Origin of the sequence: Xenorhabdus vietnamensis, from assembly GCF_002127535.1 — a bacterium.
GTDB lineage: Bacteria > Pseudomonadota > Gammaproteobacteria > Enterobacterales > Enterobacteriaceae > Xenorhabdus > Xenorhabdus vietnamensis.
On the sequence record NZ_MUBJ01000001.1, the window covers coordinates 173,015 to 403,700 of the forward strand.

Consider the following 230,686-nt stretch of genomic DNA (forward strand, 5'->3'; position numbering starts at 1 on the left):
GGAGACCTCTAATATGCAGAACATACTGGTAAGGATAATAAAAAATAAAATAGCCAGAATATTAACCTATTCTATTAGCCTAATTTTAGGAAGTGTTACCCTCTCTTATGCCACTGTTCCTCCTAATGTTCAATTAGCGGATAAGCAAGAAATCACCCGCAATAATTTTTCTGAGCCAGGTTCTTTAGATCCGCACAAATCTGAGGGTAGTAGTGAATTTGATATTTTGCAGGATTTTTTTGAGCGTTTAGTTGATACGGATAAAGAAGAGAATATTATCCCCGCTTTGGCTGAATGCTGGAAAACCAAAGATAATAAAACGTGGATCTTCCATTTAAGGAAAGGGGTTAAATGGTCTGACGGAACACCAATTACAGCTCATGATGTGGTTTTTTCTTTCCGGCGTCTGGTTACGCCCGACACCATTTCTCCTTACGGTAGTTACCTGATCCAAGCTAGGATTGTGAATTCCAGTGATGTATTGTCGGGCAAGAAAAAACCGGAAGAACTGGGTGTCAAAGCATTGGATGATGCAACGATAGAAATTACACTGGAAAGGCCAAAAGCGGGTTTTCTGCATATGATGGCACATCCCGCAGTCTCTCCTGTTAGTGAGAAGGCTATCAAAAAATATGGCAGCAAATGGACTCTGCCACAAAATTTTGTCAGTAATGGGCCTTTTAAACTCTCTGAATGGGTGGTGAATGAAAAAATTGTCGGTGTCAGAAACCCCTATTATTGGGATAATAAAAATACCGTAATTAATAAAGTTACTTACTTGCCATTATCAGATTATAAAGCTGACCTCAATCGCTATATGACTGGCGAGATTGATATATCCAATGGTGGGCCATCGGAATTCTTGCCAATGGTCAAGAAAAAATTTGGTGATCAATTGCATGTCAAACCCATAATGAGTGTTTATTATTACCTGTTTAATATGCAAATACCGTTGTTCAATGATGTTCGGGTCAGACAAGCATTGTCTTTAGCATTGGACAGAAACATTATTACTGACAAGGTATTGGGCAATGGCCAAAAACCCGCTTATGATGTAGTGTCTCCGGGGGCTGGAGGGATCTATTTAAAACATCCTGAATATGCTTCATTGACACAAGAGCAACGTGTTGCAAAGGCCAAAGCATTATTGAGTGAAGCGGGTTTTGATGAAAAGAACCCACTTAAGTTTACCTTGCTATATAACACCTCTGATGCTCATAAAAAAATTGCGATTGCTGCCAGCTCGGCATGGAAAAAGCATCTCGGTGTAGATGTTATTTTACAAAATCAGGAAACTAAAACACAGAATGATAGTATGACCCAAGGCAATTTCGAGCTGACGAGATACGCGTGGAGTGCTGATTATAGTAGCCCGACCAGCTTTTTAGATATTTTCACATCAGGCAATACCAATAACCACATGAAATATCAAAATAAAGAATTTGATAAGTGGGTTTTAAAAGCAGACGAAACTAACGATCCAGCCGATTACCAACAGGCTATTAATATTCTCAATAAAGATATGCCTGCTATTCCTGTCTATTATTATGTTCGGGTGAAATTAATTAAGTCTTATGTCGGTGGCGTTCATATTGATTCATTGGGAAATATTCCGACAAAAGCTCTTTATATTATCAAACATTAAAGACTCAATAATAAGAGCCGATTAAATCAGGCTCTTATTACTTGATTAAATTAATTGAAATAATAACTTAAATAAATATGGTAGCGTAATGTAATAATAAAACCTGCAATTAATGGAGAATCAAAACATGAAAAAAATCATGGCGAAGATACGTAAGAACAAGATTACCCAAATCCTTACCTGCTCAATGGGAATATTATTAGTAAATATCGTAGCAAATATCGCACCGTCCCATGCCGCAGTCGTTCCACCGGGCACTCAATTGGCGGAGAAACAAGAGATTGTGCGTAATAATGGCTCTTTCCCCGCCTCATTGGATGTGCATAAAGTAGAAAGTAATGTCGAACTGAATATTATTCATGATTTTTTTGATGGTTTGGTCTATACCGATAGAAAAGGCAATATCGAACCGAGACTGGCAGAACGTTGGGAAACCAATGACAACCAAACATGGATTTTTCATTTAAGAAAAGGGGCGAAATGGTCTGATGGTTCGCCAATCACCGCTCATGATGTGGTATTTAGCTGGCAGCGTTTACTTGATCCGACAATGGGATCTCCTTATGGCAGTTATCTTGGAACAGCCCATGTCATTAATGCAAACGACGTATTGTTAGGTAAGAAAAAAGCGGAAGAGCTTGGTGTTAAAGCACGGGATGGCTTCACACTGGAAGTAAAACTTGATAAGCCAGTGGCTTATTTCTTGCAGATGTTAACTCATCCGATTTTAGTTCCTATCAGTGAAAAAGTGGTCAAAAAGCAGGGTGATCAATGGACGCATCCAGATACTTTTGTAGGCAGTGGTGCGTTTAAATTGTCTGAATGGAAAGTGAATGAAAATGTTATCGGGGTCAGGAATCAGCATTATTGGGATGATAAAAACACGGTAATTAATAAAGTCACTTATCTTGCTCTTGCATCAGAAAAGTCGGATTTAAACCGTTATCTCGCTGGTGAAATTGACATGACCATGACCATTCCCTTGGACTCTTTTGCATCATTAAAGAAAACATTGGGCGATCAAGTTCATATTGATCCGATGCTCAGCACTTACTATTACGTTTTCAATACTAAAAAACCGCCATTTAATGATGTCAGGGTCAGGAAGGCATTAAATTTAGCTATAGACAGAAATGTGATCGCTGAAAAGGTATTGGGAATGGGGCAACTTCCCGCTTACAATATTCTTCCTCCTAATATTGGAGGTATTGTATTAAACCCACCAGAATATGCTTCATGGACACAGGAACAAAGAATTGAAGAAGCCAAAAAATTGTTAAATGAAGCAGGTTTTAATCAAAATAATCCACTCAAATTTGACCTACTGTATAACACAAGAGAATCGCATAAAAAGATTGCTATTGCTGTCACTTCAATGTGGAAACAGAACTTAGGAGTGCAAGCCAATTTACAAAACCAAGAGTGGAAAGTGATGTTGGATAATATGCACCAGAACAAGTTTGATGTCGTCAGATATGCATGGACAGCGGATTACAATAGTCCTATGTCTTTCCTGGATACTTTCCTGACAGGAAGCAGCCATAACATCCCGCTCTATGAAAATAGCGCTTTCGACCAGATAGTGATTAAAGCTGGTGAAACTAATGATATCGCTTATTACCAAAAGGCGATGGATATTTTCAACAATGATATACCTGTGATTCCGATTTATAGTTATGTCAGTAATAGAATGGTAAAACCGCATGTTGGCGGGTTCTATGCAAGCCCCATGGATTATATTTCCACAAAAGACCTCTATATAATTAAACATTAATTTAGGTCAGAGCTTGTTAACAGATTCTGATTTTTAGATTAGGTATTAAATTGATAAGGTTATTATCTGGATAAATAAATACGATTATGGAGGGTTAAAGTATGAATAAAATAACAATCAGTAAAAAAATAAAATTATTATCCTGTGTCATTACATTCATCTTGGGAAATATATCATTATCTTATGCGGCGATTGTACCAGAAGGAACACAGTTAGCTGATAAACAAGAAATCGTGCGTAATAATGGCTCTGAGCCGGCTTCATTGGATACACATAAAGTTTCAAGTGATGTTGAATTCAATATTATTAGTGACTTTTTTGATGGCCTTATTTATGTTAATAGTCAGGGAAAGATTGAACCAAAATTAGCAACTCATTGGGAAACTAAAGATAATAAAATATGGATCTTTCATTTAAGAAAAGATGCAAAATGGTCAAATGGTTCCCCCATTACGGCTCATGATGTGGTATTTAGTTGGCGGCGTTTGATTGTTCCTGATACGGTTTCTCCTTATGGAAGCTATCTTGAAAATGCTGCTGTAATGAATGCAAATGAGGTGCTGATAGGTAAGAAAAAAGCGGAAGAGCTTGGTGTAAAGGCTCTGGATGACATGACTTTAGAAGTAAGATTAGATAAACCTGTCGGAGATTTTCTACAGATGCTAGGCCATCCTGTTATGTTTCCGATAAGTGAGAAGGCAGTAAAAAAACATGGTGATAAATGGACCAGACCGGAAGTATTTGTGGGTAGCGGACCATTTAAACTCTCTGAGTGGGTCGTAAATGAAAAGATAGTCGGTGTCAGAAATCCTGTTTATTGGGATGATAAAAATACAATAATTAATAAAGTGACCTATCTTCCCCTCTCTTCAGAGAAAGCAGACTTAAATCGTTATCTGGCGGGAGAAATCGATATTACTAACACCATTGCGGCAGAATCTTTTCCATCATTGAAGAAATCATTACCTGATCAGGTACATATCTCTCCCAAAGCCACAGTCTATTTCTATGAATTTAATAATAAAAAACCACCATTTAATGATGTCAGGGTCAGACAAGCGCTGAGTTTAGCTGTAGATCGAGATATTATTGTTGATAAGATTTTAGGACAGGGACAATTACCCGCTTATACTATGCTTACCCCAGATATAGGGGGATTTAATTTCAAACAACCTGATTATGCTTCGTGGACTCAGGAGCAGCGTGTTGCTAAAGCTAAAAAATTATTAAATGAAGCTGGTTTTAATCAAAATAATCCACTTACTTTTAATCTCCTTTATAATACTCAGGAAGGACATAAAAAAATTGCCATTGCTGTTGCATCTATGTGGAAAAAAAATCTTGGTGTGAATGCTGTTTTGCAGAATCAAGAATGGAAAGTTATGTTGGATAATATGCATCAAGGGAAATTTGATGTTATCCGACGGGCATGGGTTGCTGATTATAATAGTCCGATGACATTCTTATCTATATTTTCTTCGAAGCAGGTCAAAAATACATCTCTGTATGAAAATAATGAATTTGATAATTTATTAGAAAAAGCCAGTGAGATTAATGACAAAGATTATTATCAACAGGCATCTGATATATTAACAAAAGACTTACCAGCTATTCCTATTTATTTTTATGTTAACCATAATATGGTTAAGCCTTATGTTGGCGGATTTCATGCTAACACGAGAGGGGAATATCTTACAAAAGATCTTTATATTGTTGAGCATTAAATAATAAATTATCAGAGCCTTTGCTATTAGGCTCTGATAATTATGTTAATCCGTGTTTTAAATAAAAAATAAAATAATTCGTAAATTTCATTAATAAAACTCATGGTTTATTTTAGTTGCATTAAATCATTGTTTGAGTAATAAATAGAGTTTCATACTGAATCTTGAGTTGAAAATAAAATAAGGATAACTCAATGAATAATTAACTACAGTACAGCTATAGAGGAAAATAACATGTTAAATAAAATCAATGCAAAAATAATTAAAATATTAACTTATTCTATCAGTATTATGTTGGGAAGTGTTACGCTATGCTATGCAGCAGTTATTCCATCTGGTACAAAATTAGCGAAAAAACAAGAGATTGTTCGCAATAATGGGGCTGAACCTGCCTCATTGGATGTCAATAAAGTTGAGGGTAATATAGCACTTAATATTATTAATGATTTTTTTGATACATTAGTGAGCATGGATAAAAAGGGCAATATCCGACCCAAACTGGCTGCAAGTTGGGATACAAAAGATAAGAAAACCTGGATTTTCCATTTGAGGAAAGGGATCAAATGGTCTGATGGAACGCCAATTACCGCTCATGATGTTGTTTTTAGCTGGCGACGGCTGACAAACCCCAAAACGATGTCTCCTTACGGTAGCTATTTTGTTGATGCTTCCGTGGTGAATGCCAAGGAGATTTTGGACGGGAAGAAAAAAGTGGAGGAGCTTGGTGTCAAGGCTTTGGATGATTCGACATTGGAAGTCAGACTGGAAAAACCCGTTGGATATTTTTTACAGATGCTGACTTTCCCTATAACGGTTCCGATTAGTGAAAAAGTAGTTGAAAAATATGGTGATAAATGGACTCAACCTGAATTTTTTGTTTCTAGTGGTGCGTTTAAATTATCAGAATGGAAAGTGAACGAAAAAATTGTTGGTGTTAGAAATCCTTATTATTGGGATAATAAAAATACTGTTATCAATCAAGTGACTTATCTTCCACTTTCATCAGATGTTTCAGATTTAAACCGCTATCTTGCTGGAGAGATAGATATTACATTTACAATCCCATTGGGGTCTTTTGCATCATTAAAGAAAAATATAGGTTCACAAATTCATACTTTCCCCATACTTAGTACATATTACTATGCTTTTAACAATAAAAAACCTCCGTTCAATGATATCAGAGTTAGACAAGCACTGAATCTTGCTTTGGATAGAAATATTATTGCGAATAAGGTTGTTGCCCAAGGTCAAGTTCCTGCGTATACCTTTCTACCTCCGAGGATCGGCGGTTTTAAATTTAAACAGCCTGATTATGAAACATGGGCACAAGCTCAACGTATTAAAAAAGCCAAACAATTATTGAATGAAGCTGGATTTAATAAAAATAATCCCCTTAAGTTTAATTTGGTTTATAACTCATCAGAGATGCATAAGAAAATTGCCATTGCTGCAACTTCAATGTGGAAAAAGAATCTAGGAGTCATTGCTAATATTCAAACTAAAGAATGGAAAGTTCTATTGGATAACGAGCATCAGGGAAAATTTGATGTCGTTAGAGCTGGATGGGTTGGCGACTATAATAATCCGATGTCTTTCTTAAATATTTTTACAACAAATCAGACAAATAATACCTCATTCTATTCTAATAAGGATTTTGATACTTGGGTTCGTAAGGCTGGAGAAACTAATAATCAAAAAGATTTTCAACAGGCTATCGATATTCTGACAAAAGATACTCCTATTATCCCTATTTATTACCATGTCTCTGCGGTATTAGTTAAGCCCTATATTGGCGGCTATTACCCCAATTTTATGGGGATGGTAGCAACGAAAGATCTTTATGTAATTAAGCATTCGGTTAAATGAGGTTTGTCAGTGGTCTGAGAGCCTGCTAAAGCAGGCTCTCCATGATTTGGGAATTCCAGGTTTTGCTCTTTCATTAACTCGAAATGTGCATTGATCGCAGATTGTGCATCAGCATATGCTTCTTCAAGTGTGTCACCAGCAAAGATGCACCCAGCAACGTCAGGGAACCAACCACTGGCGCTACCATCTTGATCTATTTCGATAAATGCTGGGTATAACATAATTTTATTCCATTTTTACTTGTGTATTTTGTCAGGACAATTCGTTATTCATTAACTGGATTATTTGAGTTTTGCATCTTTTAGATTCAGCAAATTTAATGGCTAATCTCCGTGTTTAAACCCGAAATTCTGGTGCTAGCTGACTAAACCCCAATCCATTCTTTTTTTCCACTTTGATTTGAACGGGAATTCGTTCTTTTAAGGCTTCGACATGACTGATTACTCCGATAGTTTTCCCTGAAGCATTAAGGTGATCCAATGCATCCAGAGCTATATCCAGGGTTTCAGGATCAAGTGTGCCAAAGCCTTCATCAAGGAATAGTGACTCTATCTGGGTCTTGTTACTTACTAGATCAGACAAAGCGAGCGCAAGGGCAAGGCTGACAAGGAAACTTTCTCCTCCGGAAAGGGTTTTAGTATCTCTAATGGCATCTGCTTGCCAGGTATCAACGACTTGTAATTCCAGCCCGCCGTCAGTTTTGCGTTGTAAATAGTAACGTCCATGTAATTTTTCTAACCGGATATTAGCCAGATGTACAAGATGGTCTAATGTCAGGCCTTGAGCGAAACGGCGGAATTTAGCACCATCCGCAGAACCAATGAGATTATTGAGATAACTCCAGTCATTATAGTTTTGTTGTGAGAGAGTGATCTGTGACAGTAACTCTTGTTGCTGCTGGCGGCGAGTTGCGTCGCTGTTCAATAGAATTCTGATCTCACCCTGCTGCTGGTTGTTATGTTTTAATTTAGATATCACATCGATCAATATGGTGGATAATTGTTGCTCTTCATATTGTTCAAGCGCATGTTGTTCGAGTGCATATTGTTCAGGTAACTGAGGCTGCATTTCTGTATGCCGTAGTAAGGCTATTTGAGATTCCTGATGTCGTGTTTTGGCTTGCAATTGTTGCTGTTCAAGTTTTTCCTGTAACTGTCGTAATTTTTCCCGTTGTTCCGGCTCCAATAAGGCCCGTTCAAAAGATAATTGATCGGGAAAATCTTGCATCTCCAGACCTGTTTGGAATTGATTGGCAGCAAGTTTGTAGTTTACTTCGGCTGCGGCGTGGTTTCTTTCAACTTCACTGGTCGCGCCGGTTAATTGACTTATTTTGTTTTGCAGTTTTTGCAGGTGGAAAGCAGCCTGTTTGCAAGCCTCTTCCAGTTCATTGGTTTTTTGCTGCAAAGCCTGACGAATGGTAATTATGGATTGTTCGCCAAATAAACGCTGACGTTCCAGACACGTTTGTCCCAATAACAGTTTTTGCTGCTGCTGTTGTTCATTCAAAGTATGAATATGGATGGTTAGCTTATTTTTTTGCTTGTCCAATTCATTTTGTCTGCTTTGCAAGGCGGCTTGTTCTTTTTGTAGTTGTTGCCATTTTTCACGTGAATCATGGTAGTTTTTTAGTTCTTGCTCACGTTGTTGCAACCAGTTTTCAGTTTCCTGATGAGTGGGAAGTGTGAAAGGTGTCGGCTGTAATTCTGTGCTTAACTGCTGTGCTGTTGTAGCGTAATCGGCTTCTATTTGTTGAGCTTCTGCCGTTTTTTCTGCGAATTGCTTCTGCGCTGAATCCTGTTTGAATTTTTCCAGCTCAAGGTTCTTTTCACATGCCTGATATTGTTCCCGGTTGGCAGAAAGGGCTTTTTCGGCCGCTTGATGGTTCTTTTCTGCCTGTAAAAACGCATCCTGCTGAGCTTGATGTTGGCAATAAGCAGATTGTCGTTGATTGATAAAGTGATTAACCGCCTCTTCTTCAATCGGTAGTTTTATAATCGATAGCTCTATAGTCTGTAACTGTTGGCAATGGTGATTCCACTGTTTAACCAATTCGGCTAATTTAGCGTTGCACTGTGTAATATTTTGTTGCAACTGTTCACAGTTTTGTTGCTGAATTTGTTGTTTTTGCTGTAGGGCTGTGCGATTTTCTTGAAATTGATCAATTTGTTGGCGTAGGGTTTTCAAGCGCTCTTCTGAGTGCGATAGTGCAATATTCTGGTATTCACTGATTAAAGGATGGTGAGTTGAACCGCAAAGCGGACAAGATTCTCCTTCTTTTAATTGTGTCCGTTCTTTTTCCAGATTGACGATCCTCTGTTCTAAACGAATTCGATTGGTGAGGTCGTCAAAATGTTGTTGCTTGTCCGCTAATTGTTGATTGAGGGTTGCGATCTGATCTGGTAGGGCTTTTATCAATGACAGGGATGATATTAATTTATTCTTATCGGTTGTGATCGCAGTTTGTTGCTGTTGAAGCTGGGGAAGTAAGATCTCCAGTTGATTTTGTGATGCTAACTGTTTCTGATAATTTTCTAAATTTTTTTGCAACTGTTCCAATGGATGCTTTTGCTGCAAAGCTATAAGTTGTTTTTCGGCTGAAGTCAGGTTATTGAGTAGTGTTTGGCTCTGTTCTTGTTTTTTGGCCAATTCTGTATTCAATATATTTAAATGATCGGTGGTGCGGGTAAGTTCAGAAGCGATTTTTTGGATACTTGGGGTGAGCTGGGATATTTTTTCTTGTCGCTCTTTCTGGCGGATGAATAGCTGTTTCCATTCAGGCAGTTTGCTGTCTAAATTGTGGTAATAAGGGTGTTGCTCGTAATAGAATTCCAACGCCTTTTGCTCGCTATTCAAAGTAGCTATTTGATTCTGTGCGTTTTGGTGCTGGGATAAGATGTCAGTAAGATCGAGATTTTGTCTCGTGATCTCTTTTTCAAGTTTCAGTAGGTCTTTGGATTGAATATCAATTTTATGATCGAGCGGCATAACTTGTTCTGAGATGAGCTTTTCTTGCTGATTTTGATGTTGTTGGTGCTCTTCTTCAATCTTCTCCAACTGTGTCAGTTGCTGTTCCGCAGGTTGCAGCATTTCCAGTTGTTGTTGGCGTTCATTCTCTATTTTTGTACGTTGTTCAGTGAACCGCTGTTTCTCGTGTAGAGCCCGGTTTTGTGCATCCCATAATGGGCGGATTTTCTCTGCTGGTTCGCTGGCTGCAAGTTGTTGCAATTGAGGTTGCGCTTCTTGAATGGCTTGCTCGGTTTGTTGTAAAAGTGCGGCATTACTGACCTGCGATTGTTGTAGTTCATCCCGCCTAAATAGCCACTGTTCAGCGGCTTGTAACACTTTTATTTGTTGGGTGAGTTTAGCTTCTTCTGCAATAAGCTGCTGCTGTTGGTTTTGGTATGTTTGTTGCTGTTCTGGTGTGAATAACTCAATGGAAGAGGCTTTGGCCTGCTGGATGTTCAACTCAGATTGTGCTTCTTTATGGCGTTGATAAATTTCTTGGGACAGAATGCCGTAAATTTCTGTGCCGGTGAGTTCTTCCAGTAGATCTGCCCGATCTTTATCTTGTGCGTTTAAAAATGCAGCAAAATCCCCCTGTGATAAAAGCATGGATTTGGTAAAACGGCTAAAATCCAGTCCGGTGATTTCGGCAATTTTTTCTTTTTTCTCCGGAAGCTTATCAGCCAGAATTTTTCCGTCTTCTTTGAGCGCCAATTCTCCTTTTGGTTGTTGCAGTTTGCCATCTGCTTGATTGCGGGCACGACGCTGACTCCAAAATGCCCGATAAGCGATGCCTTTGACTTCAAATTCCACTTCAGCAAGGCATTCAGTGGTATGGCGGGTCATTAGCTCGTTTTGCGAGATGGAAATCGTTTTGAGCCGCGGGGTTTCATGATAGAGAGCGAGGCAAATGGCATCCAGTAAGGAGGTTTTCCCTGCACCAGTTGAGCCGGTAATGGCAAATAACCCATTGCTGGCAAAGGGTTCTGTCGTAAAGTCAACTTTCCATTCGCCTTGCAGGGAATTGATATTTTTCAGCCGTAAGCTAAGAATTTTCATGGCGTGTTCTTTTCATGTGATTGCTGAGAAATATCATCCAGCGTTTGTTTAAACAGGGTGGTCAGGCGTTGTTTCTGGGGAAGGTCGTCTATTTCTGCCAGCGCCAAACGGCGCTCAAAAACTTCATTTACGCTCAGTTCGGTAAGTGTTTCTTTATTTTGTTCAGAGAGTGAAAGTTGACGAGCGCTTTTGCTGCGGCGTAGCAGAATGATTTCAACAGGTAGGCCTTCACTCAGGGTCTGGATGCGTTTCTGGATATCGTGCAGGTAATCCTGGGTAGCGACTTCGATATCCAACCAAACAGGTCGTTCTCCCTGATATTCCTTGAACGGCTGTAATTGTTCTTCTATTTGCTTCAAATTACCACGAATAAGCTGCATCGGCTGATAATGAGGTATTGGCAAAAGTGTGATGTTATTGAGTTTATTTGACTTAAAGTCTACTAAGCAAACACTTTTATCCTGTCCAACTTCATCAAAACTGAGTGGAATTGGGGAGCCACTGTAGCGGATATGTTCTGATTTGCCGATGACTTGAGGGCGATGTATATGCCCCAGTGCAATATAGTCCGCAGGTGGGAATGCCTGTGCGGGAAACGCATCTAATGTACCAATATAGATATCACGAACAGAATCTGTAGTAGAAGCACCTACTGTAGTGAGGTGCCCAGTGGCGATGATTGGTAATGGCTGGCCGAGTTGTTCTCGTAATGCACAGGCACGCTGGTAGAGCTTGTGATAGTGTTCGGTAATAGCATCCTGTAATGCTTGCTGTTTTTGTACACCAGATTGCCCCGCCTGACTGGTCATGATATCCCGTGGACGTAGATAGGGAATGGCGCAGAGAATCGCTCCGACATTACCATCTCTATTATTCAGAATTTTTATCTGCTGTGCGATATTACTAGCTTCAGTATTAGCAATCACGGTGGTATTCAGGTAAGAAAGAAGAGATTTCGATTCGTTGAGTGTGGCAACGGAATCATGGTTTCCCCCGAGAATGACAAGCTGGCAGCCTGTGGGCTGTAGTGCCACAATGAATTGGTTATAAAGTTCGCGTGCATAGCTGGGAGGAGAGCCTGTATCAAAAATATCGCCGGCTATAATCAGTGCATCAACCTGATATTGCACGATTCTCTCAATCAGCCATTGTAAAAAGTGCTTATGCTCTGCGGCACGGCTTTTGGTAAAGAAGTATTGGCCAAGATGCCAGTCCGATGTATGAATGATTCGCATGATTTCCCGCCGTTGCCTGTGTGTTTTTCTTACCTGTTGCAGGTGCTAATTATAATGGCGACGTGAGGGATGTCCTGTTTAATTCTATTCCTTTTACGAAATTTTCGAGCTGGTTCGCATCCATAATGAAATATAACAAAGGTGAAAAACTTTCTCTGAGAGTCAGTTCGTTTCTTGATGATTGAGAAATAATGTTTTTCATAAAATTGTCATAAAATTGACTCATAATGTTCTAAAGTGAATGTTGCTGACCTTAATGATATTAGCAGGGTTAACCATGGTTAAACGTATTTTGGTAGTTGAAGATGAAGTACCGATTCGTGAAATGGTTTGTTTTGTTCTGGAGCAAAATGGTTATCAAGCTATTGAAGCCGAAGATTACGATACGGCAATAAGGCGTTTGTCTGAACCTTATCCTGATTTGGTCTTATTGGATTGGATGCTTCCCGGAGGTTCGGGAATACAACTTATCAGGCAAATGAAACGAGATAATAACGCTAAAACGATCCCTGTCATTATGGTAACAGCTCGGGCAGAAGAAGAAGATCGGGTACGTGGTTTAGATGTGGGTGCAGATGACTATATAACGAAACCTTTTTCACCCAAGGAATTGATTGCTCGTGTCAAAGCTGTTCTGCGCCGCATTTTGCCTATGGAGGCAGAAGACATTATCGATATGGATGGATTGATTCTGGATCCATCATCCCACCGGGTTTCCAGTCAGGGGCAGGATTTGGAAATGGGGCCGACTGAGTTCAAACTTCTCCACTTTTTTATGACTCATCCTGAGCGTGTTTATAGTCGCGAACAGTTACTCAACTATGTGTGGGGAACGAATGTTTATGTGGAGGATCGCACAGTTGATGTACATATTCGACGCTTGCGCAAGGCGTTGGAAATAGGAAATCACGATAAAATGGTACAAACCGTGCGTGGTACAGGATATCGCTTTTCGACCCGTTATTGACGGTGTTGGTATTGCATTGGGCAGTAATTCAGCCCTTAGTGTTTTCATTCCGGAGTAAAATCGCGTGCTTGAGCGTTTATCTTGGAAAAAATTGGTATTGGGTCTTGTGATTTTCTGCTTACCCGCTGTCATTTTGTCTTTTTTTATTGGTCATTTGGCATGGCTGCTGGTTATAGCGCTATTTTTGGCTCTGGTATGGCATGGTTATAATTTGCTGAAGTTATCCGATTGGTTATGGTTGGATCGCAGTATGTTACCGCCAGTCGGCTATGGCGGCTGGGAACCCATCTTTTATGGTATTTACCAGATGCAGCAACGCAATCGCAAACGGCGTCGTGAACTTGCATTATTAATCAAGCGATTTCGCAGTGGTGCCGAATCACTGCCGGATGCTATTGTGATGATGACTACAGAAGGCAATATTTTTTGGTGTAATCGTCTGGCTCAGCATTTACTTGGGTTTCGTTGGCCTGAGGACAATGGTCAGCATATCTTCAATCTGCTTCGTTATCCTGATTTCAGCCGTTATATCACGGCAAATGACTTTTCCCGGCCTCTAACCATCGAATTGAATAATGGCAATATGATGGAATTCCGCGTTATGCCTTATTCCGAGAAACAGTTATTGATGGTCGCGCGCGATATTACCCAAAAACGACAATTGGAAAATGCCAGACGAGATTTTTTTGCCAATGTGAGTCATGAACTCAAAACACCACTCACGGTATTGCAAGGCTATTTGGAAATTATGGAGGATCAGACGGTTGGCAGTAAGGTAAATCAGAAAGCCGTCGGTACGATGCAGGAACAAATACAGCGAATGGATGGTTTGGTTCAACAGTTGCTACAGCTTTCCAAAATTGAAGTGGGGCCACAAGTGGACATGAATGAAGTTGTTGATGTGCCCAATATGTTGAAAATATTGCAACAGGAAGCTTTGGCTTTAGGCAGTGAACAATACGATATTGTGTTTAATATTGATGAAAAGCTGAAAGTCTTTGGTAATGAAGAACAATTGCGCAGTGCAATGTCTAATCTTATTTATAACGCCATCAAACATACTTCTCCGGGAACACTGATTGAGGTTAGTTGGCAAAATGTTTCCCAAGGAGCCTTGTTTAAGGTGAAAGATAATGGTGATGGGATTAGTACTGAACATTTACCGCGTTTGACAGAACGTTTTTATCGTGTTGATCGTGCCCGTTCGCGTCAAACCGGGGGCAGTGGATTGGGTTTAGCGATAGTGAAACATGCATTGCATCACTACAATACTCATCTCGATATTTCGAGTGCTTTAGGGAGAGGGTCTGTTTTTAGTTTTCTGTTGGCGTCTCGGCTTATTGTTTCTGTTAGAAAAGTTTCATATAACTAAATGATAACAATACGGCAAAAAAATGATTTATTAATCAATGCGAGCAAAAAATGTACAAATCATATAGTGTGTATTCAATGATAGATAACCATAATCACTAATTTTAAAAATTAGTTTGGAATATTATTCTGGTTTTTGGTTTGACTCTTGCCTTTTGGCACTATAAAAGTTTTACTTGGAGGCAGTTGTTGGCGATTCTAGCTGTAATTACCATTATCATTCTGTATATTGCGTTTATCAGTGAATATTATGTTGATCATTGACTGTTAAATCAGAATCCAGTCTCGCCAGTGAAAATTCAAGTGTTTGCGATATTGGTTATCGCACATGCATTTCTTTTGGCAAAAATACATTAATAATCATTATGGCACACCGTTTATCATCTAAGGATATTTGGGCATTAGGTTTTATGACCTTTGCTTTGTTTGTTGGGGCGGGAAATATCATTTTTCCTCCCATGGTTGGCTTGCAGGCAGGAGAGAATGTTTGGATCTCAGCAGCTGGCTTTTTGCTAACCGCTGTTGGCTTGCCAGTCATTACTGTAATTGCTTTGGCAAAAGTAGGCGGGGGAATTGAGGCACTTAGTTCACCCATTGGGAAAGTTGCGGGTTTGATTCTGGCAACTGTTTGCTATCTGGCTGTCGGCCCTCTGTTTGCAGCCCCGAGAACCGCAACGGTTTCTTTTGAAGTGGGTATTGCACCTCTTACCGGAGCGGGTGAGCTTCCTCTATTTATCTATAGTGTGATCTATTTTGCTCTAGTGATGTTGATTTCATTATATCCGGGCAAGTTGTTGGATAGTGTCGGCCATATATTGGCTCCAATCAAAATTCTGGCACTGGCAATTTTGGGGATCGCAGCTGTACTGTGGCCAGCAGGAGAATCTATTCCTGCTATTGAAACCTATCAGGAAATTCCGTTCTCAAATGGTTTTGTCAATGGTTATTTAACAATGGATACGCTGGGCGCAATGGTGTTCGGTATTTTGATTGTCAATGCAGCCCGTTCCAGAGGGGTTGAGGCTTCTTCCCTGCTGACTCGTTATGCTATGTGGGCTGGCTTGATTGCAGGTCTTGGTTTAGCGCTGGTATATCTCTCCTTGTTCAAACTAGGGGAAAGTAGTGGCACATTAGTGCCTACAGCAGAAAATGGCGCAGTGATTTTGCACGCCTATGTCCAAAGTATTTTTGGTAATTACGGCAGCTTCTTCCTCGCGGTGTTGATTTTCGTTGCCTGTATGGTTACTGCTGTTGGTTTGACTTGTGCTTGTGCTGAGTTTTTCAGCCGCTATTTGCCGTTGTCCTATCGTACTCTGGTACTGATTTTAGGCTCGTTCTCGATGCTGGTTTCTAATCTGGGTTTAAACCATTTGATTAAGTTTTCAATTCCGGTACTGACGGCAATTTATCCACCTTGTATTGTGCTGATATTACTGAGCTTTACAGCCCGCTGGTGGCATAACTTCACACGTATTCTGGCACCTGCAATGTCTATCAGTTTGCTGTTCGGGCTTTTGGATGCAGTGAAAGCTTCTGAGTATCTGTCTTATTTACTGCCTGAGTGGGCTAAGCATTTACCAATGGCAGATCAAGGTCTGGCTTGGTTATTGCCTACTTTATTGACTATTGTTGTGTGTGCTATTTATGACCGCATCGTAGGAGGAGTAAAACTCCCAAAGTATGAAATGCAGCATGAAGAAAAGTAGGATATGGTGATTAGGAAGTGATGATAAGGGTGAGCTGCTAAAAACAGCTCACCTTTGTATTTTTGTTTATTTATATTGAATTAATAACCAATGGCGGCACCGGCTGGTCGCCGTACATCATTGGAACCATAGATGTAACCTTTTCGAACAATACCGGATACGGCTGAATCATTGCCTGATGAATCTGGAGTCACACCGGCTGCTCCCGGTAATCCAATCATGATTAATTCTGTTGCTCCCCACGGTGTCTGTTCCACCATTTTGTAACCCATTTTTTCCAGTAAATTCAGGGTATCTTTCGACAGGCCACGTTGCTCATAATAAACTTCATCAGGTAGCCATTGATGGTGAATTCGCGGGCTATTGACGGCTTCTTGTGGTGGCATGTTGAAGTCGATGATATTCAGGGCACTTTGTAGTGTGATGGAGATAATGCGTGAGCCTCCCGGTGAACCCAAGACCAGAAAGATTTTTCCATCTTTGGTCACGAGTGTTGGGCTCATGGATGATAGTGGGCGCTTACCCGGGGCGATTGAATTGGTTGCACCTTGTACTAGCCCATACAGGTTTTTCTCGCCAATTTTAGTTGTAAAATCATCCATTTCATCATTTAAGAAAAAGCCGGTTTCTGGTGCAATCACGACAGCACCAAAACGCCCATTGATGGTATAAGTTGTTGATACTGCGTTTCCTTCTTTATCCACTACGGAATAATGTGTAGTTTCTGGCTTCTCATGGGGACCAATGCCCGGTTGAACATTCACTGATGGAGTGGCTTTATTGGGCTGAATGTTTTTTCTGATAGATTCTGCGTAGCTTTTACTCAACAGCCGATCAAGTGGGTTGTTGATAAATGCGGGATCGCCCAGATAAGTATTTCTATCCATATAGGCGTGGCGCATGGCCTCGGTCAATGTATGAATATAAGCAGCAGAGTTGAATCCCATGGATTTAAGATCATAGCCTTCAACTATGTTCAATATTTCGCATAACGTAACGCCACCAGAGCTGGGAGGTGGAGAAGAGATGAATTTATAGCCACGATAACTACAGGTGACGGGAGTTGTCTCTGTGATGTGGTAATTGGCAAAATCTGCTGCGGTAATAATTCCCCCTGATTTTTTTGATGCTGCTTCAACTAATTGGGGGATTTTGCCGTGATAAAAAGCATCAGGCCCTTGTTTGGCAATCATTTCCAGCGTGTTGCCCAAATCAGTTTGGATGAGTCTGTCACCCGGTTCGAATGGCGTACCATCTTTGCGCAGGAAAATACGGGCAGCTTCCGGATCTTGAGCAAAACGCTTGACTGTGGTGTCCAGAACATCGGTATCGCCACGGGTAAGAATATAGCCTTCGCGTGCCAGTTTGATGGCCGGTGCCATGACTTGTTCACGGCTCAATGTGCCGTACTTTTTCAATGCCTCTTCAAGCCCCATGACTGTACCCGGTACACCAATCGCTTTATAACCATACAGGCTGGCACCTTTGATGACATTTCCGTCTTTATCCAGATACATGTTGGCACTGGCTGCGGCAGGGGCTGTTTCACGGAAATTAATGAAAGTATCTTTGCCATTGGCAAGATGAATAGTCATAAATCCGCCACCGCCAATATTGCCGCAGCAGGGATTAACTACTGCTTGGGCATATCCAACGGCAACAGCGGCATCAATGGCGTTTCCGCCCATTTTGAGAATATCTATGCCAGCTTGTGAGGCAAGGTGTTGTGAACTGACAACCATACCTTGTTTGGCCTCAACAGCAGGTTCAGTGGCAGCATAAAGTGGGGTAGAAATGAGTAGGGATACAGCTATAAGTGGAATTTTCCATGTTTTGAACATGTATTGTTCTCCTGAGGGTCAGACTGCTGTTAATGAATCTGAATGGTTGTGGTTTTTGTGTTGTTAAAATGTAATTTACCTTATCTAAAGCTCAGAATTTTTGGAAGGTGATTTTCTATGAGGAAGTCAATGAAATAAGAAATTTCAGATAGATGAGCTGGATGGAGAGGAAATTGAATCAAGTATAAAAAAACCAGCCGACTGAGCGGCTGGTTTGTGGTAGTTCAAATGTTATGAACTGATTTAACCTTGACGGATATTATAGCTTGTCAGCGTTTTTGGTCAGGTATTTTGCTACGCCTTCTGGTGAAGCACCCATACCTTCTTGGCCTTTTGCCCATTGTGCCGGACAAACTTCGCCGTGTTCTTCGTGGAATTGCAGAGCGTCAACCATACGCAGCATTTCATCAATGTTACGGCCCAGTGGCAGATCGTTAACCACTTGATGACGGACAACACCATTTTTGTCAACCAGGAAAGAACCACGCAGAGCAACGCCAGCTTCTGGGTGCTCAATGCCGTAAGCTTTCATGATGTCACGCTTGATGTCGGCGACCATTGGGTATTTGACTTCGCCAATACCACCGTTGTCGATTGGAGTTTTGCGCCATGCGTTGTGAACGAATTCAGAGTCGAAAGATACACCGATAACTTCAACGCCACGTTTCTGGAATTCTTCATAGCGATGATCGAAAGCGATCAGCTCAGAAGGGCAAACAAAAGTGAAATCCATTGGCCAAAAGAAGATAACAGCAGGACGGCCATTCAGGTGTTTTTTCAGATTGAAGTTATCAACGATTTCACCGTTACCGAGAACTGCAGCAGCTGTAAAGTCAGGGGCTTGGCGGGTTACTAAAACCATAATTGACTCCTGTGATTTTAAAAGGTGTTATGTAAAAACGGGTTACAGCATAAGGAATTAGGGTATAGCAATAAAGGATAAAATACCAATCAATTAAATAGGTTTTACCTATCAATAATTTGTTTTTAATTCCTTTTAGCCTACATAAGATAAAGCTATTTATGAAAAGTGCAAGTTGTGAAAAATCCAAGATGGACAAAACATAAGTTCTGGAAAAACCATCTACTCAAGTAAACGCTTATTTGACGCTAGTGTCATCATTTCTGGATAGAACTGGTAAAATAATGTTTCAAAATCAAGATAATGATTTTCTATATCCTGATATGATCCCGCCAGTGCGGATAATTTCGGGCGCCTGCGTGCCATACTCTGCAAGACATTAGCAATGCATGACATATCGGCATAACGGATGAGTAAGTTTTGTGACCAGAGATAATTGTTTAATTCTTGAAAATTTTCAGGTGTTGAAGCGAGATGAGGTTCTATATTGCTGCGGGCAAAATTGACAAACTCAGGTAGAGAGTAATTTTTTTCAAATTCGTCCCAATATCGGGAAAGAAAGTGATCCCAGATGATATCAAGAGTAATTGGTGCAACACGTCGATATTCGCAGCGGAATAATTTGCGTGCTTCCATAACAAGTGGATGCTTGTCCGTCAGGCTGTCTACCCGGCGGTGCATACGGATACCCGCTACAATGTCAGAATTGAATGCGCCTTCTGGAGAACCCCGGACGAAATCTGCCATCAGATTCCCCAATAAAGAACTTTCCGATAATGCAGCTAAATGAAGGTGTGCGAGAAAATTCATAGTGGGAGTATACCGTAAATAGTGAAACTCGGTGCTTCTTTGTTGCACCCTTGCGTTTGCAGCACTAGACTAGTCCGCCTGTTTTTTTAAATGATACAGATAAAATGCGTGTCGCTGATTTTACATTTGAACTGCCAGAAGAGCTAATTGCTCACTATCCCCAGCCGCAGCGAAGTGCTTGCCGCCTGCTTTCCCTTGATGGTGAAACAGGGAAGCTGACGCACGGTGTTTTTACTGATGTGTTGGATAAACTGGAAGCCGGTGATCTTTTGGTTTTCAATAATACCCGCGTCATTCCTGCGCGCCTGTTTGGTCGTAAAGCAACAGGCGGGAAATTGGAAGTTTTAGTCGAAAGGATGCTGGATAATAAGCGAGTGCTCGCTCACGTTCGGGCTTCCAAGGCACCGAAAGAAGGCGCTGAACTTATTCTTGGTGAAGATGTTCTTGGTAAGGCTCAGTGCATTAAGGCAACGATGCTGACGCGTCACGATACTTTGTTTGAAATCCGTTTTGATGATGAGCGTGATGTATTGACCATTCTGGATCAGATCGGCCATATGCCTCTGCCTCCTTATATCGCGCGCCCTGATGAAGATGCGGATCGCGAGTTATATCAGACAGTCTATAGTGAACGCCCCGGCGCGGTGGCTGCACCAACAGCTGGATTGCATTTTGATGAACCGCTTTTGGCTGTCCTGCGTGAAAAAGGTATTGAGATGGCTTTTGTCACTTTGCATGTTGGCGCAGGTACTTTTCAGCCGGTGCGAGTGGAAACCATTGAAGATCATGTGATGCATGCCGAATATGCGGAAGTGCCTAAAGGTGTTGTGGATGCGGTACTTGCATGTAAAGCACGCGGCAATAGAGTTATTGCTGTAGGAACAACGTCAGTCCGTTCACTGGAAAGTGCTGCAAAAGCTTGTCAGGATGGGATGATTACCCCATTTTTTGATGATACTCAAATCTTTATCTATCCAGGATTTGAATATCAGGTTGTAGATGCTCTAATCACCAATTTCCATTTGCCAGAATCCACACTTATCATGCTGGTTTCTGCGTTTGCCGGGTATAAAAATACCATGAGTGCCTACAAAGAAGCGGTAGCAGAAAAATATCGCTTTTTCAGTTATGGTGACGCGATGTTTATCAATCGCAATACTGTGGCTTCAAAAGAATTGGTGGAATCAAAAGAACTAATGGCATTAGAAGAACAGGTATCGGAAGAGACGATATCGAAATAATTAGTTCGGAATAAAAGGTTTTAAAAGCAAAATTGTACTTTCATTTCAGCTCCGCTGGTTTGAATGGTGTCTAAACGTAGCATCAGACTGTCTTTCTGATGTCTGGAGGTTAAGTGAAATTTGAGTTACAAAAGACGGATGGGAATGCTCGTCGTGGCCGTTTGATTTTTGATCGTGGCGTTGTGGAAACCCCGGCATTTATGCCTGTGGGTACTTACGGCACAGTAAAAGGCATGACCCCCGAAGAGGTAAAAGAAACGGGAGCGCAAATCTTATTGGGGAATACTTTCCATCTTTGGTTGCGTCCGGGACAGGAAATCATGAAATTACATGGTGACCTGCATGATTTTATGCAATGGCAAGGCCCTATTCTGACTGACTCTGGCGGTTTTCAGGTCTTTAGTCTCGGAGCCATGCGCAAAATTAAGGAAGAAGGGGTTCACTTCCGTAACCCAATCAATGGAACGCCGGTATTCCTCAGCCCAGAAAAATCTATGGAAATCCAATATGATTTGGGTTCCGATATTGTCATGATTTTTGATGAATGTACGCCATATCCTGCTGAGTGGGATTATGCTAAACGTTCCATGGAAATGTCATTGCGCTGGGCTGCACGTAGTCGCCAGCGTTTTGATGAGTTGGGCAATGAAAATGCTTTGTTTGGCATTATTCAGGGCAGTGTTTATGAAGATTTGCGCGATGTCTCGATAAAAGGACTGGTGGAAATCGGCTTTGATGGCTACGCTGTAGGTGGTTTGGCCGTCGGTGAACCCAAAGAAGATATGCACCGTATTCTGGAACATGTTTGCCCTCAGATCCCACAGGATAAGCCCCGTTATTTGATGGGAGTAGGCAAGCCAGAAGATTTGGTTGAGGGCGTTCGTCGCGGTATTGATATGTTCGACTGTGTGATGCCAACACGTAATGCCCGAAATGGTCATCTATTTGTGACTGAAGGCGTTATCAAAATCCGCAATGCCAAACATAAAGAAGATACTTCTCCGTTGGATGAACATTGTGATTGCTATACTTGTCGAAACTATAGCCGTGCATACCTCCATCACTTAGATCGTTGTAACGAAATTCTTGGTGCAAGGCTGAATACGATACATAATTTAAGGTATTATCAGCGTTTGATGGCAGGAATTCGCAAAGCCATTGAAGAAGGCAAACTGGAACAGTTTGTTGAAGAGTTTTATCAGCAGATCGGTAAACCCGTTCCGCCGTTAAATATATAATTTATCGTGACTAATCAGCCTCAATATGTGTAGCATATTGGGCTGGTTTGTGATCGAGCTACTGTCGATTTTCGACAACAACATTTTCGATAACTATGTTTTCGATAACAATGAGGGAAATTTGATGAGTTTTTTTATTTCTGAAGCTGCGGCAGCTGCTGGTGCGCCAGCTCAAGGGAACCCATATTCTCTGATTATCATGCTGGTTGTTTTCGGTTTGATTTTTTATTTCATGATCCTGCGTCCACAACAAAAACGCACCAAAGAACATAAAAAACTGATGGATTCCATCTCCAAAGGGGATGAAGTGCTGACTTCTGGTGGTTTGGTTGGTCGTGTCTCTAAAGTGTCTGATACAGGCTACGTTGTTGTTGCCTTGAATGACACTACAGAAATAACTATCAAGCGTGATTTCGTCGCTGCCATTTTGCCGAAAGGTACAATGAAGGCTATTTAATTTTCCGATTTTCCCGAAGGGAACTGCCGTGTTGAACCGTTATCCTTTGTGGAAGTATCTGATGCTGATCGCTGCGATCCTCATCGGTTTGCTTTATGCACTTCCCAACCTTTATGGTGAGGATCCGGCTGTACAAATCACTGGCGCGCGAGGTATCGCCGCCAGTGAAAAAACGCTGGACCAAGTCCGTAATGTTTTAGAAAAAGATCAAATCAAGAGCAAGTCCATTGCATTGGAAAATGGGGCAATTCTTGCTCGTTTCAATGATACTGATGTGCAGCTTCGTGCACGTGAAGCGTTGGTTTCTGCACTGGGTGAACAGTATGTCGTGGCATTGAACCTCGCGCCGGCAACGCCTATCTGGTTGAGAACAATCGGTGCTGAGCCGATGAAACTCGGTCTTGACCTGCGTGGTGGTGTTCACTTCTTGATGGAAGTGGATATGGAAACCGCATTGGGCAAATTGCAGGAACAGAATATTGATAGCCTGCGAGTTGAACTGCGTGATCAAAACATTCCTTATTCTACTATACGTAAAACTGATAATTATGGTGTCGAAGTTCGTTTCCGTGATAACGGTGCACTTTCTAAAGCGGAAAACTATCTTGAATCTCGCCACCGTGATTTAGTTTTCTCCACCGGAGCAAATAGCACGCTGAAAGTGGTCATGAGTGATGAGCGTCTGCGTGAAGCCCGTTCTTATGCGGTGCAGCAGAACATCACTATCTTGCGTAACCGTGTTAACCAATTGGGTGTTGCGGAACCTTTGGTTCAACGTCAGGGTGCAGATCGTATCGTTGTTGAGCTGCCTGGTATTCAGGATACAGCTCGTGCGAAAGAAATCCTCGGAGCAACAGCAACACTGGAATTCCGTCTGGTAAATACCAGTGTTGACCAAAATGTAGCGCAATATGGTCGTATTCCGGCTGATTCAGAAGTGAAAGATACCCGTGATGGCACCCCTGTGGTGTTGTATAAGCGAGTTATTCTGACAGGCGACCATATCACCGATTCTACTTCCAGTACTGATGAGAATGGTTACCCGCAGGTAAATATTTCTCTGGATAGTACTGGTGGCACAGCGATGTCTAATTTCACCAAAGATAATCTGCATAAATCAATGGCAACGCTGTTTGTGGAATACAAGGACAGCGGTAAGAAAGATGCCAACGGTCGTGCGATTTTGGCTAAGCAAGAAGAAGTTATTAACGTTGCCACTATTCAGTCACGCTTGGGTAATAATTTCCGCATTACGGGCATTGGCAATCCGGCTGAAGCACGCCAGTTATCGCTGTTACTGCGTGCAGGAGCGTTGATTGCTCCAATCCAGATTGTGGAAGAGCGTACCATTGGGCCAACTCTGGGCTTGCAGAATATTACGCAGGGTCTTGATGCTTGTTTGTGGGGGCTGGTTGCTTCTATTGTCTTTATGATGATTTATTACCGCAAGTTTGGCCTGATTGCGAGCAGTGCGTTGTTGGCTAACTTAGTGCTCATCGTCGGTATTATGTCCTTGTTGCCAGGAGCGACGCTGACCATGCCGGGAATTGCCGGTATCGTCTTGACACTTGCCGTGGCTGTGGATGCGAACGTATTGATTAACGAGCGTATCAAAGAAGAGCTGCGCAATGGTCGTACTATACAGCAGGCAATTCATGAAGGTTATAAAGGGGCATTCTCCAGTATCATCGACGCAAACCTGACTACGCTGATTACTGCCGTCATTTTGTATGCAGTGGGTACTGGCTCTATTAAGGGCTTTGCGATCACCACCAGCATTGGTGTGGCGACTTCGATGTTCACTGCTATTGTGGGAACACGTGCAATCGTGAACTTGCTGTACGGTGGCAAGCGTATCAATAAGTTGTCAATTTAAGGAGCACGTTGTGGCACAGGATTATACTGTTGAACAATTAAACTATGGGCGTAAAGTTATCGACTTTATGCGCTGGGACAACGTTGCCTTTGGGATTTCGTTCCTGCTGTTGATTGCTTCCATCATTATGATGGGAACGCGTGGGTTTAACTGGGGGCTTGATTTTACCGGTGGTACGGTAATCGAGGTAAAGCTGAGTAAACCAGCGGATCTGGACAAAATGCGTCAGAGTCTGGCCCAGAATGGTTTTGCTGATCCACTTTTGCAAAATTTTGGTAGCAGCCGTGATGTGATGGTTCGCATGCCCCCTGTGGAAGGCAATGCAGGGCAAGAGCTTGGTAACAGGATCATTTCAGTTATTAACCAGAACATCGATAAAGATGCGAAGGTTAAACGTGTGGAATTCGTTGGCCCAAGTGTGGGAGGCGAGCTGGCGCAAACCGGAGTGATGGCATTATTGGCCGCACTGATCTGTATCCTGATTTATGTCGGCTTCCGCTTTGAGTGGCGTCTGGCATTGGGGGCCGTTATCGCGCTTGCGCATGACGTGGTTATTACGCTGGGTATTCTGTCGTTGTTCCACATTGAAATTGACCTGACTATCGTTGCGTCGTTGATGTCCGTTATCGGCTACTCATTGAACGATAGTATCGTTGTGTCAGATCGTATCCGTGAGAACTTTCGCAAGATACGCCGTGGTACGTCGTATGAAATTACCAACGTTTCTCTGACTCAGACTCTGAGCCGCACGATCATGACTTCCGCAACTACCTTGTTGGTTGTATTGATGCTGTACATTTTCGGCGGTGAAATGCTGAAAGGCTTCTCACTGGCAATGTTAATCGGTGTTTCTATCGGTACAGTGTCTTCCATCTATGTTGCTTCTGCACTGGCTTTGAAATTGGGTATGAAGCGTGAACATATGATCCAGCAGAAAGTTGAGAAAGAAGGGGCAGATCAGCCTTCTATTCTTCCTTGATTATTTTGCATGATCGAGTGCTGATATCATTTAAACGCCCTGTGAGTACTTACTGACAGGGTGTTTTTCATCACCACTTCAAGGTACACTGTTATCCCTTCGCTTAACTGTCAGGAAACGATATGCATTGCCCATTTTGCGCAGCCGTTGATACTAAAGTTATTGATTCCCGTCTGGTAGGGGATGGCTCACAAGTGCGCCGTCGCCGTCAGTGCCTGGAATGTCATGAACGTTTCACTACGTTTGAAGTTGCAGAACTGGTGATGCCACGCGTCATTAAAAGTGATGATATTCGGGAGCCTTTCGACGAAGAGAAATTGCGTCGTGGAATGCAGAAGGCACTGGAAAAGCGTCCTGTCAGCTCTGATGATGTAGAAACAGCAATCAGCCACATTAAGTCACAGGTACGGGCAACGGGAGAGCGTGAAATTCCGTCAAAAATGATCGGGAATTTTGTCATGGATGCGCTGAGAAAACTTGATAAAGTGGCCTATATCCGTTTTGCATCTGTTTACCGTAGCTTTGAAGATATTCGCGAATTTGGTGAAGAGATCGCCAGACTACAAGACTAAACAATCGATACTTACTGAATACTCGACATTTACTAACTACTCGATATTTATTAAATACTATGACACTTGATGAAATATATATGTCCCGAGCGTTGGAGTTGGCGCATCAGGGTCGTTTTACAACATCCCCGAATCCGAATGTAGGTTGTGTCATCGTTAAAGATGAGCAGATAGTAGGGGAAGGTTTCCATTTGCGGGCGGGTGAACCCCACGCAGAAGTTCATGCTCTTCGTATGGCGGGCGAAAAAGCTAAAGGTGCCACAGCTTATGTTACCCTTGAACCATGCAGCCATCACGGTAAAACTCCTCCTTGTGCTGATACTTTGATTGACGCAGGCTTAAGTCGTGTTGTGGTAGCAATGCAAGATCCTAATCCTCAGGTTGCAGGGCGGGGTTTGTACAAATTGCAGCAGGCAGGCATTGCAGTTGAACATGGTTTGATGATGGAGCATGCGGAATCCTTGAATAAGGGTTTTCTCAAACGTATGCGTACAGGATTTCCTTACCTGCAATTAAAATTAGGAACATCATTGGATGGTCGAACGGCGTTGGTTTCAGGGGAAAGTAAGTGGATTACCTCACCAGAATCCCGCCAGGATGTGCAGAAACTACGGGCGCAATGCAGTGCCATTTTGAGTTCCAGCGCAACAGTTCTGGCTGATGATCCTTCTCTGACTGTCCGTTGGAATGAACTGGATGCTGAAACACAAGCGATCTACCCTCAAAAACAGCTCCGTCAACCAATTCGTATCATTACGGATAGTCAAAGTCGCGTAACTCAGCAACATCAAGTTGTTCAACAGGCTGGAGAATGTTGGTTAGCACGAACTAACCAAGATCAGCAAGAATGGGCTGATCAAAAATGGCCTGATAATGTCGAACAGATTTTATTGCCAGCACATGGTAACGGTGTGGATTTAGTTTTGTTGATGATGCAACTTGGTAAGCGTCAGATAAACTCTGTTTGGGCGGAATGCGGCCCTGCTTTAGCTGGGGCTTTATTATCGTTGGGGTTGGTCGATGAATTAATCCTTTATATTGCGCCTAAGGTGTTGGGAAACAGTGCCCGTGGGTTGTTTAATATCCCTGAATTGCAAAAATTATCAGACGCCCCTGAATTTTCTTTGTTTGATGTAAAACAGGTTGGCCCTGATGTGCGTCTTCGCCTACGGCCGCTCTAGGTGTCTTGATTTAAGTTTGGACATAAACCAAGACGCAAAGAAAAATAATGTGATAAGATCCGCGCCCCTGCGGATATGAATAAGGTATAAGGAAGGCTATGAACATAATCAAAGGTGTTGTTGCAGCTCCTAAAGCCCGCATTGCAATTGCAATTGCCCGCTTTAACAACTTCATTAATGACAGCCTGCTGGAAGGGGCCGTTGATGCGTTGGAGCGCATTGGTCAGGTTTCTTCAGACAATATTACCGTAGTATGGGTGCCGGGTGCTTATGAACTGCCATTGACGGTTAAGGCGCTGGCTGAATCCCAAAAATATGATGCGGTTATCGCTTTGGGGACGGTTATCCGTGGCGGTACAGCCCATTTCGAATATGTTGCCGGCGAGTGCAGTTCTGGTTTGTCCAGTGTGGCGATGTCCAGTGACATTCCTGTCACATTTGGTGTTCTGACAACCGAAAATATTGAACAAGCGATTGAACGCGCTGGTACTAAAGCGGGTAATAAGGGCGCGGAAGCTGCCTTGACCGCATTGGAAATGATTAATGTAATCAAAGCCATTAAAGGCTGAATTTTTTAGTTTTAATTAAGGGGAATTTTGTGAAACCTGCTGCTCGTCGTCGTGCTCGTGAGTGTGCTGTTCAGGCAATTTATTCATGGCAATTATCCAAAAACAGCATTGCTGATATTGAATTGCAGTTTCTGTCAGAGCAGGACGTAACCGGTGTTGATATCACCTATTTCCGTGAATTGCTGTCCGGGGTAGCGGTCAATGCTACAAAATTGGATGCCTTGATGGCGCCTTATCTTTCCCGCCAGCTCGAAGAGTTAGGTCAGGTAGAAAAAGCCATCTTGCGCGTTGCGATGTTTGAACTAAGCTTTCGTGATGATGTCCCCTACAAAGTGGCTATTAATGAAGGCATCGAACTGGCAAAAGTGTTTGGCGCTGAAGATAGCCATAAATTCGTGAATGGGGTGCTGGATAAAGCTGGCCCGGCAGCACGCAAGAAAAAGTGATTGCTTGCCAGGAGTTCCCCATTATAACTCGATGATTTTACGCATGAGGCCGGATTTCCGGCCTCATGTACTCATCGTTAGTCACTTTTTGGAATTCTATTATGGCATGTGGTGAATTTGACCTCATTGCACGTTACTTCAATCGCCATCTCATCCGCCGACGTGATGTAAATCTGGGGATCGGCGATGATTGTGCACTGATGACCGTTGCAGATAAGCAAGAATTAGCAGTAACAACGGATACGTTGGTTGCTGGCGTCCATTTTCTCCCTGATATCTCACCAGAAGATTTGGCTTATAAAGCACTGGCTGTCAATATCAGTGATTTGGCTGCCGTTGGGGCAGACCCGGCTTGGGCATCGCTGGCGTTAACGTTGCCTGACGTCAATGAGGATTGGTTAAAACGGTTCAGTGATAGCTTGTTTGAACAATTGAACTATTACGGGATGCAGCTGATTGGCGGGGATACTACAAAAGGCCCTATGAGTTTGACGCTAACCGTACATGGGTTGGTGCCGGCTGGCAGGGCGTTGCGCCGTGCTGGAGCGAAGAACGGTGATTGGATTTATGTCACCGGAACATTGGGTGATAGTGCCGCAGGGCTTGCTTTGTTGCAAGAGCACCTGATGGTGGAAGATACAGCGATCCACAATTGGCTGGTTAAACGTCATCTCCGCCCACAACCACGCGTTTTACAAGGGCAAGCACTGCGAGATTTGGCTTCTTCCGCGATTGATTTGTCTGATGGATTAATTTCTGACCTCAACCATATTTTGACAACCAGTCAATGTGGCGCGCGAATTAATCTGGATGCATTGCCTTATTCTGAAGCAATGCAGCAATATGTCTCTCCTGAGCAGGCGTTGAAATGGGCGCTGAGTGGTGGAGAAGATTATGAATTGTGCTTCACCGTACCTGAGCTTAACCGTGGTGCGTTAAATATGGCCTTGGCCCATACAGGGGCGAGTTTCTGCTGTATTGGACAAATCAGGCCAGAATCAGAAGGCATCCGCTATTTTAACAATAACGAAGAAATTGAACTGGATCTGAGCGGTTTTGATCACTTTAAGACGGATAAAAAACCGGTGGTTCCTTGTCCGGCTGCATATCAGGAAGAAAACGATCAAACGGAGGGAACTCATGGATGACGCAAAACGCCGCTTAAAAATGAGTAATCCGTGGCATTTGTTGGCTACAGGATTCGGCAGTGGCTTATCCCCGATTATGCCGGGCACGATGGGCTCTATTGCGGCGATCCCCTTCTGGCTACTGTTGATACAGTTACCAACATGGGGAATTTGGTTAGTTATTGTATTGGGAACCATCATTGGTTGTGTGATTTGCCAGAAAGCTGCTGATGCCATGAAAGTGGAAGATCCCGGGTGTGTGGTCTGGGATGAATTCATTGGTATGTGGATCACGCTGATGGCGATTCCTGTGCTCAACTGGCAATGGGTTTTGGCTGGTTTTGTGGTATTCCGCATTTTTGATATGTGGAAACCGTGGCCGATTCGCTGGTTCGATCGTTATGTAAAAGGTGGTGTTGGCATCATGCTCGATGACATTATTGCAGCAATCTTTGCGATAGCAGTCATCTGGTTGCTGAATTTCTACCAAGTGTTGCCTTTCTAAATCAAATAGCCACTGGAATTCAGTGGCTGTTTTTTCAGTTTGTTGCTCCGCCTGAGACAGCAATGTCTTTTCCATTCATTAATGTTGATTTGATAGCTATCTTCAAGGCTGTCATTATCATCTCTACTGCCATACTTGGCACATCCGAATGACTTGTAGCTTGTTCTGGTAAATAAGGAACATGGATAAAGCCACCACGTACAGCGGGAAAATGTTGACTCAAATAATGCAGTAAACCATACATAACATGGTTGCAAACGAAGGTTCCTGCGGTTTGGGATACGGTTGCGGGTATTCCTGCGTGATTTAATGCATTAACAATTTTTTTGATGGGCAGAGTAGAAAAATAAGCCATTGGGCTATCTGCAATGACAGGTATGTCAATGGGTTGTTTACCTGCATTATCAGGAATACGGGCATCGTTAACATTGATTGCAACGCGTTCTACACTGATATGTGATCTGCCCCCGGCTTCTCCCACTGAAATCACCACTTCTGGTTTAAAGCGTTCAATTGCAGCATAGAGATGTTCCAGAGAAGTGTCGAAAATACAAGGAAGTAGGCAAACTTCAATATTAGCACCTGCAATTTGACATCCCTGCAATAGCCGAACGGCTTCCCACGATGAATTTATGGTCTCACCACCGAAAGGTTCAAAACCAGTGATTAAAACAGTTTTCATAACGATTCCTTATTGTTGTTTTATCAGAATTAATTTTTTTATAAGAACATAAGAAAATAGAGCAGAAATACATTAGTAATCAGTAAAATACATCCTGTAGGGATTTGTGCCTTGATGACGGCATTGCGGTCGGGCAACTCTAACAGAGCAGCTGGAACGATATTGAAATTTGCTGCCATGGGGGTCATCAACGTACCACAATAGCCGGAGAACATGCCAATGGCAGCCATAACGGCTGGATTGCCACCATGCTGTAAGATCAAAATAGGGATGCCAATACCGGCGGTAACTATAGGAAAAGCCGCGAAAGCATTCCCCATAATCATGGTCAGCAGAGCCATCCCAAATACGTACGTTACTACGGCGATAAAGCGATTATCGACAGCGACATAATTTTCAGTTAGGTGAGCAATCACAGTACCTATGCCAGCGATAGTAAACAATAATCCAAGAGTAGCCAGAAGTTGTGGCAGGATAAATACGCAACCAATGGAATCAAGCAGACGACGAGTCTCCTGTATTGGCTGTGTTATGGCATCACGGCTCATGCGTAGTGCAGTAATGAACCCTATCAGACATCCGAGGGTGACTGAAAATAGTGTCACTAATGTTGAATGATTTCCCTCTCCAAAGGCAGCTTGTTGCAAGCCGGGAATATGGTTAAACATCAGCACGCTAACCATTGTGACAACGGGGATCAGCAAAGCGGGAAGAAATAACCTATTGCCAAGACGATCTGCACTCTCCTGCCGTTGCTCTGGGGTACGTTGGTGATAATTTCCCAGTCGAACGCCACCGAATCCCGCCAATAGTGCCATAAAAACGACCAATACCCCGATACAGATATGAGCAATTCGTTGAGCATAGGCCTCATCGCTGATCCAGATAGCCATCACATGATGGCTCCATTTCCCTATCAAGAAGATCAAACCGTAAAGTGCCCAGAATAAACCTGTAGTTAAACGGCGAGGATTAGCTTTATCACGCCATGACATAATGGCAACAGCGATCAAGAGTAGCCCGGCCAGCATATAGAGATGCTGTAACTGAAACATTATTTTTCCTCCTTGCTGTGCAGCTTGGTGCGATTCAAGGCATTCAGTTCGTTGGCAAGGTGGTAATCAAGGCGATATAACCGAACCGAATGGATAAGAAAAGCACAAATGGCGGTAGGGATACCCCAAAGGGCAATATGCAAAGGTTCGGTTTGAATGCCCCCTGATTCCAGCATGAAATTGTGCATAAAGATAATTGCTCCAAAAGCGACAAAAATATCTTCCCCGAAGAACAAACCGGTATTATCAGTTGCTGCCGACATGGCACGAATGCGATGACGGACGGAGTCCGGTAACTCACCATATTGGTTTTCAGCTGCGCCTTCTGCCATAGGAGCCAACAGGGGGCGAACCATTTGTGGATGTCCACCTAAACTGGTTAAACCCAACGCAGCAGAGGTTTCTCGTATAAACAGATAGACAATCAGTAAACGCCCGGTTGTAGCATTTTTGATATAAGTAATGGATTTTTGTGCCCGTTCTTTTAAGCCATGCCTTTCCAGTAGCCCAATGATGACTAAAGGAAATAGGATGGTCAGTGTTAAATTTAGGGTGTTAACAAACCCGGAGCCTAGTTTTTCCAGAATATCAGCGATAGGCATTTGGGCTGCCAGCCCTGTGACTAGGCCGGCAATGGCGACAACCAATACGGGATTAAATCTGATGATAAAACCGATGATAATGACGGCGATCCCGATTAGGGGCCAAAAATTGATGATTTGCTGCATATTTTACTTCCCCATGAATAAGTTTTGGCGTTGCTGTATTGTTGGTTAATATTGTGGTTATTGTTAATTCATCGTTTTTATATTGTTGAACAATAAATAGATTGTGATTAACAAATAGGCAAATAAAATTCGTATTGGATTGTAAAAATGCAATGAAGATCACTTCTTGAATGAAAATGTACTTACTGGAAAAAATATTTCGGGATTTTTTTAAGGTGGGTTAATGGGGACAGATAAAGGTGGTCATTAGCGTTAGCGTTACTTGTGTTTAAACACTCTAACGGTGATGTATAACGATAACTATGATTGACCACTTCTTATTATAGAGATTACTAAAATTGCAGATTCAAACAAAAATACGGCTTTCAGGGCGCAAAAATCTTTCTGGTACATAGAGATCGAAATTATTAAAGCGGCAGTATTCTTCTAATTGTTGAGAAGAAGTAACACCCGTCTTTTTATATATTTGTGCTGTATAATTTTCGACAGTACGATAGGAAATATTTAATATTCTACCGATTTGTTTACTGGTATATTTGTGCAAAGAGAGAAAAATAACATCCCATTCTCGTTGGGTAAATAAATGAGTGGGTGGTTGGAACATAATAGAGGCAGGGAGTTTTCCATGATATAGGCGGGTTAATGAATAATCCTGAGCTTTCCATAGATGATAGATAATTCCTATACAATCACCATTTTCATGATAAATAGGGGACTTTTCACAAAAATAAGATGATAATGTTTTATTTTCTCCCCAAATATGTGTTTCAAGTGAAACGTATGATTTTTCTTCTTGCATAACTTTTTGGTCATGATGAATATATTCTTTTGCAAACTCAGCACCATCCCAAGGAAGCTCATCATCATAAAATCCTTCAAAATCAAATGAATCAGAGAAACCCTTAATGGAGTTTAATGCTTTATTGCCGTAAATAAAGCATGAGTCTTTATCCTTTATTCCCCAGGGGTCGTTACTTACTGCCAGTGTGTTAATTATTTGAGATGAAATGATGCTCTTCTTGTTGCTCATGTCATTATTCCTTTATTATTTTTTTTGAATAATATAATCAATTTAGCTCTCTGCTACCAATAGTGATAAATCGCTCAGGAATATAGCGATCAAATTTCTGTTCTCTACAGAACTTTTTCAGATCTATATGTTGTGAAAGATTAAATTTTTGGCAAATTGATTGTGTATGTTTAATAAAATCTTTTGTATTGATCATTAATTCTTTTACGATATTCTTTTCGTCCAATGAGTGTAAGATCAGAAAAATAATTTCCCATTCAATTTGTGTCAGAATATTATTTGGAGGGGTAAATTCCAGCGTTGCTGGAGTAACTTTGTCATAATAATAAGAGACGGAGAAGCTTGGTATTTTGTACATATGGAAAGTGGTACCAATACAATTGCCGTTATCGTCAAAAAGTGGATGTTTATCACAAATATAAGCTTTTTTAACTTTATGTTTTCCAAATGGATGAGTTTCTATTGAAGTGACTCGCTGCATAGTTTGAATAACTTTTTGTTCTTGGTAGTAGAGTTCTTCTTCATATTCTGCAAGAGATGAAGGTAATTCACCTATATTTAGTCCTGTGATATCGGAGTTCTCAGGTAGATCGAGCAGTTGATAAAAAACAGGATTAGCATAGATAAATCTTGATTGATGATCTTTTGCACCCCAAGGATCAAGGCTTTTTTCCCACATATGAATTAATTGCGGAGTGATATTATTTGGTTTTTTCATATTTTATGTGTTAACTCTTTGGTTATTATCTTACTTTAATTATGGCTGAAATAATCTAATCATATAATGTGGTACAAGTAATTAGTCAGTAAAATATTGTATGTGTTAAATTTTAATACAGTATTATTAATATAAAGAGTGTTTTTTGCCTTGTTAGTTAAAATGTCAACAGCATTTGAGTTGTTGCTCTGTTAATTTATCTTAATTTGGTTTTTTATTCTAATTGTTTGGTTTTATGAAATATAAATTCATTAAAGTATTTTATACGCTTCCAATATTTACAAAAATAATTAAAATTTTTAATTGCCTTACCAATCATAAAATAATTTATTTGAATTTTTTGACTTAATTTGGTAAAGATTAAATTTTTAGAAAAAGTATTTTTAATATTTATCACTAGCGCCAACTCTAGGGAAAGCTTGTAATACTATAAAAAATTAATATGGGTAGGATATAAATTGCATAAAATGATTTACTCTACCCATGAACCAAAGAGGAATAACTGATTGCTGTTTCTTTAAATCGTGATCCTTCGAAATATAGCTAAGAAAATATTTTAGATGAATTTTTATTTTCAAAATTAACCTGAATGTTTTAATCAGAAATCAGTAAAAATAATAAATTACCTGAAGCTTTTTTGTAGAAAGCTTCAGGTATAGTCATAAAATTAAAACAAAATCATTAACACTTTGCCTTATTGCTAGTTTCTTGAGAGTTTTTTATTTCACCATGTTAACTGAGCCAAACCGGTGATTGTTTTTTCAAGATACTGACGAGGACAACCTAAGTTTATTCGGATAAATCCTTTCCCTTGATCGCCAAAACAATATCCCATTGAAACGGCTACTTTGGCTTTTTGGATTAATGCTTGTTGCAAGGCATTATCATCCAGACCTAAATTTCGACAATCCAGCCAAGCCAGATATGTACCTTCTGCTTTGGTCATCCGGCACCAAGGGGCGTAAGATGCTAAAGCCTGTTTGAACCAGCTATTATTTTCAGCCAGATAATCTTGTAATTTATCAAGCCATGTATCTCCATATTGATAAGCTGCTGTAGCTGCAGTCATTGATAAGGAATTGAATACATCTAATCCGTGAGCATTCAATCGATCATTAAAGGCTTGACGGAGTGTGGTATCTGGAATGAGAAAGTTTGATATACGGAGTGATGAAAGCCCAAACGTTTTACTTGCAGAGGTCGCAACAATAACATTGCTGTGCCATTCACTTCCAAGATGCAATATTGAGGTGAATTTTCCCCAAGGCAAAGTTAAATCAGCCCAAATTTCATCGGAAAGTACCGTTGTCCCGTATCTTTTGCAGAGTATCAATAGCTGGAGGAGTTCATCACGATCCCAACATCGGCCAGTAGGGTTGTGCGGATTACATAATAGTAGCAGAGGTGGCCTGTGGTGCTCCAATATGTGTTCTAGATGATCATAGTCAATTTTATAACCTTCCGGGCTTTCAAAAAGCGGATTTTCAATAACAGACCTGCCATTCATAGTTATAATTTTGGCAAATGAAGCGTAATAAGGCCCTTGTATAATAACTCCTTCACCTGGTTTGCTCAGCATTTGTATTAGTAAAGCTAATCCGGGTATAACACCTTCTATTGATGTAAACCAGTCTCTGTTCAGGGGCAATTTATGGCGTTTTGAAAACCAGTTTATTACTGCTTGGTAGTAGAGATCGTCTCGTTCGCTATAACCGAAAATACCGTGGTCAATTCGGGAGGATAGAGCTTGCAGAACCTCCTTTGGACTTTCAAAATCGAAATCAGACACCCACATTGGTAGAAGGTCTGTTGTGTTTAAGTGTAGGTAGCGATCTAAAAAATCCCACTTAACAGAGCCTGTATTGTGGCGATCGATGATCTGGTTGAAATCAGGAGATTTCACGTTGGATTTCCTTTTTCTTCAATGACTTTTCTGGTGTAGTTCTTGCAATACCGAAACCAGTAAAGCCATAAATGAGAGCAAAAAAGACAGCAGCATAGCACTGGATTGCCCAAGGAAGCAGATCAAGTGTACTAACACCTAATGTAGTAGCCATATAAATACCCGCAGAAGTCCAGGGAATCAGAGGTTCAATAACAGTACAACCATCTTCTATTGTTCGTGATAGGTTTTTATTATCTAGTCCCATCTTGCAATAAGCGTCTTTGAACAGCTCTGCCGGGATGAGAAGAGGCAATTTTCCATCACAGGTTGCGCCAGTTAGCAGAATGGTTGTGGATAGAGTTGCAGCGATGAGTTGTCCTATTGTGTGAACAGCTTGCAGAAGCCGATTAATGATGATGGTTAGGGCGCCAGTTAGTGTTAATGTGCCGGCAAATGCGAATGCACAAAATACCAGCAATATAGTACTCATCATTGAGAACATACCACCGCGGTTGAGTAAGCGGGGGATATCACTAACGATGCCTACGGTGCTGTGTCCCTGATCAGAGAACATTGAGAGATTGAATCCATCAATTAATGCATTCAGACCTTGTTTAAGCGTGAATCCCTGAAGAGCTATGCCGAGCGCAATAGCTAATGTACAGGCAGCCAACATGACTGGTATTACTGGACGTTTTGTTATGGCTCCCCACAAAACCAGTGCCGGGGGTAAAATCAGCAATAAATTGAAGTGATACAGATTTTCAAGAGATTGTATGATTTCTGTGATTTTTTCGGGAGTTGCTACACTACTTGTTAAGCTTGTATGGCCTGCTATGAAATAAACAATGGCGGCTAAAATAAAGCTTGGGATAGTGGTATACATCAAATGTTGAATATGGCTATAAAGATCGGTGTCAGCAACAATTGCCGCGAAATTAGTTGAGTCAGACAACGGTGAAATTTTATCACCAAAATAGGCGCCTGATACAACCGCACCCGCTGCTGCAGCCAAAGATACATCAAGGCCAGCAGCTACTCCCATTAGAGCGACCCCGACTGTTCCGGCGGCTCCCCATGATGTACCAGTGCAAACTGAAATTACGCTCGTGATAAAGAAGGCGGCAATGAGTATATATTGAGGGCTAATCAGCTTTAATCCCCAGTATACCATGTAAGGTATGGTTCCGCTGAACATCCAGGTGCCAATTAAACCCCCGACGCAAATCAGTATCATGATTACGGGCATGGCTTTGGCTAGCTTTGCCACAATGGCATCAATAATGTCATTCCAACGGTAGCCTTGCCAATATGCCAAGGCTGCTGCTATTGCTGCTGAAACGAGCAATAAAGACTCTATACGCAGATTGAGTTGACCATATCCAATAATTAGCAGTAAGAGCATTGCTGCTATTGGTAGTATAGCTAATCCCAGATTAAGTTTTTTCTTATCATCCATATGAACATTCCAGTTTCAGATAGTTTATTGAAATAAAATTCATTTTACTAAAAAAACAGAATCTCTAATGACGAGTTCTGCGGAGAACATATTCCTTTGTGGAACAGATTCTTTTTTGTCGTTAAGTTGTAATGCCAGATTAGCTGCCTGTTGAGCCATTTGCTCTATTGGATTATGTATGGTAGTTAAGGGGGGATAGAGATATCGGGCCGTGACAATATCATCAAACCCAACGATTGATAATTGTTCCGGTAAGTTGATTTTCTGCCAATGTAGGAATCGCATCATACCCGCGGCCATAACATCATTGAATGTTACTGCCGCAGTAAAGTTTATTCCGCTGTCTAAAAGCTTTTCCGCTGCTTGTTCCCCTCCTTTTTCGTTAAATGGAACGCTAATAATCCAGTTACTAGGTACTGTAATACCTGCATTAGCCATTGCAGCTTGATATCCCTCTAAGCGGAGTTTTCTATCATCGATCGGTAGATCTGTCGTTATATAAGCAATTTTGCGATGACCATTTTGGAGGAGGTGGTTGGTAGCATTTTGAGAAGCTCTGACATTATCTAGCCAGATGCATCGGTTAGCGATAGCAGGGAGATATCGATTGATAATCACTAACCCTGGAGTATGAGCTGCATAACGTAAGATATCTGCTTCGCTCATTCTGCTGATGTGAGCCACTATTGCTTCGCATCCTTGATTGATTAAAAAATCCAGGGCAGATTTCTCACGCTCAGCTTGATGTTCTCCACTACAAACCATGAGCTTAGCTTCTTTTTGCCTGGCGATTTTTTCAACCCCACGAGCCAAAAGGGAAAAAAACGGATCTGCTAAATTACCAGTCAGTAAGCCCAACATATTCCCGCATCTTTTTGCCAATGCAAGCGCGGCAGAATTACGTTGGTAATTGAATTTACGCATGGCCTTTTCTACCCGCTCACGGGTGCCCGGTTCGACATAAGCAGTATTATTAATGACACGGCTAACAGTAGCTACTGACACCCCAGCTTGCAGTGCTACGTCTTTCATTGTGGCCACGCTATCTCCGGTAGTTATTTATGCAGGGTACATGTGACGCGGAATAATATCCTAATTTATTTATATAATCATAAATTGTTTTATAAATAGGAATAAACCTTCTGCCCTAATATAGAAAAGCATGGTCTATAAACTTTAAATATTCAGGTGGGATGTAACTATTGTAATTATTTCTTTCGCAAATAATTTTTAATTCAATAATTGAGTTTATTGATAATTTTTCATAAATATTTTGGAAATATCTTTCCAAAGTACGACATGATAGCTTTAGCTCATTAGCAATATATCTGTTACTGATGCCACGACAAAATAAAAAAATTATTAGCCATTCCTTTTCTGTCAGAATATTGTTTGGCGGGCTAAGGCTAATAGAGGTAGAAGTATCATTTTTAATATAATGATGCACTGAGAAATGGTTTATCTCTTTAGCATGGCAAATTACCCCGATACATTCGTTATTTTCATTCATTAATGGGTATTTTTCACAAAAATAGGACTTTATTTGTTGAGGGGAGTGTTGAAAATAAGTACCGATAGATGATATCAGTTGCATGGATTGTAAAACTTTACGATCATGCTCTTCGAAGAAATGAACGAGATGGTTGAATGGTGTAGGTAATTCTTTCTCAGTACATCCTGTCACATCGAAACCTTCAGGTAAATTACTTAATTCAATAAAAACCTTATTTGCATATATAAAACGAAGATCTTTGTCTTTTACAAACCATGAGTCATGACTTTTATCCCACATATTTGTTAACTGAGGAGTAATTTTACTCATATATAACCTTCAATAAATATTGAATATAATAACCCCGCTATTTATCAAGCTTAGGTTTATTGGATCTATTCACGCCAGTTCTAACTATCTATATTGTTTTCATATTTGTTTTCTTGTTGTGGCGATGTAATTCAAAACCCACTAAATATAAATAGACAAACTTCTTATAATCAGAAATCATCATATTTACTATGATTTCAGCCATATTGCTGGCATTAATATCCTTAAGCATATATTGTTAACTCCAATTTAAAGCAGATTGTTATAGGTATCGTTATAGGAAAAATAGCGAATTTATTTTGGAGGAAATGTGAGAGAAGTTTGCTATCTATGTAACCGGTTTCATGAAGTATGAAAATGTGACTTTGATAGCGATTTTTTCTCTTGCTTATTGCTGAATTAGAGCAACTTGGTCCATCGGATGTTGTGATACCTGATTCAAAATCGCAGGCATAACAAAACAGTTAACCCAACAATCCATGTATTATCATCAAAAAATCAGCACCGCAGAGTAATTCTCTCAATCGGTACTGATTATTAAATTTTCAACAATTATACTTTACTTACAGTAAAACGCCGTACCCACAGCAAGACCAGCACCAACACTGTCAGTGGAAAACCGTGGAATATCAAGATCACTACGGAAGGCGGCAGCCAGACGTAGAATGGGGCGACCAGTAACATACCTATCCCAAAGCCGGTCATTTGCAATAGCGTCAGTAAACTGAAAATCGGCAAGCGTAGGCTTTCCGGTTCGCTTTGTGCCCGTGAGATCAGACTGACTTCTGCGATGCCATCCCCAATTCCTGCCCAAACCGCGAATAGCAGTAGCCAGAATACGCTACTTTGTTGGAAGGTGAGGATAAATCCCGTCGACATTAGTGCGACGCCGATAAAGAACAGTTTCTCCATTTTCAATAGATTGCGGCTACGTAGCAGATAACTCGCTGACCGTGCTCCACTGAATTTCCCTATCGCCCATGTTGCCAGCAGTAATCCCATTGTGGTACTGGCGTTACCGGGTGTAAGAAGTTTTGAAATGATGGGGAAGCCGACGTTATGGGCGGCGCTGCCCAGTGTATCGGCTAAGCTGAGGAACAGCATTCCCGCCAGCATTGGCGCACCGCGCAAACCGAGGAGTAATTCACGCCATTCGTTGCCGAGCTCTCTTGATGTTTTCTGCTCTGGTAAGGAGAGGAAACGTAGGGGCATGATTAGGATCGCAGCCAGCAGATAAGTAACGATATTAACGGAAAATACCATTTCATAGCCGCTGCTTGCGACCAAAAGCCCTGATACCAAACTGCCAAATACAGCCCCCGTAGCCGCGATGGAAGTGAGCCAGGAGTTGGTTGAGATGCGTTGGGAGGCATTTACCCAATAGGGCAACTGGCTATTCAGCCCGATAGCAAACATTGAGTTGCCTAAACCAATGCCGAAGGCGATCATCGGTAGGATCATTAATTGCTGTGAGGCGGGGATCACCAGTAGCAGGGACAGTAAAATGATACGTACCAGATCAAAAAAGACCAGCGGCCATCTTCCTGCAAATCGTCTGAAAAATGGAGTTCCGATCAAGCTGGCAATGATGCCGCCAGCAACACGGCAGGCAAGAAAAATACTGACATGAATGACGCTGTTGCTGAGTAAATAAACATAGGTGGAGAGTGCTACCATATTCAGGAATGCGCCAAAATCGGAAACAAATCGGGCACTGACGATCAGTAAGGCATTAAAACTGGACCAACGCAAATTCAAACTATTTTCCTGACTTGACATTATTATTAGCTCTCTTGTTATTCAGGAATCTGCCGGAAAGTTACCAGCAATAGATCCCGAAATGCCGCGTTTGTAGGAGATACTTGTCGAACATTGCTTGCCCGATGATAAAGTTGTTTATCATTTATTGCGAGGGTTTCAAGGAAGTGTTCCATCGCGGTATGTAACAAGGGCGGTGCTTCATGGGCTGTAGCGTGAACTTCAGAAATCACAGGTTCTGTGTTGTGGCTTTGGATAAAGTGCATAAAAATCCAATCCTGACCATCCTGATGAATTCCGGAGGTGGTGGGGCTTTCTTTACCGGACTGCGCTTTTACCCGAAACTGGTGAATATCAATTGCATAATGGCGTTCTTTCGTTAATCGATCGTGTAAAATCGCTATATCTGTTGCAAGGACATTCTGCATGATGGGATGAGTGATAAATGCTTCTTTGGCATAACTGAGTTGATTGGCCCCTTTTTTGTATTCAACGTTATAGGTGACGGATGAATGATATTCAGTATCCCGATTTAGTTGAAGCGGGTTCTCTTCATCAGGACGGTAATAATAGCGCAGGATACGCCTTTCCCTATGAGTGTAATCTTTGAAATTTTGATCTAAAGATAATTCATTCCAATGATCTTTAAATGTTTTTATTTCTTCTGTATCACAAGGAATTAGTTCACTGAAGTGTGGCATATGGCAATAATGTTCATTCATTAAACGGGCCGATATATTTGTTATTTGCATATTTTGGCTGCCTTATGGAATGGGAACGATAATAGGTTTAACGTGCTCAATCATTTCTTGGTGTAATGCATGGGCATCAGAGGCATCGTTCACTTTTGCCCAACACCTGAGCAGATAATGTTCTTCAGTTTCTGAGTTAATATAGTAGTTGGCGGGTTGAGGAATACATTCGATCACATTGGGATGGTTTTCTATATGTTCTATATTATCAATGCCTTGAAAATAACCACTTTTTTCAGGGTACATGGCTAACATAGAATAATGCTGTTTAGCTGTTGTGGCCCGTTGTTGGGCGAGGCTTATCCGTTTATCAATGTCCTGCTCTTGCAAGAGAATGGAAAGATATAGCTGGTACGGATCTAATTTTGCGATATCACGGAAGGATGAATTAACAAATAACCCGCCAAGACGTGGATTAATTTCAATAACCACCGGGCCATTGTTGGTCATACGGAATTCAAGATGGGCAATCGCATAGTTCAGCCCGACGGCTTTTATACCGGCAATGGCATAGTTTCTAATCTGTTCTTGTTCTAAAGGAGAAAAGGAGACTGGCGGGCAGATCAGCAAGTTTTCCAGTATGGTGTTCTCTCTCTCAGTTAGGATCAACTTTTCATTGATCAGTACCGGGTGTATTTGGTTCTGGCTAATAACACATTCGACAGTACCTTCCACGCCATCAAGGTATTCTTCCAATAACAGGCTTTTGCCCGGTATACAGATATGTTTCTCACTTTCTAAAGTAAAACATTCCTGTTCGTCTCCCATAAAATCGACGTAAATCGAGTGGTCATAGTAAGTCGTAAATGCGTGGTAGTGTGCTTTAAGTTCAGGCCAATTATGGCATTTTTTGATAAAGACTGACGCAGCTCCAAATGGAGGTTTTGCTATTAAGGGATAGCCAACTATTTTGGCTTGTGAATAGAGTTCTTCTTCGTTGTGACATAACGCATGGCGTATTGATCTGACCCCATGTTTTTGCAGAGCCTGGCGCATCAAAAATTTGTTATTACAGGTTGCAATTGCGGAGGCAGACGCATTTGGTAAGCCAATATTGTGACAAACTTCTGCAACGGTACAGCCAACTTGGCCGTAAGTAGATGCTTGGCCTGCGTAACATAAAATGCCTTGCAGGGTGTATGTCTGCTGCAAGGTAGTGACAAGATCCTGTAAAGCATCTTGTGTCAGTGATTCCAGATAGAAAACATCATCGCTATCAGTGTGAAGACGCTCTGTGTACTGACGTCCTTTCAGCGCAGCCGTTAGGCAACTCATCCCCATTTTTTTTGCTGCGATGAAATGGGTCTCCCGATATCTATAACGTGGGATTTTGGCATCATCAATATCAATAAACAAAATTGCGTTTGGTTTCATTTGGTGTCCTTAAAATACAATGAGTTGATAATTAAATAAAAAGCAATTTAGTTATCCAACCATTCACATTGCTCGTTTTGCCAGTTGATAAAACGGTAATAACGTTTGCCGTCAATAGTTTCAAAATGAGGCATCTCATCGGGGTTAGTGAATAAAGGCACAGTGAATTTGCCTTTCATATGTGGTAGGACGTATTCCGGTAAGGCGATATTGGAAACTCGACGCTTGAGTTTGCTCATGATGGCAATGGCTTCGTTGATCGAGGCTTTGTATTCTGAGGAGCCGGGAGAGAAAGGCATAAAGTGGTAGAGGTAGTAAGGTTTCACCCCTATGCGATATAGTTCAATAAACAGTTTGTGAAGGGTTTTTTCGCTGTCATTAATGCCACGCAAGAAGGGCATATTGGAAAAAACAATTGGTACGACACTTTGGATACGGCGTACGGCAGCTTGAAACTCTTCACTTAATTCAAGTGGGTGACAGACATGAACACCAAAGGCATTAACACGGTGTTTTTTTAATGTTTCAATTAGGGCATCGGTAATGCGGTAAGGATTGAATGTTAAGGCACGAGAGTGAATGCGGATCAGTAAATCTTCTCTGATTTCCCGAATAGCAGTTAACGATTCATCTAACTTGTTATCTGTCAGCATTAAGGGATCGCCGCCACTAAGAATGACTTCTTCCACCGAAGGCGTATTTTTGATGTATTCGAGGGATTGTTGGAAGGAGCTGCGGCCAGCATTCGATTTACCTGAATCGACCTTTAATGTCCGTAAGGCCTCAAAGCAAAATTGGCAGTAGGAGTTGCAAGCATTTACCATCCGCAAAATTACCCGATTGTCATATTTATGCTGGCAGATGGGGGTTTCCATTTCATTATTGAGTTCCCAGTTTTCGGATTCTCCATCATAACCATCGAGCTGTTCTTCACTCCAGAATGGAACGACTTGCCGCCAAAGCGGGTTTGCCGTGATATCGTTAGATTGGCTGGTGGTTAATATTCGGCGGATATAATAAGGTGTTATTTGCATTTTCTGACCCTGCAAATTTTTCTGAATACGTTGCGTTATTTCTTCATTCCACCCACCACAGGCGGTACGTAAAGATTCTTCATCCCGTAATGCATTTTTTTGCTGCCAGCGCCAGTCAGCCCAATTCTCATTAAAATCATAGAGGGGTTGCTGTGAGGGAGATATGACATTGGTATTATTCATCATTATTCCTTTTAAATTTATTTATTTTTATTTGGGTTTTTATTGAAAACAAAGATAATAACCATTTAAAATGGATGGTTATTATTGATTCATTTTAATTAACTGAATGCTTTTAATTTGAGATGTGAATAACGATTGATGATTATTAGAGAGTTAAATATTAATAATGATAGTTATTTTTTGAGATTATAAGGATTGTATCTATAAAAAATAATATATCTGTTATAGGAAATATTAGAGGAAAATAAGAATTGAAATGGAAGGGGAAATGGATAAATGTTTCTATTAAACATTTATCCATTATTTTATTAGGGGTTATTGAGCCAGATATTTCTCGATACTATTTTGAATCCCAACCGCATCAAGTCCTAAATCAGCATGGAGCTCTTTTTGTGTTCCTTGCGGTATAAAGTAATCTGGTAAACCAAGATTCAATACGGGAACTGATAATTTTTCCTGCATCAGCAGTTCGTTAACGCCACTGCCTGCACCGCCCATAATGGCGTTTTCTTCCAAAGTCACCAGCAGCTCATGGTTGGCGGCCATTTCCAGTACGAGTTCTTTATCCAATGGTTTGACAAAGCGCATATCTACAACGGTTGCATTCAGGATTTCAGCAGCCTCTTGTGCATAAGATAACAACGTACCAAAGTTAAGGATCGCAATACGTTCACCTTGGCGTCGGGTTATACCTTTGCCGATTGGCAATGCTTCCAGTGGTTGGAGTTCAGCCCCCGTTCCTGTACCACGAGGGTAACGGACAGCAGTAGGACCTTCCTGATAGTGATGCCCTGTATGCAACATCTGGCGGCATTCATTTTCATCACTGGGGGCCATAATCACCATATTCGGGATGCAACGCAGGAAAGAAAGATCGAATGCCCCTTGGTGGGTCTGACCATCAGCACCAACGATGCCACCACGATCGATAGCAAACAGGACAGGCAGATTTTGGATGGCAACATCGTGGATCAACTGATCATAAGCACGTTGCAGGAAAGTAGAGTAAATGGCAACGACAGGTTTGTAACCACCGATAGCCAAACCTGCTGCAAAAGTAACGGAATGTTGCTCGGCAATTGCGACGTCAAAATATTGTTCAGGGTACTCGCGAGAGAACCGCACCATACCTGAACCTTCCCGCATGGCAGGGGTGATCGCCATTAGTTTTTTGTCGTTGGCCGCCGCTTCACACAGCCAGTCACCGAAGATTTTGGAAAATGTCGGACGAGTTTCTGCGCTTTTTGGCAGGGAACCCGACGCTGGATCAAATTTGGGAACAGCATGCCAACTGATGGGGTCTTTTTCCGCTGGCGCATAACCACGACCTTTTTTAGTCATGATATGCAGGAATTGTGGCCCTTTCAGCTCACGCATATTTTTCAGGGTTTGGGTCAGCGCCAGTACGTCATGACCATCAACAGGCCCAATGTAGTTGAACCCAAGTTCTTCGAACAGCGTTCCGGGAACAACCATGCCTTTGAGGTGTTCTTCTGTCTTTTTCAATAACTCTTTGATAGGTGGCAGGTTGGAAAAAACTTTTTTGCCACCCTCACGCAGAGTTGTATATAGTTTGCCCGACAGCAGTTGTGCAAGATGGTTATTCAATGCTCCTACGTTTTCAGAGATAGACATTTCATTGTCATTGAGGATAACCAGCATATCAGGATCAATATCTCCGGCATGGTTCATGGCTTCAAAAGCCATACCTGCAGTGATGGCTCCATCTCCAATGACACAGACCGTTTTGCGACCTTTGTTTTCATGCTTAGCAGCAATTGCCATTCCCAGACCAGCGCTGATTGAAGTGGAGGAGTGACCAACGCACAAAGTGTCATATTCACTTTCTTCTCGCCACGGGAATGGATGAAGACCATCTTTTTGGCGAATAGTATTAATGCGATCACGACGTCCAGTCAAAATTTTGTGTGGGTAGGCCTGGTGACCAACATCCCAGACTAAATTGTCAAAAGGGGTTTTATAAACATAGTGGAGTGCGACGGTTAATTCGATAGCGCCAAGACCTGAAGCGAAGTGACCACTGGAGCGGCTGACACTGTTCAGCAAAAATTGGCGCAGTTCATCGCATAACTTTGGCAAATTGTCTTTGGGTAGCAGGCGAAGCTCTTCTGGAGTTTCTGCCAATGCCAATGTTGGATATTTCGCTATATCAATGCTCATGCTATGCCTGTATAAAATGCTATACCCGTAGAAGTTGAATATTAAGAACCCTGTGATTATCTGTCTGTAATTTTCGGGTTCACCCCATGAGGCGTTTTTTTATTGATTATTGGGCTATTATATAATTAATGACCATATTAATAGGTGATTAATATGGCCTGTGTTTTAGCTGTTTCTTTCAATGATAAAACCAGCCAATTTTTTTAAGGTTGTGATGTTATAAGACTGTTTTTCCAGTTCAGCGAGTGCCGTGAGCGCTTCTTCATACAGAGCCTGAGCTTTTTTCTGGGCTTGTTCCAAACCTAATAATGCCGGGTAAGTACTTTTTCCTAGTTGCTGATCGTTGCCCTGACGCTTGCCAATAACTTCAGTATTGCCAATGACATCCAGAATATCATCGTGTACCTGAAACGCCAGGCCGATGGCTTGGGCATACTGCTCCAATAAAGGGAGTACTTCACGGCCACGTTGTCCTGCACTGTAAGCTCCCAATCGAACCGCTGCTCGTATTAATGCGCCTGTTTTATGGCGATGAATGAGTTCCAGCGAGGCAAGGCCGATTTGTTTACCTTCTGCCTCCAAATCCAGTGACTGTCCACCACACATACCGGCAAAACCACTGGCGCCTGCCAATTCAGCGACCATGGCAAGGCGATCGGATAAAGTAACATTTGGCATGTCATGTTTTGCCAGAATCTCAAAAGCCAGTGATTGTAATGCATCACCGGCTAAAATAGCCTGACTTTCACCAAATTTAATGTGGCAAGTGGGTTGCCCACGACGTAAATCGTCGTTATCCATTGCGGGTAAATCATCATGAATCAAGGAGTAAGCGTGAATGCACTCTAATGCAAGAGCGGCGGCATCAAGACTTTTTTTGGGAAGACCAAATATTTCTCCCACGCTGTAAACTAAAAATGGGCGCAGCCGTTTTCCACCCAGTACGGCACCATGCTGCATTGCTGTGCCTAATGGGCTGTTTAAAAAAGGCAATGAAGTAAATATTGCCATCAGCTTGTCATTAATATGTTGCTGACAAGCATGCAGTTTCTCTTGAAAAGGTTGCTCTTCAAAGGATTGCTCTTCGAAAGGAGCCTCATATTGTTCAGACATAAATTTACTCAGCATCGGACGGAAATTCATCAAGTGGCGATTGTGCATCATGATTCAATAGAATTTGCACTCGTTGCTCTGCCTGTTGAAGCGTTTTCTGTCCCTGTCTTGCAAGTTGAATACCGCGTTCAAATTCATTCAACGCATCTTCTAATGGGAGTTCTCCGGATTCCAGCCGAATAACAATTTGCTCCAGCTCTTTGAGGGATGTCTCGAATGCTGGCATTTGTTTGGTTTCTGATGTGTGATTTGCTTTAGACATAATGATTTAACGTATGGTTATTTAACGAATTACAGCAAAGCAAGTTCGTTGCAGAATTGCACAATACCCTACTACACCAAGAAAAATAAATCATGTATTACCACCGTTTTTTTACAGGTGATATAGCCAGATGATGTTATACTCTGCACCCTATCCAACTGAACATTTAAGAACAATCATTGATATTGTTTGTGATAGTTCAATATTGAATGACTACTATATCTTACTATGAAGTTTATCATTAAATTATTCCCAGAAATTACGATCAAGAGCCAGACAGTCCGGTTACGTTTTATTAAAATTCTTGCCAGCAATATCCGCAATGTGCTGAAAACATTCGGAGAGGGCATCGCGGTTGTTCGCCATTGGGATAATATCGAAGTTCGGGTTAAGAATGATAACCTCGGCGCAGAAATTTGTGACGCGTTAACACGTATTCCAGGTATTCACCATATCCTGCAAGTAGAAGAGCGAGAGTTTTGTGACTTACATCATATCTTTGAGCAAGCCTACGAAGCGTATGGTCATTTACTGCATGGAAAAACATTTTGTGTCCGTGTAAAGCGCCGCGGTAAACACAGTTTTACATCCAACGAAGTCGAACGCTATGTTGGTGGTGGGCTCAACCAACATATTGAATCAGCTAAAGTGAAACTGACTCAGCCTGATGTAACCGTGAATCTGGAAGTTGATCAGGATAAGTTGATTCTGGTTAAAGCTCGTTATGAAGGAATTGGCGGTTTCCCTATCGGTACGCAGGAAGATGTGCTGTCACTGATTTCCGGTGGATTTGATTCTGGCGTTTCCAGTTATATGTTGATGCGTCGTGGCTGTCGTGTGCACTATTGCTTCTTTAATCTTGGTGGCTCTGCTCATGAAATTGGCGTGAAGCAGGTTGCCCATTATTTATGGAATCGGTTTGGTAGTTCACATAAAGTCCGCTTTGTTGCTGTCGATTTTGAACCTGTCGTGGCTGAAATTCTGGAGAAAGTTGATGACGGCCAGATGGGAGTTGTGCTGAAAAGAATGATGGTCAGGGCATCTTCCAAGATTGCAGAGCGCTACGGTGTGCAGGCGATCGTAACCGGTGAGGCCTTGGGGCAGGTATCTAGCCAGACGTTGACCAACTTAAGGTTGATCGATAATGCATCAGATACGTTGATCCTCCGTCCTCTGATTTCTCATGATAAAGAGCACATTATTAAGCTGGCTCGTGAAATTGGCACCGAAGATTTTGCCCGCACTATGCCAGAATTTTGCGGCGTTATATCAAAAAGTCCAACGGTGAAAGCTGTTAAAGCCAAAATTGAAGAAGAAGAAAATAATTTTGACTTCGAGATTTTGGAGCGAGTAATTAGTGAAGCCCAGAATCTGGATATCCGTCAAATTGCAGAACAGACCAGTAAGCAAGTGGTAGAAGTGGAAATGGTATCAGCACTTTCCTCTAATGATGTGCTGCTGGATATCCGTTCCCCAGATGAACAGGATGATCGTCCGTTAAATGTGGATGGCATTGAAATTCACTCATTGCCTTTCTATAAACTGGGCACTCAGTTTGGTGATCTACCGAAAGAAAAAACTTACCTACTGTATTGTGAGCGTGGCGTGATGAGTCGTTTACAGGCACTTTATCTGCGTGAACAAGGCTTTGATAATGTGAAGGTATATCGGCCTTAATTTGTAATTAGGAAAGAAGGCTGCTTATGGAATTGGTCTGATAAGCAGCCTATATATTCTGTCTTTATTTTTCAAATTGTTCTTTTATGGACTGCAATTTGAAAGCTATCGGATATCTTATACAGTGAGATAATTACTGGAAGTTTTGGTAATTATTAATACCGGGCGGTAAAACAAGTTGAGCGGCAATTTCTGCTGCTTTCTTTTTTCCTTTCAACAATTCAATCAGTTTCAAGGCGAAGTCAAAAGCAGTGGCAGGCCCTTGGCTGGTCAGTAAGTTCACTCTTTCGTCAAAATAAACGCGTTTATCAATCCATTTTTCTGGCGCAATCCTATCTTGCATACTCGGATAGCCAGTCATATTTCCGACAGGGAAAAGTTGGTGATATTCCAATACGATTGCAGGAGATGCACAAATTGCTGCAATGATTTTCCCCTGGCTTTGTGCGATTCGAATTTTTTCTACGACCAATAAACTGTCACGAAAACATTCTGCACCTTTTACTCCTCCCGGCAGAACAATGGCATCAAAATCCTCGTCAACGACATCAACCAAGGGGACATCTGCAACGATTTTGACACCGCGTGAGCAGGTCAATGTTAGGGAGCCATCAGCTTCTGCACTGGCTACAGTAACATCCACCCCTGCCCGAACAAGTAAATCAATAGTAGTGACAGCCTCGATTTCTTCACTGCCGTGAGCCAGACAAATAAGGGCTGAGGTGTTCATATTTTTCCTCCCTGCTTTTAATGTAGTGATAAACAGCAGTATTTTCTTTGATCGGTAAACCGTGGGTACGGGCCCGGCGCATTAAAAAACCGGTAATATAGTCTATTTCTGTATGTCGCTGTGCCCGTATATCTTGCAGCATGGATGAGTAATTTTCAGAAGTTTGTTCAATCACATTCATGACATAATCAAACAGGGTTTGTCTGGTTATATAGATACTATCATGTCCCATAACTTCATGAATTTCATCGCATAATATCTGGATTTGTGCATGGTGATGCCGTAAGCCACCATTTTTGCAGTCATAGATGACGGTGAGTGGATTAATAACACAATTGACGGCAAGTTTCATCCAACTGATAACCTGAATTTCATTGTGCCACGCCACATCGGGCAGGGCACGGTGTAGAATATCTGCCAGATCACTGAGTTTGGCAGCATTGGCTGTAACGGCTCCAATGTGGGTTATACCTTGTGACTTATGGTAGACAATGCCATTTTTTCTATAGGCTCCATGAGTAGTCACACCAAGTAAAACAGGGTTGGGCAAAGGTGCGAATTCTTCGTGGGTTCCCATTCCATTATGTAACAACAGAATTGGGCAATGAGAGGGTAGTTTGTCGGCAAGGTGATTAATTGAATCAGAAACTTGCCATGCTTTTAAACAAACGAGAAGCAATTCGCTTTCAGCGAGGTGTTTTTCTTCATTGGCAGGAAATTGCTGATTAAAGGTCTGGCCATTAAAGTTTTTGATCTGGACGGAAATAATTGGTTGTGGAACTCTTACCCACCCCTGAACATTGTGATATTGTTGGGACAAGGCAGTAAGCCATAGTTTACCTATAGCGCCACAGCCAAGAACAGTGATTTTCATATTTCTTCCTTGAGGGGAACTTTCATGGGAGAACCTCGTCTCATTGTTTAACGCTACCTACTCTCAAAATAGGGGAATTTCACAAAGATCGTTGAGCTTCCCGAGTATAGAGCTTTTGCCAATAATGGAAAGCGGTTATCATGCCGACTTATTGATTAGCAAGAGGTGACGGGTAATGCCATCATTTGATATTGTTTCAGAAGTTGATATGCAGGAAGTGCGTAATGCGGTAGAGAACGCACAACGGGAATTAACTAGTCGTTGGGATTTCCGCAACGTCAACGCGAGTTTTGAATTAAACGAAAAGAATGAATCGGTCAAAATTGCCAGTGAATCTGATTTTCAGGTGAACCAACTAGTCGATATTCTGCGTGAAAAATTTGCTAAACGCGGAATTGATGGTTCTGTACTTAATGTTTCTGAAAATATGGTTCATAGTGGTAAAACATACAGTGTAGAGGCGACTTTTCTGCAAGGTATTGATACGCCATTGGCGAAAAAAATTGTGAAATTGATTAAGGATAGTAAGTTGAAAGTACAGGCTCAGATTCAGGGTGAGCAAGTGCGGATAACAGGTAAGGCACGTGATGATTTGCAAAGTGTCATTGCATTGGTTCGCGGCGCAGAATTGGGGCAGCCTTTCCAGTTTACTAATTTCCGCGATTAATTTCCGTTTTTAGATAAATTCGTTTTTTTAACTAATTAAATCATTAAAGGGAAGCAGAGTAATTTCAATAATGACTAGTGCTTCCCTTAATTATTACTAGGAAAGAGATTTCATTATTCATATTAGGAATGATTTATGGTTTTGTTTTACAGAGTGAGTTTCATAATATAATTCTAATAAATGATGAGGTATAAAGTGATAGATATGTGAGTTAGGATAATAATGAAGTTATAAATTCAGACATGTAATTCTAATTTTAAAAAGGAGAGTTTATGTCAAAAATAACTCAGATAGATCCACTTAGCGAAGAATCTTACCGCCTAGACCATTTCGTTCCAGCAACAGAAACAATAAAATATAGTTATACTTCAGGAAGAGTAGGAATACCTGTTTATAATAAATATGATATTAAAAATAGACCTAAAGTTATTGGTTATTATACTGACTGGTCACAATATGATGGCCGTTTACAACATAATCAAACTCCTTCTGCTAGAGGAAGAGGTATTGATCTGCAGCACTTGTTAGATAATCCTTTCGCCTATGATAAATTGATTATTGGTTTTTGTGGAATATTAGGTGACAAGGGAGAGAACGAACAAAAAATTAAGAGTGCTGCACCAAGCTTTGGCCGTCGTCATAACGGAGAAGTCACATTCCTCGATCCTTGGGGAGATTGTCAATCTTACTTAAACTGCACTTACTCAGGCTGGAAAGATATTCAGCTGCCCAGAGATTTTGAACAAAGTAAGTGTATGGGTGTGTTGGGTGGGTTGGCAAAAGTACAAGATGCAGCAAAAGCGCAAGGCCATGAATTGGTCATGTCGTTTAGTGTTGGTGGCTGGACCATGAGTAATGGATTTTACAATATGGTTAGAGACCACCAATTGAAACACAATTTCATTTGCAGTTTGGTCGATATATTTCAGCGCTTCCCGATGTTTACTGAAGTAGATATCGATTGGGAATATCCTGGAGCACCAGGAAACAATAACCCATATGGCGATGATGATGGTGAATATTATATTAGTTTAATCCGTGACTTATCTTCGGAATTTAAGAAAGTCGGTCGTTCTGATATTAAAATTAGTATCGCTTGTTCTGCTGTACCAGATATTATGGTTAAGTCAAGAATACCAGAGTTATTAAGCGCAGGATTATATGGCGTTAATGTTATGACTTATGATTTCTTTGGTACTCCTTGGGCTGACAAATTAATGCATCATACGAATTTACGCCGCTATCCTGATAGTAAAAATAGTGTAGAAAATGCCGTTGAATATTTACTGAGTGTTGGAGTTCCATCTCAGGCTATTAATATTGGTTATGCCGGATATTCGCGTAATGCAAAAAATGCTAATATCACAAGTTATTCACCACTTTCGGGCAGTTATAATCCAGAAAAAGGTACAACTACCGGTTCATTTGAATCTGGTTCAACAGAGTGGTATGACACAATATACAATTATCTCGATCTTGAATCTCGAAAAGATAAAAACAAATTTACTCTTTATACCGATGAAATTGCAGATGCAGATTATCTTTATAATCAGGATAGTAAATTGTTTATATCAATCGATACACCTCGTACGGTGCAAGCTAAAGCTAAATATGCTTTGGAAAAACATCTGGGAGGAGTTTTCACTTGGACTGCGGATCAAGATAATGGATTATTGGTTAATGCAGCTCGTGAAGGTTTAGGCTGCCCATTATTGATTAAGAATATCGATATGACACCTTTCTATTATAAAGGGAAAATCAGCAAATAATGCGATATTCCTGAGGTACTAAAGTATTGGTTTAACTATTTGATCTGAAATCTGATTGATCTGAAATCTGATCTTAATATAGTACTTTGATACGGAAATAGTACTTTGATATGAAGATGATACGTTGATACTAAAATAGTACGGTGTTTGGTCATATTCATCATACACCGTACTTTTTTGTTATAATTTTTTAGTGTTACAAATATAGCATGTTATCCATGAGATAATACAAGCTGTTCTAATTGCTCGCGATTGGTTATTTTGGTATCAACTTTGATATATGCACTGAATTCTTCTGGAGCGATGACGACATCTTTTACACCAGCTTGCGCCAATATTTTTTTCTCCAAAACTTCAGGGTTGCTTAGTTGCTCTGGCAAAATGAGCCTAATGCTGCTGACATATGGAGGCTGACGTAATGTTAGGCTGATAATAAACCAGAGTGTAGTTAGTGCGATACCTCCCATAAAGACGAGTGATGCACCTTGTAATTCGTAAAGCATTCCCCCAAGACCACCTCCCAAAGCAACGCCAAGGAATTGACTGGTAGAGTAAACGCCCATGGCCGTGCCTTTATAACCCGCAGGGGCTTCTTTACTGATGAGTGAAGGCAAAATAGCTTCCATGATATTAAACGCAAGGAAGAAAATTTGAATGCCTACAAAGATTCCCCAAAGATGCGATCCCTGAGACCATAAAATGGCTTCAGCAATGAACAACATACCTATACACAGTAAAAAAACCTGCTTCATACGGCGTTTTGTTTCTGCGTAGATAATGAAAGGTAGAACGGCGACAAAAGAGATAAGTGTAGTAATTAAGTATACTTTCCAGTGTTGCTGTGGGGGAAAACCCACTTTTTCCATAATGAGGGGAAGGGCAACAAAGCTCGACATCAATAAGGTATGCAAGCAGAGAATACCAAAATTGAGTTTCAGTAGTTGAGGATCTGAGAGTACACGTTTGAAGCTATTGCGTACGATACCTGATTCACGGTTTAGCGAATGCTTGTGTGTGTTTGGTACAGCAAACAGTGTGATAACGATCCCGCAGCCGGCAAGGATTGCAATTGCTCCGAATAGTCCATTTAAACCAATTTGGTGGGTGATAATAGGGCCGACAACAATTGCAAAGGCGAATGTAATGCCGAAACTAATGCCGATAAATGCCATTGCTTTTGTTCGGTTCTGCTCTCGAGTCAAATCTGAAAGCAATGCCATGATAGCGGCGGATATAGCACCTGTGCCTTGTAGGGCTCTTCCGATAATAATGCCCCAAATAGAGTCGCTTAAGGCGGCAATAATGCTGCCTAATACAAAAATGAGGAGTCCAACGATGATTAAAGGTTTTCTGCCAATTTTGTCTGAAAGAAGACCAAATGGGATTTGGAATACTGCCTGAGTTAAACCGTATATGCCAATGGCAATGCCGATAAGAGCTTCAGTGGCATCATGTAATTCTAAGCCATAGGTTGTCAGAACAGGTAAAACCATGAACATACCTAACATGCGCAGAGAGAAAACGGAACCTAAGCCCCACGTCGCTCGAAGTTCAAGCGGGGTCATTTTATTATCGTTCATGGATACCTCAAAAAATCTGATATGACATTTCACTTAGGTGAGAACAAACGAACAAGCAGCGTTTGTAACCGAATAAACTGTCATTGAATAAAGAGATAGAAGAAAGGGAAAAGATGACAGCGTTTTACCCTGTCATCTCTAAATGTTACCAGACGTAAGTCAGCAGGTTTTCTGGAGATGCTGATGAATCTACAGACATCATGACGCTTAATGACATGATAGCGACGATAGAAAACAAAAATAACTTACGGGCCCAAATACGGTCATTAGAAGTTTTATAACCTGATAATGCCATACCTAGCCACCAGATACTCACTGCAGCAGCGACGATGAGGTATTTATAACCAGCATAACCACTGATAGCCAGCATCAAAGTGGCAACCATAAAGGCCAGAATATACAGAGTGATATGGTTTTTCGCGACGGAAATACCTTTAATCACCGGTAATACTGGGATGTTGGCTGCTTGATAATCTTTGAACCGAAAAATAGCAATGGCGTAAGAGTGAGGCATTTGCCACAAGCTGAAGATCAATAACAAGAGCAACGCGCCTGTATCAAAATGTCCCGCTACTGCACAGTAACCAATCACGGGAGGTGCCGCGCCTGACAAGCTACCAACCAGCGTGCCATAAACAGATTTTCTTTTCATGTAGAGGCTATAAACCCCAACATAAATGACAAACCCGATGAGAGCTAACTGCATTGCTAAGGCATTGGCTGCTACATAGAGCAGCACAATGCCAGCAATACCTAACACTGAGGCGTAAAACAGGCTGATTTTCGGATTGATAAGCCCTTTCACAAGGACCCTTTCTTTCGTTCTTTCCATGATACGGTCAATATCGCGGTCGATATAGTTGTTGAATACACAACCTGATGCTACCACCAGCGATACCCCGACCATCGTTGCAAAGAACAAGGGGTAATCTATTACGCCCTTGGAAGCGAGTAGAAAACCACCAATCGCAGAAATTAGATTTCCGAAAATAATTCCTGGTTTGGTCACTTGCAGGTATTGCTTAATCATTATTCAAATCAACCCTTAATCAACCATCATATTGATGTTCAGGTTGTACATAATCCACAGGGAGCCAACAACAACAATAGCGATGACCAGTAATGTGAATATTAAGGCAACTAGGTTCCAACGCTCTTCAGATGATGTATTCATGTGCAGGAAGCAGATGAAATGAACAAAAATCTGAATAACAGCCATAACGACTACTGTTGTTAGGATTGTACTGTGTGAAGCAGTATCCTCCATTACCATCCAGAACGGGATCACGGTCAGTATGACTGACAGAACAAAACCAATCATATAGGTTTTGAAACTACCGTGGCTGGCGCCAGAATGAGAAGTATTTGGATGACTCATTACATAGCTCCCATCAGATAAACGACAGTAAATACACAGATCCATACAACGTCAAGGAAGTGCCAGAACAGGCTCAAGCAGTTCAGACGCATACGGTTCACATCAGTTATGCCACGGCGTGAAACTTGAATCATCAGGATGATGATCCAAATTAAACCGAAGGTTACGTGTAGACCGTGAGTAGCAACCAGTGCAAAGAAGGCAGACAGGAATGCACTTGTTTGAGGACCGGCACCTTCTACTACAATCAGTTTATGGAATTCATAAACTTCCATCGAAACAAAGCCAAGGCCAAGCAGAAAGGTAATGAACAGCCACAGGTTAACCTGAGCTACTTTACCTTTGTTCATACTCAGCATAGCGAAACCATAGGTGATACTACTAAATAGCAGCAAGAAGGTTTCTACCAGTACAAATGGCAGTTCAAAAATATCCTTACCAGATGGGCCATCAGCAGTGCCATTAACTAACACTGCATAGGTAGCGAACAGACTTGCAAACAGGATCAAGTCACTCATCAGGTAGACCCAGAAGCCAAATACCTTGTTGGCTCCTGTATCGTGGTGCCCATGAGCGTCATGGGCGGCTGTGTTGTTAAGGGTTTGAGTCGACATTATTTCACACCTGCCTTTCTCAGTTCTTCGTAACGCTGATTTTCAACTTTTTCAACTTCAGCTACAGGAACGTAATAATCAACGTCTTCGTCAAAGCTTTTCACGATGCAGCTGATGATGATGCCAGCGAAGCTTGCAATAGCCATCCACCAGATATGCCAGATCAAAGCAAAGCCTAAGGTCAGACAGAAAGCACTGATAATCACACCTGCACTGGTATTTTTAGGCATATGAATTTCTTCATATTTTGCTGGACGCTTATATTCAGTACCTTTTTCTTTCATATCCCACCATGCATCACGAGTCTGGATGTGTGGAACTTCAGCAAAGTTATAGAATGGAGGTGGAGATGAAGTTGCCCATTCCAGAGTACGGGCACCCCACGGGTCACCAGTCAGATCGCGGTTTTGGTCACGGTCACGGATACTGACGTAGAACTGGATAACCTGACACAGGATGCCGAGGGCAATTAAGACAACGCCGCCAGTGGCAACAACCAGTAATGGATGGAATTCTGGATTGATATCTTGGCTCAAACGACGGGTCATACCCATGAAGCCTAGTGCGTATAGCGGCATAAAGGCAACGAAGAAACCAGTAATCCAGAACCAGAACGCACGGACACCCCATTTTTCATTCAGAGTGAAACCGAATGCTTTCGGGAACCAGTAAGTTGTACCTGCGAAACAGCCAAATACCACACCGCCGATGATGACGTTATGGAAGTGGGCAATCAGGAACAGACTGTTGTGTAGAACAAAGTTTGCGCCAGGTACTGCTAACAGAACACCAGTCATACCACCAATGGAGAAGGTGACCAAAAAGCCAACAGTCCACAGCATTGGGGTTTTGAATTCAATACGACCACGGTACATGGTGAATAGCCAGTTGAAGATCTTAACCCCGGTCGGGATAGAGATAATCATCGTGGCGATACCAAAGAAGGCGTTGACGTTCGCGCCAGAGCCCATGGTAAAGAAGTGGTGCAACCATACGATGAACGACAGGATGGTAATAACGATTGTCGCCCACACCAGAGAGGTATAACCAAACAGGCGTTTTTTCGAGAAGGTTGCGGTAACTTCAGAGAAGATACCAAAGACAGGCAGAACCAGAATGTAAACTTCAGGATGGCCCCAAGCCCAGATCAGGTTGATGTACATCATCATGTTGCCGCCCATATCGTTGGTAAAGAAATGGGTGCCCAGATAACGATCCAGAGTTAACAACGCAATAGTAACTGTCAGGATTGGGAACGCGGCAATGATTAGAACGTTGGTACACAGTGAAGCCCATGTAAATACAGGGAGTTTCATCATGGACATACCTGGTGCGCGCATGCGCAGGATAGTCACGAAGAAGTTAACACCTGTCAGCAATGTACCTACACCGGAGAGCTGGAGACTCCATATCCAGTAATCGACACCGACTCCCGGGTTGTACTCCAGACCAGATAGAGGCGGGTATGCCAACCAACCAGTTTGAGCAAACTCACCAACCCCCAGAGAGATGTTAATCAGCGCAACACCGACAACAAATAACCAGAAGCTCAAAGAGTTCAGGAATGGGAATGCAACGTCGCGTGCGCCGATTTGCAGAGGAACAACAATGTTCATCAGGCCGACAACGAAAGGCATCGCCATAAAGAAGATCATGATAACGCCGTGAGCGGTGAAGATCTGATCATAATGGTGCGGGGGCAGGAAGCCAGCTTCGCCAGCGGAGGCCAGGGCTTGCTGTCCACGCATCATGATGGCGTCAGCAAAACCACGGAGCATCATTACCATGGCAACGACGATGTACATGACACCGATTTTTTTATGGTCAACGCTGGTTAACCATTCAGTCCAGAGCCATTTCCATTTACGGAAATAAGTCAAGGAACCAACAACTACCAGTCCCCCGAGCAGGATCCCCAACAATGTCACCACAATAATGGGTTCATGTAATGGGATCGCATCCAGTGTTAATTTTCCCCACATGCCTTTATTCCTCAACACCTGAATGAGCCGGCTGACTCATATTCATATTATGATCCGCAGCTTTACCATGTTCTGTTTTGCCGTGACCAGACATACCAAACATACCGGCATGGCCCATGTCACCCATGAATTTGGCGATAGTTTCTTGGAACAGTTTTGGTTTCACGCTTGAGAAGTATTCAACAGGGTTGTTTTGGCTTTTCTCAGCCAATTTATTGAATGCTTGTACAGTATCTAAGGTTTTAGGTGATGCTTTAACTTTCTGCACCCATTCTTCAAAACCTGCGCGATCATCAGTTGCCGTTGCAGTGAATTTCATGCCTGAGAAACCATGTCCACTGTAACTTGCTGAGAATCCATCGTATTTACCCGCAGAGTTAGCAATCAGGTGCAGTTTTGTCTGCATACCGGCCATTGCATAAATCTGACCACCCAACTGTGGGATGAAGAAAGAGTTCATCACAGAGTCTGAGGTGATTTTGAAGTTAATTGGAACATCTTTAGGGAATACAATTTCATTTACAGTTGCGATACCCTGTTCCGGATAGATGAACAGCCATTTCCAGTCAAGGGAAATAACTTCAATCGTCACCGGTTTTACATCACTGTCCAATGGCTTATATGGATCGAGCTGTTGCGTCGTTTTCCATGTAATAGTTGCCAAGATGATAATAATCAGGATAGGCACAGTCCAAACGACAAGCTCAATTTTATTTGAGTGTGCCCAGTTTGGACGATAAGTTGCAGATTTATTGGCTTCCCGGTAACGTAAGGCAAAAATGATTGCCATTACAATAGCCGGTATAACAACGATCAGCATCAAGCCAAACGCTGTTAGTATCAGCGTTTTTTGTTCGGCGCCGATCGCCCCTTTGGGATTCATCAATACCATATCACAACCACTTAGCATTAAAGTGGCTGCGAACAGTGATGATAACCCAATAGTTTTTTTGTATTTCATAAGTCTCATTGAGCGACCCCAGATAACAAAAGCTTTATTGTCGTTTCATCAGTGGGGGCATTCTACGGTATGGTTACCGGAGTGTAAACAATTGTAATAGAAGCAAGTTAGCTTGTAGGCTTTTTATGCTAGAGGGATCACATGTGATTCTAAATTTAACAAAACATTAATTTCGGATAGTTATCTTAATCAAAAAATCAAAATAGATAATTAATTTTAAATAACTCTATATTTTATAAATAAAAACTTTGATAAAAATCAAAGGAAAAATCCTGAAATACGTTTTGTTATTAGTGAAGTAACTATTATTTATTGATTCCAATGAGCAGCCTTAGGCTGCTCACCTGCTAAAATCGTGATTAGAAATTATATTTTACACTGTAAACAATACCATCCTGCCAGAAATCTTCTCCCAATTTGTTATCTGCATAGCGGTATTGAACTCCAGTTGTAAATGAGGCATGTGGAGTCCACCATAATCCGATAGCTCCATTAACGCCTTCGCGTCCGCCATTGCCATAACGTTTATTGCGGTTTAATTCAATTTCATTCCAGTTTGTGACACTGAATTTTTGTTCCCATAGGTTAAAATCGTATCCTGCAACCCAGCCCACAACATAACCGTTGTTGCCTGAATAGAAAGTTTGGTCAACATAATGCAGTGCGACGAAAGGTTTGAGCCACAGACCAGCAATATTAGTGTTGTAGCCTAATCCATAGAGCGTATTAACTTCATGGAAGTTTCCACCGTTTGCTTTGCCTGGTAATGAATAAGTTCCATATACATGACCATAAAGGTTGAAACCAGTATCACCTAGATAAAAGCGGCCTGTTGTCTTGAAAGTGTAACGTTGATTATCGCCTGGTTGGGCTGTTTTACTGTTAAAAGCATTCTCTAAATCAGCGAAACCATATAGTTCACCCCAGCTAAATCCTGCTCCACCTTCCAGTTCTAAGTAGGCAAAATCGTCCTTATGTGAAGCTTGTCCAGTTTTATGGGTGGTATGTTTATTCCAGTCAAGGTAGTTCATGCTGACATTGCCAAACCCCCACTGGTATTCCGCGCTGGCTGAAGCAGAAACTAAGGCAGCGGCAACTGTGGTGAGTGTCAAAATATGTCTTTTCATAAATTCCCTTTATATGGTTTTAAGGTGGTTAACGATATTTCGAATAGTTCGAAATAAAATATGTTCAGATAATAATATTTGTTAGTGTGAATATAAATAATTCCGTCTTGAAAAAGATGTTTTTTAAGTCACATAATTGTAGTTTTTTATTCTTCTTGTGATGTTTGTCACGATAAAATAACAACAAAAGACTGAACTTTGTCAGTCCTTTGTTGTAATGCAGATATGAAATAAGCATGAAATGGGAAAACAGGTTAAGTGAGCTTACTTTTCTTTAAAGCCAAATAATCCAACATTCCTCCTAAAAGAAGGCCTAGGATTCCAATGACTATACTTGAAGATAATAGTGGGGATATCCAGTCACTGACTTTATGAAGATATACAATATATTCTGGAGATATAGCGTATATCAGGGTTACTAAATGAATTATGGCAAACACTATGCTATTGATAATCAACCAAACTATGAATATCAGAGCGGCCAATATCATGATGATAAAGGCAGATTTATAAGCGTTTTTGAATAATGTTCGGCGGATAAAGCCGTCATTTTTTTGAGTATAAATTAATGTCTTACGGCAGACTAACAATAATGCAAGTCCCGGTAACCCGATAACAACAGAAAATACATAAAACACTGGCCAGCCATATGCTTCCGCAAACCATCCTGCAACTGGGCCAACATAAACTCGACCAACTGCTGATAATGCAGAAAGCAAAGCGAATTGTGTTGCTGAAAATGATTTATTGCATAAGGTCATCAGAAGGGCGACAAAAGCTGCTGTTCCCATGCCGCCACAGATATTTTCCAGAAAAATCACAGCTCCCATTGAGTAAATATCTTTAGGAGTGATAGCAAGTATCCAATAACCGAAGTTAGACACAGTTTGAAGAATACCAAAGATCATCAGGGCGCGGAACAGACTCATCTTATGCATCAAATAACCACCGTACAATGCCCCAACAATGGTTGCTGCGAGTCCGAGGGTTTTATTGATCATACCGACTTCTGCTGGATTGAAACCAATACCACGAATAAGGAAAGGTGTACTGAGTGAGATAGCAAAAGCATCAGCCAATTTGTACAGTATAATCAGTAGCAGAATCAACCAGGCATTATTTCGATTGAAAAAATCAGATAATGGCTCGAGCACCGCTTGACTCAGTGTTTTTGGTGGTGCTGTATTAAGTTCTGGTTCTTTGGCTGTTAGCGTGGCATAAACACCAATCAACATCATGCCAGCCATGACCCAATACATGCTTTGCCAGCCAATGTAGGTGGCCAGTAATAAAGCTAACCCACCAGAGACTAGCATGGCCAGCCGATAGCCCAGCACGGAAATAGCGGCGCCTGATCCTCGTTCTTCCTGTGACAGCAAGTCGGTTTTATAGGCGTCAAAAATAATATCCTGAGACGCAGAAAAAAATGCTACAGCAACAGCTAGTGCAGCAAGCCACCATAAATGCTGGGAAGGTTGCAGGAATCCCATTGCCGCAATACTGACGATCAGAAAAAGTTGAGTAATAAGCATCCATCCCCGTCGGCGCCCTAAAAAGGAAGGGGAATACCGATCCATTGTGGGTGCCCAAAGAAACTTAAAAACATAGGCTTGACCAACCAAAGTGAAAAAACCGATAGTTCGGATATCGACATTTTCGACAGTCATCCATGCTTGTAATGTTCCAGCCGTGAGTGCAAGAGGCAGACCCGAGGCAAAACCCAGTAATAGAAGGGTACGATAGTTGCGTAATGCAGATAGGTTAAAATAACGATGGTTAGTCATGGGCTTCCCAAAACTTTCTGCATATCAACTAGTTTGGTCAGAATCAGGCAGAAAGTTTTATTTATCCTATTAGTGGACATTCTGTTTGATGAAGGTACTGATAGAGGAATCTTGCGCCATATCTGCTATCACATCAGATAAGGCTGTATTAACTGCATCAGCAATTTTTGTGTTTGTCGCCCCCAATGGCCCTTGAACATTATAGCTGGTACGATAGTTTTTGATTTGTTTACTGCCGTCTTGTGCATAAGCAATGATGGATATTTCTGCTTTTGCTGAAATATCATGACGAAGGCTACCTTCTTTCACGTTGGCATAAAGTTGATTCACAATGACTTGCAAATTAGCATTAGCGGGAGAACCAATCATATAGCCGCGAGCTACCATTTGTTTTTCCAGTGCTTCTTGCAATAAAAAACGCAAATCTCGGGAAGGAACTAGTGTGACTAATCGTGCATCACGATTAATTTGGGCTAGGGCTTGAGATTGACGATGATCGATCCCACTAATACTGATTGTAATCGCTTTCATGGTTGGATCTGCCGAAGGCAGAGCAATTTTGGGTTGAATGGCTAAAGTATTGCCTGAGTCTGCACAACCCGATAATCCAACTAAAAAGAAAAGCATAATCAATGGAATAAATATTTTCTTTAACATTTAGGTTTTCTCAATTCAAGATTTGGATATTCGATATATTAGTACTTGGATATATAGATATTGATAGTATAAACCGCCGTAATCATAGCATCGCTATTGGTAACGGCATATCCCTGATGATTGAAACGACGATTGAAACATAAAGAGAAATACTTTATGTAAATTTGATTAAAGAGATTTTGTTATCCGATGATTATAAATCACGGGAAATAAACTAGAATCAATTAGTTGATTGATAAATAACCTTTGGTGATTTAGGAGAATGAGATGGTTCGTCAGGAAATAGAAATAAAGTTACAGGCGGCATTTCAGCCTTCTCATCTAGAAGTGATCGATGAAAGTTACCGCCACAATGTGCCAGCGGGCTCTGAAAGCCATTTTAAAATCATTGTGGTAAGCAATGAATTTGTTGAACAAAGAATGCTTAGCCGACATCGCTTAGTGTATGGTGCCTTGGCTAAAGAACTGGAAGAAGGTGTGCATGCTTTGGCGCTGCATACCTATACGGAAAAGGAGTGGTCAGAACTGGGAGATACCGTTCTGGCTTCTCCGGCATGTCGCGGTGGAAGCGCATCAACATCAATCTTATGATTTTTCGAGATAATCCAATAGATTGTTTGTCTTTATTTTATTAATCTAGATTTAATTTTGAAAACAGCCTTCGGGCTGTATTTTTGTTTATATGCGTGCTGCATAAACAATATCGTGATGTAATCATTGAGCAACGTTTATCACATAAGTCAACGAATCATGCATGCTTTTGTTTGCAATTCTCGACTCATACTGTCTGCGTCGCTATAATGTTGCGTCTGAATTTTTAGAATGGTTTCGGGACGCTTCTGATCACAGGGATTCTCGGTTTTTAAATGCGACCGCCCCGGTTCTTAAAGAGTACTACAATTCGCTTATTTTTAAGCATTGTAGTCATTCTGAAGTTGACCGAGCACTATGATTTTTTTGAGGTAACAAGATGCAAGTTTCTGTTGAAACCACTCAAGGCCTTGGGCGTCGTGTGTCAATCACCGTTCCTGCTGCCGATATCGAAAAAGCAGTTAACAGTGAACTGGTTAATGTAGCAAAGAAAGTCCGTATCGACGGATTCCGTAAAGGCAAAGTGCCAATGAAGATCGTTAAGCAGCGTTACGGCGCTTCCGTTCTTCAGGATGTTCTGGGTGATCTGATGCAGCGCAATTTCATCAATGCGATCATTGAGCAGAAAATCAATCCAGCAGGTGCGCCAAGCTACAAACCTGAACAGTTTAAAGAAGATGAAGACTTCACTTATGCAGTTGAATTTGAAGTTTATCCAGAAATTGAACTGAAAGGTCTGGAAGAAATCGAAGTTGAAAAACCTGTTGTTGACGTTAAAGATGCGGACGTTGACAACATGCTGGACACTTTGTGTAAGCAGCAAGCAAATTGGAAAGAAACCGACGAAGCAGCCACTGCGGAAGATCGCGTAACTGTTGATTTCACTGGCTCCATTGATGGTGAAGAATTCGAAGGCGGTAAATCAACTGATTTCGTTCTGGCAATGGGTCAGGGTCGTATGATTCCAGGCTTTGAAGACGGTGTCGTTGGTCACAAAGCTGATGAGGAATTTACTATTGATGTGACATTCCCAGAAGATTACCATGCAGAAAATCTGAAAGGTAAAGCGGCGAAGTTCCTGATCAACCTGAAAAAAGTTGAGCAGCGTGAACTGCCAGAACTGACTGAAGAGTTTATCAAACGTTTTGGTATTGCTGACGGTACTATTGAAGGTCTGCGTGCTGAAGTTCGTAAGAACATGGAACGTGAACTGAAAAATGCTGTTCGTAACAACATCAAAACTCAGGTTCTTGATGGTCTGGTTAAGGCTAACGAAATTGAAGTTCCTGCGGCAGTGGTTGATGGTGAAATTGATGTACTGCGCCGTCAGGCTGCTCAACGTTTTGGCGGCAATGAACAACAAGCTCTGGAACTGCCACGTGAACTGTTTGAAGAGCAGGCTAAACGCCGCGTTGTTGTTGGTCTGCTGTTAGGTGAAGTTATCAGCAGCAATAAGCTGAAAGTCGAAGAGGAACGTGTTACCGCGTTGATCGAAGAGATGGCTGCAGCTTATGAAGATCCAAAAGAAGTTGTTGAATACTACAGCAAAAACAAAGAAATGATGGATAATATTCGCAACATTGCTTTAGAAGAGCAGGCTGTTGAACTTGTCCTGAACAAAGCTAAAGTTTCTGAAAAAGAAACTGGCTTCAATGATCTTATGAACCAAAATCAACTAGCATAAGTTTCATTTATTGATTGCCTGAGATGATGAAATCTCGCACTCAATGAAGTAAACCCGCAGGCTATGCTTGCGGGTTTTTTATTGTCCTTGAAAAAAACAGATTTAACCTCATATCCTTTCTTACTATTATGTAAGAGCTTACTACTTTTTAGAGGGAAAAAATCCCCTCGTTAGTTAACTTCGGATCATGGTCATCATCGCTTATCTCGAGTAGAATCAGTTATGAATGGCACCAGCGTGAGTTCTATTAGGAGACGGAAATGTCATACAGTGGCAAGCAAGATCAATATGCACCTAACATGTCTTTGGTGCCGATGGTGGTTGAACAAACGGCGCGTGGAGAGCGTGCATTTGATATATTCTCCCGCTTATTAAAAGAGCGTATTATTTTTCTGACAGGGCCTGTTGAAGATCATATGGCGAACTTGATCGTTGCCCAAATGTTATTCTTGGAAGCAGAAAACCCAGAAAAAGATATTCATTTATATATTAATTCACCGGGTGGGGTTATTACGGCAGGCATGTCTATTTATGACACGATGCAGTTTATCAAACCAGATGTGAGTACTATTTGTATGGGGCAGGCCTGTTCAATGGGGGCATTCTTGCTGACCGCTGGAGCAGAAGGTAAGCGTTTCTGTCTGCCAAATTCCAGAGTTATGATCCACCAGCCACTAGGTGGTTTCCAAGGACAGGCGACTGACATTGAAATCCATGCGCAGGAAATACTCAAGGTTAAAGCCCGTATGAACGAATTGATGGCGAAGCATACTGGGAAACCACTTGAGAAGATAATTGAAGATACAGAGCGTGATCGTTTCTTATCAGCCGAAGAGGCCGTAGGATACGGATTGGTTGATAGTATATTCACCCAGCGCAATTAATGATAATTACTTTATTACTCCGATGCCGTGTTTCTTGGCGTTAATGCCAAACTAGACGGAGTAGTAACAGCGTTTTTTCTGTTATGCCGGATAAACGGGATAACAGTTCATAAAGTGAGGTTGACTGATGACAGATAAGCGCAAAGACGGTTCAGGAAAGCTGCTGTATTGCTCTTTCTGCGGGAAAAGCCAACATGAAGTACGGAAATTAATAGCCGGCCCATCAGTGTATATCTGCGATGAATGTGTCGAATTATGTAATGATATCATTCGCGAAGAAATTAAAGAGCTAGTACCACATCGTGAGCGTAGTGCATTGCCTACTCCTCATGAAATTCGCCAACATCTGGATGATTATGTTATTGGCCAGGAAGCTGCTAAAAAGGTGTTAGCAGTTGCAGTCTATAACCATTACAAGAGACTACGTAATGGTGATTCCAGTAATGGTGTGGAACTTGGCAAAAGTAATATTCTGTTGATTGGCCCGACAGGTAGCGGTAAGACGTTGCTGGCAGAGACATTGGCTCGCTATTTAGACGTTCCGTTTACTATGGCTGATGCCACGACATTGACCGAAGCGGGCTATGTTGGGGAAGATGTAGAAAATATTATCCAGAAACTTCTGCAAAAATGTGACTACGATGTGCAGAAAGCACAACGTGGTATCGTGTATGTTGATGAAATAGATAAGATTTCCCGTAAGTCTGATAACCCTTCAATTACTCGCGATGTATCAGGAGAAGGTGTTCAGCAGGCTCTATTGAAACTGATTGAAGGCACTGTGGCAGCAGTTCCACCTCAAGGTGGCCGTAAGCATCCACAACAGGAGTTTTTGCAAGTTGATACTTCTAAAATCCTGTTTATCTGTGGAGGAGCGTTCGCAGGTTTGGACAAAGTTGTCAGCCAGCGTTTGAATGTCAGTTCAGGTATTGGTTTTAGTGCTACAGTTAAAGGCGAATCGGAAAAAGCAACAGAAGGTGAATTGCTGGCTCAGGTTGAACCGGAAGATTTGATCAAATTCGGATTAATCCCTGAATTCATTGGTCGTCTTCCTGTCGTGGCAACGTTAACTGAACTTAGTGAAGAAGCACTGATTCAAATCCTACAGGAGCCGAAAAATGCTCTGACCAAACAGTATCAGGCTCTGTTTAATCTAGAGGGTGTTGAACTGGAGTTCAGAAAAGAAGCATTGACTGCCATAGCGAAAAAAGCAATGGCACGTAAAACTGGTGCTCGTGGTCTTCGTTCAATTGTTGAAGGAGTTTTGCTGGATACAATGTACGACCTTCCATCAATGGAACATGTAGAGAAAGTTGTCGTTGATGAGACGGTTGTTGAAGATAATTTCGCCCCATTATTGATATATAGCAAACCGGATGCCCAAGTTTCTGGTGAGTGAAGAAAATAGGGTAGGAAGTGCTGATTATCAATACGCATTGAAAAAACAAAATGAGGGAGAATCCCTCATTTTGTTTTTTGTAGATATAGGCTATTGAATGTTAGTTTCCTGTCCCCATATATTTTGTATTCTTTGAAGTGAAACTCGTGAAAACCGTGTTTCACGAGATTCCTAAAAACTGGCGAAAGCTAAACGAAGAGAGAGCTCTATGAATCCTGAGCGTTCCGAACGCATAGAAATCCCTGTATTGCCTTTGCGCGATGTAGTGGTTTACCCACATATGGTGATCCCTCTGTTTGTTGGGCGTGAGAAGTCGATTCATTGCCTGGAAGCAGCAATGGAGCATGACAAACAAGTCATGTTGGTCGCGCAAAAAGAAGCATCTACTGATGAGCCGGGAGTCAATGATCTTTTCTCCGTAGGTACAGTGGCTTCTGTTTTACAGATGTTAAAATTGCCAGATGGTACAGTAAAAGTTCTGGTTGAAGGTTTGCAGCGTGCCCGCATCACCACGTTGACGGATAATGGCGAGTATTTTTATGCGCAAGTTGAATATCTTGAATCCCCTGATGTTGATGAGCGTGAGCAAGAGGTTCTGGTAAGAACGGCTATCAATCAGTTTGAAGGTTATGTCAAACTGAATAAAAAGATTCCACCGGAAGTATTGACATCGTTGCACAGTATTGAAGATGTGGCGAAGTTAGCAGATACTATTGCTGCGCATATGCCTTTAAAAATCAATGACAAGCAGGCTGTTTTAGAAATGTCTGATGTTATTGAACGCATTGAATATCTGATAGCAATGATGGAATCAGAAATTGATCTGCTACAGGTAGAAAAACGCATCCGTAATCGCGTTAAAAAACAGATGGAAAAAAGCCAGCGCGAGTACTACCTGAATGAGCAAATGAAAGCGATCCAGAAAGAATTGGGTGAGATGGATGATGCACCTGATGAACATGAGACGCTGAGACGCAAGATCGAAGACGCGAAAATGCCGAAAGAGGCACGTGAAAAAGCCGAAGCTGAGTTGCAGAAATTAAAAATGATGTCTCCGATGTCAGCAGAGGCAACGGTTGTTCGTAGCTACATTGATTGGATGGTGCAAGTTCCTTGGGTTTCACGTAGCAAGGTAAAAAAAGATTTAGTGAAGGCTCAGGAAGTACTGGATACAGACCATTATGGTTTGGAGCGCGTTAAAGAGCGTATTCTTGAATATCTCGCGGTACAGAGCCGTGTTAGTAAGATCAAGGGACCAATACTTTGCCTCGTAGGGCCTCCTGGAGTAGGTAAAACCTCATTGGGTCGCTCTATTGCACGCGCTACTGGGCGTAAATATGTGCGTATGGCATTAGGTGGAGTACGTGATGAGGCGGAAATCCGTGGGCATCGCCGTACCTATATTGGCTCAATGCCGGGTAAATTAATCCAGAAAATGTCCAAAATAGGGGTTAAAAATCCACTGTTCTTATTGGATGAAATTGACAAAATGTCATCCGACATGCGTGGTGATCCAGCTTCAGCATTGTTGGAAGTACTTGATCCGGAACAAAACGTGGCATTTAATGATCATTATCTTGAAGTTGATTACGATCTCTCCGATGTAATGTTCGTGGCAACATCTAATTCTATGAATATACCGGCTCCATTACTGGATCGTATGGAAGTCATTCGTCTATCGGGTTACACCGAAGATGAGAAATTGAATATTGCCAAACGCCACCTGTTGCCAAAACAGATTGAGCGTAACGCTTTGAAGAAAGGCGAATTGACTATAGATGATGGTGCAATTATTGGTATTATCCGCTACTACACCCGTGAGGCTGGCGTTCGTAGTTTAGAACGTGAAATATCTAAATTGTGCCGTAAAGCAGTCAAGGCATTATTGATGGATAAAAAGCTTAAGCACATCGAAATCAACGCGGGTAATTTGAAAGATTATCTGGGTGTGCAGCGAGTGGATTATGGTCGTGCTGATACAGAAAACCGAGTTGGTCAGGTAACGGGTCTGGCTTGGACAGAAGTCGGTGGTGATTTGTTGACGGTTGAAACAGCCAGTGTACAGGGTAAAGGTAAATTGACTTATACCGGTTCATTGGGTGAAGTGATGCAGGAATCTATCCAAGCGGCCTTGACTGTCGTTAGGGCTCGTGCTGATAAGCTGGGTATCAGCTCTGATTTCCATGAAAAGCGTGATATTCATGTGCATGTACCGGAAGGTGCGACACCAAAAGATGGCCCAAGTGCGGGGATTGCAATGTGCACAGCATTGGTTTCTTGTCTGACAGGTAATCCAGTTCGTGCTGATGTAGCAATGACGGGAGAAATTACTCTGCGTGGTTTGGTTCTGCCAATCGGAGGCTTGAAAGAGAAACTACTGGCAGCGCATCGCGGGGGAATTAAAACGGTTGTGATCCCAGATGACAATAAGCGAGATCTGGAAGAGATCCCACAGAATGTGATCCAAGATTTGGAAATCCACCCTGTCAAGCGTATAGAGGATGTTTTATCTATCGCTTTGCAGGAACCAGCATTTGGTGCAGAAGTAGTATCACTAAAATAGTACAAAAATAGTGAGCTAACTCAAGAACTGCATATAAAATTTAGGTTGGCGAGTAAATTCAGACTTGCCAGCCTTTTTTTGTATTATTAATTTACATTAATCTAATTTAACTGATTAAATATTTTGCTGTTCTATGATTTCTTGCTAATACTGGAAAGGTTGCTATAACGGAATAACAGTCGTGTTACCCGTTATAAATCAGTTTCCGTTACTATAGTAAAACTACAATGGGGATGATAAGAGTGAATAAGTCACAACTGATCGATAAAATTGCTGCGGATGTAAACATTTCTAAAGCAGCAGCCGGACGTGTAGTAGATGCATTCATTTCTTCAGTATCTGGTGCATTGAAAGACGGTGATGATGTCGCTTTGGTGGGGTTCGGTACGTTTGCTGTGCGTGAACGTGCTGCACGTACAGGACGCAACCCTCAGACAGGCAAGGAAATCAAGATTGCAGCAGCAAAAGTACCTTCTTTCCGGTCTGGAAAGGGCTTAAAAGATGCTGTCAACGGTTAATGAACTGAAAACAGATCCTGATTTTTTACCATTGCGATAAACTTCAACTGACTAGGTCATGTTGATAGTCTAGAATATAAGCGCATCAATCAATTGATGCGCTTTTTTTCTCTTAGCGTTTTAATTAGCGTAATATGACAGTTTCTTTTTCACTAAAGCGGAGTTTTACGTCTTTATGATGGACAACCTACGCACGGCGGCGAACGGTCCTGTGCTCAAAATTGTGTTGGCTCTAATTATCCTGACTTTCTTGGTGACCGGTGTAACAGGTTATCTGTCAAGCGAAAGCGGTAGTTATGCTGCCAAAGTAAATGGCCAAACCATTAGTCGTGCTCAGCTGGAGCAGGCATTTTTACAAGAAAAAAATGACCAGCAGGAGAAGCTGGGAGATAAATTTTCAACTTTGTTCAGTGATGAACATAGGCTACAGCTGCTTCGTCGCCAGTCATTGGATAAACTCATCAATGATACCTTGATTGCACAATATGCCCGCAAGCTGGGTTTATCAGCAAGTAACGGGCAGGTTGCACAAGAGATACGTAATCAGCTGTTTCTCCAGACTGACGGCCAATTTGACCACAAAAAATATCAGGATTATATAAAAGCTCTTGCCCGTTCAAATATCAGCCTTGATATTTTTGCGGAACAGATTCGCCAAAATCTGATTAATCGCCAATTGGAGCAAATCCTTATAGATGCAGAAATTGCATTACCGACAGAAATAAAACAGGAAGCAGCACTGCTTCTTCAAGAAAGAACAGTGCGTTTTGCTACTCTTGAATTGAAATCAATGGAAGCAAAGCAAACAGTTACTGATGAAGAACTGAAAAACTATTATGGTGCGAATAGTAAGTATTTCACTGTGCCAGAAAAAGTTAAAGTCAGTTACATCAAAATGGATGCGACTAATGAACTGAATCATGTAACTGTATCTGACGCTGATATTGATAAGTATTATAAAGATAACCTACCGAAATACACAAAGCTTGAACAGAAGAAGTATAGCTTTATTCAACTGGCTTCAGATTCTATTGCTAGATCGGTTTTGGATGAGTTGAAGAAGGGGGCTGATTTCAGCCAATTGGCATCAGAAAAATCGACAGACAAATTTTCTGCTCAAAAGGGTGGGGATCTCGGTTGGATGGAAGAAAACTCTCTGCCTAATGAGCTCAAATCAGCAAATTTGACACAGAAAGGGCAACTTTCGGATGTGATCAAATTATCTAATGGATATGCAATCTTCCGCTTGGATGATATTAAACCTCAGGAAGTCAAACCATTGTCGGATATGCGTCCTGAAATAGAAAAAATTGTTAAGCATGAAAAAGCGGTTGATGCGTTCTATGCATTACAGAGAAAAGTGAGTGATGCAGCTGCTAATGATAATGAATCTTTGGCAGCAGCAGAAAAAGCGGCTGGTTATAAGGCAGTGAGCACTGACTGGTTTGATCGTGAGCATGTTCCCGCTGATATTAATTTCAGCCAAGTTGTCCAGGCTATTTTCTCTGGCAATTTGATTGATGATAAAGGAGCGACAGGAATTAACTCTGATGTCATTTCGGTAGAAGGCGATAGAGCTTTTATAGTGCGTGTTGACGATGTTAAACCTGAAACAGTCCAGCCGTTTGAACAGGCTAAATCTGAGGTGGTTGGGTTGGTAAAACGTCAGAAAGCAGAAAAACAACTTCTGGTTGAGAGTGAAAAACTGCTTACTGCTCTGAAAGAAGGTAAAGGTGAACAGGTACTGAAAGCAGCAGAAATTCAGTTTGCGCAACCTACCGTTATAAAAAATTCATTACAAACCAACCAAGCGATCGATGTGGCATTCACTTTACCGCATCCTAAAGAAGGTAAGCCTGTATACGGATTGGCTCAAGACGAACTTGGTAACGCAGTGCTTATCCAATTGGATAAAGTCGTTCCGGGTTCTATTACAGATGAGCAGCTCAAACAGTATATGATGGGTTATCAATATCAGACTGTCACGAGTGTACTGGAATCACTAATAATGAATTTGCGTGACGAGGCAAGTATTAAGTTTGGTCAGATTGAATAAAATTGCGAAGTTACTCGTATTTATTTGTGTAAAATAGTAATTGAAAAAGGCCACTTTCGTGGCCTTTCGCATATTTGAATCTTTCCTGTTGTCTGGAAATATTGTTGTGGCAATCTTTCGTTCACCAACAAAATATAGAGGGATTTACATGAAATATTTAAGGACATTATTCAATTCACTCATTGTGGCATTGTGTATTAGCGCACCGTTATCTCATGCAGCTATAGTAAATGAATCTACTGATCAAATGGTGAAACAACCTATTGGCCAGAATAAAACCACTATTGAGAGCAGTGACACGAAAGAGGGAGGAGAACAAGTTTCAGGTCAGCAGATCCAGGAAAAAGGTGTTCTTAATATCAATATTGCAAATGCGGAAGAGTTAGCTAAAGAACTCAATGGAATAGGTGCTAAAAAAGCCCAGGCCATTATTGAATATCGTGAAAAGTATGGTCCTTTTACAACAATAGAACAATTGCAGGAAGTTCAAGGTATTGGCCCCATTTTTATAGAAAAAAATCGAGCTAAATTAACTTATTAAGTGTTAGGCCCTCTTGTATTTTCATCGGTGCTTTATCAAGAGGGCTGTGATATTGATCAAGAATAATTCATCAAACACTATTGTAATTAAATTGTTTTGCTATTGTTACATTTTATCTGGTCGGATGAGTTTAAGGGAGAATAGCAATGAGTACGATTATCAAAGTCAGGGGTTATCATATTGATCTTTTCCAACATGTGAACAATGCCCGCTATTTAGAGTTTCTGGAAGCTGCCCGCTGGGACTTACTTACTGAAAATGACACGCTGGAGTGGTTAAATCATAAAAATATTGGTTTTGTAGTGGTGAATATCAATATTAATTATCGTCACCCGGCTGTAATTACAGATGAACTAGAAGTGAAATCTTCTATGCAGGAATTGCGTAATAGAAGCGGTACATTTTTTCAGGAAATTATACGTAGGAGTGATAATCAAGTTATTGCTGATGCCTTAACTACATTTGCTTGTATTGATTTAAAAACTCAAAAGGCACTTGTTTTAGACGGTGAATTACGGATAAGAATAGAGGCCTATAAGAACCATATAGAATAAATATACCGAATAATTATACAGGATATTCTTTACACTATTTTTTAAGCAGAATAGCGTTAAAGTCGCCGTGTGATGGCAGGAGAATGAATCTAATCGGCAAACAGTGAAATAACAACGGTGAAATGAGAGGTTCGCTGAACCTCTCATAAATAATGTAAATGAGATATACGGTATGACTAAGTTAGATGTGTTTTGGATTTCATTTCTAACATAATGGTCTGGGTATTACTTAAATAATGATTTAATCCTTTAGCCCTGAGGTGGCAGGCAGCGCATTCTCCACATCCATCACCCTGAATACCGTTATAACAAGTGAGAGTTTGATTGCGGACAAAATCCAGTTTTTGATAATAATCTGCTAATGCCCAAGTTTCCGCTTTGTTTAGCCACATTAGGGGGGTTTCGAAACGAATATCGCGAGCAATACCAAGGCTGACTGCTTTGTTGAGAGCTTTGACAAATTCATCACGGCAATCAGGATAGCCCGAAAAATCAGTTTCACAAACGCCAGTAATGACGGCTTCAGCTTCAACCTGATAGGCATAAATTGCCGCTAGGGTTAAAAATAAAATATTACGGCCAGGTACGAATGTACTCGGGAGACCACTTTTTTCACTTTCGCTAAAATCGGGTACGGGAATATTGTCTCTTGTCAGGCTGCTGATTGCGAGTTCATTCAATAAAGTAACATCAAGTACTTTATGGGCAGCTGCTCCCAGTTCTTTGCTTATATGGCAGGCTACATCAATTTCAGCATGGTGACGCTGTCCATAATCAAAGGTGACACAGTGAACTTCGTCATATTGACGGAGTGCCTGAATTAAACAAGTGGTGGAATCCTGCCCACCACTGAATACAACAACGGCTCGTTTCATGATACCTACCTCTGTAAATTGAAGGAGATATGTTACTCATAACTGTTTAATTTGGGTAGTTGTGTTAGGTACGGTGTGACATTACCGATATTATTGCGAACCCACTCCGGATTGTAATAAGTATCAAGGTAGCGTTCTCCACTATCACAGAGTAATGTCACGATTGATCCTTGTTGGCTGTTATTGTGCATTTGCTTGGCGAGTTGTAAAGCTCCCCAAACGTTCGTTCCGGTTGATGCCCCGGTTTTTCTGCCAATTAATTTCTCAAGCCAATAAATGGTAGCAATAGTGGCAGGATCGGGAACTCGGATCATTTCATTGATAACTGTAGGAATAAAAGAAGGTTCTGCGCGTGGGTGGCCAATGCCTTCTATTTTGCTGTCTGTATTTCCACAAATATCACGGCGGTTCTGATGGTAGCAATCGTAGAAGACCGAGTTTTCAGGATCGACAACAATGAGTTTGGTGTTATATCCCTGATAGCGGATATAACGACCAAGAGTTGCAGATGTACCACCTGTACTTGCACTCATAACGATATAAGTTGGCTCAGGAAAGGGTTCTAATTGCATCTGATGGAAAATGCTTTCTGCAATATTATTGTTCCCTCGCCAGTCAGTCGCTCGTTCGGCATAGGTAAATTGGTCCATATAATGACTATTAAGCTCTTTTGCCAGACTTTCTGATTCTTGATAAATCAAGGCAGAATGCTCTACAAAATGACATTTACCGCCATAGAACTCAATTTCTTGAATTTTGCGTTTAGCTGTGCAAAAGGGCATTACTGCAATAAAAGGTAAACCAAGTAAACGAGCAAAGTAGGCTTCCGAAACAGCAGTGCTTCTGGATGAAGCTTCAATAATAGAAGTTCCTTCCTTAATCCAACCATTAGTAAGTACATAAAGGAATAAGGAACGTGCAAGCCGGTGTTTGAGGCTACCTGTGGGATGAGTGCTTTCATCTTTGAGGTAGAGATGAATGCCCGGAAACATTGGGAGATTAAGGCGAATTAGATGTGTATCAGCACTGCATTGATAATCAGCTTGAATAGCTTTTATGGCATTTGTAGCTCATAAAGATGACATAAATTGACCCTGAATAATAATGCCGTGATAGTGTATAGATTACCCTTACATTCAGAGAAATAGGTTGTTATTTTTCTTAGTTTATCCGTTATATTTGGGAAATATTTCTACAGGATTTAGATATGTTAGACAAAATAGACCGTAAGCTACTGGAATTGCTTCAACAGGACTGTAGTCGATCCCTGAATGTGCTGGCTGAAGCTGTTAATTTGACTTCGACACCTTGCTGGAAACGCCTCAAACGACTTGAAGATGAAGGTTATATTGTTGGAAAAGTTGCATTGTTAAATGAAGTAAAACTCGGTTTGGGCCTGACAGTGATCGTAATGATTAAAACTCAGCAACATAGCAGTGAATGGTATGAGCAATTTGTCACCTTTATAAAAGAGATGCCAGAAGTCTTAACATTTTATCGAATGGCTGGTGAATATGATTATCTAATGCATGTAGAAGTTGTTGATATGAAAAGTTATGATCGTTTCTACAAGCGTATGGTAAATGGGGTTTCTGGTTTGATCAATGTCACCTCTAACTTTGCAATGGAAAAGATAAAATATACAACGGCGCTGCCAATACCAGATTCAGTAATATAAGGATCCCTTTGGTTGGTAGGTGCTAACTCTTTCATTTTTTTATCTCGGGAATAGGCGTGTGAGATTATTTTCACAATTAAGCTGGTATTTTATTAGTGAATGGCGGCGTTACTTGGGAGCTGTTATTTTTCTCGTTATGATTGCGGTGCTGCAACTCATTCCTCCCCGATTGGTTGGGATTATCGTTGATGGCATTAGTTCAAAAACGATGACATCCCGTCAGTTATTAATGTGGCTAGGGGTAATGCTGGTTATTGCTTTGGCAATATATGGTCTTCGATATGTTTGGCGTGTATGGTTGTTTGGTGCTTCTTATCGGTTGGCTGTTAAGTTGCGTAGTGATTTCTACTTGCGTCTGAGTAGTCAGAATCCTGAGTTTTATTTGCGTCATAGAACAGGCGATCTTATGGCTCGTGCAACAAATGATGTTGACAGAGTTGTTTTTGCTGCGGGTGAGGGAGTACTTACTTTAGTCGATGCTCTAGTCATGGGATGTGCTGTCCTCATTGTTATGAGTGTGGAGATCAGTTGGCAATTAACAGTGCTATCACTATTGCCCATGCCCGTTATGGCTTTAGCAATTAAGCGTTATGGTAATCAGCTTCATCACCGTTTTAAATCTGCGCAAGGCGCATTTTCTGTCCTGAATAATCATGCACAGGAAAGCTTGACTAGTATCCGTATGATAAAAGCGTTTGGATTGGAGAAGCTGCAATCCAATCAGTTTGAAGAAGTTGCTATTGAGGCCGGGCGTAAAAATATGCATGTTGCACGTGTAGATGCGCGTTTTGATCCCACTATTTTCATTACTATCGCTGTTGCAAACCTCTTGGCTGTTGGAGGAGGCAGTTGGATGGTAGTGAATGGCTCTATGACTTTGGGTGAATTGACTAGTTTTGTGATGTATCTGGGATTGATGATCTGGCCAATGTTGGCATTGGCATGGATGTTCAACATTGTTGAAAGAGGAAGTGCTGCTTATACACGTATCCGCAGTTTGTTGCAGGAACCACTGGTAACTGAAGACGGCAAGCTGTTCTTGTCGTCAGAACGGGGAAACTTACAGGCAAATATTAACAGATTTATCTATCCCAGAAATGATAATCCCGTTTTGGAAAATATTAGCTTCCATTTGGAGCCAGGGCAGTTATTGGGACTTTGTGGGCCAACGGGGGCAGGGAAAAGTACTTTATTGTCTTTGTTGCAACGGCAGTTTGATGTAACCGATGGAGACATTTTTTTTCAGTCAAAAAATATTTCTGCTCTTCGAATAGAAGAGTGGCGTGCTCGATTGGCGATTGTCAACCAAACACCTTTTCTGTTTTCGGATACGGTTGCAGGTAATATTGCATTGGGACGGCCTAATGCAACTCAAGAGCAAATAGAAGAAGTCGCTCGTCTGGCAAGTGTACATGATGATATTTTGCGATTGCCTCAGGGATATCAAACAGAAGTGGGGGAACGCGGTGTGATGCTTTCTGGTGGGCAAAAACAGCGTATATCCATAGCTAGGGCTTTGCTGTTAGATACGGAGATTTTAATGCTTGATGATGCTCTGTCGGCTGTTGATGGGCATACAGAACACCAGATTATGAAAAATCTCAGCCAATGGCGGCAACAGCGTACCATTATTATCAGTGCACACCGTCTGTCAGCATTAACGGAAGCAGATAATATTTTGGTTATTCATAATGGTACGATTGCACAGCAAGGCCAGCATAAGCAGCTTATTGTTCAATCTGGTTGGTATTCTGATATGTACCATTACCAACAACTAGAAGCTGCATTGGATGGTGATAATGACTAAAAATCATATGCGTAAGCTATGGCCATCATTAAAGCGCCTGCTTTCTTACAGTAAAAATCACCGTAAGCCGATACTAATTGCTGTATGGATGCTATGGGTTGCTGCATTGGCAGAAGTGAGTGGACCTCTGCTTGTGAGTTACTTTATCGACAATATGGTAGCAACGGGGAACTTACCGCTTGATGTTGTCGGTGGGCTTGCCACAGTATTTTTAATTTTGCAGCTTATTTCTGCTGTTTTACACTATTATCAAACGTTATTTTTTAATCAGGCATCTGTGGGAGTGGTGCAGATGCTTCGTACTGATGTTATGAACTCAGCATTGCGTCAGCCATTAAGTACTTTTGATAATCAACCCGTTGGACAACTGATATCCCGTGTAACAAATGATACTGAGGTCATTAAAGATCTGTTTGTTAATGTGATTCCTACAGTGTTTCGTTGTGTTGCATTGATTGGAGCGATGCTGATAGCCATGTTTGTTTTGAATTGGCGTATGGCATGTGTTGCGATCATGATGTTTCCTGCGGTCTTGCTTGTAATGGTGACTTATCAGCGTTTCAGTACTCCAATAGTCAGGCGAGTTCGTGGTTATTTGGCGGATATTAATGATGGCTTCAATGAAGTCATTAATGGAATGACTGTGATTCAGCAATTTCGTCAGCAAGCTCGTTTTGGTGAGAAAATGTTGGCTACTAACCGAGCACATTATCAGGCTCGCATGCAGGCTTTACGGTTAGATGGCATCTTGTTGAGGCCATTATTGAGCTTTTTCTCTGCCGCAATATTGTGTGGTTTACTTTTATTATTTGGGAACAAAGGCACTGAAATTATTGGTGTTGGTGTGCTGTATGCCTTTATTAACTATCTTGGTCGGTTGAATGAGCCATTGATTGAGTTGACCGCACAGCAATCAGTATTGCAGCAGGCAGTAGTTTCAGGAGAACGGGTTTTCGAACTTATGGATAGCCCGCAGCAACAATATGGCAATGATCTACGAGCGTTAGAAAGTGGCAAAATTGATATTGCAAATTTAAATTTTGCCTACCGCAGTGACAAACTTGTCCTGAATAATATCAATCTGCATGTTCCTCCACATGGTTTTGTGGCTTTGGTTGGGCATACAGGGAGTGGAAAAAGCACTCTGGCCAATTTGATCATGGGGTACTATCCATGGCAAGACGGTGAGATTTATCTTGATGGACGCCCTGTATCTTCGCTTTCTCATGCAGTATTGCGTAATGGAGTGGCGATGGTGCAGCAAGACCCTGTTGTTCTGGCCGCTTCATTCTTCAACAATATCACGCTAGGGCGGGATATCAGTGAAGAAAAAATATGGGAAGTGCTGGAATTGGTTCAATTAGCTAATTTTGTCCGTAATTTACCAGATGGTCTGAATTACGTACTGGGAGAACAGGGAAATACACTTTCTGCAGGTCAAAAACAGCTTTTGGCAATGGCTAGGGTTTTAGTACAAACGCCACAGATTCTTATTTTGGATGAGGCAACGGCGAATATTGATTCTGGGACAGAGCAATTAGTACAGAAAGCTTTGGGAATGATACGTAAACAGACGACATTGGTGGTAATTGCCCATCGTCTTTCAACCATCATTGAAGCTGATTCAATATTAGTGCTGCATCGTGGTGCAATTGTTGAACAAGGGCAGCATCAACAGCTATTGGAAAAGCGTGGGCGTTATTATCAAATGTATCAACTCCAGCAGGTTGGTGAAACTTTGAATGAACCAGTGTACATTTAGTGTGCATTTTAGTGTGTATATGGGGACAGATGTATTTTCTGTTCCTTTTTTTATCCCTTCTTTAGAAATGTTTTTTCGATAACGGATTGATTAAATTTCATTTTTAACTTCTGGCATATCCTTTGCGTTTATTCCCTTGTGCCAACGTGGCAAACAAGCGGGGGAAACATGAAACTAATCACTACCATCATAAAGCCATTTAAGCTGGAAGAAGTGCGGGAGGCGCTTTCTGATATAGGTATACAAGGTATGACTATAACTGAAGTAAAGGGATTTGGACGCCAAAAAGGCCATGTTGAACTTTATCGGGGCGCTGAATACAATGTTAATTTTTTGCCCAAGGTAAAGATTGAGATTGCTACCAATGATGAACGAGTAGAGGAAATTATCCATATTGTTCAACAGACTGCTTTCACAAGTTGGTTGGGCTGCGCATGAGTATTGAAGCAGAAAGGGAAGGAGTTGATATTACTTCACATGGTGAAAGCGCTTATAACTGAGTATTTTTATTTGTTTGAAAATAGGTAGCTGTGCCGTATTAACAGAAAAGGTTAGTAATAAAAACACCAGTAAAAAAAATCAGTAATGGAATAGCAGTGAGAGAATAGTATTGATTTCTGTTATTACGGCATACGGTATTGATTTAATTCATTGTAGCCTTCGGATCACTCCCTCTTGAACAGCAGAAGCAATAAGTACACCTGAACGGTTATAGATATGCCCACGAACAAAGCCACGGGCTCCTGATGCTGATGGGCTTTCGATTGAATAGAGTAACCAGTCATCCATATTGCAAGGACGGTGATACCACATTGAGTGGTCAATTGTGGCTATTTGCATATTTTTCTCCATAAATTTTATACCATGGGGCTGTAATGCCGTGGGCAGAAAATTAAAATCTGATGCATAGCCCAGTAAACAATGATGAATGAATGGATCTTCTGGCATTTTCCCATTGCTACGGAACCAAACATAACGCACGGGGACTTGGGATGAATGATTGGGTAGCTTTTGAAGAGGAACGAGTTTCATTTCCAAAGGTGCTGAGGAAAAAGTTTTTTTTAATTGAGTAGAAAGTGAACCAGCCATTTTGTTTACAGTTTCTTCTTGGGATTCTAACTCTTCGGGAGGAGGGACCAAAGGCATGGTATTTTGATGTTCAAAACTTTCTTCATGTCCTTGAAAGGAAGCTGTCATATAGAAAATAGGATGACCATTTTGTATTGCGCTGACTCGGCGGGCACTGAAACTTTTTCCATCACGTAACATTTCAACATCATACACAATGGGCTTGTGGCTATCACCTGGACGTAAAAAATAGCTATGGAAGGAGTGAATCATTCTATCATTTGCGACAGTTTGTTTTACTGCGTATAGAGCTTGACCTATTACTTGTCCACCGAACACCTGAGGAAATCCTAAGTCTTCACTTTGTCCTCGGTAAATTCCTTCTTCTATTTTTTCTAGATGTATCAATTTAATTAAGTTTTTTAATGCCTGGCTCATAACATGCCTTTAGCTTTTAAAAGCGTTTAATAAAGTATAAACGAAATGTTTGGATAATAAGTTTTTCGTTATTAGAAAATAAATGGGTTAAATTGTAAATGATATTATCTTTGTGTTTTTATTTTATATGTTAATTATCACTGTTAATTTTATTGATATTTACTAAATAATGCGAATGTATTTTTTGTTTATTTATTGATTTATATGGTTATTTTATCTTTGCAATGGGAGAGTGAGATGATTGGTATATGGTTTAAGTAGTTGTTGCGAAATTATGCGGTTTTCAGGTGATAAAACAACAATTCATTAGTGTTATTAAATATATTTACTTATTGTTGTATCTATTTACTATCTGTATGTTATATTTTATTTTTTGTCAACTATGAGTTATTAGCTTGAAAAAGTTGTAAGTCATTTGAAGTTTAATAAAATACTAAATGTATTTTATTAAGTAAAATCATTAAATAATAGAGTAATTAAAGATCAGCCAAGGACATAGGAAGAGAAATTTTTAGTGCCATAATTAAACCTTTGATGGCTGTTTTTGATTACTTTCACAACGTTATGGGTAATAAATCAGCATTCAAATGACGTTGCCTTGCTATTTCATTATGTTTGAAAGATAATAACCACCGCTTCGAAATTTGAAGCTAACGTCAATGGGGGCTCTGTTGGTTCTCCCGCAACGCTAACTTGTTAACTTGGTCAGGTCTGGAAAGAAGCAGCCATAGCAAGGGATGTGTGTGCCGGGATGTCGCTGACAGAGCCCTCACCAATTTTAAGCTCATCATCTTTTATACTGTCAGCCGATAATCGTTACCGGCTTTGTCACTTTCTATCTGAACACTAAACCTTAGCGGACAAACTTCCAAACAGATGATGGGATTTTATCGTATAGTTTATTCATAGTAAGTTCAGCTAAACGGTGGTCAGCTGCGGAGTAGAACAGCTCAAGTTCATCATCCGAAAGCTCGTATTTATTTTTTTCAATTACACGTTCCAGTGTTTCAATAGAAGTGCATTTTCTCAAACGCATCAGATAGTCAGTTTTAGTCATAGTTACCTTATCTTATTGGGAATAAAAAATAGTTAGAAATATATTTATCAGGTTTTGCTTAGAGAAGCATTCAAATCATGTAACAGAATCTTAGTTAACTGTTCGTTTGTTCTTTGCCATTTTGTAAGTTCAATAAAACTTATCTTATCGCTTCCAAACAAATTATATGTTTTATCTAGATAGTCATCAATTAAGGTACTTAGCGTGTAGTTTTCTGAGTATTTAATTTTAAAATTCCAGACAAAAGCTGCAATGTGTTCAATCAATTCGTTTAGTTTTAAGCTTTTCTCGGAGGTCAGATCGTGAATCCAATGATTATCAGTGCGATTCAGGACTGAAAACGCCTCATGAATTAAATTTTCACATAAGTATTTTAGTTCAACAATATCATGTCTTCTTGGTGAATATTCATCCATAATCACCTCCGTAAATAACACACGGCTTATTTGAACTAAGGCTTATAATGAGCTTATACATGCTAATTATTATAGTCATTCTTTTAGAATAGAGGCTATCAAAACATGATTATTATTTATTAATATTAAAGCCCTATTTTACGTATCTGCCAACTGGCATTTTTTAAACGGCTAATTTACGCTTGGTTATGACAAAACGCTTAGTTCTGGCAAATGCTGGCATTCTACTACGTAGGATAATCATATCTACATATTTTGTTAAATATATTGAATTATACTAATACAGTAGAAGATGTAGCAGCAATAGCACAGAAGTCATTATAGGCGATTGTATTGCGACTTTCAAAATCAATATAGTGTCATTATTACATATGTCACCATCGAGATGGAACACTTTTTACCATTAAAGGTGTGATCAAGAGAAAAACAAGGAAAGCTGCCAATTTATCTTCTGTTTATTATAAAAAATAGAAAGATGTTAATTTTTTAAACGTAACCTGTTTTTCGTAACTATTTATTTTAATTAGACTATGGGTGAAATTTAACGCAGGTATTGTAATTTGTTCCTTGAAGGATTTATTACCCATTTAAAAGGCCACTTATGTGGCCTTTTGTAGTTAAATTTAATGAGAAGTTGAGATGTGTTCAATCTCCTCATTTTTCTTCGTGAACCGCCGTTTAATGACAACGAAAAATACAGGGACAAAATAAATTGCTAACGATGTAGCTGCAATCATACCACCCAATACTCCTGTTCCTACGGCATTTTGTGCACCTGAACCTGCACCATTGCTTAATACCAGAGGCATAACCCCAAGCATAAAGGCGAGAGAAGTCATCAGGATTGGACGCAAACGCATTCTGGCAGCCTCAAGTGTTGCTTCTATTAATCCCTTTCCTTCCTTCTCTATCAGATCCTTGGCGAATTCTACGATAAGGATGGCATTTTTCGCTGACAACCCGATGGTAGTCAATAAACCAACCTTAAAGTAAACGTCATTATCCAGCCCACGCATTGATGTTGCCAGCAATGCGCCGATAACCCCCAGAGGGACGACTAGCATGACTGAGAACGGAACAGACCAGCTTTCATATAGTGCTGCCAGACAAAGGAATACAACAATCAATGACAGAGCATATAGAGCTGGAGCCTGATTACCGGACAGACGTTCTTGATAAGACATTCCAGTCCAGTCATAGCCAATTCCAGGAGGTAATTGTGATGCTAATTGCTCCATAAGAGCCATTGCGTCACCAGTACTTTGTCCCTGCCCTGCTTCGCCTACAATTTCCATAGAAGGGAGACCATTATAACGTTCCAAGCGCGGTGAACCATAAACCCAAGGCTCTTTTGATACATCTATGAACGCAGAAAACGGTACCATTTGGCCACGGTAGTTACGGACATATAATTTGCTGATATCACTTGGCAACATACGGGAATGGGCATCCCCTTGAACATAGACTTTTTTGACACGGCCTCGGTCGATAAAGTCATTGATGTAAGCACCACCAAACATCGTACTCAAAGTTGAATTGATATTGGACATAGACACACTTAGTGCTTCTGCTTTTTCCTTATCAATGTGAATGCGATATTGCTGTGTATCATTTTGCCCGTTGGGGCGGACGCTCGTCAGCATATTTGGATGTTGTACAACCATACCAAGCAATTGATTGCGAGCTTCCGTCAGAGCTTCATGTCCCAGATTTCCTTTATCAATCAATTGAAAATCAAAACCGCTGGCAGAACCCAACTCTACAATTGAAGGAATATTAAACGCAAAGACGATACCTTCCTTGATTTGAGAAAAACTCGCATTTGCTCGGCCAACAATGGCTGGAACCTTGTCTTTCGGATCCTTACGTTGCTCCCAATCTTTTAAGCTGATAAATGCCAGACCAGTATTTTGTCCCTGACCACCAAAACCGAAGCCATTAACGGTAAACACAGATTTAACAACATCTTTTTCTTCGGCATAGAAGTAATCATTGATTCGATTCAAAACCTTCTGTGTTTGTTCCTGAGTTGAGCCAGGTGGTAATTGAACCATTGCTAATAAAACGCCCTGATCTTCTTCTGGCAGGAAGGAGGAGGGTAAGTTCTTAAATATCCAACCCATGCCAGCGATCAAAATAACATAGATCACCAGGTAGCGCCCTGTACCACGTAACATTCGACCGATACTATCAGTATAATGGTGAGTGCTCTTTTCAAACAGGCGGTTAAACCAGCCAAAGAATCCTGTATGAGTTCCATGACTGCCTTTAGCAACAGGTTTGAGCATGGTCGCACATAGTGCAGGAGTCAGGATTAAAGCGACCAGAACAGACAGTATCATTGCTGAAACGATAGTGATTGAGAACTGGCGGTAAATCGCTCCTGTTGCACCTCCGAAGAATGCCATTGGTATAAATACAGCGGAAAGTACCAGTGCAATACCGACCAGAGCTCCTTGGATCTGCCCCATTGATTTTTTGGTGGCTTCTTTTGGTGATAGCCCCTCTTCCTGCATGACTCGTTCGACGTTTTCCACCACAACAATTGCATCATCCACAAGCAGGCCTATGGCAAGTACCATGGCAAACATGGTTAATGTATTGATGGAGTAGCCAAATCCAGCAAGGATGGCAAATGTACCAAGCAGTACAACCGGAACCGCAATAGTTGGGATTAAGGTGGCCCGGAAGTTTTGCAGGAACAGATACATGACAATAAACACCAACAGGATGGCTTCTGCTAATGTTTTCACCACTTCGAAAATAGAAATTTTGACGAATGGCGTAGTGTCATATGGATAAACAACAGTTAACCCTCGTGGGAAGAACGGCTCCATTTCAGTCAGCGTTTCTTTGACTGCTTTAGAGGTATTTAATGCATTGGCACCAGTTGCTAGTTTGATACCAACCCCTGCTGCGGGTTTGCCGTTAAAGCGACCAATGATATTGTAATTTTCAGCACCCAATTCAATGGTAGCAAGATCATGCAAGAGAACTTGTGAACCATCAGAATTCATGCGCAGCAAAATTTTGCCGAATTCTTCTGTTGAACTTAAACGGGTCTGTGCGATGATTGAAGCATTTAAACGCTGCCCTGGAACAGGTGGTGTTCCTCCTAATTGCCCGGCTGCAACCTGATTGTTTTGTGCTCTGATTGCACTGATAATATCCTGAGTAGATATTTTATAGTTGAGCAATTTGTCAGGGTTGAGCCAGATACGCATGGCATACTGTGTACCGAAGAGTGTTGTTTCACCTACACCAGTAACACGACTCAAGTTGTCTTTGACATTGGCTCCGACATAGTCGGCGATGTCATCTTGAGTCATGGAACCGTCTTGAGAGATGAAACCAGCTACCATCAAAAATGAACTGGTTGTTTTATCAACACTAACACCTTGTTGTTGAACTTCTTGAGGCAACAGTGGCATCGCCAATTGCAGTTTATTTTGAACCTGAACTTGCGCGATATCTGGATCCGTGTTCGCTTCAAAGGTCAGCGTGATATTCATACTTCCCGCTGAATCGCTACTGGAAGACATATACACTAGATTATCGATTCCATTCATATTCTGTTCAATAACCTGTGTTACAGTATTTTGTACTGTTGTAGCGTCAGCTCCAGGGTAAACTGCTGAAATAGAAATGGCGGGTGGAGCAATTGCGGGGTATTGCTCCACGGGTAATTTCATGATTGCCAACAGGCCAGATAGCATGGTGATGATCGCTATTACCCATGCAAAAATTGGCCGTTCGATAAAAAACTTAGGCATGAATCACCGACTCCTTATTGAGGCTTTTTTGCAGACTCATCTTGATTAGCCGTAGGCTTAGCATTCAGATCTGTTTCCGCTGGCTTAACCGTTATTCCCGGTGCTATTTTCTGTAATCCTGTGACGATTACTCTATCCCCAGCTTTCAGGCCATCTGTTACCAGCCATTTGTTACCGATTGCTTGAGTAGCATTGATATTACGCAATTCTACTTTGTTGTCTTTATCCACAATCAGAGCAGTTGCCTGACCACGAGGTGTTCTGGCAATGGCTTGCTGAGGAACCAAAATTGCATTTTTGCGTACACCTTCTTCCAATTTGGTGCGGACAAACATACCAGGGAGTAATTCTTCATTCGGGTTTGGGAATATGGCTCGCATAGTAATAGAGCCAGTGGTTTCATCAACCGTCACATCAGAAAACTCAAGGTAACCTTCTTGACTGTATTCTTGCCCAGTGTCAGTGATTAGGCGAATTTTGTTTTTTTTGCTTTCTTTTTGAACGGTTCCTTTTGCAATTTCATTTTTGAATCGCAGGTAGTCATCACTGGATTGGGTGATGTCAACATAGATGGGATCTAATTGCTGAACAATTGTTAGGGCTGTTGGCTGACCTGCAGAAACCAGTGCCCCTTCTGTGACGGTAGACTTACCCGCACGCCCAGAAATAGGCGATGTCACCTTGGTGTATGCCAAATTGATTCTGGCACTTTCCAGCGCTGCTTTAGAGGATTCAACATCTGCTTTTGCTTGGGCATAATCTGAATTTGCTTTATCAAATTCCTGCTTACTGACATATTGTGTGCCCAGCAAGGATTGATAACGTTCAACGGTTAAGCGGGAAACGTTCTCGTTGGCTTGTGATCTAGACAGATTTGCTTTGGCTTTACTATATTCTGTTTGGTAAGTTGCTGAATCTATTTGGTATAATGATTCCCCAGCAACAACATCATTTCCTTCTTTATAGTTACGTTTCAGTATGATACCGCCGACTTGGGGACGAACCTCAGCAACACGATAAGCCGATGTACGGCCCGGTAATTCTGTGATAACCGTTAGAGGTTCTGCCTTCAGCGTTACGATACCAACTTCAGGAGCATGCTGGCCAACAGCCCCTTGCTGTGTATTTTTATTGTCATTACATCCTGAAAGAATGAAATTGCCTGAAATTACCAGTAATGTAGCCAGAGGCAAAACTCCCCTGTTCTTTCGCATAAGTAAACCTCAATTTTTCAATGTTGATTTGCTAATCTAACAAGTGAAATCATTACTTCATTGATTAAGGGTGCTATAGTACAAACATACATGAATGTATGTAAATCAGCCTCAGTCAAAAACAAAGTTTATGGCACGAAAATGGCACGAAAAACTAAACAGCAAGCAAACCAAACTCGTCAGCAAATCATAGAAGCTGCAATAAAGGCTTTTTCTGAGCGCGGTGTTTCTGCTACCTCACTGTCTGATATTGCAACTTCCGCAGGTGTAACACGCGGAGCAATTTACTGGCATTTTAAAAATAAAACAGATCTACTTTCTGTTGTTTGCAGAATGCCAGAGCATAAAATAGACGAGCTAGAGAAAGAGTATCAATCAAAATATCCGGATAATCCACTTATTGCGTTGAGATCTTTATTGATTTCTATGTTACGGATGATGATTGATGATCCTCAATCCCGCCAATTGATAGAAATTTTTTTCCATAAATGTGAATTCATTGGGGAAATGTCTTCATTAGTGGAGGAGATTAGGGAGATATGTATTTCTAATTACAAGAAGGTTGAAAAAATATTGGCTGACTGCATTCAATCAGGAGAATTGCCTTATAACCTTGACCTTGAGCGTTCTGCCGTTATGTTGAGAGCATTGATGACTGGATTACTTGAAAACTGGTCATTCTCACCAGACAGTTTTAATATTCAAGAACAGTCTGCTCATTTGGTGGATGGCGTCATAGATGCACTGAAATACAGCCGCCATTTGCGGAACAACAAAGAAAATGAGTCTTGAATACAGAGGCAAATATCATGGAATCCATTCTAATTATTGCTAATGGAGCGGCGTATGGTAATGAATCTCTTTTTAATGCGTTGAGATTATCCATTGCTCTTAAAGAGCAGGAGCCTCGCAGCGAACTGAAATTGTTCTTAATGTCTGATGCTGTGGTTGCTGGTTTAGCCGGGCAAATTCCTAAAGAAGGTTATAATTTAAAACAGATGTTAGAAATTTTGACGGCACAAGATGTCGACGTTAAATTGTGTAAAACTTGTACTGACGCTCGGGGGATTAGTGAACTGGCGTTGGTTGATGGTGTGGAAATCGGCACGTTGAGTGAATTAGCGCAGTGGACATTATCTGCATCTAAGGTGTTATCATTTTAAAAGCAGTATTTCAGTAACATTGATTTATCAGGAAGTTCAAACTGTATCTCCTGATATTCAGCGCTATCATTCCATTATCTGCAAATAATGAGTAGATGAGTTCATGGTTTCAGTTAACCGATACTTGGGTGTTTTACTCAATAAGGGGAATTTGTGTACCAGATTCTCCTCAATGCTATTCTTTCACTTTATTTTTTTCCGTGTTGTTTTGATAACAAGTTTATTTTTTCTCCTGTCGCCTTTCTTCTTTTTTGCAAATGCTGCCTTCAGTAGCGATATGCCAACCCGTAATAATATTCAAAATCAGCTTAAAATCCTGATAGAGCGTAAGGAACATACAGTTGAAGAAAAGGTATCAATAGCTAATTTGGAAAAAACGCTTTCTTTTTTTGACAAAATAGATCAACTGAAGCTGGATTCCGATCTACTTAAAAAGAATGTACAAAATGTGCCGCAAAAATCGCATCAGATTATGATTGAATTGGAGAAACTGAAAAATAATGACTTGCAGAATGAGTATAAACAGTCATTGGAAGCATTATCTCTGAAACAGCTCGAATCGAAGTTGAATAACACATGGAATAACTTGCAGCGGGCACAGGAAAATCTTGCCAGCTACAATAGTCAGTTGATTAGGCTGCAAACACAGCCTGAGCGCGTGCAAAATGTGCTATTCCGTAACGTACAGAGATTGCAGCAGATTCGCAATCAACTGAATAGTACGTTAACCGATCAGTCAGAATCGAATCGTACTCAAATAGAGTTGTTTTTGGTGGAGCGGTTTTTTTTGACGCAGCAAAATGAGTATCAAAGAGAATCTCTACAAGCAAATACTCAGTTACAATCACTGCTACAGCGACAGCGGGATTATACGATTCTTCAAATTGAGCAATTAGAGCGTTATGTTCAGTTTATTCAAAATGTGATGAGTGGAAAGCGATTGCTCCTTTCTGAAAAAACCGCGAAAGAAGCAGAAACTAAGGATGGCAAAAATTTATATATTCAGGATAACTCATTAGTTCAGGAAGAAATTGAAAATAATCGTGAATTGAGTGAAAGGTTAATTGACGCAACGCGCGATAATAACTTTCTGGCACAGAAAAGCATCCATATTCAAAAGGTTCTGGAGCAAACAATTCAATCTGAACGTAATCTCAAAGAGCAAGTTCAGGTTTTACGCGGCAGTTTATTGTTATCACGCATCCTGTTTCAGAAGCAATTAAAAATACCACAAAATGTTCTGACGAAAGATTTACCAACGAAAATAGCAGATTTGCGCCTAGAACAATTCGAAATTAACCAAGAGCGGGATCAGATTTGTCAAGGGAATGACTATGTCAATAAGCTATTGAATAATGAGCATAACAACATAAGAAATGAATCTGGGGAAATGGCGGATGAAATCCATAAGGCTATCAACCAGATTCTGGAAGTTCGTTGTGATCTTTTGGAGCAACTTAATAATCAGTTAGGAAACCAGATTACTCATGCCATCAACTTGCAAATGGATCAGCGGCAGTTACTGGATGTCTCTGAATCGCTGGAGCAAACTCTTGTCCAGCAAATCTTTTGGGTTAACAGTAACAAACCAATAAATGGGGCGTGGTTAAAAGCTTTACCTGAGCTTATTCAAGGAGAGTTGAGTCACTTGGATATTCAGTTGACTCTTAATGGTCTGATTATGGGGCTGAAAAACTCCATCCATTTTGTCATTCCTCTTTTTTTGGTAGGCTTGTTTTTGCGTTGGCAGACCAAAGGCATTAACGAGCAGTTGAAAAAAATTGCAAGTGAAGTGGGGCAGTTCCGTCGTGACAGTCAACTGCACACTCCATTGGCATTGATACTGACATTAATGAAGACATTACCACTTGCTTTTATTGTATTGGCGATAGGCTATTGGTATTCGAAATCAGGTGATGGTTTTGGCGATTTGATTTGGGGATTCTCTTGTCAATTGGCGTTTTTTTGGGTTATGTATAGTTGTAGTCACCAAATTCTTTCGAAAGGGGGAATTGGGGAACAGCATTTTTCACTGGACAGTGCGGTTTGTACCTTATTCCGCAAAAACCTTGCCCGATTGTCGATTGTATTGTTACCTATTTTGTTCTGGGTAACATTAGGTGCTAAACATCCTTTGCGATTGTCTGATGATGTGATTGGTCAATGTACTGTATTGATCTGTCTATTTTTTATCTTTCTGTTTGTTTTCCCATTCTGTCGCTATGTATGGCGTGAAAAAAGCTCGCACATGATCCGTACCATCGTCGTAACGGCATTGACTTTTGCACCATTGGTTCTGATGGTTTTGATGGTATCTGGTTATTTTTATACAACTTTGCGTCTGGCAGAGCGCTGGCTCTATAGCTTGTATTTGCTGTTTCTCTGGCATATCAGTTATCAGGCATGTTTACGAGGATTAGGAATTGCGGCGCGTCGTATTGCCTATCGACGTGCTATTGCCCGGCGTCAATCCCTGATGAAAGAAGGCACTGAAGGTGAAGTAGTGGAAGAACCGCCAATGGACTTGGATCGCATCAATCAGCAATCATTGCGTTTAACTGCCATGGTGCTGTTTTTAATCTTTTTAGGTGCATTTTATTGGATTTGGTCTGATCTGGTGACAGTATTTTCCTACCTTGACGGAATCAATCTGTGGCAATACAGCACGACAACAGAACTGGGCAATGTTCTGAATCACGTGACTTTGAAAGATTTGGTACTTTCTATGGCAATGTTGGTCATTTCATGGGTCATGATGAGAAACCTGCCGGGGCTACTGGAAGTATTAGTGCTATCCCGTTTGCAGTTACAACAAGGTTCTTCGTATGCCATTAAAACAACACTGACTTACTTGATCATAGGAGTTGGAGGAATTACTGCGTTGGGGACATTGGGCGTTTCGTGGAATAAATTACAGTGGTTGGCAGCGGCACTTTCGGTCGGTTTAGGTTTTGGTTTACAGGAAATTTTTGCCAACTTTGTTTCGGGTTTGATCATTTTGTTTGAACGTCCTGTTCGTATTGGAGATACAGTAACGATAGGAACTTATTCTGGTTCAGTCAGTAAAATACGCATTCGTGCGACAACGATTACAGACTTTGACCGTAAAGAAGTGATTATCCCCAACCGTGCATTTGTGACAGAGCGTCTAATTAACTGGACACTTTCTGATACTATTACGCGGATTATCATTAAGGTTGGTGTCGCATATGGCTCGGATCTGGATAAAGTCAAAGAAGTCTTATTAAAGGCGGCAAGTGATAATTCCCGTGTGATGAGTGAGCCAGGGCCACAAGTCTACTTTATGAGTTTTGGTGCCAGTACACTGGATCATGAATTGAGGCTTTATGTCCGAGAATTGGGTGATCGTAGCCGTACTATAGATGAAGTTAACCGCAGTATTGATAAATTATGTCGGGAAAATGACATCAACATAGCATTTAACCAGCTGGAAGTTTATTTGCACAATGGTCAGGGTGATAGTTTACAAGAAGTACAGAATCCCTTAAATGGTGGTAACAACCGCTCTGATGGAAAATTTTCTTCTGATGACAAACCATTTTTGCCTTAACCCATTTTCTCCGCTGTTTTTTGTTTAGACACGTAATCTGGGGAGTCAGCGTTGACCCTGCTTATTCCCCAGATTGCTGATCTTGTTTTTCCAATTTTCTTTGAAGATCATGTTTGACTATATCTAATGCTGCCAATGCGATAGCAGGGGAAATTTCGTTACATTCAAGCAGATAAATAAGGTCTACGGCGAGTTGCACTTCTGGTGGCTCTTGTTCCAGAGTCATAGTTGGTTATTCCTTTTGTGATTAATCTGAGTTTTCTTGCTTTTCTATCGATTTCTCGATCCGCATTAATGCCTGACGACAGCGAGCGAGCCTGCCTGCTAAAGCTGCAATTTCCCTTTGTAGTTTATGCTGGTTGGTAAGTGCAATTTGTCTGCTTAACTGTAATTCCCGGTCATCGATCATTGCTATTAATCGACGTTCATAATCCTGATGTTCTGCCAGACGTTGGTAAAGATCCCGTTCTTGTGAACGGTGCTCAAATTTATCTTCTTGTTTTCTCAGCGCTTGAGTGGATATTTCGCGTTTAAGTGCCTCAATTTGTATTACCAAGCGCTCGGCAAGGAATTTAACTTGCTCAATACGATAATCGCTTACACAGATTTTCAATTGCTCCATATTTTGTCTGATTTCTTGCATATATCCACTTAGTTTATTGCTGTTATGGTGGAATAGTGCTTGATCAAAACGGGCAGTGGAGAAAGGGATATCAGACAGTAAAGCGAGATCTTTTTCCAGAATACTGATTTGTTTTTCAAGTGCACTTAATAAATTTTGTATGCCCATCAGCATCTCGTTATCATTAATAATCTATTCGTTAAAGCCCATTTTAATTGGCTTAGCATATTCGGTTGTAATAACGCCTATTGTGGTAAGTCTGAAGCTTGACTTAAGTCAATAAAATATAAGCAGCAACTTGTCTTGCAGTTGCTTTTTTTCGGTAGTTTGAATAGATTTTACCGTTTTCTTTTTATAATCTGGCTGGCATCAATTATGACCGCTAACGCACAAAAACTGCAATTAATTAAAGATAGTATCGAAACAATCCCTGATTATCCAAAGGCGGGAATACTTTTTCGTGACATTACCACATTGCTTGATAATCCGGCAGCCTACCAAGCTACAATAGATCTATTGGCGGCTCATTATCAGGATAAGGGCATCACGAAAATTGTTGGTACTGAAGCACGTGGTTTTTTATTCGGAGCTCCTGTTGCACTGTGTCTGGGGGTTGGTTTCGTTCCTGTTCGCAAAAAAGGTAAATTACCGCGTGAGACGCTGAGTGAAACTTACGATCTGGAATATGGTACAGATACTCTGGAAATTCATAAAAGCAGCATTAACGAAGAAGATAAAGTTCTGGTTATTGATGATCTGCTTGCAACGGGTGGCACCATTGATGCTACGGTACGCTTGATTCGTCGCTTGGGTGGTCAGGTTTCCGAAGCTGCATTTATCATTGGATTGCCAGATTTAGGCGGCGCTGAACGCTTGAAAAAACAAGGTGTTGATTGTTACACGATCGTTGAATTTCCCGGCCACTGATTATTCTGTTTTTTGCATTATTGATACTTCAGCCTCGCCGTTAATGGTGAGGCTGTGCTAGCATGATAGATAGTCATGTTCAATTTCCTCGGTATTCATGAGCTATCAGGTACTTGCCCGTAAGTGGCGCCCACAAATATTTTCTGATGTGATTGGTCAGCAACATGTGTTGACTGCGTTGTCAAATGGCCTCGCACACCAACGCCTCCATCACGCTTATCTTTTTTCCGGCACTCGTGGTGTGGGGAAAACTACTATTGCACGTCTGTTGGCAAAAGGACTGAATTGCGAAATAGGTATAACAAAGGCTCCATGTGGTCAGTGTGCGAACTGTCTTGAAATTGAGCAGGGGCGGTTTGTTGATCTGATTGAAATCGACGCTGCTTCCCGTACAAAGGTAGAAGATACCCGCGAATTATTGGACAACGTTCAATATGCACCCGCGCGGGGTCGTTTCAAGGTTTATCTTATTGATGAAGTTCACATGCTTTCTCGCCATAGTTTCAATGCATTATTGAAGACATTGGAAGAGCCACCAGAGCATGTGAAATTTCTTCTGGCAACGACAGATCCACAGAAACTGCCAGTGACTATTCTTTCACGCTGTTTGCAATTCCACTTGAAAACACTTGATGTGAACCAAATCAGTAGTCAATTGGAGCATATCCTTAATGCAGAGCAAATAGAGAGCGATGTTCGTGCTCGTCAACTTCTTGCCCGTGCTGCTGATGGCAGCATGCGTGATGCCTTGAGTTTAACGGATCAGGCGATTGCTCTTGGTGGAGGAACGCTGTCATCAGATATTGTTAGCCAGATGTTGGGAACTCTGGATGATGATCAACCCTTGGCGATGATTGAAGCGTTGGTGCGCGCAGATGGTCAACAAATGATGGCTTTGGTGGAACAAGTGGCCTCTCGCGGTATGGATTGGGAAAATCTGCTGGTTGAAACATTATCGCTGTTGCATCGCATTGCCATGCTCCAGCTATTGCCTCAGCAACCTGAAAGCGAATCTTCTTCAACAGAAGGACGGTTGCGCTTGCTGGCAAGATCAATTTCTCCGACTGATTTGCAGCTTTACTATCAAGCGTTGTTGATGGGGCGTAAGGAGCTTCCTTATGCACCAGAACGACGGATGGGCGTTGAAATGGCGTTATTGAGAGCCTTGGCCTTCCATCCCAAAACTGTCATTGAGGAAACACCACCACTACCTGCTGTGGAAAATTTTGTAGCGACAATTGAAGTAGCGCCTGTAGCACAACCTTCGGCTCAGTTTTCCTCAAATAATGGGGAAAAAGAACACCTTGAGCAAAGAATGCCTCAACCAATAGGCAATGAATCCACGGACAGCAGCCCAACAGCGAAGCTATTGCAAGCGAGAAATTCGTTGACTCGCCAAGGAAATACTCCACCAAAAAAGCCTGAGCCGGCAGAGTCTGCGAAGGCGAAGCCGACAAGTTCGGCGCTAGAGCGGCTGGTGGCGGTGGCAGAGCAACGGCCTCAATCTTATATCCCTAAAACACGGGAACCTAAACCAGTAAAGAAAGAAGCTTATCGCTGGCGGGCAACGAATGCCGGAGAGGAAAAACCGCGCTCGACTGCAACACCAAAAGCGATCAAAGCGGCGCTGGAGCATGAGAAGACAACAGAATTGGTAGAAAAGTTGGCTATTGAATCGAAACAAAGGGATTCATGGGCTGCGGAAATTGATAAACTGCATATACCAAAATTGGTTCAACAGGTAGCACTGAATGCGTTTAAAGAACAGATTGGTGAAAATCGTCTTTGTCTGCATTTGCGTTCACAGCAACGTCATCTTAATTCGGTATCAGCTCAGAAAGCATTGGCCGAAGCATTAAGTGAGTTGCACGGAAAACCTATTGAACTCGATATCATTGAAGATGATAATCCTGCGGTAAAAACGCCTCTGGAGTGGCGACAAGCCATTTATGAAGAAAAATTGGCACAAGCGCGTCAATCCATTATTTCGGATAGAACAATTCAAACACTTCAGCAGCTATTTGATGCAGAATTGGATGAAGAAAGTATCCGGCCTGTTTAACTGTCACAGAGTATTTTTATGCTGTGGCTATAGCGAATAGAGAGAGAATTATGTTTGGTAAAGGTGGTTTGGGCAATTTGATGAAACAGGCCCAGCAGATGCAAGAAAAAATGCAGAAAATGCAGGAAGAAATTGCAAGTCTGGAAGTGACAGGCGAATCCGGTGCGGGACTGGTAAAAATCACTATTAATGGTGCTCATAACTGCCGCCGTGTTGAAATCGATCCAAGTTTGATGGACGATGACAAAGATATGCTGGAAGATCTGATCGCAGCGGCATTCAATGATGCAGCTCGCCGCATTGAAGAAACCCAGAAAGAAAAAATGGCCAATGTTTCCAGCGGAATGCAATTACCGCCTGGATTTAAGATGCCATTCTAATGCAAACCAGTCCTCTTCTTGAATCTCTGATGGAAGCCTTGCGCTGCTTGCCCGGCGTAGGCCCCAAATCTGCGCAGCGGATGGCATTTCATCTTTTGCAGAGAGAGCGCAGTGGTGGAATGCGATTGGCACAGGCACTAACGCGAGCCATGTCTGAGATTGGTCACTGCCAGGGTTGTCGGACATTCACGGAACAGGAACAGTGCACGATTTGTGCTAATCCCCGTCGTAAGCAGAATGGCCAGCTCTGTGTAGTGGAAAGCCCTGCGGATATTCATGCCATCGAACAAACAGGTCAGTTTGCAGGGCGCTATTTTGTCCTGATGGGGCATTTATCGCCTCTGGATGGTATTGGGCCAATGGATATTGGTTTGGATCGTTTAGAAGAGCGTTTATCTTCTGAAACTTTGTCAGAAATCATTTTGGCAACCAACCCAACTGTTGAAGGAGAGGCAACAGCAAATTATATTGCAGAAATGTGCTCTCAATATGGTGTGACAGCTAGCCGAATTGCTCATGGTGTCCCTGTGGGTGGTGAGCTTGAAATGGTGGATGGAACAACGTTGTCTCATTCATTGGCTGGCCGTCAAAAAATCACTAATTTGTGATGTATCTCCCAAATTCAGATGAGTAATTCCAATGGATGGTGCTGATTATGCCGCCATCCATAGCTGATTTACCCGCTTATCAAACTAATTTTACATTCTTCTTGTTGTCTTAACTTGAAACTTCCCATATCTATCCCCATTTGATTACCATCGTCCGATTTTACATATCTGAACTGGATTTAGATTGAGGTAATAAATGAGCATGAAAGGTCAGGAAACCCGTGGATTTCAGTCTGAAGTCAAACAACTGTTGCAGTTGATGATCCATTCTCTCTATTCCAACAAAGAAATTTTTCTCCGTGAATTGATTTCAAACGCATCTGATGCTGCTGACAAATTGCGTTTCCGTGCATTGTCCGCGCCTGAACTGTATGAAAATGATGGTGAATTGCGAGTTCGTTTGGCTGTTGATAACGAACAGAAAACCATCACTATCAGCGATAATGGTATCGGCATGTCCCGTGATGAAGTGATTGATAATCTGGGAACGATTGCAAAATCTGGTACTAAAGCATTTCTTGAATCCATTGGTTCTGATCAGGCAAAAGACAGCCAATTGATTGGTCAATTTGGTGTCGGCTTCTACTCCGCATTTATCGTTGCAGATAAAGTTACTGTACGTACTCGTGCAGCAGGGACACCAGTTGAGCAAGGTGTATTCTGGGAATCAACAGGAGAAGGTGATTACACCGTTGCTGATATTGAAAAATCAGAGCGTGGCACAGAAATCACCCTGCATCTGCGTGATGAGGAAAGTGAATTTCTCAATGACTGGCGTCTGCGTTCTATCATCGGTAAATATTCTGATCACATTGCTTTGCCGGTTGAAATTGAAACCCAGACTAAAAACGAAGAAGACGACTCGGTTACTGTCACATGGGAAAAAATTAACAAGGCCCAAGCCTTGTGGACTCGTGGTAAATCTGAAATCAGCGATGAAGAGTATCAAGAGTTTTATAAACATATCTCCCATGATTTTACAGACTCTTTGATTTGGAGTCATAACCGTGTTGAAGGTAAGCAAGAGTACACTAGCCTGCTGTATATTCCTTCTCAGGCACCATGGGATATGTGGAACCGTGAACATAAACATGGACTGAAACTGTATGTACAGCGTGTATTCATCATGGATGAAGCTGAGCAGTTCATGCCAAATTATCTGCGTTTTGTTCGTGGCCTGATTGATTCCAACGACCTGCCATTGAATGTTTCTCGTGAAATTTTGCAAGACAGCACAATCACACGTAACCTGCGCAGTGCGCTGACTAAACGTGTATTGCAAATGCTGGATAAACTGGCAAAAGACGATGCAGAAAAATATCAGACCTTCTGGCAGCAGTTCGGCTTGGTGATGAAAGAAGGGCCTGCCGAAGACGGCACAAACAAAGAAAGCATTGCTAAATTACTGCGTTTTGCTACGACTCATAATGATGACTCCGCTCAAACGGTTTCTCTGGAAGATTACGTTGGTCGCATGGCAGAAGGGCAGGAGAAGATTTATTTCATCACAGCGGATAGTTATGCTGCGGCGAAGAATAGTCCACACCTGGAGCTGTTCCGTAAGAAAGGCATTGAGGTTCTGTTGCTGTCCGACCGTATTGACGAATGGATGATGAGCTATTTAACAGAATTTGATGGCAAATCACTCCAATCTGTCAGCAAGGCTGATGAATCCCTCGATAAACTGGCGGATGAAAATAAAGCTGAGCAGGAAGAAGCAGACAAAAAACTAGAGCCATTTGTTGAGCGTGTGAAAAGTTTGCTGGGTGAGCGAGTGAAAGAAGTTAAGCTAACTCATCGTCTGACAGATACTCCGGCCATCGTAACAACCGATGCCAATGCAATGAGTACTCAAATGGCGAAGTTGTTTGCGGCGGCAGGTCAGTCTGCACCAGAAGTAAGCTATAACTTTGAGCTGAATCCTGAACACGTTCTGGTTAAAAAATCAGCTAGCATTGAAGATGATGCTGAATTCGCTGATTGGGTAGAATTATTGCTGGATCAAGCATTGTTTGCTGAACGCGGCACATTGGATGATCCAAACCAATTTATTCGTCGAATGAATCAATTACTATTAACTGAAAAAGCTTAAGCTTATTGAAATAATAGTAAAAAACCACGCTTCAACGAAAAATGGAGCGTGGTTTATTTTTTGGGATTAATGCGAAAACGTTTACCTGTTTTCTTGAGCCACCCCCTATTCAAATGGTATGGTGGTACGTTTTCTTTAAAATACGAAAAGCAAATAGCAAGGGGATTTACGCAATGCGTATTATTCTGCTGGGCGCACCAGGCGCCGGTAAGGGGACTCAGGCACAATTTATCATGGAGAAATATGGGATCCCCCAAATTTCGACTGGTGACATGCTGCGTGCCGCAGTAAAAGCTGGCACCGAATTGGGTTTGCAAGCAAAAGAGTTGATGGATAATGGCCTGTTGGTGACTGATGAGTTGGTCATTGCTTTGGTTAAAGAGCGCATCAAACAAGATGATTGTCACAATGGCTTCTTGTTGGATGGGTTCCCACGTACTATTCCTCAGGCTGATGCCATGAAGGAAGCGGGTATAAAAGTCGACTATGTTCTGGAATTTGATGTTCCTGATGAAATCATCGTTGAACGTATTATTGGTCGTCGTGTGCATGCGTCATCCGGTCGGGTTTATCACATCAAGTTCAATCCACCGAAAGTGGAAAACAAAGATGATGTGACTGGCGAAGAGCTGACTATCCGTAAAGATGATCAGGAAGATACGGTTCGTAAACGTCTGGTCGAATACCACTCACAAACCGCTCCTTTAGTTTCTTACTACCAGAAAGAAGCGCAGGCTGGTAACTCAAAATACTTCAAACTTGATGGTACTCGTCAAGTAGCGGAAGTTAGTGCAGAACTGGCTAACATTCTGGGCGAATGATTTCGTGCATCCTTGAATGATTATCTCCGAATAATTTCAGGTTTTTATCTGAAAAATAAAGGGGATACATCTAAAATTGTTAGAAACAGGCGGTCTTTTACCGCCTGACTTTTTTGTCGTTTGCAGTGTTGTTTTTGTTGTTTGCATATACTGTATGAGAAGTTCACTCCATGAAATGTTACATGTGACTATCATTCATGTTTTATACTAGATTGTCAGTCATTTTAATGGAGCTCTGAGGAATGAGTAGCAAGAAGTATGGTGTTCTATTGGTGAACCTTGGTACACCTGATGCACCAACACCAGCAGCAATAAGATGTTATCTGGCAAAGTTTCTGAGTGACAGAAGAGTCGTTGATATCCCTCCATTTATTTGGAAACCTATATTGAATGGTTTTATTCTTCCTTTCCGTTCTTCTCGTGTTGCTAAGCTTTACCAAGAAATTTGGATGGAAGAAGGGTCTCCTTTATTAGTTTATAGCCTCCGTCAACAGAAGTTGCTGAAAGAAAAGTTATTAGGCGAACCGCTGGGCGAAAAGTTAGCGAATATTCCAGTTGCTTTGGGGATGACTTATGGTTTTCCCTCACTGCCTCAGGCTGTCGATGGTTTGCTGCAACAGGGCATTGATGATCTCATTATATTGCCACTTTATCCTCAATACTCCAGTACAACTTCGGCCGCGGTTTTTGACAGCATCAGTAAAATATTGCGAGGATATCGGACAATTCCTACCCTACATTTTGTCCGCAGTTATGCTACACATCCTGCCTATATTGCAGCATTAAAAGAAACTATCGAGCAGAGCTTTGAAAAACATGGTCAACCTGATCGTTTAATTATTTCCTATCATGGTATTCCTGAACGTCTGGCAAAGATGGGGGATATTTATCCACAAGATTGTAAAGCGACGACTGAGTTGTTGAGCCAGGTAATTGATTATCCAAAAGATAAAATTATGATGACATATCAGTCGCGTTTTGGTCGCTTACCGTGGTTATCTCCTTATACAGATAAAACAATGGCATCGTTACCAAGCCAGGGAGTGGGGCATGTTCAAGTAGTGTGTCCGGGGTTTGCGTCAGATTGCTTGGAAACACTGGAAGAAATTAAGCAACAGAATAAAATTATCTTTTTAGGTGCTGGTGGGAAAAAGTTTGAATATATCTCTGCACTTAATGATAATGAAGCCCACATTTCGTTGCTTGCACAACTGGTAACCAATGTCATGAAATAACATGTAGCTGCTTGTTATGGACAATATCACATACAGTGAATGGCAGATATTGATAGTCGTATGATTTTTGAGGGCATGGTTTTTAAGGATAAGGGTTCTTAAACCAGGTGAGTGCGGTAAGCGGGAGACAGAGCTTGCGTATTAATAAAAATCAAAATTATTTGGATTGGACATATAGATAATGAGTAATAAACCTATTAAGCACCCTGATTTTTACGAAGAGCATTCAAATTATTATCATCCAGCGCAGGAAGATGAAATTGATTTGTTTGAACTATTCTCTGTGCTCTTCCAATCAAAATATTTGATCATTGCAGTTTCTTTCGTTTTTGCAATTATTGGCTTCGGTATCGCATCATTTTTACCCCAAAAATGGACCAGTACAGCTGCCGTGGTGCAACCAGGGTTGGAAGAGTTTCAGCCATTAAAAAAAGTGTTAACAGATTTGCAGGTTTTGAATTTTGAGCCAAAATTGACCGAAGAGTCGTTGTATAAACGGTTTATCGAAAACTATAATTCACGTGTATTGCGTGAAGAATATTTGGTTAGTACAGATTACTTTAAGGCCTTGCCAGCTAAGCATCATGAGGAGTCTGGCTTAGAGCAAAGAAAATTGATCGAACAAATAGTCAATAAAAATATTTCCGTATCTTTACCTAAGAAAGATGATGATATTGATGAAGCGATTCTCTCTTCCAGTGCTGATAATGCAAAAGATGCTTACAATCTATTAAACGGTTATATCAAATTTGTCTCTTCAGTGGTTCGGGATCAAGTGAAAGATGAGCTGAATGATATGGTTCATCAGAAATTGGCGTACTCGAAAAAGCTTTATGCTCTCGATTTGTCTCGTGCCGACAATTTGCGCAATGTGGATATTGAACGATTGAAGTATGCTATTTCTATTGCTAATTCTGCCGGTGTCAAAAAACCTGTATCGAATGGTGGAGCTATGATCAAGGATGATCCGGATTATTCGATCGCATTGGGTTCTGATGCATTGCAACGTAAGTTACAGATTACTGAAGAAATCACTGATCCAGCTAAAATTGATGCAGATATGCGTAACCGTCAGTTATATATCAAAAGTCTGGAAAAAGTGAATATTGATAAGGTCGATTTCGTGCCATTCAAGTATATGCAGGAACCTTACGAACCAACTTCAAAGGATTCACCCAAGCGTTTGCTGATTTTGATTGGGGCTGGTTTTATCGGATTTATTTTATCCATCATGTATGTTCTGTTGAGCCACATGGTAAGTAGTCGCCGGAAACAAGAGGCTTAATATTATTTAAAGCCAATGAAATAATTCGTTATAAATGATAATGTTCTGATAGCTTACGTTTCTACAGCCAATGTTTTAATAGCATTGGCTGTCTTCATTTTTGTCGCTTGGTTTTTTATTTCTCTCCGGTATTGTGACACATTGTATTGTGCTAAAATGCTGCATATTTTAGCTCTATAACAGCAATTCATTATGAAATTCCCTGGTAAACGTAAATCTAAACACTATTTTCCTGTCAGTTTAAAAGATCCTCTGCTCCAGCCTATCAAAGAGATGATGGATACCGAAAATAACAGAGCCTACATTGTCGGTATTGACCAGACATTGGTTGATATCGAAGCCAAAGTTGATGAGGATTTCATCCAGCGTTATAACCTGAGCCAGGGACACTCTTTAGTTATTGAAGATGATGTAGCTGAGGCACTTTATAAGGAACTGACAGACAAAAACCTCATCAGTCACGAATTTGCGGGGGGCACTATTGGTAACACCTTGCACAATTATTCTGTTCTGGCTGATGATAAATCCGTATTGCTTGGCACCATGTGCAATAACATCCAAATAGGAAGTTATGCGTATTGCTATCTTTGCAATACATCCAGCCGTATGGATTTAAATCACCTTCAGGGCGTTGATGGTCCAATAGGTCGCTGTTTTACCTTAGTGACGGAAAATGGTGAAAGAACGTTTGCTATCAGCCCGGGTTTAATGAACCAGCTTTGCCCAGAACGTATTCCTGAACATATTATTGCGGAAGCTTCAGCTTTGGTAATCACCGCTTATCTTGTGCGTTGTAAATCGGGTGAACCAATGCCGGAAGCGACGATGAAAGCTATTGAGTATGCGAAGAAGCATAATGTACCTGTTGTATTGACGTTAGGAACAAAATACGTCATTGCTGATGATCCACAATGGTGGCGTGATTTTCTGGCTGAAAATGTTTCTGTTGTTGCAATGAATGAAGATGAAGCTTATGAACTGACAGGTTTCAGTGATCCTTTGTTAGCGGCTGACAAGGCGCTAAATTGGGTGGATTTGGTGTTGTGTACCGCAGGGCCAGCTGGATTGTACATGGCGGGTTATACTGAGGAGGAATACAAGCGCCAAACGTCTCACCCTTTGTTGCCTGGCGCGATTGCAGAATTTAACTGTTATGAATTCAGCCGCGCAATGCGTAAAGTTGATTGTCAGAATCCGATGCGGGTCTATTCCCATATTGAGCCTTATATGGGAGGACCTGAAAAAATTATGAATACCAATGGTGCTGGGGATGGCGCATTATCTGCATTACTGCATGATATCACTGCGAATAGCTATCACCGCATGAATGTGCCGAATTCCAGCAAACATATGCGTTCTTATTTAACCTATTCTTCTCTGGCTCAGGTATGCAAGTACGCAAACAGAGTAAGTTATCAGGTATTGAGCCAGCATTCCCCACGCCTGACCAGAGGGTTGCCGGAGAAAGAAGATAGTCTGGAAGAGTCTTACTGGGAGCGTTGATTCTGGTAGCCTGAAGTGATAGCAATCTGAAATATTGTCTTAACTGTTTTTTATTTGATTTACAGGAATATCCCCATAACTTGGGGGTATTCCTTAGTTTGTAAGTTATATTGATGTTGGAACTGTTGGTGAAGGTAATGATGGCGGTTCTATCGGGCAACCTTCCTCATATTCAGGCAGTGCATCGGCCATTGCTCGTGCTATCTCATGTTCACCAATGACGATATGGTTAGTGCCGCGCTCTTTAATGTAGGCGACTTCATCATCATAATGGGCTCGAACAATGATATCGATATCTGGCCTGATTTCTCTGGCATTCGCAACAATTTCACCAGCTTCGTAACCGTTGGGTATTGTCAGGAATAATGTACAAGCACAATCGAGCCGTGCTAGAGCCATGATTTCTTTATTGACGGCGTTACCCATTACTGCACTGATACCCATTTCGCCCAATTCTTCAAATCGGGTACGTGTATCTTCAATGGCCACAATTGGGAAGTTTCTTTCTTGTAAATGTTGGCAAAGTTGGCGGCCCACTCGACCGTAACCCACCACGATAGCATGACCACAAATATTGACAGGGATTTGAGTTTCTTCTTCCAGTGTTTCTTCGAGTAACTGTTCTTCAATGGTTTCTGTTTTTTCTAAATAGCGATCCAATAAGCTGAATAGAATAGGATTAAACATGATTGAAATGATGGCGCTAGCCAATACAAGATTACGGGCTTCTCCATTCAAGAACCCTAGTGTGACACCGAGTCCCGCGAGAATGAAGGCAAACTCACCAATTTGGGCAAGGCTGACAGAGATGGTTAAAGCGGTACGGCGTGAATGCCCAAACATTTTGACCAGTATCATGGCAGCTAAAGACTTGCCAATGATAATAATGGCAAGGGTTCCTAGAATAGCAAGAGGTTGATGAATTAGAACTCTGGGATCAAATAGCATTCCAACAGAAACAAAGAAAAGAACCGCAAAAGCATCTCTTAACGGTAAAGTATCTTGAGCTGCCCGATGGCTTAATTCAGACTCATTCAATACCATGCCCGCGAAGAATGCCCCGAGAGCAAATGAAGCATCAAACAGTGTCACAGCACCATAAGCAACACCTAATGCAATGGCAAGTACAGCTAGCGTGAATAGTTCACGGGAGCCTGTTGCTGCTGTTTTTGCCAGTAACCAAGGAATGACACGTCGCCCGACAAAAATCATCAATAAAATAAAAGCAATAACTTTTCCAATTGTGACAGATAACTTTAATAGTAATTGACCAAAGTTTGCATTCTGGTTGTCCAGAATCCCCGCCACTGCTGGGAGTAACACCAACGCCAGTACCATTGCCAGATCTTCAACAATTAACCAACCAATGGCAATTTGCCCTCTTTGGCTATCGATGAGTTGTCGTTCTTCTAATGACCTGAGTAATACCACTGTGCTGGCGGTGGACAGACAAAGACCAAAAACAATGCCGCTCAATAATTCCCAGCCAAGTAGTGCCGATAAACCTACACCCAATAAAGTTGCGACTGCAATTTGAGCGATCGCACCAGGAATGGCAATGGATTTGACGGCTAACAAATCTTTAAGTGAAAAATGCAGACCGACACCAAACATCAATAAAATCACGCCAATCTCTGAAAGTTGTGGAGCCAAAGATGTATCGGCAGTGAAACCTGGTGTAAAGGGACCCGCTAATACACCTGCTAAAAGGTATCCTACTAGAGGTGAGATTTTCAGGCGCTGTGCAAGCATGCCAAGCAGATAGGCGAGAACAAAGCCGCCAACAATGGTCGTGATAAGAGATGTCGAATGCTCCATCAAGGCTCCTTTTGGGTAGCGAATGTAATAAATTATATAGTTATGTGAGGTAATAATATATTTTATAAGTAATCAACGATAAGACAGCTAAAAAACATCTTGATCGATGAAAGTGGGAATGATCTGCATAAATGGTATTTTAATGTAATTTTATGTAGATATTGCCATTATTTACGCTTGTTTACAAAATATATATGGTGTAAAAGATGTGATTATTATACATTGATTTTATTATTTTTTTTGTTTTTATTTTCTATATTTGGCAGTAATAGAGTGAAAATTCCAAGAAGTGGTAAAAAAGCACAGATTTTATAAACCCATTCTATACTGGCCTTATCTGCGACATAGCCAAGCACAGCAGCCCCAATTCCCCCCATACCAAAGGCCAGACCAAAGAATAAACCTGCGATCATGCCTGTTTTACCGGGAATGAGTTCCTGAGCATAAACTAAAATAGCAGAAAATGCGGATGCCAATATTATGCCAATAATAACCGTGAGTATGCTTGTCCAAAATAAGGATGCATAAGGTAGCATCAGAGTGAAAGGTGCAACGCCAAGAATTGAGCCCCAAATGACATATTTCCGACCTATCTTATCCCCAATAGGCCCGCCAATCAGAGTACCTGCCGCTACAGAAAACAAAAAGACAAATAAGTGGATTTGGGCGTTTTGCACTGACACGCTAAATTTTTGTATCAAGTAAAAGGTGTAGTAGCTACTGAGACTGGTTAGATAAAAGTATTTGGAGAAAACCAGTAATAAAAGTATAGCAAAAGAATTTATGACGGTTTTTCTGGGTAAGCTTGGCAGAGAAGCAGCTCGAGAAGGCAAGGTGATTTTGGCTTGATGTTGAATCTTGTACCACTGGCTGACTTGCAAAAGGATTACGATAGCCAATAATGCTGCCAGAGAAAACCAACCGACATTTCCTTTGCCATAAGGAGCAATGAAAATAGCTGCCAGTAATGGCCCCAGTGAACTTCCTAAATTTCCCCCTACTTGAAATAATGATTGCGCCAATCCATGGCGTCCACCTGAAGCCATGCGTGCGACTCGTGACGATTCTGGATGAAAAACAGATGAACCGGTACCCACTAGTGCCGCAGCTATCAATATAATTGAAAAGCTTTCAGCATAAGCGAGCAGAAGTAAACCAGACAAGGTAAATCCCATACCGATAGGCAATGAATAGGGCTGCGGATATTTATCTGTATACCAACCGATAATGGGTTGCAACAGAGATGCTGTTATCTGATAAGTCAGAGTTATCATGCCAATCTGAATGAAACTGAGAGTAAATTCAGATTGCAGAAGTGGGTAAATCGCGAGAATCAATGATTGAATCATATCATTCAGCATGTGGGATAAGCTGATGGCACCAAGGATTGAAAAAACTGTCCGCTGTGTTTTTGTTGATGATTCTGGCAAAGGAACCATTTTACTTTTTTCACTCATATTTATTCGCTTATCAATATTGTTTACAGGGGAAAATTTAGTAGATTCGTTGAATTTTTACACCATAATACATCTTAGATAGCTGACAAAAATTTTACTTATACCGATATAATTTGAGTGCTATCTCAAAAAGGTGAAAGAAGGCATTATTTAGTGACAAAATTATGCAACCCTGAACAGAAACATGTGGCATTGCGCTGTATGCCATTCTTCACACCCTATTTGGGGACCATAACCAATAGAATTTTAAATAACATGGAGATACCCCATGAAATTATCGTTTAAGGCGTCAATATGTGCTCTTGCTGTTTCTCTGTCATTGGCACCGTTAATTGCAAACGCTTGGGAAAAAGATAAAACTTATGACATTACAGTCTTGCATACGAACGATCATCATGGTCACTTCTGGAATAATGATTATGGTGAGTATGGTTTGGCAGCCCAAAAAACGGTAGTAGACTCCATTAGGCAGGAGGTTGCTAAGAAAGGTGGCAGTGTATTGTTATTGTCTGGTGGTGACATTAACACAGGTGTACCGGAATCAGATATGCAAGATGCTGAGCCAGATTTTAAGGGCATGAATCTTGTGGGGTATGATGCAATGGCATTAGGGAATCATGAATTTGATAAGCCATTGCATGTATTGTATCAGCAACAAAAATGGGCAAATTTCCCATTCTTATCTGCCAATATTTATCAAACCAGTACAGGTAAGCGTTTATTTAAGCCGTATGTCATGTTTGATAAGCAAGGGGTGAAAATTGCAGTTCTTGGGCTGACAACTGATGATACAGCGAAAGTAGGTAATCCGGCTAATTTTCCGGATGTTGAATTCCGCGTCCCTGCTGAAGAAGCCAAAAAAGTGATTGAAGAGCTGAAAAAGAATGAAAAGCCGGATGTGATTATTGCGGCAACTCATATGGGGCACTATAACGATGGCCATCATGGCACTAATGCCGCGGGAGATGTTGAAATGGCGCGCAGTTTACCTGCGGGTTATTTGGATATGATTGTGGGCGGCCACTCACAAGATCCGGTATGTATGTCGGCAGAGAATAAAAACTATAAACAAGTGGATTATGTTCCGGGTACGCCTTGTTCCCCGGATCGCCAAAATGGCACTTGGATTGTTCAAGCCCACGAATGGGGAAAATATGTCGGCCGTGCTGATTTTCAATTCCGTAATGGTGAATTCAAGCTGGTTCATTATCAATTGATTCCCATCAACTTAAAGAAAAAAGTGACGAAAGAAGATGGCAGCACGGAACGTGTTTACTATACGCATGAAATTCAGCAAAATCCTGAGGTGCTTAAAGTATTGACACCTTATCAGGACAAGGGCAGTCAGAAACTTAGTGTGAAAGTAGGTTTTGTAGATAACAAACTGGAAGGTGATCGCAGTAAAGTACGTTTCGTTCAAACAAATATGGCCCATCTTGTATTGGCTGCCCAAATGGAACGAACAAATGCTGACTTTGCAGTGATGAGTGGTGGTGGAATTCGTGATTCAATTGAACCAGGGAATATTACTTACAAAGATGTCCTGAAAGTTCATCCATTCGCTAACCAACTGGTTTATGTGGACTTCAAAGGTAGCGAAGTTTTGCCATATTTGACAGCCGTTGCAAATATGGAAAAAGATTCTGGCGCTTATGGACAGTTCTATAATGTTAGTTTCGTTAAGGATGGTAAGAATATCAGTGATGTAAAAATTGGCGGAAAACCATTAGATCCAAATAAAACTTATCGCATGGCGACTTTGAATTTCAATGCGATTGGAGGAGATGGTTATCCGCGGGTTGATAATTTGCCTGGTTACGTTAATACAGGTTTCGTTGATGCTGAGGTATTGAAAGGGTATATTGAAAAACATTCTCCATTGAAAACCTCTGATTATGAACCGAAAGGTGAAATTTCACATAAGCAATAACAACTAGTTAATAGGGTGACTGTTAGTTACCCGCATAAAAAGACCATCTTATTTTCAGATGGTCTTTTGCTTATTATCTGTAAGGGTTGTTATATAATCTAAATCGGGATGGTTGAAGCTGAATAATAATTTAATTATTAAATAAGTTAATTGAAATGGTAATTAGTACTTTTATCGCTGTGATAAAAGTATATCGGTATTATTATTTATCACAAAGTTCTGCTTTCAAGAAAACAGAACCGGCTCGAAAAAATTCAGAGCAAGTTGCAATTCATTTTCAAATTATTTTTAAATTTTGGCAATATCAGCAAACGAACAATTAAGTAATTGGCATAAATCTATGGGAGATAATTCAATATCCAATCCACGTTTGCCACCAGAAATAAATAGAGCTGGCAAGGTTCGAGCCTGGCTATCAATAATGGTAGGCAGCCGTTTTTTCTGTCCCAATGGACTAATGCCTCCGACTAAATAACCAGTTACCTTTTGTGCCAGTTGGGGATCGGCCATATCTGCTTTTTTGGCTTTAAAAACTTTGGCTACTTTTTTCAAATCGAGTTGCCCAGAAACAGGTGTCACGGCGACAGCAAGATTTTTAGGATCACCGTTCAATGAAACCAATAGCGTCTTAAAAACCTGCCTGGCATCTAAACCAAGCTTTTTAACTACTTCATCACCAAAATTATGTTCATTAACATCATGAGCGTAAGGGTGGAGTTTGAAATTGATTTTTCGTTTTTCCAGCAGAATAATGGCGGGAGTCATATTTTTTCCTGTAACTGTCTATTTGTAAGTATTTATTTATCTGTAATGGTTTGTTTTCAAAATGAAAAAATTGAAGTGTTGTTATTCCTGTGGTTTTACCAACATCTGCCCCAAATTGTATTCTCCATGAAGATGCAATGCGCCTACAGCCACCAAATATTTTCCTGCTGGTAAGTTATGTAATTGTTCACTCCATTGACGGTTTCTTTCAGTCATTAAGGTTTGATAAATCTCGTCGCAGAACGTCATTGGTAGTATTTGATTTTGTTTTTCAGGTTTGTAATTCATCCACCAGCTAATCATAGTCTGTAGCGCGTGGGCATTGGTGTGCCAATGGATGATTGTATCTTCCAACAAAGAAAGCCCTCCATTTGGCAGATTGATCAGAAGGTTAATTTGTGCATCGGTTCCTTCCAACTCGATGATGGGTTTATTGATGATTTTTGCACTATTCAATAATTGGCAATCAATACCATATTGAGGGCGCAATCCCAAATATTGAGCTTGAGCAGCTTGTAATATCAATGCAACTTGCCACGATGGCAATGGATTCAGCTGTGTGACAGGGTGTTGGATCTCTCGGCAATAACGCTGTAAACAGCCAAAATGTTCGGGGGATAAACGTTGTGACAGCTCAATTTGTTCTGGAAACGTTTCCTTGAACGGGACATCGGCCTGAGTGATATCTGCTTCGACAATAAGAGCGTCCACTTGCCCCAGTTGTTCCAACAATATTTCAGAAAGTGGGTACATGTTTTTTGTACCCATATGAATACTGCCAACAATGTGCAATTGTTTGTTTTTATTTAAAGTGATGTCGAAAGCGGGATAGGGATAATGCTGTTGAGAATTGAGTCCCAATATTTTACTGAAATATGTCATTAATTTTCCCATACCGCATACTCCAATAGTTGGCATTGAACGGTATGCTAACCCGTTAATGGTTAACAAGAAAGAGGGAAAAGTGCGGGATGAAAAGCTAAACGGAATATATTTAGCTTTTCAGATACGGTATAACTGCCTGAATGTTATGTCAGGATTTAGGTTTGAAACGCAATAAGCGATTGGCGTTACTAACGACAGTAATTGAAGACAATGCCATGGCTGCACCGGCAACGACAGGGTTTAATAAAGTCCCCGTGAAAGGGTATAAAATGCCGGCTGCAATTGGGATACCCAAGGTATTGTAGACAAATGCACCAAATAGGTTTTGTTTCATATTACGTAATGTACCTCGGGATAATTCAACTGCATCAGCAACCCCGTGCAGGCTATGGCGCATAAGGGTAATTGCTGCGGTTTCTATGGCGATATCACTACCACTTCCCATTGCGATGCCGACATCCGCTTGTGCCAATGCAGGAGCATCATTAATGCCATCACCAATCATCGCTACTTTCCTGCCTTCTGATTGTAGTGATTGAATGGCTGCTGCTTTTCCATCAGGTAAAACACCAGCAATGACTTGATCAATGCCCGCTTCTTTAGCGATTGCATTCGCTGTGGTGGGGTTGTCTCCTGTCAGCATGACTAAACGGTAGCCTTGATTATGCAAGCGAAGCAGGGCAGAAACGGTGTCTTGACGCAAGGGATCGCGGATAGAAAACAGGGCCGCGATTTTCCCATTGGCTGACAGAATGACAGGAGTTATACCTTTTTCTGCCTGTGTCGCCACTAATGGGGTTAATTCCGCTGTATCAATCTGATATTGTTCAAATAATTTCTGATTACCCAATAACAGGGGGATATCGCCTATTTCTCCCTTAATGCCCAACCCTGCGAGTGTACGGAATGTTTGCACTTCTGGTAAGATTTGCCCTTCCGCTTTCATCAAAATGGCTTTTGCCAGAGGGTGATTTGAACCATTTTCTAATGCGCCAGCCCATATCAATACTTGCTCTTCGGTGAAACCATTAAAGGTGTGAATTTCTGTCACCTGCGGCATACCTTCGGTTAAAGTGCCGGTTTTATCGAAGACAATTGTATCCAGTTGGCTGGCATGTTGCAGAGCATCAGCATCGCGCACTAATACACCTAATTCAGCAGCCCGCCCCACACCAGAAATGATGGACATGGGAGTTGCCAGCCCAAGAGCGCAAGGACAGGCGATAATTAAGACTGTAGTCATGATGACCAGCGCATACATGATTTGTGGGGTGGGGCCGATAAAATACCAGAGAGCACCAGCAATCAGAGCGATAGCAACGACAATAGGTACAAATATTGATGATATCTTATCTGCCAATTGGCCAATTTCGGGTTTACTGCTTTGTGCCTGACGGACTAATTTGATAATGCGCGCTAATGTCGTTTGGCTACCAACCGCATTGGCTTTAAACAGGACTGTACCATCTTGAACTACTGTGCCGGCATGGACGATATCGCTGACAGATTTTTGTTGAGCAATAGGTTCACCTGTCAGCATGGCCTCATCCAGCCAAACTGTACCCTGAATAATTTCACCATCAACCGGAACACGATCCCCTGTTGTCAGGCGCAATATCATATTGGGCATAACATCTGCCAGTGGCAGTGTTTTTTCGCCTTCAGCGGTAACCACCCGTGCTGTTGGCGGTGTTAAGTCCAATAATCGCTCAAGTGCTTTAGATGAACGTTGGCGTGCCCGTTGTTCCAATGCATGGCCGAGATTGATCAAACCAATGATCATGGCACTGGCTTCATAATAAAGATGACGGGCTTGAGGAGGAAAAGTTTCTGGCCACAAATTGACACTCATTGAATAGAGCCATGCTGCGCCAGTACCCAGAGCTACGAGGGTATCCATTGTTGCACTGCCGTTTCTTAGGCTTTGCCACGCATTGCGATAAAAATGTCCGCCGGCAAATACCATTACAGCCAGAGTCATCAAACCAATAGTTAGCCAAATAGTATGGTTTGAAGGTGTAAGTATCATATTATCACCTACCATTCCCCACACCATGACGGGCACCCCAACCACTAACGCAAGGGCTGATTGCCAGCGAAAGCGCCGCATATTAGCTTGTGCTACTTGCTGTTGGCGCTCACGGCGTTCAGCTTCATCTTGAATGATTTCCGCACCATAGCCAGCCTTGATAACTGCTTCAACTAAGGCGTTTGGTGATGCATGGCCTGTGACTAATGCGCTTCTTTCCGCTAGATTGACTCTGGCATGTTCCACGCCATCGACAGATTGCAGAGCTTTTTGTACCTTACTGACACAGCTTGCACAGCTCATGCCATCCAGCAAAAGCTGAATGCTGTCATCATTATTGCTGTCATTGACACTTGCATCATTTTTGTTGCTGTACCCAACAGGGGGTGTTTCTACCGGAGTTGAATGGATTGCCGCTGCCAAGGACTCCGGAGTCTGTGGAATATGTGTTGCCAACGGCTTATTTTTTGGGAAATCTGGCTCCATCGCTAATTCGGCGTGGTATCCGGCTTGTTTAACCGCATGAATTAACGCGTTACTCTCTGCTTTGCCATAGATTTTTGCTGTTTGGGTATCAACTTCAGTAGCGATAACACCTTCCACGGTTTCTAATGCTTTTTGTGTCTTACCTGCACATTTCATGCAGTTTAAACCTGACAATCGCAGTTCAATATCAGGTTGAGTGACAACAGTGGCTTTATAATCTTCGGCAACAATGGCGGCAATCAATTCATCAGATGAAACATTACTGATAATTTTGGCATAATTCAGACTCACATCTGCCAGCTCGACGCCGGGGATTTTCTCCAGTGATTTTTTGACCCTGTTGACACAATGCATACAAGTTAAACCTTGAAGTGCCAGAATGGTGGTTGTGGACATAACAATATCTCCTGATACAGAGTGATATACTTATCATTAAGGCTAAACCTTCCTGTGTGGGGAAGGTCAAGGGGAAATTATGAATATCAGTGAAATTGCCCGTAAGACAGGTTTAACCAGTAAAGCGATCCGGTTTTATGAGGAAAAAAATCTTATTACTGCGCCGGAGCGGGGAGATAATGGCTATCGTTATTACCAGAAAAAGCACATTGAAGAGCTAATACTTTTGCGTCAGGCGAAAGAAGTTGGGTTTACGCTGGAGGAGTGTCGTGAATTACTGCGTTTATTTCGAAATCCTAGCCGCCACAGTGCAGATGTAAAAACGACAACCCTGCAAAAAGTGGCAGAAATAGAAAAAACGATTTTGGAATTGCAAAAGATCAAGAAAAAACTACTGGCATTGGCGGCTGAATGTCCGGGAGATGATGGAGCTGATTGCCCCATCATTGAGCATTTATCCGGCTGCTGTAAGCATCACGTTTGACGGGAAATAGGTCTTACCGTCAATGTGATTCCGTCAACGGCAATGACTTCAACTACGGTATTGGCAGGAAGTTCTCGGTCACAGTGAACGCGCCAACTGCCATCGGCCAGTTTGACTCGTCCAAAACCGTTTTCGGTATCCGTGATTAAACGGGTACGTTGTCCAATCAACTGGTGATTTTTCTGATTGAGAATTTTATCACTAGCCTTACGAGGGCGATGGTGGAGCCAGCTACGCCATGCAATAACAGAAAGCAAGGTCAGAACAGCAAACAGAGTACCTTGCACTTCCCAGCCCATATGAGGAAAAATCCATGTGATCAGGGCAACAATGATGGCTGCTGATCCTGTCCATAGCAGATATCCTCCCGCTCCCAACAACTCCGCAATCAGAAGCAGGCCACCAAAACAGAGCCAGAACCAAGCTGGCTGAGCGGCGATCTGTTCAATCATGATTATTTGTCCTGTTTGCTCTTCTTGCTTTCGCCAATTAATTCAGCAATACCACCAATGGCTCCCATTAAATTGCTGGCTTCCAGTGGCATCATAATAACTTTGCTGTTATTTGAGGCCCCGATGTTGGTGAGGGCATCAGTATATTTTTGGGCAACAAAGTAGTTAATTGCCTGCATATCGCCATCAGCAATAGCGTCAGAAACCATTTTAGTTGCACGAGCCTCTGCTTCTGCTGCACGTTCACGGGCTTCCGCTTGCAGGAAGGCTGACTGCCGCTCACCCTCTGCTTTCAGGATTTGTGACTGTTTTTCCCCTTCGGCTTTCAGAATAGCTGCTTGGCGGATACCTTCTGCCTCAAGAATATCTGCACGTTTAGTACGCTCTGCTTTCATCTGAGCGTTCATTGCGGAAATCAATTCTTTAGGAGGGCGTACATCGCGGATCTCAATACGTGTGATCTTGACACCCCACGGGTTAGTGGCTTCGTCGACGATTGTCAGCAGTCGGCTGTTGATGGAATCGCGCTGGGACAGCATCTCGTCCAGTTCCATAGAACCCAGTACGGTACGGAAGTTGGTCATGGTGAGGTTAATGATGGACAGTTCCAGATTACTGACTTCATAGGCAGCACGTACTGGATCGACAACCTGAATAAAGCAGACAGCATCAATGGTGACATTGGCGTTATCGCGAGAAATGACTTCCTGCGATGGGATATCCAGAACCTGCTCCATCATGTTGATTCTACGGCCAATGCGATCAACAAACGGCATGATGATATGCAGGCCAGGCGTTAATGTACGGGTATAGCGCCCAAAGCGCTCAACAGTCCATTGATAACCCTGTGGAACGGTCTTTACACAAGTAAAGACGATAACAACAGCAATAACAATTATTATTGGTACAGCACCAAAAGAGAACAAGTCCATAACAATTACCTCACTAGCTGATGATAGAATCTTTAAGTCCCCCTTACTTAATAAAGTAAGGCATATACGCTTCGACGATATTTGGATGCCAATATATTTCCACTACCCAATGCAGAAATAATATCCATCATCGTCTTTTTCACTGCTCCATCGGCAGCAGCAAGATCTTTTGTCAGAAAACTAAACAATAATTCTAGAGCTTCCTCATTACGGCCAACTTTATGTAATTCAGACGCTAATAATATGGCTAATTCCGAATTTTCTGGTTGAGCGGCCAACTCTTGTTGCAGTTGTCGAATCTTAGGTGAATCAGCGGCTTCTTTCTGGGACTTAATATGTTCAAGTAGCTCATGATAGCGTTCATCTTGTTCTTCTAATGGGATGGTATCCAGTATTTTTTGGGCATCTTCAAGATGATTGAGTGAAAGATTTACTTCGACTAACAATAACGTAACGTTAGTATCTTGAGGGTTTTTTTGGTGGATTTCTTTCACTAAAGACAATGCTTCCTGATTATTGCCTTCTTCAAGCAATTCGTCTACTTGCTCTAATGGTGACTTTCCTTCTTGCACGAGAAGAGTGGAAAAAATTTTTCTGATGGCATCATCGGATTGGATGCCTTCAAAACCTTGAACAGGGCGAGCTTCTTTTACAAAAAGTACCGTAGGTAAACCACGCACACCAAATTGCGCGGCGATATAAGAAAACTCGTCACAATTGACTTTTGCCAGAGCAAACTGTCCTGCATATTCATGGGCTATTTTATCAAGAGTTGTTTCTAATTCATGGCAATGTAGGTCCTGTGGAGACCAGAAGTAGAATACGACGAGTTGGGTGAGTGAGTGCTGAACAACTTGAGCAATATTCGATTCATCAATATTAATAATCTGGGCAGTATTATTGTTTGTATTCACTGTTGGTTCCATGGGTGTTTCTCTCTGATTCGTTGCTGGGCGATGACTTGTATGCTTATACATAAGGCTCATCTATACGTTTTTCAATGTTCTTTAGTTTTGCCAAAGTACGATTTTATCGAGCCATTTCACTGGAAGTATACGGCGCATTATTTTTACTGCATAAGTTAACAATGTAACAGAATAACGTAATTTGGGATTGGGACTTTCCAAAGCATGAATCAGTTTCGAAACCACGTTTTCAGGCTTAAGTGTGAAACGGCGAACAAGACCTGAGTTTTCAACCGGATGATCCTGCTGCGTCTGATTCACATTTTTTGTAAAGCGGGTATTGATTGGTCCCGGTTCAATCAGGCTAACTTTAATATCTGTTTTTGCCAGCTCCCCCCGCAAAGCATCTGACCATGCTTCGAGTGCATATTTACTGGCTGCGTATGCTCCACGACCAGGCGTTGCAAGCAATCCCATAACCGAACTGGTCTGGACAATTCGTCCTGCACCATAAGCACGTATGGCTGGCAGTAGTAAGCTGGTGAGTTGATGAGTACCAAAGAAATTAGTGGAAAATTGTTTTTCCATTTGCTCACGGGAAATGCTTTCCAATGGCCCATAAACAGCGAATCCGCCATTATTGAATAGTCCGAACAGACGACCGTTGGTTAATTCGATTACTGTTTTGGCTGCGCGTTCTACACTTTCTTTATTATCTAAATCCAATTCAATCGGTTCGAATCCTAATTCACGCATATGAGCTAAATCAGCGGGTTTTCGACAAGCTGCGAATACGCGGTAACCACGTTGATGGAGTGTTTTGGCTGCTGCTAAGCCGATTCCACTAGAACATCCTGTAATAAGAATTGTCTTTTGCATAACTTTACCTGTTATCTGCATCAATTTATGGAAATAAATGATTTACTATTAGAAATAATTTACTTAAGGATAGTTGATGTATGCCGACAATCTGTTGGACATCCAATCAGCAATAAAAGGTTGTGCAGCTTGATTGGGGTGAAGCCCGTCATCTTGCATCCATTCCGGTTTGATAACAACGTGCTCCATAAAAAATGGCAGTAGAGGAATTTGATTGCGTTCAGCAAGTGTAGGATAAATTTCTGCAAAGGATTCGGTATAACGTTTTCCGTAATTAGGGGAAATTCGGATTTGCATTAACAACGGTTGTGCCCCGGCTTGTTTGACCAAAGTAATACCCTGTTGCAAATCTTGTTCTATGTTTTGAATGGGAAAACCACGCAGCCCATCATTTGCGCCAAGTTCTATCAGAACCCATTTGGGATTGTGCTGCTTCAATAATTCAGGCAAACGCTCAAGACCCTGCGCTACGGTATTGCCACTGATACTGCCGTTGACGATAACTGTTTTTTTGCCTGCTTGTTGCCATTGTTTTGCCATCAGCACAGGCCATGACTGCTCAACCGACAAACGATATCCGGCACTGAGGCTATCTCCCAATATAAGCAGAGTATCCGCAGCTGCGGCTCTGGCACTGCATAGCACCAACAATAAAAGGAAAAATACATGGCTGTAGAAAGTATTCTTGAAGTTCATCATCTCACTAAACGTGTAGGCCAAGGGGAACAGGTAATTAATATATTGCAGGGTATTGAGTTGGTTGTCGAGCCAGCACAGACAATTGCATTAATTGGCGAATCAGGTTCAGGGAAGTCAACACTTCTGGGCATTATTGCTGGATTGGATGATGGCAGCGGGGGAGACGTTCATTTGTTGGGGCAGAATCTCAGTCGCATGAATGAAGAACAGCGGGCGCAGTTAAGGGCAAAAAATGTGGGTTTTGTTTTCCAGTCGTTTATGTTGATCCCAACCCTGAACGCGCTGGAGAATGTTCAACTTCCGGCATTGTTGCGTGGCGAACCGGAGCACCAAAGTCGCAAACAGGCCATTGAATTACTTGAACAGTTGGGATTGGGAAAACGCCTGAAACACATGCCGGTTCAACTTTCAGGCGGTGAACAACAGCGGGTGGCTTTGGCTAGGGCGTTTTGTACCCGTCCCAAAATTTTGTTTGCAGATGAACCAACAGGCAACCTTGATCGCCAGACAGGTGATCGCATTGCTGATTTATTGTTTTCTCTCAATCATGACTACGCAACGACGTTGATTTTGGTAACTCATGACAGTCAGCTTGCTGCCCGTTGTCAGCGTCGTTTACGTCTGGTGGATGGAAAATTGCAGGAGGAAGCATGATCTGGCGCTGGTTTTGGCGTGAATGGCGCACACCATCTCTCTTGATTGTTTGGTTATCCCTGACATTGGCGGTGGCTTGTGTGTTGGCATTAGGTCGTATCAGTGATCGCATTGATCAGAGTGTACATTATCAAAGCCGTGATTTTCTGGCGGGTGATATTGTCCTACGGGCTTCGTATCCGGTTGATGCAACTTGGTTGAGAAGAGCACAAGAGCAGGGGTTGACCTTAAGTCGCCAGATCTCATTTTCGACCATGACGTATGCGGGAGATATTCCACAATTGGCTCAGGTGAAAGCCGCAGATAAATATTATCCTCTGTATGGTGAACTGGAAACCAATCCGCGCGGATTGAAACCGGAGAAAGGCTCTGTGCTGGTGGCTCCGAGATTGCTGGCACTGTTGGGAGTTAAGGTTGGAGATAATCTTGATGTAGGGGATACCACGTTGAAGATTAGCGGAGAATTGTTGCAAGAGCCTGACAGCGGTTTCAGTCTATTCCAGATTTCTCCCCGAATTTTAATCAATATTGATGATGCTCAGGCAACAGGTGCGATTCAACCCGGCAGCCGCCTGACTTACCGTTATATGTTCGCGGGTTCACCTGACACGATCCAATCATTCAAGAAATTCGTTGATCCACAAATAAAAGCGGATCAACGTTGGCTGACATTGAAACAGGATAATGGCGTAATGGCGCAGTCCATTGAGCGTGCCCAGCAATTTTTATTGTTGTCAGCTTTGTTGACATTGTTGCTTGCTGTCGCTGCGATGGCAGTTTCCATGGCGCATTATTGCCGTAGCAGGCATAATCTGATAGCCATTCTGAAAACACTGGGGGCAGGACGTTGGGCCTTGCGTCAATGGATCATTGGGCAATGGTTGGTAATATTGCTTGCTGCCATAGCGGTAGGCTCCATCTTAGGCTTGGCTTTTGAATCCGTATTAATTCACATTTTGGCTGGGATGTTACCTAAGGTATTACCGGCAGCGGGAATGTGGCCGTGGGTATGGGCGATAAGTGCCCTGTTTGGTATTGCAGTGTTAGTGGGAGTTCGCCCTTATCGTCAATTAATGGCTACTCAGCCTTCACGGGTGTTGAGAAGTGATGTAACGGCATTCATCTGGCCATTGCGCTATTATTTGCCTGTGGTAGCGCTAATGATAACAGGGGGATTGGTATTATTGGCAGGTACTCAGCCTTTGTTATGGTCACTATTGGCAGGTGTGCCGATTATTGCGTTGTTTTTGGCGTTATTGGGATGGGTGGGATTATGGTTGCTGCGCCGTGTGACGTTCCGTCAGCTAAGCCTGCGTCTGGCGGTCAATCGGTTACTGTGTCGCCCGTTTCAGACCATGACCCAATTGGCAGCATTTTCCTTTTCATTTATGTTACTGGCTTTGCTTATTATGGCAAGGGGGGATTTATTGAGTCGATGGCAGCAGCAATTGCCGCCGGATAGCCCTAATTATTTCCTGATTAACATGACCCAACCGCAAATTGCTCAAGTTAATGGTTTACTGACCAAATATCAGGTACAGCCTACCGATTTTTATCCTGTAGTATTGGCGCGCTTGACGGAAGTCAATGGACAATCTGCGATTGAATGGGCTGCTGAAAAACATCCTAATAGTACGACAGTACGCCGCGAATTAAATTTAACATGGAAAACAGAACTGCCGCCTTTTAATACCTTGATTACGGGTACATGGCCGCCAAAACCGAACGAAGTTTCCATAGAGCAAGGTGTGGCTGAACAGTTGCAAATCAAGTTAGGAGACAGGCTTACATTTACGGGAAATACCCGAACACTTCACGCCACAGTAAGCAGTATTCGCAAGGTGGATTGGGAAAGTATAAATCCGAACTTTATTTTTATCTTCTCCAAAGAATCGTTGGAAAACCAGCCCGCAATGTGGCTGACCAGCTTTCATTATGAAGGAGATGGGCGGCTGTTAACGGAAATTAACCGTGATTTCCCGACCGTTAACGTGTTAGATATTGGTTCGATAATCAAACAAGCACAAGGTATTTTGCAGCAAGTGAGCAAGGCTTTGGAAATTATGGTTGTTCTGGTTATGGTTTGTGGCGGGTTGCTTCTACTGGCACAAATTCAGGTTGGAATGAGCCAGCGACAACTTGAATTGGTGGTATACCGTACATTGGGAGCGAGCAAAAAACTGTTGCGTCGCACATTATGGAGTGAGTTTGCATTACTTGGTTTTATGGCAGGTTTGGCGGCGGCATTTGGTGCAGAAATCGCACTTTGGTTGTTGCAGACTCAGGTCTTTGATTTTCCATGGCAACCTCAATGGCTGATGTGGCTTTTGCTGCCCATCATCAGTAGCTTGTTGCTTTCAGTATGTGGTGGTTGGTTGGGCGTTAGGCTATTACGGAAGCAAGGACAATATCGGCGTTTGCCTGAATAATATTCACTATATAAAAATAAACCAACCAAGTTAAAAATAAACCTCGTTAAAATAACGAGGTTTATCATTTGAAAGGCTGGATATTATCAGGCAAATTCTGCTCTTAATCTGGGTAGGATCTGATCCCCAAAAATTGTTAATCCTTTGATGTAATCGGGGAAAATCAACATCACACCATCCAAATCACAGTTACGCATTAAATCTGTCAGTTGTCTGTAGCAGGTATCCGGTGTACCAATGGCAGTATGAGTCATAAAGGCATTTTGCGAACGTTCAACCATCGCATTGCTTTTTCCATCCATATCAACCCCAAAACTGTGCATCATATTTTTGACGGCTTTTACATCCAAACCTTGACGGTAGAATTGGGCGAGTGTTTCAGCATAGGCATCTGTTTCAGCGCAAATCACGGTACACATGCAGAATGTTTTGGTTGTTGTGTTGTACTCAGCGGCGATGCGTTTGGCGGTTAAACTGATATTGCGGGTTTCTGTCTCATCTTTGCCACCGATAAAACACACATCGGTATGGCGTACACTGAAACGCAGCCCTTGCTCGGATTGGCCAGCACAAACGAGATAAGGACGAGGAAGGGAAAGAGGCTTAGGTTCAGAAACGCACTGCTTCAAATGAAAGTAAGTGCCATCATGGTCTACCTGTTTTTCACACCAAAGACGTTTAATCAACTGAGTCCATTCTTCGGTCATGGCATAGCGCTGGTCATGGTCCAAACTATTATCCCATTCCCCCATTTGTTCAAATTCATCCCTGAATGAACCTGAAACAATATTCAGCCCGGCACGACCTTGACTAATGTGATCCAGCGTAGCGATCATTTTGGCGGTAACAGCCGGATTATGCAGTCCGGCATGAACAGTGGCGATCAATTTTGCGCGATGAGTGACTTCGGCAATGCCTGCCATCATTGTGACGGATTCGAGTGAGCAACCCCAATGATCTGTTTCACCGCCAAACCCGCGCCATTTTCCCATGGACATAATGAAATCAAGGCCAATATGATCGGCCAGAATGGCAGCTTCACGGTTTTGCTTATAAGACGCATCCAGTGGCGGCGTGTTTTTGGAGATGATCCACCCACCTTTGGCTATGGGCAAAAATACACCGAACTCTTTCTTTGACATCATTATTTCCTTATTTGTACGTTATTTCAGTTCATTTTCATCCTATTCAGTAAATTGAGTATCTTTGATTGAGTGCTTTCCCATTTTCTGAGCAGGTGGTTTCATCATCAATGTTACGACAAGAACAACAAATACGGGGATAGCAATAATTAAAAATGCTGAAGTAAAACTGCCTGAATAATCCTTGATGGCACCAGCTAAAAAAGGAGCCAGACATGCCAGCGTGGAAAACAGGTTCATGATTGAAAACAGTTCCAGATAAGGCTTGCGGCCAAAATAGTTCGCCAGCAATACACTGGAAGCGAGGAAAGTCATGCCATACCCCATCCCGACAAACACCGTAAATGCAATTAAAAATGGCCATGAAGAGGCAATGCTCAGTGCAATTAAACCAAGAATGATGATGGCCAGACTACCAATCAGTAACTTTTTCGAATCTATCCACTCTCCGACCGCACCACCTGCCAGTCTGGAAAACGCATTGATAAAGGCCATTGTACTTAGTAATCCAGCGGCGATGGTTTCGCTGAAACCATTTTCAATAATATGGGCAACTGCAAAGCTATTGACTGTAATACCACACCATAAAAATGCGGTATAAGTTGCGGCTATTATATAGAACTGCCATGTCCGCAGAGCTTGATGTGCCGTCCAACGTTGCTTGGTACGATAAATGTTGGGGTTATCCTGACTGTTATGTTTTTGGTTTACGGCCTTAGCATGAGCGACTTCCCGTTTTCCCTCCTGAAGAGTAATAATTGTCAGAATAACGAAAATGGAGAGGGCAATGGCGGAAATCATCCAATGCATTCGCCATGTTCCCCAAACACGGGTTGCCAGAAAGTAGATCCACGGGCCTACAACGCCTCCCAATCCCCCTATTGTGAAATAGAAACCAAAAGCAAGGGATTGTCTCTCATATAGCCGTGAAATCACATAAGTGCCCGGAACTGTTGCCAAAAAGGTAAAGCCGATACCAATTAAAGACGCACCAATAAAATATGATGAAATAGCGTGCGTGTAATAAAGGTTGTAGAAACCAGCCAGAAAAATCAGCAGGCCGATGGACAGAGTGAAACGAACACCAACTTTACGAATGAATACCGTTGGCAGAAAACTGGATAGCCCACATGTCAGGCCAAGCAGCGTGAACCCTAAACCAGCATTTGTCCAGCTCCAGCCCAGTTCATTAATCATACTGGGCAGGACAACACCTAATGACGTAAAGGTTGTTGCTGTGGACAAAAAATAGACCATGCCTAAAAGTATCAGCAAAAACCACTGATAAGAACGCCCGAATTTGTCGTGTTGAATGGACATTGTGACCCCATCAAGGATATAAACCATTAAAAACAGCACTATTTTATGTGTTTATCAGAAAAAGCTGTATCGAATAAACACCCCATAGCTAAACTGATTCGTGCGAAAGTTAGATGTATCTTTTATTTTGTACTTATTTTTGACCGGATTTACGACAACACCGGTCCACAGATGACCAGCTTGATACCCTAATTTTTTCCCTAAGTCATAATGCAGCTCAGGTTTGAAATCGATCATTTCGGGGTTATCACCTAAACCCAGTGTATAATCGAAAGTCCCTACGATGCGGAAATCCCCCAGTTGATTACTGAAAGGAATACCATAGTCAATATGGATGCGCTGATCATTCCAGCTTCCATTGGCATTATTTTCAAAGTAAAAAATGGTGCGCAACCAACTGAATCCACCCACTTGCCAATCAAGGCTGATACCGGGGAAATAGTCATATTTTACATTTTTGGTTTTAGCTATCCACTGAGCAAACAGCACATCTTTTAATGGGCCATAGGAAAGATCATAGCCTGTGATTTTACTGGCACTGAGTCTTGGTACGAATTTACAGTAATAGGTACTTTTATCGCCTTTGTAGTCATGTTGCAGAGAATTTTGCCAAATGCTGTAGACATACATATCGCCAATCTTGTAATCACCAAAGGCTTCTACAATAGGTGAAATGGTTTTTTGAGGATCAATTTTATTTTCGAATTGGAAGTAAAGGCTGGTATCGATGGATTGATAATTGACAAAGCCTTCTGCTTGCACTTGTGTGGAAAAAAGAAAGTAGAGTGGAATAGCATATAAACCAGCTGTTGTGGCTGTCATCGACCTCAAGGTGTTATTGATTTCCTGTTTCCTTAGCAATAGCACTTGGTGTCTCCCCGTTATCTTATCGACATTGATTTTAAGATGAAGGGTATATAAAAAATTGAACGAATTGTCTATTGCTTAAAAGAAAATAGGCAGTTATTGAAGGTAGTTTAGCTAGCCTTAAGGTTAGTGTGTAATATTCTTTAGATAATATAGATAGCGCTATTATTTATTGAGGTTTTTATTTGCATCCAATGCATTTTAAATCTCATGTTATTTTTTATTTGAGAGGTGATTGGTGTGTTTTACTTAGGTTTATTTAAATGAAAGTGATTTATAAAAATTGTATCTCATGTACTGAGTGATTCTATGAATCATGTGGATTGTTTATGTTTATTTAATGTAAGTCACGCAGTGAAAATAATCGTGTATATCTTTTGGATTTATTATGGAAAATCTAAATGTAGAAGGTAATATGTAACAAAATTAATTTTGTTACTTACCATTTGGATCAAGAGGAATATCATGTATACAGGCATAGTACAAGGTAAAGAGCGAGTATTATCACTTAATAAAAATAATGGTTTTAGCACTCTGGAAATCAGCAATAACAATCGTTTTTTAGACGATGTTACAGTCGGAGCGAGTGTCGCAATAGATGGCACATGCTTGACCGTGACCAAATTTAGTGAGGATAGCGTTTATTTTGATATTTCTGATTTTACAACAGATACCACAACGTTAAAATTTCTCTCGATTAACGATGAAGTTAACATCGAGCGATCACACCAGATGCATAAAGAAAATGGCGGGCATAGTCTTTATGGGCATGTAGAAGGAATAGCTGAAGTCATGGAGTTTAACGCAATCGGTGAGACTTATCGATTAGTTATCCGAATCCCTCAAGATAATATTAAATATTTTTTCCTTAAAGGTTTTATTGGGTTGCATGGTTGTAGTTTAACAATCAATGATATTGATGAAGAAAACAAGACGATTGCTTTAAACCTGATCCCGGAAACATTAAGAATGACCAATCTCAGCAATATTAAGGTAGGTGATTTCTTAAATTATGAAATAGATCAAACGACCAGAACAATTGTGGATACATTATCCCGCACGCTTTCATCTCAAATACGATCATCTTAAATACGTTCAAGAATGTAATAATTTTTAACAGTATTAGAATGGGAAGTGGTAGCTTATTTTTAATTATTACCACTTCCTTGAGCTGACAATCTAAATGATAGATTAACTTAATTTATTTTGTGCCCATGTAAGACTGCTTTCATATTCTGTTGGCAATAATGAAGCTAACGTTTGCAACGTCGTTTTCAATATTTTTTTATCTGCATGAGTTACATTTAAGTGACCTACTTTACGTACAGGCCGAACTTCTTTTTCATACCAATGTAAACGAACCAGCGGCAAACTAAGCCATGCAGGGTTTATTCCTGTACCGATCAGGTTGATCATGACGGATGGTGCAAATATTTCTGGTTGTGGCATGGGGAGATTCAAAATCGCCCGTAGGTGAAGTTCAAACTGGCTGATAGAAGCCCCGTTTTGTGTCCAGTGACCACTATTGTGAACTCGCGGAGCCAATTCATTGATCAACAAATTATCGCCAACAATAAAACATTCCATCGCCATAACACCAACATAATTCAGATGATTCATGATGGCGGACAGCATTTTCTCTGCTTGTTGTTGAAATTCTTTATCGGCAGAATCAGGCAAAGCAACACTGGTACGCAAAATACCTTCCTGATGCAAATTATGAGTCAATGTATAGAATACTGATTCACCTTTGGCATTACGGGCACCAACCAGAGATACTTCTCCCGAAAACGGAATACCTTGTTCTACAATACATTCACCGTAAACTTCTGGCGGAAGGGTTGCTTCATCACCCGGCCGGATACGCCATTGCCCACGTCCGTCATAACCTCCCGTCCGGCGTTTAACAATGATGAAATTCCCTAATTCCGTAAATAGCTGTGGCCATTGTTCGGGGGAGGAAAGCAGTCTCCACGGCGCAGTTGCCAAGCCCAATGTATCCATGAGCTGTTTTTGTGGCAAACGATCTGCCAGTCGTGGAAAAATATCGCGATTGATAAAAGCCTTATGATGTGCCAGTTCACGGGTTAGGGCAGTTTCAGGCCAGCGTTCAATTTCTGCAGTGATAACGCTGCTTTGATAAGGTACAGCTTCCGGTTCGGCATCCAACCCAACAGGATAAACAGCGATCCCCAAAGGCTCACCTGCTTGACGCAGCATTCTGCCCAACTGACCATTTCCCAATACACAAACGGGCTTCATATATCCTCCCGAGGATCTGGATTATCCAAGACAGTTTGTGTTTGTTCATTGCGCCAATCTGACAAACGTTGAAACAGAGCACAGTCATGCAAAGCCAGCACTTGGGCAGCCAACAAGGCTGCATTTGCTGCTCCGGCTTTGCCAATAGCCAGTGTACCAACCGGTATGCCCTTTGGCATTTGCACAATGGAATACAGGCTATCAACACCGCTAAGTGCAGCGCTTTGTACCGGAACGCCAAATACAGGTACTAAAGTTTTGGCCGCCAACATTCCCGGTAAATGTGCCGCGCCACCTGCACCAGCGATAATCACATCAAAACCGTTTTCTTTCGCATGTTCTGCGAAATGAAAAAGTTTATCCGGCGTTCTGTGTGCCGAAACAATTTCAACATGGAAGGGAATAGCAAGAGAGGTCAAAACATCGGTTGCATGTTGCATTGTTGCCCAGTCGCTTTTCGAACCCATGACAATGGCAATTTTGGCGTGGTGCTGGTTCTCTATTTTTGTTGCAGAAGTTATAGCTGTTGTGGGCTCAGGGCTGGACGTCATAAATCAGATGCTCCTGTATTGGGTGTCTACCAGAACAAAGATGAAATTTCAGGCGACGGATCATATCACGCTAATTGCACAAGGAAAACGTTTGCGTCGCTTGATTTGTGGATTTTTCCAAAAAAATAAGCAAAGCCGTTTAGAAAGAGAAGGGTATCAATTCAATGGACGTTTCTGTGACTTTGAACATTGAACCTTGGTCGTGCCATGCTCCTAATACACCACGGTGTACAGCTTTATCACCCAGTTGGATATCATGTATTGCCGGGCGATGAGTATGCCCATGAATTATCCAATCCGCCCGATATTTTTTGACATGCTCGATAACAGCCTCTTGATTGACATCCATAATAGATTCGGATTTTTGGCTGTTGGCGTATTGGCTACCTGCCCGCATTTTGGCTGCAATTTTCAAGCGGATAAATAAAGGGAGAAGCAGGAATAGCCGCTGTATCCATGCAGTATGTACTCGCTTACGATACTGCTGATAGCCGACATCATCGGTGCATAGCGTATCACCATGCAAAATCAGAATACGTTTACCATACAATTCCAATACTTTTTCTTGTGGTAGCAGGATCAAGCCGCTCTCTCTGGCAAAGCGGGAACCAAGTAAGAAATCACGATTGCCATGAATGAAATAGCAGGGAATACCTTTTTGTTTCAGTTCGTTGAGTGCTTGGGCAATTTTAGTGTGTAATGGGTTGGGATCATCATCACCAATCCAGTAATCAAAAAAATCACCGAGGATATAAAGACTCTCAGCATGAATTGCATCTTCACATAAAAAACGCAGAAAACCGGCAGTGATTGCCGGCTCTTGATCACTGAGATGCAAATCTGCAATAAACAGTGTGCTCATTTAACGATTAACTATTCTCTAAACGGTAATTATTCGCTAACAGTCACACGTTCAATGATCACATCTTCACGTGGTACATCTTGGTGCATTCCGCTGCGACCAGTTGAAACACCTTTGATTTTATCAACCACGTCCATGCCTTCAACGACTTCGGCAAATACGCAATAACCCCATCCGTCTGGACGCTCTGAACGGAAGTTCAGGAAATCGTTATCCACAACGTTAATGAAGAATTGGGCAGTGGCAGAGTGTGGATCATTGGTACGCGCCATTGCGAGAGTGCCACGGCTGTTTTTCAGACCATTGTTGGCTTCGTTCTTGATAGTATCCTTAGTCATTTTTTGCTTCATGCCTGGTTCAAAACCACCGCCTTGAATCATGAAGCCATTGATAACACGGTGAAAAATCGTATTATCATAAAAACCCTCAGAACAGTAACTCAAGAAATTTTCAACAGTTACAGGTGCTTTATCAGCGAATGTTTTGATTACGATATCGCCAAAATTGGTGTGGAAAGTCACCATAATAAAAATCCTAATAATAGTTTTGGTTGACCCTGTATTTAGGGGGATTCGGAACAACCGCTGTTATATCATATCTCAGATTTTGAGTCAGTACTCTGGGGCTGTATCAGAATAAGGCAGCTTGCGGTACTTGCAAAGCATTACATATCAAGGTGAAATACTTCATCTGGCTTTTCTGTGTTCCGTTTATTTATAACGCTGATAAAGAAGCCTATAATCAACCAATTCATTTGATTTATTACACGTACATCAATTTTTACGGAAACCCCACTGATGCTAAAAATTTTCAATACTCTCAGTCGTCAAAAAGAAGAATTTAAGCCAATTCACGAAGGTAAGGTGGGCATGTACGTGTGTGGCATTACTATTTATGACTTGTGTCATATTGGTCATGGCAGAACATTTGTTGCATTTGATGTTATTGCCCGTTACCTGCGTTATCTGGGATACGATCTGACGTACGTCCGTAACGTCACTGACGTTGATGACAAAATTATCAAGCGTGCCACCGAAAATAAAGAAAGCTGCGACGATTTGACCACCCGCATGTTGGCAGAAATGCACAGCGATTTTGATACATTGAACCTTTTGCGTCCTGATTTAGAGCCTCGTGCAACGCAACATATCCCAGAGATCATCGAAATTACGGAAGAACTGATTAAGCGTAGACATGCTTATGTTGCCGCGAATGGTGATGTCATGTTCTCCATTGACACCAACCCTAATTATGGGCTGCTTTCCCGCCAGGATTTGGAGCAATTGCAGGCTGGTGCCCGTGTTGAAGTGGCAGATGTAAAACGTAACCCAATGGATTTCGTATTGTGGAAAATGTCCAAGCCAGGTGAACCCAACTGGGAATCTCCGTGGGGAGCTGGTCGGCCGGGCTGGCATATTGAATGCTCTGCGATGAACGGTAAGACGCTGAGTCACCATTTTGATATTCACGGTGGTGGTTCTGATTTGATGTTCCCGCACCATGAAAATGAGATTGCACAATCCACTTGTGCCCATGATGGCCCTTACGTCAATTATTGGATGCATTCCGGTATGGTTATGATAGATAAAGAGAAGATGTCCAAATCATTGAACAACTTCTTTACCATCCGTGATGTGCTGGAATATTACGATGCTGAAACCGTGCGTTATTTCCTGCTGTCCGGCCACTATCGCAGTCAGTTGAATTATACGGAAGAGAATCTGAAACAGGCGCGTACTTCTCTTGAGCGTTTGTATACATCCCTGCGTGGTACAGATAAATCTGCTCAGCCTGTTGGTGGAGAAGCGTTTAAAGCCCGTTTCACTGACGCAATGAATGATGACTTCAACACACCGGAAGCGTATTCAGTCCTGTTTGACATAGCGCGTGAGTTGAACCGCCTGAAGACTGAAGACATGGCGGCAGCTAACGGCCTGGCTGCTGAACTGCGTAAATTAGCGAGTATTCTTGGTCTTTTGGAACAAGATCCAGAACATTTTTTGCAAGGTGGGGCACAGGCAGACGACGATATAGCCCAAATTGAAGCGTTAATCAAACAACGTAACGATGCTCGTAAAAACAAAGAGTGGGCATTGGCTGATGCGGCGCGCGGCCAGTTAAGTGAAATGGGAATTGAGTTGGAAGATGGCCCACAAGGAACAATATGGCGCCGTAAGTAATTGATTTTTTTATTTCTCAGAACCGCCCCTTAGATGGGCGGTTCAGTTTTTATCGCATTTACACTTTTATAGCGATATTTTTAGCTGTGATACTTAGCTGTGTTGTATATATGGCGAAATAAAAACCGACAGATTTATCGATGAGTATTTAGATACTCAGGATAGAAAGCATTTACAGCGTGATAAGTGATTTTTCCAGAAACCGTGTCCCGTTTCATGGAAACGAAAGAGGAATTACTCAGGTGCTCTGGTACTTGATGTGTGGCATCACCAGAAGTAGGATTGAGAAGAGAGATTTTTACTCGACGCTTAGAGTTACTTAATTTATAAGACAAACCCAACAACCTTCTTGCAGCTCTATTACTTAACATAATTAACCCCGTTTCAGTTGTACGTAAGCCTCTCAGTATAGCAACTTATTAGAAAACCAAAACATTGCTGACATAATTGTTTATCAAGACATCGTCAATGTCACATCTCCCGTGGATAAAACCAGATGAATTTACTGTTAGGATTATCGATATCATTAGGTGTTTAATATTTCTTTTTGCGTTTTGTCTCGATGTTATCGATGATAAAAAATAATGAATTATTATGCCTTCCGTTTTTCAAGTTGCAGCCTTGTGAGCTGCAACCCCACTCAGTTACTCTTCAACGCGAACAGATTCGCCATTAAAGGCAACCACTTTACCAGCAACGATTTTGCAACGTTTGCGGGTTTCAACTTGAGAATCGACTTCCACCAAACCTTCTGCAATCACTGTTTTTGCCGCAGCTCCACTTTCACACCACCCTTGAAGTTTCAGCAAATCACACAATTCGACATAAGAGTGACTATCTAAATAAAAAATTTCCATCAGTAACCTTCAGTTGTATCTACATCATGATATTCCTCGCAAGCCTGCAAGGTATTTTGAATTAATGTTGCAACGGTCATCGGGCCAACACCACCGGGTACAGGGGAGATCCAACTTGCGCGTTTGGATGCATTATCGAAATCCACATCACCAATGACTTTGCCATTTTCCAGTCGATTAATGCCGACATCAATCACAATCGCACCAGGTTTAATCCACTCGCCGGGAATAAAATTCGGTTTACCGACAGCGACGACCAGTAAGTCAGCCTGTTCAACATGCTGGCGTAAATTTTTGGTAAAACGATGCGTTACCGTAGTCGTACAGCCTGCCAGCAGCAATTCAAGGCTCATAGGACGCCCAACGATATTAGAAGCACCGATAATAACCGCATTTAGCCCATAAGTATTGATATCGCAGCGCTCAAGCAGGGTTACAATCCCGCGGGGAGTACAAGGACGCAATTTTGGGGCACGTTGGCATAGGCGGCCAATATTATAAGGATGGAAACCATCCACATCCTTATCGGGATGAATACGTTCCAATACTTTGACATTATCAATGCCGGCAGGTAGAGGGAGTTGAACTAAAATACCGTCGATTTCCGTATCGGTGTTTAGGTTATCTATTAAGGAGAGTAACTCGGCTTCGCTGGTGGTATCAGGTAGGTCATAAGAGCGGGACATAAAACCGACTTCTTCGCAGGCTCGGCGTTTGCTTGCGACATAAATTTGAGAAGCAGGGTTTTCTCCCACTAAAACGACGGCAAGACCCGGTGCTCGTTTTCCGGCTGCAACACGCTGCCTGACTTTTTCTGCAACTTCGCTTCTGATTGTCTGCGCAATCGTTTTCCCATCAATAATTTTTGCTGACATGTATTTAAGATTCCATCATCAAGTATAGGAATGAATGCTATTTTGTCAGAACATGAACCGCCTGTCAGTTTTATTGATAATCATAAAATGAACATATGAGCGAAAAGGCCATTGACTCATTCCATTATGCCCGTATAATCCGGCACTGCATTAATGATATTTCTTATTCTTCATACCATAATGCGCCCTTAGCTCAGCTGGATAGAGCAACGGCCTTCTAAGCCGTAGGTCACAGGTTCGAATCCTGTAGGGCGTACCATCCTTTCATATCGTAACGTCTTCCAAAGTCTACAAAACCCCAGTAAATACGCAATATTAGCCATTTTTCGTTCTCCTGTAGTCTAGTAAGGTATGTTGAAATCTACGATCTTATAGGGGTATATTTAGGGGTACGTTCAGGTTCAATGAAGTGAGATACCCCCAAGTGAAGCTAACAGCCCGACAGGTGGACACTGCAAAGCCTAAAGAAAAACCCTATAAACTTGCAGATGGTGGTGGATTATATCTATTGGTTAACCCTAATGGCTCTCGCTATTGGCGGTTAAAGTATCGGATCGCAGGCAAAGAAAAATTGCTCGCATTAGGGGTATACCCTGAAATCTCCCTTGCCGAAGCACGAACCAAGAGAAATGATGCGCGGAAGACGCTATCGGGTGGTAATGATCCGATAGAAGAAAAGAGAGCAGAAAAGGCAGCCAAAGTATTTGCGGTCAGCAATAGTTTTGAATCCATCGCTATTGAGTGGCATGAATATAAACGCCCAAACTGGTCACAAGGGTATGCCGAAGACATTCTGGAATATCTGAAAAAAGACATCTTCCCGTATATTGGTAAACGTGCTGTTACCGAGATTAAACCTGCTGAAATGCTGGCTGTGCTGCGAAAAATGGAGCAACGCGGTGTTTTGGATAAACTGAAGAAAACCAGACAGGCGTGTCGGCAAATTTTCACCTATGCCGTTATTACCGGACGGGCTGAATTCAATCCCGTTACTGACCTTGCCAGCGCACTGAAAACTCCCAAACAAAAGCACTTCCCACACCTTTTAGCCGACCAACTGCATGATTTTCTTATCGCCCTGAGTGGTTATAGTGGAAGTCTGGTCACTCAATCAGCAACACGTATGCTGATGCTGACCGGAGTACGTACTATTGAGCTGAGAGAATCGGAATGGACTGAATTCGATTTCGATAACGATCTCTGGCAAATCCCCGCTGAGCGAATGAAAATGCGCCGCCCTCATATTGTTCCATTGTCAAATCAGGTTAAAGCCATTCTGATTAAGCTGCACGAAATTACAGGACGCGGGAAATATGTTTTCCCCGGTCGTAATGATGCGGGTAAACCGATGAGCGAGGCCGCTATCAATCAGGTTATCAAGCGTATTGGTTATGATGGACGGGCAACAGGCCACGGCTTCCGCCATACCATGAGTACTATCTTACATGAACAAGGCTATAACACGGCTTGGATTGAAACTCAGCTTGCTCATGTTGACAAGAACAGCATCCGAGGTACTTACAACCACGCTCAATATCTGGAGGGGCGCAGGGAAATGCTGCAATGGTATGCGGATCATATGGAGATGCTGGAACGAGGCGAAAATGTGCTAATTGGAAAATTTGGCAAAAGGGCGTAAATATATGATGGTTTTTTGCGCAAATGTGCCCGTGGCACACGAGCCTGTTTTTTATACATAATGCCAATTAAAAGCCAAAATTTCCTGAAAAAATAAATTCAACAAATTGGAAAAACAATTAACGCTGTTTATTTAGTCTTGCTTTTTAAATAATCCGCCTGTCATCAAACAACGTCCACGATGAGCGCTCAAGGACTCGGTAACAGGAGAAAAAATATGACAATGACAGCACCGAAAGAAAACCTTATTCGTTTGCCGGAAGTTCAACGCAGAACGGGTTATAGCAAAGCGTGGATCTACAAACTGATTAGCAACGGAGAATTCCCGAAACAAGTCAAACTTGGTTCCCGCTCAATCGCCTTTGTTGAATCAGAAATTGATAACTGGATTTCCCAGCGGATCGCTGAATCACGGGCGGCATAACAGATAAAAGAACATGACATAAGAAACGTAATATAAAAAACAACGCCCCAGTGTGGTGACACACATCTGAGGCGTCTGACCACAACGTAAAGGAGACTTACGATATGGCTGATACACAGTCTAACCAAACTCACCCTAAATTTACATCTTCAGATATCACAGGCAACCAAAAACCGCTTGACCTGATCCAGACCGTGAAAAAATCCGCTATGTATCATTGGGAAAACCTATTGCCTGTCTGTGGCATCGATATTCCTGCAAAAGGGAAACATAGTGCTTGCCCTGTTTGCGGTGGCACTGACCGTTTTCACTTTATTGATGATCACCATCATGGCAATTGGCACTGCCGCCAGTGTGATACCCCGAACTATGGTGATGGGTTGGATTTAGTGGCAAAAACTAAAGGAATGTCCATCATTGAGGCGGCAAAAGTGGTTGCGGATGCGCTGGCGTTACCTTTACCAGAACCCAAGCCAGCCACGAAAACCATTCAAACAACACAACTGATTGCCGAAAAAGTGGCGGCATTGATGGCGCAAACTGTTGCCGGGCAATCTCCCTATTTGATTGCAAAAGAGCTGCATTGTCCTAATCAGCGGCTATTGCTCAATAATTCGACTTTGTTGGCACTGACAACACTGGATAAAAAAGTAACAGGTGCGCAGATTATCAAACCCAATGGAGAGAAAAAATTACTGTCTGGCAGCCAGAAAAAAGAGGCGTTTATTTCTGTCTCAGAACTGGAAGATCATCCCGATACAGTGATCATTACCGAAGGTTACGCCACAGCGCTCACAGTTAACTTGCTCTATAAAGGTTCTGTTCTGGCGGCGCTGGATGCGGGCAATTTGCTTTCTGTCGCTAAAGCCGTTCGGGAACGCTGGTCGGACACAAAAATTATTTTGGCAGCAGATAATGACTGGCATCATCCCGACGAACTGGATAAGCACGGCAAATCCAAAGTGAATATCGGCAAGCTCTCAGCAGAAAAAGCGGCGCTGGCGGTGAATGGTTGGGTTACGTTACCACCGACAGAGCATAAAGCCGATTGGGACGATTATCGCCAGCAAAACGGTGTGGAAATGGCAAAATTGGCCTTTTCTCAGGGGCTTTATCAACCTGTACCAACAAAGAAAAAAGCAACCACTCAGCCCAATAATGATAGTGGACCTTCAAAATTGACATTATGCCAGATGGGAGCAAGCCAGCGCGGGGAAGTATTGCTGGCGCGTTATGACGGTGATTTGGCGTTGGATGGCGCTTCGGAAACCGTGCATCACTATGACGGCATTGTCTGGCGTCCGGTCAGTGACCGCGATTTAAAACGGGAAATGGTGGCAGCCTTTATGGAAGAGAAACTACCGTACTCACCACATGGTATCAGCTCTGCTGTAGATGCCCTGAAATTGCAGCTTCCTATGATGCAACCGCCAGAACGCCACTTAATCGGATTCAGTAACGGCGTATTTGACCTGAAAGCCTGCCAGTTCCGACCTCACCGTAAAAGTGACTGGTTGCTGCTGGCTAATGACGTTGAGTTCAATTCCCCTGTTTCGGGGGAAACTCTGAAAAATCATGCTCCGCAGTTCTGGCAATGGCTTAACCGGGTAACAGCCAATTGTGAGAATAAGTTTGATCGCGTACTGGCAGCCCTGTTTATGGTGCTGGCAAACCGTTACGATTGGCAATTGTTTCTGGAAATCACCGGCGCTGGAGGCAGTGGCAAAAGCATCCTTGCTGAAATCTGTTCAATGCTGGCAGGCAAAGGCAACACTGTTTCTGCGAGTATGGCCGCACTGGAAAACCCACGGGAACGGGCGCTGATTGTGGGATATTCGTTGATTATCCTGCCAGATCAAACTCGCTATGTGGGCGATGGCTCCGGCATCAAAGCCATTACAGGTGGGGATGAAGTCGCTATCGACCCGAAGCATAAACAGCCCTATTCAACACGTATCCCTGCTGTGGTATTGGCGGTAAACAATAATGCCATGAGTTTCAGTGATCGCAGTGGTGGTGTATCGCGGCGTCGAGTGATTTTCAACTTTTCTGAAGTTGTGCCGGAAAATGAACGTGATCCACTTCTACGGGATAAAATCGCAGCAGAATTGCCCGTGATTATCCGGCATTTGCTCCATCGGTTTGCTGACCCACAAACTGCAAGGCGTTTACTGGCAGAACAGCAAAAATCTGCGGAGGCGTTGGATATCAAGCGTGGCACCGATCCATTAGTCGATTTCTGCGGCTATCTGATTGCGTCTAATGAAACTGACGGCCTGTTAATCGGTAATGCGGAGATTATGCCGTTCAATCCCCGTAAGTACCTTTATCACGCCTACCTTGCTTATATGAAAGGTAACAATCTTAATAAACCTGTTTCCGTGACCCGTTTTGGTATGGATATGCCGGGCGCACTGGCTGAGTACAGCCAGCATTATCTGCGCAAGAAAAGCAAATACGGCATTCGCAGCAATCTGAGCCTGAATATCGATACTGCTATTGAGTGGATGCCAAAATTGACAAGTAATAACCTGCCAGAAGAATAATCTTTTCTTTTATTACAAGCATTTTTCAAAGAAATATAAAAAAGTATTCACTACTATTCACTCTATAATTTAAACCATATATATCAACATATTATAGGGTGAATAGTTGTTTTTAAACTGTTCACAAGTATTCATTACTATTCACCTTATCCTGATTTGAAGGTGAACGGTTAGTGAAGAGTGGTGATGAGTCTGATTTCAAGTTATCACCACCTAATAATATGAATTTAAATAAAAATATTTAAAGGTGAATAGGTGAACAGTTTTACTCCTAATTCTTTAATGGGATGGGGTAAGCAAAAAAATTTTCTCTGGCAGGTATTTTTCAGCTCTCCGAGTTACCGGGTTAATTTATTAGCCCGGTAACTCGGAGAAGACAAGCGCAGCGCGTCAGTTTATTAATCTCTTTCAGTGTGTCTTTTACTCATTGTTTTCTCTTGGATACTTGCTTTTTCATTATGAATATTTATAGTTGCATTAAAAAGTAACTTGTTTATTAGATAAAATTTTTGATGGGTGTAAATGAAGTTAGGAAAGACAAGAAAATAGAGTATTGCTCCTTGTCAGTTATTATATTTTTTGTCTGTTTTTATATTGATTTTTCAACTGATTGATAATTAATTCTTTTAAATGATGAACTAGGAGGATACTTGGATCTTCATGAGTTGAAATTGGAGCTTCAGAATCATTTCTCTGATAGATTGGTCATTATAGTTGGTTCTGGTTTGTCATGTGCAGAAGGGATCTCTGGTATGAGTGCTTTAGCTGAGCACCTTCAAAATACTATTGAGAGTGCTCTTTCTGATGATGACAAGGCTTGTTGGTCTCAGTTATCACCATTGATCAGAAAGCATGGGCTGGAAGAAGCACTATTATCTAAACCACCATCTTCCAGCCTTGAAGAAGCTATTGTTGCAAAAACAACAGAATTAATTTTGTCTGATGAAAAAAATGTGATAGCTGAAGTTTTTTCTGAGAATCGTACCCTTAGTTTTACGCGTCTATTGAAGCATCTTGTGAAGCCAAGTAATGGCCTTCCTATTGTGACAACCAACTACGATCGATTAATTGAAATTGCCGTCGAAGAAGCTGGCTGGGGAGTTGACACACTTTTTTTAGGTAATTTTTCTGGTAGCTTAAATGAACGCGAAAGTAAATTAAGCTTTTGTCGTGATGTTCATACTGCTAAAGGTGGAAGAGTTAAGTATGTATTCAGAGAAAGGGCAAATATATTTAAACCACATGGCAGCCTTGATTGGTATTACCGCGATGGTAAGCCTGTTCGTTATTCTGGAGATCTTGACCTACCAAGATTGATAATCACTCCAGGCTTGAACAAATTTCGTAATGGATATGAAAGTCCGTTTGATAAACATCGTGAGCGAGCAAATAGTGCAATTGATGATGCGAGGAGCTTTTTAATAATTGGATATGGGTTTAATGATGATCATCTTGAAACACATTTAATACCTCAAATCAAGCGGGGAGTGCCAACTCTTCTTCTTACATATACCCTTTCACCGAAAGCGCATACTCTTGCTTGTGAGCAAGAAAATGTGATTGCAATCCAGCATGCTGAAATTGAAAGTAAGGTTGGTTCATTCGTTTTCGTTCAAAAAGAAAAAATTTTTATACCAGACCTTGCTCTTTGGGATCTTAATATTTTTATTAAAGAGGTGTTTGAACCATGTCAAAAATAGCGCTCCAATTTGTTAATAATGATAAGATTGGTGAGATTGTTTCCGTTGATACTAGTCGTGTAGCTATTGATGTAACAGACACCACTACTCTTACTCGTATCAGAATTGGTCAATTGCTTGCGATACGCGGAGCGACTGAAAGAGAATATCTTGTTGCCATGGTTGAGCGTGTAACTCGTAGTATGCGTGAAGAGCTACCAAGTTTCGATGATATGGATGGTAATGAAGGTTTTTTAGAAACTGTTCCTGATGATTTGATACAAGCAATATTAATTGGTACATATCGCACCGTTGAAGGGGAAAAAATAAATACTTTTAAACGAGGAGCAGATAGTTTTCCACAAATTGAGAGAGAATGTTTTGTCATTGAAGGAGATAACTTACAGCGTTTTATGGGAATTTTAGGCGCAGGCTTCTCTGAAAATGAAAGGTTAAAACTAGGTAAATTTGTTGTAGACAAAGCGGTTGATGCTATAGCCAGTGGTGATAAGTTTTTTCAAAGACATGCCGCCATTTTGGGTAGCACTGGCTCAGGTAAAAGCTGGGCCGTTGCCCTTATATTGGAACGGGCAGCTAAATTGAACTACCCAAATATCATTGTATTTGATATGCATGGTGAATATGCACCTCTCACTGATAAATCAGGGGAGGGTTTTGCTCAGCGGTTTCGTATTGCAGGGCCTGGTGATTTAGAGAACTCTGGTGATGACGTGTTATTTTTGCCTTACTGGCTTTTAAATCGTGATGAAATGCTATCAATGATTCTTGACCGCTCGGATCAAAATGCACCAAATCAAGCTTCTCGCTTTACATCACATGTCCGATCACTTAAAGGAGAAACTCTCAATATTGAGAATCGAGAGGAGGTAAAGAAAACATTTACAGTAGATTCTCCTATTCCTTATGACATAAAGAAACTTATTGAGCTTTTAACGCTGGATAATATAACTAAAGGTGTTAATGAAAAAGGTTCGCCTGTAAAAGGTGATTGGGAAGGAAAACTCACTAGATTTTTATCACGTTTGGAGGCCAAACTTGATGATCGCCGATATGGGTTTATGTTTTCACCCCCTTTAGCTGCCATGGAATATAACTGGTTAGCTAATCAAGCCATAAGATTGTTAACTTCAGCAGGTAGTTCAGGAATTAAGATTATTGATTTTTCAGAAGTGCCGTCAGATGTATTACCAGTTGTCACGGGAACTTTAGCACGATTGCTCTATGATGTTCAATTTTGGGTAAACCCAAAATCACGGACACCGATTACATTATTATGTGATGAGGCGCACCTTTATTTACCAATACGTGATGATGCTGATTCAGTACAACGGCAAGCATTGGGAGCATTTGAACGTATAGCTAAGGAAGGGCGTAAATACGGTTTTTCACTGCTTGTCGTGAGTCAACGGCCTTCTGATATAAGCCGAACTATTCTTAGCCAATGTAACAATTTCTTGGCACTCCGTCTGACAAACGATACAGATCAAACAGTAATCAAGCGACTTATGCCAGATTCTTTGTCTGGGCTTACTAGCATCTTACCTTTACTGGATACGGGCGAGGCACTTATTTTAGGAGATGCTGTACTATTACCTACTCGCATTAAGCTTGACCCTCCGAAAGTTAAACCAGACAGTGCAACCAGAAATTTTTGGAAAGAATGGGGTTCACAAAAGCCACAGGAAGACGCTATAAAGTTAGCTGTTGAAAGTTTGAGATGTCAGTTGCGGATTTAATGCATTATATTACCATTGATGCTTATTCAATAATCATTTATTCTTGATGTGATTAAATGCTGTTAAGCAGCCATCAATGCTTCCAATAGTCTGAGAGGGAGCGCTTTCGGGCGACTATAAAAACTCTCGGAGCCTGAAAGGGAGAGCAAATATTGCGGTACATCTGCCCACTTTTGGAAGCAGATATCGCCGGACACCTAAACCCTCGTCTGGCGATGAAAGTTTCTTAAACTAAAAATACGCCTAAAAGGTGTTTTTATCTTGTCGTCAAAGTGTACTGAACGTTGGGTTATGCACTGAATTTTCAAATCAACATAAATTATATTTTCCTTTATTTTCAATGAGATAAAGGATATCTTTCGCGCATCCGTTTCATACGTTTATCTATTCCTGTTTTAAATATTCAACAGACAATTTGTCTACACCTAAACAATTAACTCATTGCTATCGTTTAACACTGGATCTTGCGGCATTTTGCTGCGCCTGCTGGCATTCCAACGTTGCACGGCTCTTACTGACCGTTTGCAAAACTCAAGGCGTCACTTTTTGCGGGTTACCGCTGAAAGTGACGCCGCCGCCAAAGAACACTACAACTCTTACAGGCGTAGGCCTGCTTCACCACACAGTGAATCTGACACTGCATTTTTAGATTGAAAAAGGAGAACTTGACGATATCGAGGCTGGCTTTTTTGCCGGTGGGGATGACCTGTTTATACAGGCGGCAGTACCGCGTACTCAACCGATACCCCGCAATACCTCAACCTGCGTTCACTCTGGCGCACAGATATCGATCAAGGGCAAAGCAGGTATCTTCTGTTTTGCCAGAACGATCGCGCGCCAGAGATCGTAGGTTGTCAGATATCAGTAAGGGGAAGCTAATGAGCCGATTGATTAAGGAATTAAAATTTTTTGCCCGGAAAGGTGGAGGCAGTCATAAGACCTGTCACGACCGTATTCGGATCGCCGGGCGTTTGGGTGCGCTGTTATTGAGCCTGAATATTCAGGTGAAAAGTCTCAGCCATTTGAAAGCCAAACATGTAGAACAGTATGTTGATGCGCGCTTATCTCAGAGGATTGCCAAACGAACGATGCAAAATGAAATGTCCGCACTGCGTAATATCTTCCGCATGGCTGGCCGGGAAAAATTGGAAACTTCGCCCCGTTTAAGTAATCAAGCATTGGGATTAAGCGGAACCAGCCGTGCTGGAACAAAACAAGCGATCCCTGATGCCACGTTTCAGATGGTTTATCAGAAAGCACTTGAACGCGATGCCGGATTTGCCGCCACACTGAAACTCGCCCGCTTACTGGGATTACGCTCTCAGGAAGCAGTGCAATGCAGTGCTTCATTGAAAAGCTGGAGTAAACAGTTGGATCAATCAGAGCCGAAACTGCATATTGTCTTCGGTACAAAAGGCGGCCGACCAAGACAAACCCGTGTATTGGATGTTACAGCGGTAAAAGAGGCTGTCGAGCAGGCCATTGCTATTGCAGAACAACGAGGTGGCAGGTTGATTGATAAACCCGATCTCAAGCAGGCCATGAATTACTGGCGGACACATACCACAAGGATTGGTTTAACAGGCCGCCATTCTCCTCATAGTCTGCGTTATGCGTGGGCGCAGGATGCGCTGAGTTTTTATCAACAGAGTGGTTTTAGCCGTCAGGAAGCAAGAACACTGGTTTCAATGGATTTGGGACACGGTGATGGTCGTGGGCGGTATGTTGAGCGGGTTTATAGTTGTTAAACTTAGTGGTTCAGTTATTGAGTCCGATAAAACAATCAGTTAAAGTATTCCCGCCATTAGCAAAATCTAATGGTCGAGGCGTCGCGGCCTTGAAATCAAGAACACTGGTAGGATGTTTCTACCAGTGCGCCTGTTATCACCCTTTCAATGGTGGTTCAGGTGGGGAAGGCTTCGGCCTTGCTGGTTTCTTGATTCCAGTCCGCGAACCCTGCCTTGAATCACCACCACCATCAATATTATTAATGGAAGGGGTAGCAGGAATGAATAACAACAATGTTCAAAATGACTGGCATCAGGCCGATATTATTGCTGCATTACGTAAACGTGGTACAACTTTAGCGGCTGTTTCTCGTGAAGCGGGACTCAGTTCATCGACACTGGCAAATGCATTCAGTAGGCCGTGGCCTAAAGGCGAATGGATAATTGCGGATTATCTTGGTATACATCCCTCTGAAATTTGGCCTAGCCGTTATTTTGATAGTTACGGTCAGCTTATTGAGCGTAAGGTTCGCAAAGTTTCTGTTGAATAGACTGATTTCAATGAAATAAGCCATGAAACTAAAATAATATCTGTAATTATTAAATTTATGTTCATGGCTATATATTTTTATTAGGTTGATTTTATCAATATAAAGGAATGCATTTTGAAACGTTGTCAAAGATCCCCACATTTTTCAGAAATAAAAAGAGATATAAAAAAGCATGCTAGAGATATTAATAAATGGTGGGATGATCTACAAGATGCATCAATTGCAGAGTGGGCATTATTAATAGGTATAGGATGCTGGGGTATTCCTAATAAAGTAGCTCAAATAATCGCTTTTACACTTAGCATGATATTCTTTTTTAATAAACTTTTTTTGATTGACTCTAATTCTAACTTCACAAAAACTAAAAAGAACATAAGAAGAGAAATAATAAATTCATATATATCTGATGATGAAAGAAGCATTTTATTTAAAAAATTAAATAACGTTGAGAGATTTAGAAGTATTTGGAATTCTTGGTATGTATTTAAACGGAACTGGAAATTTATATTTGGATATACATTTCTTGCAATGTCATTTATTTATCAACTCATTGAGAATTATTTAAAATAATATATTTAATTTACAAATAATGAATTTGATGTGTGTTCCAAATACAAGTTTACGTGAGTTATTGTATTTTAATGATAATAAAATTAGCTATGAAATATGGAAATAATAAAATTAGTGACAACTTTCACTTAATACTTGATTCTTTATCTAAAGAATTAGATGATTTTTATGCAAGAGAACATTCATCTGAACATGATGAATATTTCGAAAACAAAAAAATTAAAACTAAGATTGTACATTTGATCTTGGATGCTAAAAATTCAGGAGAAATTGAGTTTTTTGATAAAGTACTGATGTTTCTTTTTGAGAATACAGGTTGCTACGAGGATCTTCAAATTTTAAATGAAATAAGTAAACCATTATTTGACGCTGATATTCTTAATGCTGAGTATTTAGATAAATATCTAACTGAATATTCTCCGTTATCTCGATGGCTTTAAATTTGTCATCTTTCATTTACAATGAGGTGCCATCGATCAAATTGAAGTTATTATTGCATTTTTAGCAACACTAATTGTATTAATGATATTTATGCAATACATGGCTTGTTATCAACAGTAGTAACCGAACAGTAATTCGACAAACAGAGGTAAAATAATATGGGGGTATTACAGGGGGTATTATAGGAAATTGAACCAAATAAAATTATTTAAAAACAATAAATTAATTAATTTTATCGAATCCTGTAGGGCCTTTTTCCGTTCTCCTATAGTCTAGTAAGGTATGTTGAAATCCACAGATCTCTGGGGGCATAATAGGGGGCATTGTTAGGTTCAATCAAAATGGATGCCCCCAAATGAAGTTGACAGACAGACAGATAGACACCGCAAAGCCCAAAGATAAATCGTACAAACTCTCCGATGGTGGGGGCATGTACTTAGAAATTTTTCCGAATGGTTCCAAATGTTGGCGGTTAAAATATCGCTTTGCAGGTAAAGAGAAGCGATTGGCATTTGGTACTTATCCCACCGTAACGTTGGCAGAGGCCAGAAACAAAAGGGAAGACGCCAAAAAGATATTGGCAAATGGCGATGATCCGGGGCAAGTTAAAAAGCAGGAAAAAAGAGAAAAGGCTCTCATCGTAAATAACAGCTTCGACAAAATCGCCCTTGAGTGGCACGCTTACAAGGCTCCCAACTGGTCAAAGGGTTACGCAGAAGACCTTTTAGAAGGCTTCACAAAAGATATTTTCCCTTATATTGGCAAGCAAGCTATCACCGATATCAAACCTTTAGACATGCTCACCGTTTTGCGCAAAATGGAACAGCGCGGCGTTCTTGATAAGTTGAAAAAAATCAGGCAGGCATGTAACCAAGTTTTCAGATACGCAATTGTCACAGGAAGAGCAGAATATAATCCTGCTGCTGAACTGGCTGGAGCATTAGTAACACCGAAAGCCAAACATTTCCCGCATTTGAATGTTGATGAATTACCCGGGTTCCTACAGGCACTTTCCCTCTATAGCGGAAGTAAGATTACTCAAATCGCGACCAAATTACTTTTACTTACCGGATTAAGAACAATAGAACAGCGAGCCTCTACTTGGGCAGAAATTGATTTCGATAAAGCAATTTGGGAAATCCCACAAGAACGCATGAAAATGCGTCGGCCTCATATTGTCCCGCTTTCTGGGTCATGAACCCAATGGTTAGATTGTTTAGAGAAAGTAGTATTCACGTTCAATGAATGTACCTATTACCTTATCGTGCATCATTTCGGATTTAGAATAGCCTATTGTTTTTCGATTTAACCTTTTTATACGGATACGAAGAGTCAGGTTGGTTCTTTCGATACGTTGGGTCAAGGCCTTTCCTGTGAGATGTTTTTCCTCAGGAAGGCAATCATAAACGGCATAATTATCCGTACAATAGAACTGGATATCGAAAGGAGACAGAAGGGCCAACAATTTTTTCAGCGTTTTCCTGCTGCGATCACCAAATACATGTGCCACAATCCGCTTCATCGATGGCTCCCAAGCATACCAGAGCCAGCGTTGGTTTTTCTTGTTACCGACAAATGACCGTGTTAATGCCGACCTTCAGGATGCAAGCGGCCCTAATACCGGCGTTATTCATCGCCATATCAATAATCCGCTCTTTTATGCCAGGATTACAGGCTTGATAGGTATAGGTTAGTTGAAAAGTTTTACGGCAGGCGTAACAGTGATAGCGGGGATGTCCAGTGCGCCCTTTTCTATGTCCTTTCACCTCTTCTGTTTTGTGACAGTAACGACAAACCACATCAACTTTAGCCATCTCTCACCCATAATAAAAAGTGGGGATTTTATCACAACATCTAATCATTGGAGACATGACCGGATTCGATATTGGTGGCACACTCACCGTCAAGATTATGGCGGGTTGTTTAGTGCTCATTCCTGACAGCGATGACACCCGAACCATTAAACAACAGTACCAGCGCCAGCAAGACCAGCTTAGTGAGATCAAGCTCAAAATGCGGGAACTGCTTGGCGACTACACAAGCCGCTAAGGGCTGGGACTGGGCGGCTCTTAAAAGAATAAAGCCGGAAGATCATGGATGATCTTTCCGACTGATTTCATGGATTATTGATCACCACTTTAAGACGATATCTTATATCTGGCCTTTATCAGAACAAGCCATAGATATAAACTCTCCAAAATCACTATTTTTATTTAACTTACCAAGTGCAAATGCTGGAGATATATAATTAGAAAAAATAAACATATATTTTGATGTTATTCTCGCAGCATCAAATCTATTGCTTGCCACTTTCTCCTCATAATATATATTCTCATGCTTTTTCTTTCCAATAAAGATAGAAATCTCAACATCATAAAAACAAGAATAATTACCATCATAATCACTGGAATTAAATAACCTTCCATGTATAGATACTACCCCTCTAATTTCATTAGTCGTAGATAATGGATAGTCAGTCCTAGCAATAAATATATCATTACGAAAAAAAGCGTCTTCTACTAAAAAACGTTCCTCCTCACAAGATATATCATCTAAAACACTTGGAGATACATCATACATGTTGTTTTTCATAGTAAGCCAACCTGCCGGAATATGAAAGCATTCTAACGGTTTGTATTTCTGGAAAATATTAATCATCATTTAACCTTTTTCAAATAACCATAATAATCCTGAGCAGAAATAGGATGCCCATGAAATTCATTTGTGCTTTTTGTTACTTCAACTCGCATATATTGAGTGGGTTTACCATTGTTATACCCAATATTTCTTCCAGAATCATAAATATAATAATCGGAACCTCCTGATTGAGGAGAATGTGTACCTTTTTGCAAAGCTTCTTTTTCTATTTTGTTTCTAAATTTAGTTACCTGATCACTTGTTGTTTTCCCACGACCGATACCCTCATCCCAATATTGAGCCGCGCCTCCTTTGCTAGAAAGTCCCATTGCCTCTTCTTGAGTTCTCGCACGAGTATGTTTGGGATATTCCGCTGAACTTGAAGTATGTCTTCTTGCACGGTCTTTCTTCGCTAATTTGCTTTCTTGCTCTAACGCATTACCGCAATCTTTTCCAGCTAACCCAAACGGATCTACCCATCCTGTCGGATTATGCACATACGAATAAGGATTAAATCCCCCCATCAACCCGATGGGATCATAGGGTGGGTTCGGGTGCGGTCATACTGTTTAAAGCGATTTTCTCTTTGATTATCAGCTTGTTAAAGAACCGTTTTTACCCGTTCCGCCCATCCCCGCTAACTTAAAACGCCGATAGGCACTTTTGCGATTTTTTGGCCGATGCGCTTTGATGCACCTGCGATGCAGTATAGCGGCCATTTTCTGCCGTGATCCGCCGAACAGACTGGGGTTGTGATCTGTTTCACTTTCGGCAACGGGCGAACGTCGCCCAACTTGCTTGGGCGGCGGACGCACGTTCTGCGGGTGCGGGCGGCACAGAGCCTGCCAGCGGCGCATTGCGACGCTCTGGAACACGGGTGTTTCTGATTGAGCACGGTTTTGCATGACGGCGCTTTATTCAAGGGAAGCCCCCTCAGGGGGCTGCACGGGGCGGCGATGGCGAGCACGGCAACGAGCGAGGAGCGCCGCGACTGCGAGCCGCGCGCAGCCAGTGCAGCGGGGTCGGGGCGGGGGAGGTAAAACCGCGGAGGCCGCAGGCCGACCTGCCTTCAGGGGTGTTTGCCGGACGGTGGCAAGGCAGCTAAAGAAGAAGCGGGTTAGATGCCGGATGGGGCACGGTGTTCCGGTTCGGCGCGGTGCTTGCCAAGCTGGTGCTCAGACGCTGACAGCAGAAGGCGCAGCCTTGTGCGTCACACCCGGCGATGCCGACCAGCGGGGGCGCCAGACATAATGTATATTATACGCTGCGAACCGCTCTCTGATACTTCTGGCTGGCTGCGGGGCTGCCCGGTGAGTGGCGTATAATTCCCTCACATTATGTTGAGTGGGCTTTGGGCGGCCTGTACATTCTTAACGGGGACACCGAGGGACAGGCCGACCATTGCCCACGTACCCCCGCAGACACCGGGGCCGACGGGCAGTCCGGTCACGGTCTGCCCCTTCTCCGAACCCTGCCCAGCTCAATGGGGATTATCGGGCTGTCCGGTACGCTTGAGTGTCGGCTCGGCACCCGGTTTTCCGCTGGCACGGTCTGAGCCGCTCGCCGGCGGTTCGGTATGCTTGTCGGCTTCCGGCCATGTCTGAGGGGCACGCTCTGCCGGATGAGTTTGTTTATGCACTTTCTTCAAGTGACCGATAGCCACCCGTGTATAGATTTCGGTCGTGTTGAGTTTCTCGTGTCCCAGCATCGCCTGGATATGGCGGATATCGGCGCCGTTATCCAGCATCTGGGTTGCCATTGAATGCCGGAACAGGTGGCAGGCACCCGGCTTGTCTAACTGTGCTTGTTGACGGATGGCTTTGCCTGCGATCTGCGTCAGGTGTCCCAGACTCAGCGGCCTGCCCTTTTGTGAGATAAACAAGTAGCCGCTGTCGTGCTGTGCAGCCAACTGAGGCCGGACGTGTTCCTGATAGCGTTTCAGCCAGCCCAGCGCCCGCTCACCGACAGGCACAACCCGGTCTTTATTCCCTTTGCCCTGATTCACGACTACCGCACCGCGTTCGAAGTCGATGTCCCCCCGCTGGAGCTGGCGTAACTCCATGCGCCGGATGCCGCTGCTCCAGAGGATTTCCAGCATCACCCGGTTGCGCAGCCCCAAAATACTCTGGTCGTCAAGGCTGTCCAGCACCTGCGTGGTTTCGCGTTCACTTAGTATCTGGACAGGCAACCGCTTCTCTTCTTTCGGCAACACCAACTGCTCGGCCGGGTTGTAGAGGATGTGATGGCGTTGCAGTAAGTAGCGGAACCACAACCGCAGTGTGCCCAGACGTTCACGCTGACCGTTATTGCCGTAAGGCTGACCGTCAGCCTTGCGGTAACTGCGCAGATACCGCTGCCAGCTTTCCAGTAATACCAGTGTCACCTGAGCCGGATACTGCACGGTACGCTGTTCGCACCAGTCCACGAACGGTAACAGTCGTTCCCGGTAGCTTTCCAGCGTGCGCGGGCTTTTTCCCTGTGCGGCCTGTGTATCCAGATATGCCAGCAGTTGCTGGCGCAGTGTGATCAGGGTGTTGTCGTGTGAGATGGTCATGCGGATTGTCCTTGTTGTGATGGAAGCGATCCGGCAGTACGGTATGACGGGGATTTTTTATTAGGTTGCCGGAACAGTGATTTTTCGTTTTGTCAGACTTGCGGGCATCTAATCCTGTCTGGCTATGGCGTTAGGACTCTTTTACTTACCCAGACTTAGCCCCGACTTGGGGCAGACTTGGCATAGACTTGCGTCAACACTACCCAGACTTGCCAACATCATACAGGCACGATCAGGCCGCTTAAGTAGGCGCTGTCGCCGTCACCGTCCCACAGCAGTTCGTATTGCAGCAGGTGCCCGCGACTGCCACCGTGAACAAGCAGATATTCCATGTCGCTGAGCCGCTGGCAATGCAGTTTAAGCTGGCTGTCGCTCCAGTTCGTGTAGGCGCGGATATCCCGCCGGGTAAAGCGAACTTCCCGCAGCGTTTGTTGACCTCGCGATGCCATTTCGTTCGCCATCTGTTGGATCAGCAGCAACAGTTTGCGTGTCTGTGGCGGCATCTCGTCCAGCGTCCGGCCGAGGATTTCATGGGCGAGCTGGTTCGCTAATCTGATATCGTCTTTGGTCACTTCGATATATTCAAGCCGCTTGCCACGATGCTCAGTGCTCTTGATCTCCCGTTGGTGCTGGTGCAGCAGAGCAATGCTCTGTATCAACGTCAGGTATTTCATATGGTCACGGCGCGTGCGGGTTTTGTCTGACAGGAATGTCAACTGGCTGGCATACGGATTGACCACATTCAAGGGCTTAAGCAGCCGCTGCGCGTTCTGGTGCAACGTAGTGAGATACTCCCGCTCGTTCTCAGCCAGCAAGCCTTCGAGGGTTTGCTTCTGGCGCTGCAACGCATGGATGGCTTCGGTCTGTTCGCGGGATTCATTGACCGTCAGCACCAGACAGCGATTCAACAGCTCTTCATCCACATCAATGGCGGTCGTCGTTAACATCAGCATCACCGGACCTTTGACCGTGTAGCTTTTGGTCACGAGATTCCCGGTCGCTTCGTCCTTGCCCGTACTCGCCATTGTTAACTCGCCGTCTGACTGCAACAGCTTGAGGGCGTAAGCCGCCTGCCGCACCCCTTCTTCTTCCGCAATGGCGAGGATTTTATGCTGGAGATTGGTTTCACCCAGATAAAACAGGCTCTGGCCGGTCATGGCGCTGTACTGGATACGCTCTTCTTCCGGGATCAGGTTGAGCACCGCTTCCATCAGGCTGCTCTTGCCTGCGGCACTGCTGCTTTGGATCAGGACGGCTAAGGGTTTGGCCAGTTTACGACTCACGGCCGCCAAAAAGCCTGCCAGTAAGTTAGTGGATTCACCAACCACACCACAAGCGGCTAAGTCAGCGGTCACTCGTGCTGTCAGATGCGGATCTTGCAGCAAGGCCAGTGCTGCTTCCCGTTCAGCCTCATTTATCTCAGGCTGCACCATTGCGGGATTTTCTGGCTGCTGCTGCCACTGCTCGACCGCCAGTAACACTTGACTCAGTGCCCGCCGAAGGTCACCTTCGGTCAAGCCCAGCTCAGCCGCAGCCAGACGCGCATAACTGTTGCGGGAACGGGCACTGATCAGATCAACCCCATCCGCGAACAACACACCGCTTTGCCTGTCCAGCACCTGCGCATTGAGTTTCAGCGCAGCAGCGCCGGCTTTGACTGTGCCCATGCCGCGCAGACACCATTGTAATGTGCCGACCGAGATTAGCAGCTCGCCGTTGTCGCCGGATTCACACACTACATTCGGCGTCACGCGGGGTGCGGGTTCAGCCACTAAAGAAGAAGCGGGTTCTGGCTCAGGGGTCTGGCGCTCAAGGGCTACCATGCCCGCTACCTCCTGCATCGGCACAGCACCCTCAAGCAGCAGGGCAAAGGCGGATTCGGGTTCTGCCATCTGACACAGATAGCTATTCGCATCCCTGCCCGGCGGGAACACCACGCGCAGCGGTGTGATCCCTTTGGCAACCAGTGCTGACGCCAGTTTGACCGCCGCTTCATTGCCTGCACTGTCATTGTCGAACGCGATCAGTACCTGCTTAATGCCGTAGTGTTCGAACGCCCGCCAGTGATCCGCTGTGACGCCATTTACGCCATAGGCGGCAGTCACATTGCGTTGCCCCGTTACCCAGAACGACATCGCATCAATCAGCGATTCACACAGGATAAGCGTTTTGGACGTACCCAGCGCGGTTTCATTCCAGACGCCACCATGCGCCCCCGGCAGATACAGATGCAACGGTGTGCCCGGTCGCAGACGATCCGTGATTTTACGCCCGTACACTTCCTGTATCTGCCCCTCCGGACTGATCACCGGCACAACCAGTGAACCAACAAAATGCTCATGCCCTGATTTTCGCATCACGCCGGCGGCCTGTAAGCGTTGGCGGACATCAGCCCCGTCTTTGGTGTATTTACTGCCGGGCAGACGGTAAGCCAGTGTTCGGTTAGCAAAACCCAGCTTAAACTGGGCGACTAATTCAGGGTGATTGAGCCGCCGCTTCGCCAGATAGGCCTGCGCTTCCGGCGCATTCAGCAACGTATGGTGATAAAACCCGATCACCCGCGATAACAGCCCCTGTTGCCCGATAGCATCACTGACCAGCTCCGCAGGTTGCACCAACGGCTCTACCGAGGGATTAACGCCTAACACCGCGCGCAGGCGTTCCACGGCATGACGCAGGCTTAAATTCTCCGTTTGCATCACCCAGTCCAGCACTGAACCGCCTGTATCGCAGCCAAAGCAGTGATAGAGATTTTTCGACGGCGTGATGACCATCGAGGGCGTTTTCTCCTCATGGAACGGGCACAGCACCGTCATATCTTTGCCGCGCTTAAACAACTGCCGTCCCTGCTGCTCAATGACGGCAACTAAGGAGACGGCGGTTTTCAGGTGTTGCAACTCTGCTTCCGGGATGCGAGCCATAAAATGTTCCTTTTAAAACCTTGTCAATAGACATATATGCGATATATAATAATCGCACATAATGGATCTTACAACAGGCAATTTGAGAGGAGGGCATATAATGACCGACATTAACTTTCTGATGACAGGTCTCGACATGCCCGCATTTTCTGAACGTCTGCGCACTTTGCGTGAAGCCAGAGGATTAACACAAACACGCCTTGCAGAGCTTATAGGCGTTTTACCTCGCGTCTATAATCGTTGGGAACGTGGTCACATCTCGCCACAGTTGGATACCTTGATCAAAATGGCTGATGTATTGCAGGTTTCTCTTGATGAGTTAGTTGGGCGGATTGATACCAGTAACGATGTAAAGATCCGCAACCCAGATTTACATGAACTTTGGCAACAAGCGGATGCATTACCTGATGAGGAACAAAAAGCGTTGATTATGGTTATTGACAGTTTTGTGACTAAAGTCAACGTAGAGAAAGCAGTTAAGAAGAGTGTAAGACAACGCTAAAAACAGCACGGCGTTGATGAGTTCTCACCTCACCAACGCCGCTAACCACAACCAACTATCAAGGAGTTGAATGATGGCTAAGGCGCATTCTAGGCAAAACCGTGCCGTAAATAAAGCGGCAAAAACCGAACGTTATTATACCGTGGGATACGTGCCGCAAAATGACAAGGCCAATGCCCCGCCTGCGATACACTTGAAAGGCCAGTGGCTTAAACAGGCCGGGTTTGATATTGGCGGCACACTCACCGTCAAGATTATGGAGGGCTGTCTGGTGCTAATCCCCGACAGCGACGACACCCGGGCCATTAAGCAACAGTACCAGCGCCAGCAAGACCAGCTCAGCGAAATTAAGCTGCGAATGCGGGAACTGATTGGTGACTACAAAAGCCGCTAAGGGCAGGGAATGAGCGGCTCTTAAAAAAACAAGGCCGGAAGATCATGGGGATCTTTCCGGCTATTAGGTTTCATCAGTTATAATTTGAGCATTGCTAGTTGAATTTTTGCTTCTAATCCAAATAAATCATTTGCTGAATCTAAATAAATGGGATTTTCCCAGTTAAAGTCTTTAATTAATGCCAATTTAAACTGTCCATCAATTTCGAATGAGGGTCTCCAGCCTATGTCTAAAAGATATCCATTAGGAAATTCTACCTGCAACATATCTTCTTTTAATTCATCAAGTTGATTCTCAAGCGGAATATCATTTCTAATAAAAAAATCATTAAAAATGATCACACCGCTTTTTTTTGAAAAATCAATGTTCATTATTTTGTCAGTTTCCTAAATTCGTTCAGAGAAATTGGATGTCCGTGAATAGTACCACCGCTATATTCAACTCTTATCCATTGACTTGGTTTACCTTCACTAGCCCCGATAATTTCCCCCATATCTTGAACTTTCCAAGGCTTACCATTCGTAACTGGTTGACCTGTTTTATAAACAGAACGTTCTAATGCTTCAATATTAATCTCAGGCGTATATTTAGCAGGCCCAGATTTCGTTGATTTGACAATATCTTTCCAAGACATATTTTTCTGAGGGAAATGCTTAAATCCATGATTAGTCCAATCTGGATTTAACAATTTATCGCAGTCTTTACCCGCTAATCCGAACGGGTCTACCCATCCAGTGGGATTATGCACATAGCCATAGGGATTCACCCCGCCCAGCAGCCCGATGGGGTCATAGGGTGGGTTCGGGTGCGGTCATACTGTTTAAAGCGATTTTCTCTTTGATTATCAGCTTGTTAAAGAACCGTTTTTACCCGTTCCGCCCATCCCCGCTAACTTAAAACGCCGATAGGCACTTTTGCGATTTTTTGGCCGATGCGCTTTGATGCACCTGCGATGCAGTATAGCGGCCATTTTCTGCCGTGATCCGCCGAACAGACTGGGGTTGTGATCTGTTTCACTTTCGGCAACGGGCGAACGTCGCCCAACTTGCTTGGGCGGCGGACGCACGTTCTGCGGGTGCGGGCGGCACAGAGCCTGCCAGCGGCGCATTGCGACGCTCTGGAACACGGGTGTTTCTGATTGAGCACGGTTTTGCATGACGGCGCTTTATTCAAGGGAAGCCCCCTCAGGGGGCTGCACGGGGCGGCGATGGCGAGCACGGCAACGAGCGAGGAGCGCCGCGACTGCGAGCCGCGCGCAGCCAGTGCAGCGGGGTCGGGGCGGGGGAGGTAAAACCGCGGAGGCCGCAGGCCGACCTGCCTTCAGGGGTGTTTGCCGGACGGTGGCAAGGCAGCTAAAGAAGAAGCGGGTTAGATGCCGGATGGGGCACGGTGTTCCGGTTCGGCGCGGTGCTTGCCAAGCTGGTGCTCAGACGCTGACAGCAGAAGGCGCAGCCTTGTGCGTCACACCCGGCGATGCCGACCAGCGGGGGCGCCAGACATAATGTATATTATACGCTGCGAACCGCTCTCTGATACTTCTGGCTGGCTGCGGGGCTGCCCGGTGAGTGGCGTATAATTCCCTCACATTATGTTGAGTGGGCTTTGGGCGGCCTGTACATTCTTAACGGGGACACCGAGGGACAGGCCGACCATTGCCCACGTACCCCCGCAGACACCGGGGCCGACGGGCAGTCCGGTCACGGTCTGCCCCTTCTCCGAACCCTGCCCAGCTCAATGGGGATTATCGGGCTGTCCGGTACGCTTGAGTGTCGGCTCGGCACCCGGTTTTCCGCTGGCACGGTCTGAGCCGCTCGCCGGCGGTTCGGTATGCTTGTCGGCTTCCGGCCATGTCTGAGGGGCACGCTCTGCCGGATGAGTTTGTTTATGCACTTTCTTCAAGTGACCGATAGCCACCCGTGTATAGATTTCGGTCGTGTTGAGTTTCTCGTGTCCCAGCATCGCCTGGATATGGCGGATATCGGCGCCGTTATCCAGCATCTGGGTTGCCATTGAATGCCGGAACAGGTGGCAGGCACCCGGCTTGTCTAACTGTGCTTGTTGACGGATGGCTTTGCCTGCGATCTGCGTCAGGTGTCCCAGACTCAGCGGCCTGCCCTTTTGTGAGATAAACAAGTAGCCGCTGTCGTGCTGTGCAGCCAACTGAGGCCGGACGTGTTCCTGATAGCGTTTCAGCCAGCCCAGCGCCCGCTCACCGACAGGCACAACCCGGTCTTTATTCCCTTTGCCCTGATTCACGACTACCGCACCGCGTTCGAAGTCGATGTCCCCCCGCTGGAGCTGGCGTAACTCCATGCGCCGGATGCCGCTGCTCCAGAGGATTTCCAGCATCACCCGGTTGCGCAGCCCCAAAATACTCTGGTCGTCAAGGCTGTCCAGCACCTGCGTGGTTTCGCGTTCACTTAGTATCTGGACAGGCAACCGCTTCTCTTCTTTCGGCAACACCAACTGCTCGGCCGGGTTGTAGAGGATGTGATGGCGTTGCAGTAAGTAGCGGAACCACAACCGCAGTGTGCCCAGACGTTCACGCTGACCGTTATTGCCGTAAGGCTGACCGTCAGCCTTGCGGTAACTGCGCAGATACCGCTGCCAGCTTTCCAGTAATACCAGTGTCACCTGAGCCGGATACTGCACGGTACGCTGTTCGCACCAGTCCACGAACGGTAACAGTCGTTCCCGGTAGCTTTCCAGCGTGCGCGGGCTTTTTCCCTGTGCGGCCTGTGTATCCAGATATGCCAGCAGTTGCTGGCGCAGTGTGATCAGGGTGTTGTCGTGTGAGATGGTCATGCGGATTGTCCTTGTTGTGATGGAAGCGATCCGGCAGTACGGTATGACGGGGATTTTTTATTAGGTTGCCGGAACAGTGATTTTTCGTTTTGTCAGACTTGCGGGCATCTAATCCTGTCTGGCTATGGCGTTAGGACTCTTTTACTTACCCAGACTTAGCCCCGACTTGGGGCAGACTTGGCATAGACTTGCGTCAACACTACCCAGACTTGCCAACATCATACAGGCACGATCAGGCCGCTTAAGTAGGCGCTGTCGCCGTCACCGTCCCACAGCAGTTCGTATTGCAGCAGGTGCCCGCGACTGCCACCGTGAACAAGCAGATATTCCATGTCGCTGAGCCGCTGGCAATGCAGTTTAAGCTGGCTGTCGCTCCAGTTCGTGTAGGCGCGGATATCCCGCCGGGTAAAGCGAACTTCCCGCAGCGTTTGTTGACCTCGCGATGCCATTTCGTTCGCCATCTGTTGGATCAGCAGCAACAGTTTGCGTGTCTGTGGCGGCATCTCGTCCAGCGTCCGGCCGAGGATTTCATGGGCGAGCTGGTTCGCTAATCTGATATCGTCTTTGGTCACTTCGATATATTCAAGCCGCTTGCCACGATGCTCAGTGCTCTTGATCTCCCGTTGGTGCTGGTGCAGCAGAGCAATGCTCTGTATCAACGTCAGGTATTTCATATGGTCACGGCGCGTGCGGGTTTTGTCTGACAGGAATGTCAACTGGCTGGCATACGGATTGACCACATTCAAGGGCTTAAGCAGCCGCTGCGCGTTCTGGTGCAACGTAGTGAGATACTCCCGCTCGTTCTCAGCCAGCAAGCCTTCGAGGGTTTGCTTCTGGCGCTGCAACGCATGGATGGCTTCGGTCTGTTCGCGGGATTCATTGACCGTCAGCACCAGACAGCGATTCAACAGCTCTTCATCCACATCAATGGCGGTCGTCGTTAACATCAGCATCACCGGACCTTTGACCGTGTAGCTTTTGGTCACGAGATTCCCGGTCGCTTCGTCCTTGCCCGTACTCGCCATTGTTAACTCGCCGTCTGACTGCAACAGCTTGAGGGCGTAAGCCGCCTGCCGCACCCCTTCTTCTTCCGCAATGGCGAGGATTTTATGCTGGAGATTGGTTTCACCCAGATAAAACAGGCTCTGGCCGGTCATGGCGCTGTACTGGATACGCTCTTCTTCCGGGATCAGGTTGAGCACCGCTTCCATCAGGCTGCTCTTGCCTGCGGCACTGCTGCTTTGGATCAGGACGGCTAAGGGTTTGGCCAGTTTACGACTCACGGCCGCCAAAAAGCCTGCCAGTAAGTTAGTGGATTCACCAACCACACCACAAGCGGCTAAGTCAGCGGTCACTCGTGCTGTCAGATGCGGATCTTGCAGCAAGGCCAGTGCTGCTTCCCGTTCAGCCTCATTTATCTCAGGCTGCACCATTGCGGGATTTTCTGGCTGCTGCTGCCACTGCTCGACCGCCAGTAACACTTGACTCAGTGCCCGCCGAAGGTCACCTTCGGTCAAGCCCAGCTCAGCCGCAGCCAGACGCGCATAACTGTTGCGGGAACGGGCACTGATCAGATCAACCCCATCCGCGAACAACACACCGCTTTGCCTGTCCAGCACCTGCGCATTGAGTTTCAGCGCAGCAGCGCCGGCTTTGACTGTGCCCATGCCGCGCAGACACCATTGTAATGTGCCGACCGAGATTAGCAGCTCGCCGTTGTCGCCGGATTCACACACTACATTCGGCGTCACGCGGGGTGCGGGTTCAGCCACTAAAGAAGAAGCGGGTTCTGGCTCAGGGGTCTGGCGCTCAAGGGCTACCATGCCCGCTACCTCCTGCATCGGCACAGCACCCTCAAGCAGCAGGGCAAAGGCGGATTCGGGTTCTGCCATCTGACACAGATAGCTATTCGCATCCCTGCCCGGCGGGAACACCACGCGCAGCGGTGTGATCCCTTTGGCAACCAGTGCTGACGCCAGTTTGACCGCCGCTTCATTGCCTGCACTGTCATTGTCGAACGCGATCAGTACCTGCTTAATGCCGTAGTGTTCGAACGCCCGCCAGTGATCCGCTGTGACGCCATTTACGCCATAGGCGGCAGTCACATTGCGTTGCCCCGTTACCCAGAACGACATCGCATCAATCAGCGATTCACACAGGATAAGCGTTTTGGACGTACCCAGCGCGGTTTCATTCCAGACGCCACCATGCGCCCCCGGCAGATACAGATGCAACGGTGTGCCCGGTCGCAGACGATCCGTGATTTTACGCCCGTACACTTCCTGTATCTGCCCCTCCGGACTGATCACCGGCACAACCAGTGAACCAACAAAATGCTCATGCCCTGATTTTCGCATCACGCCGGCGGCCTGTAAGCGTTGGCGGACATCAGCCCCGTCTTTGGTGTATTTACTGCCGGGCAGACGGTAAGCCAGTGTTCGGTTAGCAAAACCCAGCTTAAACTGGGCGACTAATTCAGGGTGATTGAGCCGCCGCTTCGCCAGATAGGCCTGCGCTTCCGGCGCATTCAGCAACGTATGGTGATAAAACCCGATCACCCGCGATAACAGCCCCTGTTGCCCGATAGCATCACTGACCAGCTCCGCAGGTTGCACCAACGGCTCTACCGAGGGATTAACGCCTAACACCGCGCGCAGGCGTTCCACGGCATGACGCAGGCTTAAATTCTCCGTTTGCATCACCCAGTCCAGCACTGAACCGCCTGTATCGCAGCCAAAGCAGTGATAGAGATTTTTCGACGGCGTGATGACCATCGAGGGCGTTTTCTCCTCATGGAACGGGCACAGCACCGTCATATCTTTGCCGCGCTTAAACAACTGCCGTCCCTGCTGCTCAATGACGGCAACTAAGGAGACGGCGGTTTTCAGGTGTTGCAACTCTGCTTCCGGGATGCGAGCCATAAAATGTTCCTTTTAAAACCTTGTCAATAGACATATATGCGATATATAATAATCGCACATAATGGATCTTACAACAGGCAATTTGAGAGGAGGGCATATAATGACCGACATTAACTTTCTGATGACAGGTCTCGACATGCCCGCATTTTCTGAACGTCTGCGCACTTTGCGTGAAGCCAGAGGATTAACACAAACACGCCTTGCAGAGCTTATAGGCGTTTTACCTCGCGTCTATAATCGTTGGGAACGTGGTCACATCTCGCCACAGTTGGATACCTTGATCAAAATGGCTGATGTATTGCAGGTTTCTCTTGATGAGTTAGTTGGGCGGATTGATACCAGTAACGATGTAAAGATCCGCAACCCAGATTTACATGAACTTTGGCAACAAGCGGATGCATTACCTGATGAGGAACAAAAAGCGTTGATTATGGTTATTGACAGTTTTGTGACTAAAGTCAACGTAGAGAAAGCAGTTAAGAAGAGTGTAAGACAACGCTAAAAACAGCACGGCGTTGATGAGTTCTCACCTCACCAACGCCGCTAACCACAACCAACTATCAAGGAGTTGAATGATGGCTAAGGCGCATTCTAGGCAAAACCGTGCCGTAAATAAAGCGGCAAAAACCGAACGTTATTATACCGTGGGATACGTGCCGCAAAATGACAAGGCCAATGCCCCGCCTGCGATACACTTGAAAGGCCAGTGGCTTAAACAGGCCGGGTTTGATATTGGCGGCACACTCACCGTCAAGATTATGGAGGGCTGTCTGGTGCTAATCCCCGACAGCGACGACACCCGGGCCATTAAGCAACAGTACCAGCGCCAGCAAGACCAGCTCAGCGAAATTAAGCTGCGAATGCGGGAACTGATTGGTGACTACAAAAGCCGCTAAGGGCAGGGAATGAGCGGCTCTTAAAAAAACAAGGCCGGAAGATCATGGGGATCTTTCCGGCTATTAGGTTTCATCAGTTATAATTTGAGCATTGCTAGTTGAATTTTTGCTTCTAATCCAAATAAATCATTTGCTGAATCTAAATAAATGGGATTTTCCCAGTTAAAGTCTTTAATTAATGCCAATTTAAACTGTCCATCAATTTCGAATGAGGGTCTCCAGCCTATGTCTAAAAGATATCCATTAGGAAATTCTACCTGCAACATATCTTCTTTTAATTCATCAAGTTGATTCTCAAGCGGAATATCATTTCTAATAAAAAAATCATTAAAAATGATCACACCGCTTTTTTTTGAAAAATCAATGTTCATTATTTTGTCAGTTTCCTAAATTCGTTCAGAGAAATTGGATGTCCGTGAATAGTACCACCGCTATATTCAACTCTTATCCATTGACTTGGTTTACCTTCACTAGCCCCGATAATTTCCCCCATATCTTGAACTTTCCAAGGCTTACCATTCGTAACTGGTTGACCTGTTTTATAAACAGAACGTTCTAATGCTTCAATATTAATCTCAGGCGTATATTTAGCAGGCCCAGATTTCGTTGATTTGACAATATCTTTCCAAGACATATTTTTCTGAGGGAAATGCTTAAATCCATGATTAGTCCAATCTGGATTTAACAATTTATCGCAGTCTTTACCCGCTAATCCGAACGGGTCTACCCATCCAGTGGGATTATGCACATAGCCATAGGGATTCACCCCGCCCAGCAGCCCGATGGGGTCGGGCGAGATATACTGCCCGGTCTCCGGCGAGTAATACCGAAAGCGATTGTAGTAAAGCCCCGACTCCTCATCCTCAAACTGCCCCATAAACCGCAGGTTACAATTTACATGATAATCTGGGTTATTGGAGGCGATGACCTGAAAACGTTCCGCTTTGCCCCAAGTCGTCAGCCGCTGCGCCCAGACCAGTACCCCTTCTTCGGACAACATCTCGCGCACCGTACCCTGATGGTCACTGACAATATAGTGCAGCTTGCCTTTTTCAAAGCGTGCGGACGGCGTTAATGAACCGGGTTCGTAAAGCCAGCGGATGCGCTGATCTTCTACTGGAGTACCATCGGCGTATACCGGTGTTTCCTCAATCAGTTGGTCGCCACTCCACAGGTAATCCTGCCCCATGATGGCATTGGCTCTCGGCGTTAAATCCGGTTTACCTGCCAGCCACAACTGTAAATTAGCCGCTGCCAGTTTTCCATCGTGAATTTTCAGTTTTTGGAGTCGTCTTCCAAAAGGGTCATATTTATACTGCCAGCGAGAGCCATCCGGGGTCTCGAAGTGGGTGAGCTGATTTTGGGTGTCCCAGCGGTAGCGCCAGATTTGCGGACGGAATCCGTCACGTTGTTCGGTTTTTTCCACCAGACGCCCATTGTCATCATAGAGATATCGGATATCCCCCTGCACCACCACCCGCCCGGCTTTTTGACGTTGCGTGATTTGTGCCATCGCGCCATAAGCATCTATAGGCAGGTGTTGGCTCAGGTTACCGTTAGTATCATAGCTGAATTGCTCTTCATACGGACGCGCACCTTCGAACAGGGTGTGCAAGATCTGGTCGTTATCATTGTAACGGTAGCGGGTTTGTCCCCATCGGCTGTCGTCAATCACCCGCACATTATGAGCACGGTCATATTGCCAGCTCCGGTTGACCGCAGTGGCTTGCGGAAGAAAGTGCGGGTCATTTTGTGCCAGCGTTTCTTTGAAAAATTGGGTGACCTGCCCTGCCGACTGATGTGCCAGCAGACCGGTCGCGGTGTAGCGGCTGGCAAGGATAAAACCGTTGGCACTTTCACGCACGGTTTCCCGCCCCAGCGGATCATACTGGAGCGTCAGCGGCGTATTCTGGTTGAGTTGAAAGTGGTTCAATGCGCCTAGCTGGTTATAACCGAAGTGCAGGGAATTGCCATCAAGACTTTCACTGACCGGGCGTCCGGTCAGGCTGTCCCATTTGCGGGTAATTTCCCGCCCGTTGATACGTTCGCAGATGGGCAAGCCAGTCGTTTTATCGTACTCGTATTCCACTACCGCGTCATCATTGGTTGCTTTCACCAATTGGTGACGGGCGTTGTACTCGTAGATTGTGGTGGCCTTAAGCACCCATTGATTTTCTTCCGGCAGCCAGCTTTCTTGTTTGACCAGTAAACCGGCGGCGGAATAGTGCCAGCGAAGCTGCTGACCATCGGGATACTGCACTTGCGTGCGTCGTCCTAATTTATCGTACTGATAGTCGAGGGTACGCCCGGTAAAATCGGTTTCCCGGATAATCTGACCAGCGGCATCCCGCTCATAACGATAGGTTTCGCCGGTGGAAGCCGTCACTGAGTTCAGACGGGCCAGACGGTCATAGCCAAAGCGTAAGATAGTGCCATCAGGGCGGGTAACCTGATTGAGCAGGTCAAACGCGCCGTATGTATAACGCGTGGTACGGCCTTCGCCATCAGTGACCGCCACCACACGCCGCTCGCTGTCATACGCGAGCTGTTGGGTCGTACCGTCCGGAAGTTCAACATCGGTCAGGCTGCCTTTAAGGCTGGCATGGTCATCGCTATAACGGTAGTGAGTCTGCTGTTTGAGGACATCGGTGAGTTGACGCAGACGACCCAGCTCGTCCAGTTGCAAATTGGTTGTCTGGCCGTCCGGCGTCATCACAGCTGTCAGCCTCTGCTGTTCATCATAGGCGTAATGCCACTGACGACCATCCGGCAGTAAACGCTGGCGTAATTCACCGTGGATGCCGTATTGGTATTCTTCTTTGTGACCTAACGGATTAGTCAGTGCTGTCAGGTTGCCTTGCTCATCATAGTGAAATTGCCAGTGCTCGCCCGTTGGCAGGATACTTTCGATAAACTGCCCGTGTTCGTCATAACCATAAGCGAACGTATCGCCAGTCGGCAGCTTTACTTCGGTCAGGGCACCGTCAGGGTTGTAATCAAATGTGGTGATAGCCCCTGATGGATCAGCTTCCCAGACAATTTGGCTATGGCGCCACTGGCGGCGTGTGATACGTCCTAATGGATCGACTTCACGCAGAACCAACCCGTTGTTATCGTAATGGTAGTGGGTTTTACCGCCTTCACCATCCTGATAGGTGGTGATACGAGCGTTATCGTCATAGTGGAAGCGATCACACCAGTAACCACTGGGAGAAGTCGTGCTGAGTACTCGTCCTTGTTCATCATAAGTCAGGTTTAAATCAGTCTGGTCAGTATCGTGCCAGCGAGTCATCCGCCCCTGTGCATCATATTCATGCCACAGATGATTATGCTGGAACGCTTCACATTCACTCAGGTAGCTCTGTGAGTCATAGTGACAAGTGACCAGCCGCTGCTGCTTTTTCTGTTCCAGATAATCCAGTGTCTGGAGCTGTTGCCCCTGATAATCTAAGATCAGCCGGAAACCATCGGTGCGCGTGACTTCAATCAGTTGCGACTGTTTATTGTAGATAAACCGAATCGCGTTCTGCCGGCGATCAGTAATGGCGGACAGCTTGCGAGTATTTCCGACAGCATGATTGAAATGGTAAGTCAACTGGGACTGGCGATCGGTTAGTTTCAGTTCACCAGTTAATTCTCCCTCTAGAAGGTAATGGGGAATATGCTGATTACGGGCGAGTACCTGATTATTCGGCGTATTGAAATCGTAGATCACCCCGTCGGCATCGGTGAAATTCACTTTGCCGTCGGTCAGTAGCAGATGGCGTGACCAGTCATCTGCCCATTTAGGGCCAAACAGGCCGTTTAACTTGGCGGTAGAACGATAGGTCCGGGTCAGGGTGATCGGCAATAATCCGGGGATAGCGATAACTGGCCAGACTTGCAGGAAGTCACCGGTAGCCATATCAACGGGCTCACCTTTTACACTGCAGGTTCCGGTACAACTCCCCTCCTTGTTGCTGGACGGGTTGTCAATGGGGTCTTCTTTAGTATTTTTGGGTTTGGTGGACGTGGAGTTAGCAGTTTCAGGCGGTTGATTTTTGATTTTGCCACCTGCTACTTCGGCGGCTTTGGCTTCTTCACTCAACACCTTGCTTTCAGCTTTAGCTGTTGCTTTTGTGGCGCCTTTTGCTGCTCCTTTAAATATCCCTGCCCCTCCCAAAGCTAGGCTACCGATATCAAAAGCGAAGCCGCCCCCTTTTTCAGCATCGCTTTTCATTTCCATCTTAATCGCATCAGCATTGACCATATCAACAGCCTTTTGCTGAAGGTCAGAAATTCCGAGAGGAGTGACTCCCATATATCCTAATGCTTGTTCGGCTGCAACGGCGGGGGGCGTTGCGATTGTAACCGCTCCCTTACCAAACAATTCTGCCATTTCAGGAACGGTATTCCAGAGCGCTTTTCCTGCCCCGATAGCCGCTTCCCCTGGATTATCCCAGGCTGCCTTCAGATTGTGTTTACTCTCATCAGCCCATTTTTTGAGGTCATCGCCGGTTTCCTGAAACCAGTCAATGGTTTTATCCCACATGCCTTTTTCCGCCGGAGCTTCAGGTTTAACGGCCGGATTGGCATCATGGGGGGTGTTTTGGGCGGCACTGGCTTGTCCGACAACACTGCCTAGCGTGTTACCTTCACCAGTCGGGCTATCGTTCCGTGTCTTTTGAGGCAACGCTGCATTGGGTTTGGGATGGTTGTCTTCTTCTTTTTCTTCCCATTCTTTCTTCGGAAACTCACCGCTTTTGAATTTTTCAACGGTATCCTGAGCTGTTTTTTTAAAAGACTGGACTTCGAAGTCAGCGTCTGCCTGATTATAGTAAACGTCTAATTCGGGATCGTTTCCGTAATCGCCGTAAAAACGAGAACTTTGTCGATATAGCGTATCAGCATTGCTTAGCGCTTTCTCCGCTTCAGCCTGTGTGCGGATGTTAAACTCTTTACAATATTTTTCGGCTCTAACATCGTCGTTATCCGGGGTAACGATCATCGTGTCTGACATGGTTCCCTCCTTATGCCCCATTCATCCAGAATTTATCCCCGTGGCGCAGCACCAGTTTGTTGCCGGCGCGCACGGTGCGGGTATGCTCTTTCGGGTGGCACTTGCCGCCCACCGTGCCGCTTTTGATCCCATTGGCGACACCGGGCTGGTCACCTAGCGTCTGTGGCACGAAGCTTTGGGCAAATGCCACCACCGGCTGGCCGTTGGCGCGGACGGATTGCACTGCTACGGAACTGTCCGCCAGTTTAGCTACCACCGGATACGGAATCGGCGGTGTGGACGGACCCATCGGGGTTTTGCACACGTCCGGCAGCATGCCGATAATCATCCATGTGCCAGCGGTGCGAGCGATGTAGTTATCGGCCATCCATTTTCTCCTCTTCCAGTGGTGACAGTTTGAGCAACGGCGCATCCGGGTTGATTTCAAACCGGGCTTCGGCGACCCGCACGGGCAGGGAGGTTTTGAAATTCAGTCGGCAGGTCATATGCAGTGTTCTGGCCTCGCTGTCGATAATTAACGTATCGAGACGCATCGGAACGGGTAACAGAATCCCGTTATGCATCCGCAATAAAATGAACGGGCGATGTCCCGGCAGTTTGACATGCAGGTCACTGTAGGGAGTCAGGCCGCTCAGGGTGATGGCAATATCCGTGTCCGGCCAGTCAATCTGCTGGTCAGCCGGTGCGCCGTTCCAGTAACCGAAGTCAAAATCTTTCGGCAGGTAAGGGTGACGATGCTCCAGCCATTCCGCATCGTAAGTACCGGCTAATTGACGGCGGGGCAGCCACGGACGGCCGATAAAACCCATACCTTGCGGTTGGCAGGCCGGCGTATCTGCCGGTAATGTACCGGTTAGCTGTGTTGTAAAATGTTCGGCTGTGAAAGGATCATCTGACCGGATAATGCGGGGGGCAGGGTAGCGGGTGAGCGATTTGGCGTTGGCGTACCACGGGGTGATAAAGCCGGTTCCCAGCGGGTTAGTTTCACAAACGGCATGGGCTATTGGCGCATTTTCCCCGTCCGGGTGCTGCTGACGCTGTTCCGGTGTCAGCCGGTCATGTTCGTTGAGCCGTTGGCTCGCTTTATCATCTGCCGTGATTTTGCACTCGCCCCCAAAGGCGTAGCGATAATCCAGCGATAGGGTGGTAAAGGGTTTGGGTTCCGTCAGTTGCCAGTTGCCGCTGGCATCACGGATAAACTCCCGTTCACCAGTGACGGTCAGGGTTTTGTCGAGCAGGGGCTGGCCCTGCTTGGTTTTGACCTGCAACCGCACGGGAAATTCCGTACAGGGGCGATTATCCGGTGCGTAGGCTGTGCCATTAACAATCACATCGCAGCGTGGTTTAAACGGGGCAAGGTCACTCTCCTGCAATACTTGCGAAGCATTCATTTGCCCGCGATATTCATCCTGTAAACACAAAGGCGGCGCGGGCAGCAATTCGGCGCTGTATTCCCCCTGCCCGGTGGGCAAGAGCTGGTAGCAGATTTTCATGACCGTGGCGTGATGCTCAGTATCTTCGACATCCAACATCGAGTAGTTCATCACCGCGAAGGGGGTGAGGTTACGAAATTCCATCTCAGTCTGTCCTTATTAGTTCAGGTCGATGTCTTTGCCGGTGATTTGCACCGGGCCACTGGCCTCAAATTTGAATTCACTGCCTTGTATAGTGATTTTGCCCGAGCTGTCCATCCGCAGAACGCTGGCCCCACACTTCAGCTCAATCACATCACCGGCATTGATGGACAAGGTATTGCCGACCGCAATGGATTTATGGCTGCCGACCTGTTCAGTCTGGCTGGCGCCGACGGTGGTATTCATGCTGGCTCCGACAGTCAGTGCGTAGACCATGCCGATGGTTTCCGTGCTGGTCATTTTCACCATTTCGTTTTTGTGCTCATTCACCTTGAGAGTTTGGTTTTTCTCCACGGTTTCACTGTGGTTTGCCAGTACATGGGTATCGCGGTTATTGAGCACTTTGGTATTCATGTCTTTCTGTGCGTGCAGATCCAGCCGTTCACTGCCCTTGGCATCCTCAAACAGCAGTTCGTTATACCCTTGTCCCTTATGGGTTTTGGAACGGAACGCCATCTGGGTTTTGCTGCCCGGTAAGCTCCCCGGCGGGATATTGCTGGCATGGTAAGTACGCCCGGTGACGATGGGCTGGTCGGGGTCGCCATGCAGGAAATCCACCACCACTTCCTGTCCGATACGCGGAATAGCCAGCATGCCCCAGCCCTGACCGGCCCACGGCTGGCTGACCCGTATCCAGCAAGAGCTTTGGTCGTCACTCTTACCATACCTGTCCCACGGGAATTGCAGACGCACACGCCCGTACTGGTCACAGAAAATCTCTTCTCCTGCCGGGCCGACCACTTTAGCAATCTGCGGGCCATCAATCACCGGTTTGGGCAACGGAGATGGACGCCAGTTCTGGTTCTGGCGGATGAAGGTAAAGTGGCTGTTCAGTGTTGTACCGGAGCCTGAGCTGGCGGTTCCCAGTGCCTGTGGTTGACTGCCGCTGTGGCTGGCGGAGACGGTCTGCCATGATTGATTCAGGTCTAGCCGGGGATGGTTATCAAGAATAAACAATTTGCCCGGTTGCAGGGCGATGGAATTGCCGCTGCCCTGTCCGGTTACGGAGTCGCTGCGCAGTGCCTCCAGTCGATAGCGGGTGAAATCCTTTCCATGTGCCTCATCTTTGAAGCGGCCCGGATAGTCGTAGTGCTCGTAATACAGCTGTTGCAGGTTTTCATCCCGCATCTGCTGCTGAAATTCCGCCGGCCAGGCCGGGTTCTTGAAGGTGTAATCCTTAAGCTGTACCTGAGCCGGGCGCACCTGCGCGCTGCTGGTCAGGCTGCTGACCGCCGGTTCACCCAGCGTACTAGCCTCACCCGGCTGATAGGGCAGGCGTATGCCCGGTGGCACTGAACCGCAGTCGTCGGCGAACACCAGCGTGTTGCGCCCGTTACTGCATTCGAAGAAGTAGAAAATGCCTTCTTCCGCCGTCAGTCGTTGCAGAAAATCGAAGTCACTTTCCTGATACTGTACGCAGAATTCGCGTTCCGGGTGCGGGTGGCGCAGGTTAAACGCCACGTCGCGGATGCTGTGCTCCTTGAGGATTTTGGTGATGATGCCGGCGATGTTGAGTTGCTGGAAGATGCGTGAGTTCTGCCGCAGGGTCGTGCGCCACAGGTCAGGGCGGATACTCATCCGGTAGGTGGTTTGGTGCAGTCCGGTGTTGCCCTGTTCAAAGCGGGTAACGATGCCGGTGACGCTTCGCTGTTCGACACCGTTCTGCAGAATAGTCAGCGTCGCCGTGTGGTCAAGCACCAGCGGGAAGCCAATGGCGGCGTCGGCGCTCGCCAGCCCCACTTCCAGTGCAAAAGGGCGAGAGAAGTGTTCGCTCAGGCTGAAGTCGGTGACGACAAAGGTTTGTGCCGGCAATCCGCCCGCTGTCAGGGTGAATAACAGGCCGCTGGGATCAACTCCGCCACCGAGCCCCAATTTCTGGCCGATTTGCTGTAACATTTTGCCTGCCATTGAGTCACCGGAGGCGGCCCGGACAGCCAGCCCGGCTTTTTGTCCCTGTCCACCGACAAAGCCACCCCCCATACCGCTGATCATGCTATTAGCACCGAGGCTACCAGCTGCCTTACCTGAACGTCCCGCAAAGCCTCCCCCCATGCCACTGATCATGCTACCGGCACCGAGACCGGCAGCAGTGTTACCACCCGCACCCGTCAACAGGCCTTTGGCTTGTTTCGCCATCTGTGTAGCTTGCTGTCCTTGTTCCAACAGCGCTTTTCCTTTCTTCAATTTTGTGAGGTGCTTTTTCACTGACATATTCTGTCTCCCTGAGATGATGGAGTGTTATGAAATAGGCTATCCCGCCTGATAGCAACGCAGGCCATAACATTCGGGCACAAGATTTAAATCTAACTCACATTGTCTCCGACAAATTTGTTAATTAAGGACGCAATACGTTTTTGTTCGATAATTTGAAGAGATTCTGTTGTCCGAATATATCGGCTGATTCGTGGTGAATAAAATGGGGGGATAATAAATAACGAATGGGTAAAGACCAAATTAAATCAAGTGAAATAAAAAATGTCATCTGACAATAACAGCGTAAAAAGTTAAAATTATTGCTGTTGAAGAATGATATTCTTAGATGGTGTATATTATTGGTGAATAAAACTGATTTATATTTATTCATAAAAGGTGTTTTTTTCGTAACATTATGAGGTGAAAATAAAAAAACAGGTAACGGTTTTGACAAAATCATGATCATTGTCATTTTATGAACTAGATCACAAAAAATCTGTATTTAGAAGTGAGATTTTTCATTTTCTATCTTTGTTGTTTGATAAAAAAGAGTGTGATAATGAATGATATATTTGCATTGAATATATAAATGTCAGCCATTCATTCAAATAAAAGTAAATGTTTCGATGAGATCAGCCTAAATGTAAATAGATAAATTAATATTTGGTTAATTTAGCAGATCATGACTCCAAAGCGTTATAATGATGTTTTTCAATATAGGCGCCAATCAGTTTTTCGTGAATTTCTATCGAACGTGAGTAACAAATTGTTTTTCTTGCCAATCGCTTAATATGAATACGCAGATTGAGATTACTGGGGGTATTAAATTCTGACAAAATATTTTTACAAAATGCTTGATAGTCGCTTAATGTTTTCTTCAATTTCGGTTGGCGTATGAGCTGCATAACCTAAAAGAACAGCTTCTCTTTCATAAGGTTTCATACAATATCGTGATAATGGTTGAACATTTAAACCTATCTGATGGCATTTTTCAATTACCTCATTCTCCTTTAATCCATTGAGTAACCAGCACACCATATGTATTCCTGAATCCGCTGGCTGTACTTTAAATATATGAGGTAAATATTTTTTAATTGCGTTGATTAAAACTTCACGACGTTCATAACAAATCTTTCGGATACGACGAACATGGCGTGTATAATGCCCTTCAGAAATAAATTGGGCTAACGTTGCTTGTTCTAAATAACCAGAATGAGAATCAGTGTAATATTTCATCAATTTAAAAGGTTCAATTAATTGTTCAGGCACCACTAAAAATCCTAAGCGGAATCCCGGATACATCATTTTTGAAAAAGAACCTGCATAAATTACTCGTTGCTGCTGATCCAACCCTTGGAGCGCTTGAATAGGTTTGGAAAAATAACGAAACTCACTATTATAATCATCTTCAAATATCCATACCTGATGTTTAGCCGCCCACTCAAGTAATGTAAGACGTCGAGATAAGCTTAACGTACTCCCTAATGGAAATTGGTGAGAAGGAGCGGTAAAAACCAATTTGGCATTCGGCCAATGTTTTATACCGTATGAGATATCCATTCCATTTTCATCAGCAATAACAGAACGTACTTTAGCGCCAACAGACGTCAGAATACCTAATGCGCCATCATATCCCGGATCATCCAGCCAAACTTCATCATTTTCCCGAAGAAGAACTCGAGCAGTTAAATTTATTGCTTGTTGAGTTCCATTCACAATAATAATTTGTTCTGCGTGGCAATATAGGCCACGAGTTGAACGAACATAGTGACATAGAATATCTTTTAATGCTTGATATCCGGCAGGATCATTAAACTGTGCCAATTCTTTTTTGGATTGACGCCATACACGCCCTAATAGTCGCCCCCATAGCTCATGAGGGAATAAATCCACACACCCTACACCCACGCTAAATATTCGTCTTCCTGTTATATCCGGGCGTGATTTTTTCCACAAAGGTTCCACATTTTTTATATTGGGATTGATGTTATCTTTTACTGTAATTTCATATGCTTTAATCTTTTTCTTTGATTTTGTTTGAGTTAACTCATCTGGAATGATGGGGGAAACGAAAGTACCTGATCCCTGACGGGTAACTAAATACCCTTCATCTATTAAACGCTCGAAGGCAGATAAAACAGAATTACGGGAAATCGACATCATTTCAGCTAGTGCTCTGCTGGAAGGAACTTTTACACTAGCACACAAGTGTCCATATAAAATAGCCTCCCTGATAGCATGATAGACTTGATCTTTAATGCAGCCTTTTTCCAGTAGAAGATTGGGAAAGTGAGAGGATGTTTTTTTCTTCATATTAAAGTGGATCCTAATAAAATTAAAAAAGTGTACCTTATAAAAAACCAGAATAAAACGTAACATGATTTTACTTCAGCGTCATGTTTCTGATTATTAAAGCTGTATTAAAAAGGAATATAAGTATGAATGATAAAGAATTATTTGTATCTATTGGATTTATTTCTCAAGAAGACTATACGCAATGGTTACCCCATTGGTTGAGTTATCAAGAGTTCTATCAAGCTGAATTAACGGAAGAAACGACTCTAAAAACATGGGACCGCTTTTTGGCTGAAAATGAACCCGTTTTTTGCGCGATAGCAAAATATGGTGACAGAGTCGTCGGGTTTGTTCACTATCTTTATCATCTCTCCACATGGGCTGAAAAAGATTATTGCTATCTGGAAGATCTTTTTGTTGCTGATGATATACGGGGGCAACATATTGGTAAGCAACTTATTGAATTTGTTCATCAGGAAGCGAAAAAATATGGATGCAAACGCCTGTACTGGCATACACAGGAAACAAATTTACGCGCTCAGAAACTCTATAACTGGATAGCTGAGAAATCTGGCATGATCGAGTACAGAATGCCATTATAAATATAATTTGAAGAAATTTTTGCAGTGTTCAGTACATCTGTAGGGAATTATCAGGAAGGGTATACATTTACCACAAAAGCAAAGATTGGTGGAGTAAAATACTCCAATATTTTCATTAATAAAATGGCGAATGAGTTCGCCATTTTTAAGAGTAAATAATTCTGATAAGATTTCAACCATATGAAAAAATCACTATAACAGATAATATTTTTTAAAAATGAGATTTATTATTGTAGTTTGTTATGAATAGAGGCTGAGTGCATTATAATAATATAAAAGTTGGAATGTATTCCCTGTTTTTGGTTTTCTTTTCCATAATGTAGCAACCTTGTTTTTATATTGAGCATATATTTGTGTGTAATCACCATGGGAATTTGGTGCTTAATGTACTTAGCGCAGGATTGTCCAGAATACCCCTGCTCTGGCATGGTATTCTGGTGTGTACCCAGCTGTTTATTTGTCAGCAAGCAATGGTGCTAATTATCTTTTTTCAACAAGATTGAATACTCCACCGGCACCCAAGTATAACCTTGCTCATCTTTGCGAATATGCCCAATTCCAGGGAAGGGTAAATGTGCGGCACCAATTAACCATTTATCTTGTGAAGCCTTTTTGAAAGCGTACTTACGTGCTTCAACAGCTTTATCATTATCTGTATCAAACTCAATGGAAACTTCTGGATGTATAAATTGCACAGAATAAGAGTGCACAATATCACCCCAAATCAGCATGTTATTATTACCAGATCGTATTTTGAATGAGGTATGACCCGGAGTATGGCCGAAAGTGGGTATTGCTTCGATACCAGAAACAACATTATCTCCGCTTTTAAAAGTACGGAATGCTTTTTTGGCAATATATGGCGCGACAGCATCTTGTGCCATTTTGAAAAAGGGTTGATTTTCTTTAGGTGCAGAGGCGGCAACCTCAGGGTTCAGCCAGAAGTCTTTTTCTTCTTGAGAAACGTATAAGGTTGCATTAGGAAATGCGGCTTTGCCATCTGCGGAGATTCCACAAATGTGATCTGGGTGCATATGTGTCAGTAATATTGTTTTTACTGCTTCCAGTGTGTAGCCTGCGGAACGGATATTATCAACAATATTTCCCATGGTTGGGCCAAAGCATTTGCCACCACCAGTATCAATTAACACCAAACCTTCTTTGGTATTGACCAGATAGGCATTTATCGCTGTTTGAACACCATTTTTCTCTTCAATTTGAAACATGCGAGCAAGCAGCTTCTGAATATCTTCTGTTTCAATGCCCTTTAATAAAGAGGGGGAAAGGTGGATGTATCCGTCATAAATAGCGGTGACCACGATATCCCCAATCATATGATGGTAATATCCAGGTGCCTGATTGGGCAATTGGTCAGTGGATTTCGTAAATGTTGTTGGCATTGCTGAGTTTGCGGCAGCAGTGAAAGCGAGTGTCATAGTAAGACAGGATGTTTTAAGAATTTTTTTCACTAAATTCTCCTGATAAATTAGGGTGAAATAATAAAACCATATTTATTATGGTTGTTGGTGTTATTTAAGATTTTATAAAATTCTTGCCGATAATTTATTGTTATAATTTAATGAGTAAATTACTTTGGTTCCATAAAAAACAATAAGATTAAGAGTAGTTTATATATTAATGTTGTTTTGATTTCACCATTTTTTAAAAAGTGGCATTGTTTATTTATTATAAACTAAAACTTAGTCCATTTTGGAACAGTTGATGATGTTTCAGTGAATAGACTGAGTTATTTTTAAGACCTTATCAAAAGATATTTTAATAAAAAACGCCGTAAACCCTCGCCCAGTGTGGGCGGGGGAGTGCAGTTATTCATGTAGGGCAATAATTGATTCAATTTCTATTTGCAAATCTGGATGAATAAGCTTTGATACTTCAACCAGAGAGCAAGAGGGTAAATTTCCTTCATGAAAATCAAACAGCAATGGACGAATTAATGGGAGTTGGTTGATATCTTTAACGAAAATAGTGAACTTTATCAGATCAGACTTATGCCTTTTCTCCTGCTCAAGTATCGAAGTCATTTGTTGGAGAATGGCAAGGGTCTGTGATTCTACATTATGAGTTTGTGCTTCTGTACCAAAAGCCGTTAAACCTGATACATATAATAGACCGTGGTGTTTTGTTGCATGTACATAAGGGCCTTTGACTTCAGGTAAATCGTCATAATTCATTCTAATGACCAAAATATGCTCCTTAATGATTTGCCTTTTTATGTCTTTTATCTTTCAAGTTGCAGTATTATTTTCTGAACTGCAACTTGAAATCTCTTGGGGATATTATGATGAGATCAAATGATATCTGTCGTAAAGACGCGTACGATATCAGTCAAGTTCAAGGATAAATAATATTTCGTATGTTCATATTCAAAATGTTTCTTTAATGAGTCATGGTCAATAAATTTTTCCCACATAATGAAAGAACGTGGGTTTTCACGAGATTGTTGGATAGAAAATATTTCACAGCCTGACTCTAATCGTGTTTTCTGTTGCAGAGTTTTTAGTTCTTTTACAACAATATCAAGATCTACATTTCCATTGGCTCTAATTTCTGCTGTGACAAAATATCCATTATGATACATTTGTATTGACCTTACCATTTTAATAAAGTGTTAAAATTAAACGAAACGATTCTTGATAAATCTACAGAAGGTAATATACTTTTAAATATAAAGTTTAAACAAATGATAATAACATTATTCAATTATTAATCATTTTTGTTATTCTTTGAGAGTATATTCTTAAATTGTTCAATAGCAGATTCTTTCTTATCGAAATTTATAAAATATAAGGATTGCCATTTTTGTGTTTGGATAGCTTGTTTTGATGTAGGTGATACCCATGTAGGATAGACACGAATGGCTCTTTTACCTTCTTTAGTTTGACTTGAGAAAATGCCTTTGTTTATCAGGGTATGTGAGTCAAATAGAAAAATACCTTTTTGCTGCTCTGAAAAAGTCGCTATTAGACAAAAATCAATGTTATCGCTTTCGTCAAAAGGCATTATTTCTGAAGCTGGAGTTGGTCTTTTCCAAAGCGTGACGAATTGTCCCTGTTTACTCGGCGTTATTTTAGCCTGACGAAAAACAATCGATTTACCACTCAGTTGAAATTTCATGGCACTATAATCACAGCTTTCTGTTTCGATACAAGGAATGGTATCCGGTTGAAACCCTGCGGGAAGTAGCAGATATTCTTTTATCTTAGTGAAGGCATTAGGGAAGTTTTCTGCATTTGATCCTGATGATGTCAATTTATTACCTCTCTGTTGATACTAATAAATCAATAGGATAATGAAATGTATATGATTGCCTGAATGAAATTATGCTAGAAAACAATGAAAATGTCATATTCGAGTTGCTGGATTTTGTTGAAATCATAATGTCTTTATTTGGTTATTTATATTTAATAGGCTGAATTTATATTATTTTTTTATTTGTTTGAAATATTTGATATTTTTATTGTTGTTACACCTGATTTAATCAAATCAATTAAATATATAAAAATAGCGCCCTGCTAAAAAACAGGGCGCTATATACTGGAGAGAAGAAATATGTTTAATTAAGATAAAGAGTCAGAGCTATACCCGGCTTCATGTCTTTGATTTTAACGCTTTTATTCCAATTCTGTAGATCATTAAGGTCTACACCGTGGTGTTTAGCTATGCTGGAAAATGAATCACCTTTTTGCACATGATAGGTGATTGGGCCATTGTTATCGATTTTTAGCACTTGACCGATCTTGAGTCGACCAGCCGTTTTTAAGTTGTTCAATCTCTGTAACTCTCGGTGAGTTGTACGGAAGCGCTTAGCAATCGCTGACAAGGTATCGCCGGCACGAACCGTATAGCTGCTTTTTTGCTGTAACTTGTGGGTATTTTGGGTAACAGCCAGCCGAATGTCTTTCAGGATTTCTTTATTTGCCAAAGAAGTTCTAAATTGCCCTACGTTCTTTTTTGGTAGCATGATGTAATGCGGCCCATGAGGTGACGTCATACCCCGTTTATACCCTGGGTTATATGCCCTGATTGATGTCAATGATAGCCCGGATAGTTCAGCCGCTTGTGACAGCATGATTTGCTGTCCTACTTCCACTTTAATCAGTGCTTGTTGGTTATTGGGTTTAGGAAATTTAGAACTAAATTTTTCGTCATGACGAACGATATTACTTACCGCCAATATCTTGGGGACATAGTGCGTTGTTTCCCGCGGCAGTGACAACGACCAAAAATCTGTTGGCTTTCCTTGTGCTTTATTTTCTCTGATTGCACGCAGGACCCGACCTTCGCCACTATTGTAGGCGGCAATGGTCAAAAGCCAATCCCCATTAAATCGTGTATTGAGGTATTGAAGCATATCAAGAGCGGCCGCTGTTGATGCAGCAACGTCACGACGGGCATCGTACCATTTATCTTGCGTCATACCATAATGATGGCCTGTGCTTGGGATAATCTGCCATAAACCTGCGGCCTTGGCGTAGGAGGTGGCATGAGGGTTAAAAGAACTCTCTACCAAGGGCAGAAATACCAGCTCCATTGGCATATGTCGCTCATCAAGTTGATCAACGATCCAATAAATGTATGGTTCTGCTTGCAACATCACGCTTTGGAAATGTTTTTTGTTCGTCAAATAGTAACTTTGCTGTGCTCTTACCCTGCTATTGTCAGGAATTTCCATCTTCAACTCATCGCGGATATGTCCCCATAAATCTTGTTGGGCTGTCGGACTTACCTTCCAGTTTGCGGAATTCTCTGGTTCTGCAATACTGTTTTCTTTCTGATTCGTTGAAGACATCTTCTGTGCTTGTTGCTGGGAAGGAGCCTTTGGTTGCAGGCTCGATTGGCACCCAGCAAGAAGAACAGAGGCGAGTATGATCGCTTTTGTCTTCATGTTATTTAATTTTTCGATTGTTGCCTAAAAGGTGAGCAATAATACTGACCTATTACGTAGAAGACAACCCAACAAAATTAAAATCGATCTTTATAAGCCCTTAATTGCTGAAAAACAGAAGAAAGTGACATTGAGTTCGGTTTGATACCGATATTTTTTTGTAAATAAATGTCGTGGCAATTTAAGAAAACATTAATTTTTTTCTCTGTTTGTAAATTTGTTGGGATGGTTGCCTGATTATTTTCACGTAATTTAAGCGTTTCTTGATAATAATCGTGAATAATTTGATTATTTGGTAATACTGCTTTTGCAAATTTCATATTTGACACAGTATATTCGTGAGCACAGCAGATCAATGTATCATCGGGTAAGGATAAAATTTTCTCAAGAGAGGAAAACATTTGTTCGGCTGTACCTTCAAATAAACGTCCACAACCGCCAGAAAACAGAGTATCTCCACAAAATAGGTAGGGAGCTTGATAAAATGCAATGTGACCAAGTGTATGTCCTGGTAGCTCCATGACACGGAAAGAAAAACTTCCTGTATTAATGGTGTCATGTTCATGAACAATATAGGTTGCTCCTTTATGTTGCGTCTCTTCGGGACCATATACGGGTAATTCGGGGTGCTGTTTGAGTAGCCCGGGAACTCCGCCAACGTGATCATGATGGTGATGTGTCAGCAGAATAGCAGCGGGAATAAATTGGTTTGCTGCTAGAATATCAATGACAGGCTCTGACTCAGCGGGATCGATGATGACACAATGTTTGTTCTCATCACAAAGTAACCAAATGTAGTTATCCGAAAGGGCAGGGATCCTGATAAGCTCCATTGTACGCCTCGTTTTCAATAGTAGGTTTATAGTAGGTTGATAAGGAAGATGACATGCGATCAGCACGTTCAATCAAGCAAATAACCCTCCCTGCTTCTTGGGCCGAGTTACCGTGGGGAGAATATTACCGCGTCTCTCTGGAACGTCAATTGGAACCGTGGTGGCCAAAAATCTTTGGTTTTCATTTAGTGAAAATCGGTAACTTAAGTGCTGAAATTGATACCTGTTCCTGTTTGATCCGCCATCAAGTCAATATAGGATTGCAGGGAAAAAATATGAATGTCATTACTGATCCCAATTACCTTCCTTTTGCAAGTAAATCAGTTGATGCCTGTTTGTTGGCACATATGTTGACTTATAGTATTGATCCTCATTGGCTATTGAGGGAAGTGGACAGGATCATGATCGATGATGGTTGGTTGATCATCAGTGGTTTTAACCCAATAAGTATATTAGGTTTAAGGAAAATAATTTCCCCGATATGTTGTCGGCAATCTTGTCAGGCCCAGATGTTTTCTATGTTGCGCCAATTGGATTGGCTGCGTCTTCTTAATTATGAAATCATTCATCACGCTAATTTTCATGTTTTACCGTGGCACAAAAATAGCAAGAGTCTTTGGGGCCTCAATATGTCAATGTTTGGTTGTCTGAATGTGATTATTGCCCGCAAGCGGACAATACCTTTGACATTAAATCCCATGCGGGCAACATTGTTGAAACCGAAATTCAGTAATGCGTTGGGAGCGGCGAAAAAGATTTACCGACGCTCTAAATGGATGGATTAATTTTCGTTTTCAATATAGCCAGTATCGGCTTGAGTAGGGTTACTGGCGGCTGCGCGGGCCAGTTCATCACATAACTCATTTTCCCGATGCCCAGCGTGGCCTTTGACCCAGCGCCAATCAATGTCATGACGCAAAATAGCTTTATCAAGTCGCTGCCAGAGATCGACATTGACAACAGGAGATTTGTCCGCTTTTTTCCAGCCGCGTTTTTTCCAGTTGTGGATCCATTGAGTGATTCCTTGGCGGACATACTGGCTGTCCGTCGTCAAAATCACATTACAGGAACGTTTAAGCGTTTCCAGCCCTATTATGGCCGCCATTAATTCCATGCGATTATTGGTCGTGTGAAAATAACCGCCATTTAAGGTTTTTTCTCGTTGTTGGTAGCGGAGTAAAATGCCATATCCACCGGGGCCGGGATTACCGAGGCAAGAACCATCGGTGAAAATTTCTACCTGTTTGTTCATCTTTGGTAGACTCTTCCTATATCATCTTTAATCAAAACTCTAAGTCTGACACAAAAAAACACTATGAGCACTGCTATTACCCGCCAAATAGTCCTCGATACCGAAACAACCGGTATGAACAAGTTAGGTGTTCATTATGAGGGACACAACATCATTGAAATTGGTGCTGTGGAGGTTATTAACCGTCGCCTGACAGGGCGTCATTTTCATATTTATATTAAGCCGGAACGCTTGGTTGATCCGGAAGCATTTGAAGTTCACGGCATCAGCGATGAATTTTTGCTGGATAAACCGAAATTTGCTGATATTGCTGATGAATTCATTGAGTTTATTCGTGGTGCTGAGTTGATTATCCATAACGCAACGTTTGATATCGGCTTTATGGATTATGAGTTCCGTAAACTGAATCGGGATATTCCACCAACCGCTGATTTTTGTACTATTACAGATAGCTTGATGTTGGCAAGAGCGCTTTTCCCCGGCAAGCGTAATAATCTTGATGCGTTGTGTGATCGTTATCATATAGATAACTCAAAACGCACTCTTCACGGCGCATTGCTTGATGCCGAGATTCTGTCTGATGTTTATCTGGCAATGACAGGTGGTCAGACATCATTGGCTTTTTCAATGGAAGGGGAAACATCAGGTAACGCTCAGATTTCAGAAATTAAAAAGATTACCCGCCCACAGACAGAACTAAAAATTGTTTATGCTTCTGATGAAGAACTAATTCAGCATGAATCTCGTTTGGATCTGGTGGAAAAGAAAGGGGGAAGCTGCCTTTGGCGCTCAAAACCTGAACAGCTAGATTGATTAAACAAGAACAAAATGGAGGGAAATATTTGGTCGAGGTGAAAAATTGTGCAAACAAAACCTTTTGTTATAAAAAGCGATTGACGTATTTTATCGTAGCCCGTATCATCCACCCCGTTCTCAGCCAGAACACCATGCGGTGCGGTAGTTCAGTTGGTTAGAATACCGGCCTGTCACGCCGGGGGTCGCGGGTTCGAGTCCCGTCCGCACCGCCAGAATTTATAAGCCCTGAGTTTTTAACTCGGGGCTTTTTCTTTTTTGCATTTGCAGAAAATTTCAAATCAACTTATAGAAATACGTAGTTCCTGAAAATTCCCCATTGGAATTAATGGCAAATTTTGGAATTTGTCCGACTTCAATAAAACCACATTTTTGATACAGTGCTGAAGCCGGATCATTGGTACGTGTATCCAAAACCAGCAAACTGCGTTGATGCTGTTTTGCCAAGCGTTCTAGTGCATTCATCAGCATTCGGCCAATTCCGCGCTGTCGGTAGGCAGTATGCACCATCAGTTTTTCTACATCCGCGCGGTGCAGGCCGTTCTTTTTCTTACAGAAGGAAAGTTGCACTGAACCTGCGATGTTTTCACCTTTCAGGGCAACCAACAGAAACCGATGACCGGATGCAAGATCTGCTTCGACATCTTGCCAATATCGTTCCGCTTCGTTCTCTGCCAATGGTGCAATAAATCCGATGGAAGCATCACTTTCGACGCAATCTTGAAGTAAGTGAATCAGCTGATCATATTTTGTATTGATGGAAGCTAATTGTATGATGGCTGTATCTGATTTTAAATCAAATATAGGGTTAGATTTTGTCATTTATTTTCCGAAAAAATTGGCTGCTGAAATCGCATTATTTGCAATTCATTCGAGCTTATCGGGTAATCAAAATATATTACAAGTGAATCTTGTTTGTTTTGATGATGAAAATTATGACATCTACCGTTCTCTGAATCAGCAAATGCTTCCAGTTAGAGAGTATTATCACTTTTATAATCATGATCCTAACTTGGCAGAAAAACTCATTCTTTTGGCCTTGATTAACTTGTTGGGTATCGTGTCTAATACACCACTTTCTTATTGCGCAAATCACGGTGTGAAATAATTTCCCATTTGCGCAAATCCACCTTCAGTTGCACGCATTGGCCTGAGAATGCACCGAAACAACGGGGTAAATCAAAGAATTGTTGCCAAGGGGAAATTAATATAGTTCTCCTTATCTGGTATTAATGATTGCGGTTTGTATGCCGCGCTGCGAAAATTAGTCCTTAGTTCACTAACGCTTTTATCCGACTTGGAGTAAAGAATGACCACTCGTAAAACCCTTGCTAATGCTATCCGCTTCTTGAGCATGGACGCTGTGCAGAAAGCAAAATCAGGGCATCCTGGTGCACCAATGGGAATGGCTGACATTGCTGAAGTGCTGTGGCGCGACTATCTGAATCATAACCCTTCTAACCCTAACTGGGTTGATCGTGACCGTTTCGTGTTATCTAATGGTCACGGCTCTATGCTGATTTACAGCTTGCTGCATCTGACGGGTTATGATGTTTCTATTGATGATTTGAAAAATTTCCGTCAATTGCACTCTAAAACTCCAGGCCATCCAGAGTATGGCTATACTTCTGGCGTGGAAACGACTACTGGCCCATTGGGGCAGGGGATCGCTAACGCAGTAGGTTTTGCGATTGCAGAACGAACACTTGCAGCGCAGTTCAACCGTCCAGGCCACGATATTGTCGATCACTTCACTTATGTGTTTATGGGTGACGGCTGTATGATGGAAGGGATCTCCCATGAAGTTTGCTCTTTGGCGGGCACACTGAAACTGGGCAAATTGATCGCATTCTATGATGACAATGGTATTTCTATCGATGGTGAAGTAGAAGGCTGGTTCACCGATGATACTGCAACACGCTTTGAAGCCTATGGCTGGCATGTTATCCGTGGCGTCGATGGTCATGACTCTGACGCTATTGCGGCAGCTATTGAAGCAGCACGTAAAGAGACAGGCAAACCTTCCCTGTTGATGTGCAAAACCATCATTGGTTTTGGCTCGCCAAACAAAGCAGGTAAAGAAGAATGTCACGGGGCTCCATTGGGTGATGCTGAAATTGAAGCAACTCGTAAAGCCCTGGGCTGGGAACATCCTGCATTTGAAGTGCCTCAGGATATTTATGCTGGCTGGAATGCTCAGGAAGCAGGCAAAACCAAAGAAACCGCTTGGGAAGAGAAATTTGCTGCATATGCCAAAGCTCATCCGGAATTGGCTACTGAATTCACCCGCCGTACCAATGGTGAACTGCCAGCTAACTGGGAAGCTGAATCCAAGGCATTCATTGAAAATCTGCAACAGAACCCTGCTTCTATTGCCAGCCGCAAGGCATCACAAAACGCATTGGAAGCATTCGGTAAAGTTCTGCCAGAATTCATGGGTGGTTCTGCCGATTTAGCACCAAGTAACCTGACCATGTGGTCTGGTTCCAAGCCACTGAACGAAGTTCAGGATGGTAACTACATTCACTATGGTGTGCGTGAGTTCGGTATGTCTGCCATTATGAACGGTATCGCACTGCATGGTGGTTTTGTGCCTTATGGTGCAACATTCCTGATGTTCGTGGAATATGCCCGCAACGCTGTACGTATGGCAGCACTGATGAAAATACGCAGCATCTTCGTTTATACCCACGATTCCATCGGGCTGGGTGAAGATGGCCCAACTCACCAGCCAGTAGAGCAGATTGCCAGCCTGCGCGTAACACCAAACATGAGCACATGGCGTCCATGTGATCAGGTTGAATCTGCGGTTGCGTGGAAATATGCAATTGAGCGCAAAGATGGCCCTACTTCACTGATCTTCTCCCGTCAGAATCTGGCACAGCAAGAGCGTACGGCTGAGCAATTGGCGAATATCGAGAAAGGTGCTTACGTCCTGAAAGATTGTGCAGATCAGCCTGAGTTGATCCTGATTGCAACGGGTTCTGAAGTGGAACTGGCTGTGAAAGCGGCTGAACAACTGAGTGCTGAAGGCCGTCAGGTTCGTGTGGTTTCCATGCCATCTACTGATGCTTTCGATAAGCAGGATGCTGCATACCGTGAAGCGGTACTGCCTGCGGCAGTTTCTGCTCGTGTTGCCATCGAAGCAGGTATTGCCGATTACTGGTTCAAATACGTTGGCATTAATGGTGACATCGTTGGTATGAAGACTTTCGGTGAATCTGCACCTGCTGATGCACTGTTCAAAGAGTTTGGTTTCACTGTTGAAAATGTGGTAGCCAAGGCATCCGCTCTGCTGAAATAATCCGTAATTAAGCGCATTTGCATCAATTTTAGAGCGAATGCGCTCTTTTTTTGTTCAGTTTTTCCTCTGTTACATGGCTAATGGCGCTTGCCATTACGCTTTTTTTCTCGTAATCTGCTTTCCATAGTTGCTGAACCGTTTCAGTTTAATGTGTTAATTAAATATATAAAATGCCTTGTATATCACAATATGGCTAATTTTGTGATGAATTATTCGTACAAGCAGGCGTTGCTCAGTTATCCTAAGCGGTTGCATGACTACAGATAAATTCAGGGAGTAACATGACAATCAGAGTAGCGATTAACGGCTTCGGAAGAATAGGGCGTAGTGTCTTGCGTGCGCTTTATGAATCCGGACGTCGAACTGAAATTTCGGTTATCGCTATCAATGAGTTGGCGGATGCGGAAGGCATTGCCCATTTATTGAAATACGATTCCAGTCATGGGCGTTTTGCATGGGATGTACGCCTGAATAATAATTTATTGCAAGTAGGGGACGACAGTATCCGGCTGTTTCATCAACCGGAGATCTCGGCTCTGCCGTGGAAAGAGCTGGGCATTGATATCGTTCTTGATTGTACGGGCAAATATGGTGAGCGGGCAGACGGAGAGTCTCATATCGCCAGCGGAGCCAAAAAAGTCCTATTTTCACATCCGGGAGGAAATAATCTGGATGCAACCGTGGTATATGGTGTCAACCACCATTCTCTGGTTGCAGAAGATCGCATTGTTTCCAATGCATCCTGTACAACAAACTGCATCATTCCAATTATCAAAGTATTGGATGATGAGTTCAATATTGAATCTGGTACGGTGACAACCATCCACGCATCCATGAATGATCAACCTGTGATCGATGCTTATCACCGTGATTTACGTCGAACCCGGGCAGCCAGTCAATCCATTATTCCTGTTGATACAAAACTGTCTGCGGGGATCTCACGTGTTTTCCCTAAATTCATCGATCGGTTTGAGGCAATTTCTGTTCGAGTGCCGACTATCAACGTGACAGCGATTGACTTAAGCGTGACAGTCCGTGCGGCAGTGAATGTTGAAGATGTCAACCAGCTCCTGCAAAAATCAGCGGCCAGAGAGTTTCGTGGTATAGTGGATTATACTGATTTGCCGTTGGTTTCAATGGATTTTAACCACGATCCCCACAGTGCCATTGTGGATGGCACACAAACAAGAGTCAGCGGGAAACACCTGATTAAAACTCTTGTGTGGTGTGACAATGAATGGGGTTTTGCCAATCGTATGATTGACACAACGTTGGCAATGGCTGCAACTGGTTTCAAATAATCATTTGTTGTGTCACATATGACACATCAGCAGAAGATTGAATAATTTTAAAGAATCAATGAGAGGATTCACCATGTCTGTAATTAAGATGACTGATTTAGATCTGGCGGGTAAACGTGTACTGATCCGTGCTGATCTGAATGTGCCTGTAAAAGATGGCAAAGTGACTTCTGATGCACGTATCCGTGCGTCTTTGCCGACGATTGAGGCTGCGCTGAATCAGGGAGCCAAGGTCATGGTTACTTCTCACCTGGGACGTCCGACTGAAGGAGAATACAACGAAGAGTTCTCACTGCAACCCATTGTTGATTACCTGAAAGAAGCACTTTCTTCCCCTGTTCGTCTGGAAAAAAACTATCTGGATGGTGTTGAAGTGGCGGAAGGAGAATTAGTTGTTCTGGAAAACGTTCGCTTCAACAAAGGTGAGAAAAAAGACGATGAAACGTTATCAAAGCAATATGCAGCACTGTGTGATGTGTATGTAATGGATGCTTTTGGTACTGCGCACCGCGCGCAAGCGTCAACTCATGGCGTTGCTAAGTTTGCTCCAATTGCTTGTGCTGGTCCGTTGCTGTCTGGTGAGCTGGAAGCTTTGGGTAAGGCACTGCACAACCCCGGTCGCCCAATGGTGGCAATTGTGGGTGGCTCTAAAGTCTCAACCAAACTGACAGTTCTTGATTCACTGTCTAAAATTGCCGATCAACTGATTGTAGGGGGTGGGATTGCCAATACATTTGTTGCTGCTGAAGGACACAACGTTGGCCGTTCACTCTACGAAGATGATTTGATTCCAGAAGCCAAAAAACTGCTGGAAAGTTGTGATATCCCGGTTCCTACCGATGTTCGTGTTGCGACAGAGTTCTCTGAAACTGCGGGAGCAACACTAAAATCCACCAGTGAAATTAAAGACGAAGAGCAGATCCTTGACTTGGGTGATGCTTCTGCCGAACGTCTGGCTGAAATTCTGAAAAACGCCAAGACCATCCTGTGGAATGGCCCGGTAGGTGTTTTTGAATTCCCTAATTTCCGTAAAGGAACCGAAATTGTTGCCCGTGCAATTGCTGAGAGCGATGCTTTCTCAATCGCAGGTGGCGGTGATACCTTGGCGGCAATCGATCTATTTGAAATTGCTGATAAGATCTCTTACATCTCTACTGGTGGTGGTGCTTTCCTTGAATTCGTCGAAGGCAAAAAACTGCCAGCCGTTGTGATGCTGGAAGAACGAGCTAAAAGTAACTAAGTTGTAATAACGGGCAGCATTGACTGCCTGTTCAATGTCAATACAGGGCCACGTAACATGTCTAAAATTTTTGATTTCGTAAAACCGGGTGTCATCACTGGTGATGATGTTCAAAAAGTCTTTGCCATCGCTAAAGAAAACAACTTCGCGTTACCAGCGGTTAACTGCGTTGGTACTGATTCCATCAACGCAGTGTTGGAAACGGCGGCAAAAGTACGTGCTCCGGTTATTATCCAGTTTTCTAACGGCGGTGCGTCTTTCGTTGCAGGTAAAGGTCTGAAAACAGAAGGTCAGCAAGCCGCGATTATCGGTTCCATTTCTGGCGCTCACCATGTTCACCAGATGGCAGAACACTATGGTGTGCCTGTTATCCTGCATACCGACCATTGTGCCCGTAAATTGCTGCCATGGATCGACGGGCTGCTGGATGCGGGTGAAAAACACTATGCGCAAACTGGCAAGCCACTGTTCTCCTCTCACATGATCGACCTGTCTGAAGAATCTTTGGAAGAAAACATCGAGATTTGCGGCCAATATTTGGCACGCATGGCGAAAATCGACATGACGCTGGAAATTGAACTGGGTTGTACTGGTGGTGAAGAAGATGGTGTTGATAACACTCATCTGGACAGTTCTTCCCTGTACACTCAGCCAGAAGACGTGGCTTACGCATATGAAAAACTGAACGCTATCAGTCCACGTTTCACTATCGCGGCTTCTTTTGGCAACGTTCATGGTGTATACAAACCAGGTAACGTTAAACTGACGCCAAAAATCCTGCATAACTCACAGGAATATGTCTCTGAGAAATTCAACCTTCCACACAACAGTCTGGATTTTGTCTTCCACGGTGGCTCCGGCTCTACCGCAGAAGAGATTCAGGAAGCAGTTAGCTATGGTGTAGTGAAAATGAATATCGATACCGATACCCAGTGGGCAACTTGGGAAGGTATTCTGAACTACTACAAAAAGAACGAAGGCTACCTGCAAGGCCAGTTGGGTAACCCAGAAGGTGCCGACAAGCCTAACAAGAAATTCTATGATCCACGTGTTTGGCTGCGTGCCGGTCAGACTTCCATGATCGTTCGTCTGGAACAGGCTTTTAAAGAACTGAATGCGATTGACGTGCTGTAATTGAGATAATTAATTGCATAGTAATTCCATAGCATAGATAGTCAATTTTCAGATTGCACTCCATAATGGAGTGTAATCTGATTTAAGCTCTAACTCAGATTGGGGAATTTGCGCGCTTGTTTATTTTCGTGTCTTAAAACGAGTGTGTTTTTAGATAGAACAGCATGAACATCCTGATAGAAGCACTAAAAGTGCAGGTAAGGTGACACTAGATTTGAAGGGACAGAATTCCCGCCCGTTATTTAAATTATCAACGAGCGGAAAACTTGTTCAAGAAAGCAGAATTAGGCAGATTACGCTTTCACTTCCTCTTTCATAATACGATTCAGCCATGGCACCATAAAGGCCATAATCACGGTAACAACCAGAGTAGCAATCCCGATTTTACTGAACACGCCAGTATAAATTGGCAGGGTTTGCAGGGGATCGGTCACGCCTTTTGGTGCGGCGGTAAAGGTAGCCACATAACTACCCAATACTGATGCAGCGGCTTGTGACAGGAACCACATGCCCAGAATAAAGCCAGTCAGATAACTAGGAACAAACGCTGCCACCATTGCCAATCCCAGAGCACTAATCATCAATTCGCCGACACTTTGGAACAGATAAACCAGCACAATAAACCACGGGGAAGTTATGCCATTTTCATCGGCAAATAAACCTGAAGCTGCGGCCGTCAGGAAGCCTAAAGAGCATAAGAACATACCTAAGGTGAATTTTGTTGGCATGGAAAAATCTTTGCCTTTGGCACCCAACTTGGTGTAAGCAACCGCCAATATTGGACTAACAACGATGATCCAGAATGGGTTTAGTGCCTGAAAACTTACTGGATTGACATCAAAACCCAAAATTTGGTGATGCACGTTATTAATAGCAAAGAAATTGAGGGAAGTGGGCATTTGGTTATACAGGATGAAAAATACGATGGCCTGAAGCATCAGAATAAATGCCACGAACATTTTATTACGGCCAATGCGATTTTGTTTAAATGCTTGCCAGAAGAAAATGAAAATAACAACAGCGGAAATCACTATCAGGGCGATATTGGCAATTTTGATATTGTGGAGCAACCAGGTACAGATGCCAATCGTGATCACTGTACCGATGAGAACTGCGAGCAAAGTTGCATAGTTTACCGGAGCATGATCGGGTTCTGAACCGATGTTATGTACCATACGGCGGCAAGCAATATAAACCAGCAGGGCAATGATCAGGCCAATACCACAGATATTATAGGTGACGGCATAACCATATTTTTCGGCAATCACGGGAGCAAGAGAAAGAGAAAACAGAGAACCGAGATTGATGGACATATAAAACAGCGTAAATGCACCATCCAAACGCGGGTCTTTTGGCTCATAACATTTAGCTAGCAGGCTGGCAGGATTGGCTTTAAAAAGACCATTACCGACAGCAACTGTTCCCAATGCATAAAAAATCAGGTCAGGATGCATGATAGACAGGCCAATCATGAAATAGCCGATTGCCATGATAATCGCACCCAGAACAAGAGTACGTTTGGTTCCCAGTAAGTGGTCACCTACATAACCACCAATGGAAATCAGACCATACACCAACGCGGTAAATGCACCAAAGGTGATAAAAGCTTGTGCTTCTGAAAAACCGAGTTGGTGAACGAAATAAACGGCAAGAATGCCTTGAACGCCGTAGAAACCAAACCGTTCCCATAGTTCCACAAAAAAGATCATAAAAAAGGGTTTTGGTTGATCCCATAGACCGATCGGACCGGTTTTATTCATAGTGAATGCCTCTGTTAACTATCATTCCGATGGGCAATACATCCAGATAATTATATTGTTGTTAACATACTTGTAACTTAATGTATCGCACGGGTTGTAATTTTATTTATTTATTTATTCAGGGTGATCGTGAAGCAAGGGAGGTTAATATACTGGTATGGTATCTTCTCAATGGTTGATCACACTAACGAAAAAAAGTAATACCAGATTTGACAGAATATTCACTAAATTAATATCAAAAATTATTAATCAGAGGGTTATGTGTTCGCAAATAAATCGATTTGATTGTAATTTGATCCATTTTGTTTATTGCTTGTTGAAAAATGAGAGGTGAAATGAAAGGGCATACTAAATAAAATCACTAATATCTATATATTAACTTTTTGTTATGTATTTAACTGTCAATTTCACTTTTTGAAGTGAAATTTAAGATTTTAAGGTTTAGATTTATTGAAATTTTGGGGTAATATTCAGGTTAATATCTCTTAAATATTAATTAAGAAAGATATTAGTGAGAATTAGGCGATGAAGGTCTTTTGATAAAGAACCTTCATATTAGGAAGCTATGTTGGAAATATTGTTGTTTTAAATGTGCATTTATTTTAAACAACAGGTGTTATATTTTTATCCATTACTGGATGAAAATCGCGCTTAAAATAAATTAATCCGTGGCCTTCTTCTCTGACCATAATCTGTTTTATTTCCACTAAATAAACATAATGAGTGCCAACTTCTTGTACCTGTTTGATGCTACCTTCCAGATTGGCAAGGGTTTCTTTTAACATAGGTTGCCCTAGTGGGCCGTTGTGCCAAATATCCCAACCGAAGCGTTCCTCCATGCTGACTCCGGTCATACCAGCAAAATGGCGAGCCAGCAATTCTTGTTCGTGATTCAGGATATTGACACACAAATGACCATTTTCCTGAAATACCGGATTCATGGCGCTATTGCGATTCATGCATATCATCAGAGTCGGAGGCGTATCTGTCACAGAGCACACCGCCGTTGCAGTTATACCACAGCGCCCCGCAGGGCCATCTGTGGTGATGATATTCACTGCCGCGGAAAGGCTTGCCATCGCGTTCCTGAAACACAGGCGATGTTCATTTTCTACAGACATAATGGGCCTCCTACTACTGATTTATTTCAGCAGCTTATCTAACAGGTTAATATCACGGTTATTGTGTAAGTGGGGTCTGGTCCAACCATTCAAATCATAATCAGAGAGGCAGCGATCCACTAATTCCGTCATTTTTTTCATATTGCCAGAGCCATAGGCATGACGCAGACATTGCAGGCGAATTTCATCCTGACTACCGGCATAATTGATTTCGTATAATTCATGGCGACCACCGAATTCGCTGCCAATGGCATCCCACATTAATTTCAAAATCTTAATTCGTTCTACGTGATCAATACCATTAGATCCCCGAACATATTTTTCAAGATATTTATTGACCTCAGGGTTATTCATATCACGTACACTGGATGGCAAATAAATCAAGCCGCTGGTGACATTGCTTTCAATGATATTCTTGATTTTTGTATAAGCCATGGGTGCCATCACACGATAAGTTTGAATCGCTTGGGTATCGGGCAGATAAGCGCCATTTTCCCACTGCTTGGATTCTGCCCACATCGCATCTGTCAGAGACCAGAACAGATTGCGCCATGCGACGACTTCTCCCAGATCTGCCTGAACGCCACGAAAATCCACCACGCCAGTGCATTCAAGGCTTTTTTGCAGCAGGCCCGTGATGAAATCCAGCTTAACTGCAAGGCGCGTACAGGCTTGCATGGGGAATAGCCGTGCAAATCCGCTTTGTACTGCCCAATTACGGGCGCGATCAAAATCGCGATAAATTAACACGTTCTCCCATGGAATTAATACCTTATCCATTACCAGAATGGCGTCATTTTCATCAAATCGACTGGAAAGAGGATAATCAAAAGGTGTTCCGGTAGCACCTGCCACCAATTCATAAGAGGCGCGAGAGATCAATTTCACGCCATCAGCATCCATTGGCGCAACAAACATCAGGGCGAAATCGGGGTTATCCCCAATCACCTGTGCAGAGCCAAAACCGATAAAGTTATAGTGAGTCAAAGCCGAATTGGTTGCGACAACTTTGGCGCCACTGACAATAATTCCGGCATCTGTCTCTTTTTCTATCTGGATAAAAACATCTTTGACCTGATCCGCTGGCTTATGGCGATCAATTGGAGGGTTCACAATTGCATGATTGAAATAGATGCAGCTTTCCTGAATGCGCTTATACCAGATGCGGGCATTATCGGCGAATTGTCCATAATATTCAGGATAGGCACCCAACGAGCAACAGAATGCTGCTTTATAATCGGGTGAACGCCCCATCCAGCCGTAGTTTTGGCGTGACCATTCAGCAATGGCATCTCGTTGTTGGCGGATGTCATCAGAGCTGGTGGCGAAGCGGAAGAATTTATGGGTATAGCCACCATTTCCGGTATCGGTATTCCAACACAGTGCATCATGAGTTTCAGGGGCATGAAGGGCATCATACAATTGACCAATTGAAGCAGCCGCATTGCGGAAAGCCGGATGTGTTGTCACATCTTTGACTCGTTCACCGTAGATGTAAATTTCGCGGCCATCCTGAAGTGAACTCAGGTATTCTTTACTGGTAAATGGGCGTTTTTGATCAGCACGCAAATCTTCTAGTTTCATAGCAACCTCATGCTCCGAAAAATCCCTTTATTTTGATTTGTTATCTATATGGGGATTTAGTGTTAATTTTATGTTTCTTGCAGTATTTGATTGAAGCGATTAAATGATTTTTCTTGAAGAGACTTTCGGAAGGTTTGCTGGTACTTTTCGGTGAATGAGAATAAATTGTGTGAAAGTGTGATCGTCTTAGTGTTTTGAAGATAAAGAATCTATGCCTTTAGATTATCGTTATGAGATTAATAGGAGAAGTATCCTGTATAAATAATACAAATAAATCATCGTTTCACTTAAACTAATTTTAAAGTACCTTTTTATCCCCAACTAAACTCTTTTCCCGCCAGATACTTGGTGAACACCCCACCAACCGATTAAAAAATCGGGTAAAGTAAGCAGGATCTTTAAACCCAAGCTGATATGCCACTTCAAATACAGGGCTGTCACTAAACAGCAATAATCGTTTTGCTTCTCGCAACAGTCGGTCAAAGATCAGCTTTTTCGGTGGGCGATTGGTAAAGCGTCGGCACATATCTTTCAGGCGTGACTCTGTAATACCCAACTTTTCTGCGTATTCCGGCACGGTAAGATGTTGGTGATAATATTGGTCAACCAATTGGTGAAAGCGCTGAAATAGTTTTAGTTCTCCCCTGACACCACCGGAATGGTGATCATCAAGGGGGATCGTGCGCAGCAGAAAGGTAAACAAAGATTGTGCCAGAAATGCCAGTGATTGTTCTCGCCCAGCGAATTGATTGGCAGACTCACGCCCAATCAGTGCCCAATAATGGTTGAATGTTTCCAATTCATCGGATTTATCTGCGACAGAAAGACAGATAGCCGGAATATCAACCATTTCTCGGTGAGTGGGATAAAGTGAGCTAAGCAATGGTGTAATTAATTCCTGACGGACGGTCAGTACATAACCGTCAGTATCTTCCTGCGTAAAAAAGGCATGGGGAACGGAAGGCGGGGTCAGGATAAATAGCGGAGCTTGTACAGAATAGCGCTGTTCATCCAATTGTAATTCAATCCGCCCTGTTACCAGATAATGCAGTTGGAAAAAGCCATCATGGCGATGTGCCTGCATATCACGACCAAAAAATGCCGCCATACGACCAAACGTTTGATAGTGAACATCATCCGATCCCTGTGTTTCATCATAGTCCTTGCTGATATCAATATTGGTGATGATGGATTTATCAGAGGTAGATTTAGTGGTGCTGGGTTTAGCGTTATTGCATGTAGGCATCGACTTTTCCCTTCGGCATCTTATCGTTGGTTCAGGTAACTGGTGTATGGATCTGCTGTTCGTTATTTATGAGATGCTTTGTGATCGAAAATGTTTCATCGGAATCAGAAAAACCATCAACGCACCGATGATCAGTAGTCCGGCTACGAAATAAAGCCCAGCGTTGAAATTCCCTGTTTGATCTTTCAGCCAGCCAATCAGTAGTGGGCTGACAGCCGAACCGACATTGCCTGTTGCATTGATCACGGCGATCCCAATGGCACGGGCACGCAAGCTGAGTGATTGATCCGGAGTCGTCCAGAATACAGCCATAGCAGTAAACGATCCGGTGGAAGCCATGATGATCCCTAACAATTGCACCATGCTGTTATTGGACAGTGAGGTTAAAATCCAGCCTGCTGCGGCAAACAAGTAGGGCAAGGCTGTATGCATTTTGCGTTCTTGCAAGCGATCTGAGCGACGACTCCAGTAAATCATGCCTAAAATCGTGCAGAATTGTGGAATGGCCGTTAAGATACCGATAACGACATGGCTGCTGCTTTGATTGAAGCTCTGCATAATTTGTGGCGTCCAGATATTAATGGCGCTCAGTGTATTGGTCAGGCAGAAGTAAGCAAAGGTGTACATCAATACAATCGGAGTAAAAACCTCACGCCATAAGCTGGCTTTTGGTTGTTGAATATGCTCATTGGACTGCATCATAGAAAATTTATCGTTTTCTATCATTTCTTGGAGACATTGCTTATCTTCACGAGTCAGCCACTTGGCCTTTTCCGGTGAATCATCCAGATAAAACCAGACAACAAAACCAAGCAAAACAGAAGGGAAGCCTTCCAGCAAAAATAACCACTGCCAGCCCCGCAGGTTCCAAATGCCATCCATTTCCAGAATATAACCGGAAATCAGTGAACCAAACGCCATCGTTACGGGCATCGCGATCATAAACAGTGCATTGGCACGTGCACGATAATAAGCCGGAAACCAATAAGTCAGATAAACCAAAATACCCGGCAAAAAACCCGCTTCTGCAATGCCTACCAACATACGCAGGATATACAGGCTGGTAGGGCCTGTGGCAAACATAGTTGCGGTGGAAGCAATCCCCCATAACACCATAATGGTGGCAATCCAGCGACGAGCACCCACAACGCTTAACATTACATTGCTGGGTATACCGAAAATAACGTAAGTGGCGTAAAACAGCGTAGCGGCCAGTCCAAACATTGTGGATGTTAAACCAAGATCTTTTCCCATAGTCAAACCAGCAAAGCCAATATTAATGCGATCTAAAAAAGAGAAAACGAACAGGACAAAAAGAAAAAGGATCAGGCGTCGGAATAGTTTATTGATGACGTTTTGCTGTTTAGCGGTCAGTTTATTATGTTGCAGGGACAGATTTTCTGATTTTGGTACGATATCAGGTGAAGTGCTCATTATTTTTTCCTTTTTTATTATTTTTATATCCCCTTATCTTTCCATTCCTTATTTGTTTATTACCTGATTTTCCTTTAGATGGGGATTTGAAATACTTCAATTTTAACTTCAATGGCAGATGTCGCGATCAACATCAGCCATTTTGCTAATAGATCATGATGGAATGAGTCACAATATTGTTAGCAGCAAGATCTGAGTTAATAAGTGTCAGATGATGGAGTGTTTTGCTCCCCCTTAATTTTGCCGAAACGTTTTGCCAAATTGTTGGCGGCTCCGGACAGCAAGATGGTATCAACTCCTACGGCAACAAACAGGACACCCAGATTGAGGTAATGTTCAGCGATATCAACATTAGTCATTAAAATGCCAGCGGCTTTGTCGCAAGATTGAATCTGACCAATGGCTTGTACAATTGCAGCCTGAACTTCAGGGTGTTGCGGGTTACCAATATGCCCCATATCTGCACTGAGATCTGCCGGGCCGATAAATACGCCATCGACACCTTCGACAGCCGCTATCTCCGGTAGGTTTTGCAGAGCCTCACGAGTTTCTACCTGCACCAATACACACATTTCATCATTGGCACGGGATAAATAATCAGGAATGCGGTTCCAGCGGGAAGCCCGTGCCAGAGCACTGCCTACACCACGAATACCAGCGGGGGGATAGCGGGTCGCTCTGACAGCTTCACGCGCTTGCTCTGCATTTTGAATCATCGGGAGCAACAACGTTTGTGCGCCAATATCCAACAATTGTTTGATGATCACCGGATCATTCCAGGCAGGGCGAACAACAGGCTGGCTTGGATAAGGGGCAATCCCCTGTAATTGGGCAAGAATGGTAGAAATATCATTGGGGGCATGTTCACCATCAATCAATAGCCAATCAAATCCTGTTCCTGCCAGTAATTCCGCGCTATACCCACTGCATAGCCCAAGCCATAACCCGATTTGCGGATGCCCTGTTTTCAGGGCATGTTTAAATTTATTTGTTAGCTGATCCATGATTTACCTTAATAGACTTTATATCTCAGGAAACCTCAAACTCAGGGGACTTTAAACAAAGTGACAGCTAATTGAACCTAATACACCATAATCCACATGAAAGGTGTCACCTTTACGTACAGGAACAGGGCGGGTAAAAGAGCCGGCCAGAATAATTTGACCAGCTTCAAGTTGAACACCATGCGGTGCCAGTTTATTGGCAAGCCATGCCACACCATTGGCGGGATGATTGAGAACCGCCGCAGCCACACCGGATTCTTCAATCACCCCATTACGGTAAAGAAGGGCACTGACCCAGCGTAGATCCAGCTCATTGGGCTTGATCGGCCGCCCTCCAATAACCACGCCAGCATTGGCGGCATTGTCAGAAATCGTATCGAATACCTTGCGCGGACGTTGAGTGTCGGGGTCGAGGTTATGACAGCGGGCATCAATTAGCTCCAGTGCCGGAATGACATAATCTGTCGCATTATAAACATCAAACAGTGTACAGTCTGGCCCACGCAGGGGCTTGGCCAGTACAAAGGCCAGTTCTACCTCAATGCGAGGTACAATGAAGCGTTCGCAAGGAATATTACTGCCGTCTTGAAAAAACATATCATCCAGTAAGGCACCGTAATCCGGTTCATCAATCTGTGAACTGGCTTGCATGGCTTTGGATGTCAGACCGATCTTGTGCCCCTTCAGGATCCTGCCTTCCCCGGTTTTCAAATCTACCCATTCGCGTTGAATGGCGTAAGCATCCTCAATAGTTATCTCTGGATAATCCAGTGAGATTTGTCGGATTTGCTCACGGGTTTTCTCTGCCTGATGTAAACGGCGTGCAACCAATGATACGACTTCTTGCTGTAGCATAGGGGGTTAAGCTCCTTTAGCTTATAGTCCTCTAAAAACCTATAGTCCTCTAAAAACTTATAATCCTCCAAAACAGAGGTATTTCACTTCCAGATAATCCTCGATACCGTAACGTGAGCCTTCACGTCCCAGCCCCGATTGTTTGATACCGCCGAATGGTACGGCTTCGTTAGAGATTAAACCTTCATTGATGCCTACCATGCCACTTTCCAATGCTTCTGCCACACGGTAAATTCGGCCAATGTCGCGGGAATAGAAGTAAGCCGCCAAACCAAATTCAGTATCATTGGCAATGCGGATGGCTTCAGCCTCATCACGGAATTTGAACAGTGGTGCCAGAGGGCCGAAGGTTTCTTCATGGGCAACTTGCATGGATTCGGTAACATCTGTCAGTACTGTTGGCTCAAAGAACAGGCCACCCAAAGCATGGGGTTTTCCACCAGTCAGAATATGTGCACCGTTAGAAACTGCATCACTGATGTGTAATTGTACTTTTTCTACTGCTGCCTGATTAATCAGAGGCCCTTGCTGGGACGCAAGATCAGTGGCCGGCCCAACATGAAGCTGTTTCACGGCCTGCGTCAGGCGTTCGGCAAAAGCATCGTAAATGTTTTCCTGTACCAGAATGCGGTTGGCACAGACACAAGTTTGCCCGCTATTACGGAATTTCGCTGCCATTGCACCTTCTACAGCAGCATCAAGATCAGCATCATCGAATACAATAAAAGGTGCGTTGCCACCTAGTTCGAGGGAGAGCTTTTTCACGGTATCGGCGCTTTGTGCCATCAATAACTTGCCAACACGGGTAGAGCCGGTGAACGAAAGTTTACGCACGATAGGGCTTGATGTCAGTACTTCACCAATCGTTTTGGCATCCATTCCCGTTACGATATTCAGGACGCCCGCCGGAATACCTGCCTGCTTAGCCAAGACTGCCAGCGCCAGTGCAGAGAGTGGAGTTTCAGCCGCAGGTTTCAGAACCACCGTACACCCCGCAGCCAGCGCAGGTGCAACTTTACGGGTGATCATCGCATTGGGGAAATTCCACGGTGTAATGGCAGCAACAACTCCAATGGGTTGTTTAATAGTGGTAAGACGGCGCCCTGGCATTGGCGAAGGGATTGTTTCACCATAAATGCGTTTGCCTTCTTCCGCAAACCATTCGATAAAACTGGCACCGTAAGCAATTTCTCCCATTGCTTCTGCGTAGGGTTTGCCCTGTTCCGCGCTCAGTATTTCAGCCAGTTGATCTTGATTATGCATAATCAGCTCGAACCATAGCCTGAGCTTTTGGCTGCGTTGTTTGGCGGTTAATGCCCGCCACGCAGGAAGTGCATTGTTAGCGGCTTCAATGGCACGTTGTGTCTCAGCAGCGCCCAGATCACTGACATTGGCAAGTACTTCACCATTGGCAGGGTTGATGACTTCAAAGGTTGCTTTATTGTCCGCATCAACCCATTGGTCATTGATATAAGCCTGTTGAACCGTCAATGATGTATCTAGATTACATGCCATAATTTCCTCTTTATTTAACAAAATAGACGTTAGTGGCCTTAATTATGCCACTTATAGCCGTTATGCTTTTGCTTTAAACAGGTTATGAACGTTATTGGATTTATAATTCAACACCGGATCGAGTTCTTCTATGGTGAAAGAGAGACCCAGATAGCGCCGTGCCATCAATTCGCTGAAATGTGTCTTGATTAAGCCAAACAACATTTCACCGACTTTTTGCCGATCTTCAAGGCTGCGCCCGGCGCCAATTTTCAGTGTCATGTGAACAAACGCATAATCTTGTTTACCATCCGCCATTCGCCAAGTATCCAACCAAATGGCGCGGCTGCGGATACCGCCCAGTGGGAAAATGCCCGTATCTGCCAGTGCTTGATTCACTTTGGCAAATAATTCCGGCAACTTGGCTTCTTCACGAATATTTTCAGTACACTCAGTGTAAAAATGTGGCACGGCTTTCTCCTGTCAGGCATCCGTTTTATTGATGGCTTTTGATTAATAATTAATCCTGATTAACAATATAGTCCGGCAGCGGGAAAACAGCGTTAACTTGTCCTGTCCCGGAACTGGCGAACAATTCCGTTAAAAATTCTACCTTGCCATCATATTTGTCCCATCCGAGCAGACCCAGCAGCATCACGGTATCGTGCATGTTGCCTTCGCCCCGGCAATATTGCGCATATTCCGGCAGCATCTTGCAGAATTCCTTGAACTTACCTTCTTTCCAAAGCTGCACGACCCGGTGATCCATCTGTTCATCAAACTCGCGGGTATAGCTGTTCATGCCCTCTTCGGCACGTTGATCTTCAATGAAACTGTGCGATAGCGAGCCACTTGCCAGTACTGCAACTGTGCCATCATATTTATCAATCGCCCGTAAAATTGCTTCCCCCAGTTTGCGGCTGTCTTCAAACGCATGGACAGTACAAAAGGCAGATATTGAAATCACTTTGAAATGGCGGTCGCTGTTCATATAGCGCATTGGTACCAGTGTGCCATATTCCAGTTTCAGGCTTGGAATTTCGTGTGACTGAGCACGAACCCCCATTTGACGCGCTTCTTCCGCAATCATCCTGCCAAGCTCAGGATTACCGTCATACTCATAGGTCATATCACGGATAAAATGTGGTAGCTCATTACTGGTATAGATGCCGGAAAAATGGTCGGCACAATTAATATGATAAGCACTGTTAACCAGCCAATGGGTATCGAAGACGATAATTGTATCAACATCCATTTCACGGCAGCGTCGGCTAATCTCTTTGTGTCCGTCAATGGCTCTTTGCCGGCAACCGTGATGCTTGCCCGGTAATTCAGACAAGTACATAGAAGGTACATGTGTAATTTTCGCTGCTAACGCTAACTTTCCCATAAATCCTCACTTGGTATCAAAATGGCAAACAGTGGTTAACGCTGAGATTTATTACGTTCCTTTTGCTCAAGTTTTTTATTCAAATCTTATGACTCAAACGCCCCAGCGAGGAATAGGATGCTCTCCCATTGAAATACAAACGTTCTTCACTTCGGCAAACACTTCAAAACTGTATTCCCCACCTTCACGCCCTACACCGGAAGCTTTGATGCCACCAAATGGCTGGCGCAGATCGCGAACATTCTGAGAGTTGACAAACACCATGCCTGCCTCAATGCCACGTGCCAGACGCAAAACTTTGCTGACATCTTGTGTCCAGATATAGGACGCAAGGCCATATTCCACATCATTGGCCATGCGCAGCCCATCTTCTTCGCTCTTGAACGGCAGCAAACAGGCTACAGGGCCGAAGACCTCTTCCTGTGCCACGCGCATGTGGTTATCAACATCTGCCAATACAGTGGGGCGCAGGAAATTACCATTTTTCAGATGGGCAGGAAGATCGGCTGGTTTGTCTGGGCCTCCGGCCAGCAATGTGGCTCCTTCTTTGATTCCCAGGCGGATATAATTGGAAACTTTTTCCCAATGTTGCTGGCTGATCAGGCTGCCAACCTGAGTTTTAGGATCTTGGGGATCACCGACAAGCAGCCTATTGGCCCGTTCAGCAAAGCGTTTAACGAATTCGGGGTAGATGCTTTCTTGGATGAAAATACGGGAACCTGCCGTACAGCGTTCGCCATTAAGGGAGAAAATGGTGAACAGGGCGGCATCCATCGCGCGCTCAATATCTGCATCTTCAAAGATAAGAACAGGGGATTTTCCGCCCAGTTCCATGGAATATTTTTTCAGTCCGGCATTTTGCATGATCATGCGACCTGTCGCTGTACCTCCTGTGAAAGAAACAGCACGTACATCATGATGCTTTACCAGTGCATCGCCGGCGGTGCTGCCGTAGCCTTGCACTACATTCAGGACTCCAGCCGGAATTCCGGCTTCTAACGCCAATTCTCCCAAACGATTGGCAGTCAGTGGGGAAAGTTCGGACATCTTCAAAACAGCTGTATTGCCCAGTGCCAGACAAGGCGCGACTTTCCATGTTGCTGTCATAAAAGGCACGTTCCACGGGGAAATCAATGCACAAACACCAACAGGCTGGATTAACGTATAATTGAGCATTTTATCATCAACAGGATAAGTGCGTCCGTTCATCTGTTGGCAAATTTCAGCGAAAAAATTGAAATTCTGGGAGGCCCGTGGAATTAATACATTTTGTGTTTGATGGATGGGAAGACCGGTATCCTTAGTTTCCATTGCAGAAATATCGGGAACATTTTGGTCGATTAATTCTCCCAAACGGCGCATTAAACGAGCGCGTTCTTTCATTGGGGTATCTGCCCATTTAGGGAACGCCTCTTTTGCAGCCTCAACAGCTTGGGCAATCTCTTCCTGCCCACCCGATGCAACTTCAGCCAACACTTCACCCGTAGCAGGATTGGTTGTTTCAAAATAGGTTTTACTGCTGACGTTCTTGCCGTTGATCCAATGGTTAATCATAGTCATAACAAATTCACCTTATATTCTTGCTGGCTGATGATGTAATTCACCAGACGCCCAATACCTTCGACTTCCACAATGACCTCATCTCCTGGAACGACATTAGACAGTCCTTTGGGCGTTCCTGTGGCAATCATGTCGCCCGGTTGCAGTGTCATGAAATCGCTGAGATAGCTGATTAAGAAAGGAATGTCGAAGATTAAATCCGCAGTAGTGCCTTGTTGACGAAGCTCGCCGTTCACCCATGTTTTCAAAGTCAGATTATGAGGATCTGCAATCATTTGTTTATCTATGATCCAAGGACCAATTGGGGTAAGCGTATCGCGGCTTTTGACTCGTAGATTGGGGCGATAGTAATTTTCCAGATAATCACGAATAGCATAATCGTTACAGACGGTATAGCCCGCAACATAATTCATGGCTTCTTCTCTGGAAACTTTATGTGCAGGTTTACCAATCACGACAACCAGTTCTGCTTCATAGTGCATGTATTCCACATTATCAGGGCGAACAGAAACTTGACGATGTCCTGTTAAGCTATTGGCTGCTTTGATGAATACCAATGGCTCTTCCGGTGGCTTAAACTCCAGTTCTGTTGCATGATCGGCATAATTTAGCCCCAATGCGAACAGAGTTCCGCTGGCAGGAGGAAGCCATAAAACGTCTTCACCGCTTACTGTATTTCCATTTGGCAGGAGAATATTCTCCTGTTCATCAACGGTAACATTTAGATCTTGGCCCTGATAACGAATTTTGGCGTATTTCATTTTTGCTCTCCTGCCAATACAACGGTATTTTCCAAGTTAGGAAAGCCTTTAGCTCTGACCGTGATTTTGTCAGCAGGATGGAGAGTGACGCGCTGGTGGGGAGTTCCCAATAGAATTGCATCACCTTCTTTTAAGGTAGCGAACTCGCTTAATGCTGCCAACAATTCGGGGGCTGAACGTACAAGATCTTGGGTAGACCAACGATCAACTTCCTGACCATTGATCTCGGTGATAATATCGAGTGATTCCACTGAGTGGATCTTAACCATTTGGCCTATTGGACAAAAACCATCCCGACATTTTTCTTTAATGGCAGGACGGTAAAATGATGTTTCTGGTAGGCTAACTTCGTTTGCCAAGGCGTAACCTGCAATATATTGTTCTGCATCCTTAACGGAAACTTTGTGTGCAGTTTTTCCAATCAACAGTGCCAAAGTTGCACCGCTTTGTACCGTTTCACCGACGGGATGAGGAATAATATCCTCTGAGTTAATCACGGTATTGCGGGGTTTTATAAACCAAATTGGCGTTTTTGGGGGTGTTTTATAAGGTACTTCGTGAAATGCTTCATGCCAGAAATTGATTTGGCTACTATGGTTGAGGGCAACGGCAAAGACAGTGCCTTTCATTGACAGCTCCTTGAAACCTAGATGATGTATGGCATAACTTTTTATTAACATATTAATAAGGCATATGTTGATAATCTTCAACACACCAAATATTTTGTTAATTTTAATTGTGATCTAGATAACAATATTTTATGGTTGTTTGCATTTTTAATATAAGGATAAGGTCATTTGATACAAGAGGATTAATTATATTGAAGGTCATATGACACAATATTATGGAATTTAACTTAATAAAATGTATAGCTAATTCAAAACTAACTTAATAATTATTTTTTAATAAACTTACTGTTTTTGGTGAAAATACCGCATTGTTTTTTTAGCCTACGTTTAAACAATACTTAAACGATACAGATAAAAAAACAAAACAGCAGTTGTGTAAAGTTTATAATGAGCTGCCAATTAACTAAGGAATCATATCATCATGCCCCATCAGTACTCTTTAACAACCTCATTACGTCAAGCTAGAGAGACAGCGATGGGTTTCTTACGTCCTGCTTTCACACAGTATGGGTTAACAGAGCAGAAATGGCATATTATCTACGTACTTGCGCATAGACGTTCTGTTGATTTTCATGAGCTGGCAAGTCTCACTTGTATTTTACGCCCAAGTCTGACGGGCATTTTGATACGTATGGATCGTGAAGGATTTATTCATCGTCTGAAACCTATGAACGATCAGCGTAAACTGTGTATTGTTTTGACTCAGAAGGGTATGGATTGTTATGAACAGGTAAAAGGGCTAGTAGAAGAAGGTTATAAGGAGATTGAGGATGCCTTTACTTCAGATAAATTGATTCAGCTTTTAAATTTATTGAATGAATTTACTTCTATCAGATCCAACCGTCAAGACGATTTAGAGGAAAAAACGATATGAAAGGCATAAGAATTATTAACTATAAATTAGTTTTTAATAAACTTAGTATAAACTCTGCTCTAATAAGATAAATAAAATGTTAATAGCAATATATTTTGGAGTTTTCATAGAGCTAAAAAACTATTAAATACGTGGCTGAGATAAATGCAGTTAACAAAGCAGTAAGTTGAAGTATCCTCTCTTGAATCAGTGATGGAATAGAACATTATGAAAACTTTCGTAAATATAAACAAAGTTTTTTCAAATAAAATAAAGGAATAGCATAAGCCTGTTGCTCATCCTGCATTATTCTCAGCCAAACATACTATAAGTGTTTTCAATCAAAGTTTATCCATTATTTAAGCACCATTATTTAAGTACCATTATTTAAGAAAAAAATATTCACTGACTTTGAACGTAATGGTTTTAATAAAGAATTGGGTGATCATAAAAATTTTTGTAAAACAACAGGAAAGGCAAATGCTTAACGGTCGTTCAGTGTGAGGAACCCTGCGATTTGTTATCACCCAATCCCGTAGTTATCATATTAGAGCAATGTGCTTTAACCTGATTAACAATTTATTTTTTCCGAGAAAAATTAGCCATTCCGGGTTTATCGGGATTGGCAATGAATCCGGGATTGCCAGCGCCGGGTTTCCAGCTGACTTTCATTTTTGCCCCAATGCTATTATAAAACTGTTCCAGTTCATCAATATTGTTGGCAATTACCCATTTGCCTTTGCTGATGATTGCAACAGGGAATTCTCCTGACTCCGCAACTACTTGAACAATACCCCCATGCTTTTTTATCTCTTCTTTTTCTTTATCCATTGCAAAAGCAGGATAGCTTACTTGAGGCCCATGCCTGATAACATTATGTTCTGTTTTTTCAAACGGCCTATTTGTGTCAGATTCAGCGATATTTCGATTAATACGATCGATTATTCTCTTTTCTTCTGATGAGGCGGATGGTACAGAATGGGGCTGTCCTGTGAAACTAATCATGTCATGCATATCATAGTCACCCGTGAAAGGCAGCGCGGCCCAGTTTTCTTTTGCTTTCAAGGCCGATAAGCTGGTTTCGAGATTATCTAAATCTATAGGATAAATTTTTCCGTTGACCTGTTCATCTGACAAACCGTGACCACTACTCATATAGATACCTTGGAGTTTCCTGGTGCCTTTATCCCAGTGACCAACATATCCTTCGATACCCGCATCCTGTACTTTCCTTATTACGTCGGGTGCTTGATTTTCAGGATAAGCTTTCTTAATGGAACCGGATTTAATGGTTTTTTCCAGAATATCATGCCCTTTGGCAGCGGCACCTTGGCCTAAAGCTTTCAGTGTCGGCGCACCCGCAGCCCGAAAGCTGACGGCAAAATTACCGTCCACGGATGCTTTTTCAATTGCTTTCATATGGCCTTGCCAAACAAATTCATCTGCAACTTGCTGAACAACCTGTGGGTCATTGCGGTGAGCCTTAAATTGACCAGAAAGTATTTCACCTGAATCGTAATCATCATCTTCGGCAATAAATTGATGATTATTTGAAAGAGAATTTAAATGATTTCCTGAGTATTTTCGCTTTTCTCTATCTTTATATTTAAGCATGGCTATACCTTAGTATTCTTAATTAATTTAATTTGTTACTTGGATTCACATAATAAGTGGCAATGAAAAATTATCCATATTGATGAAGTGGGTTATTTACTTAGTGACTGGGATCGGTAGCGTTTTGCAGCAAGTGCAGAAAAATTGTTGCCTGCACTATCAACCATTCCTGTAATTACATTAGCTGGTGACTGAATAATACCAGAACAGTTATGACAAGCTGGGAAGTCTTGCCCAGCCTTCGTTGTGGTCAACCGTTTGGTGAAAATGGATGATTGAAGCATTGCCTTGGCATAACGAGCTGGGTTGATGGGTTCGGATGATTTGCCGGCATCCTGATCTGCTTTAATAAATAACTGGTTCAATGCCTGTACTTCAGCATGAAGGCCGGCAATACCGGCCATTGTCGGCAAGATACCGCCGTTATGTGCAATATGTTCCTCGACCAGCCTTTGGGTCATTGGGTGCAACTTTTGCCCATTTTTTTCATACATGTTTTTCAACCCTGAGATAAATTGACTAATGTCCTTTACTGAGTATTCTGTCGCTGTGTTATCACTCAATGCACGTACTACGCTATTGCTAAGTTGGTTTTTATAACCCTCTTTGGGTGTGTTGATTGGAAGAGTTTTCCGGGTCAGTAGCTCCACACCGGGGAATAATTTTCCGAGGGCTAAGTTTTGGTTGTTGTCTTTAAAATTAACAAAATTATCTTGATAGGTATTTTTATACACATAGCCGGCATGGGCAGCACGGTTTTGTAATGCTTTTTTAGGAAATTTTGCAATAATTGAATTCGTATTCTTCTGGAATATATCCATGTCAGAAGGGTATAGTTCCTGATAGGCAGCAGAAACTTCCTCTGTAGCTGATTTGTCGAGATGCAAATCATCTAATACAGTATTCGGGCTTTGTTTTTTTCTGTAAATCATCTTATTATTATATTCATACGGCATAAACTTTCTCCTGAAAATTTTTCTTTTATATTGTTATCTATGATGTTATTAGAAAAAATATCACTCAACAAGATATAGATGTTTTTCCTATCTAGATTGAAAATTTATTCCTTGTGAAACTTATTAAATGGAAAAAGAAAATAAATTCAACTAGAGAAATGATCTTCATTCATATATATTGTTATTTTTATCCATAAATAATTAGTAGAAATACAATATTAACCAAGCTAGTTAATTAGCGACTTATATGTCTTCTTGATAAAGTGTATGATAGAGTGATTTATTATTCTTATAATCACTTTCTATATTTTTTAGTTGATCATAAATTGATGAAATTTTATTGTATAGATGTTCCCCTTCTTCTGTTAAGACTAATCCTTGGCCTTTTCTGACAAAGAGTTTTACACCTAATGAGAACTCCAGTTTTTTTAAGCTTCGGCTAATTGGTGATTGTGTGATAAAAAGCTCCTTTGTTGCCTTATTTATTGATTTATTTTTGGCTACAACAATAAAGTTTACTAATTCTCTTGAAATAAACACCTCAACTCCTTTTTATATGCAATAGGGTTTATTCCTGGTGTTATAAATTATCAATAAATTCGTTACATTTTTATTTTAATTACATGATTTGATGTAGTAACTCATCATAGTAAAATCATTAATGATGCAATAATCATATATAGACATTGATATTTGTCAACAATTGGATATACAAATTATTTCATTTATAAATATGACTTTTAAATAAAAAAATCTTATTAAATAACAATGGAATATTCATTATATATGATAAATCAACATTATTATTCATAAGTTTTATTTAAATATAGATAAGATAAAATTTGATTTATGAGTAATATAATTCTGTTAAAAGTAAGAAAATTATTACTGTTTAATTAATCACCTTCTATAAGGATTTAATTTTTTCATTGGAATAGTCGTTAAAAACGATATTTCAGCATCATCAACTGGGCCATGATTCAGGGCAATGATTGTTGCATCTTCGAGGTTTTGTGCATTCAAAAGAATGGAAGGTTTCATATTTCTGGTTCTTCCATTTGGTAGTGGAACCAGTTTTCCTTTATCTACCTCAAATTCATATAGTTCCATTGATATTTCATAAAGTGGTGCCCCTGCGCTTTGCCCACCTGCTTCAGTATTGACTGCGGTAGAAACCCAAACGGTTGAGCGATCTTTGGTATATTTTATAAATGTGGAAAGATCACTCAGCTTAGGTGTTCCTCCTTTTTTCCATTTATTAATCTCATCAATAATATGTTTGGGTAAACTTTCCACATTGTCGTTACCCATAAATACACTGGCAAATTTTCTTGCTTTTTCACTGTCTAGGTGCACCCAGGCTTTAAATCCCTCTGGGCTACTTTTTTGCAATTCGTCAAAGCTTCTGTTATCTGCCCGATATAGTGTAAACGGTTTTTTTACGCTGTTTGTTGACGCTGGAGTTGATGTTGGTGCTGGTGCTGCTTTTGGAGTTTGTGTATCACCGGTTGTTGTTTTGGTAGATGTTCTGGTAGAAGAGTTGATAGTAGTGTTGGCGGGAGTTACCGGCTCAGAGGCCACTGGTGATTTCATGGTCTGTTGAAATGGCTCTGTTCTCAAAGGCGCTTGGGGGCGAAAAGCCAATGGGCGCGGAGCAACACGTGGGCGCACGGTTTGCGCATCAGGCTGCTGAAAGTTCTTCCGCAGTTCCGCTATTTTTGATGTTATTGGATGACTATCATTGACAGCATCTTGAGTAGGGTGAGAGGATTGATTTTTCTTTTCTTCTTTATGTTTTAAGCTGTACATAATAGCACTCCAATTTAAAGAAATGGTTATTTAAATATTGATTGAAATAACGATAAATTAAATACCGGAAAGATTGCTTTTTTCTATACTCTTAATACCGATACCATAATCATCGATCGTGATAATAATATTGTTATCATTTAGCCAGCGATCAAAAATTTTATTGATTTCTTCCAGATATTTCTGATGGGTAACACCTGAAACAGACAGAGATATAGACATTTCTGCTGGACTGTCTGGAATAATATTCTCTTTTGTGATTAACAGTTCAACTTTGCTCAGTGCAAGCCTAATATTCTCTTCACTTGCTAAGTTTGTAACCGATTGTTTTTGTAACTCCGTAATGAGTAATTCTCGTAAAGTATGACTAATTGTTTCCTGACTGAGTGGAGCGATTTGTTCTACAGTAGAAGAAATGGTATTTACCGGAGTTGCTTTATCCTGTTCATCGGTGAGGCTAATGGGTACTGTAACTGAGTAATTTAGAGAAAGGCGGGGACGATTCCCCAGTGATTGCCAAAAATTGCCTAAACTGTTTAAACTTTCTTTCGGTGGTACAACCTGAGTATAAGCGCCGGGAATTCCTGCTAATTGACGATTATTAATTAAAGCATTCAAGACTTGTGACATGACTTGTATTGCCTGATTGTCAGGTTGGCTATCAGGGCTACTGGCATCCGTTGCGGGTTTGGTCGATTCCCAATAGGTAATCAGATAATTACATTTAATATTGACCCAACCTGGCAATAACCTTCCTGAAGCGGCATTAAACACTCTGGATTCTGTTGTTCTAAGCTGTAAATCTTCATAGATATCATAAAGAAAAATACTGACCATCGCATCAGATTGCACGGTATCCAATTCAGGCAAATCAAAACGAATTGCAACCTTATTATCCAGATATTTTTCCAGAATTTCTTTCATTGCTTTATTGACATCAATAACGGTTTGCATTTTTAACATAAAAAGATCCTCTCAATTTATTATTGTGATAACTATTAAGTCATCGGTGTATTTAATATTTGGCTATTTTTATTTCTATGAATTTTAAAAAATTAATCGTCCCACTTTAGCGAGTTCTCGTGATAATGCTATTTCGATATTTTCATTACTGATTTCGTTATGGTTATTCTTTGCGGCAAAAAGTGAAGACAATAAAGCAATATTGCGAATATTCGCACCTGTTATGCTGGTGCGTTGGGCTAATTTATCGAAATCCACATCTTGGGCGATCTTTATATTTTTAGGCCAGATTGTCTGCCACATTTTCTTGCGGATAGTTTCATCCGGATAAGTAAAGCGGGTAATAAAAGTAAAACGACGATTAAACGCATTATCCAAATGATTGCGGTTATTGGTGGATAAAATGACCAGACCCGGAAAATTTTCCAGCCGTTGCAGTAAATAAGAGACTTCAATATTGGCATGTCTGTCTTGCGCATCTTTGGTTTCACTGCGTTTACCAAACAGGGCATCAGCTTCATCGAAGAATAAAACACCGGCATCCTGCTCTGCCAAATCGAAAATACGGGATAAGTTTTTCTCTGTTTCGCCGATGTACTTATTCACGACGGTAGATAGATCGACTTTTATTAAGTCAACACCAATGTGATTAGCAATCACTTCTGCCGCCATGGTTTTTCCGGTACCGGAATCACCATAAAACAGGGCACTGATACCGGTGCCATAACCAATCTTATCTTTAAACCCTCCTGTCAAGACTTGTTCCCGATACTTAATTGCCGTGAGAATTTCTTGTATCTGCTGGGCAATTTCGTCGGATACCAACAACTCTTTTAATGAACGCTTAGGGGTAATTCGCTGTGCTAATTGACCAAAATTTTGCTGGGCACGTAAATTGAGCGCCTTGCAAATATCACATTGTTGCAATATATCTGAAGGATCTCGCTGCTGTTGATAAAGTTGGGCTTCTTGCAAAATCAATGGCAGCGTTTCGGGATTAAACGTGTAACGTTGGCTTAAGGTTATTGCATCAATATCATTTGCGCAATTATTGGGCAAGTGAGCAGTCAATAATCTGGCTTTTTCCACCGAGGTGAAAACAGGCATTTCGATCAATAATATTGAGAGTTTTTTCAGCCATACTAATGGTGAATACGGTTCGACCAAACAAATAACCCTTAATTCAGGTTGGTTTAATAAGGCTGACAGAGAATCCAGTAGCTGCTTATGCTGTTCTGCAAACAAGCAAAAGTTTCGCAACAATAAACAAGCGCCCCGCATACGGGTTTCCCGCAAAATAATCTTGAGGTGGCATAACAAGGTCTTATCATCGTCATCAGCTAACTTGGCGATATCCACAAGCAGCGTTTGCCGCTGTTCCGATGCCATCATATTGGCAACGGCATAGGCTCTGGCACTGTCGGCTATGCCTCGTAACAAGATAATGGGCCGAATATCATCGTGATCAGATAACAGTATATTACCCAGGGCTTGTTTTAAGCTTGCTGGATAACTGCCGATTTCTGTAGGCGTTATCTGCTCAACGCAATGTTCTAAAGCAGGCGTAATATAGTGATGACCAAGTAAAAAATGATATACGCCGCTATCAGTGATAAAAGGTGTCTGGAGCCAGGATAACGTTTTTTGACGGCTATCAGTGGATAATAACTGGCTGCCAATCAGGGGTGCTTGATACAGAAAGCTGGCCTGCTGTGCCTGTTTTTCCGGTACTGAATGGCAAAACAGTTCCAACGCCAGTGCAAAAGAGGGCAGCCGGGATTGTTGTTCCCCCTGAATCAGCGCAAACAGGTGATAATAGCGGCTATCGAAATGGGGCAATAAACCTAATAGCAACACATCTCTTTCAAAATCAGTCAGTTCAAAGCGTGCAATCAGGTCGGTTAATCGGGATGTCACAGAATTGACAGTCTGTGGTATTGCTAGACAATCATTGTTGAGCCAATGTGGTTTACCCAGTGGCTTATCCAGTCTGGCTATCACATCTTCTTCGCTTAACAAAAACTCATCAAGAAGGTCACCTCTCTGACCCGATATGCAATGAAAATGGTATTGAAGAACCAAATCGATGCGTTCCAGTTGGCTAAATAAGAATGCGAGATTAGGGTCATCAACTTGCTTGAATGAATCAGAGAAAACAGGCGATATATTCATAAATATTTACTCAAACTAAATGATTATGGTCGATGGTTATAACCACGTTATAGTAATGGGTTGCTGCAACCAGCTAAAACTTGCCATATTCATTGGCCACGGCCATTCGCTTATCAGTGCATCGTAAACTTCGTGTTTAATATGGATATTTATCATACTATTTAACCCACTTAATTCCCCGGATCGTTGCAGAAATAAGTGACGCACATCGTTTGTCCCCATATTTTTCCAGGCCGGTAGTTGTTCGATGGTTTTTTCCAGCCATTGACTGATTGCAGTTTGTTGTTTTGGTTCTGGTGCTCGCCATAAGGCATTATCATTTATGGGTAAACCACAAATGACTTTGTTCAGTGTCAGCCGCCATGCGGGTATTTCTTCTTGGGCCCAAATCAACCAGTCAAGTAAACAGACGGCCTCTCTTTGCGCTTCGAGGCTGATAAATCGGTTTTTATCCAATAAATCAAAGGCACGGAAAAATGTTGGCAACAGCGGCCATAAAATCATGCAACCAGCATTGCTGATGGGTAGAACTGACTGTACTGATGGGATTTGAATTTTATTGTCAGGTTGTATAGATGATACTTGCGCTGATGCTGATAAAGCCGATTTCAGTAATTCCTTGTGTTGCTCTCTGTTGTGTAAAGTTGGTAGATTTTCTCCTGCGGCTTGTTTTATCAGACCATAATGCTGTTGTGTAGCCACTGGTTGATAGTGTGCTTGCATAGGCTGGAGTACAAATGGCGGTACTGCATCCATTTGCATATCAGGTTTATTGTTAGTTTGTTTTAATCGATTGCTATCATTCTGAGTAATATTTATCGTCGATGTTAGCTGATTTTGAGCTTGCAGCGCCGTTCTCGTTAGCGAACTGGTTTCTCCATTATTTTGCTTTAATCCATGAAAACTATTCTCAACAATATCTCTTTCCGATGTCAGTTCACTTTTAGTTTGTAATGCAATGGGTTGTTGTGTTGCATTGAGATATGTCATCCGATTTAGAAGATAATGTTTAGCAGCTAAACTCAATTTTTCTGGTATCACTTTTTTATCTATACTCACCTGCGAATTAATGAGTTCAGATGTGGTCGCGCCAGTAAATAGCTGGTAAAGGATATTCAGTACTTCTGGCTGACAGATTTGCATCAAACGACTTAATCTCACTGATTGTAAACAGTGTTTAGCCAGAGTAGGTAACCACTGTTGTGGCTGATGCGTGATCTGTTGCCATAATTCATTATTAATACAAACAATACTTTCTGTATGATGCTCGCATTCCTCAAATGGCCAATTTCCCCTATACAAGTAATGTTCCATTTTTTCTAGCAATTTTGTTCCAGTAAACTCACTGTTTTTGTTCATCATTTTTGGTCGTCTATTATCAATAGGCTTTTTATTATGAAAACTGTCTGTATGCTGATAAATAGACCTCAATACTGATTTTGAGTCAGGTATTATTTCTGTTAGTGTTGTGTATTCAGGAGAGTAATAATATTTTTTTAATGCCTTTTTTAATTCAATTGCTAGTTTATGGGATATTTCATCTTCAAATAAATGAAACTCAATATTACCTAAATCCACTATTATTTTATCTAAATATAATTTATTTTTTCTTTTCGATGCTAATTCATTAATGTTTTCCTTGATTATTTTCTTTAGTTTTTTATTAAAAAGAGATGAACATTTATTCATTATTTCATTATCATATGAAACCTCAATATAAATGAAGGTTTTATATATGATGCTATTTGGTGTAGAGTCAGATAAAAACATTAATTAATCATTCTCCATAAAACAAGCAGATTATGGAAATTAGCAATGAGCGTATATCAGTACCCATTGCTATTAATATAAGCTAGAGTAGTTTAATTAAAGTTTCATGATGAAAGCTAAAAGATAATAAGGTGTAGTAATATTTACAGTATGTGTATGCCCTGAGTCAGATGCTGAAGCAGTATGTTTATGCCCCTGTCCTGAACCTACAGAAGAGGTTCTGAATTCATAGGGTCTACGCTCTTGTACACTTGTTGCGTGTCCATATTCATTCATAAGCATATCATTTTTTATATTTTCATCGAAATCTGTTCCATATAAATTCCCTCTATATTCATAATAACGCATACCATTATGATGGTGGTGTTCAGGCAATTGGTCTATTGTTAATTTAGTTTCATTAACAGTCACACTGACACTCGCTTTTCCACTGTTTGTCGTTACGCTATAGGTTTTGCTATCTTTTGATCCAGTTAATACATTAGAACTTTTCCCGCCTGTATCACTCATGGTATTACCACAGGCAATAAATCGGTTTCTTAGGTCGGGAACTTGAATGCCATTATAAGTCTTTCCATCACAAAACGCCCATCCAGTAGGAGCACTACTACCAGAGAACATCACAATAATACCTCTGGGAAGTACATTATTGGGGTCAATACTGACACCACTTGAATTAACAGTAATGCCATTACCTGCCTTAACTGAAACACCATTATTATCAGCGTTAATTCCATTATAAGGCTTTACCGAAACACCATTACCATCAACGTTAATTCCATTATAAGGCTTGACAGAAACACCATTATTATTGGAGATAATTCCATTATATGGTTTTACTGCAACACCATTGGTGCCAACAGTAATACCATCACTGCCTTTAATATCTAATCCCTCACCGCCTATTTTCACTCCCCAACCAATTCCTACTGATATCCCTGTAGATTCAACCTTAATGGTTGCATCTCTTGCTTTTACAGCGACGTCATTATTATTTACAACAATACCATTACCCTGACCAACAGATATTCCGTTGTTTTTATTAATCAGGCCGCTGCCAAGATCGACAGATAAAATATCTTTCTCCAGTATTAATGGAGAAAAGTCCTGATTGTCAATAGTACCCATTTTTAAACTCAGCGTACCGTCAACTTCTAGCTTTAACCCTGCTCCTGGCCCCTTTTGTTGTGGTGATTGGCCACAGGCTTTTCGTCCAACATCTGCAATATCAATTAATTCATTAAAATCAATTTGTAAAGGAATAGTGCCTTCTTTAAATTTATCTTTTAATTTATCAGTTTCAGGACCAACACCTTTTGCATTAGATGATGTTTGTTGCTCTTGTATTTTTGCAGAATAACGAATTTCTTTCATGGTTAACTCCATAAAATAGATTTAATATAAAATTGTGATTGGTAGTTGCTTATTTTTTTATTCGTTCTCTTTCGGAACATAGAATAATTCGTTCTGAATTATTTTATCGGTATTCCACTGATCGTTATTTTTTCCGACCACTTCTTCTCTTTGGTTTGGTGTGGCAACGCGCATTGTTCCAATTCCTTTTAAAGCAGAAGGTAATTTACCTAACGTCAGACTTTCTAAAATGGAATAAGCAGAATCACCCAAAGGTGCACCATTATTTTGCCAACGCTGATAAGTATTGCCAAAATTTAAAAATGCCTCCCGATCCATCCAGTTAATAATTATAGAAATAGGTGCTGGGAATTCGGTAAGAATTGTTTCTTTAACCCATTCCTCTAATTTATAGGGATCAACACCGTCAATTTTAATTAAGTCACTGTTTACTACCACACTAATAACAAATGAGAAACGGTCTGTCTTTTCATATTCTTCACCAGAAAAATGCCAACTGTATCGCCAGGCTTCTTCTGGAGCCGGGAACGGTAATGTCGAATGCTCCTGACGCTCAATAATCAAGGTTCCCTTGATACGATCACAATTGACAACTTTGGCATAGAGTTTTTCTGCTTCGTCAGGAACATCCCGTGTCGCACCAACTATTCCTAACTGTTTAGTCAGGGTAATTTCATTGCCTACCGCAATCAGGGATGGGAAGGGAGTTTGTGCTGTGCGGGTCAGGCGCCGTTGGTTTTCAGGCAATGGGCTGCCATTCAGGGATTGGTCGCTATCGTAGGCCAGACGATAGTTCATATCTTCCATCCAGACCACGCTATTTTGCCAGAACAGTTTTTTTGCTTTGGCAGCGGTCATTACCCGTTCCAGACTGTATTCCAGTTGTGCGCTGTTACCCACATCCAGCCAAAACTGATCCCCCTCGGTTTTGACTATCATTTGACCACGTATTGTAAAGCGGTTTTCCCCTTGTGCGCCTTCATAGAGAACTAAATTGATCACTTGCCCCTGTGCCAATTTGCCCTTAATACTCGCTTGTTTAATCACCACATAATGTTGACCAGTTTGGCTGTCTTTCTCCTCTTCCACTGAGTCTGGCGTTTGTTCTTTATCAAACAGACTATTGGGCTTAATTGGCAGCAATGCCCGATGCTCCACCAGATAAAAAGGCAATTTGCTCAGGTCAGGTTCCAGTTTAAACAGCTCACCGCCTAACCCCATGCGGGCAGCAATGCGCTTTTGTAATGACGAGACTTGATCAATGCGGATATTGGCACGGTGATAAGTTAATGTCGGTTGTTGGGCCAGATAGCCTTGTTGCACATCGCGGAAATCCTCGATGGGCGTGGTAAAGGTACGCGGTGCTCGCTCGGTGCCAAAATATCCGAGCAGATAATTGACGATATCCAATTCGTGATCGCTATCGTTCGCAATCTGTTTTAATAGTGTCTTTAATGCCGGGGCATAATCTTTGTGGGCATTATCATTGACAGAGCCCGGCTTAAACGGCCATTGATCACCCCAGACTTCATATCCCTTGCGCTTAAAAGCCAACAATTGTGGCAGCATGGCGATTTGCTGACAGCCACAAGCCAATAGTTGTTCAAATGGCAGCATAAACTGATGAAGTGACAATAGGCGTTGAGCATGTTCACTTTCAGATAAGGGCTGCTGTAGCCCATAGCAAGCGGGTAAAGTATCGCTGACGGGATAATAACGACTTACATCGCGATGACGGCTGTAAGCCAATACCACAGGTTTATTCTGAATCAGGGGGAGATTGGGTAAACTGTTTCGAATTTGGTTTTCATCAACCGTGACGCTGATCCCGCCTTTGGCGATCACCTGTAACGGGCCATCATGTTGTGCCAATTTATGGAGCGGATCTTTACCCCAAAGACGGGGGTAATAACCTTCTTTGATCGACCATGACCAAGCATCCCCTTTAACGGGTTCAATCAGGGTCTTATCGAAGCTATCATCCAGACGAAGACGGTTTACATTCTGAATGCCTTTAATTTCAAGTAGCTTATTAACCAGTCGGCTAAGATTGAGAGTGATCCGTTTGGTATAATCACGGGCTGTCGGCAATTCAGGGATCCAACCATGTTCCAATTGTGGCCCTTCAAAGATTTCATCATTACGCATTCCGGCATCTTGCAGCGTTTCAGTTCGGTAACGCTGTGCCTCAGGCATCAGATATTGTTCTGCTGTAGTATAGACGTCAGCAAAAATAACAGGGACATCTTGTACCTTTACATCGTCATCCAGTTCAATCTCCAGTAATAGCGGAAAATCAACCGGTTCTGACCAGATAATCTGGCTGACCGATTCACCAATATTGCGGTTCTGTGTCAAAAAGTCTTTCAGTTGTTGATCGGCAGTAGTCAGATTCTCCTGCGTACGACGGGTTGGTTCCAGATAGAGCCAGTAATTTCCCCGCAGGGTAAACTTTTTCGCCCCTTCACTCTCGACAAAACTATATTCCCTTTTGGTGGCATCATACCAATAGGCATAGCGTTGTGTTTCCGGTTCACGTACCAGTTGCACGTTACGGAACAGAAAATCCCCTTTATCCTGTTCTGATTCTGACTTTGTTCCTGTCCAGTCACTGCTATGCAGATCCAGCAATGCCTTCCGGTAATCATCAGTGGTTATAGGCCCACAAGTCAGCGTATTGTGGGGGCCAAATTCAGCGGGGAAAATTCCGTCTTGCTGTTCTTGCTCATCGGGGGCCGGAGTGAGCAAGTCTGTCAGGGGAAGGGTATGGCGATAAGACAAATCTGACACGCCGTAACTGAGTCCTTCTAAAAAGGTGATACCGGGATCGTGTTCTGCCGTGTCGCTCCATAGTTTTCCGGCCTGTTGCTCAGCCACCTGATGAGCCTGTTCCAGCAAGGTATCAAAGTGAATATCGTCTTTCACACTGTGAAACAGTGCATCTTGATTATTCATGGTTATTTCCTCGGCATTGCAGATTATCGTCTGCTTCCCAGACCAAAATCAGCACCTCATTATCTTTGGCTTCCACTGATGTGGTGATATCACTACCTTTAGCCGCATCTGATCGATGCAGTGTCAGACAAGTGACCCGCTCAACCAGCGGTTGTTGTTGGATGGTCGCCAGTAACTGGTAATAATTAATGCTGTTATTCAGCATAACGGGGCGCTGCTCATCGACGCTCCAGGGCATATACGTCTCACTGAGTTGCTGCCGTAGCTGGCGATAACCAAAATCTTTGTTGACGTCCGGCTTGAAAATCACTGTGTAATTGATTTCCACATTCTTATATTGGGGATTGCTGATCTCGATCTCAGCCCAAGGAGAGCCTTTTTGCTGTAACCACTCGGCCATTTCTTGCAGGCGTGCTGGGTTAAGTTCCGGGCGAAATGGATCATCGCTGTCGTTGTAGCGGTTGGCCGGAATGATAGTCAGTTGTTGTTTCTCCAGTGCAGGTACTCTGGTGAGCTCATCATTACTGGGGTACTTAACATCAAAGATGCTGACATAACGCTCTTTTAACAGTGTCGCCATATTGCCCCAAGTTAAGGCTCGGTTACGGTGAGAAAGATGCTGTGCCCCCCGTTCAAAAAAAGCGTTGTAAGATTCCGGTACACGTCCATTCCATGATGGCCAGGGTTGATCGATCGACGCCACCACTATGATGGGTTCAACCGGACGTTGGATGCTGCCAGTCGGTAATGGTGTTAAGAAATGGCTGTTGCTGATGCTATTGGCATTGACCAATGTTGCAGTTATAGCGTTATAGATCAGGCCATATAACCAAGGGGTTTTTCCCCATGAGTCTTTGTGTATGGGGATGACCACGACGGCCTTTAACCAATAGCGTTCCGTTGGCATCTGCGTTGCTTGATTGGCAGCATCCGCGGGCAGGACAACCTGCCAAGTGCCATCTTGATACAGATGCTGGGTTTTATCATTGACCCACGCATCTAATGTCGCCCATTGATTTTTTTGGTTCAGGTAATACCAGGAAACTTTTGTAGGTTGCTGCGGCGATTTTAATTTCCAATATAGCGATAAGGTTTGTCCTGGTTCGACGTCAGTGATACCAAGATATAAAACGGGATTTTCTTCTAATGGCTCAATCTCAGAGTTATAACCAAAAGGAGTTAGATGATGCGTTTCGAACGAGGTTTTACCAACCTCTTTTTCCTGTACCTTAAGAGATTCCACTGTTGGCAATGCTTGGCTGTTTTTACCCTGTAGCCTGAGCACTGGTTCACTGAAAACCAGATTATCCAGATCCTCTGGGGCACTGATTGCGGGTTCTTTATCTGACAGCATCAGAATGACTTCTTGCGTATTTATTTCAACAGATAAAGTTAGCCATTGATTACCGCTGCTGATCTGGGCGACCAGATTTTGGCTACTCATGTCTTTATCAAAGGTAACCGTTATTTTTCTTGCCCCTTCTTCCATCGCCAGTTGTGCAGAGGTAATTAATACGCCACCCAACACAGGCTTATCCTGATGAGTTTCACTGAATAACCGTATCCCACCGGATGGCAAGGATAACTGAGCCTGAGAATCCCACGGTGTTGCGGTAACCCATTGCTGTTGTTCTTTTTTACGTAGCCAACACAATTCACTGATATAGCCGCGATTAGCCAATAAACTGGCATCCTGCGCATATTGCAAGGCATTGCCTTGTTCGTCTTGTCCCGCTTCAAATAAAGTGCCTTTAGTGAGCAGTTGTTCTGTGACGGTGGCATTCAGTTCTACCGACAAAGCGACCTGATCAGGTTGTGCCGGACGGGGAGACAAGCCCAAAAGCGCCCGATAATAGAGATCACGATGAGCTGCTGGTAAGGTATTAAATAAAGATATTGGTGTTTCCAATAATCGCAATATTGCTAATAGAAAAGCTTGATGAGGTAATAACTCCCCATTGGCTTCAATTTCCCCTTGATATAATTCAGCAAGTTTCTCTGGCGTATTATTCACCATAAAGAAAAAATCATTCCAATGACTATCACCCTGATTGAAGGGAATTATTTTAGTGTACTTCTCAATATATTGGAGTAATTGCAAACTGGTTCGATTGTCTAATTTAAAATCGCTCATCGGCACCAAGTTTGACAATTTATTATTTAACTCAGTTAATTCCATAATATCACCTGTGTGGCACAGCGATTCCTCTGTGAATAATCATTTATTCACACCGTTTAATTTCAAGTTAACGCAGCTAATGCCTTAATTTACGGTGGCAAAGTTTTGTTGGGTAATGAAACTGCCCTTTCCCGATGAAGGTGTCATCACATCCGGTTGAGGGGGAGTTACCGTATTATTCATGGCTGGTGATTCAGGCGTAAACAGCGCCGTGAATTTCTGTCCCTTGATAATTAAAGCCGCTCCACTGGTACACTGAAGTGCTTGCTGGCTGGTATCCAACGTACTGATGGTAATGGTTCCTGTTCCCGGCGTAGCGTGTGTTGCGGTGAAATAGGTGGCTGGAACCCTGACCTGTTTTTCATTCCCCAGAATGCAAACTTTCTTTCCGCTCACTTGTGCATGTCCTGTGCCGCTGATTTTAGCGGGGCTGGGGTTTACCTGACGATTACCAAAGTTGGAATCAAACTGTAGCATGTCACCGTCTGTCACAATGGCTTCACTCATATCACCTCCATTACCCGACCTTCACTCAGTGCCAGTGTTCCCTGAATTTGCTGATTGATATCGCTTCCCCGCAGGCGATATATCACCTGAACCTGCAAGGTACTCTTATTATTTGGCGACTGACGGACTTGGATATCGGTAATATCTGCCCGTGATTCATAACGTAATACACTGTCATGAATATGGGATTCAATTTCAGCAAATAATTCGTTGCGGATATTTTCAAACATAAAATCATTTAATCCGCAGCCATAATTTTCACGCATCAGGCGTTCTCCCGGCTCAGTGCTGAACAGAATGTGCAAACTTTGGCGTACATCTTCTGCACCTTCAGCCATTTCCACTCCCTTTTCAAGGGAAAAGGCGGGAGGAAAAGCCCAACCACGACCATAGAGTTGTGTCAGTATTTGGTTTTCCATTATTCACCTTTCACTGGGTTAGATTAATTTTGGCACCTTTGATTTCAACACTGTTTTTGCCAGACATAGTGATCGATTTATCCATTTGGGCGTTCATTGTCTGCGCTTTCAGTGTTAATTCTTTTTTCGTTGATAGAGAAATATCTTTATCCTGCTGGAGAGTGATTTGATTATCTCCCGCACTCATTTGAATTGTTTTCTCTTTGCCATTAATCATGATTTGTTGTTGAATTTCTCCTTTTTTCACCACCAAGATTTTTTCTTGATTATCCTGAGTGGGTTCTAAAGGTGCTTTATTTTTCGGGTTGTGCATTGCTCCCAGAATGACCGGATAACGTGGATCATTTTCAAAAAAGCCGACAATCACTTCATCACCGGGTTCCGGGTAAAAGCAGAAACCGCTTTCGTGGCTGGCGTAAGGTTTTCCTAGTCTTGCCCACAGAAATTCATTTGGCCGATTCAGTACCGGAAGAATAATCGGAATGCGGTTCAGGGCTGCACTGTCCTGCTGGTATTTCGCTACTGTCGCAATATGCAGTTCGGTGGCATCGGGTAATATCGGCAGATACTCTTGTTGTAAGCCAATGCTCAGGGTGGTTTCCCAATCAATTCGCCGATTGAAACGATGGCGAACCGCAGTAATGCCTGCTGTACCATCCAGTTGTGAACCAAATCCCGTTAGTTGGATGTTATCCCCCAATTGATATCGTCCATCTCCTTTAAGCAGGAATTCGCCGGTTACACCTGAAATGCGCTGATTCAGTAATAACCCCTGTGCCAGATAGCCACTTTCTTGGGTGGTTAATGAGCTGCTGTAGCGAATGTCCCAACTCGTTTTATTTAAAGATGCCAGTTTGTCAGGGGAGAGGGCGGCTTTCCCTACGGCAACACTGCCGTAGCGACCGCCTGATAATTCCTGCTGTTTACTGATATCCCAACCACTGACTTCCAGTGAGGCAGGGTTAAGGTGGTTATCAAACTGCCAACTGGCATCCTTGACGATAATGTCTTTTTTCTCATCCCCACGAATTTTAAGGGTATGGGTGGCGTTGGATTTCAAGGCATCAGGTTGGACAAGCTGAACGCCTTCTGTCGTGGGTAACAGCCACACGCCCGTTGCCGATAGCCGACACAACAGAAAACGCCAATCTGAGCAGCGAAATTGCACCATCTGCTCATGCTTTTGATCTAACGCGGCTATCCGCTCAAAGTGAGCCTTGATACCAGCCTGATTCAACAAGGTATTTAAGATGGTTTTTTCATTGCTGGCCTTAAACAGTTGCGAATGCTGAGTATCTACCATCAATTGCAACCGATGCTTAACGACCAAAGTCAGCAATAATTGCTTATTTTTGATTTTCAACGTATGACGGGTAATCAGCCCGTTAAATAGCACCGATTTTCTGCCGCCGTCAGTCACTTCCAGACGCAGGGTTTTTCCTACCTGACAATGGGTTAATTCAGTCTGTACATCCGACTGGCTGAAAGAGGAAAGTGGCCTGTCTGGCAGGCTGAGTTTCAGCGTTGCAGAAGGAATACTGTTAACGCGGTAATAGGTATCCACATCAACGGCGGCCAACAGCGATAGCGCCTTACCATCTGCAATGATTTTCAGTTGGTGGCTCATCAGGCATCTCCTCTGGTGGCCTGTAATATCTCACCCGGTACGAATCCGTTAAGGTTATCCAGACCGTTTTGCCAAGCCAGTGTCAGGTAATCGACACCACCAGACAGGGTTGATGCGGTGCTGGCCGCCATCAGGGCCAGTGAAACACCATCCTGTACCCGTAAAGCAATTTTTGCCGGTGATTTCAGGTTTTGCTCTGTCTCCTGCAAAACCAGACTTTCATCCGCCACCAATGTCAGGATGACGCGCGCCCGCAAGGGAGTGGCATCACGATCAAACAAGGTGTAATTCACTGACAAACCTTTCGCCCTGCCAGCAAAATAGCCGCGGTTTTCCCAACGCATTTTCCCCCATTTAATTTGCAGGAATCGCGTTTCATTACTGGTGGCATCCACGCTGCACAGTTGCTTAAGCTGCGTAAGCTGCGCTTCAACCGGGGTTTTGTTACCCGGCATGGTGGCATCAAAAATCAGCTCAAGGGATAATCCGGCGGGCTTGGCCTGTACATAAATGCTGCTTTGTTTTTCGCTATTAATCGCTTGGGATTGCTGATAATCAGTTTGGTAATCCAATTGCAGGGAATCGGGGTTATACATGGCTTGCACAGTGCCTGCCCGTATTTTTCCTTCCCTGTCTTTATAGGCATTAATGGTCAGTTTCGCTAAACCACGTTCAATCAGACTCATGGACGCCACCCTTCCTCATCGCGTAATGCGGCCAACACTTCGCGTTTAATTTTTTCAACCCAAATGGCTTCATCCAGACTCTCCTGAATCAGAGAATGGCCTTGCTTTTCTGATTCAGTCGATTGTGTTGGTAGTATTGGCGCTGATGAAACCACTTTTGCCTGAATGATTAATTCTCTGATTTCTACGGTCATACTTTGACTCCTAACCAGCACATATCCTGATAGCTCAATTCAAGGGTATTCACCAAAATGGCGTTGCTGTTTGCGTCAAAATCGCTGGTTTGCCAGCGTACCGGTAAGGCATTGCTCAGCGTCCAACTGGACAAGGGCAGTGAATTTTCGTTTAACAGCATAATCACCACATCCGCATAGGCGATTTTTTCTCCGCGCAATACCCGATCAAACATCCAGGTCAAAGGGGAAACTGTCATTACGCCACGCTCCAGCGTTAATGTGCCGTGTTGGATCTTTTCGGCCAGATAGTTATTGCGGGCGTTCTCGCCGCCTTGACTATGTTGGGTGACTTGAAGTTCACGACTCAGGCCGGAAATACGTTGAAAACGGATATCCAGCGGATCGGGAATGCCATTGAAAACAAAACTCGCCATAAAACGGTGGGATACCACGGGGGTGTAATAATCGTTCATTGTGCTCTTTCCTTCTTAAGACAAAAGGGCGCCCGTTTGGGTATCAAATACCAAACTGATTTCGATAAATTCGGCGGGAGACAAGACGGCCAAGGCAACTTTCATGATCATTTTACCGGCACGGATATCTTCTTCGGTCATCGTTTCATTTATCCCTAACAGCACCGTAAATGCTTCATCTTCCCGTGAGCCGTACAAGCCACCCTGTAACCACAATTGCCTTAACCAGTTATAGCTTTGTCCCTTGCATTTCATCCATGTCAGTTCGTTATTGGGTTCAAAGATGTACATTCGAGCCAATTGCGCTAAATGCACGGTGACATAAGAAACCAAACGACGGGTTTGCAGGTAACGCCATGGCGAGTTATCCCCGTTTTCCAGTGTGCGGCACCCCCATACACGTATACCTTTGCCGGGGAAAGTGCGGATCACATTGAGCGAAGTGCCGTTGATGTTAAACAGCACACTCCCTTGAAGATAAGATTTAATCGGTCGAATAACCTGAGACAGAGCAATATTGGCTGGCGCCTTCCATACGCCGACTTCGCTATCCGTGTGCTGGATAACTGCCGCAATAGCCGCGGTGGGAGAAAGCACAATACCTTTTTGGCTGGTTTGGCTGGATATATCCTGATAAGTGGTTTCCAGACGAGGCCAATAGGCGGCTCCCCATTGACGATATTCAGACGAAAGATCTTTCAGGCATTGCTGCGCTTGTTTAACCTCATCCGGTGCATCCAGCAGTACAAAGAGATTGGCGCGGATTTGGCTCAGTTTCAGCAGTGTATTCCAACCTTCAGACCATAACTTGACTAAAGTCTGTTGGTCATCAATGACATTTTCATTCAGTCGGGCGAGATCCGGTGCCAGAATCAGAGTAATCTGCGTTTCCCCGCCAATGGCTTCTTTTACTGCGTCAGAGCCGAGTGCTTCCATTAGTGCCTTGGCTTCCGCCTGAGTGATATTTGCTGAGGGCATATTCCCCTGTAGTGGTAAAACAAAGGCCTGTTGCCCGCCATTATCGAAATAGAATCTGACTGCTAATGCCATCAGATGATCATCACCAAAGAGCTGGATATATTCAGCCAAGTTATTGATACGAACCGTAGTTTTTACTGGCTGTGATTTTTCCTGTTGCTGATTTGTCTGTTGCTGATGGGGGGCGGTATAGCCAATAAATACCGGCACTGCACTGGGGATCTCTTGCTGGCCCGTAGTGATGATACTTTCTGTTAAGGTTACGCCCGGTTGAATTCTTTCCATCATCATCTCCTGTAAAGTGGTGAGATAGGCACTGTCAATACAGTGCCCGGTGTTGAATCACGGAGATTACTGAGCGACATCCTGCGTAAATTGCAGAACGATAAATTCAGCCGGTCGTACCGCAGCCAGACCTACTTTCATGATCATTTTGCCTTGTTTGATATCAGCATCAGACATGGTGATATCCTGACCAATATGAATAAAGTAAGCCTCTTCTGGTCGATCACCCATCAGGGCATTTTTTTGCCAAAGAGCATAAAGATATTGATCAACGGCGGCTTTGGCACGCATCCAGGTAGGTTGATTATTGGTTTCAAATAATACGGCGCGCAGTGCTTGACGGATATCGCGCTCAACGGAATTGAACAGACGACGGACAGGAATGTAGCGCCAGTGGGTATCGTTGGCGTCCGCACAAGTACGGGCTCCCCAAACCATCAAGCCACGATCAGTAAATGAACGGATGACATTGATGCCCTTGTTATTCATATCTCCTTGCCGATCGTCATCGACTTTATCAGTCAGGCCTTTGACGCCTGTCAGTGCAACATTGGCTGGTGCTTTCCAGACGCCACGCTGGTTATCTGTTTGGCAATAAATTCCTGCAATCGCAGCACTTGGTGGAAAGGTGAGTTGACGTTGTTGTTCCTGTCGTAATCTGGTATCAATGTCTTGCGCCAGCACTTCATTTTCTTTCTTGAGCTCATCCAGATTTTTCAGTTTATCTTTGCCTGATTCATCCTCATATCCATTGATAATAACGTTCTTATCGTTGGGTAAGGCGGAAAATGTCAGGTTTGTTTCCAACTGAGGATAATAGGCGGCAACTTTAGTGCCATTGCCCATACTAGGTATTGATTTACCATCGGGGCTATCTGCAATCAGGAAATAGCCCACTTTGTTATCATTCAATAATGAGCTGACTGCATCGTAGGCTTTGGTTTTATACTCTTGATCGTCTTCTGCACAAACCAACAGAGTGATATCTCCTTTTTGTTCAATCCGCTCAGGAATGGCAGCCAGAGCCAACGCATCGTTAATATCGTTTAATGGGTAGATATAACAAGCCCCGCCTCCATTTTGAAAATAGAATCTCAAAGTTTCTACGGCCTTAGACAGATTGATTTTCTCAATATTGTGAATCCATTTTTTGGGTTCTTCTTCGGCGGCAGAGAGAGCTTGAACTTTGGGGGATACTTGGGTTTCAGCCTCTTTATTTTCGACTTTTTCTTTTTTGTCTTCTTCTTTCTTTGTTTCGCCATTAGGAGAAGAGTCAAGGCTCGATGTGATGACAATTTCTGTCATTGGTGCCAAAGAAAAAATGGAAGTGAATTCAAGCCAGTTGCTGACACGGGTACAGACTTGGGTTGAATTCACGGTTTTCGGGGTAAATTTACCAATAAAAACAGGTACGGCAGTTGGACTGTTGCTGACAGACAATGCAAGGGACGCATCTTCTTCAATATAAACGCCGGGCGCTTTTAGAATAGCAGGCATGATAATTCCTCATCAATCAATGTGATTAACGCTGTTCTACGTCTTGCGTAAATTGGAGGATGATAAATTCCGCAGGTCGAACAGCAGCCAGGCCGACTTTCACAATCATCTGCCCTTGATTAATCTGTTCTGGTGTCATCGTAATCCCCTTGCCAATCTGCACGAAATAGGCTTCCTCTTCTTTGCTGCCGGCCAGTCCTCCTTGCTGCCACAGGCTATGAAGATAATTGCTGATTGCTGCTCTGACGCGCTCCCAAGTCGGCTGGCTGTTAGGCTCAAACATGGCAAAGCTCATGGCGCGCTTAACATCCCGCTCAACAGTATTAAATAAGCGGCGCACAGGGACATAACGCCAATTGTCATCATCTTTCAGCGTTCTTGCTCCCCAAACGGTGGCACCGGTATTGCTGAAATTGCGAATCATATTGATGGCGCGACCGGAGTTATATGCACCTTGCAATTCATCTGTGACCAAGAATGCAGGTTCCAGACTACCTTTCAATGCGATATTGGCGGGTGCTTTCCACACTCCGCGGGATAAATCGACGGAGGAGTAAACTCCTGCTATAACAGCACTGGGTGGGATGGTGGTTTGTGCCCAATCTGCTTTCAACCACGGGTAATAGACTGCGGCAAACGGTGTGGCGTCATACTTATTCTGGATTGTTTCCGCATCCTTGATAGTCAACTCTTCTTCTGGACCATCAAAAATGGCGAATAATCCTTTGCCTGGCTGGCATAACGTTCCTGCTACTACTTTAATCTCTTCGCCCGCAGCAACCAGTAAAGTGACATCATCTAAGGTTGGAATAATTTTCTCTAAGCTACTGGTTTTGACCAAATAACAATATCCTCCGCCATTAGTAAAATAAGCTCGCAGAGAAACGGCCAGTTTATCTTTGTCGTCAAAATTGATTACCAGATTAAGATAATCCATCCAGGAATTAATTCGATGAGCAGTATTTTCACCAATATGTTTATTGGCTTCATTTACTGCAAAAACAGGAACAGCGGTGGCGCTATTTGATACGGATAAAGCCAGACTATTTAATTCTTCAATATAAACGCCAGGATAACTAATATCGTTTGCCATAAATATTTCCTTATACGAAATGATTAATTGTCAATGCCTTAAATAGCCTGCATAGTCACGCGATCGGCTGTCAGGGTAATTTCCTGAACGGCGATATCATTGCTGGTGGCATCAAAGGAAGGAGAGGTTAATGAGGTAGGGAAAGCATTAGCGACATTCCAGGTCATTAGTAATTCAGTACCTGCGTCATTGGTTAAGCTGATGGTAATATCTTTTTTCTCGACCTGATTAAGTTGGATAGAATTAATCCAATCAAACAATTCAGTTTTGCCGGGAAAAACACCTTTACGCAGAGTAATATTAATCGGCTGGCGCTGACCGGGCATTTTGAACCAATTACCTACACCATCACGGTATTCAATGGTTTCATAATTAATATCCAGTCCTGAAACACTGTTAAATGGAATTTGCTCATCCCCAACAGAAACAATGAAACGATAAGAGGGAATAGGATATTCAACCGCAATTTGAGAAGTACTTGTAGACATAATAGCCTCTTTTGAAATAGAAATGGTTATGATTGATTTCAATTAAAATAAGATACAGGGCAATATAATTTATTTGGACAAAGCTACCGCCACAAAATGACAGGTATATCATTCTGAAAATATTCTTTGGGGTTATATTACTCTTGTATCAATAGCCATCGTGCCGAAAAATCGCCATTGAGTACATTGCCAATAATGCAATATGCTTTTTATGCAATTTATTTATCTGTCGATAAAAAACACTTTATTTAGGTGTTTATTAATAATATTGAATGTGTGTTAAAAATAATTTGATAGATATGAGTCTAATTGTTAATAATAAAATCAGAGTGCAATAAAAGAACACTATTAAAGTAATTAATAAATAGGTTATATAAGATGGATAATGCGGGGAAATACAGATGTGATAATTGGAGGAATTATAGGTGATCTGCTTGAATCTATCCAATGGATTTCAAGTTGCAGCCAACCAGACCACAACTTGAAAGGTGAAGGATATATATTTTCTAATCCGATCGGAAAATAATCAGGCGCAATTAATAGGGTTATCACCCTAAAAATTGCGCCTTTTTTACCAAAAGGGTACTAAATTGATTTAATCAGCCAGTTCTAATATTCCCTCAATATTCTCAATATTCTCAATATTCTCAATATTCTCAATAATCTGTGATTTCTGTTCGATAATATCGTGGTGATCACAGAGCAGTGGTATAACAGACAGATTCTGGCAAGCTTGCCCGATATGGTTGTCACTGGCGTACATTGCCTCTGCTGCTGATGTCATCCCGTGTTGAGTTAACTGAGAATGGAATTTCGGCAGTCGGGTGGCTTTGAACAGGGTGACCTGACTATGTTGCAAGCGCTGGGATATTTCACTCTGGCAAATGCCATCATCTGCCGGGCCGGCCTCCAGTGCTCGTGCTGCGGCATCACCTTCAAGCCCTAACTCCTGCAATAACGTTTGCCGCCAGCTTGGGTGCATGGAACTTAAGCTGATCCGATAGAAACTATCCAGCAGATAGAGATGGATATCAGTGACACCTCTGGCTTCCAGTTGGGCAGCAATTTCCAGCGCAATCAATCCTCCCATTGACCAGCCTAAAATATGCACAGGGCCTTGCGTCAATGGCTGATAGTGTTCCATTTGTTCCAGATAGAAGCGGGCAATATCATGTAATGAAGTAATTAGCGGCCGATGGTACAGATTGTAATTATCGACTCCCAGACAGTGCAGTTTCCCTTCCAACGTTTTGGCGATATCCAGATAAACCTCACATCCTGCCATCGCAGGATGGATCATCCACAGTGTTTCCTGAGCTGTTTTTTTGTTCAACGGCTGTATCAATTGGTATTCCAGACTATCCAGAATGCCGCGGATATTGCGTTGCTTGAACAGTTCCATCACAGGGATCGTCTGCCCCAGCAAGGCGGACATTTGTTGGCAGACAGGGATTGCCAGAATTGATGTACCTCCACATTCAAAAAAGTCATCGCTCACACCAATATGATCCAGTCCCAGTTTCTGTTGCCAGAGCTGACACAGTTGCTGCTCTTGTTCGGTTTGTGGCGCTTGATAGTGAAGCTGTTTTGGCGCGAAATGATGGAGAGCCGACAGTTGCTTACGGTCAATCTTGCCACTGGAGTTCAGCGGCAATTCCGGCATCTGCACCAATACAGCCGGCACCATATAAGGCGGCAATGTTTGGGCAAGACGTTGGCGTAAGTCAGCTTCATCAAGGGGCACATCACTGACGTAATACGCAGCCAGACTATCAGATGAACCACTGGTTTTGACCAATGCACATTGGCGAATACCTTCCACTGCCATCAGTGTATTTTCAATTTCCCCCAGCTCAACCCGATAGCCATTGATTTTAACCTGACTATCTATCCGGCCTAAAAATTCAATATTGCCATCCGGCAGCCAGCGCCCTAAATCGCCTGTGCGATACAGACGCTCACCACTTATCGGGTGTTGGATGAAGCGTTCTTCTGTGCGGATCGGATCTTGGTAATAGCCTATCGCCAGACCGATTCCACTGATATACATTTCACCGATGGTTTGGGCCGGTACAGGTTCCAGATCATTATCTAGGATCAGGAAAGCCTGATTGGCTAATGCCTTGCCATAAGGAATGCTCTGGTTATAGCTGGCATCTTGTGGCACTTCGAATAAAATCGACCAGACCGAGGCTTCGGTGACACCACCGCCGCTGAATATACGGCAGTTGGGAAGCCAATTACGGCAACGCTGTACATGGTTAACGGGGATCCAATCACCGGATAGCAGCACTCTGTCCATTACAACTAATGTTTTCACTTCCTGCGATGTTTCCACTTCCTGCAATGCTTCTACTTCTTGTAATAAAAGCTCGAACAACGCGGGAGCCGCATTCCAGATAGTGACGTTGTGTTCACGGATCAGGGTCAGTAAGGCGTCAGGTTGGTATCGTTGCTCCTCAGTAGGAATCATTAGTCTTCCACCCACACCCAGAACGCCGAAGATGTCATAAACTGACAGATCAAAGCACAGGGCATTGAGTGCCAGCAAAGTATCTCCCCGCACGACGTTGAGTTTACGGTTGATGTCTATCAGGGTGTTATTCGCCGTGTCATGCCGGATAGCAACGCCTTTCGGCGTTCCTGTCGATCCAGAAGTGAAAATCACATAAGCCAGACTATCGCAGCGAATAGGGACAGGAAGTGGCATTGGCATAGGTGCTGGCAGGCGCATGGCGCAGCCATCAGGAGCAATCTGGATAGTTTCACAGGCTTCTGTAGACCATGATTTGGTGCTGATCATCAACCGTGTTCCAGTTTGTTCAATGATTTTCTGGCAACGCGAATGAGGCCAGGATACGTCCATTGGCACGTAAGCCCGTCCCGCCAGTAAGATTGCCAGAACAGTGATGATTTGCGCCCGGCCTTTGCTGACCTGAACCGCAATCAGTTCAGATTGGTTGTGAGGATGCTGATGAATTTGCGCCGCCAAAACCTGTGCTGACTGGAGCAATTGTGCGTAGCTGCATTGGCCGATGGCATCAATCAACGCAATATCATTAGGATGTTGTTCAGCCCAATCGAGGATACCCTGATACAGCGGATGACGATAGAGAGCTGAATCCTGTGTTTCCATTGGCGGCTTCAACAATGCGATTCTCTCTTCCGGTGAATACAGGCTGATACTTTTCACCAATTGCTCAGGATGAGCCGCCATCTGCATCAATATATTCTGTAAATGTTTGATCATCCCATCAATCGTGTCTGGTGCAAACAGCGCGGTGGCGTAGTTAATATTGCCAGACAGTGCCTCATCGCCGTCTTCAAAATAGAAGCCGAGGTCAAATTTGGCAACATCGTACAAATCCACCAGACTTTGCATGGCGAAGGGGGTATTGGCATCAATATCATTCGCTTTCTGTTCCAGAGAGAAAGAAACCTGAAACAGCGGATGGCGCGATAAGTCACGTTTCAGATTCAGGGACTCAACCAGTTTTTCGAAAGGCATATCCTGATGCTGCTGGCTGGTAGTGGTATTGGCGAATACCTGCCGGATTTGCTCAGTTACACTCCAATCTGCCGCTATCTGATTACGCAGTACCAACATATTGACGAACATGCCGATCAGCGGTTCTAACTGTGGATGTGAACGATTGGCAATTGGGTTACCGACAATAATATCACGTTGACCGCAATATCTGGCCAGCAGGAAATTAACACCAGTCAATAGTACCGAATGCAGGGTGACACCCAATTGGCGGGCCAATTGTCGCAGCTGATGACTTAACTGTGGTGTGATGGAAAAAGCAACTGTGTGACCACGATGGTCAAAAATGTTGGGGCGTGAGTAGTCACAGGGCAGTTCCAATTGAGGGCAATGCTGCAACTGTTGTAGCCAGAACTGTTTTAGCGGCTCTAGTTTATTGCTGTCCAGAGATTGCTGTTGCCAGGCGGAATAATCCATATATTGAATGGACAGTGGTGCTAATGCCGGTGGGCGTTGGTTCAATTCTGCGGCATAAAACTCGGCCAACTCCCTCAACAATATATTCAGCGACCAGCCATCAAAACTGATGTGATGAACGTTGATCAAACAGAAATAGGAGATGCTCCCATCTGCGTCAATCCGTTGCAGTAGTTTGGCTCTAATGGGGTATTCGTGGCGCAGATCAAAGATCTGGAAGACTTCCTGATGCAAGAAATCGAACCACGCATCAGCCCGTACCTCAACGCGGGGAACCTGCAACGTTTCGTCATGGGCTTGCAGGAAAAATGTCTCTTTGTCATCTTGCACAAAAGTACAGCGCAATACCTGATGACGGAGGACTACAGCTTGCAGGCTACGGATAAAA

Annotated in this window: 194 protein-coding genes, 2 tRNA genes, 1 other RNA gene and 6 pseudogenes (1 of these 203 only partly in view); 83 read left to right on the plus strand and 120 right to left on the minus strand. The window is 42.9% G+C overall.

Translation table 11 applies throughout. The annotated features are described in order from the left end of the window. The first annotated feature begins 13 nt into the window (after nt 1–13). The 4 genes from Xvie_RS00745 (at nt 14) to Xvie_RS00760 (ending at nt 7,009) form a co-directional block, all read left to right on the plus strand. Nucleotides 14–1,645 (plus strand): peptide ABC transporter substrate-binding protein, encoded by a 1,632-nt coding sequence (locus Xvie_RS00745; RefSeq protein WP_244175397.1) that lies wholly within the window; start codon nt 14–16, stop codon nt 1,643–1,645. A 127-nt stretch (nt 1,646–1,772) separates the two neighbouring features. Continuing rightward, nucleotides 1,773–3,419, plus strand: coding sequence for an ABC transporter substrate-binding protein (locus Xvie_RS00750; protein ID WP_086107499.1), 1,647 nt, complete (start codon nt 1,773–1,775; stop codon nt 3,417–3,419). A gap of 101 nt (nt 3,420–3,520) precedes the next feature. Beyond that, a complete protein-coding gene (locus Xvie_RS00755) occupies nt 3,521–5,143 on the plus strand; it encodes an ABC transporter substrate-binding protein (RefSeq protein WP_086107500.1) in 1,623 nt (540 codons plus the stop codon). Nucleotides 5,144–5,377: 234 nt separating this feature from the next. Beyond that, on the plus strand, nt 5,378–7,009 hold the full coding sequence (locus Xvie_RS00760) for an ABC transporter substrate-binding protein (RefSeq protein WP_086107501.1): 1,632 nt from the start codon (nt 5,378–5,380) through the stop codon (nt 7,007–7,009). 47 nt (nt 7,010–7,056) lie between these two features. Here Xvie_RS00760 and Xvie_RS00765 read toward each other — a convergent pair. The 3 genes and pseudogenes from Xvie_RS00765 to sbcD all read right to left on the minus strand — a co-directional run. Then, nucleotides 7,057–7,230: pseudogene (locus Xvie_RS00765) on the minus strand (type II toxin-antitoxin system HicB family antitoxin); the annotation flags it as partial. Between the two features lie 115 nt (nt 7,231–7,345). After that, nucleotides 7,346–11,071 (minus strand): SbcC/MukB-like Walker B domain-containing protein, encoded by a 3,726-nt coding sequence (locus Xvie_RS00770; RefSeq protein WP_086107503.1) that lies wholly within the window; start codon nt 11,069–11,071, stop codon nt 7,346–7,348. Then, the gene (sbcD, locus tag Xvie_RS00775) at nt 11,068–12,306 is read right to left on the minus strand and encodes an exonuclease subunit SbcD (protein ID WP_086107504.1); all 1,239 of its coding nucleotides are present in this window, start codon (nt 12,304–12,306) and stop codon (nt 11,068–11,070) included. Before sbcD ends, Xvie_RS00770 begins: the two co-directional genes overlap by 4 nt. Before the next feature lie 277 nt (nt 12,307–12,583). Between sbcD and phoB the strand changes: the two genes are divergently transcribed. The 3 genes from phoB to brnQ all read left to right on the plus strand — a co-directional run bounded on the left by phoB (nt 12,584) and on the right by brnQ (nt 16,350). Continuing rightward, the gene (phoB, locus tag Xvie_RS00780) at nt 12,584–13,273 is read left to right on the plus strand and encodes a phosphate regulon transcriptional regulator PhoB (protein ID WP_086107505.1); all 690 of its coding nucleotides are present in this window, start codon (nt 12,584–12,586) and stop codon (nt 13,271–13,273) included. 64 nt (nt 13,274–13,337) lie between these two features. Next, nucleotides 13,338–14,645, plus strand: a complete 1,308-nt coding sequence (gene phoR, locus Xvie_RS00785; RefSeq protein ID WP_086107506.1) for a phosphate regulon sensor histidine kinase PhoR — start codon at nt 13,338–13,340, stop codon at nt 14,643–14,645. 364 nt (nt 14,646–15,009) lie between these two features. After that, nucleotides 15,010–16,350, plus strand: a complete 1,341-nt coding sequence (brnQ, locus tag Xvie_RS00795) for a branched-chain amino acid transport system II carrier protein (RefSeq protein ID WP_086107729.1) — start codon at nt 15,010–15,012, stop codon at nt 16,348–16,350. 80 nt (nt 16,351–16,430) lie between these two features. On the opposite strand, the gene ggt is transcribed toward brnQ, so the two are convergent. The 3 genes from ggt to Xvie_RS00815 form a co-directional block, all read right to left on the minus strand. Further along, the gene (gene ggt, locus Xvie_RS00800; protein WP_086107508.1) at nt 16,431–18,191 is read right to left on the minus strand and encodes a gamma-glutamyltransferase; all 1,761 of its coding nucleotides are present in this window, start codon (nt 18,189–18,191) and stop codon (nt 16,431–16,433) included. Between the two features lie 259 nt (nt 18,192–18,450). Continuing rightward, nucleotides 18,451–19,053 carry a peroxiredoxin C gene (locus Xvie_RS00805; protein ID WP_086107509.1) on the minus strand — a complete coding sequence of 201 codons (603 nt, stop codon included), beginning with the start codon at nt 19,051–19,053 and terminating at the stop codon, nt 18,451–18,453. A 222-nt stretch (nt 19,054–19,275) separates the two neighbouring features. After that, a complete protein-coding gene (locus tag Xvie_RS00815; protein WP_086107511.1) occupies nt 19,276–19,863 on the minus strand; it encodes an acyl carrier protein phosphodiesterase in 588 nt (195 codons plus the stop codon). Between the two features lie 104 nt (nt 19,864–19,967). On the opposite strand from Xvie_RS00815, the gene queA reads away from it, so the two are divergent. From queA to pgpA, 11 genes are all read left to right on the plus strand, one after another. Beyond that, nucleotides 19,968–21,104 (plus strand): tRNA preQ1(34) S-adenosylmethionine ribosyltransferase-isomerase QueA, encoded by a 1,137-nt coding sequence (gene queA / locus Xvie_RS00820; RefSeq protein ID WP_086107512.1) that lies wholly within the window; start codon nt 19,968–19,970, stop codon nt 21,102–21,104. A gap of 113 nt (nt 21,105–21,217) precedes the next feature. Then, nucleotides 21,218–22,342, plus strand: a complete 1,125-nt coding sequence (gene tgt, locus Xvie_RS00825) for a tRNA guanosine(34) transglycosylase Tgt (protein ID WP_086107513.1) — start codon at nt 21,218–21,220, stop codon at nt 22,340–22,342. 124 nt (nt 22,343–22,466) lie between these two features. Beyond that, complete coding sequence (yajC, locus tag Xvie_RS00830; RefSeq protein ID WP_086107514.1) at nt 22,467–22,799, plus strand: preprotein translocase subunit YajC; 333 nt, start codon at nt 22,467–22,469, stop codon at nt 22,797–22,799. A gap of 28 nt (nt 22,800–22,827) precedes the next feature. Beyond that, complete coding sequence (gene secD, locus Xvie_RS00835; protein WP_086107515.1) at nt 22,828–24,675, plus strand: protein translocase subunit SecD; 1,848 nt, start codon at nt 22,828–22,830, stop codon at nt 24,673–24,675. A 10-nt stretch (nt 24,676–24,685) separates the two neighbouring features. Beyond that, nucleotides 24,686–25,654 (plus strand): protein translocase subunit SecF, encoded by a 969-nt coding sequence (secF, locus tag Xvie_RS00840; protein ID WP_086107516.1) that lies wholly within the window; start codon nt 24,686–24,688, stop codon nt 25,652–25,654. A gap of 122 nt (nt 25,655–25,776) precedes the next feature. Then, on the plus strand, nt 25,777–26,226 hold the full coding sequence (gene nrdR / locus Xvie_RS00845; protein WP_086107517.1) for a transcriptional regulator NrdR: 450 nt from the start codon (nt 25,777–25,779) through the stop codon (nt 26,224–26,226). A 59-nt stretch (nt 26,227–26,285) separates the two neighbouring features. Beyond that, a complete protein-coding gene (gene ribD, locus Xvie_RS00850; RefSeq protein WP_086107518.1) occupies nt 26,286–27,407 on the plus strand; it encodes a bifunctional diaminohydroxyphosphoribosylaminopyrimidine deaminase/5-amino-6-(5-phosphoribosylamino)uracil reductase RibD in 1,122 nt (373 codons plus the stop codon). A gap of 98 nt (nt 27,408–27,505) precedes the next feature. Beyond that, nucleotides 27,506–27,976: a 6,7-dimethyl-8-ribityllumazine synthase gene (gene ribH / locus Xvie_RS00855; RefSeq protein WP_086107519.1), complete on the plus strand. Its 471-nt coding sequence runs from the start codon at nt 27,506–27,508 to the stop codon at nt 27,974–27,976. 29 nt (nt 27,977–28,005) lie between these two features. Further along, a complete protein-coding gene (gene nusB, locus Xvie_RS00860) occupies nt 28,006–28,422 on the plus strand; it encodes a transcription antitermination factor NusB (protein WP_086107520.1) in 417 nt (138 codons plus the stop codon). A gap of 101 nt (nt 28,423–28,523) precedes the next feature. Next, entirely contained in the window at nt 28,524–29,570 is a 1,047-nt protein-coding gene (thiL, locus tag Xvie_RS00865; RefSeq protein WP_086107521.1) for a thiamine-phosphate kinase, read from the plus strand. Next, nucleotides 29,563–30,054 carry a phosphatidylglycerophosphatase A gene (gene pgpA / locus Xvie_RS00870; protein ID WP_086107522.1) on the plus strand — a complete coding sequence of 164 codons (492 nt, stop codon included), beginning with the start codon at nt 29,563–29,565 and terminating at the stop codon, nt 30,052–30,054. Before thiL ends, pgpA begins: the two co-directional genes overlap by 8 nt. Before the next feature lie 34 nt (nt 30,055–30,088). Here the strand turns inward: pgpA and pcp are convergent, their stop codons facing one another. From pcp to xseB, 16 genes are all read right to left on the minus strand, one after another. Next, nucleotides 30,089–30,736, minus strand: coding sequence for a pyroglutamyl-peptidase I (gene pcp, locus Xvie_RS00875; RefSeq protein WP_086107523.1), 648 nt, complete (start codon nt 30,734–30,736; stop codon nt 30,089–30,091). A 38-nt stretch (nt 30,737–30,774) separates the two neighbouring features. Beyond that, nucleotides 30,775–31,794: a DUF979 domain-containing protein gene (locus Xvie_RS00880; RefSeq protein ID WP_279625668.1), complete on the minus strand. Its 1,020-nt coding sequence runs from the start codon at nt 31,792–31,794 to the stop codon at nt 30,775–30,777. Beyond that, nucleotides 31,791–32,519, minus strand: coding sequence for a DUF969 domain-containing protein (locus Xvie_RS00885; RefSeq protein ID WP_086107525.1), 729 nt, complete (start codon nt 32,517–32,519; stop codon nt 31,791–31,793). Before Xvie_RS00885 ends, Xvie_RS00880 begins: the two co-directional genes overlap by 4 nt. Nucleotides 32,520–32,865: 346 nt before the next feature. Beyond that, on the minus strand, nt 32,866–33,549 hold the full coding sequence (locus Xvie_RS00890) for a helix-turn-helix transcriptional regulator (protein WP_086107526.1): 684 nt from the start codon (nt 33,547–33,549) through the stop codon (nt 32,866–32,868). 37 nt (nt 33,550–33,586) lie between these two features. After that, nucleotides 33,587–34,267, minus strand: a complete 681-nt coding sequence (locus tag Xvie_RS00895) for a PAS domain-containing protein (RefSeq protein ID WP_086107527.1) — start codon at nt 34,265–34,267, stop codon at nt 33,587–33,589. 724 nt (nt 34,268–34,991) lie between these two features. Then, on the minus strand, nt 34,992–36,170 hold the full coding sequence (locus tag Xvie_RS00900) for a MalY/PatB family protein (RefSeq protein ID WP_086107528.1): 1,179 nt from the start codon (nt 36,168–36,170) through the stop codon (nt 34,992–34,994). Then, nucleotides 36,157–37,611 carry a Na+/H+ antiporter NhaC gene (gene nhaC, locus Xvie_RS00905; protein ID WP_086107529.1) on the minus strand — a complete coding sequence of 485 codons (1,455 nt, stop codon included), beginning with the start codon at nt 37,609–37,611 and terminating at the stop codon, nt 36,157–36,159. The genes Xvie_RS00900 and nhaC overlap by 14 nt, the downstream gene beginning before the upstream one ends. 39 nt (nt 37,612–37,650) lie before the next feature. Continuing rightward, on the minus strand, nt 37,651–38,652 hold the full coding sequence (locus Xvie_RS00910; protein ID WP_086107530.1) for a LacI family DNA-binding transcriptional regulator: 1,002 nt from the start codon (nt 38,650–38,652) through the stop codon (nt 37,651–37,653). 106 nt (nt 38,653–38,758) lie between these two features. Then, the gene (locus Xvie_RS00915; protein WP_086107531.1) at nt 38,759–39,433 is read right to left on the minus strand and encodes a helix-turn-helix transcriptional regulator; all 675 of its coding nucleotides are present in this window, start codon (nt 39,431–39,433) and stop codon (nt 38,759–38,761) included. 552 nt (nt 39,434–39,985) lie between these two features. Then, nucleotides 39,986–41,212 carry an MFS transporter gene (locus Xvie_RS00920; protein WP_086107532.1) on the minus strand — a complete coding sequence of 409 codons (1,227 nt, stop codon included), beginning with the start codon at nt 41,210–41,212 and terminating at the stop codon, nt 39,986–39,988. A gap of 17 nt (nt 41,213–41,229) precedes the next feature. Further along, a complete protein-coding gene (locus tag Xvie_RS00925) occupies nt 41,230–41,943 on the minus strand; it encodes a 2OG-Fe dioxygenase family protein (RefSeq protein ID WP_086107533.1) in 714 nt (237 codons plus the stop codon). Between the two features lie 12 nt (nt 41,944–41,955). Then, nucleotides 41,956–43,317, minus strand: a complete 1,362-nt coding sequence (locus Xvie_RS00930) for an ATP-grasp domain-containing protein (protein ID WP_086107534.1) — start codon at nt 43,315–43,317, stop codon at nt 41,956–41,958. A 47-nt stretch (nt 43,318–43,364) separates the two neighbouring features. Next, nucleotides 43,365–44,534: a KamA family radical SAM protein gene (locus Xvie_RS00935; protein ID WP_086107535.1), complete on the minus strand. Its 1,170-nt coding sequence runs from the start codon at nt 44,532–44,534 to the stop codon at nt 43,365–43,367. A 315-nt stretch (nt 44,535–44,849) separates the two neighbouring features. Further along, complete coding sequence (gene dxs, locus Xvie_RS00940) at nt 44,850–46,715, minus strand: 1-deoxy-D-xylulose-5-phosphate synthase (RefSeq protein ID WP_086107536.1); 1,866 nt, start codon at nt 46,713–46,715, stop codon at nt 44,850–44,852. 165 nt (nt 46,716–46,880) lie between these two features. After that, on the minus strand, nt 46,881–47,828 hold the full coding sequence (gene ispA / locus Xvie_RS00945; RefSeq protein WP_086107730.1) for a (2E,6E)-farnesyl diphosphate synthase: 948 nt from the start codon (nt 47,826–47,828) through the stop codon (nt 46,881–46,883). A 4-nt stretch (nt 47,829–47,832) separates the two neighbouring features. Then, nucleotides 47,833–48,090, minus strand: a complete 258-nt coding sequence (gene xseB / locus Xvie_RS00950) for an exodeoxyribonuclease VII small subunit (protein ID WP_086107537.1) — start codon at nt 48,088–48,090, stop codon at nt 47,833–47,835. 228 nt (nt 48,091–48,318) lie between these two features. On the opposite strand from xseB, the gene thiI reads away from it, so the two are divergent. Continuing rightward, complete coding sequence (gene thiI, locus Xvie_RS00955) at nt 48,319–49,767, plus strand: tRNA uracil 4-sulfurtransferase ThiI (RefSeq protein ID WP_086107538.1); 1,449 nt, start codon at nt 48,319–48,321, stop codon at nt 49,765–49,767. A gap of 133 nt (nt 49,768–49,900) precedes the next feature. On the opposite strand, the gene yajL is transcribed toward thiI, so the two are convergent. Together yajL and panE are read right to left on the minus strand one after the other, a co-directional pair. Continuing rightward, nucleotides 49,901–50,497 carry a protein deglycase YajL gene (gene yajL / locus Xvie_RS00960; protein ID WP_086107539.1) on the minus strand — a complete coding sequence of 199 codons (597 nt, stop codon included), beginning with the start codon at nt 50,495–50,497 and terminating at the stop codon, nt 49,901–49,903. After that, nucleotides 50,457–51,371, minus strand: a complete 915-nt coding sequence (gene panE / locus Xvie_RS00965) for a 2-dehydropantoate 2-reductase (RefSeq protein WP_086107540.1) — start codon at nt 51,369–51,371, stop codon at nt 50,457–50,459. Before panE ends, yajL begins: the two co-directional genes overlap by 41 nt. 175 nt (nt 51,372–51,546) lie before the next feature. Between panE and Xvie_RS00970 the strand changes: the two genes are divergently transcribed. Both Xvie_RS00970 and Xvie_RS00975 read left to right on the plus strand, forming a co-directional pair. Continuing rightward, nucleotides 51,547–52,038: a YajQ family cyclic di-GMP-binding protein gene (locus Xvie_RS00970; RefSeq protein WP_086107541.1), complete on the plus strand. Its 492-nt coding sequence runs from the start codon at nt 51,547–51,549 to the stop codon at nt 52,036–52,038. Between the two features lie 272 nt (nt 52,039–52,310). Beyond that, nucleotides 52,311–53,807, plus strand: a complete 1,497-nt coding sequence (locus Xvie_RS00975) for a glycosyl hydrolase family 18 protein (RefSeq protein ID WP_086107542.1) — start codon at nt 52,311–52,313, stop codon at nt 53,805–53,807. Nucleotides 53,808–54,019: 212 nt separating this feature from the next. Here the strand turns inward: Xvie_RS00975 and Xvie_RS00980 are convergent, their stop codons facing one another. The 9 genes from Xvie_RS00980 to Xvie_RS01020 form a co-directional block, all read right to left on the minus strand. Beyond that, nucleotides 54,020–55,387: an MFS transporter gene (locus Xvie_RS00980; RefSeq protein ID WP_086107543.1), complete on the minus strand. Its 1,368-nt coding sequence runs from the start codon at nt 55,385–55,387 to the stop codon at nt 54,020–54,022. Between the two features lie 145 nt (nt 55,388–55,532). Continuing rightward, entirely contained in the window at nt 55,533–56,417 is an 885-nt protein-coding gene (gene cyoE / locus Xvie_RS00985) for a heme o synthase (protein ID WP_086107544.1), read from the minus strand. A 15-nt stretch (nt 56,418–56,432) separates the two neighbouring features. Next, nucleotides 56,433–56,765: a cytochrome o ubiquinol oxidase subunit IV gene (locus Xvie_RS00990; RefSeq protein WP_086107545.1), complete on the minus strand. Its 333-nt coding sequence runs from the start codon at nt 56,763–56,765 to the stop codon at nt 56,433–56,435. Beyond that, nucleotides 56,765–57,379, minus strand: a complete 615-nt coding sequence (locus Xvie_RS00995) for a cytochrome o ubiquinol oxidase subunit III (RefSeq protein WP_086107546.1) — start codon at nt 57,377–57,379, stop codon at nt 56,765–56,767. The genes Xvie_RS00990 and Xvie_RS00995 overlap by 1 nt, the downstream gene beginning before the upstream one ends. Next, nucleotides 57,379–59,361, minus strand: a complete 1,983-nt coding sequence (gene cyoB, locus Xvie_RS01000; RefSeq protein WP_086107547.1) for a cytochrome o ubiquinol oxidase subunit I — start codon at nt 59,359–59,361, stop codon at nt 57,379–57,381. Before cyoB ends, Xvie_RS00995 begins: the two co-directional genes overlap by 1 nt. A gap of 4 nt (nt 59,362–59,365) precedes the next feature. After that, nucleotides 59,366–60,331, minus strand: a complete 966-nt coding sequence (gene cyoA, locus Xvie_RS01005; protein WP_086107548.1) for a cytochrome o ubiquinol oxidase subunit II — start codon at nt 60,329–60,331, stop codon at nt 59,366–59,368. A gap of 350 nt (nt 60,332–60,681) precedes the next feature. Continuing rightward, the gene (locus tag Xvie_RS01010) at nt 60,682–61,449 is read right to left on the minus strand and encodes a nucleoside-specific channel-forming Tsx family protein (RefSeq protein WP_086107549.1); all 768 of its coding nucleotides are present in this window, start codon (nt 61,447–61,449) and stop codon (nt 60,682–60,684) included. 254 nt (nt 61,450–61,703) lie between these two features. After that, nucleotides 61,704–63,233 carry a muropeptide MFS transporter AmpG gene (gene ampG, locus Xvie_RS01015; RefSeq protein ID WP_086107550.1) on the minus strand — a complete coding sequence of 510 codons (1,530 nt, stop codon included), beginning with the start codon at nt 63,231–63,233 and terminating at the stop codon, nt 61,704–61,706. A gap of 69 nt (nt 63,234–63,302) precedes the next feature. Continuing rightward, on the minus strand, nt 63,303–63,890 hold the full coding sequence (locus tag Xvie_RS01020; protein ID WP_086107551.1) for a lipoprotein: 588 nt from the start codon (nt 63,888–63,890) through the stop codon (nt 63,303–63,305). Nucleotides 63,891–64,157: 267 nt separating this feature from the next. On the opposite strand from Xvie_RS01020, the gene bolA reads away from it, so the two are divergent. From bolA to Xvie_RS01070, 9 genes are all read left to right on the plus strand, one after another. After that, complete coding sequence (gene bolA, locus Xvie_RS01025; protein WP_086107552.1) at nt 64,158–64,481, plus strand: transcriptional regulator BolA; 324 nt, start codon at nt 64,158–64,160, stop codon at nt 64,479–64,481. A 379-nt stretch (nt 64,482–64,860) separates the two neighbouring features. Further along, nucleotides 64,861–66,165, plus strand: a complete 1,305-nt coding sequence (gene tig / locus Xvie_RS01035) for a trigger factor (protein WP_086107553.1) — start codon at nt 64,861–64,863, stop codon at nt 66,163–66,165. Nucleotides 66,166–66,425: 260 nt separating this feature from the next. After that, a complete protein-coding gene (gene clpP, locus Xvie_RS01040; protein ID WP_086107554.1) occupies nt 66,426–67,049 on the plus strand; it encodes an ATP-dependent Clp endopeptidase proteolytic subunit ClpP in 624 nt (207 codons plus the stop codon). A 127-nt stretch (nt 67,050–67,176) separates the two neighbouring features. Continuing rightward, on the plus strand, nt 67,177–68,448 hold the full coding sequence (gene clpX, locus Xvie_RS01045; RefSeq protein ID WP_086107555.1) for an ATP-dependent protease ATP-binding subunit ClpX: 1,272 nt from the start codon (nt 67,177–67,179) through the stop codon (nt 68,446–68,448). A 208-nt stretch (nt 68,449–68,656) separates the two neighbouring features. Further along, a complete protein-coding gene (gene lon / locus Xvie_RS01050; RefSeq protein WP_086107556.1) occupies nt 68,657–71,011 on the plus strand; it encodes an endopeptidase La in 2,355 nt (784 codons plus the stop codon). A 242-nt stretch (nt 71,012–71,253) separates the two neighbouring features. Then, complete coding sequence (gene hupB / locus Xvie_RS01055; RefSeq protein WP_167376210.1) at nt 71,254–71,529, plus strand: nucleoid-associated protein HU-beta; 276 nt, start codon at nt 71,254–71,256, stop codon at nt 71,527–71,529. Nucleotides 71,530–71,704: 175 nt separating this feature from the next. Further along, nucleotides 71,705–73,585, plus strand: a complete 1,881-nt coding sequence (gene ppiD / locus Xvie_RS01060; RefSeq protein WP_086107558.1) for a peptidylprolyl isomerase — start codon at nt 71,705–71,707, stop codon at nt 73,583–73,585. Between the two features lie 148 nt (nt 73,586–73,733). Beyond that, entirely contained in the window at nt 73,734–74,126 is a 393-nt protein-coding gene (locus Xvie_RS01065; protein ID WP_086107559.1) for a ComEA family DNA-binding protein, read from the plus strand. A 146-nt stretch (nt 74,127–74,272) separates the two neighbouring features. Continuing rightward, on the plus strand, nt 74,273–74,680 hold the full coding sequence (locus Xvie_RS01070) for an acyl-CoA thioesterase (protein WP_086107560.1): 408 nt from the start codon (nt 74,273–74,275) through the stop codon (nt 74,678–74,680). Between the two features lie 176 nt (nt 74,681–74,856). Here Xvie_RS01070 and queC read toward each other — a convergent pair whose 3' ends face one another. Together queC and Xvie_RS01080 are read right to left on the minus strand one after the other, a co-directional pair. Next, nucleotides 74,857–75,555, minus strand: coding sequence for a 7-cyano-7-deazaguanine synthase QueC (gene queC / locus Xvie_RS01075; RefSeq protein ID WP_086107561.1), 699 nt, complete (start codon nt 75,553–75,555; stop codon nt 74,857–74,859). A 32-nt stretch (nt 75,556–75,587) separates the two neighbouring features. Then, on the minus strand, nt 75,588–76,613 hold the full coding sequence (locus tag Xvie_RS01080) for a PLP-dependent cysteine synthase family protein (protein WP_086107562.1): 1,026 nt from the start codon (nt 76,611–76,613) through the stop codon (nt 75,588–75,590). A 149-nt stretch (nt 76,614–76,762) separates the two neighbouring features. Here Xvie_RS01080 and Xvie_RS01085 point away from each other — a divergent pair, with 149 nt between their 5' ends. The 4 genes from Xvie_RS01085 to Xvie_RS01100 all read left to right on the plus strand — a co-directional run bounded on the left by Xvie_RS01085 (nt 76,763) and on the right by Xvie_RS01100 (nt 81,240). Then, nucleotides 76,763–77,233 carry an Lrp/AsnC family transcriptional regulator gene (locus Xvie_RS01085; RefSeq protein WP_086107563.1) on the plus strand — a complete coding sequence of 157 codons (471 nt, stop codon included), beginning with the start codon at nt 76,763–76,765 and terminating at the stop codon, nt 77,231–77,233. Between the two features lie 58 nt (nt 77,234–77,291). Continuing rightward, on the plus strand, nt 77,292–79,040 hold the full coding sequence (locus Xvie_RS01090; protein WP_086107564.1) for a SmdA family multidrug ABC transporter permease/ATP-binding protein: 1,749 nt from the start codon (nt 77,292–77,294) through the stop codon (nt 79,038–79,040). Beyond that, nucleotides 79,033–80,802: a SmdB family multidrug efflux ABC transporter permease/ATP-binding protein gene (locus Xvie_RS01095; protein WP_086107565.1), complete on the plus strand. Its 1,770-nt coding sequence runs from the start codon at nt 79,033–79,035 to the stop codon at nt 80,800–80,802. The genes Xvie_RS01090 and Xvie_RS01095 overlap by 8 nt, the downstream gene beginning before the upstream one ends. Before the next feature lie 168 nt (nt 80,803–80,970). Beyond that, on the plus strand, nt 80,971–81,240 hold the full coding sequence (locus tag Xvie_RS01100) for a P-II family nitrogen regulator (protein WP_086107566.1): 270 nt from the start codon (nt 80,971–80,973) through the stop codon (nt 81,238–81,240). A 210-nt stretch (nt 81,241–81,450) separates the two neighbouring features. On the opposite strand, the gene tesB is transcribed toward Xvie_RS01100, so the two are convergent. Beyond that, nucleotides 81,451–82,308, minus strand: a complete 858-nt coding sequence (tesB, locus tag Xvie_RS01105; protein ID WP_086107567.1) for an acyl-CoA thioesterase II — start codon at nt 82,306–82,308, stop codon at nt 81,451–81,453. Between the two features lie 669 nt (nt 82,309–82,977). Between tesB and ffs the strand changes: the two genes are divergently transcribed. Further along, nucleotides 82,978–83,074, plus strand: an RNA gene (gene ffs, locus Xvie_RS01110) — signal recognition particle sRNA small type. An 87-nt stretch (nt 83,075–83,161) separates the two neighbouring features. On the opposite strand, the gene Xvie_RS01115 is transcribed toward ffs, so the two are convergent. The 4 genes from Xvie_RS01115 to Xvie_RS01130 form a co-directional block, all read right to left on the minus strand. After that, nucleotides 83,162–83,365, minus strand: a complete 204-nt coding sequence (locus Xvie_RS01115) for an HHA domain-containing protein (RefSeq protein WP_010845060.1) — start codon at nt 83,363–83,365, stop codon at nt 83,162–83,164. Between the two features lie 47 nt (nt 83,366–83,412). Beyond that, a complete protein-coding gene (gene tomB / locus Xvie_RS01120; protein ID WP_086107568.1) occupies nt 83,413–83,781 on the minus strand; it encodes an Hha toxicity modulator TomB in 369 nt (122 codons plus the stop codon). A gap of 623 nt (nt 83,782–84,404) precedes the next feature. Further along, nucleotides 84,405–87,554 (minus strand): efflux RND transporter permease subunit, encoded by a 3,150-nt coding sequence (locus Xvie_RS01125; protein ID WP_086107569.1) that lies wholly within the window; start codon nt 87,552–87,554, stop codon nt 84,405–84,407. A 14-nt stretch (nt 87,555–87,568) separates the two neighbouring features. Next, entirely contained in the window at nt 87,569–88,768 is a 1,200-nt protein-coding gene (locus Xvie_RS01130) for an efflux RND transporter periplasmic adaptor subunit (RefSeq protein WP_086107570.1), read from the minus strand. Nucleotides 88,769–88,909: 141 nt separating this feature from the next. Here Xvie_RS01130 and acrR point away from each other — a divergent pair, with 141 nt between their 5' ends. From acrR to mscK, 3 genes are all read left to right on the plus strand, one after another. Continuing rightward, complete coding sequence (acrR, locus tag Xvie_RS01135; protein ID WP_139838784.1) at nt 88,910–89,560, plus strand: multidrug efflux transporter transcriptional repressor AcrR; 651 nt, start codon at nt 88,910–88,912, stop codon at nt 89,558–89,560. A gap of 17 nt (nt 89,561–89,577) precedes the next feature. Beyond that, entirely contained in the window at nt 89,578–89,931 is a 354-nt protein-coding gene (locus Xvie_RS01140; RefSeq protein ID WP_086107572.1) for a DsrE/DsrF/TusD sulfur relay family protein, read from the plus strand. Between the two features lie 172 nt (nt 89,932–90,103). After that, nucleotides 90,104–93,502, plus strand: a complete 3,399-nt coding sequence (gene mscK, locus Xvie_RS01145) for a mechanosensitive channel MscK (RefSeq protein ID WP_244175399.1) — start codon at nt 90,104–90,106, stop codon at nt 93,500–93,502. Between the two features lie 61 nt (nt 93,503–93,563). Here the strand turns inward: mscK and rsmS are convergent, their stop codons facing one another. Beyond that, entirely contained in the window at nt 93,564–93,728 is a 165-nt protein-coding gene (gene rsmS / locus Xvie_RS01150; RefSeq protein WP_086107574.1) for a pleiotropic regulatory protein RsmS, read from the minus strand. 21 nt (nt 93,729–93,749) lie between these two features. Beyond that, nucleotides 93,750–94,292, minus strand: coding sequence for a primosomal replication protein PriC (gene priC, locus Xvie_RS01155; protein WP_086107731.1), 543 nt, complete (start codon nt 94,290–94,292; stop codon nt 93,750–93,752). Nucleotides 94,293–94,499: 207 nt separating this feature from the next. On the opposite strand from priC, the gene apt reads away from it, so the two are divergent. The 9 genes from apt to Xvie_RS01200 all read left to right on the plus strand — a co-directional run bounded on the left by apt (nt 94,500) and on the right by Xvie_RS01200 (nt 105,037). Continuing rightward, the gene (gene apt / locus Xvie_RS01160) at nt 94,500–95,051 is read left to right on the plus strand and encodes an adenine phosphoribosyltransferase (protein ID WP_086107575.1); all 552 of its coding nucleotides are present in this window, start codon (nt 94,500–94,502) and stop codon (nt 95,049–95,051) included. A gap of 97 nt (nt 95,052–95,148) precedes the next feature. Beyond that, on the plus strand, nt 95,149–97,113 hold the full coding sequence (gene dnaX / locus Xvie_RS01165) for a DNA polymerase III subunit gamma/tau (protein WP_086107576.1): 1,965 nt from the start codon (nt 95,149–95,151) through the stop codon (nt 97,111–97,113). Nucleotides 97,114–97,163: 50 nt separating this feature from the next. After that, a complete protein-coding gene (locus tag Xvie_RS01170; protein WP_086107577.1) occupies nt 97,164–97,493 on the plus strand; it encodes a YbaB/EbfC family nucleoid-associated protein in 330 nt (109 codons plus the stop codon). After that, complete coding sequence (gene recR, locus Xvie_RS01175; protein WP_086107578.1) at nt 97,493–98,101, plus strand: recombination mediator RecR; 609 nt, start codon at nt 97,493–97,495, stop codon at nt 98,099–98,101. Before Xvie_RS01170 ends, recR begins: the two co-directional genes overlap by 1 nt. A gap of 202 nt (nt 98,102–98,303) precedes the next feature. After that, nucleotides 98,304–100,193: a molecular chaperone HtpG gene (gene htpG / locus Xvie_RS01180; RefSeq protein ID WP_167376220.1), complete on the plus strand. Its 1,890-nt coding sequence runs from the start codon at nt 98,304–98,306 to the stop codon at nt 100,191–100,193. A gap of 173 nt (nt 100,194–100,366) precedes the next feature. Continuing rightward, nucleotides 100,367–101,014, plus strand: coding sequence for an adenylate kinase (gene adk / locus Xvie_RS01185; RefSeq protein ID WP_086107580.1), 648 nt, complete (start codon nt 100,367–100,369; stop codon nt 101,012–101,014). A gap of 242 nt (nt 101,015–101,256) precedes the next feature. After that, a complete protein-coding gene (gene hemH, locus Xvie_RS01190) occupies nt 101,257–102,249 on the plus strand; it encodes a ferrochelatase (protein WP_086107581.1) in 993 nt (330 codons plus the stop codon). A 181-nt stretch (nt 102,250–102,430) separates the two neighbouring features. Further along, entirely contained in the window at nt 102,431–103,534 is a 1,104-nt protein-coding gene (gene wzz(fepE), locus Xvie_RS01195; protein WP_086107582.1) for an LPS O-antigen length regulator Wzz(fepE), read from the plus strand. Nucleotides 103,535–103,726: 192 nt separating this feature from the next. Continuing rightward, a complete protein-coding gene (locus tag Xvie_RS01200) occupies nt 103,727–105,037 on the plus strand; it encodes an inosine/guanosine kinase (RefSeq protein WP_086107583.1) in 1,311 nt (436 codons plus the stop codon). 105 nt (nt 105,038–105,142) lie between these two features. On the opposite strand, the gene ybaL is transcribed toward Xvie_RS01200, so the two are convergent. Together ybaL and Xvie_RS01210 are read right to left on the minus strand one after the other, a co-directional pair. Next, the gene (ybaL, locus tag Xvie_RS01205) at nt 105,143–106,855 is read right to left on the minus strand and encodes a YbaL family putative K(+) efflux transporter (protein ID WP_086107584.1); all 1,713 of its coding nucleotides are present in this window, start codon (nt 106,853–106,855) and stop codon (nt 105,143–105,145) included. Nucleotides 106,856–107,070: 215 nt separating this feature from the next. Continuing rightward, complete coding sequence (locus tag Xvie_RS01210) at nt 107,071–108,312, minus strand: MFS transporter (protein ID WP_086107585.1); 1,242 nt, start codon at nt 108,310–108,312, stop codon at nt 107,071–107,073. Between the two features lie 268 nt (nt 108,313–108,580). On the opposite strand from Xvie_RS01210, the gene ushA reads away from it, so the two are divergent. Beyond that, nucleotides 108,581–110,242, plus strand: a complete 1,662-nt coding sequence (gene ushA, locus Xvie_RS01215) for a bifunctional UDP-sugar hydrolase/5'-nucleotidase UshA (RefSeq protein ID WP_086107586.1) — start codon at nt 108,581–108,583, stop codon at nt 110,240–110,242. Nucleotides 110,243–110,530: 288 nt separating this feature from the next. On the opposite strand, the gene ybaK is transcribed toward ushA, so the two are convergent. From ybaK to copA, 3 genes are all read right to left on the minus strand, one after another. Continuing rightward, nucleotides 110,531–111,007: a Cys-tRNA(Pro)/Cys-tRNA(Cys) deacylase YbaK gene (gene ybaK, locus Xvie_RS01220; protein ID WP_086107587.1), complete on the minus strand. Its 477-nt coding sequence runs from the start codon at nt 111,005–111,007 to the stop codon at nt 110,531–110,533. An 81-nt stretch (nt 111,008–111,088) separates the two neighbouring features. Continuing rightward, nucleotides 111,089–111,901 (minus strand): TraB/GumN family protein, encoded by an 813-nt coding sequence (locus tag Xvie_RS01225; protein WP_086107588.1) that lies wholly within the window; start codon nt 111,899–111,901, stop codon nt 111,089–111,091. Between the two features lie 139 nt (nt 111,902–112,040). Then, nucleotides 112,041–114,803: a copper-exporting P-type ATPase CopA gene (copA, locus tag Xvie_RS01230; RefSeq protein ID WP_086107589.1), complete on the minus strand. Its 2,763-nt coding sequence runs from the start codon at nt 114,801–114,803 to the stop codon at nt 112,041–112,043. Nucleotides 114,804–114,882: 79 nt separating this feature from the next. Between copA and cueR the strand changes: the two genes are divergently transcribed. Further along, entirely contained in the window at nt 114,883–115,287 is a 405-nt protein-coding gene (gene cueR, locus Xvie_RS01235; protein ID WP_086107590.1) for a Cu(I)-responsive transcriptional regulator, read from the plus strand. Here cueR and Xvie_RS01240 read toward each other — a convergent pair. From Xvie_RS01240 to tesA, 5 genes are all read right to left on the minus strand, one after another. After that, a complete protein-coding gene (locus Xvie_RS01240; protein ID WP_086107591.1) occupies nt 115,278–115,739 on the minus strand; it encodes an NfeD family protein in 462 nt (153 codons plus the stop codon). The genes cueR and Xvie_RS01240 overlap by 10 nt on opposite strands. A 2-nt stretch (nt 115,740–115,741) precedes the next feature. Next, nucleotides 115,742–116,671, minus strand: coding sequence for an SPFH domain-containing protein (locus Xvie_RS01245; protein ID WP_086107592.1), 930 nt, complete (start codon nt 116,669–116,671; stop codon nt 115,742–115,744). Between the two features lie 47 nt (nt 116,672–116,718). Next, nucleotides 116,719–117,597, minus strand: a complete 879-nt coding sequence (locus tag Xvie_RS01250; protein ID WP_086107593.1) for a co-chaperone YbbN — start codon at nt 117,595–117,597, stop codon at nt 116,719–116,721. Nucleotides 117,598–117,678: 81 nt separating this feature from the next. Continuing rightward, nucleotides 117,679–118,455, minus strand: a complete 777-nt coding sequence (locus tag Xvie_RS01255) for an SDR family oxidoreductase (protein WP_086107594.1) — start codon at nt 118,453–118,455, stop codon at nt 117,679–117,681. A gap of 63 nt (nt 118,456–118,518) precedes the next feature. Further along, nucleotides 118,519–119,151, minus strand: a complete 633-nt coding sequence (gene tesA, locus Xvie_RS01260; RefSeq protein ID WP_208612489.1) for a multifunctional acyl-CoA thioesterase I/protease I/lysophospholipase L1 — start codon at nt 119,149–119,151, stop codon at nt 118,519–118,521. Here tesA and ybbA point away from each other — a divergent pair. Beyond that, nucleotides 119,122–119,808, plus strand: coding sequence for a putative ABC transporter ATP-binding protein YbbA (gene ybbA / locus Xvie_RS01265; RefSeq protein ID WP_086107595.1), 687 nt, complete (start codon nt 119,122–119,124; stop codon nt 119,806–119,808). The genes tesA and ybbA overlap by 30 nt on opposite strands. After that, the gene (ybbP, locus tag Xvie_RS01270; RefSeq protein WP_086107596.1) at nt 119,805–122,237 is read left to right on the plus strand and encodes a putative ABC transporter permease subunit YbbP; all 2,433 of its coding nucleotides are present in this window, start codon (nt 119,805–119,807) and stop codon (nt 122,235–122,237) included. Before ybbA ends, ybbP begins: the two co-directional genes overlap by 4 nt. Before the next feature lie 86 nt (nt 122,238–122,323). Here ybbP and Xvie_RS01275 read toward each other — a convergent pair whose 3' ends face one another. Genes Xvie_RS01275 through Xvie_RS01285 form a run of 3 tightly spaced genes read right to left on the minus strand, consistent with a single transcriptional unit; the run spans nt 122,324 to nt 125,566 of the window. Further along, on the minus strand, nt 122,324–123,379 hold the full coding sequence (locus tag Xvie_RS01275) for an LLM class flavin-dependent oxidoreductase (protein WP_086107597.1): 1,056 nt from the start codon (nt 123,377–123,379) through the stop codon (nt 122,324–122,326). Nucleotides 123,380–123,421: 42 nt separating this feature from the next. Beyond that, nucleotides 123,422–124,699 (minus strand): MFS transporter, encoded by a 1,278-nt coding sequence (locus Xvie_RS01280; protein ID WP_208612490.1) that lies wholly within the window; start codon nt 124,697–124,699, stop codon nt 123,422–123,424. Nucleotides 124,700–124,753: 54 nt separating this feature from the next. Further along, entirely contained in the window at nt 124,754–125,566 is an 813-nt protein-coding gene (locus Xvie_RS01285) for an outer membrane protein OmpK (RefSeq protein ID WP_086107599.1), read from the minus strand. A 465-nt stretch (nt 125,567–126,031) separates the two neighbouring features. Between Xvie_RS01285 and Xvie_RS01290 the strand changes: the two genes are divergently transcribed. Continuing rightward, nucleotides 126,032–126,655 (plus strand): riboflavin synthase subunit alpha, encoded by a 624-nt coding sequence (locus Xvie_RS01290; RefSeq protein ID WP_086107600.1) that lies wholly within the window; start codon nt 126,032–126,034, stop codon nt 126,653–126,655. A gap of 102 nt (nt 126,656–126,757) precedes the next feature. Here the strand turns inward: Xvie_RS01290 and purK are convergent, their stop codons facing one another. The 4 genes from purK to ppiB all read right to left on the minus strand — a co-directional run bounded on the left by purK (nt 126,758) and on the right by ppiB (nt 129,765). Continuing rightward, on the minus strand, nt 126,758–127,828 hold the full coding sequence (purK, locus tag Xvie_RS01295) for a 5-(carboxyamino)imidazole ribonucleotide synthase (RefSeq protein ID WP_086107601.1): 1,071 nt from the start codon (nt 127,826–127,828) through the stop codon (nt 126,758–126,760). Continuing rightward, complete coding sequence (purE, locus tag Xvie_RS01300) at nt 127,825–128,379, minus strand: 5-(carboxyamino)imidazole ribonucleotide mutase (protein ID WP_279625666.1); 555 nt, start codon at nt 128,377–128,379, stop codon at nt 127,825–127,827. The genes purK and purE overlap by 4 nt, the downstream gene beginning before the upstream one ends. Nucleotides 128,380–128,518: 139 nt before the next feature. Further along, entirely contained in the window at nt 128,519–129,241 is a 723-nt protein-coding gene (locus Xvie_RS01305; protein ID WP_086107602.1) for a UDP-2,3-diacylglucosamine diphosphatase, read from the minus strand. Nucleotides 129,242–129,270: 29 nt separating this feature from the next. Then, entirely contained in the window at nt 129,271–129,765 is a 495-nt protein-coding gene (ppiB, locus tag Xvie_RS01310) for a peptidylprolyl isomerase B (protein ID WP_086107603.1), read from the minus strand. Nucleotides 129,766–130,038: 273 nt separating this feature from the next. Here ppiB and cysS point away from each other — a divergent pair, with 273 nt between their 5' ends. Beyond that, nucleotides 130,039–131,421: a cysteine--tRNA ligase gene (gene cysS / locus Xvie_RS01315; RefSeq protein WP_086107604.1), complete on the plus strand. Its 1,383-nt coding sequence runs from the start codon at nt 130,039–130,041 to the stop codon at nt 131,419–131,421. Nucleotides 131,422–131,555: 134 nt separating this feature from the next. On the opposite strand, the gene sra is transcribed toward cysS, so the two are convergent. From sra to folD, 3 genes are all read right to left on the minus strand, one after another. After that, entirely contained in the window at nt 131,556–131,792 is a 237-nt protein-coding gene (sra, locus tag Xvie_RS01320; protein ID WP_086107605.1) for a stationary-phase-induced ribosome-associated protein, read from the minus strand. Nucleotides 131,793–132,065: 273 nt separating this feature from the next. Next, nucleotides 132,066–132,278: a ribosome-associated protein YbcJ gene (gene ybcJ / locus Xvie_RS01325; protein ID WP_086107606.1), complete on the minus strand. Its 213-nt coding sequence runs from the start codon at nt 132,276–132,278 to the stop codon at nt 132,066–132,068. Then, nucleotides 132,278–133,153: a bifunctional methylenetetrahydrofolate dehydrogenase/methenyltetrahydrofolate cyclohydrolase FolD gene (gene folD / locus Xvie_RS01330; RefSeq protein ID WP_086107607.1), complete on the minus strand. Its 876-nt coding sequence runs from the start codon at nt 133,151–133,153 to the stop codon at nt 132,278–132,280. The genes ybcJ and folD overlap by 1 nt, the downstream gene beginning before the upstream one ends. Before the next feature lie 182 nt (nt 133,154–133,335). Between folD and Xvie_RS01335 the strand changes: the two genes are divergently transcribed. The 11 genes and pseudogenes from Xvie_RS01335 to Xvie_RS01385 all read left to right on the plus strand — a co-directional run. Next, nucleotides 133,336–133,412, plus strand: a tRNA-Arg gene (locus Xvie_RS01335). Nucleotides 133,413–133,577: 165 nt separating this feature from the next. Further along, nucleotides 133,578–134,792, plus strand: coding sequence for a tyrosine-type recombinase/integrase (locus tag Xvie_RS01340; RefSeq protein WP_086107608.1), 1,215 nt, complete (start codon nt 133,578–133,580; stop codon nt 134,790–134,792). A 216-nt stretch (nt 134,793–135,008) separates the two neighbouring features. Further along, nucleotides 135,009–135,215, plus strand: a complete 207-nt coding sequence (locus tag Xvie_RS01345) for a helix-turn-helix transcriptional regulator (RefSeq protein WP_086107609.1) — start codon at nt 135,009–135,011, stop codon at nt 135,213–135,215. 104 nt (nt 135,216–135,319) lie between these two features. Next, nucleotides 135,320–137,761, plus strand: a complete 2,442-nt coding sequence (locus Xvie_RS01350) for a toprim domain-containing protein (protein WP_086107610.1) — start codon at nt 135,320–135,322, stop codon at nt 137,759–137,761. A 650-nt stretch (nt 137,762–138,411) separates the two neighbouring features. Continuing rightward, the gene (locus Xvie_RS01355; RefSeq protein WP_086107611.1) at nt 138,412–139,461 is read left to right on the plus strand and encodes an SIR2 family protein; all 1,050 of its coding nucleotides are present in this window, start codon (nt 138,412–138,414) and stop codon (nt 139,459–139,461) included. Continuing rightward, on the plus strand, nt 139,449–141,197 hold the full coding sequence (locus Xvie_RS01360; protein ID WP_086107612.1) for an ATP-binding protein: 1,749 nt from the start codon (nt 139,449–139,451) through the stop codon (nt 141,195–141,197). The genes Xvie_RS01355 and Xvie_RS01360 overlap by 13 nt, the downstream gene beginning before the upstream one ends. 878 nt (nt 141,198–142,075) lie before the next feature. Continuing rightward, entirely contained in the window at nt 142,076–142,945 is an 870-nt protein-coding gene (locus tag Xvie_RS01365; RefSeq protein ID WP_086107613.1) for an integrase domain-containing protein, read from the plus strand. A 260-nt stretch (nt 142,946–143,205) separates the two neighbouring features. Beyond that, complete coding sequence (locus tag Xvie_RS01370) at nt 143,206–143,475, plus strand: helix-turn-helix domain-containing protein (protein WP_047686359.1); 270 nt, start codon at nt 143,206–143,208, stop codon at nt 143,473–143,475. Nucleotides 143,476–143,589: 114 nt separating this feature from the next. After that, nucleotides 143,590–144,045, plus strand: a complete 456-nt coding sequence (locus tag Xvie_RS01375) for a hypothetical protein (protein WP_244175401.1) — start codon at nt 143,590–143,592, stop codon at nt 144,043–144,045. Between the two features lie 32 nt (nt 144,046–144,077). Then, a complete protein-coding gene (locus tag Xvie_RS01380) occupies nt 144,078–144,485 on the plus strand; it encodes a hypothetical protein (protein ID WP_244175403.1) in 408 nt (135 codons plus the stop codon). 356 nt (nt 144,486–144,841) lie between these two features. Next, nucleotides 144,842–145,675 (plus strand): annotated as a pseudogene (locus Xvie_RS01385) (tyrosine-type recombinase/integrase); the annotation flags it as partial. A gap of 27 nt (nt 145,676–145,702) precedes the next feature. Here the strand turns inward: Xvie_RS01385 and Xvie_RS01390 are convergent. Then, a pseudogene (locus Xvie_RS01390) lies at nt 145,703–146,300 on the minus strand (IS1 family transposase). A gap of 55 nt (nt 146,301–146,355) precedes the next feature. On the opposite strand from Xvie_RS01390, the gene Xvie_RS01395 reads away from it, so the two are divergent. Further along, nucleotides 146,356–146,535: a type I toxin-antitoxin system SymE family toxin gene (locus Xvie_RS01395; protein WP_139838786.1), complete on the plus strand. Its 180-nt coding sequence runs from the start codon at nt 146,356–146,358 to the stop codon at nt 146,533–146,535. Nucleotides 146,536–146,637: 102 nt separating this feature from the next. Here Xvie_RS01395 and Xvie_RS01400 read toward each other — a convergent pair whose 3' ends face one another. Continuing rightward, a complete protein-coding gene (locus tag Xvie_RS01400) occupies nt 146,638–147,078 on the minus strand; it encodes a hypothetical protein (protein WP_139838787.1) in 441 nt (146 codons plus the stop codon). Nucleotides 147,079–147,575: 497 nt separating this feature from the next. Then, nucleotides 147,576–147,662, minus strand: a pseudogene (locus tag Xvie_RS25055) (RHS repeat-associated core domain-containing protein); the annotation flags it as partial. Between the two features lie 188 nt (nt 147,663–147,850). Here Xvie_RS25055 and Xvie_RS21275 point away from each other — a divergent pair. Both Xvie_RS21275 and Xvie_RS21280 read left to right on the plus strand, forming a co-directional pair. Beyond that, nucleotides 147,851–148,030, plus strand: coding sequence for a hypothetical protein (locus Xvie_RS21275; protein WP_167376211.1), 180 nt, complete (start codon nt 147,851–147,853; stop codon nt 148,028–148,030). A gap of 182 nt (nt 148,031–148,212) precedes the next feature. Beyond that, nucleotides 148,213–148,374 (plus strand): hypothetical protein, encoded by a 162-nt coding sequence (locus Xvie_RS21280; RefSeq protein ID WP_167376212.1) that lies wholly within the window; start codon nt 148,213–148,215, stop codon nt 148,372–148,374. A gap of 229 nt (nt 148,375–148,603) precedes the next feature. On the opposite strand, the gene xerC (Xvie_RS01420) is transcribed toward Xvie_RS21280, so the two are convergent. Both xerC (Xvie_RS01420) and Xvie_RS01425 read right to left on the minus strand, forming a co-directional pair. Then, complete coding sequence (gene xerC, locus Xvie_RS01420) at nt 148,604–149,677, minus strand: site-specific tyrosine recombinase XerC (RefSeq protein WP_086107618.1); 1,074 nt, start codon at nt 149,675–149,677, stop codon at nt 148,604–148,606. A gap of 218 nt (nt 149,678–149,895) precedes the next feature. After that, on the minus strand, nt 149,896–152,598 hold the full coding sequence (locus tag Xvie_RS01425) for a CHC2 zinc finger domain-containing protein (protein ID WP_086107619.1): 2,703 nt from the start codon (nt 152,596–152,598) through the stop codon (nt 149,896–149,898). Nucleotides 152,599–152,698: 100 nt separating this feature from the next. Here Xvie_RS01425 and Xvie_RS01430 point away from each other — a divergent pair, with 100 nt between their 5' ends. Next, nucleotides 152,699–153,100 (plus strand): helix-turn-helix domain-containing protein, encoded by a 402-nt coding sequence (locus tag Xvie_RS01430; protein WP_086107620.1) that lies wholly within the window; start codon nt 152,699–152,701, stop codon nt 153,098–153,100. A 73-nt stretch (nt 153,101–153,173) separates the two neighbouring features. Then, a complete protein-coding gene (locus tag Xvie_RS01435) occupies nt 153,174–153,494 on the plus strand; it encodes a SymE family type I addiction module toxin (RefSeq protein ID WP_086107621.1) in 321 nt (106 codons plus the stop codon). 77 nt (nt 153,495–153,571) lie between these two features. Here Xvie_RS01435 and Xvie_RS01440 read toward each other — a convergent pair whose 3' ends face one another. Together Xvie_RS01440 and Xvie_RS01445 are read right to left on the minus strand one after the other, a co-directional pair. Next, the gene (locus Xvie_RS01440) at nt 153,572–153,865 is read right to left on the minus strand and encodes a hypothetical protein (RefSeq protein ID WP_086107622.1); all 294 of its coding nucleotides are present in this window, start codon (nt 153,863–153,865) and stop codon (nt 153,572–153,574) included. Then, a complete protein-coding gene (locus Xvie_RS01445; RefSeq protein WP_086107623.1) occupies nt 153,865–154,260 on the minus strand; it encodes a hypothetical protein in 396 nt (131 codons plus the stop codon). Before Xvie_RS01445 ends, Xvie_RS01440 begins: the two co-directional genes overlap by 1 nt. Nucleotides 154,261–154,472: 212 nt before the next feature. Here Xvie_RS01445 and Xvie_RS21285 point away from each other — a divergent pair, with 212 nt between their 5' ends. Together Xvie_RS21285 and Xvie_RS21290 are read left to right on the plus strand one after the other, a co-directional pair. Continuing rightward, complete coding sequence (locus Xvie_RS21285) at nt 154,473–154,652, plus strand: hypothetical protein (protein WP_167376211.1); 180 nt, start codon at nt 154,473–154,475, stop codon at nt 154,650–154,652. Between the two features lie 182 nt (nt 154,653–154,834). Beyond that, a complete protein-coding gene (locus Xvie_RS21290) occupies nt 154,835–154,996 on the plus strand; it encodes a hypothetical protein (RefSeq protein ID WP_167376212.1) in 162 nt (53 codons plus the stop codon). Between the two features lie 229 nt (nt 154,997–155,225). On the opposite strand, the gene xerC (Xvie_RS01460) is transcribed toward Xvie_RS21290, so the two are convergent. Both xerC (Xvie_RS01460) and Xvie_RS01465 read right to left on the minus strand, forming a co-directional pair. After that, nucleotides 155,226–156,299 carry a site-specific tyrosine recombinase XerC gene (gene xerC, locus Xvie_RS01460; protein ID WP_086107618.1) on the minus strand — a complete coding sequence of 358 codons (1,074 nt, stop codon included), beginning with the start codon at nt 156,297–156,299 and terminating at the stop codon, nt 155,226–155,228. Between the two features lie 218 nt (nt 156,300–156,517). Then, on the minus strand, nt 156,518–159,220 hold the full coding sequence (locus Xvie_RS01465; RefSeq protein ID WP_086107619.1) for a CHC2 zinc finger domain-containing protein: 2,703 nt from the start codon (nt 159,218–159,220) through the stop codon (nt 156,518–156,520). 100 nt (nt 159,221–159,320) lie between these two features. On the opposite strand from Xvie_RS01465, the gene Xvie_RS01470 reads away from it, so the two are divergent. Further along, nucleotides 159,321–159,722 carry a helix-turn-helix domain-containing protein gene (locus Xvie_RS01470; protein WP_086107620.1) on the plus strand — a complete coding sequence of 134 codons (402 nt, stop codon included), beginning with the start codon at nt 159,321–159,323 and terminating at the stop codon, nt 159,720–159,722. A 73-nt stretch (nt 159,723–159,795) separates the two neighbouring features. Then, a complete protein-coding gene (locus tag Xvie_RS01475) occupies nt 159,796–160,116 on the plus strand; it encodes a SymE family type I addiction module toxin (protein ID WP_086107621.1) in 321 nt (106 codons plus the stop codon). Between the two features lie 77 nt (nt 160,117–160,193). Here the strand turns inward: Xvie_RS01475 and Xvie_RS01480 are convergent, their stop codons facing one another. The 7 genes and pseudogenes from Xvie_RS01480 to pdxR form a co-directional block, all read right to left on the minus strand. Further along, nucleotides 160,194–160,487, minus strand: coding sequence for a hypothetical protein (locus tag Xvie_RS01480; protein ID WP_086107622.1), 294 nt, complete (start codon nt 160,485–160,487; stop codon nt 160,194–160,196). Next, nucleotides 160,487–165,115 (minus strand): RHS repeat-associated core domain-containing protein, encoded by a 4,629-nt coding sequence (locus Xvie_RS01485; RefSeq protein ID WP_244175406.1) that lies wholly within the window; start codon nt 165,113–165,115, stop codon nt 160,487–160,489. The genes Xvie_RS01480 and Xvie_RS01485 overlap by 1 nt, the downstream gene beginning before the upstream one ends. Before the next feature lie 10 nt (nt 165,116–165,125). Further along, nucleotides 165,126–165,482 carry a DUF4150 domain-containing protein gene (locus tag Xvie_RS01490; RefSeq protein ID WP_086107624.1) on the minus strand — a complete coding sequence of 119 codons (357 nt, stop codon included), beginning with the start codon at nt 165,480–165,482 and terminating at the stop codon, nt 165,126–165,128. Next, nucleotides 165,472–166,692: a DUF2169 family type VI secretion system accessory protein gene (locus Xvie_RS01495; RefSeq protein WP_086107625.1), complete on the minus strand. Its 1,221-nt coding sequence runs from the start codon at nt 166,690–166,692 to the stop codon at nt 165,472–165,474. The genes Xvie_RS01490 and Xvie_RS01495 overlap by 11 nt, the downstream gene beginning before the upstream one ends. A 15-nt stretch (nt 166,693–166,707) precedes the next feature. Continuing rightward, entirely contained in the window at nt 166,708–168,960 is a 2,253-nt protein-coding gene (locus tag Xvie_RS01500; RefSeq protein WP_086107626.1) for a type VI secretion system Vgr family protein, read from the minus strand. A gap of 662 nt (nt 168,961–169,622) precedes the next feature. Next, a pseudogene (locus tag Xvie_RS20645) lies at nt 169,623–169,757 on the minus strand (IS1 family transposase); the annotation flags it as partial. A 28-nt stretch (nt 169,758–169,785) separates the two neighbouring features. After that, nucleotides 169,786–171,255, minus strand: a complete 1,470-nt coding sequence (gene pdxR / locus Xvie_RS01510; protein ID WP_086107628.1) for a MocR-like pyridoxine biosynthesis transcription factor PdxR — start codon at nt 171,253–171,255, stop codon at nt 169,786–169,788. A gap of 125 nt (nt 171,256–171,380) precedes the next feature. Between pdxR and Xvie_RS01515 the strand changes: the two genes are divergently transcribed. Next, nucleotides 171,381–171,839: a GNAT family N-acetyltransferase gene (locus tag Xvie_RS01515; RefSeq protein ID WP_086107629.1), complete on the plus strand. Its 459-nt coding sequence runs from the start codon at nt 171,381–171,383 to the stop codon at nt 171,837–171,839. A 476-nt stretch (nt 171,840–172,315) separates the two neighbouring features. Here the strand turns inward: Xvie_RS01515 and Xvie_RS01520 are convergent, their stop codons facing one another. The 6 genes from Xvie_RS01520 to gloB all read right to left on the minus strand — a co-directional run bounded on the left by Xvie_RS01520 (nt 172,316) and on the right by gloB (nt 177,578). After that, nucleotides 172,316–173,308 carry an MBL fold metallo-hydrolase gene (locus Xvie_RS01520; protein WP_244175408.1) on the minus strand — a complete coding sequence of 331 codons (993 nt, stop codon included), beginning with the start codon at nt 173,306–173,308 and terminating at the stop codon, nt 172,316–172,318. Nucleotides 173,309–173,665: 357 nt separating this feature from the next. Then, the gene (locus Xvie_RS01525) at nt 173,666–174,043 is read right to left on the minus strand and encodes a RidA family protein (RefSeq protein ID WP_086107630.1); all 378 of its coding nucleotides are present in this window, start codon (nt 174,041–174,043) and stop codon (nt 173,666–173,668) included. 104 nt (nt 174,044–174,147) lie between these two features. Beyond that, the gene (locus tag Xvie_RS01530; protein ID WP_086107631.1) at nt 174,148–174,438 is read right to left on the minus strand and encodes a putative quinol monooxygenase; all 291 of its coding nucleotides are present in this window, start codon (nt 174,436–174,438) and stop codon (nt 174,148–174,150) included. A 125-nt stretch (nt 174,439–174,563) separates the two neighbouring features. Then, nucleotides 174,564–175,109, minus strand: a complete 546-nt coding sequence (locus tag Xvie_RS01535) for a MepB family protein (RefSeq protein ID WP_208612491.1) — start codon at nt 175,107–175,109, stop codon at nt 174,564–174,566. Between the two features lie 304 nt (nt 175,110–175,413). Then, nucleotides 175,414–176,745: a murein transglycosylase D gene (mltD, locus tag Xvie_RS01540; RefSeq protein ID WP_086107632.1), complete on the minus strand. Its 1,332-nt coding sequence runs from the start codon at nt 176,743–176,745 to the stop codon at nt 175,414–175,416. 77 nt (nt 176,746–176,822) lie between these two features. Then, nucleotides 176,823–177,578 carry a hydroxyacylglutathione hydrolase gene (gene gloB / locus Xvie_RS01545; RefSeq protein WP_086107633.1) on the minus strand — a complete coding sequence of 252 codons (756 nt, stop codon included), beginning with the start codon at nt 177,576–177,578 and terminating at the stop codon, nt 176,823–176,825. A 53-nt stretch (nt 177,579–177,631) separates the two neighbouring features. Here gloB and Xvie_RS01550 point away from each other — a divergent pair, with 53 nt between their 5' ends. Beyond that, the gene (locus Xvie_RS01550; protein WP_086107634.1) at nt 177,632–178,363 is read left to right on the plus strand and encodes a methyltransferase domain-containing protein; all 732 of its coding nucleotides are present in this window, start codon (nt 177,632–177,634) and stop codon (nt 178,361–178,363) included. On the opposite strand, the pseudogene rnhA reads toward Xvie_RS01550, so the two are convergent. After that, nucleotides 178,360–178,946: pseudogene (rnhA, locus tag Xvie_RS01555) on the minus strand (ribonuclease HI). The gene Xvie_RS01550 and the pseudogene rnhA sit on opposite strands and share 4 nt — an antisense overlap. Between rnhA and dnaQ the strand changes: the two are divergent. Together dnaQ and Xvie_RS01565 are read left to right on the plus strand one after the other, a co-directional pair. Continuing rightward, nucleotides 178,894–179,643, plus strand: a complete 750-nt coding sequence (dnaQ, locus tag Xvie_RS01560) for a DNA polymerase III subunit epsilon (protein WP_086107636.1) — start codon at nt 178,894–178,896, stop codon at nt 179,641–179,643. The pseudogene rnhA and the gene dnaQ sit on opposite strands and share 53 nt — an antisense overlap. A gap of 138 nt (nt 179,644–179,781) precedes the next feature. Beyond that, a tRNA-Asp gene (locus Xvie_RS01565) sits at nt 179,782–179,858 on the plus strand. Between the two features lie 61 nt (nt 179,859–179,919). Here the strand turns inward: Xvie_RS01565 and Xvie_RS01570 are convergent. After that, nucleotides 179,920–180,465, minus strand: coding sequence for a GNAT family N-acetyltransferase (locus Xvie_RS01570; protein ID WP_086107637.1), 546 nt, complete (start codon nt 180,463–180,465; stop codon nt 179,920–179,922). 16 nt (nt 180,466–180,481) lie between these two features. Between Xvie_RS01570 and Xvie_RS21960 the strand changes: the two genes are divergently transcribed. The 5 genes from Xvie_RS21960 (at nt 180,482) to fbaA (ending at nt 186,622) form a co-directional block, all read left to right on the plus strand. Further along, complete coding sequence (locus Xvie_RS21960) at nt 180,482–180,751, plus strand: macro domain-containing protein (protein ID WP_208612492.1); 270 nt, start codon at nt 180,482–180,484, stop codon at nt 180,749–180,751. 201 nt (nt 180,752–180,952) lie between these two features. Further along, nucleotides 180,953–182,947, plus strand: a complete 1,995-nt coding sequence (gene tkt, locus Xvie_RS01580) for a transketolase (RefSeq protein WP_086107638.1) — start codon at nt 180,953–180,955, stop codon at nt 182,945–182,947. 281 nt (nt 182,948–183,228) lie between these two features. After that, nucleotides 183,229–184,248: an erythrose-4-phosphate dehydrogenase gene (gene epd / locus Xvie_RS01585; RefSeq protein WP_086107639.1), complete on the plus strand. Its 1,020-nt coding sequence runs from the start codon at nt 183,229–183,231 to the stop codon at nt 184,246–184,248. A gap of 73 nt (nt 184,249–184,321) precedes the next feature. Next, a complete protein-coding gene (gene pgk, locus Xvie_RS01590) occupies nt 184,322–185,488 on the plus strand; it encodes a phosphoglycerate kinase (RefSeq protein ID WP_086107640.1) in 1,167 nt (388 codons plus the stop codon). 57 nt (nt 185,489–185,545) lie between these two features. Next, complete coding sequence (fbaA, locus tag Xvie_RS01595; protein WP_086107641.1) at nt 185,546–186,622, plus strand: class II fructose-bisphosphate aldolase; 1,077 nt, start codon at nt 185,546–185,548, stop codon at nt 186,620–186,622. Nucleotides 186,623–186,915: 293 nt separating this feature from the next. On the opposite strand, the gene dtpB is transcribed toward fbaA, so the two are convergent. From dtpB to Xvie_RS01660, 13 genes are all read right to left on the minus strand, one after another. Next, on the minus strand, nt 186,916–188,382 hold the full coding sequence (dtpB, locus tag Xvie_RS01600) for a dipeptide/tripeptide permease DtpB (RefSeq protein WP_086107642.1): 1,467 nt from the start codon (nt 188,380–188,382) through the stop codon (nt 186,916–186,918). A gap of 602 nt (nt 188,383–188,984) precedes the next feature. After that, nucleotides 188,985–189,503, minus strand: a complete 519-nt coding sequence (hpaC, locus tag Xvie_RS01605; protein WP_086107643.1) for a 4-hydroxyphenylacetate 3-monooxygenase, reductase component — start codon at nt 189,501–189,503, stop codon at nt 188,985–188,987. 21 nt (nt 189,504–189,524) lie between these two features. Continuing rightward, nucleotides 189,525–191,087 (minus strand): 4-hydroxyphenylacetate 3-monooxygenase, oxygenase component, encoded by a 1,563-nt coding sequence (hpaB, locus tag Xvie_RS01610; RefSeq protein ID WP_086107644.1) that lies wholly within the window; start codon nt 191,085–191,087, stop codon nt 189,525–189,527. A 298-nt stretch (nt 191,088–191,385) separates the two neighbouring features. Then, a complete protein-coding gene (gene hpaA / locus Xvie_RS01615; protein WP_086107645.1) occupies nt 191,386–192,333 on the minus strand; it encodes a 4-hydroxyphenylacetate catabolism regulatory protein HpaA in 948 nt (315 codons plus the stop codon). Between the two features lie 66 nt (nt 192,334–192,399). Then, nucleotides 192,400–193,767, minus strand: coding sequence for a 4-hydroxyphenylacetate permease (gene hpaX / locus Xvie_RS01620; RefSeq protein ID WP_086107646.1), 1,368 nt, complete (start codon nt 193,765–193,767; stop codon nt 192,400–192,402). Nucleotides 193,768–193,964: 197 nt separating this feature from the next. Further along, the gene (gene hpaI / locus Xvie_RS01625) at nt 193,965–194,771 is read right to left on the minus strand and encodes a 4-hydroxy-2-oxoheptanedioate aldolase (RefSeq protein WP_086107647.1); all 807 of its coding nucleotides are present in this window, start codon (nt 194,769–194,771) and stop codon (nt 193,965–193,967) included. Between the two features lie 51 nt (nt 194,772–194,822). Then, nucleotides 194,823–195,626, minus strand: a complete 804-nt coding sequence (gene hpaH, locus Xvie_RS01630) for a 2-oxo-hept-4-ene-1,7-dioate hydratase (RefSeq protein WP_086107648.1) — start codon at nt 195,624–195,626, stop codon at nt 194,823–194,825. A 57-nt stretch (nt 195,627–195,683) separates the two neighbouring features. Next, on the minus strand, nt 195,684–197,141 hold the full coding sequence (locus tag Xvie_RS01635; protein ID WP_086107649.1) for an NAD-dependent succinate-semialdehyde dehydrogenase: 1,458 nt from the start codon (nt 197,139–197,141) through the stop codon (nt 195,684–195,686). 60 nt (nt 197,142–197,201) lie between these two features. Then, nucleotides 197,202–197,591: a 5-carboxymethyl-2-hydroxymuconate Delta-isomerase gene (locus tag Xvie_RS01640; RefSeq protein WP_086107650.1), complete on the minus strand. Its 390-nt coding sequence runs from the start codon at nt 197,589–197,591 to the stop codon at nt 197,202–197,204. A gap of 49 nt (nt 197,592–197,640) precedes the next feature. Beyond that, on the minus strand, nt 197,641–198,510 hold the full coding sequence (gene hpaD / locus Xvie_RS01645; RefSeq protein WP_086107651.1) for a 3,4-dihydroxyphenylacetate 2,3-dioxygenase: 870 nt from the start codon (nt 198,508–198,510) through the stop codon (nt 197,641–197,643). 93 nt (nt 198,511–198,603) lie between these two features. Beyond that, nucleotides 198,604–200,070: a 5-carboxymethyl-2-hydroxymuconate semialdehyde dehydrogenase gene (hpaE, locus tag Xvie_RS01650; RefSeq protein ID WP_086107652.1), complete on the minus strand. Its 1,467-nt coding sequence runs from the start codon at nt 200,068–200,070 to the stop codon at nt 198,604–198,606. Continuing rightward, nucleotides 200,067–200,831: a fumarylacetoacetate hydrolase family protein gene (locus Xvie_RS01655; RefSeq protein ID WP_086107653.1), complete on the minus strand. Its 765-nt coding sequence runs from the start codon at nt 200,829–200,831 to the stop codon at nt 200,067–200,069. The genes hpaE and Xvie_RS01655 overlap by 4 nt, the downstream gene beginning before the upstream one ends. Further along, on the minus strand, nt 200,828–201,460 hold the full coding sequence (locus Xvie_RS01660; protein ID WP_086107654.1) for a fumarylacetoacetate hydrolase family protein: 633 nt from the start codon (nt 201,458–201,460) through the stop codon (nt 200,828–200,830). Before Xvie_RS01660 ends, Xvie_RS01655 begins: the two co-directional genes overlap by 4 nt. 421 nt (nt 201,461–201,881) lie before the next feature. Between Xvie_RS01660 and hpaR the strand changes: the two genes are divergently transcribed. Then, the gene (gene hpaR / locus Xvie_RS01665) at nt 201,882–202,334 is read left to right on the plus strand and encodes a homoprotocatechuate degradation operon regulator HpaR (RefSeq protein WP_086107655.1); all 453 of its coding nucleotides are present in this window, start codon (nt 201,882–201,884) and stop codon (nt 202,332–202,334) included. A gap of 558 nt (nt 202,335–202,892) precedes the next feature. Here the strand turns inward: hpaR and Xvie_RS01670 are convergent. The 21 genes from Xvie_RS01670 to Xvie_RS01770 all read right to left on the minus strand — a co-directional run. Then, nucleotides 202,893–203,927, minus strand: a complete 1,035-nt coding sequence (locus tag Xvie_RS01670) for an Insecticial toxin (RefSeq protein WP_244175410.1) — start codon at nt 203,925–203,927, stop codon at nt 202,893–202,895. Nucleotides 203,928–204,019: 92 nt separating this feature from the next. Then, a complete protein-coding gene (locus Xvie_RS01675) occupies nt 204,020–204,883 on the minus strand; it encodes a YwqJ-related putative deaminase (protein WP_086107656.1) in 864 nt (287 codons plus the stop codon). A gap of 243 nt (nt 204,884–205,126) precedes the next feature. After that, nucleotides 205,127–205,423 carry a LysR family transcriptional regulator gene (locus Xvie_RS01680; protein WP_086107657.1) on the minus strand — a complete coding sequence of 99 codons (297 nt, stop codon included), beginning with the start codon at nt 205,421–205,423 and terminating at the stop codon, nt 205,127–205,129. Between the two features lie 360 nt (nt 205,424–205,783). After that, a complete protein-coding gene (locus Xvie_RS01685) occupies nt 205,784–206,692 on the minus strand; it encodes a hypothetical protein (RefSeq protein WP_086107658.1) in 909 nt (302 codons plus the stop codon). 57 nt (nt 206,693–206,749) lie between these two features. Beyond that, nucleotides 206,750–207,655, minus strand: a complete 906-nt coding sequence (locus tag Xvie_RS01690; protein ID WP_086107659.1) for a Pvc16 family protein — start codon at nt 207,653–207,655, stop codon at nt 206,750–206,752. A gap of 84 nt (nt 207,656–207,739) precedes the next feature. After that, nucleotides 207,740–209,827: an ATP-binding protein gene (locus tag Xvie_RS01695; RefSeq protein WP_086107660.1), complete on the minus strand. Its 2,088-nt coding sequence runs from the start codon at nt 209,825–209,827 to the stop codon at nt 207,740–207,742. Between the two features lie 36 nt (nt 209,828–209,863). Next, a complete protein-coding gene (locus tag Xvie_RS01700; protein ID WP_086107661.1) occupies nt 209,864–211,597 on the minus strand; it encodes a contractile injection system tape measure protein in 1,734 nt (577 codons plus the stop codon). 96 nt (nt 211,598–211,693) lie between these two features. Beyond that, nucleotides 211,694–212,971 carry a tail fiber protein gene (locus Xvie_RS01705; protein ID WP_086107662.1) on the minus strand — a complete coding sequence of 426 codons (1,278 nt, stop codon included), beginning with the start codon at nt 212,969–212,971 and terminating at the stop codon, nt 211,694–211,696. Between the two features lie 57 nt (nt 212,972–213,028). Further along, nucleotides 213,029–215,926: a hypothetical protein gene (locus Xvie_RS01710; RefSeq protein ID WP_086107663.1), complete on the minus strand. Its 2,898-nt coding sequence runs from the start codon at nt 215,924–215,926 to the stop codon at nt 213,029–213,031. Continuing rightward, a complete protein-coding gene (locus Xvie_RS01715; RefSeq protein WP_086107664.1) occupies nt 215,919–218,105 on the minus strand; it encodes a baseplate J/gp47 family protein in 2,187 nt (728 codons plus the stop codon). Before Xvie_RS01715 ends, Xvie_RS01710 begins: the two co-directional genes overlap by 8 nt. 84 nt (nt 218,106–218,189) lie before the next feature. Further along, a complete protein-coding gene (locus Xvie_RS01720; protein WP_086107665.1) occupies nt 218,190–218,612 on the minus strand; it encodes a hypothetical protein in 423 nt (140 codons plus the stop codon). Then, entirely contained in the window at nt 218,609–219,031 is a 423-nt protein-coding gene (locus tag Xvie_RS01725; RefSeq protein ID WP_086107666.1) for a GPW/gp25 family protein, read from the minus strand. Before Xvie_RS01725 ends, Xvie_RS01720 begins: the two co-directional genes overlap by 4 nt. A 10-nt stretch (nt 219,032–219,041) precedes the next feature. After that, nucleotides 219,042–220,658, minus strand: coding sequence for a phage baseplate assembly protein V (locus Xvie_RS01730; RefSeq protein ID WP_086107667.1), 1,617 nt, complete (start codon nt 220,656–220,658; stop codon nt 219,042–219,044). Then, nucleotides 220,658–221,344: a CIS tube protein gene (locus Xvie_RS01735; protein ID WP_086107668.1), complete on the minus strand. Its 687-nt coding sequence runs from the start codon at nt 221,342–221,344 to the stop codon at nt 220,658–220,660. Before Xvie_RS01735 ends, Xvie_RS01730 begins: the two co-directional genes overlap by 1 nt. Next, the gene (locus tag Xvie_RS01740; RefSeq protein WP_086107669.1) at nt 221,341–221,538 is read right to left on the minus strand and encodes a DUF5908 family protein; all 198 of its coding nucleotides are present in this window, start codon (nt 221,536–221,538) and stop codon (nt 221,341–221,343) included. The genes Xvie_RS01735 and Xvie_RS01740 overlap by 4 nt, the downstream gene beginning before the upstream one ends. After that, nucleotides 221,535–221,993, minus strand: a complete 459-nt coding sequence (locus Xvie_RS01745) for a phage tail protein (RefSeq protein WP_086107670.1) — start codon at nt 221,991–221,993, stop codon at nt 221,535–221,537. Before Xvie_RS01745 ends, Xvie_RS01740 begins: the two co-directional genes overlap by 4 nt. A 15-nt stretch (nt 221,994–222,008) precedes the next feature. Beyond that, nucleotides 222,009–223,256, minus strand: coding sequence for a phage tail sheath C-terminal domain-containing protein (locus tag Xvie_RS01750; RefSeq protein ID WP_167376213.1), 1,248 nt, complete (start codon nt 223,254–223,256; stop codon nt 222,009–222,011). 66 nt (nt 223,257–223,322) lie between these two features. Next, entirely contained in the window at nt 223,323–224,753 is a 1,431-nt protein-coding gene (locus tag Xvie_RS01755) for a phage tail sheath family protein (RefSeq protein WP_086107672.1), read from the minus strand. A gap of 25 nt (nt 224,754–224,778) precedes the next feature. Further along, nucleotides 224,779–225,846 (minus strand): phage tail sheath family protein, encoded by a 1,068-nt coding sequence (locus Xvie_RS01760; protein WP_086107673.1) that lies wholly within the window; start codon nt 225,844–225,846, stop codon nt 224,779–224,781. A gap of 38 nt (nt 225,847–225,884) precedes the next feature. Further along, nucleotides 225,885–226,334: a phage tail protein gene (locus Xvie_RS01765; protein WP_086107674.1), complete on the minus strand. Its 450-nt coding sequence runs from the start codon at nt 226,332–226,334 to the stop codon at nt 225,885–225,887. A 595-nt stretch (nt 226,335–226,929) separates the two neighbouring features. After that, nucleotides 226,930–230,686: the 3' end of a non-ribosomal peptide synthetase gene (locus tag Xvie_RS01770; protein WP_086107675.1), read on the minus strand. Its footprint extends 7,805 nt past the window's final position; only the last 3,757 of its 11,562 coding nucleotides appear in the window; its start codon lies beyond the right edge, outside the window; the stop codon is at nt 226,930–226,932.

Coding starts and splice junctions, on each gene's coding strand:
- Xvie_RS00745 (WP_244175397.1), top strand. CDS start 14: ATGCAGAACATACTGGTAAGGATAATAAAAAATAAAATAGCCAGAATA.
- Xvie_RS00750 (WP_086107499.1), top strand. CDS start 1,773: ATGAAAAAAATCATGGCGAAGATACGTAAGAACAAGATTACCCAAATC.
- Xvie_RS00755 (WP_086107500.1), top strand. CDS start 3,521: ATGAATAAAATAACAATCAGTAAAAAAATAAAATTATTATCCTGTGTC.
- Xvie_RS00760 (WP_086107501.1), top strand. CDS start 5,378: ATGTTAAATAAAATCAATGCAAAAATAATTAAAATATTAACTTATTCT.
- Xvie_RS00770 (WP_086107503.1), bottom strand. CDS start 11,071: ATGAAAATTCTTAGCTTACGGCTGAAAAATATCAATTCCCTGCAAGGC.
- sbcD (WP_086107504.1), bottom strand. CDS start 12,306: ATGCGAATCATTCATACATCGGACTGGCATCTTGGCCAATACTTCTTT.
- phoB (WP_086107505.1), top strand. CDS start 12,584: ATGGTTAAACGTATTTTGGTAGTTGAAGATGAAGTACCGATTCGTGAA.
- brnQ (WP_086107729.1), top strand. CDS start 15,010: ATGGCACACCGTTTATCATCTAAGGATATTTGGGCATTAGGTTTTATG.
- ggt (WP_086107508.1), bottom strand. CDS start 18,191: ATGTTCAAAACATGGAAAATTCCACTTATAGCTGTATCCCTACTCATT.
- Xvie_RS00805 (WP_086107509.1), bottom strand. CDS start 19,053: ATGGTTTTAGTAACCCGCCAAGCCCCTGACTTTACAGCTGCTGCAGTT.
- Xvie_RS00815 (WP_086107511.1), bottom strand. CDS start 19,863: ATGAATTTTCTCGCACACCTTCATTTAGCTGCATTATCGGAAAGTTCT.
- queA (WP_086107512.1), top strand. CDS start 19,968: ATGCGTGTCGCTGATTTTACATTTGAACTGCCAGAAGAGCTAATTGCT.
- yajC (WP_086107514.1), top strand. CDS start 22,467: ATGAGTTTTTTTATTTCTGAAGCTGCGGCAGCTGCTGGTGCGCCAGCT.
- nrdR (WP_086107517.1), top strand. CDS start 25,777: ATGCATTGCCCATTTTGCGCAGCCGTTGATACTAAAGTTATTGATTCC.
- ribD (WP_086107518.1), top strand. CDS start 26,286: ATGACACTTGATGAAATATATATGTCCCGAGCGTTGGAGTTGGCGCAT.
- ribH (WP_086107519.1), top strand. CDS start 27,506: ATGAACATAATCAAAGGTGTTGTTGCAGCTCCTAAAGCCCGCATTGCA.
- thiL (WP_086107521.1), top strand. CDS start 28,524: ATGGCATGTGGTGAATTTGACCTCATTGCACGTTACTTCAATCGCCAT.
- pgpA (WP_086107522.1), top strand. CDS start 29,563: ATGGATGACGCAAAACGCCGCTTAAAAATGAGTAATCCGTGGCATTTG.
- pcp (WP_086107523.1), bottom strand. CDS start 30,736: ATGAAAACTGTTTTAATCACTGGTTTTGAACCTTTCGGTGGTGAGACC.
- Xvie_RS00885 (WP_086107525.1), bottom strand. CDS start 32,519: ATGCAGCAAATCATCAATTTTTGGCCCCTAATCGGGATCGCCGTCATT.
- Xvie_RS00890 (WP_086107526.1), bottom strand. CDS start 33,549: ATGAGCAACAAGAAGAGCATCATTTCATCTCAAATAATTAACACACTG.
- Xvie_RS00895 (WP_086107527.1), bottom strand. CDS start 34,267: ATGAAAAAACCAAATAATATCACTCCGCAATTAATTCATATGTGGGAA.
- nhaC (WP_086107529.1), bottom strand. CDS start 37,611: ATGGATGATAAGAAAAAACTTAATCTGGGATTAGCTATACTACCAATA.
- Xvie_RS00915 (WP_086107531.1), bottom strand. CDS start 39,433: ATGAGTAAAATTACTCCTCAGTTAACAAATATGTGGGATAAAAGTCAT.
- Xvie_RS00920 (WP_086107532.1), bottom strand. CDS start 41,212: ATGTCAAGTCAGGAAAATAGTTTGAATTTGCGTTGGTCCAGTTTTAAT.
- Xvie_RS00925 (WP_086107533.1), bottom strand. CDS start 41,943: ATGCAAATAACAAATATATCGGCCCGTTTAATGAATGAACATTATTGC.
- Xvie_RS00930 (WP_086107534.1), bottom strand. CDS start 43,317: ATGAAACCAAACGCAATTTTGTTTATTGATATTGATGATGCCAAAATC.
- Xvie_RS00935 (WP_086107535.1), bottom strand. CDS start 44,534: ATGAATAATACCAATGTCATATCTCCCTCACAGCAACCCCTCTATGAT.
- dxs (WP_086107536.1), bottom strand. CDS start 46,715: ATGAGCATTGATATAGCGAAATATCCAACATTGGCATTGGCAGAAACT.
- ispA (WP_086107730.1), bottom strand. CDS start 47,828: ATGTCTGAACAATATGAGGCTCCTTTCGAAGAGCAATCCTTTGAAGAG.
- xseB (WP_086107537.1), bottom strand. CDS start 48,090: ATGTCTAAAGCAAATCACACATCAGAAACCAAACAAATGCCAGCATTC.
- thiI (WP_086107538.1), top strand. CDS start 48,319: ATGAAGTTTATCATTAAATTATTCCCAGAAATTACGATCAAGAGCCAG.
- yajL (WP_086107539.1), bottom strand. CDS start 50,497: ATGAACACCTCAGCCCTTATTTGTCTGGCTCACGGCAGTGAAGAAATC.
- panE (WP_086107540.1), bottom strand. CDS start 51,371: ATGAAAATCACTGTTCTTGGCTGTGGCGCTATAGGTAAACTATGGCTT.
- Xvie_RS00970 (WP_086107541.1), top strand. CDS start 51,547: ATGCCATCATTTGATATTGTTTCAGAAGTTGATATGCAGGAAGTGCGT.
- Xvie_RS00975 (WP_086107542.1), top strand. CDS start 52,311: ATGTCAAAAATAACTCAGATAGATCCACTTAGCGAAGAATCTTACCGC.
- Xvie_RS00980 (WP_086107543.1), bottom strand. CDS start 55,387: ATGAACGATAATAAAATGACCCCGCTTGAACTTCGAGCGACGTGGGGC.
- cyoE (WP_086107544.1), bottom strand. CDS start 56,417: ATGATTAAGCAATACCTGCAAGTGACCAAACCAGGAATTATTTTCGGA.
- Xvie_RS00990 (WP_086107545.1), bottom strand. CDS start 56,765: ATGAGTCATCCAAATACTTCTCATTCTGGCGCCAGCCACGGTAGTTTC.
- Xvie_RS00995 (WP_086107546.1), bottom strand. CDS start 57,379: ATGTCGACTCAAACCCTTAACAACACAGCCGCCCATGACGCTCATGGG.
- cyoB (WP_086107547.1), bottom strand. CDS start 59,361: ATGTGGGGAAAATTAACACTGGATGCGATCCCATTACATGAACCCATT.
- cyoA (WP_086107548.1), bottom strand. CDS start 60,331: ATGAGACTTATGAAATACAAAAAAACTATTGGGTTATCATCACTGTTC.
- Xvie_RS01010 (WP_086107549.1), bottom strand. CDS start 61,449: ATGAAAAGACATATTTTGACACTCACCACAGTTGCCGCTGCCTTAGTT.
- ampG (WP_086107550.1), bottom strand. CDS start 63,233: ATGACTAACCATCGTTATTTTAACCTATCTGCATTACGCAACTATCGT.
- Xvie_RS01020 (WP_086107551.1), bottom strand. CDS start 63,890: ATGTTAAAGAAAATATTTATTCCATTGATTATGCTTTTCTTTTTAGTT.
- bolA (WP_086107552.1), top strand. CDS start 64,158: ATGGTTCGTCAGGAAATAGAAATAAAGTTACAGGCGGCATTTCAGCCT.
- tig (WP_086107553.1), top strand. CDS start 64,861: ATGCAAGTTTCTGTTGAAACCACTCAAGGCCTTGGGCGTCGTGTGTCA.
- clpP (WP_086107554.1), top strand. CDS start 66,426: ATGTCATACAGTGGCAAGCAAGATCAATATGCACCTAACATGTCTTTG.
- clpX (WP_086107555.1), top strand. CDS start 67,177: ATGACAGATAAGCGCAAAGACGGTTCAGGAAAGCTGCTGTATTGCTCT.
- lon (WP_086107556.1), top strand. CDS start 68,657: ATGAATCCTGAGCGTTCCGAACGCATAGAAATCCCTGTATTGCCTTTG.
- ppiD (WP_086107558.1), top strand. CDS start 71,705: ATGATGGACAACCTACGCACGGCGGCGAACGGTCCTGTGCTCAAAATT.
- Xvie_RS01065 (WP_086107559.1), top strand. CDS start 73,734: ATGAAATATTTAAGGACATTATTCAATTCACTCATTGTGGCATTGTGT.
- Xvie_RS01070 (WP_086107560.1), top strand. CDS start 74,273: ATGAGTACGATTATCAAAGTCAGGGGTTATCATATTGATCTTTTCCAA.
- queC (WP_086107561.1), bottom strand. CDS start 75,555: ATGAAACGAGCCGTTGTTGTATTCAGTGGTGGGCAGGATTCCACCACT.
- Xvie_RS01085 (WP_086107563.1), top strand. CDS start 76,763: ATGTTAGACAAAATAGACCGTAAGCTACTGGAATTGCTTCAACAGGAC.
- Xvie_RS01095 (WP_086107565.1), top strand. CDS start 79,033: ATGACTAAAAATCATATGCGTAAGCTATGGCCATCATTAAAGCGCCTG.
- Xvie_RS01100 (WP_086107566.1), top strand. CDS start 80,971: ATGAAACTAATCACTACCATCATAAAGCCATTTAAGCTGGAAGAAGTG.
- tesB (WP_086107567.1), bottom strand. CDS start 82,308: ATGAGCCAGGCATTAAAAAACTTAATTAAATTGATACATCTAGAAAAA.
- Xvie_RS01115 (WP_010845060.1), bottom strand. CDS start 83,365: ATGACTAAAACTGACTATCTGATGCGTTTGAGAAAATGCACTTCTATT.
- tomB (WP_086107568.1), bottom strand. CDS start 83,781: ATGGATGAATATTCACCAAGAAGACATGATATTGTTGAACTAAAATAC.
- Xvie_RS01125 (WP_086107569.1), bottom strand. CDS start 87,554: ATGCCTAAGTTTTTTATCGAACGGCCAATTTTTGCATGGGTAATAGCG.
- Xvie_RS01130 (WP_086107570.1), bottom strand. CDS start 88,768: ATGCGAAAGAACAGGGGAGTTTTGCCTCTGGCTACATTACTGGTAATT.
- acrR (WP_139838784.1), top strand. CDS start 88,910: ATGGCACGAAAAACTAAACAGCAAGCAAACCAAACTCGTCAGCAAATC.
- Xvie_RS01140 (WP_086107572.1), top strand. CDS start 89,578: ATGGAATCCATTCTAATTATTGCTAATGGAGCGGCGTATGGTAATGAA.
- mscK (WP_244175399.1), top strand. CDS start 90,104: ATGCTATTCTTTCACTTTATTTTTTTCCGTGTTGTTTTGATAACAAGT.
- rsmS (WP_086107574.1), bottom strand. CDS start 93,728: ATGACTCTGGAACAAGAGCCACCAGAAGTGCAACTCGCCGTAGACCTT.
- priC (WP_086107731.1), bottom strand. CDS start 94,292: ATGGGCATACAAAATTTATTAAGTGCACTTGAAAAACAAATCAGTATT.
- apt (WP_086107575.1), top strand. CDS start 94,500: ATGACCGCTAACGCACAAAAACTGCAATTAATTAAAGATAGTATCGAA.
- dnaX (WP_086107576.1), top strand. CDS start 95,149: ATGAGCTATCAGGTACTTGCCCGTAAGTGGCGCCCACAAATATTTTCT.
- Xvie_RS01170 (WP_086107577.1), top strand. CDS start 97,164: ATGTTTGGTAAAGGTGGTTTGGGCAATTTGATGAAACAGGCCCAGCAG.
- recR (WP_086107578.1), top strand. CDS start 97,493: ATGCAAACCAGTCCTCTTCTTGAATCTCTGATGGAAGCCTTGCGCTGC.
- htpG (WP_167376220.1), top strand. CDS start 98,304: ATGAAAGGTCAGGAAACCCGTGGATTTCAGTCTGAAGTCAAACAACTG.
- adk (WP_086107580.1), top strand. CDS start 100,367: ATGCGTATTATTCTGCTGGGCGCACCAGGCGCCGGTAAGGGGACTCAG.
- hemH (WP_086107581.1), top strand. CDS start 101,257: ATGAGTAGCAAGAAGTATGGTGTTCTATTGGTGAACCTTGGTACACCT.
- Xvie_RS01200 (WP_086107583.1), top strand. CDS start 103,727: ATGAAATTCCCTGGTAAACGTAAATCTAAACACTATTTTCCTGTCAGT.
- ybaL (WP_086107584.1), bottom strand. CDS start 106,855: ATGGAGCATTCGACATCTCTTATCACGACCATTGTTGGCGGCTTTGTT.
- Xvie_RS01210 (WP_086107585.1), bottom strand. CDS start 108,312: ATGAGTGAAAAAAGTAAAATGGTTCCTTTGCCAGAATCATCAACAAAA.
- ushA (WP_086107586.1), top strand. CDS start 108,581: ATGAAATTATCGTTTAAGGCGTCAATATGTGCTCTTGCTGTTTCTCTG.
- ybaK (WP_086107587.1), bottom strand. CDS start 111,007: ATGACTCCCGCCATTATTCTGCTGGAAAAACGAAAAATCAATTTCAAA.
- Xvie_RS01225 (WP_086107588.1), bottom strand. CDS start 111,901: ATGGGAAAATTAATGACATATTTCAGTAAAATATTGGGACTCAATTCT.
- copA (WP_086107589.1), bottom strand. CDS start 114,803: ATGTCCACAACCACCATTCTGGCACTTCAAGGTTTAACTTGTATGCAT.
- cueR (WP_086107590.1), top strand. CDS start 114,883: ATGAATATCAGTGAAATTGCCCGTAAGACAGGTTTAACCAGTAAAGCG.
- Xvie_RS01240 (WP_086107591.1), bottom strand. CDS start 115,739: ATGATTGAACAGATCGCCGCTCAGCCAGCTTGGTTCTGGCTCTGTTTT.
- Xvie_RS01245 (WP_086107592.1), bottom strand. CDS start 116,671: ATGGACTTGTTCTCTTTTGGTGCTGTACCAATAATAATTGTTATTGCT.
- Xvie_RS01250 (WP_086107593.1), bottom strand. CDS start 117,597: ATGGAACCAACAGTGAATACAAACAATAATACTGCCCAGATTATTAAT.
- Xvie_RS01255 (WP_086107594.1), bottom strand. CDS start 118,455: ATGCAAAAGACAATTCTTATTACAGGATGTTCTAGTGGAATCGGCTTA.
- ybbA (WP_086107595.1), top strand. CDS start 119,122: ATGGCTGTAGAAAGTATTCTTGAAGTTCATCATCTCACTAAACGTGTA.
- tesA (WP_208612489.1), bottom strand. CDS start 119,151: ATGAACTTCAAGAATACTTTCTACAGCCATGTATTTTTCCTTTTATTG.
- ybbP (WP_086107596.1), top strand. CDS start 119,805: ATGATCTGGCGCTGGTTTTGGCGTGAATGGCGCACACCATCTCTCTTG.
- Xvie_RS01275 (WP_086107597.1), bottom strand. CDS start 123,379: ATGTCAAAGAAAGAGTTCGGTGTATTTTTGCCCATAGCCAAAGGTGGG.
- Xvie_RS01280 (WP_208612490.1), bottom strand. CDS start 124,699: ATGTCCATTCAACACGACAAATTCGGGCGTTCTTATCAGTGGTTTTTG.
- Xvie_RS01290 (WP_086107600.1), top strand. CDS start 126,032: ATGTATACAGGCATAGTACAAGGTAAAGAGCGAGTATTATCACTTAAT.
- purK (WP_086107601.1), bottom strand. CDS start 127,828: ATGAAGCCCGTTTGTGTATTGGGAAATGGTCAGTTGGGCAGAATGCTG.
- purE (WP_279625666.1), bottom strand. CDS start 128,379: ATGACGTCCAGCCCTGAGCCCACAACAGCTATAACTTCTGCAACAAAA.
- Xvie_RS01305 (WP_086107602.1), bottom strand. CDS start 129,241: ATGAGCACACTGTTTATTGCAGATTTGCATCTCAGTGATCAAGAGCCG.
- ppiB (WP_086107603.1), bottom strand. CDS start 129,765: ATGGTGACTTTCCACACCAATTTTGGCGATATCGTAATCAAAACATTC.
- cysS (WP_086107604.1), top strand. CDS start 130,039: ATGCTAAAAATTTTCAATACTCTCAGTCGTCAAAAAGAAGAATTTAAG.
- sra (WP_086107605.1), bottom strand. CDS start 131,792: ATGTTAAGTAATAGAGCTGCAAGAAGGTTGTTGGGTTTGTCTTATAAA.
- ybcJ (WP_086107606.1), bottom strand. CDS start 132,278: ATGGAAATTTTTTATTTAGATAGTCACTCTTATGTCGAATTGTGTGAT.
- folD (WP_086107607.1), bottom strand. CDS start 133,153: ATGTCAGCAAAAATTATTGATGGGAAAACGATTGCGCAGACAATCAGA.
- Xvie_RS01345 (WP_086107609.1), top strand. CDS start 135,009: ATGACAATGACAGCACCGAAAGAAAACCTTATTCGTTTGCCGGAAGTT.
- Xvie_RS01350 (WP_086107610.1), top strand. CDS start 135,320: ATGGCTGATACACAGTCTAACCAAACTCACCCTAAATTTACATCTTCA.
- Xvie_RS01360 (WP_086107612.1), top strand. CDS start 139,449: ATGTCAAAAATAGCGCTCCAATTTGTTAATAATGATAAGATTGGTGAG.
- Xvie_RS01365 (WP_086107613.1), top strand. CDS start 142,076: ATGAGCCGATTGATTAAGGAATTAAAATTTTTTGCCCGGAAAGGTGGA.
- Xvie_RS01370 (WP_047686359.1), top strand. CDS start 143,206: ATGAATAACAACAATGTTCAAAATGACTGGCATCAGGCCGATATTATT.
- Xvie_RS01395 (WP_139838786.1), top strand. CDS start 146,356: ATGACCGGATTCGATATTGGTGGCACACTCACCGTCAAGATTATGGCG.
- Xvie_RS01400 (WP_139838787.1), bottom strand. CDS start 147,078: ATGAAAAACAACATGTATGATGTATCTCCAAGTGTTTTAGATGATATA.
- xerC (WP_086107618.1), bottom strand. CDS start 149,677: ATGACCATCTCACACGACAACACCCTGATCACACTGCGCCAGCAACTG.
- Xvie_RS01425 (WP_086107619.1), bottom strand. CDS start 152,598: ATGGCTCGCATCCCGGAAGCAGAGTTGCAACACCTGAAAACCGCCGTC.
- Xvie_RS01430 (WP_086107620.1), top strand. CDS start 152,699: ATGACCGACATTAACTTTCTGATGACAGGTCTCGACATGCCCGCATTT.
- Xvie_RS01435 (WP_086107621.1), top strand. CDS start 153,174: ATGGCTAAGGCGCATTCTAGGCAAAACCGTGCCGTAAATAAAGCGGCA.
- Xvie_RS01440 (WP_086107622.1), bottom strand. CDS start 153,865: ATGAACATTGATTTTTCAAAAAAAAGCGGTGTGATCATTTTTAATGAT.
- xerC (WP_086107618.1), bottom strand. CDS start 156,299: ATGACCATCTCACACGACAACACCCTGATCACACTGCGCCAGCAACTG.
- Xvie_RS01465 (WP_086107619.1), bottom strand. CDS start 159,220: ATGGCTCGCATCCCGGAAGCAGAGTTGCAACACCTGAAAACCGCCGTC.
- Xvie_RS01470 (WP_086107620.1), top strand. CDS start 159,321: ATGACCGACATTAACTTTCTGATGACAGGTCTCGACATGCCCGCATTT.
- Xvie_RS01475 (WP_086107621.1), top strand. CDS start 159,796: ATGGCTAAGGCGCATTCTAGGCAAAACCGTGCCGTAAATAAAGCGGCA.
- Xvie_RS01480 (WP_086107622.1), bottom strand. CDS start 160,487: ATGAACATTGATTTTTCAAAAAAAAGCGGTGTGATCATTTTTAATGAT.
- Xvie_RS01485 (WP_244175406.1), bottom strand. CDS start 165,115: ATGTCAGACACGATGATCGTTACCCCGGATAACGACGATGTTAGAGCC.
- Xvie_RS01490 (WP_086107624.1), bottom strand. CDS start 165,482: ATGGCCGATAACTACATCGCTCGCACCGCTGGCACATGGATGATTATC.
- Xvie_RS01495 (WP_086107625.1), bottom strand. CDS start 166,692: ATGGAATTTCGTAACCTCACCCCCTTCGCGGTGATGAACTACTCGATG.
- Xvie_RS01500 (WP_086107626.1), bottom strand. CDS start 168,960: ATGTCAGTGAAAAAGCACCTCACAAAATTGAAGAAAGGAAAAGCGCTG.
- pdxR (WP_086107628.1), bottom strand. CDS start 171,255: ATGAAGAAAAAAACATCCTCTCACTTTCCCAATCTTCTACTGGAAAAA.
- Xvie_RS01515 (WP_086107629.1), top strand. CDS start 171,381: ATGAATGATAAAGAATTATTTGTATCTATTGGATTTATTTCTCAAGAA.
- Xvie_RS01530 (WP_086107631.1), bottom strand. CDS start 174,438: ATGTATCATAATGGATATTTTGTCACAGCAGAAATTAGAGCCAATGGA.
- mltD (WP_086107632.1), bottom strand. CDS start 176,745: ATGAAGACAAAAGCGATCATACTCGCCTCTGTTCTTCTTGCTGGGTGC.
- gloB (WP_086107633.1), bottom strand. CDS start 177,578: ATGGAGCTTATCAGGATCCCTGCCCTTTCGGATAACTACATTTGGTTA.
- Xvie_RS01550 (WP_086107634.1), top strand. CDS start 177,632: ATGCGATCAGCACGTTCAATCAAGCAAATAACCCTCCCTGCTTCTTGG.
- dnaQ (WP_086107636.1), top strand. CDS start 178,894: ATGAGCACTGCTATTACCCGCCAAATAGTCCTCGATACCGAAACAACC.
- Xvie_RS01570 (WP_086107637.1), bottom strand. CDS start 180,465: ATGACAAAATCTAACCCTATATTTGATTTAAAATCAGATACAGCCATC.
- tkt (WP_086107638.1), top strand. CDS start 180,953: ATGACCACTCGTAAAACCCTTGCTAATGCTATCCGCTTCTTGAGCATG.
- epd (WP_086107639.1), top strand. CDS start 183,229: ATGACAATCAGAGTAGCGATTAACGGCTTCGGAAGAATAGGGCGTAGT.
- pgk (WP_086107640.1), top strand. CDS start 184,322: ATGTCTGTAATTAAGATGACTGATTTAGATCTGGCGGGTAAACGTGTA.
- fbaA (WP_086107641.1), top strand. CDS start 185,546: ATGTCTAAAATTTTTGATTTCGTAAAACCGGGTGTCATCACTGGTGAT.
- dtpB (WP_086107642.1), bottom strand. CDS start 188,382: ATGAATAAAACCGGTCCGATCGGTCTATGGGATCAACCAAAACCCTTT.
- hpaC (WP_086107643.1), bottom strand. CDS start 189,503: ATGTCTGTAGAAAATGAACATCGCCTGTGTTTCAGGAACGCGATGGCA.
- hpaB (WP_086107644.1), bottom strand. CDS start 191,087: ATGAAACTAGAAGATTTGCGTGCTGATCAAAAACGCCCATTTACCAGT.
- hpaA (WP_086107645.1), bottom strand. CDS start 192,333: ATGCCTACATGCAATAACGCTAAACCCAGCACCACTAAATCTACCTCT.
- hpaX (WP_086107646.1), bottom strand. CDS start 193,767: ATGAGCACTTCACCTGATATCGTACCAAAATCAGAAAATCTGTCCCTG.
- hpaI (WP_086107647.1), bottom strand. CDS start 194,771: ATGGATCAGCTAACAAATAAATTTAAACATGCCCTGAAAACAGGGCAT.
- hpaH (WP_086107648.1), bottom strand. CDS start 195,626: ATGCTACAGCAAGAAGTCGTATCATTGGTTGCACGCCGTTTACATCAG.
- Xvie_RS01635 (WP_086107649.1), bottom strand. CDS start 197,141: ATGGCATGTAATCTAGATACATCATTGACGGTTCAACAGGCTTATATC.
- hpaD (WP_086107651.1), bottom strand. CDS start 198,510: ATGGGAAAGTTAGCGTTAGCAGCGAAAATTACACATGTACCTTCTATG.
- hpaE (WP_086107652.1), bottom strand. CDS start 200,070: ATGACTATGATTAACCATTGGATCAACGGCAAGAACGTCAGCAGTAAA.
- Xvie_RS01655 (WP_086107653.1), bottom strand. CDS start 200,831: ATGAAATACGCCAAAATTCGTTATCAGGGCCAAGATCTAAATGTTACC.
- Xvie_RS01660 (WP_086107654.1), bottom strand. CDS start 201,460: ATGAAAGGCACTGTCTTTGCCGTTGCCCTCAACCATAGTAGCCAAATC.
- hpaR (WP_086107655.1), top strand. CDS start 201,882: ATGCCCCATCAGTACTCTTTAACAACCTCATTACGTCAAGCTAGAGAG.
- Xvie_RS01670 (WP_244175410.1), bottom strand. CDS start 203,927: ATGCTTAAATATAAAGATAGAGAAAAGCGAAAATACTCAGGAAATCAT.
- Xvie_RS01675 (WP_086107656.1), bottom strand. CDS start 204,883: ATGCCGTATGAATATAATAATAAGATGATTTACAGAAAAAAACAAAGC.
- Xvie_RS01685 (WP_086107658.1), bottom strand. CDS start 206,692: ATGTACAGCTTAAAACATAAAGAAGAAAAGAAAAATCAATCCTCTCAC.
- Xvie_RS01690 (WP_086107659.1), bottom strand. CDS start 207,655: ATGTTAAAAATGCAAACCGTTATTGATGTCAATAAAGCAATGAAAGAA.
- Xvie_RS01695 (WP_086107660.1), bottom strand. CDS start 209,827: ATGAATATATCGCCTGTTTTCTCTGATTCATTCAAGCAAGTTGATGAC.
- Xvie_RS01700 (WP_086107661.1), bottom strand. CDS start 211,597: ATGTTTTTATCTGACTCTACACCAAATAGCATCATATATAAAACCTTC.
- Xvie_RS01705 (WP_086107662.1), bottom strand. CDS start 212,971: ATGAAAGAAATTCGTTATTCTGCAAAAATACAAGAGCAACAAACATCA.
- Xvie_RS01710 (WP_086107663.1), bottom strand. CDS start 215,926: ATGAATAATCAAGATGCACTGTTTCACAGTGTGAAAGACGATATTCAC.
- Xvie_RS01715 (WP_086107664.1), bottom strand. CDS start 218,105: ATGGAATTAACTGAGTTAAATAATAAATTGTCAAACTTGGTGCCGATG.
- Xvie_RS01720 (WP_086107665.1), bottom strand. CDS start 218,612: ATGAGTGAAGCCATTGTGACAGACGGTGACATGCTACAGTTTGATTCC.
- Xvie_RS01725 (WP_086107666.1), bottom strand. CDS start 219,031: ATGGAAAACCAAATACTGACACAACTCTATGGTCGTGGTTGGGCTTTT.
- Xvie_RS01730 (WP_086107667.1), bottom strand. CDS start 220,658: ATGAGCCACCAACTGAAAATCATTGCAGATGGTAAGGCGCTATCGCTG.
- Xvie_RS01735 (WP_086107668.1), bottom strand. CDS start 221,344: ATGAGTCTGATTGAACGTGGTTTAGCGAAACTGACCATTAATGCCTAT.
- Xvie_RS01740 (WP_086107669.1), bottom strand. CDS start 221,538: ATGACCGTAGAAATCAGAGAATTAATCATTCAGGCAAAAGTGGTTTCA.
- Xvie_RS01745 (WP_086107670.1), bottom strand. CDS start 221,993: ATGAACGATTATTACACCCCCGTGGTATCCCACCGTTTTATGGCGAGT.
- Xvie_RS01750 (WP_167376213.1), bottom strand. CDS start 223,256: ATGGAAAGAATTCAACCGGGCGTAACCTTAACAGAAAGTATCATCACT.
- Xvie_RS01755 (WP_086107672.1), bottom strand. CDS start 224,753: ATGCCTGCTATTCTAAAAGCGCCCGGCGTTTATATTGAAGAAGATGCG.
- Xvie_RS01760 (WP_086107673.1), bottom strand. CDS start 225,846: ATGGCAAACGATATTAGTTATCCTGGCGTTTATATTGAAGAATTAAAT.
- Xvie_RS01765 (WP_086107674.1), bottom strand. CDS start 226,334: ATGTCTACAAGTACTTCTCAAATTGCGGTTGAATATCCTATTCCCTCT.